199 protein-coding genes, 7 tRNA genes and 1 riboswitch (2 of these 207 cut by a window edge) are annotated in these 230,686 nt (G+C 62.7%); of the genes, 90 read left to right on the top strand and 116 right to left on the bottom strand.

Annotation, left to right across the window (positions count from 1 at the left end; all coding sequences use genetic code 11):
- Nucleotides 1-1,200, bottom strand: the 5' portion of a protein-coding gene (locus tag JJ896_04855) for a hypothetical protein (protein ID MBO6778963.1). It extends 837 nt beyond the left edge of the window; only the first 1,200 of its 2,037 coding nucleotides appear in the window; it begins with the start codon at nucleotides 1,198-1,200; its stop codon lies beyond the left edge, outside the window.
- The gene (locus tag JJ896_04850) at nucleotides 1,197-1,541 is read right to left on the bottom strand and encodes a histidine triad nucleotide-binding protein (GenBank protein MBO6778962.1); all 345 of its coding nucleotides are present in this window, start codon (nucleotides 1,539-1,541) and stop codon (nucleotides 1,197-1,199) included. The genes JJ896_04855 and JJ896_04850 overlap by 4 nt, the downstream gene beginning before the upstream one ends.
- A gap of 158 nt (nucleotides 1,542-1,699) precedes the next feature.
- On the opposite strand from JJ896_04850, the gene JJ896_04845 reads away from it, so the two are divergent.
- The 3 genes from JJ896_04845 to JJ896_04835 are packed head-to-tail and all read left to right on the top strand — an operon-like array spanning nucleotide 1,700 to nucleotide 3,421.
- Complete coding sequence (locus JJ896_04845; protein MBO6778961.1) at nucleotides 1,700-2,113, top strand: 6-carboxytetrahydropterin synthase; 414 nt, start codon at nucleotides 1,700-1,702, stop codon at nucleotides 2,111-2,113.
- Entirely contained in the window at nucleotides 2,091-2,726 is a 636-nt protein-coding gene (gene folE / locus JJ896_04840; protein MBO6778960.1) for a GTP cyclohydrolase I FolE, read from the top strand. The genes JJ896_04845 and folE overlap by 23 nt, the downstream gene beginning before the upstream one ends.
- A complete protein-coding gene (locus JJ896_04835) occupies nucleotides 2,726-3,421 on the top strand; it encodes an SDR family oxidoreductase (protein MBO6778959.1) in 696 nt (231 codons plus the stop codon). Before folE ends, JJ896_04835 begins: the two co-directional genes overlap by 1 nt.
- 39 nt (nucleotides 3,422-3,460) lie before the next feature.
- Here the strand turns inward: JJ896_04835 and JJ896_04830 are convergent, their stop codons facing one another.
- Genes JJ896_04830 through JJ896_04820 form a run of 3 tightly spaced genes read right to left on the bottom strand, consistent with a single transcriptional unit; the run spans nucleotide 3,461 to nucleotide 7,375 of the window.
- Nucleotides 3,461-3,970, bottom strand: a complete 510-nt coding sequence (locus JJ896_04830; protein ID MBO6778958.1) for a YqgE/AlgH family protein — start codon at nucleotides 3,968-3,970, stop codon at nucleotides 3,461-3,463.
- 41 nt (nucleotides 3,971-4,011) lie between these two features.
- Complete coding sequence (locus JJ896_04825; protein ID MBO6778957.1) at nucleotides 4,012-4,431, bottom strand: hypothetical protein; 420 nt, start codon at nucleotides 4,429-4,431, stop codon at nucleotides 4,012-4,014.
- A 25-nt stretch (nucleotides 4,432-4,456) separates the two neighbouring features.
- Nucleotides 4,457-7,375, bottom strand: a complete 2,919-nt coding sequence (locus tag JJ896_04820) for a T9SS type A sorting domain-containing protein (protein MBO6778956.1) — start codon at nucleotides 7,373-7,375, stop codon at nucleotides 4,457-4,459.
- 123 nt (nucleotides 7,376-7,498) lie between these two features.
- Between JJ896_04820 and JJ896_04815 the strand changes: the two genes are divergently transcribed.
- From JJ896_04815 to JJ896_04805, 3 genes are all read left to right on the top strand, one after another.
- Nucleotides 7,499-8,281 (top strand): SDR family NAD(P)-dependent oxidoreductase, encoded by a 783-nt coding sequence (locus tag JJ896_04815; GenBank protein ID MBO6778955.1) that lies wholly within the window; start codon nucleotides 7,499-7,501, stop codon nucleotides 8,279-8,281.
- A gap of 92 nt (nucleotides 8,282-8,373) precedes the next feature.
- Nucleotides 8,374-9,471, top strand: a complete 1,098-nt coding sequence (locus tag JJ896_04810) for a DUF4097 family beta strand repeat protein (GenBank protein MBO6778954.1) — start codon at nucleotides 8,374-8,376, stop codon at nucleotides 9,469-9,471.
- Between the two features lie 143 nt (nucleotides 9,472-9,614).
- Entirely contained in the window at nucleotides 9,615-11,897 is a 2,283-nt protein-coding gene (locus JJ896_04805; protein ID MBO6778953.1) for a glutamine--tRNA ligase/YqeY domain fusion protein, read from the top strand.
- A 68-nt stretch (nucleotides 11,898-11,965) separates the two neighbouring features.
- Here JJ896_04805 and JJ896_04800 read toward each other — a convergent pair whose 3' ends face one another.
- Nucleotides 11,966-13,111 carry a hypothetical protein gene (locus JJ896_04800; protein ID MBO6778952.1) on the bottom strand — a complete coding sequence of 382 codons (1,146 nt, stop codon included), beginning with the start codon at nucleotides 13,109-13,111 and terminating at the stop codon, nucleotides 11,966-11,968.
- A 71-nt stretch (nucleotides 13,112-13,182) separates the two neighbouring features.
- Nucleotides 13,183-13,926 (bottom strand): RNA methyltransferase, encoded by a 744-nt coding sequence (locus tag JJ896_04795; GenBank protein ID MBO6778951.1) that lies wholly within the window; start codon nucleotides 13,924-13,926, stop codon nucleotides 13,183-13,185.
- A gap of 58 nt (nucleotides 13,927-13,984) precedes the next feature.
- On the opposite strand from JJ896_04795, the gene JJ896_04790 reads away from it, so the two are divergent.
- The 4 genes from JJ896_04790 (at nucleotide 13,985) to JJ896_04775 (ending at nucleotide 18,155) form a co-directional block, all read left to right on the top strand.
- Nucleotides 13,985-14,704: an SDR family oxidoreductase gene (locus JJ896_04790; GenBank protein MBO6778950.1), complete on the top strand. Its 720-nt coding sequence runs from the start codon at nucleotides 13,985-13,987 to the stop codon at nucleotides 14,702-14,704.
- 76 nt (nucleotides 14,705-14,780) lie between these two features.
- The gene (locus tag JJ896_04785) at nucleotides 14,781-15,887 is read left to right on the top strand and encodes a TRAP transporter substrate-binding protein (GenBank protein ID MBO6778949.1); all 1,107 of its coding nucleotides are present in this window, start codon (nucleotides 14,781-14,783) and stop codon (nucleotides 15,885-15,887) included.
- Complete coding sequence (locus tag JJ896_04780; GenBank protein MBO6778948.1) at nucleotides 15,874-16,449, top strand: TIGR00730 family Rossman fold protein; 576 nt, start codon at nucleotides 15,874-15,876, stop codon at nucleotides 16,447-16,449. The genes JJ896_04785 and JJ896_04780 overlap by 14 nt, the downstream gene beginning before the upstream one ends.
- 11 nt (nucleotides 16,450-16,460) lie before the next feature.
- Nucleotides 16,461-18,155, top strand: coding sequence for an amidohydrolase (locus JJ896_04775; GenBank protein ID MBO6778947.1), 1,695 nt, complete (start codon nucleotides 16,461-16,463; stop codon nucleotides 18,153-18,155).
- Here the strand turns inward: JJ896_04775 and JJ896_04770 are convergent.
- The gene (locus JJ896_04770) at nucleotides 18,142-18,624 is read right to left on the bottom strand and encodes an Lrp/AsnC family transcriptional regulator (GenBank protein MBO6778946.1); all 483 of its coding nucleotides are present in this window, start codon (nucleotides 18,622-18,624) and stop codon (nucleotides 18,142-18,144) included. The two genes, JJ896_04775 and JJ896_04770, sit on opposite strands and share 14 nt — an antisense overlap.
- Before the next feature lie 44 nt (nucleotides 18,625-18,668).
- On the opposite strand from JJ896_04770, the gene JJ896_04765 reads away from it, so the two are divergent.
- Together JJ896_04765 and JJ896_04760 are read left to right on the top strand one after the other, a co-directional pair.
- Complete coding sequence (locus JJ896_04765; protein MBO6778945.1) at nucleotides 18,669-19,199, top strand: DinB family protein; 531 nt, start codon at nucleotides 18,669-18,671, stop codon at nucleotides 19,197-19,199.
- A complete protein-coding gene (locus tag JJ896_04760; protein ID MBO6778944.1) occupies nucleotides 19,199-19,813 on the top strand; it encodes a dienelactone hydrolase family protein in 615 nt (204 codons plus the stop codon). The genes JJ896_04765 and JJ896_04760 overlap by 1 nt, the downstream gene beginning before the upstream one ends.
- 3 nt (nucleotides 19,814-19,816) lie before the next feature.
- On the opposite strand, the gene JJ896_04755 is transcribed toward JJ896_04760, so the two are convergent.
- Genes JJ896_04755 through JJ896_04735 form a run of 5 tightly spaced genes read right to left on the bottom strand, consistent with a single transcriptional unit; the run spans nucleotide 19,817 to nucleotide 24,594 of the window.
- A complete protein-coding gene (locus JJ896_04755; GenBank protein ID MBO6778943.1) occupies nucleotides 19,817-21,133 on the bottom strand; it encodes a TRAP transporter large permease subunit in 1,317 nt (438 codons plus the stop codon).
- Entirely contained in the window at nucleotides 21,133-21,681 is a 549-nt protein-coding gene (locus tag JJ896_04750; protein MBO6778942.1) for a TRAP transporter small permease subunit, read from the bottom strand. Before JJ896_04750 ends, JJ896_04755 begins: the two co-directional genes overlap by 1 nt.
- A gap of 24 nt (nucleotides 21,682-21,705) precedes the next feature.
- Nucleotides 21,706-23,139, bottom strand: a complete 1,434-nt coding sequence (locus JJ896_04745; protein MBO6778941.1) for an AAA family ATPase — start codon at nucleotides 23,137-23,139, stop codon at nucleotides 21,706-21,708.
- The gene (locus JJ896_04740; GenBank protein MBO6778940.1) at nucleotides 23,132-23,785 is read right to left on the bottom strand and encodes a uracil-DNA glycosylase; all 654 of its coding nucleotides are present in this window, start codon (nucleotides 23,783-23,785) and stop codon (nucleotides 23,132-23,134) included. The genes JJ896_04745 and JJ896_04740 overlap by 8 nt, the downstream gene beginning before the upstream one ends.
- Nucleotides 23,782-24,594 (bottom strand): ion transporter, encoded by an 813-nt coding sequence (locus JJ896_04735; GenBank protein MBO6778939.1) that lies wholly within the window; start codon nucleotides 24,592-24,594, stop codon nucleotides 23,782-23,784. Before JJ896_04735 ends, JJ896_04740 begins: the two co-directional genes overlap by 4 nt.
- Nucleotides 24,595-24,857: 263 nt before the next feature.
- Here JJ896_04735 and JJ896_04730 point away from each other — a divergent pair, with 263 nt between their 5' ends.
- Nucleotides 24,858-26,150, top strand: coding sequence for a citrate synthase (locus JJ896_04730; GenBank protein ID MBO6778938.1), 1,293 nt, complete (start codon nucleotides 24,858-24,860; stop codon nucleotides 26,148-26,150).
- 66 nt (nucleotides 26,151-26,216) lie between these two features.
- Complete coding sequence (locus JJ896_04725; protein MBO6778937.1) at nucleotides 26,217-27,734, top strand: PKD domain-containing protein; 1,518 nt, start codon at nucleotides 26,217-26,219, stop codon at nucleotides 27,732-27,734.
- 86 nt (nucleotides 27,735-27,820) lie between these two features.
- On the opposite strand, the gene JJ896_04720 is transcribed toward JJ896_04725, so the two are convergent.
- The 4 genes from JJ896_04720 to JJ896_04705 are packed head-to-tail and all read right to left on the bottom strand — an operon-like array spanning nucleotide 27,821 to nucleotide 29,998.
- Nucleotides 27,821-28,897 (bottom strand): cupin domain-containing protein, encoded by a 1,077-nt coding sequence (locus JJ896_04720; GenBank protein MBO6778936.1) that lies wholly within the window; start codon nucleotides 28,895-28,897, stop codon nucleotides 27,821-27,823.
- 14 nt (nucleotides 28,898-28,911) lie between these two features.
- Nucleotides 28,912-29,079, bottom strand: a complete 168-nt coding sequence (locus JJ896_04715; protein MBO6778935.1) for a hypothetical protein — start codon at nucleotides 29,077-29,079, stop codon at nucleotides 28,912-28,914.
- The gene (locus JJ896_04710; GenBank protein ID MBO6778934.1) at nucleotides 29,079-29,804 is read right to left on the bottom strand and encodes a DJ-1/PfpI family protein; all 726 of its coding nucleotides are present in this window, start codon (nucleotides 29,802-29,804) and stop codon (nucleotides 29,079-29,081) included. The genes JJ896_04715 and JJ896_04710 overlap by 1 nt, the downstream gene beginning before the upstream one ends.
- A complete protein-coding gene (locus JJ896_04705; protein MBO6778933.1) occupies nucleotides 29,801-29,998 on the bottom strand; it encodes a hypothetical protein in 198 nt (65 codons plus the stop codon). The genes JJ896_04710 and JJ896_04705 overlap by 4 nt, the downstream gene beginning before the upstream one ends.
- A 144-nt stretch (nucleotides 29,999-30,142) precedes the next feature.
- Here JJ896_04705 and JJ896_04700 point away from each other — a divergent pair, with 144 nt between their 5' ends.
- The gene (locus JJ896_04700; GenBank protein MBO6778932.1) at nucleotides 30,143-31,069 is read left to right on the top strand and encodes a hypothetical protein; all 927 of its coding nucleotides are present in this window, start codon (nucleotides 30,143-30,145) and stop codon (nucleotides 31,067-31,069) included.
- Here the strand turns inward: JJ896_04700 and JJ896_04695 are convergent.
- The 3 genes from JJ896_04695 to mrdA all read right to left on the bottom strand — a co-directional run bounded on the left by JJ896_04695 (nucleotide 31,003) and on the right by mrdA (nucleotide 35,794).
- Nucleotides 31,003-32,589 (bottom strand): transglycosylase SLT domain-containing protein, encoded by a 1,587-nt coding sequence (locus JJ896_04695; GenBank protein MBO6778931.1) that lies wholly within the window; start codon nucleotides 32,587-32,589, stop codon nucleotides 31,003-31,005. The two genes, JJ896_04700 and JJ896_04695, sit on opposite strands and share 67 nt — an antisense overlap.
- Nucleotides 32,590-32,702: 113 nt before the next feature.
- Nucleotides 32,703-33,968 (bottom strand): rod shape-determining protein RodA, encoded by a 1,266-nt coding sequence (gene rodA / locus JJ896_04690; GenBank protein MBO6778930.1) that lies wholly within the window; start codon nucleotides 33,966-33,968, stop codon nucleotides 32,703-32,705.
- On the bottom strand, nucleotides 33,968-35,794 hold the full coding sequence (gene mrdA / locus JJ896_04685; GenBank protein ID MBO6778929.1) for a penicillin-binding protein 2: 1,827 nt from the start codon (nucleotides 35,792-35,794) through the stop codon (nucleotides 33,968-33,970). Before mrdA ends, rodA begins: the two co-directional genes overlap by 1 nt.
- A gap of 282 nt (nucleotides 35,795-36,076) precedes the next feature.
- On the opposite strand from mrdA, the gene JJ896_04680 reads away from it, so the two are divergent.
- Nucleotides 36,077-39,211: a PD40 domain-containing protein gene (locus JJ896_04680; protein MBO6778928.1), complete on the top strand. Its 3,135-nt coding sequence runs from the start codon at nucleotides 36,077-36,079 to the stop codon at nucleotides 39,209-39,211.
- A 66-nt stretch (nucleotides 39,212-39,277) separates the two neighbouring features.
- Here the strand turns inward: JJ896_04680 and JJ896_04675 are convergent, their stop codons facing one another.
- On the bottom strand, nucleotides 39,278-40,081 hold the full coding sequence (locus JJ896_04675) for a PhzF family phenazine biosynthesis protein (GenBank protein ID MBO6778927.1): 804 nt from the start codon (nucleotides 40,079-40,081) through the stop codon (nucleotides 39,278-39,280).
- Between the two features lie 81 nt (nucleotides 40,082-40,162).
- Between JJ896_04675 and JJ896_04670 the strand changes: the two genes are divergently transcribed.
- Nucleotides 40,163-41,269 (top strand): quinone-dependent dihydroorotate dehydrogenase, encoded by a 1,107-nt coding sequence (locus JJ896_04670; protein ID MBO6778926.1) that lies wholly within the window; start codon nucleotides 40,163-40,165, stop codon nucleotides 41,267-41,269.
- A 134-nt stretch (nucleotides 41,270-41,403) separates the two neighbouring features.
- Nucleotides 41,404-43,248, top strand: coding sequence for a long-chain fatty acid--CoA ligase (locus JJ896_04665; GenBank protein MBO6778925.1), 1,845 nt, complete (start codon nucleotides 41,404-41,406; stop codon nucleotides 43,246-43,248).
- 9 nt (nucleotides 43,249-43,257) lie between these two features.
- Here the strand turns inward: JJ896_04665 and JJ896_04660 are convergent, their stop codons facing one another.
- The 9 genes from JJ896_04660 to JJ896_04620 form a co-directional block, all read right to left on the bottom strand.
- Nucleotides 43,258-44,478 carry an FAD-dependent oxidoreductase gene (locus tag JJ896_04660; protein MBO6778924.1) on the bottom strand — a complete coding sequence of 407 codons (1,221 nt, stop codon included), beginning with the start codon at nucleotides 44,476-44,478 and terminating at the stop codon, nucleotides 43,258-43,260.
- On the bottom strand, nucleotides 44,475-45,476 hold the full coding sequence (locus tag JJ896_04655) for a 4-hydroxyproline epimerase (GenBank protein MBO6778923.1): 1,002 nt from the start codon (nucleotides 45,474-45,476) through the stop codon (nucleotides 44,475-44,477). Before JJ896_04655 ends, JJ896_04660 begins: the two co-directional genes overlap by 4 nt.
- The gene (locus JJ896_04650) at nucleotides 45,476-47,089 is read right to left on the bottom strand and encodes an aldehyde dehydrogenase (NADP(+)) (protein MBO6778922.1); all 1,614 of its coding nucleotides are present in this window, start codon (nucleotides 47,087-47,089) and stop codon (nucleotides 45,476-45,478) included. The genes JJ896_04655 and JJ896_04650 overlap by 1 nt, the downstream gene beginning before the upstream one ends.
- A gap of 1 nt (nucleotide 47,090) precedes the next feature.
- A complete protein-coding gene (locus tag JJ896_04645; protein MBO6778921.1) occupies nucleotides 47,091-47,726 on the bottom strand; it encodes a GntR family transcriptional regulator in 636 nt (211 codons plus the stop codon).
- A 15-nt stretch (nucleotides 47,727-47,741) separates the two neighbouring features.
- Entirely contained in the window at nucleotides 47,742-48,653 is a 912-nt protein-coding gene (locus JJ896_04640; GenBank protein ID MBO6778920.1) for a dihydrodipicolinate synthase family protein, read from the bottom strand.
- 125 nt (nucleotides 48,654-48,778) lie between these two features.
- Entirely contained in the window at nucleotides 48,779-49,465 is a 687-nt protein-coding gene (locus tag JJ896_04635) for a hypothetical protein (GenBank protein MBO6778919.1), read from the bottom strand.
- 162 nt (nucleotides 49,466-49,627) lie between these two features.
- The gene (locus JJ896_04630; GenBank protein ID MBO6778918.1) at nucleotides 49,628-52,867 is read right to left on the bottom strand and encodes a DNA polymerase III subunit alpha; all 3,240 of its coding nucleotides are present in this window, start codon (nucleotides 52,865-52,867) and stop codon (nucleotides 49,628-49,630) included.
- Nucleotides 52,867-53,106, bottom strand: coding sequence for a hypothetical protein (locus JJ896_04625; protein MBO6778917.1), 240 nt, complete (start codon nucleotides 53,104-53,106; stop codon nucleotides 52,867-52,869). The genes JJ896_04630 and JJ896_04625 overlap by 1 nt, the downstream gene beginning before the upstream one ends.
- Nucleotides 53,103-54,299, bottom strand: a complete 1,197-nt coding sequence (locus tag JJ896_04620; protein MBO6778916.1) for a hypothetical protein — start codon at nucleotides 54,297-54,299, stop codon at nucleotides 53,103-53,105. Before JJ896_04620 ends, JJ896_04625 begins: the two co-directional genes overlap by 4 nt.
- 197 nt (nucleotides 54,300-54,496) lie before the next feature.
- On the opposite strand from JJ896_04620, the gene JJ896_04615 reads away from it, so the two are divergent.
- A complete protein-coding gene (locus JJ896_04615; GenBank protein MBO6778915.1) occupies nucleotides 54,497-55,456 on the top strand; it encodes a homocysteine S-methyltransferase family protein in 960 nt (319 codons plus the stop codon).
- Nucleotides 55,457-55,597: 141 nt separating this feature from the next.
- Nucleotides 55,598-56,500: a metallophosphoesterase gene (locus JJ896_04610; GenBank protein ID MBO6778914.1), complete on the top strand. Its 903-nt coding sequence runs from the start codon at nucleotides 55,598-55,600 to the stop codon at nucleotides 56,498-56,500.
- Between the two features lie 67 nt (nucleotides 56,501-56,567).
- On the opposite strand, the gene JJ896_04605 is transcribed toward JJ896_04610, so the two are convergent.
- Nucleotides 56,568-56,641: transfer RNA gene (locus tag JJ896_04605), tRNA-Pro, on the bottom strand.
- Between the two features lie 92 nt (nucleotides 56,642-56,733).
- Here JJ896_04605 and JJ896_04600 point away from each other — a divergent pair.
- Both JJ896_04600 and JJ896_04595 read left to right on the top strand, forming a co-directional pair.
- The gene (locus JJ896_04600; protein MBO6778913.1) at nucleotides 56,734-57,189 is read left to right on the top strand and encodes an OsmC family protein; all 456 of its coding nucleotides are present in this window, start codon (nucleotides 56,734-56,736) and stop codon (nucleotides 57,187-57,189) included.
- Nucleotides 57,186-58,313, top strand: a complete 1,128-nt coding sequence (locus tag JJ896_04595; GenBank protein MBO6778912.1) for a VOC family protein — start codon at nucleotides 57,186-57,188, stop codon at nucleotides 58,311-58,313. Before JJ896_04600 ends, JJ896_04595 begins: the two co-directional genes overlap by 4 nt.
- 12 nt (nucleotides 58,314-58,325) lie before the next feature.
- Here the strand turns inward: JJ896_04595 and JJ896_04590 are convergent, their stop codons facing one another.
- Genes JJ896_04590 through JJ896_04580 form a run of 3 tightly spaced genes read right to left on the bottom strand, consistent with a single transcriptional unit; the run spans nucleotide 58,326 to nucleotide 62,118 of the window.
- The gene (locus JJ896_04590) at nucleotides 58,326-59,948 is read right to left on the bottom strand and encodes a Rieske 2Fe-2S domain-containing protein (GenBank protein ID MBO6778911.1); all 1,623 of its coding nucleotides are present in this window, start codon (nucleotides 59,946-59,948) and stop codon (nucleotides 58,326-58,328) included.
- A gap of 2 nt (nucleotides 59,949-59,950) precedes the next feature.
- The gene (locus JJ896_04585) at nucleotides 59,951-60,952 is read right to left on the bottom strand and encodes a sugar phosphate isomerase/epimerase (protein ID MBO6778910.1); all 1,002 of its coding nucleotides are present in this window, start codon (nucleotides 60,950-60,952) and stop codon (nucleotides 59,951-59,953) included.
- Complete coding sequence (locus JJ896_04580) at nucleotides 60,952-62,118, bottom strand: Gfo/Idh/MocA family oxidoreductase (protein MBO6778909.1); 1,167 nt, start codon at nucleotides 62,116-62,118, stop codon at nucleotides 60,952-60,954. The genes JJ896_04585 and JJ896_04580 overlap by 1 nt, the downstream gene beginning before the upstream one ends.
- A gap of 122 nt (nucleotides 62,119-62,240) precedes the next feature.
- Here JJ896_04580 and JJ896_04575 point away from each other — a divergent pair, with 122 nt between their 5' ends.
- Together JJ896_04575 and JJ896_04570 are read left to right on the top strand one after the other, a co-directional pair.
- Nucleotides 62,241-62,930: a response regulator gene (locus JJ896_04575; protein ID MBO6778908.1), complete on the top strand. Its 690-nt coding sequence runs from the start codon at nucleotides 62,241-62,243 to the stop codon at nucleotides 62,928-62,930.
- A complete protein-coding gene (locus JJ896_04570) occupies nucleotides 62,905-64,047 on the top strand; it encodes a hypothetical protein (protein ID MBO6778907.1) in 1,143 nt (380 codons plus the stop codon). The genes JJ896_04575 and JJ896_04570 overlap by 26 nt, the downstream gene beginning before the upstream one ends.
- Here JJ896_04570 and JJ896_04565 read toward each other — a convergent pair.
- Both JJ896_04565 and JJ896_04560 read right to left on the bottom strand, forming a co-directional pair.
- Complete coding sequence (locus JJ896_04565) at nucleotides 63,990-64,724, bottom strand: queuosine precursor transporter (GenBank protein MBO6778906.1); 735 nt, start codon at nucleotides 64,722-64,724, stop codon at nucleotides 63,990-63,992. The two genes, JJ896_04570 and JJ896_04565, sit on opposite strands and share 58 nt — an antisense overlap.
- A 1-nt stretch (nucleotide 64,725) precedes the next feature.
- Nucleotides 64,726-65,190: a MarR family transcriptional regulator gene (locus JJ896_04560; GenBank protein MBO6778905.1), complete on the bottom strand. Its 465-nt coding sequence runs from the start codon at nucleotides 65,188-65,190 to the stop codon at nucleotides 64,726-64,728.
- A 174-nt stretch (nucleotides 65,191-65,364) separates the two neighbouring features.
- Between JJ896_04560 and JJ896_04555 the strand changes: the two genes are divergently transcribed.
- Both JJ896_04555 and JJ896_04550 read left to right on the top strand, forming a co-directional pair.
- Nucleotides 65,365-67,173, top strand: a complete 1,809-nt coding sequence (locus JJ896_04555) for a T9SS type A sorting domain-containing protein (GenBank protein ID MBO6778904.1) — start codon at nucleotides 65,365-65,367, stop codon at nucleotides 67,171-67,173.
- Nucleotides 67,174-67,175: 2 nt separating this feature from the next.
- Complete coding sequence (locus JJ896_04550; protein MBO6778903.1) at nucleotides 67,176-68,450, top strand: VCBS repeat-containing protein; 1,275 nt, start codon at nucleotides 67,176-67,178, stop codon at nucleotides 68,448-68,450.
- 47 nt (nucleotides 68,451-68,497) lie between these two features.
- On the opposite strand, the gene JJ896_04545 is transcribed toward JJ896_04550, so the two are convergent.
- From JJ896_04545 to JJ896_04520, 6 genes are all read right to left on the bottom strand, one after another.
- A complete protein-coding gene (locus JJ896_04545) occupies nucleotides 68,498-69,436 on the bottom strand; it encodes a branched-chain amino acid transaminase (GenBank protein ID MBO6778902.1) in 939 nt (312 codons plus the stop codon).
- An 86-nt stretch (nucleotides 69,437-69,522) separates the two neighbouring features.
- Complete coding sequence (locus JJ896_04540; GenBank protein ID MBO6778901.1) at nucleotides 69,523-70,230, bottom strand: glycosyltransferase family 2 protein; 708 nt, start codon at nucleotides 70,228-70,230, stop codon at nucleotides 69,523-69,525.
- A gap of 37 nt (nucleotides 70,231-70,267) precedes the next feature.
- Complete coding sequence (locus JJ896_04535; protein MBO6778900.1) at nucleotides 70,268-71,158, bottom strand: DUF4249 family protein; 891 nt, start codon at nucleotides 71,156-71,158, stop codon at nucleotides 70,268-70,270.
- Between the two features lie 2 nt (nucleotides 71,159-71,160).
- Complete coding sequence (locus tag JJ896_04530) at nucleotides 71,161-73,428, bottom strand: TonB-dependent receptor (GenBank protein MBO6778899.1); 2,268 nt, start codon at nucleotides 73,426-73,428, stop codon at nucleotides 71,161-71,163.
- Nucleotides 73,429-73,534: 106 nt separating this feature from the next.
- On the bottom strand, nucleotides 73,535-74,362 hold the full coding sequence (locus tag JJ896_04525) for a DUF4249 family protein (GenBank protein ID MBO6778898.1): 828 nt from the start codon (nucleotides 74,360-74,362) through the stop codon (nucleotides 73,535-73,537).
- Complete coding sequence (locus tag JJ896_04520) at nucleotides 74,363-76,627, bottom strand: TonB-dependent receptor (GenBank protein ID MBO6778897.1); 2,265 nt, start codon at nucleotides 76,625-76,627, stop codon at nucleotides 74,363-74,365. It abuts the gene before it with no gap.
- 79 nt (nucleotides 76,628-76,706) lie between these two features.
- Between JJ896_04520 and JJ896_04515 the strand changes: the two genes are divergently transcribed.
- Nucleotides 76,707-76,949, top strand: coding sequence for a hypothetical protein (locus JJ896_04515; protein MBO6778896.1), 243 nt, complete (start codon nucleotides 76,707-76,709; stop codon nucleotides 76,947-76,949).
- Nucleotides 76,950-76,963: 14 nt separating this feature from the next.
- On the opposite strand, the gene JJ896_04510 is transcribed toward JJ896_04515, so the two are convergent.
- From JJ896_04510 to JJ896_04500, 3 genes are read right to left on the bottom strand one after another with little or no spacing between them, the layout of a single operon-like run.
- Nucleotides 76,964-77,476, bottom strand: a complete 513-nt coding sequence (locus JJ896_04510; GenBank protein ID MBO6778895.1) for a GNAT family N-acetyltransferase — start codon at nucleotides 77,474-77,476, stop codon at nucleotides 76,964-76,966.
- Between the two features lies 1 nt (nucleotide 77,477).
- Nucleotides 77,478-79,451: a T9SS type A sorting domain-containing protein gene (locus tag JJ896_04505; protein ID MBO6778894.1), complete on the bottom strand. Its 1,974-nt coding sequence runs from the start codon at nucleotides 79,449-79,451 to the stop codon at nucleotides 77,478-77,480.
- Complete coding sequence (locus JJ896_04500; protein ID MBO6778893.1) at nucleotides 79,451-80,953, bottom strand: hypothetical protein; 1,503 nt, start codon at nucleotides 80,951-80,953, stop codon at nucleotides 79,451-79,453. Before JJ896_04500 ends, JJ896_04505 begins: the two co-directional genes overlap by 1 nt.
- Before the next feature lie 75 nt (nucleotides 80,954-81,028).
- On the opposite strand from JJ896_04500, the gene JJ896_04495 reads away from it, so the two are divergent.
- The gene (locus JJ896_04495) at nucleotides 81,029-82,333 is read left to right on the top strand and encodes an amidohydrolase family protein (GenBank protein MBO6778892.1); all 1,305 of its coding nucleotides are present in this window, start codon (nucleotides 81,029-81,031) and stop codon (nucleotides 82,331-82,333) included.
- A 9-nt stretch (nucleotides 82,334-82,342) separates the two neighbouring features.
- Here the strand turns inward: JJ896_04495 and JJ896_04490 are convergent, their stop codons facing one another.
- From JJ896_04490 to JJ896_04480, 3 genes are read right to left on the bottom strand one after another with little or no spacing between them, the layout of a single operon-like run.
- Nucleotides 82,343-82,555 carry a (2Fe-2S)-binding protein gene (locus JJ896_04490; protein ID MBO6778891.1) on the bottom strand — a complete coding sequence of 71 codons (213 nt, stop codon included), beginning with the start codon at nucleotides 82,553-82,555 and terminating at the stop codon, nucleotides 82,343-82,345.
- A gap of 7 nt (nucleotides 82,556-82,562) precedes the next feature.
- Nucleotides 82,563-83,651 carry a hypothetical protein gene (locus JJ896_04485; protein MBO6778890.1) on the bottom strand — a complete coding sequence of 363 codons (1,089 nt, stop codon included), beginning with the start codon at nucleotides 83,649-83,651 and terminating at the stop codon, nucleotides 82,563-82,565.
- Nucleotides 83,648-85,441 carry a TonB-dependent receptor gene (locus tag JJ896_04480; protein ID MBO6778889.1) on the bottom strand — a complete coding sequence of 598 codons (1,794 nt, stop codon included), beginning with the start codon at nucleotides 85,439-85,441 and terminating at the stop codon, nucleotides 83,648-83,650. Before JJ896_04480 ends, JJ896_04485 begins: the two co-directional genes overlap by 4 nt.
- Before the next feature lie 91 nt (nucleotides 85,442-85,532).
- A riboswitch (cobalamin riboswitch) is annotated at nucleotides 85,533-85,738 on the bottom strand.
- A gap of 125 nt (nucleotides 85,739-85,863) precedes the next feature.
- Here JJ896_04480 and JJ896_04475 point away from each other — a divergent pair.
- The 3 genes from JJ896_04475 (at nucleotide 85,864) to JJ896_04465 (ending at nucleotide 89,029) form a co-directional block, all read left to right on the top strand.
- The gene (locus tag JJ896_04475; protein MBO6778888.1) at nucleotides 85,864-87,240 is read left to right on the top strand and encodes a TolC family protein; all 1,377 of its coding nucleotides are present in this window, start codon (nucleotides 85,864-85,866) and stop codon (nucleotides 87,238-87,240) included.
- A gap of 51 nt (nucleotides 87,241-87,291) precedes the next feature.
- Nucleotides 87,292-87,894, top strand: a complete 603-nt coding sequence (locus tag JJ896_04470; protein ID MBO6778887.1) for an ABC transporter substrate-binding protein — start codon at nucleotides 87,292-87,294, stop codon at nucleotides 87,892-87,894.
- Between the two features lie 145 nt (nucleotides 87,895-88,039).
- Nucleotides 88,040-89,029: a hypothetical protein gene (locus tag JJ896_04465; GenBank protein MBO6778886.1), complete on the top strand. Its 990-nt coding sequence runs from the start codon at nucleotides 88,040-88,042 to the stop codon at nucleotides 89,027-89,029.
- Nucleotides 89,030-89,041: 12 nt separating this feature from the next.
- Here the strand turns inward: JJ896_04465 and JJ896_04460 are convergent, their stop codons facing one another.
- From JJ896_04460 to JJ896_04350, 23 genes are all read right to left on the bottom strand, one after another.
- Complete coding sequence (locus tag JJ896_04460) at nucleotides 89,042-90,505, bottom strand: hypothetical protein (protein MBO6778885.1); 1,464 nt, start codon at nucleotides 90,503-90,505, stop codon at nucleotides 89,042-89,044.
- A 207-nt stretch (nucleotides 90,506-90,712) separates the two neighbouring features.
- Entirely contained in the window at nucleotides 90,713-91,975 is a 1,263-nt protein-coding gene (gene ftsZ / locus JJ896_04455; GenBank protein ID MBO6778884.1) for a cell division protein FtsZ, read from the bottom strand.
- Nucleotides 91,976-92,079: 104 nt separating this feature from the next.
- Entirely contained in the window at nucleotides 92,080-93,372 is a 1,293-nt protein-coding gene (gene ftsA / locus JJ896_04450) for a cell division protein FtsA (GenBank protein MBO6778883.1), read from the bottom strand.
- Nucleotides 93,369-94,103, bottom strand: a complete 735-nt coding sequence (locus JJ896_04445) for an FtsQ-type POTRA domain-containing protein (protein MBO6778882.1) — start codon at nucleotides 94,101-94,103, stop codon at nucleotides 93,369-93,371. Before JJ896_04445 ends, ftsA begins: the two co-directional genes overlap by 4 nt.
- Nucleotides 94,100-95,482: a UDP-N-acetylmuramate--L-alanine ligase gene (locus JJ896_04440; protein ID MBO6778881.1), complete on the bottom strand. Its 1,383-nt coding sequence runs from the start codon at nucleotides 95,480-95,482 to the stop codon at nucleotides 94,100-94,102. Before JJ896_04440 ends, JJ896_04445 begins: the two co-directional genes overlap by 4 nt.
- Nucleotides 95,483-95,499: 17 nt before the next feature.
- A complete protein-coding gene (gene murG / locus JJ896_04435; protein ID MBO6778880.1) occupies nucleotides 95,500-96,609 on the bottom strand; it encodes an undecaprenyldiphospho-muramoylpentapeptide beta-N-acetylglucosaminyltransferase in 1,110 nt (369 codons plus the stop codon).
- Nucleotides 96,606-97,742 carry a cell division protein FtsW gene (locus JJ896_04430; protein MBO6778879.1) on the bottom strand — a complete coding sequence of 379 codons (1,137 nt, stop codon included), beginning with the start codon at nucleotides 97,740-97,742 and terminating at the stop codon, nucleotides 96,606-96,608. The genes murG and JJ896_04430 overlap by 4 nt, the downstream gene beginning before the upstream one ends.
- Nucleotides 97,743-99,104, bottom strand: coding sequence for a UDP-N-acetylmuramoyl-L-alanine--D-glutamate ligase (locus JJ896_04425; protein MBO6778878.1), 1,362 nt, complete (start codon nucleotides 99,102-99,104; stop codon nucleotides 97,743-97,745).
- Nucleotides 99,101-100,258: a phospho-N-acetylmuramoyl-pentapeptide-transferase gene (locus JJ896_04420; protein ID MBO6778877.1), complete on the bottom strand. Its 1,158-nt coding sequence runs from the start codon at nucleotides 100,256-100,258 to the stop codon at nucleotides 99,101-99,103. Before JJ896_04420 ends, JJ896_04425 begins: the two co-directional genes overlap by 4 nt.
- Entirely contained in the window at nucleotides 100,258-101,730 is a 1,473-nt protein-coding gene (locus JJ896_04415; GenBank protein MBO6778876.1) for a UDP-N-acetylmuramoyl-L-alanyl-D-glutamate--2,6-diaminopimelate ligase, read from the bottom strand. Before JJ896_04415 ends, JJ896_04420 begins: the two co-directional genes overlap by 1 nt.
- A 4-nt stretch (nucleotides 101,731-101,734) precedes the next feature.
- On the bottom strand, nucleotides 101,735-103,801 hold the full coding sequence (locus JJ896_04410; GenBank protein MBO6778875.1) for a PASTA domain-containing protein: 2,067 nt from the start codon (nucleotides 103,799-103,801) through the stop codon (nucleotides 101,735-101,737).
- A 9-nt stretch (nucleotides 103,802-103,810) separates the two neighbouring features.
- Nucleotides 103,811-104,188 carry a hypothetical protein gene (locus JJ896_04405; GenBank protein MBO6778874.1) on the bottom strand — a complete coding sequence of 126 codons (378 nt, stop codon included), beginning with the start codon at nucleotides 104,186-104,188 and terminating at the stop codon, nucleotides 103,811-103,813.
- Between the two features lie 143 nt (nucleotides 104,189-104,331).
- Nucleotides 104,332-105,267, bottom strand: coding sequence for a 16S rRNA (cytosine(1402)-N(4))-methyltransferase RsmH (gene rsmH, locus JJ896_04400; GenBank protein ID MBO6778873.1), 936 nt, complete (start codon nucleotides 105,265-105,267; stop codon nucleotides 104,332-104,334).
- Nucleotides 105,268-105,307: 40 nt separating this feature from the next.
- On the bottom strand, nucleotides 105,308-105,751 hold the full coding sequence (mraZ, locus tag JJ896_04395; GenBank protein ID MBO6778872.1) for a division/cell wall cluster transcriptional repressor MraZ: 444 nt from the start codon (nucleotides 105,749-105,751) through the stop codon (nucleotides 105,308-105,310).
- Between the two features lie 258 nt (nucleotides 105,752-106,009).
- Nucleotides 106,010-107,698 (bottom strand): CTP synthase, encoded by a 1,689-nt coding sequence (locus JJ896_04390; GenBank protein MBO6778871.1) that lies wholly within the window; start codon nucleotides 107,696-107,698, stop codon nucleotides 106,010-106,012.
- A 135-nt stretch (nucleotides 107,699-107,833) separates the two neighbouring features.
- Entirely contained in the window at nucleotides 107,834-108,658 is an 825-nt protein-coding gene (locus tag JJ896_04385) for a class I SAM-dependent methyltransferase (GenBank protein ID MBO6778870.1), read from the bottom strand.
- A gap of 1 nt (nucleotide 108,659) precedes the next feature.
- A complete protein-coding gene (locus JJ896_04380; GenBank protein ID MBO6778869.1) occupies nucleotides 108,660-109,763 on the bottom strand; it encodes a glycosyltransferase in 1,104 nt (367 codons plus the stop codon).
- Nucleotides 109,756-110,715, bottom strand: a complete 960-nt coding sequence (locus JJ896_04375; protein ID MBO6778868.1) for a glycosyltransferase family 2 protein — start codon at nucleotides 110,713-110,715, stop codon at nucleotides 109,756-109,758. Before JJ896_04375 ends, JJ896_04380 begins: the two co-directional genes overlap by 8 nt.
- Complete coding sequence (gene gyrB, locus JJ896_04370) at nucleotides 110,708-112,669, bottom strand: DNA topoisomerase (ATP-hydrolyzing) subunit B (GenBank protein ID MBO6778867.1); 1,962 nt, start codon at nucleotides 112,667-112,669, stop codon at nucleotides 110,708-110,710. The genes JJ896_04375 and gyrB overlap by 8 nt, the downstream gene beginning before the upstream one ends.
- Nucleotides 112,670-112,775: 106 nt before the next feature.
- Complete coding sequence (locus JJ896_04365; protein ID MBO6778866.1) at nucleotides 112,776-113,438, bottom strand: CBS domain-containing protein; 663 nt, start codon at nucleotides 113,436-113,438, stop codon at nucleotides 112,776-112,778.
- A 223-nt stretch (nucleotides 113,439-113,661) separates the two neighbouring features.
- Nucleotides 113,662-114,951, bottom strand: a complete 1,290-nt coding sequence (gene hflX / locus JJ896_04360; GenBank protein MBO6778865.1) for a GTPase HflX — start codon at nucleotides 114,949-114,951, stop codon at nucleotides 113,662-113,664.
- Between the two features lie 8 nt (nucleotides 114,952-114,959).
- On the bottom strand, nucleotides 114,960-115,517 hold the full coding sequence (locus JJ896_04355; GenBank protein ID MBO6778864.1) for a hypothetical protein: 558 nt from the start codon (nucleotides 115,515-115,517) through the stop codon (nucleotides 114,960-114,962).
- A gap of 34 nt (nucleotides 115,518-115,551) precedes the next feature.
- A complete protein-coding gene (locus JJ896_04350) occupies nucleotides 115,552-117,639 on the bottom strand; it encodes a BatA and WFA domain-containing protein (GenBank protein ID MBO6778863.1) in 2,088 nt (695 codons plus the stop codon).
- A 93-nt stretch (nucleotides 117,640-117,732) separates the two neighbouring features.
- Between JJ896_04350 and uvrA the strand changes: the two genes are divergently transcribed.
- The 3 genes from uvrA to JJ896_04335 all read left to right on the top strand — a co-directional run bounded on the left by uvrA (nucleotide 117,733) and on the right by JJ896_04335 (nucleotide 122,989).
- Nucleotides 117,733-120,549 (top strand): excinuclease ABC subunit UvrA, encoded by a 2,817-nt coding sequence (uvrA, locus tag JJ896_04345; protein ID MBO6778862.1) that lies wholly within the window; start codon nucleotides 117,733-117,735, stop codon nucleotides 120,547-120,549.
- A gap of 131 nt (nucleotides 120,550-120,680) precedes the next feature.
- Nucleotides 120,681-121,823, top strand: coding sequence for a glycosyltransferase family 1 protein (locus tag JJ896_04340; protein MBO6778861.1), 1,143 nt, complete (start codon nucleotides 120,681-120,683; stop codon nucleotides 121,821-121,823).
- Complete coding sequence (locus JJ896_04335) at nucleotides 121,820-122,989, top strand: glycosyltransferase family 4 protein (GenBank protein MBO6778860.1); 1,170 nt, start codon at nucleotides 121,820-121,822, stop codon at nucleotides 122,987-122,989. Before JJ896_04340 ends, JJ896_04335 begins: the two co-directional genes overlap by 4 nt.
- Here the strand turns inward: JJ896_04335 and JJ896_04330 are convergent.
- Nucleotides 122,883-125,468: an MMPL family transporter gene (locus JJ896_04330; GenBank protein MBO6778859.1), complete on the bottom strand. Its 2,586-nt coding sequence runs from the start codon at nucleotides 125,466-125,468 to the stop codon at nucleotides 122,883-122,885. The two genes, JJ896_04335 and JJ896_04330, sit on opposite strands and share 107 nt — an antisense overlap.
- Nucleotides 125,465-126,178, bottom strand: coding sequence for a DUF3047 domain-containing protein (locus JJ896_04325; GenBank protein ID MBO6778858.1), 714 nt, complete (start codon nucleotides 126,176-126,178; stop codon nucleotides 125,465-125,467). Before JJ896_04325 ends, JJ896_04330 begins: the two co-directional genes overlap by 4 nt.
- A 232-nt stretch (nucleotides 126,179-126,410) precedes the next feature.
- Between JJ896_04325 and JJ896_04320 the strand changes: the two genes are divergently transcribed.
- Nucleotides 126,411-126,836 carry a MaoC family dehydratase gene (locus tag JJ896_04320; protein ID MBO6778857.1) on the top strand — a complete coding sequence of 142 codons (426 nt, stop codon included), beginning with the start codon at nucleotides 126,411-126,413 and terminating at the stop codon, nucleotides 126,834-126,836.
- 30 nt (nucleotides 126,837-126,866) lie between these two features.
- On the opposite strand, the gene JJ896_04315 is transcribed toward JJ896_04320, so the two are convergent.
- Both JJ896_04315 and recF read right to left on the bottom strand, forming a co-directional pair.
- The gene (locus JJ896_04315) at nucleotides 126,867-128,414 is read right to left on the bottom strand and encodes a M48 family metalloprotease (protein MBO6778856.1); all 1,548 of its coding nucleotides are present in this window, start codon (nucleotides 128,412-128,414) and stop codon (nucleotides 126,867-126,869) included.
- Nucleotides 128,398-129,540: a DNA replication and repair protein RecF gene (gene recF / locus JJ896_04310; GenBank protein ID MBO6778855.1), complete on the bottom strand. Its 1,143-nt coding sequence runs from the start codon at nucleotides 129,538-129,540 to the stop codon at nucleotides 128,398-128,400. The genes JJ896_04315 and recF overlap by 17 nt, the downstream gene beginning before the upstream one ends.
- An 85-nt stretch (nucleotides 129,541-129,625) precedes the next feature.
- Between recF and murQ the strand changes: the two genes are divergently transcribed.
- The gene (gene murQ, locus JJ896_04305) at nucleotides 129,626-130,564 is read left to right on the top strand and encodes an N-acetylmuramic acid 6-phosphate etherase (GenBank protein MBO6778854.1); all 939 of its coding nucleotides are present in this window, start codon (nucleotides 129,626-129,628) and stop codon (nucleotides 130,562-130,564) included.
- Nucleotides 130,565-130,579: 15 nt separating this feature from the next.
- Entirely contained in the window at nucleotides 130,580-133,927 is a 3,348-nt protein-coding gene (gene mfd / locus JJ896_04300; GenBank protein MBO6778853.1) for a transcription-repair coupling factor, read from the top strand.
- 91 nt (nucleotides 133,928-134,018) lie between these two features.
- Here mfd and JJ896_04295 read toward each other — a convergent pair whose 3' ends face one another.
- The 7 genes from JJ896_04295 to rpmH all read right to left on the bottom strand — a co-directional run bounded on the left by JJ896_04295 (nucleotide 134,019) and on the right by rpmH (nucleotide 141,368).
- A complete protein-coding gene (locus tag JJ896_04295) occupies nucleotides 134,019-134,978 on the bottom strand; it encodes a YafY family transcriptional regulator (GenBank protein MBO6778852.1) in 960 nt (319 codons plus the stop codon).
- 50 nt (nucleotides 134,979-135,028) lie between these two features.
- Nucleotides 135,029-135,715: a 16S rRNA (guanine(527)-N(7))-methyltransferase RsmG gene (rsmG, locus tag JJ896_04290; GenBank protein MBO6778851.1), complete on the bottom strand. Its 687-nt coding sequence runs from the start codon at nucleotides 135,713-135,715 to the stop codon at nucleotides 135,029-135,031.
- Nucleotides 135,687-137,588: a tRNA uridine-5-carboxymethylaminomethyl(34) synthesis enzyme MnmG gene (gene mnmG, locus JJ896_04285; protein ID MBO6778850.1), complete on the bottom strand. Its 1,902-nt coding sequence runs from the start codon at nucleotides 137,586-137,588 to the stop codon at nucleotides 135,687-135,689. The genes rsmG and mnmG overlap by 29 nt, the downstream gene beginning before the upstream one ends.
- Nucleotides 137,585-138,955 (bottom strand): tRNA uridine-5-carboxymethylaminomethyl(34) synthesis GTPase MnmE, encoded by a 1,371-nt coding sequence (mnmE, locus tag JJ896_04280; protein ID MBO6778849.1) that lies wholly within the window; start codon nucleotides 138,953-138,955, stop codon nucleotides 137,585-137,587. Before mnmE ends, mnmG begins: the two co-directional genes overlap by 4 nt.
- Nucleotides 138,956-138,958: 3 nt before the next feature.
- A complete protein-coding gene (gene yidC / locus JJ896_04275; GenBank protein ID MBO6778848.1) occupies nucleotides 138,959-140,731 on the bottom strand; it encodes a membrane protein insertase YidC in 1,773 nt (590 codons plus the stop codon).
- 22 nt (nucleotides 140,732-140,753) lie between these two features.
- Nucleotides 140,754-141,059 (bottom strand): hypothetical protein, encoded by a 306-nt coding sequence (locus JJ896_04270; GenBank protein MBO6778847.1) that lies wholly within the window; start codon nucleotides 141,057-141,059, stop codon nucleotides 140,754-140,756.
- 153 nt (nucleotides 141,060-141,212) lie between these two features.
- On the bottom strand, nucleotides 141,213-141,368 hold the full coding sequence (gene rpmH, locus JJ896_04265) for a 50S ribosomal protein L34 (protein ID MBO6778846.1): 156 nt from the start codon (nucleotides 141,366-141,368) through the stop codon (nucleotides 141,213-141,215).
- 130 nt (nucleotides 141,369-141,498) lie between these two features.
- Between rpmH and JJ896_04260 the strand changes: the two genes are divergently transcribed.
- Together JJ896_04260 and JJ896_04255 are read left to right on the top strand one after the other, a co-directional pair.
- Nucleotides 141,499-141,571 (top strand) — tRNA-Gly (locus JJ896_04260).
- 65 nt (nucleotides 141,572-141,636) lie between these two features.
- Nucleotides 141,637-141,710 (top strand) — tRNA-Val (locus JJ896_04255).
- 85 nt (nucleotides 141,711-141,795) lie between these two features.
- Here JJ896_04255 and JJ896_04250 read toward each other — a convergent pair.
- Complete coding sequence (locus tag JJ896_04250) at nucleotides 141,796-144,324, bottom strand: GAF domain-containing sensor histidine kinase (GenBank protein ID MBO6778845.1); 2,529 nt, start codon at nucleotides 144,322-144,324, stop codon at nucleotides 141,796-141,798.
- A gap of 162 nt (nucleotides 144,325-144,486) precedes the next feature.
- Between JJ896_04250 and recJ the strand changes: the two genes are divergently transcribed.
- From recJ to sulP, 6 genes are all read left to right on the top strand, one after another.
- Nucleotides 144,487-146,169: a single-stranded-DNA-specific exonuclease RecJ gene (gene recJ / locus JJ896_04245; protein ID MBO6778844.1), complete on the top strand. Its 1,683-nt coding sequence runs from the start codon at nucleotides 144,487-144,489 to the stop codon at nucleotides 146,167-146,169.
- An 80-nt stretch (nucleotides 146,170-146,249) separates the two neighbouring features.
- A complete protein-coding gene (locus JJ896_04240) occupies nucleotides 146,250-146,822 on the top strand; it encodes a YeeE/YedE family protein (GenBank protein MBO6778843.1) in 573 nt (190 codons plus the stop codon).
- Nucleotides 146,819-147,250 carry a YeeE/YedE family protein gene (locus JJ896_04235; protein MBO6778842.1) on the top strand — a complete coding sequence of 144 codons (432 nt, stop codon included), beginning with the start codon at nucleotides 146,819-146,821 and terminating at the stop codon, nucleotides 147,248-147,250. The genes JJ896_04240 and JJ896_04235 overlap by 4 nt, the downstream gene beginning before the upstream one ends.
- A 12-nt stretch (nucleotides 147,251-147,262) precedes the next feature.
- Nucleotides 147,263-148,711 carry an MBL fold metallo-hydrolase gene (locus tag JJ896_04230; GenBank protein MBO6778841.1) on the top strand — a complete coding sequence of 483 codons (1,449 nt, stop codon included), beginning with the start codon at nucleotides 147,263-147,265 and terminating at the stop codon, nucleotides 148,709-148,711.
- A 101-nt stretch (nucleotides 148,712-148,812) separates the two neighbouring features.
- Nucleotides 148,813-149,187 carry a high-potential iron-sulfur protein gene (locus JJ896_04225; GenBank protein ID MBO6778840.1) on the top strand — a complete coding sequence of 125 codons (375 nt, stop codon included), beginning with the start codon at nucleotides 148,813-148,815 and terminating at the stop codon, nucleotides 149,185-149,187.
- 109 nt (nucleotides 149,188-149,296) lie between these two features.
- Complete coding sequence (sulP, locus tag JJ896_04220; protein MBO6778839.1) at nucleotides 149,297-150,988, top strand: sulfate permease; 1,692 nt, start codon at nucleotides 149,297-149,299, stop codon at nucleotides 150,986-150,988.
- Here the strand turns inward: sulP and JJ896_04215 are convergent.
- The 5 genes from JJ896_04215 to JJ896_04195 form a co-directional block, all read right to left on the bottom strand.
- Complete coding sequence (locus JJ896_04215; GenBank protein MBO6778838.1) at nucleotides 150,976-151,824, bottom strand: hypothetical protein; 849 nt, start codon at nucleotides 151,822-151,824, stop codon at nucleotides 150,976-150,978. The two genes, sulP and JJ896_04215, sit on opposite strands and share 13 nt — an antisense overlap.
- 1 nt (nucleotide 151,825) lies before the next feature.
- Nucleotides 151,826-153,040, bottom strand: a complete 1,215-nt coding sequence (locus JJ896_04210) for an NAD(P)/FAD-dependent oxidoreductase (protein MBO6778837.1) — start codon at nucleotides 153,038-153,040, stop codon at nucleotides 151,826-151,828.
- Between the two features lie 19 nt (nucleotides 153,041-153,059).
- Nucleotides 153,060-156,026, bottom strand: a complete 2,967-nt coding sequence (locus JJ896_04205) for a molybdopterin-dependent oxidoreductase (GenBank protein ID MBO6778836.1) — start codon at nucleotides 156,024-156,026, stop codon at nucleotides 153,060-153,062.
- Nucleotides 156,026-157,546 (bottom strand): polysulfide reductase NrfD, encoded by a 1,521-nt coding sequence (gene nrfD / locus JJ896_04200; GenBank protein ID MBO6778835.1) that lies wholly within the window; start codon nucleotides 157,544-157,546, stop codon nucleotides 156,026-156,028. Before nrfD ends, JJ896_04205 begins: the two co-directional genes overlap by 1 nt.
- A 72-nt stretch (nucleotides 157,547-157,618) precedes the next feature.
- A complete protein-coding gene (locus tag JJ896_04195; GenBank protein MBO6778834.1) occupies nucleotides 157,619-158,236 on the bottom strand; it encodes a molybdenum cofactor guanylyltransferase in 618 nt (205 codons plus the stop codon).
- Nucleotides 158,237-158,239: 3 nt separating this feature from the next.
- On the opposite strand from JJ896_04195, the gene JJ896_04190 reads away from it, so the two are divergent.
- A complete protein-coding gene (locus tag JJ896_04190) occupies nucleotides 158,240-158,890 on the top strand; it encodes an NUDIX domain-containing protein (GenBank protein ID MBO6778833.1) in 651 nt (216 codons plus the stop codon).
- A 33-nt stretch (nucleotides 158,891-158,923) separates the two neighbouring features.
- Here JJ896_04190 and JJ896_04185 read toward each other — a convergent pair whose 3' ends face one another.
- A complete protein-coding gene (locus JJ896_04185; GenBank protein MBO6778832.1) occupies nucleotides 158,924-161,428 on the bottom strand; it encodes a hypothetical protein in 2,505 nt (834 codons plus the stop codon).
- Nucleotides 161,429-161,558: 130 nt separating this feature from the next.
- On the opposite strand from JJ896_04185, the gene JJ896_04180 reads away from it, so the two are divergent.
- Complete coding sequence (locus JJ896_04180; protein ID MBO6778831.1) at nucleotides 161,559-163,079, top strand: cellulose binding domain-containing protein; 1,521 nt, start codon at nucleotides 161,559-161,561, stop codon at nucleotides 163,077-163,079.
- A 102-nt stretch (nucleotides 163,080-163,181) separates the two neighbouring features.
- Here the strand turns inward: JJ896_04180 and JJ896_04175 are convergent, their stop codons facing one another.
- Together JJ896_04175 and JJ896_04170 are read right to left on the bottom strand one after the other, a co-directional pair.
- Nucleotides 163,182-163,964 carry a GntR family transcriptional regulator gene (locus JJ896_04175; GenBank protein MBO6778830.1) on the bottom strand — a complete coding sequence of 261 codons (783 nt, stop codon included), beginning with the start codon at nucleotides 163,962-163,964 and terminating at the stop codon, nucleotides 163,182-163,184.
- A 66-nt stretch (nucleotides 163,965-164,030) separates the two neighbouring features.
- A complete protein-coding gene (locus JJ896_04170) occupies nucleotides 164,031-165,230 on the bottom strand; it encodes a molybdopterin molybdotransferase MoeA (protein ID MBO6778829.1) in 1,200 nt (399 codons plus the stop codon).
- A gap of 25 nt (nucleotides 165,231-165,255) precedes the next feature.
- Here JJ896_04170 and JJ896_04165 point away from each other — a divergent pair, with 25 nt between their 5' ends.
- Both JJ896_04165 and JJ896_04160 read left to right on the top strand, forming a co-directional pair.
- Nucleotides 165,256-166,527, top strand: coding sequence for a glucose-6-phosphate isomerase (locus JJ896_04165; GenBank protein MBO6778828.1), 1,272 nt, complete (start codon nucleotides 165,256-165,258; stop codon nucleotides 166,525-166,527).
- A 423-nt stretch (nucleotides 166,528-166,950) separates the two neighbouring features.
- The gene (locus tag JJ896_04160) at nucleotides 166,951-167,787 is read left to right on the top strand and encodes a universal stress protein (GenBank protein MBO6778827.1); all 837 of its coding nucleotides are present in this window, start codon (nucleotides 166,951-166,953) and stop codon (nucleotides 167,785-167,787) included.
- Here JJ896_04160 and JJ896_04155 read toward each other — a convergent pair.
- On the bottom strand, nucleotides 167,768-169,432 hold the full coding sequence (locus JJ896_04155) for a ComEC/Rec2 family competence protein (GenBank protein ID MBO6778826.1): 1,665 nt from the start codon (nucleotides 169,430-169,432) through the stop codon (nucleotides 167,768-167,770). The genes JJ896_04160 and JJ896_04155 overlap by 20 nt on opposite strands.
- Nucleotides 169,433-169,942: 510 nt before the next feature.
- Between JJ896_04155 and nusB the strand changes: the two genes are divergently transcribed.
- Complete coding sequence (gene nusB, locus JJ896_04150; protein MBO6778825.1) at nucleotides 169,943-170,413, top strand: transcription antitermination factor NusB; 471 nt, start codon at nucleotides 169,943-169,945, stop codon at nucleotides 170,411-170,413.
- A 3-nt stretch (nucleotides 170,414-170,416) separates the two neighbouring features.
- Entirely contained in the window at nucleotides 170,417-171,085 is a 669-nt protein-coding gene (locus JJ896_04145) for a serine/threonine protein phosphatase (protein MBO6778824.1), read from the top strand.
- Here JJ896_04145 and JJ896_04140 read toward each other — a convergent pair.
- Nucleotides 171,082-171,525: a hypothetical protein gene (locus JJ896_04140; protein MBO6778823.1), complete on the bottom strand. Its 444-nt coding sequence runs from the start codon at nucleotides 171,523-171,525 to the stop codon at nucleotides 171,082-171,084. The genes JJ896_04145 and JJ896_04140 overlap by 4 nt on opposite strands.
- A gap of 85 nt (nucleotides 171,526-171,610) precedes the next feature.
- Between JJ896_04140 and ychF the strand changes: the two genes are divergently transcribed.
- Entirely contained in the window at nucleotides 171,611-172,705 is a 1,095-nt protein-coding gene (gene ychF / locus JJ896_04135) for a redox-regulated ATPase YchF (GenBank protein ID MBO6778822.1), read from the top strand.
- A gap of 16 nt (nucleotides 172,706-172,721) precedes the next feature.
- Here the strand turns inward: ychF and JJ896_04130 are convergent, their stop codons facing one another.
- On the bottom strand, nucleotides 172,722-173,405 hold the full coding sequence (locus tag JJ896_04130; protein MBO6778821.1) for a hypothetical protein: 684 nt from the start codon (nucleotides 173,403-173,405) through the stop codon (nucleotides 172,722-172,724).
- A gap of 66 nt (nucleotides 173,406-173,471) precedes the next feature.
- Here JJ896_04130 and JJ896_04125 point away from each other — a divergent pair, with 66 nt between their 5' ends.
- The 12 genes from JJ896_04125 to JJ896_04070 all read left to right on the top strand — a co-directional run bounded on the left by JJ896_04125 (nucleotide 173,472) and on the right by JJ896_04070 (nucleotide 180,622).
- Nucleotides 173,472-174,254: a hypothetical protein gene (locus tag JJ896_04125; protein ID MBO6778820.1), complete on the top strand. Its 783-nt coding sequence runs from the start codon at nucleotides 173,472-173,474 to the stop codon at nucleotides 174,252-174,254.
- Nucleotides 174,255-174,257: 3 nt separating this feature from the next.
- Entirely contained in the window at nucleotides 174,258-175,523 is a 1,266-nt protein-coding gene (locus JJ896_04120) for an ABC transporter permease (GenBank protein ID MBO6778819.1), read from the top strand.
- A gap of 154 nt (nucleotides 175,524-175,677) precedes the next feature.
- Entirely contained in the window at nucleotides 175,678-175,914 is a 237-nt protein-coding gene (gene rpmB, locus JJ896_04115; GenBank protein ID MBO6778818.1) for a 50S ribosomal protein L28, read from the top strand.
- An 8-nt stretch (nucleotides 175,915-175,922) separates the two neighbouring features.
- A complete protein-coding gene (gene rpmG, locus JJ896_04110) occupies nucleotides 175,923-176,093 on the top strand; it encodes a 50S ribosomal protein L33 (protein MBO6778817.1) in 171 nt (56 codons plus the stop codon).
- Nucleotides 176,094-176,132: 39 nt separating this feature from the next.
- Complete coding sequence (locus JJ896_04105) at nucleotides 176,133-176,303, top strand: hypothetical protein (GenBank protein ID MBO6778816.1); 171 nt, start codon at nucleotides 176,133-176,135, stop codon at nucleotides 176,301-176,303.
- A 40-nt stretch (nucleotides 176,304-176,343) separates the two neighbouring features.
- Nucleotides 176,344-176,418, top strand: a tRNA-Pro gene (locus JJ896_04100).
- Between the two features lie 19 nt (nucleotides 176,419-176,437).
- Nucleotides 176,438-176,511, top strand: a tRNA-Arg gene (locus tag JJ896_04095).
- Between the two features lie 23 nt (nucleotides 176,512-176,534).
- Nucleotides 176,535-176,605, top strand: a tRNA-Cys gene (locus JJ896_04090).
- A 279-nt stretch (nucleotides 176,606-176,884) separates the two neighbouring features.
- Nucleotides 176,885-177,643: a hypothetical protein gene (locus tag JJ896_04085; protein MBO6778815.1), complete on the top strand. Its 759-nt coding sequence runs from the start codon at nucleotides 176,885-176,887 to the stop codon at nucleotides 177,641-177,643.
- Entirely contained in the window at nucleotides 177,612-178,058 is a 447-nt protein-coding gene (locus JJ896_04080; protein ID MBO6778814.1) for a DUF3037 domain-containing protein, read from the top strand. The genes JJ896_04085 and JJ896_04080 overlap by 32 nt, the downstream gene beginning before the upstream one ends.
- Before the next feature lie 700 nt (nucleotides 178,059-178,758).
- Nucleotides 178,759-178,929 carry a hypothetical protein gene (locus JJ896_04075; protein MBO6778813.1) on the top strand — a complete coding sequence of 57 codons (171 nt, stop codon included), beginning with the start codon at nucleotides 178,759-178,761 and terminating at the stop codon, nucleotides 178,927-178,929.
- 694 nt (nucleotides 178,930-179,623) lie between these two features.
- On the top strand, nucleotides 179,624-180,622 hold the full coding sequence (locus JJ896_04070; protein ID MBO6778812.1) for a hypothetical protein: 999 nt from the start codon (nucleotides 179,624-179,626) through the stop codon (nucleotides 180,620-180,622).
- Here the strand turns inward: JJ896_04070 and JJ896_04065 are convergent.
- The gene (locus tag JJ896_04065; GenBank protein MBO6778811.1) at nucleotides 180,608-181,708 is read right to left on the bottom strand and encodes an AI-2E family transporter; all 1,101 of its coding nucleotides are present in this window, start codon (nucleotides 181,706-181,708) and stop codon (nucleotides 180,608-180,610) included. The two genes, JJ896_04070 and JJ896_04065, sit on opposite strands and share 15 nt — an antisense overlap.
- A 369-nt stretch (nucleotides 181,709-182,077) precedes the next feature.
- Between JJ896_04065 and JJ896_04060 the strand changes: the two genes are divergently transcribed.
- Nucleotides 182,078-182,827 (top strand): TerC family protein, encoded by a 750-nt coding sequence (locus JJ896_04060; protein ID MBO6778810.1) that lies wholly within the window; start codon nucleotides 182,078-182,080, stop codon nucleotides 182,825-182,827.
- 55 nt (nucleotides 182,828-182,882) lie between these two features.
- Here JJ896_04060 and dnaB read toward each other — a convergent pair whose 3' ends face one another.
- The 12 genes from dnaB to rplM form a co-directional block, all read right to left on the bottom strand.
- On the bottom strand, nucleotides 182,883-184,859 hold the full coding sequence (dnaB, locus tag JJ896_04055; GenBank protein MBO6778809.1) for a replicative DNA helicase: 1,977 nt from the start codon (nucleotides 184,857-184,859) through the stop codon (nucleotides 182,883-182,885).
- Between the two features lies 1 nt (nucleotide 184,860).
- The gene (locus JJ896_04050; GenBank protein MBO6778808.1) at nucleotides 184,861-185,763 is read right to left on the bottom strand and encodes a hypothetical protein; all 903 of its coding nucleotides are present in this window, start codon (nucleotides 185,761-185,763) and stop codon (nucleotides 184,861-184,863) included.
- A 143-nt stretch (nucleotides 185,764-185,906) separates the two neighbouring features.
- Nucleotides 185,907-187,121: a bifunctional phosphopantothenoylcysteine decarboxylase/phosphopantothenate--cysteine ligase CoaBC gene (gene coaBC, locus JJ896_04045; GenBank protein ID MBO6778807.1), complete on the bottom strand. Its 1,215-nt coding sequence runs from the start codon at nucleotides 187,119-187,121 to the stop codon at nucleotides 185,907-185,909.
- Nucleotides 187,118-187,711: a guanylate kinase gene (gmk, locus tag JJ896_04040; GenBank protein MBO6778806.1), complete on the bottom strand. Its 594-nt coding sequence runs from the start codon at nucleotides 187,709-187,711 to the stop codon at nucleotides 187,118-187,120. Before gmk ends, coaBC begins: the two co-directional genes overlap by 4 nt.
- Nucleotides 187,701-188,585 (bottom strand): YicC family protein, encoded by an 885-nt coding sequence (locus JJ896_04035; GenBank protein MBO6778805.1) that lies wholly within the window; start codon nucleotides 188,583-188,585, stop codon nucleotides 187,701-187,703. Before JJ896_04035 ends, gmk begins: the two co-directional genes overlap by 11 nt.
- Before the next feature lie 327 nt (nucleotides 188,586-188,912).
- Nucleotides 188,913-188,999 (bottom strand) — tRNA-Ser (locus JJ896_04030).
- 60 nt (nucleotides 189,000-189,059) lie between these two features.
- Nucleotides 189,060-189,629, bottom strand: coding sequence for a ribosome recycling factor (gene frr, locus JJ896_04025; protein ID MBO6778804.1), 570 nt, complete (start codon nucleotides 189,627-189,629; stop codon nucleotides 189,060-189,062).
- A gap of 2 nt (nucleotides 189,630-189,631) precedes the next feature.
- On the bottom strand, nucleotides 189,632-190,378 hold the full coding sequence (locus JJ896_04020; GenBank protein MBO6778803.1) for a UMP kinase: 747 nt from the start codon (nucleotides 190,376-190,378) through the stop codon (nucleotides 189,632-189,634).
- Nucleotides 190,379-190,506: 128 nt separating this feature from the next.
- Nucleotides 190,507-191,337 carry an elongation factor Ts gene (locus JJ896_04015; protein MBO6778802.1) on the bottom strand — a complete coding sequence of 277 codons (831 nt, stop codon included), beginning with the start codon at nucleotides 191,335-191,337 and terminating at the stop codon, nucleotides 190,507-190,509.
- Nucleotides 191,338-191,381: 44 nt separating this feature from the next.
- Nucleotides 191,382-192,167, bottom strand: a complete 786-nt coding sequence (gene rpsB, locus JJ896_04010) for a 30S ribosomal protein S2 (protein MBO6778801.1) — start codon at nucleotides 192,165-192,167, stop codon at nucleotides 191,382-191,384.
- A 134-nt stretch (nucleotides 192,168-192,301) separates the two neighbouring features.
- Nucleotides 192,302-192,697 carry a 30S ribosomal protein S9 gene (gene rpsI / locus JJ896_04005; protein ID MBO6778800.1) on the bottom strand — a complete coding sequence of 132 codons (396 nt, stop codon included), beginning with the start codon at nucleotides 192,695-192,697 and terminating at the stop codon, nucleotides 192,302-192,304.
- A 5-nt stretch (nucleotides 192,698-192,702) separates the two neighbouring features.
- A complete protein-coding gene (gene rplM, locus JJ896_04000; protein MBO6778799.1) occupies nucleotides 192,703-193,146 on the bottom strand; it encodes a 50S ribosomal protein L13 in 444 nt (147 codons plus the stop codon).
- A 252-nt stretch (nucleotides 193,147-193,398) separates the two neighbouring features.
- Between rplM and JJ896_03995 the strand changes: the two genes are divergently transcribed.
- From JJ896_03995 to JJ896_03970, 6 genes are all read left to right on the top strand, one after another.
- A complete protein-coding gene (locus JJ896_03995) occupies nucleotides 193,399-194,073 on the top strand; it encodes a hypothetical protein (GenBank protein MBO6778798.1) in 675 nt (224 codons plus the stop codon).
- Nucleotides 194,070-194,813 (top strand): hypothetical protein, encoded by a 744-nt coding sequence (locus JJ896_03990; protein MBO6778797.1) that lies wholly within the window; start codon nucleotides 194,070-194,072, stop codon nucleotides 194,811-194,813. Before JJ896_03995 ends, JJ896_03990 begins: the two co-directional genes overlap by 4 nt.
- A 246-nt stretch (nucleotides 194,814-195,059) precedes the next feature.
- A complete protein-coding gene (locus JJ896_03985) occupies nucleotides 195,060-195,728 on the top strand; it encodes a hypothetical protein (protein ID MBO6778796.1) in 669 nt (222 codons plus the stop codon).
- A 39-nt stretch (nucleotides 195,729-195,767) separates the two neighbouring features.
- Nucleotides 195,768-197,513, top strand: a complete 1,746-nt coding sequence (locus tag JJ896_03980) for a hypothetical protein (GenBank protein MBO6778795.1) — start codon at nucleotides 195,768-195,770, stop codon at nucleotides 197,511-197,513.
- 72 nt (nucleotides 197,514-197,585) lie between these two features.
- Entirely contained in the window at nucleotides 197,586-198,221 is a 636-nt protein-coding gene (locus JJ896_03975) for a hypothetical protein (protein MBO6778794.1), read from the top strand.
- Nucleotides 198,208-199,737, top strand: a complete 1,530-nt coding sequence (locus JJ896_03970) for a hypothetical protein (GenBank protein ID MBO6778793.1) — start codon at nucleotides 198,208-198,210, stop codon at nucleotides 199,735-199,737. The genes JJ896_03975 and JJ896_03970 overlap by 14 nt, the downstream gene beginning before the upstream one ends.
- On the opposite strand, the gene dnaN is transcribed toward JJ896_03970, so the two are convergent.
- Together dnaN and dnaA are read right to left on the bottom strand one after the other, a co-directional pair.
- Nucleotides 199,734-200,864 (bottom strand): DNA polymerase III subunit beta, encoded by a 1,131-nt coding sequence (dnaN, locus tag JJ896_03965; protein ID MBO6778792.1) that lies wholly within the window; start codon nucleotides 200,862-200,864, stop codon nucleotides 199,734-199,736. The two genes, JJ896_03970 and dnaN, sit on opposite strands and share 4 nt — an antisense overlap.
- Nucleotides 200,865-201,081: 217 nt before the next feature.
- Entirely contained in the window at nucleotides 201,082-202,614 is a 1,533-nt protein-coding gene (gene dnaA / locus JJ896_03960; GenBank protein MBO6778791.1) for a chromosomal replication initiator protein DnaA, read from the bottom strand.
- Nucleotides 202,615-203,218: 604 nt separating this feature from the next.
- Here dnaA and JJ896_03955 point away from each other — a divergent pair.
- The 14 genes from JJ896_03955 (at nucleotide 203,219) to JJ896_03890 (ending at nucleotide 215,479) form a co-directional block, all read left to right on the top strand.
- Complete coding sequence (locus tag JJ896_03955) at nucleotides 203,219-203,710, top strand: DUF177 domain-containing protein (protein MBO6778790.1); 492 nt, start codon at nucleotides 203,219-203,221, stop codon at nucleotides 203,708-203,710.
- Between the two features lie 11 nt (nucleotides 203,711-203,721).
- The gene (gene rpmF, locus JJ896_03950; GenBank protein ID MBO6778789.1) at nucleotides 203,722-203,913 is read left to right on the top strand and encodes a 50S ribosomal protein L32; all 192 of its coding nucleotides are present in this window, start codon (nucleotides 203,722-203,724) and stop codon (nucleotides 203,911-203,913) included.
- A gap of 12 nt (nucleotides 203,914-203,925) precedes the next feature.
- Nucleotides 203,926-204,921 (top strand): phosphate acyltransferase PlsX, encoded by a 996-nt coding sequence (gene plsX / locus JJ896_03945; protein MBO6778788.1) that lies wholly within the window; start codon nucleotides 203,926-203,928, stop codon nucleotides 204,919-204,921.
- A gap of 55 nt (nucleotides 204,922-204,976) precedes the next feature.
- The gene (locus JJ896_03940) at nucleotides 204,977-205,978 is read left to right on the top strand and encodes a ketoacyl-ACP synthase III (GenBank protein MBO6778787.1); all 1,002 of its coding nucleotides are present in this window, start codon (nucleotides 204,977-204,979) and stop codon (nucleotides 205,976-205,978) included.
- Entirely contained in the window at nucleotides 205,978-206,919 is a 942-nt protein-coding gene (gene fabD / locus JJ896_03935; protein ID MBO6778786.1) for an ACP S-malonyltransferase, read from the top strand. Before JJ896_03940 ends, fabD begins: the two co-directional genes overlap by 1 nt.
- Before the next feature lie 2 nt (nucleotides 206,920-206,921).
- Nucleotides 206,922-207,665, top strand: a complete 744-nt coding sequence (fabG, locus tag JJ896_03930) for a 3-oxoacyl-[acyl-carrier-protein] reductase (protein ID MBO6778785.1) — start codon at nucleotides 206,922-206,924, stop codon at nucleotides 207,663-207,665.
- Between the two features lie 20 nt (nucleotides 207,666-207,685).
- A complete protein-coding gene (locus JJ896_03925) occupies nucleotides 207,686-209,185 on the top strand; it encodes a DEAD/DEAH box helicase (GenBank protein ID MBO6778784.1) in 1,500 nt (499 codons plus the stop codon).
- Entirely contained in the window at nucleotides 209,182-210,138 is a 957-nt protein-coding gene (locus tag JJ896_03920) for a ChaN family lipoprotein (GenBank protein MBO6778783.1), read from the top strand. Before JJ896_03925 ends, JJ896_03920 begins: the two co-directional genes overlap by 4 nt.
- Before the next feature lie 63 nt (nucleotides 210,139-210,201).
- Nucleotides 210,202-210,897 carry an SPOR domain-containing protein gene (locus tag JJ896_03915; protein ID MBO6778782.1) on the top strand — a complete coding sequence of 232 codons (696 nt, stop codon included), beginning with the start codon at nucleotides 210,202-210,204 and terminating at the stop codon, nucleotides 210,895-210,897.
- Nucleotides 210,898-210,996: 99 nt separating this feature from the next.
- Nucleotides 210,997-211,257 carry a hypothetical protein gene (locus JJ896_03910; GenBank protein MBO6778781.1) on the top strand — a complete coding sequence of 87 codons (261 nt, stop codon included), beginning with the start codon at nucleotides 210,997-210,999 and terminating at the stop codon, nucleotides 211,255-211,257.
- A 159-nt stretch (nucleotides 211,258-211,416) separates the two neighbouring features.
- Nucleotides 211,417-212,340 carry an ATP-binding cassette domain-containing protein gene (locus JJ896_03905; GenBank protein ID MBO6778780.1) on the top strand — a complete coding sequence of 308 codons (924 nt, stop codon included), beginning with the start codon at nucleotides 211,417-211,419 and terminating at the stop codon, nucleotides 212,338-212,340.
- 12 nt (nucleotides 212,341-212,352) lie between these two features.
- Nucleotides 212,353-213,060 (top strand): ABC transporter permease, encoded by a 708-nt coding sequence (locus tag JJ896_03900; GenBank protein MBO6778779.1) that lies wholly within the window; start codon nucleotides 212,353-212,355, stop codon nucleotides 213,058-213,060.
- A gap of 11 nt (nucleotides 213,061-213,071) precedes the next feature.
- Complete coding sequence (locus JJ896_03895; GenBank protein MBO6778778.1) at nucleotides 213,072-214,592, top strand: GldG family protein; 1,521 nt, start codon at nucleotides 213,072-213,074, stop codon at nucleotides 214,590-214,592.
- 5 nt (nucleotides 214,593-214,597) lie between these two features.
- Nucleotides 214,598-215,479: a DUF4340 domain-containing protein gene (locus tag JJ896_03890; GenBank protein ID MBO6778777.1), complete on the top strand. Its 882-nt coding sequence runs from the start codon at nucleotides 214,598-214,600 to the stop codon at nucleotides 215,477-215,479.
- A 6-nt stretch (nucleotides 215,480-215,485) separates the two neighbouring features.
- Here the strand turns inward: JJ896_03890 and JJ896_03885 are convergent, their stop codons facing one another.
- Nucleotides 215,486-216,709: an MFS transporter gene (locus tag JJ896_03885; protein ID MBO6778776.1), complete on the bottom strand. Its 1,224-nt coding sequence runs from the start codon at nucleotides 216,707-216,709 to the stop codon at nucleotides 215,486-215,488.
- A 203-nt stretch (nucleotides 216,710-216,912) separates the two neighbouring features.
- Between JJ896_03885 and JJ896_03880 the strand changes: the two genes are divergently transcribed.
- The gene (locus JJ896_03880; GenBank protein MBO6778775.1) at nucleotides 216,913-219,939 is read left to right on the top strand and encodes a TonB-dependent receptor; all 3,027 of its coding nucleotides are present in this window, start codon (nucleotides 216,913-216,915) and stop codon (nucleotides 219,937-219,939) included.
- 145 nt (nucleotides 219,940-220,084) lie between these two features.
- Entirely contained in the window at nucleotides 220,085-221,827 is a 1,743-nt protein-coding gene (locus tag JJ896_03875; protein MBO6778774.1) for a T9SS type A sorting domain-containing protein, read from the top strand.
- Between the two features lie 96 nt (nucleotides 221,828-221,923).
- Here the strand turns inward: JJ896_03875 and JJ896_03870 are convergent, their stop codons facing one another.
- The 5 genes from JJ896_03870 to JJ896_03850 form a co-directional block, all read right to left on the bottom strand.
- Complete coding sequence (locus JJ896_03870; protein ID MBO6778773.1) at nucleotides 221,924-222,724, bottom strand: hypothetical protein; 801 nt, start codon at nucleotides 222,722-222,724, stop codon at nucleotides 221,924-221,926.
- Nucleotides 222,725-222,756: 32 nt separating this feature from the next.
- Complete coding sequence (rho, locus tag JJ896_03865; protein MBO6778772.1) at nucleotides 222,757-224,799, bottom strand: transcription termination factor Rho; 2,043 nt, start codon at nucleotides 224,797-224,799, stop codon at nucleotides 222,757-222,759.
- Nucleotides 224,800-225,025: 226 nt separating this feature from the next.
- Nucleotides 225,026-226,285, bottom strand: coding sequence for a hypothetical protein (locus tag JJ896_03860; GenBank protein MBO6778771.1), 1,260 nt, complete (start codon nucleotides 226,283-226,285; stop codon nucleotides 225,026-225,028).
- Nucleotides 226,282-226,695, bottom strand: a complete 414-nt coding sequence (gene tsaE, locus JJ896_03855; protein MBO6778770.1) for a tRNA (adenosine(37)-N6)-threonylcarbamoyltransferase complex ATPase subunit type 1 TsaE — start codon at nucleotides 226,693-226,695, stop codon at nucleotides 226,282-226,284. The genes JJ896_03860 and tsaE overlap by 4 nt, the downstream gene beginning before the upstream one ends.
- Nucleotides 226,692-228,251: a response regulator gene (locus JJ896_03850; GenBank protein ID MBO6778769.1), complete on the bottom strand. Its 1,560-nt coding sequence runs from the start codon at nucleotides 228,249-228,251 to the stop codon at nucleotides 226,692-226,694. Before JJ896_03850 ends, tsaE begins: the two co-directional genes overlap by 4 nt.
- A gap of 148 nt (nucleotides 228,252-228,399) precedes the next feature.
- Between JJ896_03850 and JJ896_03845 the strand changes: the two genes are divergently transcribed.
- From JJ896_03845 to trmB, 3 genes are read left to right on the top strand one after another with little or no spacing between them, the layout of a single operon-like run.
- Complete coding sequence (locus JJ896_03845) at nucleotides 228,400-228,903, top strand: ferritin (protein ID MBO6778768.1); 504 nt, start codon at nucleotides 228,400-228,402, stop codon at nucleotides 228,901-228,903.
- On the top strand, nucleotides 228,900-229,433 hold the full coding sequence (locus JJ896_03840) for a hypothetical protein (GenBank protein ID MBO6778767.1): 534 nt from the start codon (nucleotides 228,900-228,902) through the stop codon (nucleotides 229,431-229,433). Before JJ896_03845 ends, JJ896_03840 begins: the two co-directional genes overlap by 4 nt.
- Nucleotides 229,433-230,383 (top strand): tRNA (guanosine(46)-N7)-methyltransferase TrmB, encoded by a 951-nt coding sequence (gene trmB / locus JJ896_03835; GenBank protein MBO6778766.1) that lies wholly within the window; start codon nucleotides 229,433-229,435, stop codon nucleotides 230,381-230,383. The genes JJ896_03840 and trmB overlap by 1 nt, the downstream gene beginning before the upstream one ends.
- Nucleotides 230,384-230,407: 24 nt before the next feature.
- Here the strand turns inward: trmB and accC are convergent, their stop codons facing one another.
- Nucleotides 230,408-230,686: the end of an acetyl-CoA carboxylase biotin carboxylase subunit gene (gene accC, locus JJ896_03830; GenBank protein ID MBO6778765.1), read on the bottom strand. 1,212 nt of this gene lie beyond the right edge of the window; the window shows 279 of its 1,491 coding nt (coding positions 1,213-1,491); the start codon falls outside the window, past its right edge; it ends in the stop codon at nucleotides 230,408-230,410.

The raw sequence follows: 230,686 nt of genomic DNA, 5'->3' as shown, positions 1-230,686 counted from the left end.
GATGATGGGCGTGTCGTGACGAATGGCATTCGCCGACACATCACCGGCCAGCATGGTTCGACCCTTGAGCGGCATACGAAATGCCGTCTGCACCGTCATGAATCCGCGATCGTAGTCCGCCTGGCGGAGCAGGTCCCGCTTCTGGGCAGCCTGGGTCGGCGGTAGGTCTCCCTCGTTCGCCAGCACGCGACGCTCGATCTCGGCGCCTCCCTGCAGGGCGATCCTGAACATGGTCGATCCCTGTTCGAAGGTCACTCCCGCGTCGGCATCGACCGTGCGACGCCTGAAGTCGGAGTCAAAAAAGAGCGCGCCCTCGGGCGACCGCAGGGTACGCACGCGCCGATTGTTCGCATCGAAGCGAACGCCTCCGTTCAGCCTCCACGCCCGGCCGACCGGTGCGCGCAGGCTCAGCCCGGCGCCCAGCGTGTCGCTCCGCGTAGACTCCACCGATTCGGAGACGCGCTCGGAGTCATCCCGGTTCAGAAAGGATGCTGCCTGATACGCATCGCGACGCGCCATGCCGCCTTGCGCCTCCATGCGAAGCGTGGTTCGCTCGAAAGAGCGCTCGGCAGACGCCAGCATTCGGGCCGCGGTGGAAGCACGCGGGCTGAGGCGCTCATGCAGACCGAAACCCTGCAACTCCACGGTATATCCGCCCTGCTCCTGCCTTGGAACGAAGAGCTCCAGGCCCACTCCGGGACCTGCGTCGCTGCGCAGCGGCGCTCCCTCTTGCGCACTGCCTCGCACTCCGGGGCGCCGATCCATGGCCACCCCGACCAGAGGGGTGATCGTCAAGGCGGGTAAACCCAGGGAGACCCCCCCATACACGGACTGAGTCAGCACGCGACTGAGGCTGAACCAGTCCGACCGAACACGTGCCACCGCTGCAGAGCGTGCTCCGACCGGGCGACTCGCCTGCACACGCAACGAGTTTACGTCCCGAAAACTGAGTCGATCATTGAACAATAGAAACGCGTCCGATCGGTAACGATTGACTGCGCCTACTGACCAGTCGCCAAATGAGTGGTTTGCGGTCAGGGCTCCCTGCCAGCGATACCGGTTCACGGCCCGCTCAAAACCGGCGTCATACGTGACCTGCCGCGCCTGCACCGGGGGTGCCAGCAGCAGGCTGCATACAGCAAACCAGAAGCTTCCACAGAGACCGGAACACCGGGCTCCCTCCCGCCCGGTCAGTGTCATCCGGGAGGCCAGCCTAGACGGCGTCCACCCAGCAGATGCAGGTGGATGTGAAAGACCGTCTGGCCTGCCTGCTCGCCGCAGTTGAACACCGTGCGATAGCCGCCCGCGAGACCCTCCTGAGCGGCGATGGCCTTCGCCGCCAGAAAAAGGCGCCCCACCGTCTCGGCATCCTCAGGCTCCAGATCATCCAGCGTTGGGATCGGCTTTCGCGGCACGACCAGGATGTGCACCGGCGCCTGCGGATTGATGTCCCGGAATGCAAAACAGGCATCATCCTCATAGACGATGTCTCCGGGGATGTCCCCGCACTCAATGCGTTGGAACAGGGTCTTTTCTGCCATGGCTCTCAAGTGGGTGCTCATCAATATAGCAGGTCCGTCGTCTCCCCTCGCCTCTCAACCTGCGCCAGTCCCGCACGACGTGCGCGCGCAACACTTGTCAGAACAAATGTTATACGGTGGTGTCACAGGATCGCCTTCTAACCCACCACAGACCTCCCATGGCGCTTGTCCGCGTCACACGTCGCGCTCATTTCAATGCGGCGCATCGGTTGCACAACCCTGCCAAGTCCCAGGAATGGAATGAGGCTACGTTCGGCAAGTGTAACAGCCCGAACTGGCACGGACACAACTATGAGCTGGAAGTCACGGTAATTGGCGAGCCGCATCCCGACACGGGATACGTCATCGACCTGGCGGACCTCAAGCGCATCATGAATGAGCGTGTGGTCGACATCGTAGACCACTCCAACCTGAATCTGGACGTACCCTTCCTGCAGGGAGTCATGCCATCCACCGAGAACTTTGCCATAGCAATCTGGAATCGACTGGTGGACGTGCTGCCTTCCGGCAGGCTTGAATCTGTACGTCTCTTCGAGACGCCCCGTAATTATGTTGAGTACCGAGGTGAATAGCCCATCCGATCTGACCGTGCCGGCCTACCGTAACGAACATATTTATGACCCCCAGGTCACGGATCAGCTTTCCGGCCACGTAGATCAGATTCTGGAGCTGATTGGCGAAGATCCGCAGCGCGAGGGGCTGGTCAAGACTCCGGAGCGAGTGGCCAAGGCCTATCAGTTCCTGACCCAGGGCTATGCCCAGGATCCGGATGCCATTCTTCAGAAGGCCGTTTTCCATGAGGACTACAGCGAGATGATCCTCGTGAAGGACATCGAGCTGTTCTCGCTGTGTGAGCACCACATGCTCCCGTTTTTTGGAAAGGCGCATGTGGCATATATCCCGAACGGGCGCATCGTCGGACTCAGCAAACTGCCGCGTGTAGTCGATGTGTTCGCGCGCAGGCTGCAGGTGCAGGAACGGCTGACCATCCAGGTCAGGGACGCAGTGGATAGGGTACTTCAGCCGGCCGGAGTGGCGGTGGTCATCGAGGCCTCGCACATGTGCATGGCCATGCGAGGCGTTCAGAAGCAGCATTCGACGACTACGACCAGTGCCATGTCGGGCGAATTCCTCAACTCGACCGATACGCGTGCCGAGTTCATGCGTCTGATCAACGGACGCTGATGGCCACGTGGGTCATCACCGGTGCGAGTCAGGGGATTGGTGCCGCTATTTCCCGGGCGGCGGCACCCGGCAACACCATAGCCCTCGTGGCGCGGAATCAGGAGAATCTTGAGGCCGTGGCCCGCGAAGTTGGCGACGCGGGCGGCAGCGCTGGCGTGTTCGCCTGCGACGTCACGGACGACGATGCGGTCCGGAAGACGGCCTCACGTATTGTGACGGAGTTTGGCGTTCCGGATGTGCTGGTGAACAATGCCGGCTCCTTTGTGCCGGGCTCCCTAATGGACACTGAGCCGGGCGTGTTTCGTCGGCAACTCGAGGTCAACGTGACGTCTGCGTTCCTGGTAACCCGCGCGTTCCTGCCGGGCATGCAGGACCGCGGCAGCGGGCATGTGCTCTTCATGGCCTCTGTCGCCTCCACCAGGGGTTATCCGGGCGGGCTGGCATACTGCGCCGCCAAGCATGGCCTGCTGGGTCTGGCACGGGGCGTGCGCGAAGAGACGCGCTCGACCGGCGTGCGCGTCACCACATTGCTCCCGGGCGCCACGCTCACCCCTTCATGGCATGGGGTGGACATTCCCGAGGACCGATTCATGCCCGCTGAAGACATCGCCGCCGCCGTAGTGGGGGCCGTTGCGCTCTCGGGTCGCACCGTGGTCGAAGAAATCCTGCTGCGCCCGCAGGAGGGCGACCTCTAGTCAGGTCGCGGCACCAGGTGTGCCGCGAGCCGGGAGCAGCTAATTGGTGCGTGGATCGTCCGGATAATTGGCCATCAGGGCCCAGTCTCCGCCAAGACTGAGCATCACTTCTCGCCAGAGACTGTCCGGACCCACCTCGAACGCCCAGTCGGCGCGCATCGTGGCCACCGCCCACGAGCCCTCTTCTATCTCCTCTTCCAGCTGGCCTTCACCCCAGCCGGAGTAGCCCAGAAATAGCCGGGCAGGGCCCTGTCCGTCGTTGCTCACGACTTCCTTGAAGACCTCGAAGTCGCCGCCCCACCACAGCCCGTTCGCGACCTCGATGGCGTCGTCGATGTGCTCGCCCAGCCCGTGCAGGTAGTGCAGCGTGTTTGGCTGAACCGGACCCCCGATCCGCACCGGTTCGCCCACAGGATCCAGCTCGTCCATGATCTGGTCCGGGGTCACATCCGTCTCCCGGTTCAGGACCAGACCAAACGTGCCCTCCTCATTGTGGTCACAGACCAGCACCACCGAGCGATAGAAATTCGGATCTCGCAGGATGGGCACGGCAGCGAGCACTACTCCCGGCCTGATTGTTCCGGATCCGCTCAACCTTCCCGCACCAGCGCCCGATACGCCCCGACCCACCAGTCTGAATCGCGCGTCATGGCGGTGACCCGCACGGAGGAAAAGTGGGGCACCAGTCCAATCAGAAACTGCGGTATCTCATTCCAGGCATCGCCTCGGATGAGCCGTTCCAGTTCGTCCGCGCTCGTGCGTGACCAACGCCACTTTTCGCGAAGTCCCTCCGCTTTCTTCCAGTAGTTCTTCTCATCCCAGGAGCCGGCACTTTCGTCAATCGTGGCGTAAATCCCGCGCAAGTTGAACGCCAGGAATGCCACCATATCGCGCCCCTCGGCGTCGAAGATCGGGCGTTCGGCCAGCAGGCGGAGCACCTCCGCGCAGGATCGCTGGTGGGCCCGCCGTTTCTTGGCGGGCGTCATTCCGGTGTCTATGATGCGGCCCATCGGTTCGGAAAGTACGGCCCGCCGCCTATCGGCTCACTACGATCCGCCGGGTTTCCGCACGTTCTCCAGCTCGTAGCCGGACCATGTACACGCCGCTGGCGAGGTCCGTGCCGTCGATGCGGATTTCTTCCTCGCGGCCGGCCGACACGAACCCCCGAAACACCCGCGAAACCCGCCGGCCAAGCATGTCAAACAGGTCCACCTGAAGGTTCTCGCTGCGCGGCAGTCGCACGCGCAGTGCCGCTCGACCGTTCGTCGGATTGGGCCATGCCGCCGAAACCGTCATCGTCTCGGGGATCTCCGGCTCCGGCTGCACGGGCACGGTCATCGCGTCCAGCCGATACAACTCCTCTCCGTGCTCGCCGTCATTGGCCCGGAAATACAGCGATCCCCCGACAGACACCAACTCCTCAGGCTCGCTGCCTCGCTCCCCCGCACGAATCTCGGTCAGCGCGAACGTGCCGACGGCCGTACCGTCGGAGGTCCACAGTTCCCGCCCGGCCGCGCCATCGTCCGCCGTGAAGAAGAGACGTCCCGATGCGGCCGCAAAGTCTGCGGGATTGCCGCTGCCGGCCGGGTCAATATCCACGATCATGCGGGTGCCGCCCGCGGTGCCGTCTGAAGCCCACAGCTCCCTCCCGCTTAGGATCGTCTCTGCCGCAAAGAACAGGGTGCCCTCCACGGCGGTGATCCAGGGGACCTGGCTGCTGCTTCCCAGCGTCAGGGTGGCGATGGGACCTGTGCCGGCCTCCGTGCCGTCCGATACCCAGAGCTCGTTCGGCCCGATGGTGGGGCGGGCCTGGAATACCACGCGGTCCCCAAACGGCGTCAGCCACGACATGTCGGTGCCGGCCGGACCCTGGGTTGCATCCACTACCATGCGACTGCTGGAAGCACTGCCCCCGGAGACCCAAAGCTCCCTGCCGTTGGCACCGTCGCTTGCCACGAAGAACAGCGAGTCCCCAACCGCTGTGAGCCAGAACGGATCTGAGCCCAGATTGCCTTCTCTGAGATCGAGAACCTGTCGGGTGCCCTCGGGCGTGCCGTCGGTCCGCCAGAGCTCGGCCCCGGACGCACCGTCGTCGGCCGCGAAATACAGCGTATCCGCCACCACCGTGAGGGCATAGGCGTCGGAGCCCGGAATGCCCGGCCGAAGATCGCCCAGCGCACGGGTTCCGGCCTCGGTTCCATCACTGACCCACAGCTCACGGCCTTGCACGCCGTCATCCGCCACAAAGAGCAGGAGATCGCCGAAGGCCGTGAGCCAGAAGGGTTCGGAAGCCTGCGACCCCGGCCAGATGTCCCTCAACAATCGTGTTCCCTCGGGCGTGCCGTCCGTCACCCAGAGTTCTTCACTGGCCAGGCTGTCCCGCGCCGTGAAGTATACCAGGTCGCCCGCCGTCGTCAGATTCTGCGGCTCCGAGCCGGAGCCCCCCGTTCTAATGTCTGCCAGTCGCTGAGGTGGTCCTGTTCCCTCGACATCAAGCACCCATGGCTCCCTGCCCGACAGGCCATCGTCCGCCGTGAAAACCAGGCGATTCCCCAGCACGGTAAAGTCCTGGGGCGACGCACTGAAGGAACCCGTGCGAATATCGCGCACAAGGCGTGTACCCCCGGATGTACCGTCGGAGATCCAGAGTTCGCCACCATGCAGTGCGTCGTTGGCCCGGAACAGCAGGTTGCCCGCGAACACGATCAGCTCGTCCGGAGACGCGTCCGCCTCCCCCGGGTTGATGTCCCGCACCACCCGCGTGCCGCCGGGGGAGCCATCCGTGACCCACAGCTCACGTCCCAGGTCCGGGCCAAAGGCCTGGAAAAACACCATCCCTTCGACGGCCGCCAGCTGAAAAACTCCCGCACCGCCCTCGGGATTGATGTCCTGAACCATGGAAGCGGACCCATCCGGCGGCAACATCCAGACCTCGCGGCCATGCGTCGAGTCGTCTGCCGTAAAGAAGAGGGTGCCCTCGGCATCGACCAACTGCCGCGGAAACGAGCCGCCATTGTCAAATATGTCTGCGGCCACCATGGCGGTGTCCCCATCGCTGACCCACAACTCCTGGCCGATCACATTGTCATTGGCTGCGAAGTACAGCCGATCACCCACCATCGTCAGCCAGGACGGATCCGAGCCCAACTCGCCAGGGCGCACGTCCGCGATCAGGCGAGTGGTGTCCGGGTCGGAGCGCCAGAGTTCGCGCGCCAGGTCGGCGTGCTCTGCGGCAAAGAACAAGGTGTCTCCCCACACCACCAGGTTGTCGGGCTCCGAGCCCGAGAGCCCGGGATAGATGTCGGCCGCAAGCGAGGTGCCGGCCTCCGTTCCGTCCGTCTTCCACAGTTCGAAGCCGGAAATCCCGTCGCTGGCCCGGAAAAACAGCGTGTCGCGGGCGACCGTGAGCTTTGCCGGAATGGATCCCACTCTTCCAGGCCGGAGATCCGTGACGGTGTGCGTGCCGGCCTGTGTACCGTCCGACCGCCACAGCTCCAGTCCCTGAGCCCCGTCGTTTGCGGAGAAATACAGGGTGTCCCGCAGGCTGACAAGCTCGGTGATCTGAGCGTCGGAGGACCCTGTCGCGATGTCGCGTACCAGGGTGGTCCCCGACTCTGTGCCGTCGCTCACCCAGAGTTCGGCGCCGTGCACGCCGTCATCGGCCACAAAAAAGGCCCGGCTGCCGACTGCGGTGATCAGGCGCGGGTCGGAAGAGAACGCACCGGGGCGAATGTCTCTCACCAGCCGGGTTCCAGCCTCGGTGCCGTCGGTGACCCAGAGCTCGCGCCCGCCCGCGTCAGGGCTGTCGGCGGCGAAGTACGTCTGGTTGCCCACCACAGCCAAACCCGACGGTACGGCGCTCAGGCCCTGGCGATTTATGTCGAACACCAGCTCCTGGCCGCTCAGGGGTCCTGCTCCAAGCAGGACCAGAAGTGCTATACTGATCGCACGCATGCCGCTTGCCACTGGAGTCCGGATGGTAGGCTGGACTACTCCATGCACAATACGGTGAGTTGGCGAACGGGGCCACGCCCGGCGTCACCTGATCGCACCACCCGGCCATCGGCCCCTGCACGCATGAGCAAACGAATCTGGATCACCGGAGCTTCCTACGGAATTGGAGAGGCTCTGGCCGTCGAATACGCCGCCCAGGGGGCCAATGTGGTACTTAGCGCGCGATCGGCAGACCGCCTGGAAGAAACCCGCCTCCGCTGCGAGCGCCCGGATGACCACCTGGTCTACCCCCTCGACAACCTCGACTTCGATCGCCACGAGGCGGCGGTCGCCGAGGTGGAGGAGCGCTTCGGTCCCATCGACATCATGGTGCTGAACGCGGGAATCGGACAGCGCGGGGCAGAGCTCGAGTCAACCCTGGATATCACGCGCAAGATCATGGATGTGAACTTCACCGGCACGGCGTCTCTTGGCAGGCACATCGCCCGACACATGGTGCGCCGCAAGGCAGGACACATTGTGGTCACCTCCTCGGTGCTGGGTCGCCTGGCCATTCCGGGCAGTGCATCGTATTCCGCCTCCAAATTCGCATTGCATGGGTTCTTTGAGGGGCTGCGGGCAGAACTCTATCCGTCCAACGTGCACGTGACTCTCGTATGCCCGGGATACATCAACACCGAGATCACGCTTCACGCCGTGCAGGGCGACGGCTCCAAATTCGGCGTAATTGACCACAACCACACCTACGGGATGCCCGCGGATGTGTGCGCCCGCAAAGTGGTGCGAGCCGTCAAACGCAAAAAGGCCGTCTTCCTTGTGGGCGGGAAAGAAACCTGGGGGGTCTATGCGGCCCAGTATCTACCGGCGCTGACCCGTCGTCTCACGCGGCGGTATTCGCGCAAATGAAAGCCGATGGGACCTGCGTCGCTGCAAACCATGTCGCGACGCTGCGTGTCCAAAGGCCGATTACCAAGCATCACCTACCTACATCCATAGATATGCGTACCCTCCGAATCCTTTCGTGGTGTGCCGCGGGCCTTCTGATGGCCGCTTCCGTTTCCGCACAACCGCTCGTGCGCACGTTCGATGTGTCCGCAGGCGGCACGCTGGACCTGCGTCTGGAGGCCGGTGGCGACGTCACCATCACCGGCGGAGCCAGCGAGGTTCGTGTCGAGATCCGTAGAGAGGGTCGCGACGCCGAAGACGTCGACTTCTCCTTTGACGAACGCGGAGACCGCATCGTGGTGCGTTCCGAGTACGAGTACCGGGGCAACCACCGGGCAGACATCGACTACGAGATTTCTGTGCCCAGCCGGTTCAATGTGGACATCGCACTGACAGGCGGCGATGTGTCCATATCCGGCGTGACCGGCACCTTCGAAGGCCAGACCATGGGCGGCGAAATCTCGTTGACGCGCGTCGCAGGGCGGGCCGAGTTGCAGACCATGGGAGGCCAGATCACCGTGCGGGACTCCGAACTCGAAGGCAAGGTGCACACCATGGGCGGCGAGATCGTCATGGATAGCGTGCAAGGCGACGTAGAGGCCACGACCATGGGAGGAGACGTGTCCTTCAGAGGCAGTCTCAACGCGACCCGCATCCATACCATGGGAGGGGATATCGATGTGGAAGACTCGCCCCGCGGAGCGGACGTCACGACCATGGGCGGCGATATCACCATCGGCGAAGTGGGTGAATTCCTGAAGGCTGAGACGATGGGCGGCGATATCGAGGCCGACGCGGTCAACGGCTGGATCGAGGCCAAGACCATGGGCGGCGATGTGCAGGTGCGCATGGTCGGCGGCACCAGCGGGGATCGGCACGTGGAAATCACCTCCATGGGTGGAGACATCGAACTCGTGGTTCCCCGCGGCCTGGGCATGGACATTGACGTCGAGGTGATTGTGGAAGGCCGTTCGAAGGACCCCTCGGACTACGTCATCGAGAGCGACTTCGACCTGAATGTTAGCGTGCCGGCAAATGCGCGGCGCGGTGAGCGCACGCGCCTGATGGCCGTCGGCAGCGTCGGTAACGGTGCCAACGAAGTGCGCATCCGCACTGTGAACGGCAACGTGCGCATCCTGGCCGATCGCTAGTACGGCCCACTTTTCTGAACCAGAAACGGCAGAGTCGGTCCACCGGCTCTGCCGTTTTTGCTGGTTTGTACTCGGGGCCGGGACCCGGGAAATTTTGCGCTGAGCCGGCGTATCAGGCGGCCTCAAATTCCTGATCCCCGCGCATGGCCTCCGAATCCAGCAACGACCGCTCCGGCGGACTCAACTTCCTCGAGCAGATCGTGGAACGCGATCTTGATTCGGGTGCCGTGCAGCACGTGGTCACACGATTTCCGCCCGAACCGAACGGCTACCCGCACATCGGCCATGCGAAGGCCATTTGCATCAACTTCGGGATCGCCAACGACTACAAGGGGCGCTGCCACCTCCGGTTTGACGACACCAACCCGGAAACCGAAGACATGGAGTACGTGCGCGCCATGGAGCGTGACGTGCGGTGGCTGGGGTTTGACTGGGGCGATTACCAGTTCTACGCGTCGGACTACTTCGACCAGCTGTATGAGCACGCGAGAACGCTGATCCGAAAGGGACTGGCCTACGTGGACTCGCAGTCCGATACGGAAATCCGCGAGAACCGGGGCACGGTGACCGAGCCGGGGGTCGACAGCCGCTTCCGCGATCGTTCGGTGGAGGAGAATCTGGACCTCTTCGCACGCATGCGGGCGGGGGAATTCCCTGACGGTACCCACGTGCTTCGGGCCCGGATCGACATGGCCTCGAACAACATGCTGTTGCGGGACCCTGTCCTCTACCGCATCAAACACGCGGAGCACTACCGCACCGGCAACGACTGGCCCATCTATCCGCTCTACGACTTCGCGCATCCCCTGTCGGACGCCATAGAGGGCATCTCACATTCGCTCTGCTCACTCGAGTTTGAGGTGCATCGCCCGCTGTATGACTGGCTGGTCGATGCGCTCTATGACGAGCCCAGACCGCATCAGTATGAGTTCGCCCGCCTGAACCTGGACTACACCGTGATGAGCAAGCGCAAGCTGCTCCGACTGGTACAGGAACAGCTGGTGGATGGTTGGGATGACCCGCGCATGCCGACGCTCTCCGGCATGCGGCGCCGCGGGATCACTCCGGAGGCCATTCGACGCTTCTGTGATCTCATCGGTGTGGCCAAGGCGGACAACCGCGTGGACATTTCGCTGCTGGAGTACGCGATTCGGGACGATCTGAACCACAAGGCCCCCCGGGTCATGGCGGTCCTCGAGCCGCTGAAGGTCACGATTACCAATTGGGAGGGTGACCTGGAATGGATTGACGCAAGCCACTGGCCACACGACGTGCCGCGCGAGGGTAGTCGTCCCGTTCCCTTCGGCCGTGAGCTGTATATCGACCGGAAGGATTTCCGCCTGGATCCGCCGCCGAAGTTTCATCGGCTTGCCCCCGGTCAGGAGGTGCGCCTGCGCTATGCGTACGTCATTCGGTGCGATGAGGTGGTCACCGACGACGAAGGCAACGTGGTCGAACTTCGGTGCACCTACGATCCGGAAACTCGCAGTGGCGGCTCAGGAGGTCGCCGTGTGAAGGGCACCATCCACTGGGTGGAGGCTTCCCATGCGGTGCCTGCAGAGCTGCGCCTGTACGATCGGCTCTTCAGGTCGCCCGATCCCGAGGACGTGCCCGAAGGCCAGGATTTTCTGGACAACCTGAATCCCGACAGCCTGCAGGTCAGCCACGGGTACGTTGAGCACGCGCTGCGAAACGTGAGTCCCGGCGAACGCTTCCAGTTCGAGCGACAGGGCTATTTCATCCGGGAAGACACCGAGGCGGTCGTCTTCAACCGCACGATTACGCTTCGCGACACCTGGGCCAAGCTCACCACGGAGCCGGAGCCACAGAGACCGAAGCCCAGGAAAGAGCGGCAGCACGTGGTACAGGAAGGACCGGCGGTGCCCACGCTTTCCCCCGAACAGGAAGCAACGGCGACGGCGCTGGTAGCCAGCCACGGCCTGGATCCGGACGATGGGGCCATCCTCGCCTCCGACCCCTGGCTGCTTGAGCTCTTCGAGGCCACGGCCGAGAGGGGCGATGGACGCACCGCAGCAAACTGGGTGCTGCACGAGGTTCAGCGTGTGCGCAAGGCGAGTCGCAAGGAGCTTGTGCTGACTGCACCGGCGCTCTCGACGCTGATCAGGCTCGTCGCCGACGACGTGATTTCTATCCGCACCGCCAAGGAATTGCTGGACGAAGTTGCAGTTTCAGGAGACGACCCGGCCGTCCTGGTCGAGTCCCGTGGCCTGGCGCAGATCGCCGATTCCGGCGCCCTGGAGCAGGCCGCCAGAAAAGTCGTGGAAGCCAACCCGGGGAAAGCCGAGGCCTACCGCGCCGGCAAAAAAGGCCTGATCGGCTTTTTCATGGGGCAACTCATGCGCGAGACCGGGGGCAAGGCCAACCCGGAAATGGCACGCAAGAGCCTGCTCGCGCTGCTTGACTGAGTGCCTGTGGTAACCGGCGCGCGGGCTCATTCCCGGGACGCCGGGCGCCCGGCAGGCCCGCCAGCCAATTACCGGCGGCGTGCCTCAATGACCGCGTCGGCCGGACCCAGATCGGTTGTCTGGCGCGTTCGGAAGTCGTAGACCCGCAGAGCGCCCTCGGCCGAGAAGTACATCAGCGCGTCCGCATCTACCCATGCGGCGATTTCCGCGCCTTCGCTGTCGGGCAGTCCTTCCGGAAAACTGGAGCTGAACGTGCGCACCCAGATGGCGCGATCTGCCGGCTCACTGCCCCGATAGTAGGCGATTCGGGCGGCGTCCGGGGACCAGTGCGGCGCCCACTCGTCTCGGTCCGACGCAGGCGGGTGCAGGAAGGCGGTGGTGCCGGATGCGACGTCGAAGATCGAGATGGCGCGACCTGCGTCATCCGACGCCTGCACGTCGAAAGCCAGCTCCAGCCCGTCCGGCCGCCACGCGAGACGCTCGGGTCGATAGCGGAAAGAGACTATGGTTTTGGGGTTGCCACCGTCCAGATCGGTAAGCCGAAACGTGGAATCGGCCACGTAGGAGCGGCTGGCCCGATCGTACTCCAGCTCCCGGTGCACAAATGCCAGGTGCCGGGCGTTTGGCGACACGGTCAGACGCAGCATGCGGCGCGCGTCCACCGTTGCTCGCGTGTCGCAGCCGTCCCGGTCCACCACATACAGATTGTCCGTATTGCGCACCAGCAATCCGCCGTCCGACGACCAGGCCAATACCGCGCGTGAGGCCGAGCACCCGACCCGGGAGACCGCTCCAGCGGCGTACACCAGAATATCGCCGGCCCCCATGCGCTCGCGACCCTGCGAGGCCTCGCCGGCAGGCAGGTAGTGCCCGACTCCGGCCGACGTGCCGTCCGCTGCCCAGGCCACGGTGAAGACCGCATCGCCCGCGACCCCGTACACGGGTGCCTCGGGCGCCGAAGTGGAGTAGAGATGGGTGGAGTCGCCGGTTGACAGCGCAAACAGCGTCTCGACCGGACCGGCAAAGACACCGCGGACCGCCTGCACGCCCTGCATGACTGTACCTTCGTCGCCCGCGATCACTTCACCCTGAAGCCGAAGTGCCGTGAAGGCCGGGCCCGTCTCCTCCGGCTCCTCGGGCTCGGGGGTAATGACCGGGGCGGGAGCCGCGCAGGCAGTCAGTAGGAGTGGAAGAATCAGGACGAACAGGCGCATGGGTCGTGAAGTCGGTGCGTTCAGCCAACGCGGGAGTCATGCGCTGCGGTCCATGAAGAGCGTGTTGGCGATCACGCCCCGCGGTCCAGAATCGGCTGAGCTGCCTGCACGGAGAGGTACGTATAGGCCGCCCGCAGCCAGGCCTGGTCGGCGAGGCCCAGGTCACCGTGCCGCCCCTGCCTGCGCATCCGGTCTGATCGGGCGTGATAGAGGCAGGTGGCAGCAGCAACCGAAATATTGAAACTCTGTGCGAATCCGGTCATCGGAATGATGCAGGTCGCATCGGCCATCTCCAGCAGATCCTCCGAGACCCCGCCAAGCTCGTTGCCAAAGACCAGGGCGGTTGGAATGGTGAAATCAAAGTCGTCCAGGGGCCGAGAGCGTCGATCGAGATGGGCAGCCACGATGCGCATGCCGGCCGCTCGGGCGACCCGCACACACTCCGCCGGCCCGTCCCATACATGCACGTCGAGCCACTTGTCGGTGCCTTGCGTGGTGCGCCGTGAATGCTTGTAGGGCAGCTGCCGCTGGATCACGTGGAAGTTCAGAAAGCCCAGGCCCTCAGCGGTGCGCATGACAGCGGCCACGTTTCCGCTGTTGGCCAGCCCATCGACTACCACCGCAACACTTCCGCAGCGCTCCGACACCACCCGCTCGATGCGTTCGCGTCGCTCATCGGAGAGAAATGGGTCCAGAACCTCGCAGACCGTTGCAGGATCGAGCAGGTGCTCCCGGGACCTGAATTCGCGCGGAAGGCGCGTGGCTCCACGCAGGAGGGCCTCCATCGCGCGAGGACCGGCAGTGTTGTGCGTCATGTCGCAAGATAACCCACCGGGTCTCGAAGCTATCTTGAGGTCAAACCAAGCGAGTGCCATGGATCTGAAGGAGAAGAATGCGATCGTAACAGGAGCTTCGGCCGGGCTGGGCCTTGCCGTGTCCAGACAGCTCGCCGATCGGGGTGCGCGAGTGTTTGGTCTTGCCCGCCGCAAGGAGCGTCTGGCAGAGGCGCGTGCCCAGATGGGGGACGCGTTCGTTCCGGTCGTGTGTGATGTCACGGACGAATCCGCCGTAGGTCGCGCCATGGATCAGGTCGGGAAGTCGGCTGATACCGTGGACATCCTCATCAACAATGCCGGGCTGGGTCGATTCGGATTGCTTGACGACCTGTCGCTGGACGATTGGGACCTGCAGATGGCGACCAATCTGCGAGGCGTTTTCCTCTGCACGCGGGCCGTGCTGCCCCGGATGAAAGCGCAGAACAGCCAAAGCGGTTTTGGAGGCCACATCGTGAATGTCGCGTCGGTGGCCGGTTTGCTGGGTAACCCGAGGGTGGGTGCCTACAACGCCACCAAATTCGGGCTGCGCGGCCTCAGCGAGTCCCTGATGAAGGAAGTACGCGACGACGGCATCAAGGTGACCTGTTTGTACCCGGGAAGTATCGAAACGGAGTTCTTCGACGTCGCCGGCATCGATATTTCGGCCAATCCCATGACGGCCGATGACGTCGCGGGCACCATCGTGCACACGCTGCAGGCCCCCGACAACTACCTGATTTCAGAAGTGGTTATGCGTCCCCTGCGACCCCGGGGCTAGGAGGCGGCAGCCAGCACACGCTTGCCCGACGGACAGCGTGGGTCTATCATCATCGGTCCCACCATCCGCATCCCCCATGCAGCGACGCAAGTTCATCAAGCAGGGTGCCCTTCTGACTGCCGGCGGAGCGCTGGCAACCGGTTGCGGCAGTTCCGAATCAGGCGGCGCGGCCGCCGTACAGACCAGCCCTCGGGTTTCCTGGCGCCTTGCCTCCACGTTTCCGAGGTCGCTCGACACCATTTTCGGCGCGGCGGAAACGCTGGCCAACCGGGTCTCCGAGATAACCGGCGGACGCTTCACCATTCGAGTCTTCCCCGCTGGGGAGATGGTCCCCTTCGACCAGGTTCTGGAGTCCGTGCAGAAAGGCACGGTGCAGATGGGACATGCGGCCAGCTACTATTTCACCGGCCTCAACCCGGCTCTTGCCTTCGACTGCACGGTGCCCTTCGGCATGAGCGCGCGCCAGTACAACGCCTGGTTCTACTACGGCGAGGGCAAGGACTTGCTGCGCTCGCTGTTCGCCGACTTCAACATCATCAATTTCCCGGGCGGCAACACCGGCGTCCAGATGGGCGGCTGGTTTCGCAGGGAGATCAGCACCCTGAGTGATCTGCGCGGATTGACGATGCGCATTCCGGGTATGGGCGGACGCGTCATGGATCGCCTGGGCGTCACTGCCCAGGTCCTGGCCGGCGGCGACATCTACCCCGCTCTGGAGCGCGGAGTCATAGACGCCACGGAGTGGGCCGGACCCTACGACGACGAGAAGCTCGGCTTCTATCAGGTAGCACCCTACTACTACTATCCGGGCTGGTGGGAGCCGGGGCCCAACCTGTCGTTCTATGTGAACCGGGAGTCCTGGGATGCCCTCCCGGCTGAGTATCAGGCTGCCATCGGAGCGGCCGCCGCGGAGGCCAACGTGGACATGATGTCCGACTACGACGCCAAGAATCCGCCCGCGCTGCAGCGTCTGCTGGACAATGGGGTGGAGCTGCGCCAGTTCTCCTCCGAGATCATGCAGGCTGCGCATGACGCGTCCGAGGAGTTGCTACAGGAGGAAGCCGCCCGCGACCCTGCCTACGCGACCATGCTTGATTCCTATCGGCGGTTCATGACGCAATCAAATCGCTGGCTGGGCACCTCGGAGCTGTCGTTCAACGACTTCGCCTATGAGCGAGTCTGATCGCATGCCTGAGGTCGCCGTCTACTGTGCGTCGGCGCAGCATCTCGACGCGGTCTACCGGAATGATGCCGCCCGGCTCGGCCGCGGGTTGGCGGAGCTGGGTTTCGGACTTGTGTATGGCGGTGGTGATGTCGGTCTGATGCGAGAGGTGGCCCGCGCCGTGCATGCCCACGGCGGCCACGTGGCAGGGTACATCCCCGAGAAGCTGATGGCCATCGAAGGCCGGGCCTACGACATCTCCGATGAGCTGGTGGTCACCGCCACCATGCAGGAGCGCAAGCGCTCCATCTTCAGCCGGGCGCATGCCTTCGTGGCGTTGGCCGGCGGCCTGGGCACCATCGAGGAGTTCATGGAAGTTGCCACGCTGCGCAAGCTGGACTACCATGACAAACCCATCGTTCTCGTGAACACGGCGGGCTTCTGGGATGACTTCCTTCGCTTCCTGCAGCACACCGTGGATACGGGTTTTTCCCCACCTCTGGACAGGCTGTTTCACGTAGCCCGTGATGCCGGGGAGGCTTTGGCCATCCTGGATCGGGCGATGCGCTCTGCAGCCGATTGACCCCCACTGCGATGAATCGATTTCTGACGCTTGCCTGTGCCGTGCTGCTTACGGCCTGCGGCCCTTCCGAACAGGCCGACCTGGTACTGGTCGGCGGCAAAGTCGTAACGGTCGATGCAGACGTTCCGGACGGAACCGCCCTTGCCGTGTCAGGAGGTCGCATCCTGCATGTTGGCTCCGACAGCGAGGTGCGGGACATGATCGGGCCTGAAACCGAGGTGATCGAACTGGACGGGCGTCTGGCCATACCCGGGTTCATAGAAGGTCACGGTCATTTCATGTCGATGGGCAATGCGAAGATGATCCTGGATCTGAACAATGCCGGCACCTGGGGGGATATCGTAGGCCAGGTGGAGGATGCCGTAGCCGAGGCAGAGCCCGGGGAGTGGATTCTGGGCAGGGGCTGGCACCAGGAGAAATGGGACGAAACACCGCCCGGGTCCATAGACGGCGTCCCGACCCATCACACCCTCAGTGAGGTGTCCCCCAGAAACCCGGTCTATCTGGGGCACGCCAGCGGGCACGCGGCGTTCGCCAACGCCGAAGCAATGCGGCTGGGTGGCATCAGTTCGGAGACGCCCGACCCTGCGGGCGGCGAGATCGTGCGCGATGCCCGAGGTGAAGCAACCGGCCTGCTTCGGGAAACGGCACAGGGCCTTGTTTCGCGGGCCCGCTCGCAGGCACAGCGCAGCATGACGGAAGAAGAGGCGGAGGCCCGGGCCCTGGAGCAGGCTCGGTTGGCGGCCGAGGAGGCCCTGTCCAAGGGCATCACCTCTTTCCAGGACGCTGGTTCGGGATTCGGCACCATCGACCGTTTCCGGCGGTTGGCGGACGAGGGCCAACTTCCCGTTCGGCTGTACGTCATGATCCGCGCCTCCAACGAGCGCCTGGCCGAGAATCTGGACGCCTACCGCATGATCGGCTACGGGGACCACCACCTGACCGTGCGTTCCATCAAGCGTTCGATTGACGGGGCTCTTGGGCCCCACGGCGCCTGGTTGTTGGAACCGTACTCCGACAAGCCGGAGAGCGCCGGACTCAACACCTCCGAGGTCGGCGACGTCACTGAAACGGCACGTTTGGCTCTGGAGCACGGGTACCAACTCAACGTGCATGCCATCGGCGACCGCGCCAACCGCGAGGTGCTGGACATCTTTGAAGCGGCCTTCGGGGGCCCGGACACGGAGGATCGTCGCTGGCGCGTTGAACACGCCCAGCATCTGCACCCGGACGACATCCCCCGGTTTGCCGAACTGGCCGTGATCGCTTCGATGCAGGGGGTGCATGCCACATCGGACGGCCCCTGGGTGCATGCGAAACTGGGCGAGCAGCGTGCCCGCGAGGGCGCCTATGTGTGGCGTACACTGCTCGATTCGGGGGCTATGGTGACCAACGGCACAGACGCCCCGGTCGAGGATGTGGACCCCATCGCCTCCTACCACGCTTCGGTCACCCGCCAGGTCAGGGACGGATCACGGTTCTATCCTGATCAGGCCATGACCCGCATAGAAGCGCTTGAGAGCTATACACTCAGCAACGCGGTTGCGGCCTTCGAGGAGGACCTCAAGGGATCCCTGACGCCAGGCAAGTTGGCAGACATCACCGTGCTGTCGGCCGACATTCTGACCATTCCCGAAGACGAAATCCGAACCGTACAGGTCGACTATACGATTGTAGGCGGAGACGTCCGGTTCAGCCGTCGGTAGCCTCGGGAATCGGGATTCGAGTCTCGCTCTTCACCGTCGAGAGCACAAAGGAGGTATGCACGCGGCCTACGTGCGGCAAGCTGCTGAACTCGTCGAGCAAAAACGCCTCGTACCGTGAGATATCCGGGGCACGCACTTTCAGAAGAAAGTCGCTGTCCCCGCTGATGTGGTGGCACTCCAGGACCTCCGCGATTCCCTGCACCGCGTTCTGGAACGCCGTTACCCGCTCGGCTCCGTGTCGGGTCAGCGAGACGTGCACGAATACCAGCGTGGACTGGCCCACCTTTTCAGGATCCACAAGCGTCACCGTTCGCGTGATAAAACCCTGATGCCGCAGCTTTCGTACTCTCTCCAGCGTCGTGGGGGGCGCCAGGCCTATGCGGCGGGAGAGCTCGACGTTGGAGATGCCTCCTTCTTCCTGAAGGATGTTCAGAATTCTGCGATCCGTAGTGTCCAGCGAATCGAGCATGGCAAACCATTGATTTCACCAAACAGAATAAGGAGCATCGATCCGTGTCAACCACCATCGCGAGACTGACGAAGCTACACGGTGAGCTTGCCCGCACCTACGCGCACATGGAAGACCTCCTCCAGCGGGAGGACGACTCGCTGTTCAAGCTCGCACCCGCGGTCTCTGGCTGGTCCGTAGCCAACCAGTTGCACCACACCGCCGGCGCGACTGCGCTCATGCTGGTCGCTGTGGACCGCATCGCCAAACAAAAGAGCCCGGCGCAGGAGGGTGGAACAATAAACGCCATCGGACGCGCCGTGCTCTTCAGTCGGCGCATGCCCCGGGGCCGCGCCAAGGCCCCTCAGCGCACGGTGCCTCCGGAAAGCTTCGCGCGCGAGGATCTGGAAGTTGCCGTGGCCCGAAGCCGCCGGGTGTACGATTCCATTCCGGAGACGTTTGAGCTGGCCGCGCCTTCGGCATGGCGCACCGAGCACCCCTACTTCGGCTGGATGGGTCCGGACCAGTGGATGAAGCTGGCCATCGTGCATGCGGATCACCACTTCGCGATTATCCGGGAGATCGACGGCGCCTGATGCGCGAACAGCACATTGAGGTCACCCGCACGGCCCGCTATTTCCTGGCCGGGCCGGAGAAGCCGACCGAGGTCTGGTTCTGCCTGCATGGGTATGGGCAGCTGGCATCAGATTTTCTGGCCATGTGCGCGCCCCTGGAGCGGCCCGACCGAAAGCTCGTAGCACCCGAGGGCCTGTCCCGCTTCTACGGGAAGGGGTTCCATGAGCAACCCGGCGCATCGTGGATGACCCGGGCGGACCGTGAGGCCGAAATCCGGGACTACGTGGCGTATCTGGACCGGGTCGCGGATCGGGAAGTCCCCGCAGGTGCCAGGGTGAACGTGCTTGGTTTCTCGCAGGGTGCCGCGACGGCCAGTCGCTGGGCGGCGCTCGGATCGGTAGAGCCGGATCGGCTCGTCTGCTGGGCGGGCGATGTGGCCCACGACATTCCGGACCCGGCGGTAGCCCTGGCCCACACCCGCGTGCTGATGGTGCTCGGCGACCGCGATGCACTCATCACGCCGGCCCGACGTGACGCCTTTCTGAACCGTATGGACGAGGCCGGAATGACCTACGAAGTGCGCACCTTTTCAGGCGGCCACCGGCTGGATGACACGCTGCTGGCGGAACTCTGAGCCCTAGAAGCTCCAGAGCACCAGAACCGGGAAGAGAATGATCAGCAGCAGGCCGATGGCCTGGATCACGATGAACGGCACCGCGCCCCGGTAAATCTCTGCCGTGCTGACCTCCGGCGGCGCGACGCCGCGCAGGTAGAAGAGGGCAAAGCCGAAGGGTGGCGTGAGGAACGACATCTGCAGGTTCATGCCGATCATCACCCCGAACCAGACCAGGTCGATCCCCAGGAACGCAGCGGCGGGCGCAAGCAACGGGATCACGATGAAGGCGATCTCGAAGAAGTCGATGAAGAAGCCCAGCACGAAGATGGCCAGGTTCGCCGCGATCAACAGACCTACCACGCCACCCGGCAGTCCGGTCAGCAGGTCATGGATCCACAGATCCCCGTTCAATCCCCGGAATACCAGCGCGAACGCCGTGGAACCGATGAGCAGGAACATCACCATGACCGTCAGGCGCGTCGTTTCGTCCATCGTGGCCTTGAGGGCGTCGAGCGTGAGGCGCCTGTTCGCGGCCGCAAGTCCGATCGCTCCGAGCGCACCCAGTGCCCCCGCTTCCGTAGGCGTCGCCACGCCTGCGAAGATGCTCCCGAGCACAAGCAGGATCAGGATCAACGGGGGCATCATCACAAAAGCGACCCTGCGCATGAGGGCCTTGCGATCCGTCACCTGGGCCTCCTCGGGAAGGGCCGGCGCCTCGGCGGGCTTCAACCAGGCCACGCCCGCTGCATAAAGGGCGTAAAGCCCCGCCAGCACGACACCCGGCACCAGCGCGCCGATGAACAGGTCCCCGACCGAGACCCCGAGTTGATCGGCAAGCACTACCAGGACCACCGAGGGCGGAATAATCTGACCGAGCGTGCCGGAGGCCGTGATGACTCCCGTCGCGAGTTCCTTGCCGTATCCGTAGCGCAGCATGACCGGAAGGGAGATCATGCCCATCGCCACCACAGAGGCGCCAACCACGCCGGTCGCAGCAGCCAGCAACGCGCCGACAAACACCACGGCCAGCGCAAGCCCTCCCCTCAGATGACCAAAGAGTTGACCGATTGTGGTCAGCAGGTCTTCGGCCAGCCGGGACTTCTCCAGCATGGTGCCCATGAAGATGAAGAAGGGCACCGCCAACAACACGTAGTTCGACATGACGCCGAACGTGCGATCCGGCATCGCCAGGAGCAGGTTCCAATCGAACATGCCGGCCTCGACGCCGATGAAGGCGAAAATGATGGCGGTTCCGCCCAGCGCAAACGCCACGGGGAAGCCGGAGAAAATCAGGAGCAGCGCTCCCACGAACATGAGTGGCCCCAGATACTCCTCCATTATGCCGGCGCCCCGTCAACCGGGTCTGCGTCGTGTCCGAGGACCACGGCAAGCGAACGGATGAGCATCGAGCAGGCCTGGATCATCAGAAGCACAAATGCGACCGGGATGACCGTCTTTATCGGATACCGCGGCAAGCCCCCGGGATCCGGAGAAATCTCCATCACCGCCCAGGAGTTGGCCACGGCCGGCCAGGAAACCCAGAGCATCAGCACACAGAAGGGAATCAGAAACAGGACCGTGCCCAGAAGATTGATCCAGGCTTTCCCCTTTCGGGAGAGACGCCCGTAGAGAACGTCCACGCGTACGTGGGCATCTGCCTGCAGCGTGTAGGCCGCGCCAAGCAGGAACAGTGCGGCGAACAGGTACCACTGCAACTCGATGTACAGGTTCGAACTGAGGCTGGTCCCTGTGTATCGCGCCAGATAGCGCACCACGGCGTTGTAGGACCCGATCAGTACCATCGCCAGGGTCAACCAGGACAGCCATCGACCCGTGAACCTGCTCATGCGGTCGATGCGGTCGGCGATGCGGAGGAGGGCCTGCATGGGTCGAAAATAGTACGCGGGCCCTTACGTGTCGCTGTCCGGGGCTGCCTCTTTCACTGATTGCCCGGGCTCGCCGTCCGCGCCGGTGTTGACCTCGTGCTCGGGCGCCCCGTAGCGCTTCAGCCTCTTCTCCAGCGACTCCGCCTCGTCTCGGGACCGCCAGTAGTCCAGCCGCTCCTTGATGCGCCGCTCGTAGCCCACATCGGACGGCTCGTAGAAATACGTGCCCTGCATCTGATCGGGCAGGTATTGCTGCGGCACGTAGTGGTTGTGGTAGGCGTGCGGGTACAGATAGCCCTGACCATGACCAAGGGCTTTTCCGTCGCGGTTGCCGTCCTTCAGCGGGTTGGGCACATCGCCGCTAAGTTCCTTCTCAACGAACTCCAGCGCGCTGAAGAAGCTGAGGGTGGTATTGCTCTTTGGGGCGGTGGCCAGATAGAGGCAGCACTGCGCCAGATGAAAGCGGCCTTCCGGCATGCCCACCATGTCGAAGGCCTGCTGGCACGCCACGGCAACCCTCACGGCGTTGGGATCAGCCAGGCCGACGTCCTCGGAGGCAAAAATCAGCATGCGCCGGAGAATGAAGCGTGGGTCTTCTCCGGCGTACACCATGCGGGCCAGCCAGTAGAGAGCCGCGTCTGCATCTGAGCCTCGCAGGCTTTTGATGAACGCGCTGATTGTGTCGAAGTGCGCATCGCCCTCTTTGTCGTACAGCACGGCGCGCTGCTGAATAGACTCCTCGGCCACTCCCAGGGTGACATGGATCACTCCGCTCTCGTCCGGAGGAGTGGTTTCCACCGCCAACTCCAGCGCGTTCAAGAGGGAGCGGGCGTCGCCGTTGGCCGTCGAAACCAGATGCCGTCCGGCATCAGGGTCCATGCGAACCTGTCGATCTCCATAGCCCCGTTCGCTGTCAGCGATGGCGGCGTGCACGACGGCGGCGAGGTCATCGTCCGTAAGGCTATGCAGCTCGAACACGCGTGAGCGGCTGACGAGCGCCTTGATCACTTCGAAGTAGGGATTCTCGGTCGTCGCTCCGATCAGCGTCACCGTGCCGTTCTCCACGTGCGGCAACAGGGCGTCCTGCTGGGCCTTGTTGAACCGATGCACCTCATCCACAAAGAGGATGGTGCGCTGGTGGTGATAGCGAAGCGCATCCTCGGCTGCCGAGATGGCGCTTCTGATGTCCTTTACGCCCGCCAGAACCGCGTTCAGTGACAGGAACCGGGCGCGCGTGGTGTTCGCAATGATGCGGGCAAGGGTGGTCTTGCCGGTGCCGGGCGGCCCGTAGAACAGTACCGACTTGATGCGGTCCGCCTCAATGGCTCGCCGCAGCAGTGCGCCAGGCCCGAGGATGTGATCCTGACCAATGAACTCATCCAGGGTTCGCGGTCGCATCCGGTCCGCGAGCGGGGCGTTGCTTCTGCGCGGCGACGCGGCATCAAACAGATCATCCATGGTAGCCTACCTCAGCGAGCGCCGTCTGCACGCCGGCACGGAATGCGGTGGCTCCGCCCTGTGACGGATGGCGCACATACGTCGCTTCAATGCCCGCGTTTTCCAGTGTGCGCTCCGCCTTACGGCCTACGGCCAGCACCCGTGCAGGAGCGAACGTTTCGACAAGATCGTGCGTCAGGCCCTGAAACTCCCGCAGCTCAGAGGCTCTCGGTGCCCGAATCGAGAAGGGATCGCCCGGCTTGTAGGGGTGCAGGGGACAGGCATTCCAGACCACGAACGCTGGAAACGCGTCTGCCAGCAATCGCCAGAATATGCCGGCACTGTACTCCTTGTACGGCTCCGCCTGCAGGCTGGATTGTCTACCGCTGATCGGAAAGGCCGGATCAACCAGCTGATCCTCAGCGGTGATGGGTACGCCCGAGAACCGACAGCCCCATGGACCGGGAGCTTCTGCCAGCAGGAAGAGCGCCGGGCGCGCCTGACACGCGTTGAAGTACGCGTTCAGGTTGGCTCGGCGCAGGGTCACCGCGTCCGGCCGGTCCACTTCCGGATTTCTGTCTGCGTACGGATTGAACGCGTCAGGGCTCGGCGCCCGGTCAAACAGCGCCCGCGCTACCAGGTTGAAGGCCCGCTCCTGCGGAGTCACAGTTTCTCCCCACAAATCCGGCAATAGACTGCATCGTCCCGGTGGATTTCATGTGCGCAGTTGCGGCAGTTCTTTGTGCTCGTGCCCCTGCGTTCGACGCGGGTCAGCTCAGCCGTAACGATACCCGTCGGCACGGCGATGATGCCGTATCCGATAATCATTACCACAGAGGCGACGGCCTGGCCGATGGGACTCTGCGGGGCCATGTCACCATAGCCGACAGTTGTCAGGGTTACGACAGCCCAGTAGATCGACTGCGGAATGGAGGTAAAGCCGTTCTCCTCTCCCTCTATGAAATACATCACGCTGCCCAGCAGCACGACCAGGATGGAAACGGCCAGCAGGAAGACCGTGATCTTGCGGCGACTCGCCCGCATGGCTCGATACAGGGTGTCGGCCTCGTCCAGGTAGGTCACCAACTTGAGCACGCGGAACACACGCAGGAGGCGCAGCAGCCGGATCACGAGCAGGTACTGTGTGCCGGGGAAAAGCAGAGCCAGGTAGGTGGGCAGGACGGCGAACAGGTCCACCAGTCCGAAGAAGCTCAGCGCATACTGCATCGGTCGTTTCACCAGAACGAGCCTCAGCACGTACTCGATGGTGAACAGCAGCGTGAAGTACCACTCCAGCGTGAAGAGCAGGCTGGCGTAGCGTGCCCGGATGGACGGAACGCTGTCGAGCATGACCACGACCACGCTGGCCAAAATGGTCATGATGAGCGCGACGTCGAACGCCTTCCCCATGGGGGTGTCGGCCTCGAAGATGATCTCGTGCAGGCGCTCGCGCCAGGAGTTCTTCTGGGAGCTCATTCCGGACGGGCTGGACAGGGTAGTGCCGGGGGCTCAGAGTACAAAGGAATCGGCCCCTGCAGGGGTCTAACGGCGAATTTTCGTGGTATATAATCGTGTAGGAAAACTCCGGCCCGCTGTTGCGGTTCGGTCCTACTGCCGGAGAAGTGCGGAGAGTGGATATTCCGATCCGTCTCATCCGGCGCGGTTACATCCAGCGCGGTGTCACCCAGCGCGGTGTTACCCAGCACGGCAGAGATCAAGCGCAGTACCCCCGAGATTACATGGAAACAGCAAAACTCATACTTGGAGGCAGCGAATACGACCTGCCCGTCATCGAAGGATCCGAGGGCGAGCGGGCCGTCGACATTCGCAAGCTGCGCGGCCAGTCCGGTACGATTACCCTGGACTCTGGCTACGGCAATACGGGTTCCTGCCAGAGCGGAATCACGTTTATCGATGGTGAGAAGGGAGTTCTTCGACATCGCGGATACGGCATTGAGGACCTTGCGGAGAACTCCACCTTCACGGAGGTGGCCTACCTGCTGATCTACGGCGAACTGCCGTCGGAGGATCAGCTGGCCACGTTCGAGGAGCGGCTGACCAATCACAGCCTGCTTCACGAGGACATGAAAAAGTTCTTCGAGGGCTACCCGGCGAATGCGCCGCCGATGAGTGTGCTGTCCACCATCGTGGCAAGCCTCTCGGCGTACTACGACGAGTCCGAGAATTCGGAAGAGCTGGAACTCAATGTGATCCGGCTCATCGCCAAGATCAAAACCATCGCGGCCTTCGCATTCAAGAAGTCCATCGGCCAACCCTACATCTATCCGCGGAATGACCTGGACTATTCGTCCGATTTCCTGCACATGATGTTCGCTGTGCCGTCGGAGGAATACGAGATTTCGCCGGTGGTCGCCAGTACGCTGGACAAGCTGCTGATCCTGCATGCGGATCACGAGCAGAATTGCTCGACGTCCACCGTGCGCATGGTGGGCTCGAGTGGCGCCAACCTGTTCGGCTCCATTTCGGCGGGCATCAGTGCCCTCTCCGGCCCGCTCCACGGGGGGGCCAACTCTGCCGTGATCCGGCAGCTGGAAATGATCGCTGAGGACGGCGGCAATGTCGACAAGTACATCGATCTTGCCAAAGACAAGTCGTCAGACTTTCGTCTGATGGGCTTTGGGCACCGCGTATACAAGAACTTTGATCCGCGCGCTCGCGTGATCAAGTCTTCCGCAGACGCGGTGCTCGGCCAGCTTGGCATTGACGATCCGCTGCTGGACATTGCAAAGAAACTGGAGCGGGTTGCCCTTGAGGACGAGTACTTCGCAGCTCGTCGCCTGTACCCGAACGTCGATTTCTACAGCGGAATCCTCTATCGGGCGATGGGCATCCCGACCAACATGTTTACGGTCATGTTCGCTCTCGGCCGCCTTCCGGGCTGGATTGCGCAGTGGCTGGAGATGCGCAACGATCCAACGACGCGCATTTATCGTCCGAGGCAGGTATATACCGGCGAGAACGAGCGGCGGTATGTGCCAATCGAGGAGCGCGGAGCGGTTTCGGCGGCTTGACGCTGTTTTTTTCCGTTGCAACAGTAAATTCCAATAACCCACACCCCGATTTCGGAGGTCTTAGAAATGATTAACCGGCTACCGGTACTCCTTCTCACGGCGCTGACAGCCCTCCCGATGCTGTTCGCTACGCCCGTGCAGGCCCAGGACCGCGGCGAGGACACCTGGTACCTTCGCCCGCGAGTTGGCCTTTCCTACTACACTGGAACCAATGATGCGCAGTTTGCCCTTTCGAGCAACGGCGACCTCTTTGAGAAGACCCCGCTGCACCTGGGGCTCGAGGTAGGTCACCGTTACGGCCAGAAATGGACTGCTGGCATCGCCCTGGCATGGAGCCAGTGGGGCAACCTGAACGACTTTGCGCAGGACGACACCTTCCGCGATGGCGAGGAAGGATCGGCGATCAGTCTGCAGATGATCGGCAAGCGCAGTTTTGGATCGGGTCGCCTGCAACCGTTTGTCCAACTTGGGGCCGGCATCAACGCCGCGAAAACCGACGTGCGCGCGGATGGTCTTGGTAGCGAAGAAACCCGCCTCGGATTCGGCCCGGTGCTTGGATATGGCATCGACTACCGCATCAACGACCGGACTTCCTTCGGTCTGGAGACCGGGGGCATTTACGTATTCCCGGATGATGCCGCTGACGGCGCCGGGGATGACCTCGCCGACTGGCTGGGCTGGACCGCCGCCTCGATCTCCTATGACCTGAAGAAGTTCATCCCGGTCATGGTCACCGATCTGATCTGTCCGGTTGACGTCATCGATACAGGCGCTCCAGTTACGTTTACCGGTTCGGTGAACGCAGACGCCACGCCTGTCGTCGCAGCGAGCTGGGACTTCGGAGACGGTTCGACCGCTGACGGCATGACGGCTACGCACTCCTTCGCGCAGGAAGGCATGTACACCGTGCAGTTTGCGGTCTCCAACGGGAACGGCAAGGGCATGGACTCCCGCACATGCATGGTCACGGTAGAGGATCCGTGTGAGGATGCCGTCATCACGTCGATGACCGCCTCCAACATGGCCCCGGACACCCAGACGAGTATCCGGTTCTCGGCCAACACCAGTGGCACGCAGCCGGTGACGTACAGCTGGAACTTCGGTGACGGCAACACCTCATCGTCTGCCAACCCGTCTCACACCTATGACGAGGCCGGCACCTACACGGTGACGCTGGAAGTGACCAATTGTGGCGGTACGGTGAGCCGTACGATGACGATTACGGTTGTGCCTTACGAGGCCGCCATCTGCCGCGAAATCGAGGAGATGAACAGCGTCTTCTTCGCTCCGAACTCGTCCGTCCTCACCGCCGAGGCCCGCGAGTCGCTGCAGGAGAATCTGGCCATCCTGCTCGAGTGCCCGAACCTCAACGCCCGCGTGGAAGGCTGGGCCGCTCCTGGCGAGCGTCGTCCGCAGCAGCTGTCTGAAGACAGGGCGCGAGCTGTAGAGCAGTTCTACATCGACAACGGCATCGCTGCCAGCCGCCTCGTGACGGCCGGCATGGGCCGTGCGCAGGGAGTCACCTCCAAGAAGGAGGGTCTTGCCCAGTTCCGCCGGGTCGATACGATCCCGGTTCGCAACTAGCGCTTCCGAGCTTACGCTTCAGAAAGGGCGGGCCTGCAACGCGGGCCCGCCCTTTCGTTTTGTGTGGCTGTCTGGAACTGCCGGACTCAGACCCGCCTGATCAGCCCTGATCCTTCCAGCTCGTCCAGCAACCGGCGCAACTCGGCATGCGCCACGCTCTCCGCTTCCAGTCCCTCGGTTCCGGTCAGCGCGGCAATCGCGCCCAAGCAGACAACCGGAAGCGTCCAGGATTCTCCTCCTGCACAAAGCACAACCTGGTCTTCCTGCCGGTAGTAGAGCAGTTGAGAGGCCGAGCAAGGCACCAGGCGGGAGCCGCCACTCTCGTCCACGCCACCCGAGCGACCGCGCACAGGCTGGCTCAGGCTTTGTGCGATCAGCCGATTCAGCATCGCATCGTCCGCAAAGACGGCCCTCATCTGCCCCCTCAGCGACGCCAGGGTATCTTCAGAGATCCGCCCCGGATCGTCGGTTGACCCGGACTCCTCGACGTGGCGCGTCAGGCCGCGTCCGGCTTCCCTGAGTGCCTCCAGGGCAGACTCGATCAGTTCCAGCGGCGCGGGCGCCCGGAATCCGACTGAGAGCGTCATGCACCCTGTCAGTGCGACTCCGTTGTGCGCGACGCGGGGCGGCAGATACAGCACGTCTCCCGGCTCGAGCACCCAGGACTCGACGGCCTCGAAGTCCTTCAGCACGGCCACTTCAGAGTCGTCCCGCCAGACGGGATCGTCGATGGGACGCGGATCGATCTCCCACCTGCGTGAACCGAGTCCCTGGATCAGGAAGACATCGTACTGATCCGTGTGGGCTCCCACGCCACCGCCGGGTGCCGCCCAACTAACCATGAGGTCGTCAACCCTCCAATTGGGCAGGAAGCGGAAGTGATTCAGTACCTCGGCGACTTCCGGGCGGAGACGATCCATCTCCTGCACGAGCAGAGTCCAATCGCCTTCCGGCAGGTCTGCAAAATCATCCTGCTCAAAAGGCCCGTAGTAGAGCTCGGGTGGCCACTCGTCCGCAACGATCAGCCGTGAATCGGCATCATCCAACATGGCGGCTGCCATGAGATCTTCCTGGCCGATGGGACAGAAGTCGCCCGGAAAGACACCCCGCAGCAGTACGGGCCGTTTCTGCCAGCACTCAGCCATGAAGGTGTGCAGGGGCATGTCCCCAAGCATGCTCACGATGCCAGCATCTGAATCAGCTTGAAGAGCGGCCATGCAAGCAGCAGTGCCATGACCACCGCCATCGTCATCACGGAGCGTTTCTGCCGCGGAAACTCATACCCGCAGTAGGGACACTCCTCGGCATCGTCCGGCGCCTCCAGCGCACAGGATGGACACTCCATCAGGGTACCTCCAGCATGGGGACCTGGGTGATATCCCAGGGCCAGACCAGGCCCTCGGCTGTCAGGTCGGCGTGCTGTTTGCCGTAGAGCCTCTCTACCAGGTAGAAGGCCGGCTCGTAGCTCATGGCGCCTCCGACAGACGTGATAAACTTCCCATCGACAACGATGCGCTGGTCAAACAGCACCTCGACCTCGGGAAACTGCTCCTGCAGCGCCTGCCGGTCGGCTGGAAACGTAGTGGCTTTCCTTCCATTCAGTGCGCCGGTGGCCGCCAGGGGGAATGCACCGTCGCACACGGTAATCACCCAATCCGCATCCTCGACGGCCTGACCCAGCCAGTTTAGCAACGCGGCGTTCTCCAGGTCGGCAGTCATACTGCCTCCTGCGCTCGGGATCACAAGGATGTCGATATCAGGTGCATCCGCAAAACTGTAGTGTGGCGTGACCAGAATCCCCTCAAATGTCTCGATCGGACCGCCTGTCTCGCTGACCACAAACGTCTCGATGTAATCGGATTCATCTCGAAAGATCGAGTGCTGAAAAACATCGTACGGGGCCATCAGCTCCGAGTTGAAGACCTGCGGCGTGATCACGAACCCCGCCGTCAGCACGCGGGCTCCCTCGGGGCGCTCCGGAATGCTGGGCCGGGGTATCGGCTGTTCTGCAGCCTCTGGAGCCACGCATCCGGCGACAAGCAGCAGGCCGATCAGCAGAAAACGAATCATAGCTGGGCCTCCAGTTCGTCCAGCATCGCGCGACGCTGCTCGTCGGGTAGCGCGTCTGCATCCACTTCGGCGGCCCCCGGCCCGAGCAGACCACGAGGGCCCTGCTTGCGGTCCTGCAGCACCGACAACACCCATGCCGCCCCGGCCGTCGCCACCGCCGTGATGAGGATGGCCCTGGTGAACTTCTCAAACATGGAACGGGGGCTCTGCGAAAGGGTGAATGGGGCGGGCGCACATTACGCAGGCCATCCGCACCGATCAACCAGACCGCAGGACATACCGACCATGCACCGGCGCCCCAAAGGGACTGTGCAACCGACGGATCCACGGCGGTCACTGTGAACACGCTGAAGACCGAGGTGTGGCAGGCTCGGGCAGACACACACCGTCGGCGTCTCCAGGCAACGGTTCAGGCCCATCTTGACCGGCGCTCCCGGGGTAAAAAACACCCGGTAATGGACTTCCTGTTCGAATACTACCGCTTCCGGCCGTCTGCGCTACTGGCCTGGTCTCCCGGAGTCGGGGTGCGGCTGGAAGGCGGAGCCTGGAAATTCGGCGATCGCCAGTATGCCCTCAGACTCGGTGACGATGCGGTGTTTCGTGCGAGCCTGCTGAGTGCCAAACTCCGCTCGTCCACCCGCTGGATTCTCAGCCTGCTGGAGGCCGTGCAGGCACGCCCTCCCCTGCTCGCCTGTCACGGCCTGCATGAGTGGGCCATGGTCTACAAAGCCGGCAAGGTGCGTCACACGCAGACCCCGTTGAGGGTGTCAATGGAGGTGATTCGAGAGGTCGTGCAGGCAGGACCCGTTGTGTGCACCCATTATGATGCCTTTCGCTTCTTTACCCCGGACGCCGTCCCGCTGAATCTGCATCGTCCGCAGGCCCACACGGTTCAGCACCTGGAGCAACCAGGATGCCTCCATGTCAACATGGACATCTACCGATGGGCCATGAAGCGCTACCCGCTGATCCCCGGGGAGCTTGTCGCGGACGCGTTCCTGCTCGCTGCTGAGATCCGTGCCGTCGACATGCGGGCCAGCCCATACGACCTTCGGGCGCTTGGTTACGAGCCCATCGCCCTCGAAACAGCATCAGGCAAGGAGACCTACCGGGCGTACCAGAAGGATTTCCATCAGCGCTCGCTGCAGCTGCGCGCGCGGCTGATCGATGCCTATCGCAGCATCCTGAAAGACCTCGATCAGGGCGCCTCGACCGGGGGATCGCTGATCAAGGGCGTCGCCTCCGGGTCCACAAACTGCGAGTAGTGCGCGAATCGATCGAGGATCTTGGCCACGTAGGTGACCGGCTCGAGACCCCGGCAGAAGCCATAACGAACCACCGGGTCGCGATAGACCGAACGCTCTGACTTGCGAAGCAGCCAGTAGGCTACACTTTCCCAGTCATTGGGATCTCCGCCGTACTTCTTAGCCAGGCGTCGAGCGTCCCCAACGTGTCCGGCTCCTGCGTTGTAGGACGCCAGAATGAACTTCAGGCGCTCACCGGGGTCGGGGATCTCGTCCTCCCAGACGGAAGTCAGCCAGATCAGGTATCGCGCTGCACCCTCCACATTCTCGACAGGATCATACGGGTCGGCGACATTCACCTCGCGCGCCGTTGCCGGCATGAGCTGGAGCAGACCCATGGCACCGGCCCAGGACCTGGCGCGTGGGTCGAATCGCGACTCCTGAAAGGCCTGGGAGGCCAACAGGCGCCAATCCCATCCCACTATCGGAGCGTGCTGCCTGAACAGGCTGTCATAGGGGCTGAGCACGCCTGTCTCGGAGGTCAGGTACTCATCACTGACCCGCTCCCGATAGCCTCGACGATCCTCGAAGTACTTGCGATACAGGTTGGCGCGAAGACCGGGGTTCTCCTCGATCCAGGCGTTGAGGGCCTGCCAGAGGTCGGGCGCGTTTCTGCGCACGGCCAGCGAAACCTCATAGGGGTCGTCCACGGTGGGATAGATGACCAGGTTCGAGTAGTAGGATTCCTGCAGCTCGGCCACGTTCTCGTGCCCCACCGTGAAATTGATGGTTTCCTCCGCCACTTCGCGAATGAGCATCTCCACGGAACCCGAATCGACCTCAACGACGTGGATGTCGCCGGTAAGGCCGTCGCTCAGTTCCAGCAACCGGTCCTCGATGCGTGTGCCCTCGAGCACGTGCACCTCCCTGCCGGCCAGGTCCCCCGGCCGGGTGACCAACCGCGCCCTCACAGTCACAGGATCTCCCGGCGCCGCGGGTCGGATGACGGCCCCTCTCGCCGCATCCTGAAGCTCGGTTTCGGGGGGCGCCGCGCCGGCGACACTGTCTATCAGCGAGTTGAGTTCGGGCGGCACGTCGGCCTCCTCAAGGGGTGCCTCCCTCTGCACGACAACCGGGTTGGTCCGGTAGAGCGGACGGGTGAACCCCACCCACACCGAATCCTCCGCAGTGGCGCTCAGGCGTGCAGCGACCACATCGCCCACGCCCTGATTGAGGAGGACCAGCAGACTGTCCCGGTCTCTGACCACCAGTGGCTGCAGATACAGGTCGTTGGCCCTCGCGAACCAATCCAGGAGTTCGAACTCGAAACCCATCGGCTCTCCCCTGTAGAGGAAGTACGATGTGGAGTTGTACTGCGTCAGCACGACGAGCGTGTCCCGAGCCTGGATCTCGTCCAGGTCACGTTCGATGGGGTCCGGAATCTGCACGATCACCTCTCCGACAGGCGGATCCGAGCAGCCGGCCCACAGGCCGCCGAGAATCAATACAACAAATAGTGCGAATCGCTGGACTGCACGCATTTCAAAGCAACATCAATGAATCCTGTATCGATCGCGGGACGGAGCGACGCACAGACCATGGTGGCCGCCCGAGTCTCTCCCTGCCTGGTCCCGCCGCGGGCAGGGCGTGTCCGCTACGTGTAGAAGCCGTAGATGGACAAATCGTCCCGGCGCATGTGCAGGGACAGCACGACAGCGATGAGCGCGGAGTGTGCCAGTAGCGCTGATCCGCCGTAGGAAATAAATGGGAGCGGAATCCCGATCACCGGCAGGACCGCCGTGGCCATGCCGACGTTAATCACGATGTGGATCAGGTAGACGCCGGCAGCGCCAGCCGCGACCATCATGCCGAAGGGGTGCTTCATGAGTGCCCCGAGCCGCACAATGCGCACCAGAAGCAGGATGAACAGCACCAGCACCAGCGCCGAACCCACGAAGCCGAATTCCTCCCCGATGACGGAGAAGACAAAGTCGGTGGACTGCTCAGGCACGTAGCGACCCTGCGTCTGGGTGCCCTGCATGAAGCCCTTGCCGGTCACGCCGCCCGATCCGATCGCAGCGAGCGATTGCACCAGGTGAAAGCCGACGCCGTGCCTGAACTCCTGGGCACTGGGGTCTGTGAAGCTCAGGATGCGGGCCACCTGGTGCGGCTTGAGCACCTGTAGCAGCGCTACGGATACCAGAGCCACAGACAACCCGGACACTCCTGCTCCCAGGAGCCCCATCTTGCGGTCTCCGGTACGCCACCACAGGATTCCGCCGAACACGACGCTGAACGCGATTCCCGTCTGGAGCGATACCACCGACAGGTAGCCTGCCACGGCCGGAGCCAGCAGCAGCAACAGGATCTGGTAGGGCACGCCGCTCCAGAACAGCATGACGGGAATCAATCCGATAAACACCAGAGCCGTGCCGGTATCGTTCTGCAGCACCACCAGGGCCGCCGGCAACAGGATCATGGCGGTCATGGTCGCCGCAAACCTGAGATCACTCTGCGTTCCCCGCCGACTCGCCACCAACTGTGCGAGCCCGAGCACACAGCCGATTTTTGCAACTTCCGATACCTGCAGGCCGACCGGACCAAAGTTCAGCCAGGACTTGGCTCCGTTTATTTCCCGTCCGAACAGGAGCGCAGCGACCAGGAGCAGGATGCTGCCCGCATAGGCCAGATACGCCGTCTTCTGATAGAACCGCACCGGCAGGAGCAGCGCCACACCAAGCATCACGAGGCAGATGCCGAGCCAGGTGAACTGTCGGTAGTAGTTCTGCCGTACCGAGTCTTTCAGGAATTCTGCGGCCGGTCCGTGCGTGGTGCTGTAGATGGCCACGAGGCCGATGCCGACCAGCGCCAACCACAGCAACAGCGTGGGATAATCCAGGGTTTGATACCACCGTCGCATCAGTCCGTACCCGGAAGCGGATCCGACTTCAGGTTCAGCATGCGGTTCACCAGGATGGGCCGGGTGACTTCTCCGGTCAGGTATTGTTCGGCCATCAGACTGGCGATGGGACCTGCGGCCGACCCGCCGAAGCCGGCGTTTTCAACCGCCACGGCCAACGCGATCTGCGGGTTTTCGAACGGGGCGAACATGATGAACACGGAATCGTCCCGACCGCGGCTGTTCTCGGCAGTGCCCGTTTTGGCACCGCTCTCAATGCCCGGTATCTGCAGGGCCACGCCGGTGCCGGCAGTCATGACCCGTCGCATGGCCTCCCGGGCCAGGTCCACATAGTCGCTGCGTATGCCCGCGGTCTCGCCGGGCGGGATGTCCGGACGGACATGTTCTCCGGTCGTTGGATCAACGTGGGCCTTGATCAAATGTGGGACGTACGAGGTACCACCGTTCGCGACGGTGGCCATGTAGCGGGCCAGCTGTATGGGCGTAACCTTGAGTTCGCCCTGCCCCACGCCCAGGTTCATCTGATAGCCCACGGTCCAGCGACCGTACGTCTCGTTGTACCAGCTGGAATCAGGAATCAGACCGGGGTCCTGCTCGGTGAGGTCGGTATCGATGCGTTTGCCGAAGCCAAAGGACCTGGCATAGCTGGCAAACGTGTTCACGTCTACCCGCCGCATCATCTCAAAAAAGAACGTATTGCAGGACTCCTGAATGGCCTCTACCACTGCGATCGAGCCGTGCACGTGCATGCAGCGAAAGAAATTTCCACGACCCATCTCGTGGTATCCCGGACAGTAGAACGACTCGTCCGGCGTGATGACGCCCTCCTGGAGCGCAATCAGCCCGATAAGTGGTTTCCACGTGGAACCCGGCATCTGACCGGACATGGTGGCCCGGTTGAACAGCGGCTTTTCTACACTCGCGTTCAAGGCCGCCCACCCCTCGGCAGAAATCTGCCGGGTGAACTGGTCCAGGCTGAAATCCGGCTTCGATACCAGCGCCAGGATCTCACCATTGTTCGGATCGAGAGCTACAGCCGCGCCCCGCTTGCCTACGAACAGGCTTTCGGCGAGCGCCTGCATGTCGGCATCAATCGTCAGGATCAGGTCGCTGCCCGGAACCGGGTCAATGTCTTCCACTCCGCCCCGAAACGCGTCCACGTCCTGGCCATGAACGTTCACCATGCGAAACTCGCTGCCTATACGGCCGCGTAGTTCCTGTTCGTAGATACGCTCGATACCTCGCTGACCGAGTCGATCTCCCGGCCGGTAGCCCAGATCCTCGAATTCCGCCAGGTCCTCGCTCGAGATCTCGCGCACGTAGCCCAGTGCGTGGGAGGCGCGAACGCTGGACGGATAGCGACGCCTCTGCGTGGCGTGATAGGACACGCCACGGAACTCGTCTGAGCGTTCCAGCATGCGCGCCAGTCTGTCGAAGGTGACGCCGTTCAGAATGGGCGATGGCAGGAAGGTGCTGAAGTCGCGCGCTTCCGCAATGCGCTGCTCCAGGACTTCGAGAGGCATCTCCAGAACTTCTGCCAGCGCCAGCGTGCGCGTGGAGTCGAAGTACATGGGGGTCAGCGTGATGGCGTAGGCCGGCTGGTTGTCGACCAGGACTACACCATTGCGATCCATGAGCGTGCCCCTCGCCGCGAGTACGCGCTTCTCGCGCATGGAATTGGTGCGCGATTCGCCGGAGTACTCGGAAGCATTGACCAGTTGAAGTTGGGCAAGCCGGCCAATCAACATGCCGAGCACCAGCACCACGGCAACCGAAAAGATTCTACCCCGGCTGGAGTGGATGTCCGCTCCTGTGTCCCCAATCATCGACAGATCCCTCGCAAAGCGTCCTGAATGGTGCCCGATCCGTCACATGGGCTGCTTGCGCGGGGTAATGCTACATCCCGTTCGGCAACCCAAGGACTCCGCTGGCCGTAAACCGGTGCCGACTCGGCGCTCGGGGTGCGGTGTCCGGACTGTTTGTTGCTATGGTGACAGTCAGGCATTGTTTTTCGACACCGGTCCCACTCCTGAGAGCCGGTCTTACATTGAAAGCGTGTCGCCGCCGGCCGGTCCGCTGGCGCGCAGGCATTTCAAACCCGTACCGCTATGCAAGACGAAAGGCGTCGACCGGGCCGATTCCGGTACCACACCACTACCGGACGGCTCATCGTCTTTACCGTGATTTTCGCCGGCATGTTCCTGTCTGCCCTGCCGGCCAGCGCCCAGTATTTCGGGCGAAACAAGGTCCAGTACGACGATTTTGACTTCCAGAAATTCCGTACCGACCACTTTGAGTTCTACTTCTATCCGGAAGAAGAAGTCGCCGTCAAGGACGCGGCCCGTATGGCCGAGCGCTGGTACCAGCGCCACTCACGCACCTTCCTTCGCGAGTTCGCCGAACGCAAGCCCATCATTTTCTATGCGAACGATGCGGATTTCCAGCAGACGAACGCCATTCAGGGCAGTTTGGGCCAGGGAACGGGGGGCGTAACCGAGGCGCTCAAGGAGCGCGTCATTATGCCGCTCACGGGCAGCTATGCCGATACGGACCACGTCCTGGGCCATGAGCTGGTGCACTCGTTTCAGTACGACATCGCACTCAACCGGACGGACAGTTCGCGCTTTGCGCTGGGCCTCATGCCACTCTGGCTTGTCGAGGGTATGGCCGAGTATTTCTCCGTGGGGCGGGATGACCCGCACACGGCCATGTGGATGCGCGATGCCGCCATTCGCGACGATGTGCCTACGATCGAAAAACTCAGCCGCGGCTACCAGTACTTCCCGTATCGATACGGACAGGCCCTTCTGGCATACGTGGGGGGCAAGTACGGCGATGCTGCCGTGGCCAACCTGTTCAAGCTCGGCGGTCGCGTAGGCGTAGACTCGGCCGTCGTGTACACGCTCGGCATCAAGCCGGACTCTCTGTCCAACGAATGGATTTCCTCGCTGAAAGAGGCCTATCTGCCGCTGGTGGAAGACCGCATGCCGGCCGACAGCGTCGGGCGCGTGGTCCTGGCCTCTGACATCGACGCCGGAGACATGAACGTGTCGCCGGTGGTCTCCCCGGACGGCCAGTACGTGGCGTTCCTTTCTGAGCGTGATCTGTTCAACATCAACCTGTTCATTGCCGACGCCGAAACCGGTGAGGTGGTCAAGAAGCTGAAGGCCGCCAACGGTAACTCGCATTTTGACGCCATCCGGTTCATCAATTCGGCAGGATCCTGGTCGCCGGACGGACAACGCTTTGCGTTTGTCACCTTTGTGCAGGGCGACAACGAAATCTCCATTCTGGACTGGCGGTCCGGCAGCATCACGCGGAGGATTTCGGTCGATGGAGTCTCGGCAATTACCAACCCGGCGTGGTCGCCGGACGGACAGTCGATTGTCTTCTCCGGCCTCGACGGCGGGATCAGTGACCTGTACCTGCTCAATCTCGAGACGGACCAGGTCACTCAGCTGACCAATGATCGCTTTTCGGACCTGCAGCCTGCGTGGGCCCCTGACTCGCGCACCATCGCCTTCGTGACCGACCGCGGCGAAGACGGCACCAACTTCGCGACGCTCGACTACGCCAAAGAGCGCATCGGCCTGTACCGGGTGGACACCGGCGAAATCGACATCGTCAAGGTGTTTGACGGCGTGCATACCAACCCGCAGTTCTCGCCGGATGGACGCAGCATCTTCTTTATATCCGACCACGATGGGTTCAAGGACGTGTACCGGTACGGTCTGGTGGATCAGACCATCAGCCGCCTGACGTACCTGCAGACGGGTGTCAGTGGCATTACCACCATGTCACCCGCGATGACCGTTGCCGGACAGAGCGGCCGCATGGTGTTCTCAGTCTTCGGCAACAATCGCTACAACGTGCACGCGCTGGAGGCAGACGAGACGGTCGGCGAGCCCTATGTGGTGCCGGATGAAAACACGCGTGCTATTGCCGGCGTGCTGCCGCCGTATCGGGAGCAGAATCAGGGTCTGGTTGCCAACTACCTCGCAGATCCGCTGACCGGACTGCCTCCGGATCAGGACTATGAAGTCAGCGAGTACGGCGCGAAACTGACGCTGGACTACGTCGCACCGCCGACTATCGGGGTGACCGCCGGAGGGCCCTACGGGTCAGGACTTGTGGGGGGCGTCGGCTTCTTCTTCTCAGACATGCTGGGAAATCACAACCTGTCCATTGTGGCTCAGGCAAACGGCTCGTTCAAGGATGTCGGTGGACAGGCGTACTACCTGAATCGCGAGAATCGGCTCAACTACGGGGGCCTTGTGGGCCACATACCGATCCTGCTGATTGGAACCGGTGTCGGCTTCACCGTGGATCCGGAGACCAATATCCCGTCCCAGGTGGTCAGCCAGTTCAAGCAACGCATCTACATAGACCAGGTGCAGGGTATCGCGAGCTACCCGTTCACCCAGACTCGTCGTCTGGAGTTCTCCGGCGGATTCACCCGGTACGGGTTCGACTATGAGGTAGACAACTACTACTTCTCGAACTTCGGAGTGCGACGGGAGCGCACGCAGCTCAATGATCAGGAGCCGGATCCGGTGTTTTTCGGTTCTGGCGGACTCGCCATCGTCAATGACTTCTCGTTCTTCGGCTTCACGTCACCGGTGCGAGGGGGACGGTCTCGATTCGAGCTCTCGCCCTTCGTAGGGTCGGCAACCTTCCTTCGTGCCACCGTGGACTATCGCCGGTACCTGCAGGCGAATCCCGTGACACTGGCCATCAGAGGGCTGCATGTCGGCAACTACGGCGCCAAGCTGGATGGAGACTCCGACAACCTGTTCACCCAGGAATACCTCGGCTACGCAAACAGCAGAGGGTTCCTGAGGGGCTACTCGTTCTCCTCCTTCAACAGCTTCCGGGAGTGCACTGTCACGGACAACGGCACCTGCGCCGAGTTTGACCGTCTTCGAGGGAGCAGAATCGCTCTGGCTTCCGCCGAGCTTCGTGTACCGTTCTTCGGGACCGAGCAGTTCGGCCTGATCAACTTCCCGTACCTGCCGACCGAGATTTCTCTGTTCGCAGACGCGGGCCTTGCCTGGACAGCCGAAGATCAGCCGACGCTGAAGTGGGAGCGCGAGAGCGCGGAGCGTGTGCCCGTGTTCTCTACCGGTGTCACCACGCGATTCAACCTGTTCGGATACACCGTGCTGGAGATTTTTTACGCCAAGCCCTGGCAGCGTCCGGGCAAGGGGGCGCACTTTGGATTCCAGATCGTTCCGGGCTGGTAGCCGAGCTTACTCCAACCGATTTCCGGAAAGGCCGACTCCTCACGGGGTCGGCCTTTTCAATGGACTTCACTCCGGGTCTACCAGCAGTTCTCCGCGGAGTACGGTAACGGCTCTCCCGGTCAGGAGGACGCGGTCTCCGTCGTGCTCGACCTGAACACGACCTCCCCTCGCTGACGCCTGGAAACCGGTCAGTTTCGGCGAACCGAGGCGATCATGCCAGAACGGGGCCAGCGCGCAGTGCGCGGATCCGGTCACCGGGTCCTCCGGCACGCCGCTTTGGGGCGCGAAGAACCGTGAAATGAAATCGTACTCCGGCGCATCGCCCGTTGCCGTGACTATCAGGCCACGTACGGGCAACCGAGCGATGCTGCTCATGTCCGGGTCCAGCGATCGCACCCAGCCAGGTTGGTCCAGCTGCACGAAAGCGTCCATGCGGTTCTCGCCGTACCAGGCCACGGGAGCGCCGAGCATGGTCTCCAGATCGGCCGGCCGGGGCCTGCCCCGGGGCTCCTCCGTCGGGAAGTTCATGGTCAGGGACCTGTCCTGATTCCGGGTCACGGCCAGTGCTCCACTGCGCGTGTGGAAAGACACCTCATCGCCCTCGATTTCCCCATCTTCGAACAGCGCATGGGCCGCCCCCAACGTGGCGTGTCCGCAGAGATCCACCTCGGTATTCGGCGTAAACCACCGCAGGTCGAACGAGCTCGGCCCGGTCCGCACCACAAAGGCAGTCTCGGACAGATTCATCTCGCAGGCCACCTTGGCCAGGAAATCGTCAGACGGATAGGACTCCAGCACATAGACAGCAGCGGGGTTTCCCGAGAACGGTCCGTGGGCAAAGGCATCAACCTGCGTAAATGGCAGCGGCATCGGCAACTCGTTAAAAAGCAGTGCGCGTTTCCAGGCGGAGCGGGAGGCGCGTAGTTTGGCCGCCTGTCTCCGCACTCAGCGATGTTCGAACGACTGCACGCATTCCTGTTCCGGCTAGAAGCCGAGCGGGCCCACAATATCGGCAGTGCGATAGCTCGCACGGGCCAGCGCTGGGCCCATGGTTACCTCTCGCGGCAGTTCGAATTTGAATCGGACCGGCTGCGCACCGAGCTCTTCGGGATCCCCATGGCGAACCCGTTCGGTATCGCGGCCGGTTTCGACAAGAATGCCCTCCTGATTCCTTTCTGGCAGGCCCTCGGCTGCGGATTCGCGGAGGTAGGCTCTGTCACCGGCAAGAAGTCACGAGGCAATCCCAGGCCGCGCGCGTTCAGGCTTCCTGAGGAAAAGGCCATCATTAACCGGATGGGGCTCAACAATGACGGCTCGAAGCGCATCGGGAAGCGACTGGCCAGGTATGACCCGGCACCCCTGCCCCTGGCCGTCAGCATCGCCAAGACGCACGACCCGGCCATCGAGGGCCAGGATGCCGTGGAGGACTTCACCACGACGTTCAGTCGCTGCGCACCGCATGTGTCGATGGTCGTGCTGAACCTCTCCTGTCCCAATACCAGGGAGGGAAGAACCTTCGAGGATCCCAACGCGCTGGACGATTTGCTGAAGTACATCATGCCACTTCGGGCCGCGCTGGAGCCGGCGCCACCAGTGCTGCTCAAGCTCTCGCCGCCCATTACGGACCGGGTGGTCCTGGACAGCGAAGTGGATGAAATCCTGGCGGTCGCCGCGCTCCACGGCGTGGACGGCTACGTGGCCACCAACACGGACCCCGGCCGAGAGTTGTTGCAGCACACCTCACCCGAGGTTGTCAAGCGCATCGGCCCGGGCGGACTGTCCGGTCTGCCTCTGCGCTCCCGCTCCACGCAACTCGTGCGGTACCTGTACAGAAAGACGGAGGGCAGTACGCCCATTATCGGCGTGGGGGGCGTTGGCACCGGCCTGGACGCGTACGCCAAAATCCGCGCCGGCGCCTCCCTGGTGCAGCTCTATACCAGCCTTGTCTATCAGGGGCCAGGCGTGTTCAGGCAGTTGAAGATGGACCTGGACCAGCTGTTGGAGCGAGATGGGTTTGCGTCCGTTCAGGAGGCCGTCGGGGCCGACGCCTGGGACTAAATCGGTCCCTGGCCCGCCATTCCGAGCCCGGCGGCCCAACGTCTCGTTGCCTGGTATCCAGCGGCATGTGAGCGCACATTGCAGCCCGAGGCCCCTTCGTGTAGCTTTTCCGGTCCCACCTACCGAATGCACCCATGCCGGCAGTCGTCTCTTTCGAAACTGTCCCCCAATTGTTCGATGGGCTCTTTGATCGCTATGAAGGTCAAAGCCGCCCCGCTCTCTCGTACTACGATCGGCCCGCCGGCCAGTGGATCGACATCGATTGGGACGGCTTCCGGGGTCAGGTACGTGCCATGGCCGGCTACCTGTACTCGGTCGGGGTCCGGCCGGGGGACCGGGTAGCCATCCTGTCAGAAAACCGCCCGGAATGGGCGGTGACGGACCTGGCCACGCAGTACCTGGGGGCGATCAACGTCTCGCTGTATACGTCGCTGCCGGCCTCGCAGGCCGGGTATATCGTGAAGGATTCCGCGGCGAAGGTATTCGTGGTTTCGACCGGTATTCAGCTGAAGAAGGCCGAGGCCATCTTTGACGATTGTCCGGACCTGGACACGATTGTGACCATGTCCGAAATGCGCAAGGAACATCCCGGCTACGTGCATGCCTGGGCAGACTGTATGGAGGCCGGTGCCACGGCCTGGGAGGCGCATGAGGATGAGATCCGCGCTTTCGGCAAAGCCGTCACCCCCTCGGACATCTCAGCACTCATCTACACCAGCGGCACGACCGGCAATCCCAAGGGGGTGCGGCTCTCTCACGAGAACTTCTGCACCAATGCGCAGGCCGCCCTTTCCAGGGTTCCGTTTGATGAGACCGATCACCACCTCTCCTTCCTGCCGCTCTGCCACTCGTTTGAGCGCATGGCCGGATACCTGTGCGTGCTGGCATGTGGCGCGCGCATCACGTACGCGCAGAGCATCGATACGGTCAATCGCGACCTGATGACGGTCAAACCGACGGTCATGATCTCGGTGCCGCGACTGTTCGAACGGGTCTACAACGTCATCGCCAAATCGGTAGAAGAAGGCTCCAGCATCAAGAAGAAGATCTTCTACTGGTCCGTGGATGCCGGCAAGGCGTATGCACACGCCATGACCAACGGAGGCGCCGGTATGGTCACCCAGTGGAAGAAGGGCGTGGCCGACAAACTGGTCTTCTCCAAGCTGCACGAGAAGCTGGGCGGCAACCTGCGTTTTGCCGTCTCAGGCGGCGCCGCGCTGCCGGCCGCGGTCGGTGAGTTCTTTCAGGCCGCCGGTGTCACGATCATCGAGGGGTACGGGCTGACCGAAACCTCGCCGGTCCTGACGATCAACCCCATCGCCGGACCTCGCTACGGCACTGTCGGGCATGTCATCGACCGGGTTACCGTTGGCATCATGAACCTGGAGTCCGGCGAGATCATGGCGCAGATCTCCGGCGAGGACTACCCGACATCGCTCAGTTCCGAGCCCGGTGAGATCGTGGCCAAGGGTCCCAATATCATGCAGGGCTACTGGCAGAACGATCAGGCCACCCGAGAGTCCATCGACGACAATGGATGGTATCATACGGGCGATGTGGGGCGGTTTGAGAACGGATACCTGCGCATTACCGACCGCATCAAGCACATGATTGTGTCCAAGGGCGGAAAGAACATCTACCCCGGTCCCATCGAGGAGCTGTTCAAGACCGAGCCGCTCATCGACCAGATCATGGTCGTCGGAGAGGGTCGAGAGTTTCTGACCGCCCTGGTGGTGCCCAGCGAAGATGCCGTCTCGCTCGCCGGGGGCGAGGAGGAATTGCAGACCGCCCTGAAAGCGGCGTTCCGTTCCTATTCGCGCGAGGCCGCCGCTCCCGAGAAAATCCGTGACTTCCGGCTGGTGTCGGAGGCCTTCTCGGTCGACAACGGAATGATGACACCGACCCTCAAATTGCGGCGCAAAGCCATTGAAGCCCACCACGCGGGCCTGATCGACGAGATGTACGCCGCCGTCGTGTGACCGCCGCGCTCAGTCCCGCCGGCGCGTAAAGCGCAACGGATCGAAGGGCGCCGGATCCATGAACGGGGTCGAACCCGACATCAGCTCCGACAGCAAGCGACCTGTGGCCGGTGCGAGCGACACCCCCATCATGCCGTGGCCTGTCGCAGCCCAGAGCCCGGGTGCCAGTCGGCCTACGAACGGCAGTCCGTCCGGCGACGCCGGCCGGAATCCCGTCCAGATGTCCGGAGCCTGCACGGCCTGCTCGCCGTGATAGCGTGCTGCTTCGCGCAGGATCGGCGCCACGCGGCGCCGATCCACGCTGCCGTCAAACCCGGAGAGGGATAGCGTGCCTCCATAGCGCATGCGGCCGGGCAACGCCGTGATGGTGACCCGCTCTTCCATCAGAATCATGGGAATCTGCGGGCCTTCCCCCCGCACTGTCACACTGTACCCCTTCGCCGGCTGCACTTTCAGACTTCGATGCAACCTGCCGGACCAGGCACCGGCCGCCACGACGACATCGTGCGCCGTAAGGGTACCCCGCTCCGTGACGACCTCCCTCGGCCCCAGGCTCTGGACCCGCAGCCCGTATCGCACTGTACCGCCGCCCGCCTCGATGCGCCGTTGCAGGCTCGCGAGAAGGGCGTCCGGGTCCACCCGTCCATCGTCCTCAAACAGCAAGGCACCAAGCGCCTGCGATTGCAGCCTGGGGACCTGGGCGGCGGTGCCGGCAGCGTCGAGTACCTGTACGCGCAGACCTGCTTTTTCCGCGACCTTCGCTTCGTGTCGCAGCGATTCTGCCAGTTGCGGCGTGCGATACACCATCAGCAACCCCGTCTGCTTCCAGGCAAAGTCGTTTTCGTGCGCTGCCAGGCGCCGGAACCCCTCGACACCCTCAAGGCTGAAATCCCGGAGGACGGGCACGGACGCGGCTACGTGAGCGGCCGTACAGTGCTTGCGAAACTGCCACAACCACGGCGCCATGCCGGGCAGGGCGGAAGGTTTTATATGGAATGGCGCGTCGCGACGAGTCATCCACCGCAGGCCCTGCGCGATGACGCCAGGCGCGGAGAGGGGTACTACATGGCTGGGAACGATCATGCCCGCATTGCCGGCGGAGGCACCCTGACCGGCAGCCTCCTTGGAGATCACGGTCACCGATCGCCCCATGCGTTGCAGGCTCAGGGCTACGCAAAGCCCCACTACGCCCCCTCCCACAATGACGACGTCGCTACTCGACGTACTCATCGGACTGTGAATCCGTGTGCGAAGGGGTCGTCGTCATCGACCATGATCGTATTGATCCCGGTGATGCGTGCCCAACCCTCAATGCTCGGCACGATGGCAGCACGATCGCCGACTCGGGTCTCGCTTTCCACGCGGCCTGTGAAACGGCTTCCGATGATGCTCTCATGCACGAAGGCGTCCCCCACCGCGAGCTTGCCTTGCGCAGCCCACTGCGCCATACGGGCACTCGTCCCGGTGCCACATGGCGAGCGATCGATGGCCTTTTCGCCATAGAAGACGGCATTTCGTGCGTGTGACCCGTCCTGGCCGGGGGCACCTGTCCAGAGCATGTGGGACAGGCCGCCGATGCGAGGGTCCTCAGGATGCCGGAAGGTGTAGCGTTCATTCAGTCGCCTTCGCACTACCGGGCTCCAGCGCACGAGGTCCGTGGCCGAGTGGTCTGAGAGGTCGCGATAGTTCTCCTGTGGGTCGACGATCGCATAGAAGTTGCCTCCATAGGCGACGTCGACCGTAAGCCGGCCGAGGTCCGGGCACTCCACTTCAAGGCCCTCCGCCGCCAGGAAAGACGGCACGTTGACAAGGCGTACGGACGTAACTCGGTCTCCGTCTCTGTACACATGGGCGTCCACGCGACCGGCCGGGGTATCCAGCCGGACCAGATTGGGGTCGGACGGCGAGATCAAGCCGTGTTCGAGCGCGATCGTCACCGTGCCGATGGTGCCATGACCACACATGGGCAGGCATCCGGAGGTCTCTATGAACAAGACGCCCACATCACAATCCTCCCGAGTGGGCGGATACAGGATCGAGCCAGACATCATGTCGTGCCCCCGGGGCTCGAACATCAGGCTCTGGCGAACCCAGTCGTGGTGCTCCAGAAAGTGTGCCCGGCGCTCCAGCATGGTCGTGCCCTCCAGTGACGGACCCCCACCAGCGACAAGCCGCACCGGGTTGCCGCAGGTGTGGGCATCCACACAGAAGAACGTGTGACGCGCCATCAGCCGACCGTTTCCGAGTGTGCGATGGCGTCCCGGGAGTACTCACCGTTTACCAGACGGAGGATGCCCCTCGGGTTCTCGTCCCTGAGATCCTCCGGGAGCAATTCATCGGGGCTGTTCTGAAAACACACGGGTCGCACCCACCGCCGAACCGCCGCGGTGCCCACTGAGGTGGTTGACGGTGCAGTCGTGGCCGGGTAGGGCCCTCCGTGATGCATGGCGTGGCACACTTCGACGCCGGTGGGAAATCCGTTGAAGATCACCCGGCCAACTCGCCTGGACAGGGTTGTCATCAACGCGCCGGCATCATCACCGGAGTCGCAATGAATGGTCCCGGTCAGATTGCCGTCCAGCAGCCCGGCGGCGTCAGCCAACTTGCCGGCGTCACACAGCACCACCACGGTCGAAGGGCCAAACACTTCCTCATGCAGGTGGGGATTGCTCTTGAACGTCTCGAGATCGGCTAGGAAGAGCGCGGGAGTCGCGACGGCGGCGCCGTCCCCGCCAGGGTTGGCCCGCGAGCCTCCAGTGACACCGGCTGTGTCGCCCAGTTTCTGCACGCCATGGGCGTAGCCGGACGCGAGGCCGGCATGGAGCATGATTTGCGGACCTGCCTGTTCCAGTGAGGTCCTGAGTGCATTGACAAAGCTTTCCCGCATGGGGGACTGCTCGACGAAGACCAGGCCCGGGTTCGTGCAAAACTGCCCACTGCCCAGTGTGACCGACCCGGCCAGGCCATCTGCAATCTCTCCCCCTCGTTCCTGCAGGGCCCCGGCCATCACAAAAACCGGATTGACACTTCCCATTTCCGCGTAAACCGGGATGGGATGCGGCCGTGAGTTGGCCGCGTCGAACAGGGATCTGCCTGCCGCCAGCGAACCCGTGAACCCGACCGCTGCGATCTGCTGGTGATTGACCAGCTGCTGGCCGACTTCGGCCCCGGCTCCATGCAGCAGGGAGAAAGTGCCCGCGTGGAACCCGGTTCGCCTCACCGCCTGATTGACGGCGCGTCCCACCAGCTCGGACGTGCCCGGATGGGCCGGATGCGCCTTGCATACCACCGGACATCCCGCCGCGAGCGCGGATGCCGTGTCTCCCCCCGCTACCGAAAACGCGAGCGGAAAGTTGGACGCCCCAAAAACCGCCACGGGGCCCAGTGGGACCGAAATGGTCCGGATATCCGGTCTCGGCATCGGGCTCCTGTCGGGGAGCGCTGTTTCGATGCGTGCGTCTTGCCAGGATCCCTCGCGGAGCAGGCCCGCGAACATCCGCAGCTGGCCGCATGTGCGCCCGCGCTCACCCCTCACCCTTCCTTCGGGAAGCCCGGTCTCCAGCTGAACACGATCTACGAGCACGTCTCCCAATCCCTCGATCTCGTCGGCGATGGCCTCCAGGAGATCTGCGCGATCGCCCGGGCCACGACCGGAATCGGACTCGAAGGCCTCCCTGGCGAGGTGGACAGCCCGGGATATTTCCTGTTGGGTCGCTTCATGAAAGAAGGGCGCGAGTGGACGTCCGTCCTTTGGATTCACGCCGGCAATCGCGGCGCGTCCCTCCGAGGAATCCGCATCGCCGATAAGGTTGCAGCCTTGCAGAGTGATCGTAGTGGCCATATCAGGCGGAAATCAGGATGTGTTTGGTAAACAGGGCCAGATAGTCCATGAGTTTGTCCGAGCGCTGCTCGGCCGCGAGGCCGTCGCCCTCCAGGATAGCGTGCACTACTGCCTTGTGCAGTTCCGCCGAGCGGGCAGCGTCCTCCGCTTCATGGTAGCGATACCAGAGGCGTCTGCAATGTGTGTGAAGGGGGCGAACAGCCTGCACCGCGAACTGATTCGGTGCAGCAGTCCAGATGGCCTCGTCCAGGCGTCCGTCTGCTTCCATGAACGTCGAGCCCTCCCCGGCAAGATCCTGCAGCGCGGCCCTGATTCGTGCGCGCTGTGGCCCGGACGCCCTCTCCGCGACCCCTCGGGCCACGAGCCGGTCCAATGCTTTTCTGGTTTCGATGATCGCCAGCATGTCCCGCAGATCCACGGGGGCGACCATCATCCCCCGACGTGGCATGACCCGGATGAGTCCCTGAGAAGCCAGACGCTGCAGCGCTTCACGGACCGGCGTTCTCCCCAGCTCCAGCAGGGCGCAGAGATCGGCCTCGGAGAACACATTACCTGGCCCGAGTTCCAGAGTAGCGATCAGGTGCTCGATGCGCCCGTAGGCGGCCTCGGCGAGCGTGGGTTGGGTTTGCGGTACCACCGTTCGAGGATCTGGTTACGCCAGCACGGCCTGTACGGCCTCGGCCGGTCTTGTGTCCAGCGCTCTCTGGATGGTGGCCATCACGGCCTCTCGTTCTTCGCCGACCAGGGGGAGTCTCGGCGGGCGCACGGTTTCCGTGCCGAGTCCTACCATGGCCTCCGCGAGCTTGATGTTCTGTACCAGCTTTGTATTCACGTCGAGGTGCAATAGCGGCATGAACCACCGGTAAAGCGCCACCGCTTCGTCAAATCGGCCCGCTTTGGCCAACCGGAAGATCGCGACGGTTTCTCGGGGGAATGCGCAGACGAGTCCTGCCACCCAGCCAACGGCGCCCAGCATCAAGGCCTCAAGTGCAATGTTGTCGACGCCGGTAAAGATGCGGTAACGGTCGCCGACGAGATTGATGATGTCCGTGATCCGCCTCACGTCGTCGCTGGACTCCTTGATCGCCTCGAACTTTGGCTCGTCAGCCAGCTCCTGCAGCATCGAGGGCGTCACGTCCACGTTGTACGCCACAGGATTGTTGTAGAGCATGATCGGCAGGTCCGTCGCGTTGGCAACTGCGCGCAGGAAGGTGACCGTTTCCCTCCGATCACTCGTGTAGAGCATCGGTGGGAGAAGCATCAAGCCGCTTCCTCCCGCGCGGGCCACCCGCTCGGCCATGCGACAGGCATCCGCTGTCGTGCGCTGGGCCACGCCACAGACCACGGGCGCCCGCCCCTCTACGATCTCCACGGTCATGTTCACCAGCGCTTCCTTGTCATCCATGCTCAGCGTTGATGCCTCCCCCAGCGAGCCGGATACGATGATCCCTGTTGCCCCGGCATCCAGCTGTGCTTCCAGATTGATGCGCATCCAGTGCGTGTCGATCGCAAGCGTGTCGGTGAACTTGGTGGTTACGGCCGGGAAAACCCCTTCCCAATGCATGGTCCTGGTCGTTTGTGTACGGATAATATATCACTGATCGACATTGCATGCATCTACCCAAAAAAACGGGCCGGAAGCAGCGCTCCCGGCCCGAATGACTGGTTTGACCGATCGACTATCGCCGATCAGGCGTCGTGCACGGTCACATGCACGTGCGGTACGTCAATGTCGCGCAGACTTGACCAGAGGTTGTTGAATCCCTCGGCTACCTCCGCACGCGCCTCACGGAACTCCTCAGCCGTAGCGTTTCCGAGCTGCTCGAGGTTGCTGGCCAGCTCTGCTCGCTCTTCCCGCAGTTCGGCTACGGCTTCGCGGGCTTCCTGGTCGGCGCGCGCTTCGAGCGCTTCGATGTCCCGGTCGAGTTCATCGAGCTGGGCGGCTGCCACAGCCTGAAGCTCGTTCATGTCTTCGGCAAACTCGATCTGTGCATGATCGATTGCGTCATCCACCTCACGCACTGTTGCCCTCACGTCGGACTGGAATTCATTCCATTCCTGCTCGGACTCGGCTTCGACGCGATCCAGTCGTGCCGCGGCCTCGCGGTACTCCTCGCGAAGCTCAGCCACCTGCTCATTGTAGGCCTCGCGCATTTCGTCGCCCGCCTGGGCTGCGCGCGCCTCGAGCTCGTCAATCTCACCTTCGAGTTCGCTCAGCTCGGAACGAATGTCGCTCCGAAACTGCTGAAGATCGGCGTCGGCTACGACGTACGTCTCCAATTCGTCGTCTCCGTCCATCTGGCCGCGTTCGATTTCACACGCGGTCAGACTCAGAGACAGGCCAACTACTGTAAAGAAATAGGGTACCCGTTTCATAACTAAAAAAACTATAGTTCTAGGAACGGGGGGGTCGAAGTCAGCCAACGGTATATCGCGGCCATGAGGTCCCCGTTCGCTATTGAAAGACTGTGAATCCGAGCCGATGGAGGCCATTAACACCGTTAAGCCGCGTCTCGTGTCCTCTGACTACTCGTGCTCTTAACCCGCGTCGTCACGCACCTCCACCACCCTCGCATCCGATCGTTCGGCCCGCTCGCCAAAGGCGGTCACCCTATGCTCCCGGCCGTACGTCGGACCGCCGTGCTGGCCCTTGTAGCCTCCGATCACCCCACCGAGAGTCACAACCTCATCGACCATGATGCCCCGCCAGGGTCCGGTGACCTGCACCCTGCCCTTGACGATGAGCGCACTCTGCCGCAGTTCCTCCTCAAACCGCGCCCGCACATCAGGCCTGCAGATACACTGTATGTGTGCCGACTCGTCTTCCAGAAACAGGAACATGGTCCCCTTGGCAGTACCCGGACGCTGTCTGAACATTACCAGTCCGGCAATGGTCACCACCGGCGGCTTGTGTTCGTCATAGGGCAGTGTGGTACCAAACTGCTTCACGAATTCGATCGAGCGAATCTCGTTGTACCGCAGGCTTCTCCGGATCACCACCATAGGGTGCACCCGCGGCCCGCTGTGCGTTTTCAGGTCCCACTCCAGGCGGGTTCTGAGCGTAATGCCCGGCAGTGCGGGAATGTCGGCCGCACGCAATGACGTCGTGTCCAGCAGCGTCATCTGCTCGGTGCCTCCTCCCTCCTCGTACTGCTCAAGCAGCACCTTCATCTTGAACAAGGCCGTGCGGTTTGAGCCCTCCAACAGGTCAAAAGCCCCGGACTGCACCAGCGCGGTGAGCTGCTTCTCGTCCACCGGCACCCGGTGGAAGAAGTCTTCGATGGAGGAGAACGCCCCCATTTCGCGCTCCAGTACCGTGACCTGTGCCAGCGTTTCCTGTACGCCCTTGACGGAGGTCAACGGCTTGCGAATCGCCAATCTGCCCTCCACCCGTTCCAGCTGGAAGCGCAGCCCGGACGCATTGATGTCCGGCACCAGTACGAGCACGCCATGTCGCCGCGCATCCTGTTCCAGCGTCATCTGGGCATACATGCCCGGCCTGTGCTGCATCAGGCCGGCAAAGAAGGCCTCGGGATGATGCCGTTTCAGATAGGCACTGTGGTAGACCGTCAGCGCAAATGACGCTGCGTGAGACCGACAGAAGCCATAGCCGACGAACTTGGAGACCTGGTCGAACACGCGGTTCGCCACCGGCTCCGGCACATCATTCGTTTCCATGGCCGATTGCACAAAGCCGTCCCGCATCGACTCCATCTCCACCGGGTCGCGGAATTTGGACATCAGCCGGCGAAAGGAGTCGGCCCGATCCAGGTCCCATCCCGCAAACTGGTGCACCACTTCCAGAACCTGCTCCTGGAAGATGATCACCCCGTACGTGTCCTCCAGAATGCGTTCCAGGATCGGATGGTCGTAGCGCACCTTCTCAAGACCCCGGTGTCGCCGAATGAACGGATGCATCAGTCCCCCCTGAATAGGGCCTGGGCGCACCAGCGAGATCTGCTTGATCAGATCCTGCATGCTGCGTGACTGGATGCGCGAGCCTGCGCTCATTTGAGCCGGCGATTCGATCTGGAAGAGCCCGAGTACATCACCCTCACAGATCATGTCGTAGACGTCGGGATCGTTCAGCGGCAACTCATCCAGCACCACCGGGTCATCCGCAGGCCGCATGTCATTCACGACCACCGTGGCCTCTGATACCGTTCCCAGCATGCGCAGTCCCAGCACATCCAGCTTGACGAGCCCCAGCCACTCCAGGTCGTCCTTGTCAAACTGTACCACACGCACACCGTTCGCCGACACCTGAAGCGGTGTGAAGTAGCGCATGGCGTCCCGGGTAAGCACCATACCACCCGAGTGCTGACCCAGATGCCGCGGACAGCCTACCAGGTTGGCTGATGCCTTGATCAGCGTCTCCACGAGCGGCGAATCCCCGCCGGCCACGCTACGAATATGGGCCGCGTTATGCTCGTCATCCGGAGGCCCGTACCCGCACCCCTTGGACATCTGGATGGCCATTTCTGCCGGCCAGCCGAGCGCTTTGGCGGTATCCTGAACAGCTGACTTGGTCAGATAGCGGTCTATTGTCGCCGCCATGCCTGTGTGGTTCACACCGAACCGCTCCTCCATCCACTCCACGATCTCGAGTCGCCTGCTGGAGTCGAAGTCGAGGTCGATGTCCGGCGTGCCCTTCCTGCCCCGGTGCAAGAAGCGCTCGAACAGCAGGTTGTGTTCGATGGGGCATACCACAGTGATACCCAGCAGATAGGTGACGATGGAGTTTGCGGCAGATCCGCGCCCCAGGCAGCGAATACCGCGCCGACGCGCCTCCTCTACCACTTCATGCACAACCAGGAAAAACTCCTGCACGTCCAGCCCGCTGATGACACCCACCTCCTTTGCCAGGCGCTCTTCGGCCGCCTCCCGATGCACAGAACCGGGTGGGTACTTCAGATCGAATGCCGCAAACACGTGCTCCCGAAAGACCTCCACCGACGTTTTGCCGGCCGGAAGGCGGGTGCCGGGCGGGATGATGTGTCCGGGTATCAGGTCCACCTTGCACATCTGCCCGATCTCTCCAGCCCGATGGATGGCCGCCGCCGGCAGGCCCCTGCGCTTCAACTCCGCTTCCGGCTGCAGATAGGCCATGGCATTGCATGGCCGGTCGGGGTGGTCGTCAAACACCGTGATGCCGTGCCGTGCGCATGTCAGCAGGTCATAGCGCCAGTAGTCGCCGGGTACGGCATAGCGTACATCGCCCGTGGCCACCGGGGGCACACCGGTCTGACGGGCCAGCTGCAGGAGGTGGGCAAGGCGGCGGTCATCTCCCTTTCTCCGCTGGTGCGTGACCTCGATTGAAAGCCGCTCGCCAAACAGGTCATGCAGAGTGTGTACCCACTGTGCGGCCTCACGGGGCTGGAATGCGTCGATCAGGGGGTACAGAGGTCCCGCTTCCGTGCCCGTGAGGCAGAAGACGTCACTGCAGTGCTCGGCCAACTCGTCCAGGGTGGCGCTCGGCTCTTCCCGCGAGCGCAGATGCGCCTGCGTGAGCAACCAGCAGATATTGGCGTAGCCTTCCCTGTTCTGTGCCAGCAGTACGAGATCGCGGCCATCGACCGGCACCTCGGCTCCGAAAATGTGCTGTATGCCCAGTTCCTGGCAGGCACGCTGGAAACGTACGACGCCGTAAACCCCGTGTCGTTCGGTCAGCGCGACCGCTCCGACACCTTGGGCGATTGCCGCTTCCGGCAACGCTTCCGGTGATGACCCAGCTGCCTGGAAGGAAAACCAGCTTCGGGTATGCAGATGGGCAAACATCAGTCAAAAGTGCCTGTAATCGCCCATTTCTGCGTGCGACGGTCACCACAAACCTCAAACGTACCTCGCTGGGTACGCACGGTCATGTAGTGACGTTGGGTGTCCTGTGACCACCACCTTCCGCGTACATCCCAGCGCTCGATGACTTCGTGTACCGGCTCTGCCCATCCTTCCCGCTGCAGGATGACCGGCTGGTTTCCATCAAACCAGATTTCGACAGGTACAGTCCGGCGCTTCATCCTCTTCCAGTGCTCCTTGCACTTCCGGAAGTGTCGCTGGCTTCCCAGGTCCTCAGGCTGATCCGGTCCTCATGAAAGTGCGCTCCCGCGCGTACAAGCCCACGCTTGATGCTGTTTGGGTAGCGTCGATGCACCTCACCGACGGCGCTCGTCACCTTGCGAAGCCGCTCACCAAACAGCGACGCCTGCACCAGGTCGCCCGTCATCAGGCTAGCCAACACATAGTCTATCCGGTCGATGTCGATCGGGCGACTCTGGGCCTTTCGTGCCTCTACATGCAGGGACTGCAGCATCTCACCGGCCAGGCGGAGTCCATACCGCTCCAGCGTATCCGCTCGGCTGGTTGGGTGTGGCAACACCCTGGACCCGTGTACCGGGTCGCGTCCCTCGGGCCGGAGGATGATGCGCACCTGGCCGGCAAACTGGTCATTCATGGCCAGGGCCGCACGCTCATTGAGTTGACAAACGATGGGCATCAGGTCCCCCGGCTGGCTGCAGGGGGCCTCCAATTCGAAGTGGCTGCGGATGGAGGGAGGGGGGTGGTAGACCCCGATGCGCCCGGATACCCCGGGGTGCAGGAGCGGGTAGAGGGCAACGCCTTCCTTGCCGAACGCCAACTTCAGCTGCCTGCTGTTGAGTTTGCGTGCCGGACCGAGTGTGCTGCATCCCAGCAGCTCAAGCCCGTCAACCAGGTCCTCACTGAACCCGGCATCAAGCAAGAGAGGGGATGGGAACGCATCCAGAAACGCTTCCATCTCTTCGGGCCGCACGACTGTCGTGCCTCCGGGATTGGACCGCACCGCAGCCAGGTGGGCCGTGGATCGGTCGGGTGCAAACCCGACACAGGCTCGCAGATGCCGTGCGGTGTCTCGTACCTCTCGGGGACGCGCAGAGAACCACGCCACCGGCTGACTGCTTTCCAGGAACGGCGTGGTGCGGTGCAGGTGTTCGACCACGTACTCCCACGCGCAGTATTCGGAGACCGCATCGCGAATCAGAAGAAGTGCCTCCGGGCACAGCGAGCGCGCCCGGGCCGCTGTCATGCCCGTTTCGATTCCGGCCCGCACCGCATGCCGATTTACGGCGATGATGTGCGCGTCTTCCTGCACCATCAGGGCACGTGTGGGGTCACAGCGTTTGACCAGGGAAAGTGCCCAGGCGGGATACTGCTTGATGGTGAGACAGCCGACCACGAATAGGGTGTTGTGCCCCGTTGGGGCAGGTGGGACACATACAATAACATGTGTGAGATATGTGTGTCAACGCCCTGCTATAGCAAAATTGACTGCCGGTCGTCGCAGTTTGTGGAGCAGGGCAAGGCGTGCGGAATGTCCGATGCGCCACGAGGTGTCGTACATTCAGGTCCCACCCGACCTCCCTGGAGGTGACCATGCCCCGCTATCGGCACGCGCTACCGCAGCATGGTGAGCGACTGTTCCTCACCGACGGTGGCATCGAGACCACGCTCATCTTCCATGACGGGCTCGAGTTGCCGCACTTCGCGGCCTTCGACCTGCTCAAAACCGCGGAAGGAACCGCAGCGCTGGAACGCTACTTCCGCGGCTATGCCGGCATCGCAACCCGACTGCGCACGGGACTGATTCTGGAGTCAGCCACCTGGCGAGCCAATCCCGACTGGGGCGCGCGCCTTGGGTACTCGGAGGCCGAGCTCGCCCAAGCGAACCGAAAAGCCGTCGAACTGCTGGTCGAAATCAGGGAGAGCATGCCGCAGGAACTGCCGGTAGTGCTCAGTGGGTGCATCGGGCCCCGGGCTGACGGGTACGATCCCGGAGAGACCATGACGCCCGCGGCTGCCGAGGCCTACCACAGTTGGCAGATCGACGTATTGGCCGAAACAGACGTGGACATGGTCTGCGCCCTCACGATCGCCTACAGCGAAGAGGCCATCGGCATGGCACGCGCCGCCCGGAAGGCCAACATGCCCATCGCCCTCGCATTTACCGTGGAGACCAACGGCAGGCTGCCGACTGGGCAGTCCCTGGAAGAGGCCGTGGCCGAGGTGGACGCGGCGACCCGAAACTGGCCGGAGTACTACATGATCAACTGCGCACACCCGACCCACTTCGAGTTCGTACTGGATGTGGCAAAGCCATGGACCAGTCGATTGAAGGGAGTGCGGGCCAACGCCTCGATGCGGAGCCACGCCGAACTGAATGCCGCCGATCGTTTGGACACCGGAAACCCGGCCGTGCTGGCGGTGGAGCACGCGGCGCTCAAGCGCAGACTGCCTGGACTTACGGTGTTCGGCGGGTGCTGTGGCACGGACTGCCGGCACGTGGAGCAGATTGCTCTGGCTTGTGGGCCGTTGTTTGAGACCGTAGAGGCGTAGCGAACCTCTCGGGACCTTTTCTGGTGTATATGCCTATAAATAGTGGGTATATGCTCTTCCGATTCCATGTTTTCGGAATCAGGGCGCTATAGATCAGCGCACGGGAGGAGCCCACAAGGTTCAAGTATTCGGAGATTTGGTATGTCTGTATTCAGGACTACCGGCCAGGCTGTCGCGGCCCTGGCCGTCCTGCTCGTTGTGTGGGCAGGTATCATCGAGCCGCGCTATCTGTTGGACGTTAATGAGTTCGATGCGCCGTTACCCGGCCTGACGCAGGACTGGGAAGGTCAGGAGGTGGCCCTGCTCGCTGATTTCCAGGTAGGCATGTGGCTGGACAACAAGGGCATGGTGAGCAAGGCGGTCCGAGAGATCATCGACCGCGACGTGGAGGTCGCGCTCATCGCCGGAGACTTCATGTATCGGCCCGACTCCAGCAGGATACTCGAGGCCGTCGAGCTGGTGAAGCCGCTGCCGGAGGCCGGAGTGCAGACGTTCGCGGTTCTCGGCAATCATGACTACTCGCTGATGAAGGAGAAGAGTGACGCACGCCCGGATCTGGCCGGCTACCTGGAGCAGGTCCTTGAGCAAGAGGGTATCCAGGTGCTCAAGAATCAGGCGGCCCGGGTGGCCATTGAGGACTCGTCCCCGCTGTATGTGGTCGGCATCGGCTCAGTGTGGGCGCATCATGCGCACCCGGCCACGGCCCTGGAGCAGGTGCCCGAGGGAGCTCCACGCATCGTATTGATGCACAATGCCGAGGCATTTGAAGACGTGCCCGCGGGTACAGCGCCACTGGCCCTGGCCGGCCACACGCACGGGGGGCAGATACGCCTGCCGATGTTGAAGTCCACCAGCTGGCTGGACATTGTCGGAAAGGAAGAGGTGGTTGCAGACGGATGGGCATCAGAGGAGCAGACCCCCGAAGGCAACAACCTGTATGTGAACCGCGGCATCGGGTTCAGCAACCTCCCTGTGAGGCTGTTCACCCGACCCGAGTTGACCATATTCAGACTCCGGCCTGAGCAAACATTCTCCATGCGATAGGCAGGAAACTGAAAAACGCCGGCGGATCACATCCGTCGGCGTTTTTTGCGAGACCGAGTCTCAGGTGTCGGGGTGGCGGGATTTGAACCCACGACCTCTTCGTCCCGAACGAAGCGCGCTACCGGGCTGCGCTACACCCCGAAATGGCGCCCTCCAACGCGGGAAGTAGCCACATAAGTTCCAAAGGTATTATCGTCCGTAACACAGCCCAAGTGAAGCAGACGGGAATTGACATGGCCACATACGGGGCCGAAGTACACTGGGAACGCAAGGGGGAATCATTCGCGGATAACCGGTACAGCCGGGCACACACCTGGCGCTTTGATGGCGGACAAACGGTGCCCGCGTCTGCCTCTCCGCACATCGTGCCATTCCCCATGTCGGATCCGGCGGCCGTCGATCCCGAAGAGGCATTCGTGGCCTCTCTGGCAAGCTGCCACATGCTCTTCTTTCTCTCCTTTGCGGCTCGGGACGGCTGGACGGTCGAGAGCTACACCGATGACGCCCGTGGCACCATGGAGAATGGCCCCGAGGGGATGTGGATGAGTCGCGTGGAGCTGCGACCGCTCGTTCGGTTCGAAGGCACGCAGCCTTCCTCGCGCGAAATAGACGACCTCCACCATCGTAGTCATGCGGCGTGCTTCCTGGCCAGGTCCGTTCGTTCGGAGATTCGACTGACGCCGCGATGAAAATCAGGGAACTGATGGAAGCCGCATGGGCGGCCAGGAGGGAGGGGAATACCCCGCTTGCCGGGGAGCTCCTGAAACAGGCGGAGACGTTGGGGCGCCGCGACGATTCTCCACTGCTTTCCGCAGTCATCACACGGCAAGCGCATCTGGCTGAAGACGAAGGCCGGAGTCGCGAGCGGTTGAGGCTGGCGGAGGAGGCCGTTCGCGAAGCCCGTCGACACGGTCAACCAACCGCGGTCGCGCATGCCCTTCGGCACCATGCGCAGGCGCTCGCGGACGAGAATCCGGACGCTGCGAGAACGCCTTCGGAAGAGGCGCTGCAGCTGTACGACGACCACGACCCAGGATCGCCCGACCACGCAAACGCATTGCGGGCCGGGGCGATCATTCAGGCGGCTTGCGGACAAGTGCGTGCGGCCATCCGGCTCTGGCTGCGGGCCCGGGCGCTGTACGGCGGCTTTGGCGTGTCGGCGGGAGTTCAGGAGGCGGATCACCACCTTCATGCCCTGACAGTGCTTCGGGTCGACCACCTGATATTCTTTGCCCCGAACCTGAAGTCAGGATCGTCGCGCGTCGCAGAGCTCCTCGGGTGCAAACCGAGGGTGGGCGGACGTCACCCGGCGTTCGGCACCCACAATGCGTTGCTCAGCCTGGGTGACACCTGTTATTTCGAGGTGATCGCGCCTGATCCGGATCTGGCCGCGCCGCAGCGTGGGCGGCTAACGGACCGCTGGCACCGCCCGGGCATCGCCTCGTGGTGCGTGGCATCAGACCAACTCGTCGAAGACGCCCATGGCAGCGTAGTGCCGCTGGGCGAGACACAAACAGGGCGCCGTCAGCGGCCCGACGGCAGTGAGCTCGTTTGGTCCATGACCGACATTTTCGCCGACCGCATGGGTGGCAGCGTTCCGTTCCTGATCGACTGGGGTGACTCCCGCCACCCTGGGGCCGATGCTCCTCCTGCAGGAGAACTGCAGGCGTTGCGTCTGGGGCACCCGAATCCGGACGTCTTGCGCGAAGCGCTCCACCGCATCGATATCGCGCCACCGGTCGAACCGTCTTCGGAAGCGTTTCTGGAAGCGACGATCCGGCTGCCCGACGGCACCCAGGTCACATTGCGGTGACCGGGAGCGCTCCTACGCCTTTCCTACGCCGGCAAAGCGCACTCCGGAAAGGGCAGCCATGTCCCGACTCCACGTGGACAGATCGGCCCCGGTGAATTTGCCCAGATGGTCATGACCGCAGGCGCGGGCCAGTACCTGCATGAGCGAAACCGTCGCGTCGAACCAGTTCTTCAGACGATGGGCTGACTTCACGACCTCGAGCCGCTGCCTGAGATGATCCTTTTGCGTCGCGATGCCTACCGGGCAGTTGTTCGTGTGACAGGCTCGCATACCGAGGCAGCCTATCGCCTGGAGCGCCGCGTTGGAGATTGCCACCGCGTCCGCCCCCAGCGCGAGCGCCTTCACAAAGTCGGCCTCGGTTCGCAGACCCCCGGTGATGATCAGGGACACCTGGTCGGCCCCTCGCACGTCCAGATGACGGCGTGCCCGGGCCAGGGCCGGAATCGTCGGGACCGAGATGTTTTGCTTGAACACCTCGGGCGCGGCCCCCGTGCCACCACCGCGGCCGTCCAGGATGATATAGTCCGCCCCGGCCTCCAGGGCAAAGTCGATGTCATCCTCAATGTGCTGCGCGGACAACTTGAAGCCTACCGGGATTCCGCCCGAGACCCGCCGTACGTCGGCCGCAACCGACTTGAAGTCCTCCACGGTCTCCAGATCAGGAAACACGGCCGGACTTACCGCCGGCTGGCCGGGGTCGAGGCCGCGCACCTCCGCGATCTTGCCCACGACCTTCTCACCTGGAAGGTGGCCGCCCGTACCGGTTTTGGCGCCCTGCCCGCCCTTGAAATGGAAGGCCTGGCATCGGGCGACCTTGGCGAGGTCCCAGCCGAATTTCCCGGAGGCGAGTTCGTAGAAGTAGCGATTGTTTGCCGCCTGCTCCTCCGGCAGCATGCCTCCCTCGCCCGAACAGATACCCGTGCCGGCAAGCTCAGCGCCGCGGGACAGCGCCACTTTGGCCTCCTCGCTAAGCGCGCCGAAACTCATGTCCGAGACGAACAGCGGAATGCCCAGCCGCAACGGTTTTGCGGCACCAGGCCCAATAACGGTTTCCGTGCCGACGTCCGCATGGTCCAACAGGGGCCGACGGGCCAACTGCCCGGTCAGGATCTGGATGTCGGACCAGCGGGGCAGCTCGGTAAGCGGCACACCCATCGCCGAGACCGGTCCGTGGTGGCCAGTTTTCGACAGCCCGTCCCGCGCCAGCGTCTGAATGTGACGATTGAACGGTTCCTCCGGCGCGCCGTGGGGATCCTGATAGAGACCCAGATACGCATCCCTGTCGAAAGGCTGGGGATGGTCAACCCGCCACGCCTCAATTTCGGCTTCGTCTACGTAGACCACATCGTTCTCGATCACTGTCGAGAATCGCCGCAGAGCCTCTTCGTTGTTGTACTCCGACACACCCGTCGCCAACCGGTAGTCCCAGTTGTGCAGCCCACAGATGAGGTTGTCGCCGTCCACGTATCCGTCAGAGAGCAAGGCCCCCCGATGCAGACAGCGCCCGTACAACACGGAGACCTCATCGTCAAAGCGGGTCACGACCAGATCCACTCCTGCAACCAATGCATAGGCGGGCTGTCGGTCTTCCAGTTCAGAAAAGCGCGCAACCTCGGTCCGTCTTGGAGCTTCCATGGCTACTCCTCGGCGAAGGCTGCGTCGAACGCGATCTCTGATGCCGGGAAGTCGACGGCGCGCACAAAGTCGCAAGCCTCTGCGGCACCGTGCTCCCGGTCCATGCCCGAGTCCTCCCATTCCACCGAGAGCGGGCCGTCGTAGCCGGCCCGGTTGAGTGCCCGAATCACCTCTTCAAAGTCGATCGAGCCTCGTCCCAGCGATCGGAAATCCCAGAATCGCCTGCGGTCTCCAAAATCCGTGTGGCCCCCGAAGACACCGACCTCGGCGTGGTTCGGGCTCCACCACACGTCTTTCATGTGCGCGTGGTAAATCCGGTCAGCGAACCGGTGGATGAAACCCACATAGTCCACGCCCTGATAGCCGAAGTGACTGGGATCGTAGTTGAAACCGAACGCCTCCCGGTGGTCGAGTGCGGCCAGCGCGCGCTCCGCGCTGCCGATGTCGAAGGCAATCTCCGTGGGGTGGACTTCGAGCCCGAAGCGCACGCCCACCTCGTCGAAGACATCCAGGATTGGATTCCAGCGCCTCGCGAAATCGGCGAAGCCCTCTTCAATCATGGCCGGGGTGACCGGGGGGAACGAATAGAGCAGATGCCAGATGCTGGAGCCGGTAAAGCCGTTTACCACGCCGACTCCCAATCTGGCGGCTGCTCGGGCCGTGTCCTGCATGCGCTTTGCCGCGCGCTGCCGAACGGACTCCGGATCCCCGTCCCCCCAGACGTCGGGCGGCAGGATGCTTTGGTGCCGTTCGTCGATGAGATCACAGACGGCCTGCCCGACCAGGTGATTTGAAACGGCCCACACTTTCAGGCCGTGATCAGCCAGCAGCTCATGTCGGCCTCTGCAGTAGGCCTCGTCCTGCAGGGCACGCTGGACATCGAAGTGATCGCCCCAACAGGCCAACTCCAGCCCGTCGTAACCGAATTGGGAGGCCTTGGCGGCCAGCGTTTCCAGCGGTAGATCGGCCCATTGGCCGGTGAACAGAGTGACAGGACGGGCCATCAGGCGGGAGGACTGTAGGACGCGTCGACCCAGGCGCGCTCGCGACTGCTCTTCACGGCCGTGTGGATGAAATGCACGCCGCGGGCCCCGTCCTGCACGGTCGGGAAGTCCAGGTCCAGCGGGTTTGGTTCTTCACCGGCTATGCGGGCCGCGATCGTGCGACCGGCGTTCCGGTAGATGTTGGCGAATGCTTCCAGAAACGCTTCCGGATGGCCCGAGGGGATGCGGGTAGCGTGTGCGGCACTTTCGCTCAGGTACGGATTGCCGCGCTTGAAGACTTCTTCGGGACGGTCCTGATAGCGCACATGGAGCCAGTTGGGGTGCTCCTGCTTCCATTCCAGCGAAGCCTTCGATCCGTAGACCCGAATGCGCAGGTTGTTTTCTTCGCCCACGGAGATCTGCGACGCGTAAAGAATGCCCCGCACGCCCTGGTCATAGTGTACCAGCACGTTGCCGTCGTCCTCAAGCAGCCTGCCCTCGACCACCGTGCCGAGATCCGCATGCATCTCGGCCATGTCCAGGCCTGTGATGTAGCGCGCCAGGTTCTCGGCGTGCGAGCCTATGTCGCCCATGGCGGAAGAAACACCCGCTCGCGTCGGGTCCGTGCGCCAGGCGGCCTGCTTTTGCCCTTCGGCTTCGATGAGCTCGGAGAGCCACCCTTGCGGATACTCGACGACCACTTTGCGCAGCGTGCCCAGCGAGCCATCGGCAACCATCGCCCTGGCCTGCTTGACCATCGGGTAGCCGGTGTAGTTGTGGGTCAGGGCAAACACGACACGATGCTTCGCCACCAGTCGGCAGAGTTCCTCCGCGTCCTCGAGCGTGTTCGTCATGGGCTTGTCACAGACCACATGAATGCCGGCTTCTATGAATGCTTTCGCCGCCGGGAAGTGCACGTGGTTTGGTGTCACGATGGAGACAAAGTCGATGCCGTCATCACGAGCCGCTTCCTGCTTCGCCATCTCGGCGAAGGTCCCGTAGACCCGGGACGGATCCAGGTGAAGAGCCTTGCCCTGAGCCTGCGACTTCTCGGGGTTGGACGAAAAGGCCCCGGCAACGAGCTCCATCTCGCCGTCCAGAGCGGCCGCCATGCGGTGCACCGCGCCGATGAAGGCGCCTGGGCCGCCACCGACCATCCCGTAGCGCAGTTTTCTGTTCAGAGGCATAGAGCGTACTGCTTGCCCGTGGCATCTGCCGCGAGCATGGAAAGAGTTGAATCGAAGGTGGTAATACTACGGTAATTGCCGCGCCCTAGCTTTGCTATTGCCGCCAGTGGCCCCCTGATTTCATGCCCGACGCACCACCACGGGTCCTCGTCGTCGACGACGAGGATGATATCCTCGAACTGATTCGATACAATCTCGAGTCGGAGGGGTTTGTCGTGGGTGAAGCGAGGGATGGGGCCGAAGCCCTTCGACTCGCGGAGGCGGAGCCGCCTGACCTGATCGTGCTCGACGTCATGATGCCACGTATGGACGGGCTCGAAACATGCCGGAGACTCAGAGGCCATCCCGTGTTGAAGTCGGTCCCGATCGTCATGTTGACGGCTCGGGATGGAGAAGAGGATCAGGTAGCCGGACTGGATGTAGGTGCCGACATCTACCTCACGAAACCGATTTCCATCCCGGTCCTCATGAGCCAGGTGCGGGCCACGCTCCGTGGATCCCGCAGGCTGGAGGAGGCGCCGGATGTCATACAGGTGCACGGCATCACGATTGACCGCACGCGGTACGTGGTGGAGGTCAGCGGGCAAAGCGAGCCGCTTCATCTCCCTCGCAAGGAATTTGAGCTACTGCGGCACTTTGCCTCCAGCCCCGGACGGGTCTTCTCGCGACAACAGCTGCTCGACGAGGTCTGGGGACGCGATGTGTACGTTGTGGATCGCACGGTGGACGTCCACGTCAGAAAGATCAGGGAGAAGGTTGGCGAAGAGCTCATTGAGACCATCAAGGGTGTCGGATACAGATTCCGGGCCTGACCGGCCCGTACTCCGGCACACCCGCATCGCAAGCAAGATTGCGTCTCTTGGTGCCGGGACCGCTCTTGCCGCAACCCTTGTGGTCCAGGCCCTGACGGGTGCCTGGAGTGTACTCGGCCTTCTCGCCGTGCCCGGGCTCACGTTCCTGGGCGTGTTTCTGGCGTGCACGCGCATTCTCGCGCGACGCCTGCGGCTCGCTACGACCATCCTCCGCCAGATCAGGCGACATCAGTTCGAGAATCTGTCCGCGGCGCACCTGCCGCAGGGCGACGAAATGAACGATCTCGTCTGGCAGGTCTATCGCACGGGCCAGGTGCTGGAGCGCGAGATGAGTGACTTGCGACGCATGGAAGACTATCGCAGAGAGTTCATCGGCAACGTCTCACACGAACTGAAAACCCCGATCTTCGCGATCAGGGGGTTCGCAGAGACCCTCGAGGGCGGGGCGCTCGAAGACCACAAGGTGAACCGGAACTTCGTGCGCAAGATTCTGCGCAATGCGGACCGCCTGGAGAACCTGGCCCGCGACCTGGGAGAGATTGCCCGCATCGAGCAGGGTGAACTCAAAATGCAGCCGGCTCCGTTCAATCTGCGACAGATGCTCTCGGAGACGCTTGAGAGCCTGGAGCCGATTGCCGCTCGACGTAATGTTGTGCTCATCCCGGCATTCCAGCTTGACCTGCCACCCGTCATTGGTGATCAGGAGCACATTCGTCAGGTGGTGGTCAACCTGGTCGAAAATGCCATCAAGTACAACCACGAAGGAGGTCGGGTGGAGCTCTGGGCACGTCTCCTCCCCGGGGGTGAAGTCGGGATTTCAGTCATCGACAACGGCATCGGCATTCCGGAAGCCTTGTTGCCACGCATCACCGAACGGTTTTTCCGGGTGGACAAGAGTCGGAGTCGTTCCCAGGGCGGCACCGGTCTCGGCCTTGCCATCGTGAAGCATATCCTGGGAGCGCACAGCCGCGCCTTGCAGGTCGAGAGCCAGGAAGGCAAGGGATCCACGTTCGGATTTTCGCTTCCGGCCGCCACCCCGCGCACCGGGCCGGGTTCCGGTCAGCCGGCCGCGGCGGCTGCTCCGGTTAACTCGTCGGACAGTTCATCGCCCAGATAGCGGTCCATCACCCAGTGGGCACCGTAGATCACCGGAGTAATCACGATGGCGACCAGGAACTTGTAGATGTAGTTGAACAGCGTGACGGCGATAATCGTCTGCAGGGTCATCTCGCCGTAAAACGCCACGAACAGCACCACGAACGTGTCGATGAACTGAGATCCGAACGTGGAGCCTGTAGCGCGAAGCCAGAGGTGGCGGCCCTCGGTCAGGTTGCGGAGCCAGTGGAATAGCGAGATGTCCACCAGCTGGCCGATCAGGTAGGCGATCAGGCTACCGATAATGATGCGGCCCGAAGCTCCGAAGACGGTGTCGAAGGCCTCGCCCGGCACCGGCGAAATGGAGGCTGTGGGCACCGCCATCGCGACCTGGATGATCGCAAACTCGAACATGATCATCACCATGCCGAGGTAGGTGACGAACTTGATGCCGGGCTTGCCGAAGTACTCGTTCAGCAGGTCGGTGATGATGAACGTGATCGGGAATGCGATCACGCCTGCTGTCATCACCACTTCATTGAACTCCTGACCCAGAATGTTCAGGCTGAATGGCAGGGTGACTACCGTGAAAAGCTTGGAAGCGGTAGCCTCCGCAACGACCAGTGCCGTGAGGAATATGCCGGCGCATACCACATACAGCTTCTGCGGTCGCGTCAGGCGATAGGCACTGCGGGTCATGTCAGTCTATCTGGTCGGAGCGGTAGCGCTCGAGCAGGTCGCTCAGCCGATGGAGCTCGTCCTCGGTAAGGTGCCGCGAGAGGCGATCCTGGATGGAGGTCGTCTCCGGGTCCATGGCGGTGAGCAGATTGAGGCCCTCCTGCGTGATGCCTACTTCGACGACTCTTCGGTCCGAGGTGGATCGGTTTCGTTCGATGTGACCGGCGGACTCCAGCCGGTTCAACAGACGGGTCACGTCCGGCGTTCGATCAAGCAGCCGACTTCCGATATCCGAGCAGGTCATGCGCCCGGGATGGGAGCCGCGAAGGATGCGCAGCACGTTGTACTGGGCGGGCGTGAGTCCAAAGCGCGACATGGTCGCACTCAACTGTGAGGTGACCCAGGAACTGGTGACCAGAATGTTCAGCATCGCGCGCTGACTCCCGTCCGCAAAACGGTCCTGTTTGATCAGTTCCTCAAGCTTCATGTTCTGACGGAAGTCGTTAGAACAACTGTTAACGGAATGTGGTTGATCGCGTTCCGACGGGCGCCGGGCCTCCGTCCGCCCACCTCCACGCACAGTTCGGATTTAGGGTGGGTCACGAGCAGCATGTGTCCGTACATTCGGCACCCCTGTAACTCTGCTTTCTCGATGCGCGTGATGCGACTCGTGCTCTCTGTTCTAGGCGCGTGCCTGCTGGCCGTCGGGCCTGTCTCGGCCCAGCCGGTCACCCAGCCCTTCACGTTCAACGTCAAATCCCAGAACCTGCCTGCGGTACGGAACGCAACGGTTACCTGGGCCGACATCGACAATGACGGCGACCTGGACGCGCTGGTATCCGGCCGTGGTGAGTCGGGCCTCGTCGGCGGAATTTGGCGCAACGAGGGCTCCGACGCGGCCAACGTCAGCTTTGTGGCGGTCCCGGGTTCCATCAGGGCGCTGGCCTACTCTAGGGCTGCGTGGACCGACATGGACGGAGACGGAGATCTGGACCTTGCGCTCACCGGAAGCGCGCGCACCCAACCACCTTACGAACCGGTCATCCAGCTCTATCGCAATGACGGCGGCACGTTCGCGGCCCTGGACTCGGGCGCTCTGCCGGCTCTGCACTCTGGCGCACTGGCGTGGGGCGACGTGGACAACGACGGTGACGCAGACCTGCTGGTCACGGGGCAGGACGCGGCCGGGGAATACGTGACCCGCATTGTCGAGTATGACGCCGGCGTGTTTCGGGTTGTCGATCCCGGACTGCCCGGCTTCGCCTTTGCCGACGCCAAGTGGGGCGACTACGACAACGACGGGGATGCCGATCTGCTGATCAGCGGTGCCACGCCAGAGGGGTTCCGGACCCGGATCTACGCAAACCAGAACGGGACGCTGACGGACTCCGGTGCCAATCTCACTCCGCTCGCCTTCTCGAGCGTGGACTGGGGAGATTATGATGCCGATGGCGACCTGGACGTGGTGGTCTCGGGCGGGCAGGTGACGCCGCGCATCTTTGAAGGCACCGCCGGAGTGTACCGAAACGACAACGGCTCCTTCAGCCGCGTGGACCTGGGTGTCGATGGGGTGTTGGCCGGAGCCGTCACCTGGGGCGACTACGACAACGACGGGGATCTGGACCTGCTTTCCCTTGGGGCGGAAACGGCGTTGGGCCGTCGCACGGCCCGGGTATACCGGCTGGTAGACGGTCAGTTTGAGAACTCCTCACTGCTGGTGGGCGCGATTTTCGCCTCGGCCGACTGGGGTGACTTCGACGGTGACGGAGACCTGGACCTGCTTACCTCGGGCGCCACATCCTACGGCGTCGACATCCTGAATCTCTATGAGAACAACCGGCAGGTGATTCCCGGGGGGCCGGCCACGCCGCTCTCGGCACGGGCTTCCGTCGAGGGGAATCGCGTCACCCTGGAGTGGGCGGCTGGTGACGAAGGCCTGGTTACGTACGATGTGCGCATCGGCACCAGACCTGGGTCCGCAGACGTGCGCTCGGTTCCAGCCGACCCGGCGTCCGGACAGCGGCGGCTGGGGCGGCCCGGCACACAGAGCGGCACGATGACCTTTGTGCAGGATCTGCCTCCCGGCACCTACTACTGGTCGGTTCAGGCCGTGGGACCCGCGTTTCTGGCTTCGGGGTTCGCTCAGGAAGGCACGTTTGACGTGACGTCTACGGCGACCTCGACCTCGAACCCGGATCTGCCCAGCGAATTCGCCCTGGAAAGCATCTTCCCGAACCCTTTTGCGGCTTCAACCAGCATCCGCTTCGATGTACCCACCGTTACAGAGGTAGACATTCGGGTTTTTGACGTTCTCGGCAGGCAGGTGGCGGTTCTCGAGCACGGTGCCAGCGAGCCGGGGTATCACACGGCCGAGTGGCGTGCCACAACCGGCCTCGCGGGCGGCGTCTACTTCATCCGCATGCGGGCCGGCACCTACCTGGAGACCCGACCGGTAACGCTGGTCCGCTGAGCGTGCGTCTTCTCCTGCTGACGGGCATTCTCGCCTGGATTTGCGCAGACTCCGTGCAAGCGCAGTTTGATGCGGCAGCACCGCTGCTCATTCCTTACAAGCTGCCGCTGTTGCAGGAGGGCACGGTCGACTTCGGTGATCTGGACGGCGACGGCGACCTGGACCTGGTTCTGACCGGACTGCGGGATACCGAAGACCCCGTCAGCAGGGTGTATGTGCTTGATGACTCGCTGTACCTGCAGGTAGTGGGCGGCTACCCGACGCCCCTCAGCTTCAAGGTCTATCGCCCCACCCCGATTGTCATCAACAATGTCTGGCAGGGCAGCACCGAATGGGGCGATGCCGACGGCGATGGGGACGAGGACCTGCTGATTTTCGGCCTGACCCGGGTGGAGCGCATTGTCGGCGAGTTCACTACCGAAACCGTGGGCAACCTGTACCGCAGCGAGAATGGTCTGCTCTTCAATAGCGGCGTGCAGTTGCCGGGACTCTACTCGGGCGATGCGGCCTGGGCAGACATGGACGGAGATGGAGACCTGGACTTCGCTGCCTGCGGAGCCAGCGAATTGTCCTCCCCCTTCCGGCCCCGCACCGTGCTCTTCCGCAACAACGGGCGCGGCGGATTCACGTCTGTGTCGCACCCTGTGCCGGGCGTCATGATGTGTGACCTGGCCTGGGGCGACCTGAACGGTGACGGGTTACCCGACCTTGCTGTGGCCGGCGAGTCCGAAGAAGAAGGCACCATCACGCGGGTGTACCTGAACACCGCGGGAACGTTGACCCGCCTGCCGGCAGACCTCCCGAAGCTGTCGCTGGCCACGCTGGACTGGGCCGATGCCAATCAGGACGGACGCGACGAACTTGTCGCCTCAGGAGGCCTGCTCGATCCCGAGCTCCTGAGGGGCCACGCCGTCATGATGCAGTGGAACGGTTCTGCGCAGATCAGCGAGGTGCCCGGCATGCAACCCGTGGTGGCGGGAGGCATCGCGTTCACGGACTTTGACGTGGACGGCGATCCCGACATCGTCTACGCGGGTGCCGAAACGGTGCTCGGGGGGCGATCCGGGTGGGTAGTACTCAATCGCGATGGGCAATTCCGCAATGAATACACGCTTGCCGGTCTGACCCTGGGTGACATGTCCGTGGGCGACTACAACGGCGACGGCGACGACGACATTGTCGTGCTGGGTGTCAATGACGAGGGCCGCCTGTTCCTGAACTTCTTCATGAACAGGATTTTCCCCGAACCCATTCCACCCGGGCTGATTCAGCGCTAGTCAGATCTGCGCGTTGAGCGGCAAGCGCGCGAGCCGACCTGATCGCCTCAGTCAGCAGCTACCTGCTCGGCAACATGCACCGGTGTGAGCCATCCGTACGGGTCGATGCCCCTATGGATCACATTGAAGTAGGCATCCTGGATGGCCTTGGTCACGGGACCACGGGCACCTGAACCGATCACATAGTTGTCCACGGACTTGATCGGGGTGACCTCCGCGGCCGTGCCCGTAAAGAACAATTCGTCCGCGATATACAGGGCTTCTCGTGGAATCTGCGCCGTCTCGACGACCAGGCCCATGTCCTGCGCCAGCCGGATGATGGAGGCGCGGGTAATCCCCGGAAGGATCGAGAGCGAGGTCGGTGCCGTGTACAGACGACCGTTCTTGACCATGAAGAGGTTCTCACCCGAACCCTCGGCCACGTGACCGTCATGACTGAGCATGATGCCCTCGGTGTAGCCATTCAGAATGGCGTTCATCTTCACCAGGCTCGCGTTCAGGTAGTTGCCGCCCGCCTTCGCCATGGCCGGGAACGTGTTGGGCTTCATGCGCTGCCAGTTGGCGACTTCCACTGACACGCCCTGCTCCAGCGCCTCCTGGCCCAGGTATGCACCCCACTCCCAAACCGCGATGATGGTCTCGACCGGGTTGTTGAGCGGATTCACGCCCATCGGTCCCATGCCACGAAATACCAGGGGCCGGATGTAACAGGCCTCCAGTCCCGAGCGGCGAATCGTATCCAGCTGTGCATTGTCCAGCACATCCAGACTGTACGGCACCTCCATGCGGTAAATGCGGGCAGAGTCGATCAGGCGCTGCGTGTGCTCGCGCAACCGGAATACGGCCGGACCTTTCTCTTCCGTGTGATAGCACCGCACGCCCTCGAATACCGAGGATCCGTAGTGCAGAACGTGACTCAGAACGTGGACCTTCGCCTCGTCGAACGCGACAAATTCGCCGTTAAACCAGATGTCGTGCTTCTGCATGAATGCCGATGGGTCTAGGGGCCTATGCGCCCGGTTTCGGGGAGTAGGGGGAAACGGCGCCGCCCCGATTTGGGTCCGTGACCGCCTCAGGCTTCGGCCGGATATTCACGGCTGCCCCGAGTCATCCAGTAGCCGGCGAGGAGTTGCAGGATGCGATAGGAAGCGAGCACGGTTCCGCGCACGGTACCCGTGATTTTCGACTCGCCGATGCGCGCACGATAGTCCACCGGAACCTCCGTGTACCGCAGTCCCGCCTCGACCGCCTTGATTTGCATCTCCACGGTCCAGCCGTAGGTCTCATCCTGCATGCGCAGGCGGTCCAGGGCAGCAAGGCGGACAGCGCGGAATGGCCCGAGATCGGTGAACTCCGCACCCCAACCGGCTTTGAGAAGAAATCCCGCCAACCAGTTGCCAAATCGGGCCTGCGGCAGCAGTGCCCCCCGGGATCGTCTGCCTCGCATGCGGGACCCGACGACAAAATCGACCTGCCCATCGAGAATCGGACCCACCACCTGGTCCAGCTGCTCCGGGTAGTCGGAGTAGTCCCCATCCAGAAAGACCAACACTGTGGCGCCAGCCTCTCGGGCAGCCGCAATTCCGGCGAGACACGCGAACCCGTAGCCGCGGCGATCCTCCCTGACCAACAGAGCCCCGGCCTCTGCGGCGACTTCGGCCGTGCGATCTGTCGAGCCGTTGTCAACCACGACCACCACATCGACCAGGCCTTGTGGGATATCCGCCAGCACGAGGCCGATGGACGCCTCCTCGTTCAACGCGGGAATGACAACGGCCACCACCTGCCGAGCTCTGCCCCTGCCTCGGGCAGCCACCTCAGTCTGCCGCGCTGCCCGGGAAAGAGTACCCGATGCGCTCCGTCAGCTCGGGAGTAAGCGTCCACTCGGCGGTAAACTGGTTTACAGCACCCAGGAAGCCAAAGCCGTTATCGACGTTGGAGAAGGTGCCCGGCTGCACGAGCACCTCCCGGTCAAACACGCCTCCCGGAGGCCGCCAGGCATCGTCGGACATGGTCAGGCGCGCGCCGACGCCCAGAAGCGTGAGTGCGGCGTCCTCCGAAACGTCCAGCTCCTGCGCGACCAGCAGGCGGTCTTCCGTCAGCCTGACGATGGCCTCCCAGCCGCCATTGCGGGCCTGGCCGAACTTGACGTCCTGATACGTGAGCACGGCATCCAGAAAGGGGTCGCTGGGAGTGACTCCCATGAAGCGGTACCAGATCTCTACTCGGAACGGCGCAGCGGGGATGTCCTCCCAGAACACGCGCTGAAACACGTCTGCTACGGCTATCTCGGGCTCCGAAACTGCAATCCCCGGGGCCGGCGGAATGGTCGTCTGGGCCGAGGCGGAGGCTCCGTCACTCCGAACGACGTCTATCCTGTAGGTAAAGCCCGGGATGGGTCGCAGGGCGCCTCGAAATACAAACCCCGAACTGCCGTCTGAATACTCGATGCGCTCCGGCTGCCATTCTACCGTGGCGCCCGTCTCCAACTCGGTGCTCAGGACAGTGGCATCAATGGTCTGGGATTCCTCACCGATGACCTGCCGCAGCGGCACCACACGCAGTGCCTGGAGATCGGTCGCAGTGTCCAGATAGCCAAAAATCGTATAGAACCGATCGTCCTCGATGAACGGGTCCACATTCGTCTCGCAGCCGGACCAGAGCAGAACAGCGGTCAGTGCCGCAACCAGGTGCAGTCGCTTTGGCATGATCAGTTGATGTCTACTTTGATGCCGACCGTAGGGATCATCGGAAGCTGGTTCACCCGACGCAGTGTAAACAGGTCCAGGTAGAACAGGTTGGGCCGGTCGTAGGCGTTGATCAGACCCAGTTGCAGCGTGGCCGTAGCGTTCCGCGAGAACTCGAACTCCCTGTCCAGCGAGACATCGAGTCGATGGTAGGTGGGCAGGCGCCCCGTGTAGGGACGGCCGTAAAGCACCCGTTCGTCTCCGGGGGTCTCCACCACGTTGACCAGTGTATCCATCAGCACGTAGCGGTCGAAGCCCAGCGACTGGTTGTAGGGCAGGCCGGAGCCGAACTGCCAGCGCACGTTCAGATTGAACCCACGGGCCGAAATACTCGTCATGGCATTCAGCTGGTGGCGCCGGTCGTGGGGCGGTGCGTAGTCGATGGACTCTTCGCCGGTGAGAATCTGCAGGGCCCGGATTTCAGCGTTGTACCGCACGTCCGAGAGGCCGTAGCTGACCACTCCATAGAAAGCATCGCCCGAACCGACCTCCAGGCGGATGTCGGCACCAAGGGCCTCGCCGTCTGCGCCCTGTATGCGAGTGGTGAAGCGCGGGAATGCCGTCCATTCAGGCACGATCAGGTCCTTCAACTGCTTGTAGAAGCCTTCCGCGGAAAACGTCAGCCACGGCGTGGGCCGAATGGACCACCCGGCGATGCCGTGGATGGCCTCCGGAATGATGCCGTCCGGGGAGGCGACCCACGCGGTAAACACGTCGCCGGCATCGCGACGGTCGTTCAGGCCGACGATTTCCTGGTGGTAGACGCCGCCGGCTGCGCTGAATCGATGGATGCCAAGATTCCATACCGCGCGAAGGCGGGGCTCGAAGAACGTGAGGCCCTTGCTCGGGAAGGACTGGAGACGGATTCCGGGCTGGATCCGCAAGCCACCGGCCAATCGGAACTCGGGCTCCATGTAGGCACCGACCTCCGTTACGAACTCCTTCTTCAGGTCCAGATTCTGGAACTGGCCACCCAGATCGCTTTCCAGCGTGACCGAAGAGAGGAAGATGCCCCAGGCAAAATCAGTGTTGCCCAGATAGTGGGTCACGTTGGCAGCGAAGTTGTACCGCTGAGCCATGGTGGAGCGCACGGGTGCGTCCGGAAGGCCGAAATCGTTTTCCAGCTGCGACATCGAAGCCAGCACTTCGGCAAAAATGGGAAGTGTGGCCGGCAGGAAGATGAAGCGCGTTCCGACTGCCAGGTTCTCCCACTGCACCTCTTCTTCGGTGAGGGCCGCATCCTCAGACAGCGGATCCAGACCCAGGCGACCCGTGTCGTTGGTGTGGATGGCTGTAATCGAGAGCTGGCTGCTTTGGCCAAGGTTGGCGTGCAGCTTTGCAAACTGGTCGCCAAACGAGAACGGCAGGGGCTCATCGACGATTTTCGATGCGCCCTGCTCGATTACGGACTCACGCACGGAGGCCAGCAGCGAAACCTTGCCGGGGACAATGGGACCCTCGATGCGCGCGGTGCTCACAAACGGGGCGGCCGAGAAGCTCGCGGCGAAGCGCTGCTTGTTGCCCGTTCGCGCGGCCACTTCGATCACGGAGGACAATCGCCCGCCGTACTTGCCCCCGTAGCCGCCCGCATATACGTCGGCCGTATTGATGATCTCGGAGGGAAAGGCGGAAAAGAACCCGACGACGTGAAACGGCTGATACACCATCATGCCGTCGAGCAGTACCAGGTTTTGGGTCGGCTCCCCACCGCGCACAAAGAGCTGGCCGCCCCGGTCGCCCTGGGAGACGATACCGGGCAAAGCCGTCAGGTAGTTGACCAGGTCGGCTGAGATATCCGGTGCCGGCACGAGGTCGATGTCGGCCGGGCGCACGGTTTGCAGTCCGGCCGTGATGTTCGCCGCCCCCGCGGTTTCTCGCTCGACCTCCACGACCACGCCCTCCAGCTCGGCTGCGGCCTCCTCCAGAGCAAAGTTGTTCGTGACGATGCCCTCGGCCAGGGTTACCTCTTCCACATAGGTCTCGAACCCGATGAATGTCGCCCGCAGGGTGTACGAGCCCGGCGTCACCCGAGAGAGGGCGTAGAAACCGTCGGCATCCGTCGCGGTGCCGGTGACGAGTCCGCCGGCCGCATCGAGAAGTACCACGTTGACGCCGGGCAGGGGCTGGCCGTCCGACGTGGAAGTCACAAACCCCCTGATTGTCGCGTTCTGCGCCAGGACGGGCGCCGCCAGAGTCGCACAAAGGACAAAGGCCGCCAGGTATCGCGTCATGAATCAGGGGTAGGTTGGCAGAGCGCGGATGTTACGACGAGCACGATCGCGGCGAAAGGGAGAAACTCCCATCGGGCGTGTGTGCCTCCCGACCGGATCGGGCGGGTCATTGGCCGTCCAGAAAGCCCATTCTTTCGACTGCGTCGCTCGTCAGGGACCAAGTCAGATCATACCGCCCGATGGCACCAAAAAAGCCCCGGCCGTTTGAAATATTTGCGGGCAATGGAGCGGGGCTGCTCCATTCGGGGCTAAGCAGCTCCGCACGCACACCGATTTGCACAAGCGTCACGCCACGGTCGGTAACCGCCCGGTTGAGTGATGCGAGAACGGTAGCCTGATCGCGCCGAAGGAACACGTCGAGCCCCCATCCCTCGCCTGACGGACCGTTCCCCTTGCCGTAGTCCACCGGCACGCGGCTGGGAAACTCTTCATCTGGCAGCCGCACATCATAGAGTACCGTCAGTCGCAGCGGATCGAGATCCTGCCCCAGAAGACGAACATTCTGCATGAGCGTCAGCGTGTCGCCACGTGGAAGCCCCGGTGCCAGGCGAGGCGCCTGCGGAATGGAGGCACGAGCGGTGACCGAGACACCCTCCGCACTGAGAGCCTCGAGCAGATATGTGTGGCCCGGTATCGGTCTGAACTCCGAGAACCACACGTCTCCGATGGTGCCGTCCTCCAGGGTCTGCGCGCGATACGTCCATTCCTGCTCCTGGCCCTGGTCATCCGTCGTGATGACAAGGGTGCGGTTCAGGGAGGGGCGGGGCGCGCCAGGCGCAATCAGTACCGGCTCCAGACGCACAAACTGCGTGTCGGCGGCCGAGTCCAGGTGGCCGAACACCGAGAACTGCCCTTCGGCGCCTTCCACCAGCGGTTGCACCGAGTTGTCGCACGCCGACAGCGCAAGAGCTGCTATGAGGACCAGCAATCGCACCTAGCGAAACTGCACGCTGAGTCCCAGGGAGGGTACCAGCGGCAACTGGTTCAGGCGCTCCCCCGAGAAGAAGTTGTACTGGAAGATGTTGGCCCGGTCATACACATTGATCACGCCGGCCTGGAAGGTGGTAAGTGTGCGCGGACCGACCAGGTCATGCTCGAGGGATACGTCCAACCGGTGGTACGCCGGCAGACGGGCCTTGTACGGTTCTCCCCGGGCGACAAGGGTGGTGCCGGTAGTGGTCAGGAGACCTTCCGGATTTCGCGGGTCAGGGGCAAAATCGCGATAGAACCCTTCGATCTGGGTGAACGGCAGGCCGGAGCCCAGTTGCCACCGCGCGCTGAGTCTGGTCTGGCCCCGTGTAGCCTGGAATGAGGCGTTCACCGTGTGCCGTCTGTCGTGCGGAGGATTGAAGGCGCCGCCGGCCGCGGGATGCACCACGTCGATCCCGCTTGCTACCGGTCGGAGAACACCGGACCAGGTGTACTCCACGTTGGCGAGGGTGTATCCGACGGACGCAAAGAAATTGCGTCGAGTGACCTGTGTGCGCAGATCCAGTCCGCGTGCAAATCCGGAGACTCGCGAGAATCCGGCAAGTCCGTTCGGGCGATCCTCAAAGACCGGAAACGCCAGATGATTCAGGTCCTTGTGATACGCCTCGGCCGACAACTCCAGCCAGCGGGTAGCCCGTTGCTGAATCCCGAGGATGTAGTGACTGGACTGCGGCACCGGTTCATTTGCCGGCGACGGGGCCCAGATCGTGAACACATCGGCGACATCCTGCTCGTTGTTCAGGCCAACGATCTGCTGGTGGTACCGGCCCCACGCAAAGGACACCTGCTGCCTTGATCCGGGGCCGAACGGAAGCCACATGGCCCGCAACCGTGGCGCCACCGAGCCATGCACTCCCCTGGAAAACACTTCGTACCGGATGCCCGGCTCGATGCGAAAGCTCGGGCTGAGCTCAAACTGGGTATCCGCATAAACGCCGCCGCTGGTCACGCCAACGCTCACAGGCAGGGACCGTGCGCCGAGATCGTAGTCGAAGCGGTTCAGCGTACCGAACAGACCCAGATTGATGCGGGTGGGCCCAAGCAGGTACGCGATGAGGATTTCCATGGTGAACGCATCCACATCCGCGCGCTGCTCTACCTCCGGAGCCGGCTGGTACGAGCTCTTCATGCGGGAATAGTGCATGGCGAACTGCGACATCACGGCCTGCGTCTCCGGCAGGAAGGTGTAGCGGAAACCGAACGCATCATTTTCCCAGCGGGATGGCCGCTCGGCCTCCGTGCTGCCCAGGTTTCCCTGGTCGAACGTGCGAAGACCAGTGACGGACAGACTGCTGGTCTGATTCAGGAAGGCGTGCAGCTTCAGATAGCGGTCTCCAAAGCTGAAGGGTAGTTCCTGGCCCAGAATCTCGGGTGCTACCTGCTCGATGACCGATTGGCGGAAACTGCCGGTCAGTGACACCTTGCCCGGCTCCACGGGTACCGAGAACCGCAGCCCGCTCACAAAAGGAGCTACCGAGGCCGCACCTTCCGCCTGTTCCTTGTTGCCGTTCGTGGTCGTGATGTCCACCACCGAGGAAATGCGCCCGCCATATCGAGCCCCGAAGCCTCCTGCATAGACGTCCGCAAAGGAAATGATGTCGGCGGGGAAGGCCGAATAAAACCCCACGATGTGGAAGGGTTGAAATACCGGGATGCCGTCCACGAGCACCAGGTTCTGCGTGGAGGTGCCCCCTCTGACAAACAGCTGTCCACCGCGATCACCCGTCGAGACGAATCCGGGAAGCGTCAGCAGATAGCCGGCCAGGTCGTAGGCAACGTCGGGCATGGGTACCCGCGCCAGGTCCGAGGGGCGCACCACCTCCAGACCGGCCGTCGACCTCGCTTCAACCCCTCTCCGCTCCTGCACTACCACCTCGTCCAGCACCTCGCGGGTCGCCTCAAGCGAAGCGTCGTAGACCACGGTTTGATCAAACCCGAGCTGCAGCGTGTCCTGCCTCGTGGCGAAGCCCACGAACGACACCGACAGCACATAGGTACCCGGGCGCAACCGATTCAGGAAGAAGCTGCCCGTGACGTCGGTCAGGGTACCGCGTGTTGTACCGGCATCATCACGCACCACGACCGAGGCGCCTGGCAGCGCATCGCCGTTCGCCTGTTCGGTGATGGTACCCGTGATGGCCGCAAACTGCGCACGGACCGACAGGGGTGCCAGGACCAGGAGGAAAGCCAGAATGACGGGCCAGCGCATCAGTTGCCGGTCTGCCTGCGAACTTGTTTGGGGGGTGTCGGTTGGTCGCTGCGGTCGCTACTTGAGACTGCACGCCCACATGAAAAACCGGACGCGAAACATACTGATCGGGATCCTGGCCGTTTTCCTCGCGCTGGCCGTTCTCGATTCCATGGGAGTGTTCGACGACCGGCCCTACTTCGAAGTCCCGCACGGCAACCACACCCACTACGTGCCCAAGGAGTGCGAGCCCGCACTTCCCGTCTCGCAGGCGCCCACCACCCGCCCGGGGCCAGGCCAGACGGTGGACTGTCAGGGCCAGATCGTTCCGCTGCCGGAGTAGACAAGACCAGACGTTCAGTCGTCAAGTCGGCGCAGCGCGTGCTGGGCCCGGAACGCCACGCGTTCGAGGGCTTCCCCTTCCAACCGCATGGTCTTCCATTCCTCCAGGCTTCGTGCGCCCAGGGACTCGTAGAAGCTGATCGAAGGCGCATTCCAGTCAAGGACCTGCCAGGTAAGTCGGTGTCCGCCGACCTCCTGCACTCGTCTGGCCAACTCGGCCAGCAACGCGAACCCGATGCCCTGGCCTCGGAACGATTCCCGAACAAACAGATCCTCCAGATAGATGCCCCAGTCTGTCAAGAAGGTGGAATACGTCCAGTAGTACAAGGCAAATCCGGTGGGCTCCCCGTCCGCCTCGGCGAGCACTGCATGGCACCGGGGCTGCGCGTCATCTGCGAGATGGGCGGCCAGCTTGTCCGCGTCGGCCACAACCTCATGGGCCAATCGTTCGTAATCCGCCAGGCGGCGAATCAGCTCCACCAGCACTGGAGCGTCTTCTGGTTTCGCGTCGCGCAGGATAACAGGCATCTCAGAAGTGTACGAACAGTCTCGTGCCCCGAGACGTGCGTACGGCGTACACGCCAGGGGGCAGACCAGAAACGTCGAGTTGAACCTGACCTGAAGCGTTGCCCCTCTCGCGTCGGATCACGCGACCGAGCCCATCGACCAGCTCGATAACCGAACGCGGCTCCGCCGCGTGCACGTGGATCCGGGACCGCGCCGGGTTGGGGTAGACGCTCAGGAGCTCCGAGGGCTTGGGTGCCGACTCCAGCCCGGTGACGAGCACCTCCGGAGCACGCAGAACCCAGCGCTCCGGATCAAGCTCGACGGTAGCAGGCTCGAAATCGGTCCTCACGAAGTAGGTGGCCAATCGACTCTGGTTGAACACGATGACGTTCTCTGAATCGGAGCCCGAGCCGACCCGGAGGTCCAGCGGCATCTGAAACACCGGCTCGGGCTGGGTCTGCTCAACCGTGACTTCGGTCACCCAACCGTTCACGTCTGCTCGCTTGCCCCATCGAATCGCATAGACGGGAAAACCCGTTCCCTCGGTCACCCACTGACGGAAGAAGGTACCCAGGTCGAGTCCGCTGACCGTCTCCGCCACACGCTGGAAGTCCGATGTGGACGCTACCCCGAAACCAGCCTGCGGATCGTCTGCCCAAGCACGCATCAGCGCGGCAAACTGAAACTCGCCGAGCATGCCTCGCAGCATGCGGAGTACCATCCAGCCCTTGCTGTACACCCGGCTGTGCGCAAACATGCCGGTCACGTCCACCGTGTCCTGCACCACCAGCGTGCCCTGCGCCTCCAGGGCCCGGTTGTAATAGATGTCGAACACCTGCTGGTACACCTCCGGGAAGGCGGACTCTTTCCAGTAGGCCAGTTCCCCGAACGTGGCGAACCCCTCATTCAGCCACAGATCCCGCCAGGACCCGGGCGAGATCTTGTCTCCGAACCACTGATGCGCCAACTCATGCGCCATGGTGCCCTGGTAGTTCGTCGTCATGGAGGACAGCGTCTGGTGCTCCATGGCGCCCCCGTAGGTAAACTGGGCGTGTCCGTACTTCTCACGCGCAAACGGGTACGGCCCGAACCAGCGCTCCATCACCGGGAATATGTCCTGAATGAAGCGAAAGCCGAACTGCGGGTGATTGCCTTCAAACGCCCCGTTTCCCGCGTAGGAGTAGTGCTCCATCGGTAGACTCAGGGGCCCGAGGTCATGCGCCAGGTCCGGCGGTCGGTCGTAGATCTGGTAATTGATGTCGTAGACGCCCGCCGCTATCGAGACCAGATAGCTGGCGATGGGGTAGCTGTGCTCCCAACGGAAGCGCCGTCGGTCTCCCAGGTCGTCTGTACCGATGAGCAGTCCGTTGGACGCGGCCGTCATCGGCTTCGGCACGGTGATGGCCAGGGACACCGAATCAGCCTTGTCCGACGGATGGTCCCGACCTGGCCACCAGGTGCGTGCCCCGTAGGGCTCCGACAAGGTCCATACAGCCGGATTGCCTGACACCTCCGTAAACACAAAGCCGGCAAGACCCGATTCGCGGGGCAAGCCCTGATAGTGCACCGTCACCCGCACCATTTCTCCTGCGGCAGCGGGAGTCGCAAGCTGGATGCGCAGGGTTTGGTCCGCGTGTGAGAACGTGAGGTGTTCGCCGGCGGCGGTGGTTACTGAATCGACCTGCATGTTCTCGTCCAGATCGAGGGCGAGTTCGGACATGCTGTCGAGCGCCCGACCAGTGACCACCGCCACACCGAGCAGATAATTTGGAGTCAGACTGATCTCGAAATCCAGCCCGTAGTGGACTGCGTCAAACGACGTAGAGGCCCTGGAGCCAGGCAGTGCGGAAGTCCGCACGGCGTGCTTGTGCTCAGCGGCGGGCCAGGCCACGGCCTTATCGGCAGGGATGCGGGCCGCTTGCCGTGCCTCGACGCCTGCCACACAGGCCACGGTCGCGGCGAGTACCGCGAGTGAGGCGGCGCGCCGCGTGCGCATCAGAGTTCGTCGTCGAATTCGTCAAACTCGTCCGGGTCAGCAGACCCGATTCCCGACAGCATGGAACCCATCATGTCCACGAAACTTCGGGCCGCTCCAGCCACTTCCTTGCCCAGCATGGAGTGCTGGTGCAAGGCCTCGAGGACGAGTTCCATCATGGTGGCCCTCGCCTCCGGAGAGTCCGGTTTGGCGATGCGGTCCACCAGGTCGCGCAGCCCATCGACCGTGTCCAGGGCCGAGGCATACTCGGACAGAGCCATGTTGTGGTGCAGGTTCAGCGTGCCGCCGGAGGCAAACCAGTTCAGCACCTTCTGGTACAGCGCGCGATCGGTATCCGGAGCCGGGAAGTGACGTGAGAAGGTCGCTTTCAGGGCTCGGCCGGTCAGTACCTGGGCCACCGTCTGGGCACCCTCCTGTTCGCCTTCGTAAACGAGTTCGAGTTTGCCGGTCACTGCCGGCTCGATAAACCACAGGTCCGAAGCGCGGGCGTAGGTCTCCCGCTCGCCGGCCAGCAGGGCCCGACGCTCGGCCGCCGAGATCAGGTTCTCCAGCGCCGCACGGGTCATGCGAGCGGACACGCCGGAGTTCTGGTCCACGTACTCGGACGCCCGGGCTTCGAACGCCACCTGTTCTATGATCTCACGAAACAGGTGCGGTACCTCCACGCTGACCGCGGAATCACGATCCTGCCAGGCCTCCTGATCGGTAATGGCGATACCGGTTTCCACGCTCTTGGGGTAGTGCGTGATAATCTGGCTGTCGATGCGGTCCTTGAGCGGCGTGATGATGCTGCCCCGGTTGGTATAGTCCTCGGGGTTCGCCGAGAATACCATCAACAGATCCAGGGGAAACCGGATGTTGAATCCGCGAATCTGGATGTCCTGCTCCTCCATGATGTTGAGCAGACCCACCTGAATGCGCGGTTGCAGATCGGGCAGTTCGTTGATGGCGAAGATGCCGCGATTGGTCCTCGGGATGATGCCAAAATGAATGACCTCTTCGTCCGCGTAGGTCAGCTTGCGATGCGCCGCCTTGATGGGGTCGATGTCTCCGATGAGGTCGGCAATGGACGTGTCGGGAGTCGCCAGTTTCTCTCCGTAGCGCTCGGCACGTGGCAGCCAGCTGATGGGCGTCTCGTCTCCCGCTTGTTCCATCAGATCGCGAGCGTACTTGGATACCGGAGCGAACGGGTTGTCGTTGAGGTCGGAGCCTTCGACAACCGGGATCCAGGCGTCGAGAAGGCCCGGAAGCAGGCGCAGAACGCGACTCTTGGCCTGCCCGCGCAGTCCGAGCAGAATGAAATCGTGGCGCCCCAGAATGGCGTTCTGAATCTGCGGGATGACCGTCTGCTCAAAACCGAGCACACCCGGGAACGGGTCTCGCCCGTCACGAAGCGCTGCGATGAGATTGCTCCGGACTTCGTCCTTGACGCTGCGCACCCGGTACCCCGACTCCCGCAGGGCTCCGAGCGTTTGGATGGAAGGCTTGGGCTCGTGCTTCATGCGCGTCCCACGCGGCGTTTGCGCCATCGTTCCGCCGCTGATAGTTAAGTTGAATCCGCCTAGCCCCGCATCGCCATGAACACGCTCTTTCTGCTGGCTGCCCTGGCCCTGTCCCCGGCCGCTGCCCCCGAAGATGTCACTGCCTTTGTGAACGTCACGGTCGTCCCCATGGACGCCGAGCGGTTGGTGCCCGGCCAGACCGTATTGATCGAGGGCGACCGTATCGTGGCCGTCGGATCTGACGTTCAGGTACCGGAAGGGGCCCTGGTCATAGACGGTTCAGGACAGTACCTCATGCCGGGGCTCGCAGAAATGCATGGGCACATCCCTCCGCCGAACCAGCCCGCCGAGGAGATTGAGAAGACGCTCTTTCTCTACATGGCCAACGGCATCACCACCGTGCGCGGCATGCTCGGATATCCCGGGCAGCTGGATCTGAAGGCAGCCGCGAACGCGGGCGAGATCGACGCGCCGACGCTTTACCTGGCGGGCCCGAGTTTCAACGGCGGCTCGGTGAACTCGCCCGCACAGGCGGCCGACAAAGTCAGGCGGCAGGTGGAAGAGGGGTGGGACCTGCTGAAAATCCATCCGGGCCTGAGCAAGGCCGAGTTTGACTCCATGGCCGTGACTGCTCGCCGGTCGGGAATCGACTTCGGTGGGCACGTTCCGGCGGATGTAGGTCTTGTGCACGCCCTCGAGATGGGGCAGCTGACGTTTGACCACCTGGATGGCTACGTCGAGTACCTGTCTTCGATCGATGCGGACGCGGTTGACACGGGAGCCCTGGCAGACATCGTGGCGCGCACGAAAGCGATGGGCGCCTGGGTCGTGCCGACCATGGTGCTGTGGGAAACGCTGTATGGCACGAACGACCTCGACGATCTGAATGCCTTCCCGGAACTGCAATACGCGCATCCCTCGGCGCGGGCCTCATGGGAAAACGCGTTCCGCCAGCGGGTGGCCAATCCCCAGTTCGATCTGCAGCAGTCCCGGAAGGTCATCGATGCCCGCATGCAGGTTCTGGCGGCACTGAACGAGGCCGACGCCGGTATCCTCATGGGCACGGACGCGCCTCAGCAGTACTCGGTACCCGGCTTCTCATTGCACCGGGAGATGGCCCGCATGGAAGATGCCGGGATGTCGCCCTATGAGGTGCTGAGGAGCGGCACGGTCGCGGTCGGCACGTACTTCGAAGCCTGGGACACGTTCGGACAGGTGGCAGCCGGCCATCGGGCCGATCTCATCCTGGTCCGGGGCAACCCCCTGGAGGACCTGGCCCACGTGGCCGACCGTGGTGGGGTGATGGTTCGTGGCCGCTGGTACGCAGAGGAGACGATTCAGGAGCGCCTGGCATCGATTGCGGCGTCGTACAGGCAGTAGGGGGCGGTCCTACTCCTCCGCAGCCTTCTCCACGATGATCTCGCTGAACGAGGTCCGGCCGGTGCGCAGCATCTCGGCCACGTACGGTCTGCACAAACCGCACCCGGTCGCAAACCGGGCTTCGTCCCGCAGGTCCTGAAGGGTGCGGCAGCCTGAACGGTCTGCCACCTCCTTCAGGACCTTGAACGTGACGCCTTCACAGACGCAGCGGTCTATGTGCATGATTGCGCTATTGAATGATGACGGCGACATGCGTAGGTGCCTGACCCACACCATGCTCGGCCAGTACGGACCCGTCCGCAGCGCGAACTTCGACAAGCTGACCGGCAGCCGTATAGTCCGGAAACGGACCACCGGCCGATCGGGCCATGCGGCCGACGAACCACCGATCTGACCCGAATCCAATACCGGACAGGCCCACGTAGGTGCCTTCATTGTCAAAATTCCACGCGGACAGCTCAGTGCGCGTCTCCAGCTCGAACCGTCGAATCATCTCTGACTGAGGATCCAGAACGGCGAGTTCCGAGGCCGATGCGGCCGCACCCTGGCCGCCACCCGTAGAACCAAACTGGTGGTCATACTCGATGCGATCCAGCTCGGTGAGGGAAACGGCATTCAGAAAGTGAACCTGCCCGCCGGTCTGTTCCAGAATCTGGCTGAAATCGTCGTTGTAGACGGTTTTGCCAAGGCAGACGATGTTCAATATTTCACCGGAGACTACGACGTCGCGGGGCCCATCGCACGCAATGGAACGTTCCTGCGCGGAGCCGTCCGCCAGGTCGATCACCGTGACAGAGCGGCCGCTGCCGATGTAGCCATAGTTGGCGATGATGAGTCGACCGGACGCATGAGCGATGCCTTCCGGATAGCTGCCCGTTGCAAAGGTTGACGTCAACGCGGCCGTCGCGAGATCGATGGCCAGCACGTTTCCGGAGCCGTCGAAGGCGAAGGTGGTGACGTAGGCCGTGCCGTCCACGATCGCAGCTGCGCGCGGCGCATCAATGTCCTCCAGAGAGGCGAGTACGGTGCCGTCCGGACCGGTGATGTCCACTCTCCCGCCAGAGAACGTGTTGACCAGCACCAGCCGCAGCGTGTCTGCCGGCACGACGGCCTGGACAAAGCCGTCCATCGCGGGTCCTGTGGAGGTCCCACCGGTTTCCAGGTTCAGGGTGGAGACGGACCCGTTCTGGTCCGAGAAATTGCCGCCGTTGGCGACCAGCACGGCGCGAGCCGCGGGCGCACCCTCCATGCCGGAGTCGTTTGAATCGCAGCCGGCAAGGAGCAGACCGGCAAGAATCAGACAGGGGAGAAGTCTCATGAGGAGAGATCGATGTTGAGGTGTAGAGTCAGATGTCGGCCCGGCATCGGATAGAGCCGCACGGTTTCAAAAGGGATGTCGAGCGCGTTGTGCAGCATGATTGACAGGGTGGCGTCGGCCTGTGCGAGCCGACGAGTCGTGCGCAGTGCCAGGTCGAGCTCGGTGTACGGGGGCTCCTCGAATGAACCATCGGACGCAATCGGGCGATGGCCGGTGTAGCGTGCCGAGGCGGACAGCTCCACGGCCCCCACGGCCCATCGCACCGGGACCGCGATGACCGTGCGGGGCACGTATCTGAGCTGGTGCCCGAAGGATGCAGATCGGGAATCGCTGCGGTCCGTGGCGCGGGTGTAGCTGCCGTCGATTCCGACGGCCACACGGTTCCCGGCCCAGAGGGCACGCCATTCGAGACCCGTCGATCGCGCGCGACCAACATTGGTCGGCGTCCATACCTGGAGGCCGGACATGACGAGGGAGGGCTGCCAGACGATGCGGTTGTCGAGCCACGCGGCGAAAGCCGTCGTTTTCAGCACCAGCGCTCCGAGGCGGGATTCCAGCCCCGCGTCCACCGTGTAGCCGACTTCCGGACGCAGGTCCGGATTGCCTCCGGGCTGCCAATAGCGCTCCACAAAAGTGGGATGTCGCACGCTTCGGCCCGCACTGACCGAAACCAGCAATCCGGACCCTCTCGTGGACACCGAAACGCGGGGCACGGCCCGGTACCGGGCCGTGCGCACTTCCTGTCGCAGGCCCGCGAATATCACGAGACGGCTGGTGGGCTGCCGTGTCGAGATATCCACGAACCCGCCGGTTTCGGTTTCAGGACCGCCCTTCAGGTACTGCGTGTCGACTCCGCCCTGCAGGTCCCATCGTTCACGCCCGAAGGTTGCGGTGAGCGAGGCTCTGGAGGTTTGGCTGCTCCGATCGAGATTTGCGTCGGCGTCTCTGAAGGTTGCTCCCGAAGTCTGCCAGACGGCCTGGGCACGCCACAGGGTGCGCTCCCGCACACCGGAGGCCCCAAGAGCAGTCACACCGAGTCGGTCCTCCTGGCTGGCACGCAGTGGCCTTCCGTTCGCGGGACCCGGAAGCGCCGTGTCCGCGTGCGACGAAAGATGACTGATCGTCCACCGGGCCGTGCCGGTGCGCCAGTTGAGGGTCGCCACCGCACTCTGTCGCTCCCGACCGGCACCGATGCGACGGCGATTCTCGGCGAGGGGCCATGACTCTGGGGCCCGGGACGCGTGCAATCCCAGCGTCACGCCGGCCCGGCGCCTGTCGCCGCCCAGCACCACGGCGCCGTGTCGTGCCCCGAACGCTCCGCCTCCGCCCGCGAGACGCACCATCAGCCCGTCACTGGCCTGAAGCAGCGTCATGTCGACCTGTCCACCCATCGCGCCCTGATCGGTGGCCGTACTGCGGACAAGACGCGCGCGTTCGAGAAATGCCGCCGGGATCATGGACAGATCCACCTGCCCGCTCTGGGGCTCGATCAGTCGAACGCCCTCGAGCACCACTGCCACCTGAGAGCCGTCCCAGCCCCGAATCCGGGGCGTTGCCGGCCCTCCCGGATTGCGGCGGTAAACGAATAGTCCCAACTCGCCCGAGAGGGCGGCCGCCAAATCGCCCCCGCCAACGTGCTGCGGGGAGCGCAGCTCGACATAGCGTACCGGCCCCGACGCGATTGCGCTCACCTGAATCTCGTCCAGAATCACCCGCACGGAGTCCTCGGCATTCTGGCCGAGGACCGGGTCAGCGCTGGTGGACGCCGCCATCAGGAGGGCGGCCCCCAAGAATCTGGGAGATATAAACATGGGCCCACCTCATGGAGATGCGGGCCCAGATCGACGGTCGACATGGCCGCACACCCCTCTTCCCGGAGGTCGCATTGGCTTCGCAGTCGGCAGGTCTCCTGACTTCCGACCCGTGCATCCCGACCTCAGTCTGCCACCTTCCCACGCGAGCAGTGGGGCAGACGTCCTTGGTCGGGCGGATCGGCTACAGTTGCGGGTACAGTTCCGGAGTTCCGCCTGGGCGGGCACCGGATTCCCTCTTCGCCACGTGTGTGGACCGAGCGCGTGATTGAAAAGAACACGGCGAAGGTACACGGCCGCCGTTGGTCGCACAATGGCAGAATCTTCGCCGTGCGACACAGGGGCCGGCGTCCTGCCCTCGTCGCCGGGAACGTCCCTGCGCGCGCATCGTCCTTCGCGTCATGAATCGCCTATTGCTTCTCCTCGCCGTGTCGGCCCTGGCCTGGCGGCCGGCCGGCGCGCAGGACACGCTAACCGTCGGACTTGGCGAGGCGCTCTCCAGGGCCCTTGAGGTCAGCCCCGACATCCTGGCCGAGCAGGCCGGTCTTCAGTTCGCAGAAGGTCGGCTAGGTCATGCACGGGCGAGCCGCCTCCTGACCGATGCCGGGGCCACAACGGCACACGCCTTCGCCCCCGCCCTGGACAACCCCAACAGCACGGCGACGGATCGTCTGTACCTGGACCCCGACGTTCGCAACGATTGGGAGCGCCTTCACCCCTTCAGTCGGTTGGATGTCGACGTGATCCAGCCATTATGGACCTGGGGGCAGATCGGCCGCAGTATCGACGCGGCGAGGGCCGGTGTCGAACTGGAGCAGGCCGCCGTGCAGGAATCACAGTATGTCGTGGTAGAGCGAACCGGGGAGCTGTACTTCAGCATGCTCCTTCTGAACGTACTCGATCGCCTGGCATCAGAGGCCGGGGATGCTGTTTCCCGGGCAAAGGAAGAGGTCGAAAAACAGCTGGAGGCAGGATCTGCGGATGTGGGTGATGCCGACCTGTTCCAGGTGCTCATCACGGAGCAGGAGGTGCGGAAGCGGGTGGCCAGAGTGCGCGAAGAGATGGCCACGGCGCGATCCGGGCTTACACGCCAGTTGATGCTCCCGCCTGGAATCGCGCTCGAGACCGAAGACAGATACCTGGAGCCGCTTGGCTTCCAGCTGGACGCGCTCGAGGTGTACGAGCAGTTGGCACTCCGGCACCGGCCTGAGGTTGCGCAGGCGCAGGCGGGTGTCGAGGCCCGCGAAGCGTTGGTGGACGTCGCCCGCTCCGACTACTTCCCCAAGCTGTTCCTTGGTGCGCACATGCACTACTCAGGAACGACGGCAGACCGGTTCCGGCAACGCAATCCCTACGTGGGGGACTCGTTTCTGTCCCGTTCACTGGAAGCCGGGCTCGGCATGCGCCTGCAGCTGAACTTTCGCCAGACCCGGGCCCGGGTAGAGCAGGCCCGCGCCAATCTCGCCGAAGTGCAGCATCTGGAGACGGGCGCGCGGGAGCTGGTCCTCTTTGAGGTGGAGCAGGCCTGGCGCGCCGTGCGGATCCGTCAGGAGGAGTTGGCCGCGGCCGAAGAGGCGTTCCGATTGAGCAGGGAATGGCTGCTGACCGAGTACAACAATTTCGAACTGGAGTTGGGCGACACGGATGACCTCATCAAGGCTGTACAGGCCAAGCTCGAACTGGAGGCCGGCCGCCACCAGGCTGTTTTTGACCTGAACATGGCGATTCTGCGGCTTCACACCAGCTCCGGGCTCCTGGAACCGCTACTGGCATACTAGTTGAATGGGTGTCGGGTGATTGAACAAGACCCACCCACCGCCTTTCTGATCATGTTACTGTCCCGTTTTCTGAACACTGCTGCCGTCCTGGCGCTACTTCTGGCAGCGCCGGCTATGGTCCTGGCCCAGGCCGACGCCGAGGTGCGTGCGCTTCTTGTGGAGCGCGATGCCGGCATCAAGGAATTGCTCGGTCCTGAAGGCTCCGATGTGCCCGAGTCCCGAAAGGCCATTCTTCGTGATGAGATCAACGGCTTCCTGAATTTCCGGGCGATGGGCGAAGCGGCACTCGGACCGCATTGGAGCGATTTGTCGGCCGAGCAGCAGGGTGAGTTCGTCACGGTGTTTGCCGACATCATCCGGTCGCAGTCACTGACCAATCTCGATCCGTTTCGGGCGCGGGTGAACTATGACCAGATCACCGTTACCGGCAACGATGCCCGCGTGGTTACCAGCACCGTGGTTGACGATGTGCCCATGGTTATCGAATACCAACTGCGTCGGGCGGGAGGCACCTGGCAGGCTACCGACATCATCGTGGATGAGGTCAGCACGGTAGAAGGCTACTCGCGCTCATTCCGCACCATGATCAGGAAGCGCGGTTTCGAGACGCTCATGGAGCGGTTGCGGGCGCGCCGGGACGAACTGACCACCTGACCGGGGCGGCCTGGCACTCGGGCCACCTGCGCGGGTCAGCCAGCTAGGGGCGGCCTGGCACTCGGGTCCTTGAGCGCCTGCGAGGCGCTGACGTGAAGTTCATCGAACCCGTCTGAGCCACAGGGCGTTGCAGCGGATTCTGGCGATGTCCAATCCGCGCGTCCTGATGACCGAGGGCTATGTCTTCCATACCTATGGCCCGGAGAAGTATCTCCGGCAGGCAGTCGCCAGTGCGGTTTCCATCCGACGCCACGATCGCACGCGTCCCCTGGCGCTCTACGCTTCGGAGAATCAGCTGGCAGCCCTCGAGCGTGAGGGACTGACGGACCTGTTCGCCGTTCGCTCCGTGCTCCCGGAGGCACATCGTTCGATTGTCGGGTTCAAACATCACCTGGAGCGGTTCATGCCGTTCGATGCAAACCTGTTCGTGGATGCGGACATGGTTTGGTGCCGGGATCCGGACCCCCTCTGGCTGAAGCTGAGTTCGTTCGACTTCACTGCCACCGGACTGGAGCGGGCGGATTTCTGGTTTGGGGGTCCAAAGGGCCTCGGCATCGTCGGTGACTATGTGCTTGACCGCAGGCGGCGCACAATGGCCAACCTGGGAATCCGGTATCTGCCTCGCGTGCAGGCCGGTATGATCTACGCCTCCACAAGCGCGGCGGCAGAGCGCGTCTGCAGCAAGGCCCGCGAGTTTCTCGCACGTCGGGACGAGACGCATTTCAGATCGCGGCTCGCCGAAGGGCGATCCGAGGAGTCGTGCGAGTGGAGTCTGGCTGCAGCGATGGCCTACTACGAGATGCCCGTCTTTCCCTGGTTTCAGGCCCAGGAGAGTCCGCAACTCGATTTTGTTGAGGGCCTTGTGGAGTACGATCTCGAATTCCGGACCGTGCGCTGCCGCTACTACACCGACCACACGGTGCAATCACTCCGCGGGATTCCTTCAGCCGGCTTACGCCGATTTCTGACGGGCCTTGTGAGCCGACTGCCCGGACGCGGTGATCATCTCGATGTGACGCCCTACGCACTGCATTTTGGTTGGCTTCGGCACAAGCAGCCCTACATGGAATTCGCCAACCGGACATGGAAGCGGCTGACACAGCGCGAGCACATTGCCTCCAGTGCTCTGGCCTGAGCACCCGATTCCTCAGGAGCCAGCGAGACTGCGCAGAAAGCTGAACTCCTCGCCGAAGCTCCACAAAGCAACCAATGCGGCGACCCCTGCAACCACCTCGGGGGCCAGTAGCCAGACCAGCACGGCCCGGACCGGACCCGGTCGCATGCAGGAGACGGTGTCGATGCTGGTCCTCACGTAGCTCCATATTCCCGTAGCTGCGACGAATCCGCACGCGGCTAAGATGGCGACTTCCGACCATGGGCCGGAGCCCACCAACATGACGCAGGGCAGCGTCAGGAGAACCGGCCATCTCGGCCACAGTGCCAGGGTGAGCGCCTGACCGAACCGGCCCCGTGACGGGCGCACGGCGGTCAGATAGAGCAAACCTGCCCAGGCTACCAGGGATATCGCGACCAGGCTTGCCACCGCGGCGCTCAACAGAACGGGACGGGTCAGCAGCACGTCCAATACGGCGCGCTGGCCGGGTCCGGCCCAACTCCAGAGGGCAGCGACAACCGGACCGGAGCGGACCAGGGAGTTCGTGAGGTGCGCCAGTAGCCCGATCAGAACCGCAATGGAGACCAACAGCACCAGATTCGCGAGGGCCAGGCTGTCTCGACCGTCTGCGACCGACTGCCTGTAGATGCCGTGCGCGGTGAAATAGCGGGCGACCATGGCCCGAAACCGGAGCGAGCGCAAATCGGCCAACAGGAGCAGGATGATGAGTATCCAGCCGATGAGCACGTACCGGCTCGCGGGGCGACTGGCACGCTCTGCTGCAGGCCTGTCAAAGACCGTGCGCCCTTCACGCAGCGCGCCGCCCACCACTGCCACCGCCGGACGGGCACTGCCGTCTGCAGCATGCAGTCCCCAGTGCTCACGCAGCGGTCTTGGTGCAAACGATGAGGGCGTGCCGTCCCGCCAGCGGTATAGAAAGACCACGGCCTCGCGCCCCAGCAGGTCGGGCATGAATCGGGCATAGGCCTGTTCCTGCAACCCCAAGCCGAAGCCGGCCGGATGACCGACCCCGGCCAGGGCAGTTCCGGCAACTGTACCGCCCCGGTAGAGCACCACATCAACGGCATCCTCGCAGGGATCGGGGTGCGGGTAGGCCGACACGAAGTGCGTCTTAATGGGGGCGACTGCCGCCGCGATCTCGGCAAGGAGTGCGCAGACCTCCGCTTTCCTTGTGTCCGGCGCGTAGGCCAGACCAAAGGAAGCCGCCCCGCCTTCGGTGCTGAGGCGGGAACCCTGTGCGCGAATCCAGCCCGCCGTGTCGGCCAGGGTCGAAGCGACCGGAAACAGCACGTTTGTTTCCAGAAACAGGCTGATCCCGAGTGTGTCGGCCTGGCGGCGCACATCGGCAGAAACGTTGAACGGCGCTCGTACAGCGCTCAGACCCAGATCTGCGATGGACAGCAAGTCTGCCGATGCCCTGATCCCATCGGAAGGTGTATCCCACACCACTCCGACAGGCTGGGATCGGGCGGGCATGGCCAGCCCGAGGACTAGTATGAGGAACAGGCTTCTCACCGGGGAAAACTAGAAGAACAGAGCGAGCCGCGCCCCTCAGGACGCGGCTCACTCCGACCGAACCCGGAAACTTTCCACGCCGACAGCCCGCGGCGATGACCGGGTTTGCTCAGGACCCGGATGGAAAGACAGGCAGGTAGCGCGCTCCAGAGAGCGCGGGTGCTGGTATCAGTCCAACATTTTGCGCAGGAACGCCGGCATTTCCTCCTTCTCCGTGTTCACAGGCTCGGCCCGTTTTTCAATGTCCTCGACCTGAAGCCTGCGGACCCGGTAAGGCGCTCCATCGCCGGTCGGATTGGGAGCGGGCGGCTCAACCGATAGCGAAGCGGTGCGCCGCTGGTAGGCGGGCATGTCCAGCTTCTGGAGAGCTTCTTCGCCCTTGTACTGGATCACCGGGCCCGTTTCGTCCAGTGGAAGCGTGCGACGCCGACTCTGGGCTTGCTGCTCCGGACGGACCGCCGAATCGAAGCCGGTTGCGATTACCGTGATACGGAGCTCATCGCCCATCTCCTCGTCGATGACCGTTCCGAAGATTACCTCGACATCATCCCCGGCCTCGCGCTGGATGATACTGGTTGCTGCTGTCGCCTCACGAATTCCAAGGGACTTGCCGGCGGTGATGTTCACCAGCACGTTGCGGGCTCCGTGGATGGACAGGCCGTCCAGCAGCGGACTCGCAAGCGCTTCGGTGGCCGCCTTGTCCGCTCGGCCCTCCCCGGAGGCCATAGCGGCGCCCATAAGAGCGGTGCCACCTTCCTTCATGGTGGTGCGCACATCGGCGAAGTCGAGGTTTATCAGACCATGCACGGTGATCAGGTCACTGATCCCGCGTGTTGCGTTGTACAGCACCTCGTCTGCCTTTCCAAAGGCGTCCATGAGCGTGGTGTTTACGTCCGCGATATCCAGAAGTCGCTCATTGGGAATGATGATGAGCGTATCCACATTCTCCTTTAGCAACTGGATGCCGGTATCCGCGGCCTGGTGACGTCGCCGCCCTTCGCAGTCGAAGGGCTTCGTGACAATTGCCACAGACAGGATGCCGAGTTCCTTGGCGATGGCGGCCACAATCGGTGCTCCGCCCGTGCCGGTACCTCCGCCCATGCCTGCTGTGATAAAGACCATGTCGAAGCCGCGCAGCTTCTCCGTGAGATCCTCCCTCGTCTCCTGAACCGCCTGGGCTCCCACTGCGGGACGGGCACCCGCGCCAAGGCCCTTGGTCAGATCCCGACCCGCCTGAATCTTGGTGGGTGCCAGATTCATGGACAGCGCCTGCGAGTCGGTGTTGATTGCGAAGAACTCCACACCGTGGATACCCTTCTCAATCATGCTGTTGACGGCGTTGCCTCCGCCACCTCCGACGCCGACCACTGCGATCTTGGCCTCGTCGTTGAGCGCGTCGTCGAACGCGAAATGTGAGCTGAAATTGGTCATCGGATAACCTCCTGTACTTGGGCTGTAGGTGGCGTCACCGGAACGGACGCCGGCTGAAGGTCCGGCGAGCGACCGGACCCGGGGGTGATTGGATAGGGGTTAAATCAGAGTTCGTCGAACCAGGTCTTCATGCGGCCGGCGATCTTGGCGACAAGCCTTTCGCCTGCCACAGAGGGTTCCTCCTGTTCCCTGGAGACCATGTCGGACCGGAAGGGGGTGCCGCCAATCATCTCGGGGCGAAGGCCGTAGAGCACGAGGCCCACGGCCGTCGCGAATTTGGGGTCGGAAACCTCGCGTACCATGCCTCCCGCGAGGCCCATGGGTTTGCCGATCCGGGCTTCGAGCCCCAGGATCTCCGAAGCGAGCGCGTCGGCACCTGCTACCAGGGATCCGCCGCCCGTAAGCACAACGCCTGCCGACAGGTGTCGGCCGTAGCCACTGCGCTTGATCTCGATGGCGGCGATTTCGAGGATTTCCTCCATGCGCGGCTGGATGATCTGCGCCAGCGTCGATCTGCCGACGAGTTTCTCGCCGCGACCACCGATGCCGGTAATGGCGATCTGCTCATCGTGATCCACCAGATCCACAAGGGCGGATCCGTAGGCGCACTTCAGACGCTCCGCCTGGTCGCGCATCAAACCGAGGCCCTTGCGCACGTCATCAGTGACCTTGTTGCCGGCCACGGCGATGACGGCGGTGTGACGGATTGTATTGTCCTCGAACACGGCGATGTCCGTCGTGCCTCCGCCGATGTCGATAAGAGCTACGCCGACTTCCTTCTCATCCGGGTGCAGCACGGAGAATGACGAGCCCAGGGGCTCGAGTACGATGTCCGCGACTTCGTAGCCGGCCTTCTCGATGCAGCGGTAGATGTTCTTCGCCGCCGAGACCAGGCCCGTGATGATGTGCACGTTGGCTTCGAGCCGCACCCCCGACATGCCTACGGGGTCGGCCACGCCATCCTGCCCATCGACAATAAACTCCTGTGGGATGACATGGAGGATTTCCCGATCCGCGGGCATGGCCACGTGGGTGGTGTCCTCCAGCAAACGCTGCACGTCGCCCTCGGTAATCTCGCCGTCGCGGTTGGAAATCGTAACCACGCCGCGACTCTGAAAGCTCTGCACGTGGTCTCCGGCGATCCCCGCAATCACGCTGTTGACCGTGACTCCGGCCATGCGCTCGGCTTCGCCGACGGCGACCCGAACGGCCGCCACTGTCTTGTCGATGTTGACGACCACCCCACGGTTCAGACCGTCGGACTCGGCCATTCCGACGCCAAGCACGTTGATGCGGTCCAGCTCGTCCGTGGTCGCCACGACCGCACACACTTTCGTGGTGCCTATGTCCAGGCCGACTACTATGCGATCGTTGATCTCCTCCATCGGGTTCCTCATGTGTTTGAGCGTTCGTGAGCCACGACCTGATTGCGGAATCGCAGGTCCAGCCACTCGTAGCGTTTTTCGGGGTGGGCAAGCACGGCCTGCATCCAGTAGGCCTGCAGCAAATCCAGTTTCTCCTCGAACCGGTCCTGGCCAAGCCGAACTCGAATGGACTGGCCGGCCGGCGAGACCGCCGTGCGTAGTTCTATGTCTCCCGATCGGGTCTGGTGGATCTCGGACAACAGCGCATCCTTTCGCGCTTCCAGATCGGGGAGCAGGGCCATCAGCTCCAGCACGGGCCGGCTCTCGACGGGAGTGACGGGGTGATAGGCGTCGATGAGCCCGCGCACGACTGGCACGTCGTAGACGGCCGTAGCCACCGCAGGCATGCGAAAGCCAAACCGGTCCAGGTAGTAGGCCGGCCGGCCGTCTCCGTCCATCACCAGGGCTACGGGTTCTCTCTCCCTGACCGAGATGATCACCGAGCCCGTGGGTTGGGCCGAAACGGAGGCGCGTTCTATCCATGGATGTCGACGGACCCGGTCCGCGGCGACCTCCGTGGAGACCCGCGCAAGCGGATCTCCCACGACAACACCTGCCAACGTCGTGACCGCACTCGTGTCAGCGTACACGGCGCCACGAACAAGGACACGCTCGACCTGCGCCCGGTCCAGCCAGCGCCATCCCATATATCCAGCCACTCCAGCTCCGACGAGGAGCACGCACAGTATCACTCCTCGTCTCATGCGCCCTCCTCCAGCATGGCGAGGAGTTCGCGCGAACTGCGCCAGATGTCTCCCGCACCCATCGTGATGACGACATCGCCCTCGCGAACCAACTCGTTGATGCCGGTGGCCAGGGCCTTCTTGTCCTCGATGTAGTGGACCGACCGGTGACCAAACTGCTCGGCCAGGTCCGCGACGGTCTGACCGGAGATCTCCTGCTCCTCGGACTCCCTGGCCCCGTAGATCTCTGTCAGAACCAACACGTCCGCGTTGAAGAACGCGCGGGCAAAGCCCTCCTTGAAGTCCGCCGTGCGCGAATACAGGTGCGGCTGGAAGGCGGCCACGATGCGCCGGTCCGGCCAGGAGTTGACGGCGGCGTCCAGCGTGGCGACCACCTCCGTCGGATGATGCGCGTAGTCGTCGACGACCAGCACACCGCGGGCCTCGCCCAGCACATGCAGCCGCCGCTGCACTCCGGAGAAGCGGTCGAGCCCTCGTACGATGCCTTCAAAATCGATTTCGAGCTCAAGCCCCACCGTGATGGCGGCCAGCGCGTTCTGCACATTGTGCATACCGGGCTGGTTGACGCGCGCCTCACCCAGGCGTTTGCCCCGGTGCACCACGTCAAACACCATGGACAGCCCATCCTGCCGCACGCGGTCAGCCCGCACGTCCGCCTGCCGGCTGGTTCCGTAGGTCACCACCCGGCGGTCGATGCGTCCCACGATGCGTTGCACATTGGCGTCATCCAGGCAGAGTATCGCCGCGCCGAAGAACGGCACCGAGTTGGCGAACTGAACGAACGCCTCCAGGAGATCGTCAAGATCCCTGTAGATGTCCAGATGCTCCTCCTCGATGTTCGTGATCACCGCCAGAGAGGGGGTCAGGCGAAGGAAGGTGCGGTCGTATTCGTCGGCTTCGACCAGAATGACGTCGCCCTCACCGGTCACGGCATTTGAGCCGAAGACGGACACTTTGCCCCCGACGATGATCGTCGGATCGAAACCGCCTGATTCCACGACCAGGCCGGCCATGGAGGTTGTGGTGGTCTTTCCGTGGGTGCCGGCGATCCCGATTCCGAACTTCATGCGCATGAGCTCGCCGAGCATCACGGATCGCGGAATCAGCGGAATGCGCAGCCGGGTCGCTTCCTTGGTTTCGGGATTTCTGTCCGGCTTCACCGCAGACGAGTAGACGACCAGCTGCGCATCGCCGACCTGTGCGGCGTCGTGGCCCTTATAGACCTTCGCCCCCAGACTCTCCAATCGTTCGGTGACGTCTGAGGTCGCCAGGTCGGACCCGGATACCTGGAAACCCCGTGTGAGCAGGACTTCGGCGATCGAGCTCATCCCGATCCCGCCGATGCCGACCATGTGGATGCGCTGGAAGCGACCAAGTATTTCGAGGCGTCGTGTGCTCATGCTGCTGCCCTCCGTCCTGCAAGGTCCAGCAGGGACGTGGCGATGCGCTCTGCGGCATCTTCCACCGCATGTCGGCGGGCCGCGCTCCTCATGGCTTCACGCGCATCCCGATCATCCAGCAGGGAAGAAGCCATTGCTACCCATTCCGAAACCAGCTGAGGCTCCGGCAGAATTCGCGCTGCTCCTGCAGCGACCACCGAGCGCGCGTTGTGCGTCTGGTGATCCTCGGCAACGTTCGGACTCGGAACCAGAATGGCCGGCGTACCGGTGACCAAGAGCTCTGCGCAGGTACTGGCGCCGGCCCTGCACATGGCCAGGTCGGCACAGGCATACGCGGCCGGCATATCGTGCAGATATTCCAGGATGTGCAGCCGATCAGTGGGCGCTATCGCCGCACGCACGCGCTCATGGTATCGGCGTCCAGTCTGCCAGATCAGATGGGCATCGGTTCCCTCGAGGAAGAGATGAACGGTCTCCATGAGCGCCTCATTCAGGGCCTGGCTGCCCAGAGAGCCTCCGAACACCAGCAGCACGCGTGCATCCTCCGGGATCCCCATCCGGCGCCGAGCCGGCGATTGCTGCACCCCTTTCAGGGCTGAACGGGTGGGATTGCCTGACAGGAGCACACGACCTTCCGGAAACGCTTCAGTTGCTTCCGGGAACGCGATGTGCACTTGTTCTGCGAGCCGCCCGAGCAGTCTGTTGGTGACGCCCGCGTAGGCGTTCTGCTCCTGCAGCACCAGGGGCCGTTTTCCCATCCACGCCGCGACACCGACGGGACCGGCCACAAAGCCGCCGGCTCCAAATACCAGGTCCGCATCGAATTCGTGCACAAGCCGGTAGCTCTGGTAAAGGCCCTTGGCAAGCCGACCGGGTACGCGGAGGTTGGCCAATTTGTCGGCTCGGTTCAGCGCCGCGGCTGTGATGGGATAGATGGGATAGCCTGCCCGCGGCACGGCCTCCCACTCGATCCGGTCCGTCGTGCCGGCGAATGCCAGTGCAGAGGCCGGCTCCTTTCGTTTGACCGCGTCCGCCACGGCAATGGCCGGGTACACGTGTCCACCGGTGCCTCCGGCTGCGATCAGTATGCGGGCGGGTCTACTCATCGGAGCTGGCGGGAGATATTCAGAAGCATGCCCACCATCACACCCGAAATGAGCATGGATGTACCGCCGTAGGACACGAACGGTAGGGGGAGTCCGGTTACCGGAAGCACTCCCGAAACCACGCCCGCGTGCGCGAAACCGTAGATGGCAATCGCCGCGGTGAGTCCCACCGCCAGGAAGAGCCCCAGTGGGTCGGGGGCGTATCTCGCGATACGCAGGAAACCCCGGAAGAGAAATGCCATCAGCATGGCCAGGATGGCCAGCGCCCCGAGCGCGCCATATTCCTCGGCAATGATGGCAAAGATGAAGTCGTTATAGGCCTCCGGGAGGAAGTTGCGTTGCGTGCTCTTGCCGGGTCCCTTGCCGGTCAGGCCTCCCATGGCCATCGCGATGCGAGCCTGTCGGGACTGGTAGCCTTCGTCACGTTCCGAAAACACCTCTTCTGCGGAAGTGTGCGGAAAGATCTTGACGCCGACGAAGGACTCCACACGCGCGGCCCGGTGGGGTGACGTAAGCAGAAGCGCGTACCCAAGCGTCAGTACGATGCCGGCCACCGCCGCCAATTGCCAGATCCGCACGCGGGCCACGAAGCCCATCAGTCCCACCACGGCCAGCGCGACCAGCGCCGTGGACAGGTCCTCCATGCCGATCAGGATTCCCGTGACCAGCATCCAGAACAACAGTGGCGCAAAAGCGCGACTGAAGCTCTCCATGTACGTCTGCTTGCGTGCCAGCAGGGACGCCGCGTAGAGAATCAGCGAGAACCTCGCCAGGTCCGACGGCTGGAACCCGAATGCGCCGATGCGTAACCATCGAGTGGCGCCGCCACTTGCGACGCCGGCCAGCTTGACGACGACCAGTAGCACCAGGCTGCCTATGAGGAACGCTTTGGCGAACTGGGCAATCAGCCGGTAGTCGATGTAGCTGACAGCCAACATCACGGTCAGGGCCAGCCCAAGCTTCATCACGTGACCCAACAGCAGGCCGGAGGTGTCTCCGCCGGCCTTCGTGTCTGCCAGGTACGCAATGGCACTGTAGACCGTCACCACGCCCACAGCGGAGAGCGCGAGCACCAGCCAGACCACGTATTTGTCCAGCGGCTCCCGAACCAGTATGCGGCTCAAGACGGCCATCTAGAGGTTGCTCACCAGTCGTTTGAAGGCGTTGCCTCGCTGTTCGTAGTTGTCGAATTGGTCGAAGCTGGCGCAGGCAGGGCTCAGCAGGACCACATCGCCCGTGCGGGCCTCTTCATGGGCCAGCTGGACGGCTTCTTCGAGGTCTCGCGCGCGCAAGGCGCGCTCTGCCGAGGTGCCGAGCGCATCGGAAATCAATCCGGATGCTTCGCCAAACGTGATCAGCGTGCGGACTTTCGCACTGATCAGAGGCTTCAGTGGGGTGTAGTCGTTCCCTTTGTCCCGGCCGCCGGCCAGCAGCACCACGGACTCCCGCATGCTCTCCAGCGCATACCAGACCGCATTGACGTTCGTCGCTTTGGAGTCGTTGATATAGCGCACTCCGTCTACTTCGCGTACGGTCTCGAGCCGGTGCGGCACGCCCTCGAACGTGGCCAGGCTTTCCCGGACCACATCGCTCCGTACCTCCATCACCCGTGCCGCCACGGCGGCCGCCAGCGAGTTGTACAGATTGTGCTTGCCTCGAAGCGCCAGTTGTTCGGTCTGCATGAGAGGTTCTTCGTTGCCGTTCAAGCGCAGATGAATGGTGTTGTCCCGGACAAAAGCGGCCGCATCCTCGTGCTCCAGTGAAAAGCCCAGGCGGCGCACCTGAGGGGTGCGATAGGCCAGATCTGCGAGGTTCGGGTCGTCCAGGTTGTAGATGAGGGTGTCTCCGGTACGCTGATGGGCGCAGAGGCGGTACTTCGTCTCGATGTACCGCTTCATGCTTCCGCCGTAGCGGTTCAGATGGTCCGGGGTGATGTTGAGAAGGATGGCGATGTCCGGACGGAAGGTGGCGGTCTGTTCCAGTTGGAACGAGGACACTTCCAGGACCACGATGTCCTCGTCTTCGACCCGACTCACGATGTCCGCGAAGGGCAGGCCGATGTTGCCCGCGACCCAGGTCCGTCGCCCGGAGCGTGAAAACACATGGCCTGTTAGCGAGGTCGTCGTGGTCTTTCCGTTGGATCCGGTTATGCCGACCACATGAGCCGTGCAGAACCACGACGCGACTTCGATCTCCGAATAGACAGGAATCGACGTGCGGCGCGCCTCCGACAAGACGTAGGATTCGGGAGGAACTCCGGGGCTGGTGACCACAAAATCTGCCTCCAGCGCGGTGGAGGTGTGTCCGCCGAATTCGTACCCGATGCCCATTTCCCGCAGCTCGTGCTCGGTTTCGGCCGGAATGCGTCCGTGGTCCGTGACGAATACCCGTGCTCCGCGGCGTTTGAGCAGCCGCGCGGCAGCAACGCCGCTTCGGGCTGCACCAACCACCGTGGTCCGGGCGCCGCGGGTCTTGTATCTCAGTGCTGCCCTCATCGAATGCGGAGGATGAGCAGGGCCGCCACGACAGTCACTGCCGTGACTATCCAGAATCGCACGACAATCTTGGCTTCGTGCAGTCCCTTCGCTTCCCAATGGTGATGAAAGGGCGCCATCAGGAAGACGCGTCTTCCCTCGCCGTACTTCCTGCGCGTGTACTTGAACCAGGTAGTCTGGATGATCACCGAGAGCGATTCTGCGAGGAACACGGCACAAAGGAGCGGCAGCAAGAGCTCTTTGCGAATCAGCAGGGTCACCGTGCCTACCGCTGCACCCAGTGCCAGCGCCCCGGTATCACCCATGAAGACCTGGGCGGGATATCCGTTGTACCAGAGAAAGCCGAAGCATGCCGCGGCGAGCGCAAGTGTGAACACCGTCAGTTCACCTGCGCCGACCAGGTACATCTCGGAGAGGAATTCGGCGATATTCACGTTGCCAGCGACGTAGCAAAGCGCGGTCAGACCAAGCGCCACAATGCCTGTGACGCCCGCAGCCAACCCGTCCAGGCCGTCGGTAAGGTTGACGGCATTGGAGAGTGCCGTCACGATGAACACCGTGACCGGGATGTAGATGAGCCAGCCCAAATCGACGCCCGGAATCCAGCCGGCCAGGAAGTTGTAGTCCAACGACTCCTCTGCGACGAAGGGCAGGTAGGTGAGCGTGTTGAATTCCTCGAACGCGGGCTGCACGTAGATGACGGTACCTACCAGCAGTCCCAGCGATATCTGGCCGATGAGCTTGATGCGCGCCGGGAGTCCCGACTTGTCTCTCTTGACGACTTTTATGTAGTCGTCCGCAAAGCCGAAGGCACCCATCCAGGCGGTTGCAAGCATGGCCAACCAGACCCAGGGCTCCCAGATTGCACCCCAGAGCAGAGTGGATCCCAGCACACCGAACAGGATGATCACACCCCCCATCGTCGGCGTTCCCCGCTTGTGGCTATGATCGACCGCCCCGGCATCGACATCCTGACGCACCTCTTCACCGATCTGCTGGGCCGCGAGCCAGCGGATGATGCGTCGGCCGATGATGGTCGAGATGACCAGTGCGGTTATCGCGGCCAGGGAGGCGCGTACCGTAATGAACTGGAACACCTGGAATCCGGGCGGCGCAAACAGGTCTTCGAGGTATTGGAACAGCCAGTAAAGCATCAGACTCCAGCTGCCTCCCGCACTACCGCCTCGTCCAGGTAGGGGCGTTTCTCGGTTCCGATGATCTGGTAGGGCTCAGGGCCCTTGCCCGCGAGCACAATTACGTCACCCAGACCGGCCGTCTCGACGGCGCGATGTACGGCCTGCCTCCGGTCGACGATCCAGTGCATGCGCTCGGGGTGACTCACTCCGCTTCTGATGTCGGCCTGGATGGCCTCCGGATCTTCCGTGCGAGGGTTGTCGCTGGTGACGATGACCCGATCTGCGAGCTCTTCCGCAATGCCGCCCATGAGCGGCCGCTTGCCCGTGTCCCGGTCACCTCCGCAACCGAAGACGCACCAAAGGTTGGCACCCGCGGGCACGATCCCGCGGGCGGCGCTGAGTACGTTTCTGAGCGCGTCCGGCGTGTGGGCGAAGTCTATCACCACGGACCGTTCGCGGCCTATGTCGATGATCTCGAAGCGGCCCGGAGCCGGCCGGGCTTCGGCCAGGGCATCCAGCCGTTCCCGCGCTGCTACGCCGTATGCCTCCATGGCCGCATAGGCCGCTGCCAGGTTGTAGGCGTTGAATGACCCCGAAAGACGGAACGTCGCATCGTGTCCGTCGAGTCGCATGCGGATTCCATGTCCCAGATCCGAGCGCACGGTGAACGACACGTCCTCGGTACCCGTGGTGCCGTACGAAAGTGTGCGGCCGGTTGCACGATCCGCCATCGCGGTGCCGGCCGGATCATCCATATTGATGACCGCGAGCGCTTCGGGCCGCAGGCCCTCGAAGAGCAGCGCCTTGGCGTCGAAGTAGGCTTCGAACGATCCGTGGTAGTTGAGGTGGTCCCGGGTCAGGTTGGTGAACACCGCGGCGTCGAAGTCCACCGCTTCGGCTCGTCGCTGGTCGAGGGCGTGGGACGACACCTCCATGGCGACACCGTCGCAGTCCGCCTGTCTCATGTGTCCCAGCGCTCGCTGCACGCGCACGGCGTCGGGGGTGGTGTGGGCCGTCTCCTCAAGCTTCCCTGGCAGCCCATACCCGATGGTACCCATGTACCCGCAGCGGTGTCCGGCCGCGGTCAGGGCCTGGGAGAGGAGCCACGCCGTCGTGGTCTTGCCATTGGTGCCCGTTACACCACACGTAGTCAGGTCCAGGGAGGGGTCTCCATAGAACGCAGCTGCGAGCCGCGCCAGTCCGCTTCGAGAACTCTCGACCTCAAACACCGGCACCTCCGCGGCGACCGGCTCCTCCACAACAACGGCCACCGCCCCGCGCTCCAGAGCGTCCGGAATGAAGGCATGTCCGTCCGTAGCGTGCCCGCGAATGGCCACGAAAACCCAGCCGGGCCGCACTTCCCTGGAGTCGCACGTGATGCCCTCGACCGGGCTGGCAGACGGGTCTTCGGCTTGCGGTCTCGCAGTAACCAGCAGGCCCGATGTCGACAGGCGTTCCACGAGGCCACCGAGAGTCCGGATATGAGGCATCGACTCAGTCACCGGCGCGCAGGCGTGCTATGCTTGGAAGCCCGACTCCTGCGGCCGGGAGCTGACCCCGAACCGCTCCAGTGCCCTCTACCCGTACATCAACGCCTCGCTCCCGCAACCAGAACGCCGCATCCCGGACCGTCCATCCGGTGAGATCGGGCATGGTTTCGTCGACCGATGCCTCCTGCATCGAAACGCGTATGCGTTCGCGCAGGGCCGCATTCGAGCCCTCCACGGGCGTGACTTTCGAAACCGCGGCCACCGCCTGGGGAAACTCGCTGGTTTCCAGGCCGGCCGCGAGAATGCGACGCTCGGCGACTGTGGGAGGCAGCCCCATCAGCTGTGGCACCCGGACTGTATCTGCTTCCGCAAGCGCTGCCGGGCGGCGATCCTCAAAGAGGGTTGGTAGCCACCTGCGGCCTGCCGCCGCAAACACGGGAGCCGAAACGTCGCCGCCGTAGGTGGACACCCTCGGCTCGTCCATCATGACGAGCAGGGCCACAACCGGGTCCTCTGCCGGGAAGAACCCGACAAAGGTGGCCCTTGAGTGTCCCGAGGAGTAGGCTCCGTTCACGACCTTCCACGCTGTGCCTGTTTTGCCCGCGACTCGGACACCCGGAATGGCCGCCTTTTTGGCCGTGCCGTCGGTGACCACCTCTTCAAATGCCGGCAGTAGCAGGCCTGCGGTTTCTTGAGTCATTACGCGCCTGATCGAGTCGGGCTCGGCTCGCCAGATGGTCTCCCCGCGAACATCCCGGATCTCCTTGACCACGTGGGGCCGCATGAGCAAGCCGCCGTTGGCCAGGGCGGCGTAGGCGTTCAGTAGCTGCAGGGGTGTCGCCGCAACCCCGTAGCCGCGGCTCATGGCTTGCAGTGTGGAGCCCTTCCACTCAGAGATGCGCTCCAGCAGACCGTCCTCCTCGCCGGGGAGATCGATTCCGGTGTCCATGCCAAACCCGAACGCCCTGGCGGTCTGGTAGAACCCGCCCTTGGTGCCTCGCTCTGCAACGCGGGCGGACCCGATATTGCTGGAGACCGCGATTACCCGAGAAAAGGGAATGGGTCCGTAGCCGCGCGTGTCCCGGACCGGACGCCCCTGAAAGATCGCCGTGCCGTTGCCGGTGTCCACGGTATCCGACATGGACACAAGGCCCTGTTCGAGCGCACTGACGGCTGTGACCAGTTTGAACGTCGAGCCGGGCTCCACCTCGTCGGCGATCGCGCGGTTGCGCCGGGCCCCGAAACCAAATGCGCCGGCCTGGTGAGGGTCGTAGGTGGGAGCATTGGCCATTGCCAAAATGGCCCCGGTCTTCGGATCCATGGCGACGGCTGTGGCCCATTTGGCTCCTGCATAGGCCGTACCCGCGGCCAGCTCTTCCTCCAGTATGGACTGCAGCACCAGATCGATGGTAGTCACCACGGTTGCCCCGTGATCCGGCAGGACAAACTCCCCGTCGGCGGCCGGGCGGCGACGCTTCAGTCGGTCTGCGACCATGTCGCGCCGGCCGGCCGTGCCGGTCAGGTCGCGATCGTAGAATTGCTCGAGACCCGCCAGTCCCTCCAGCGCTGCGCCAACATGTCCGAGCACATGCGATCCGATTCGGCCGTAGTTGTACGTGCGACTGTGTCCTTCCTGCACGATCAGCCCGGGCACGGACCGGTCTAGATCGGCAAGCTGTGTGGTGTCGAGGCCTCGCGCCAACAGGGCGTAGCGTTCGCTGCTCGATGTCCGTACGCGACGCCGGAAGTAGGCCGTTGGCCGCCCGGTCGCGTTGGCCAGGGACGCGTAGAGCGTCTCCGCTGCACCTGCGAAGCCGGGCACGCTGGGATCAACCGCGATGTCGAATCGAGCGGTGTTGACCGCAAGTGTGCGTCCCTTCCTGTCCACAATGGCACCACGCATGGCCGGAATCGGATCTACACGCGCGGTTTGCCGGTCACCGGCCTCCTTCAGGTTTTCCGCGTCTACAAGGCCTACACGCACCACCTGCAAGCCAACCGCCGCCGGCACCAGGGCCAGCAGGGTAAGCATCACATACATCCTCGCCAGAATCTCGTCGCGGATCGGCATGCAGTGGGGTCAGGGCCTCAGCCGGATGGGAGAGCCGGAAGGAACCGCTTCAACCAGGCCCAGGGCTCGAGCCCGGGCGGTGATGCGTGACGGACTCGATGCACGGTCATAGGCTGCCTTCACCTGGTTCCGCTCGAGATGAAGCTCCAGATTTTCTCGGCGCAGCGTATCGACCTCCCCGAGGAGGTCGGCCGTTGCGTACACGTGCCCCACATAAAGCGTCACCACTGCGGACACCGCCATGATCATCAGTGCCAGCCTGAGCGTGGAGACGGTCGCGAAAAGGCCACCGAAGTCCCTGCGAGAAGCACTCCCGGTATCGCTTCCGGAAAGTTCGTTCCATGAGGGATACCCCTCGTCGTGCTCGCTGCGCGGGGCCCTTGCCACTCGCCGTCGCACGGCTGACGGCCGCGCCGACGCCTTTCGGGAGACGGCCCGCTTGCCACTCTTTCGAGGGGCAGGGGCTGCCTTCACGAAGCGAACTGGACGCTTGCTCTTTCTGCGGGTTTTCGGTTCTGGCATGTTTGGGGTCAGGGGAGTGGCAGTCGTTCGGCCAGGCGGAGGCGCGCGCTTCGAGACCGCGGGTTGGCCGCAACCTCCGCGGCATCGGGAATGATGGGCCTCTTGTTCAGCGGCCTCCATGGCGCCAGCAGATTGCCCATAATGTCCCGGCGGGGGGTGCCTTCCAGGTTGCCGTAACGGAGGTACCGTTTGACCCTTCGGTCCTCCAGGGAGTGGTACGAAATGACCGCTATCCTGCCCTCGGGGCGGACGAGGGCCGTAGCAGCAGCGAGCACGTTTTCCAGCACGCGCATCTCATCATTTACCTCGATGCGCAATGCCTGGAACACCCGCGCCAATGCCTTGGATCGGTCCGGTGGCGGCACCACACGCTCGATGATCCCCACCAAATCAAACGTGCGGGTAAGCGGCCTGGACCGGATCACTTCTCTGGCAATGGCGCCCGCCCTGGGTTCTTCCCCGAACTCCCGGAGGAGTCGGCGAAGCTCGCGTTCGGTTAGACGGTCCAGGAGGTCCGCAGCCGACTCGGACATATCCGCGCTCATGCGCATGTCCAGCGGCCCGTCCAGCCTGTGGCTGAACCCCCTCTGTCCTGCATCAAACTGATGGGAGGAAACCCCCAGATCGAGCAGAATGCCGTCGACTTGTGTCACCCCGATGGCGGAGAGCAGGTCCTCCAGGTCGGCGAAATTGCCCTGGAGTATCTGAAGACGTCCCTCGGCAATGGCATCCTGCAGTCGGTGTGAGGCGGCCGCAATGGCATCGTCGTCTTGATCGATGCCGATTACGGTTCCTGCAGGATCCAGCGCGTCGAGGAGAGCCGCCGTATGGCCCCCGCCACCGAGCGTGGCGTCCACGAAGTACCCGTCGGTCTTCCCGACGAGTCCGTTAACGACAGCCTTGCAAAGAACAGGTTCGTGATAACCCGATGCGTAGGGGTTCACACCGGAATCCGAACGAATGGCGCTAAGGAAATCCGGTCCGTCATTGCCCCATTACTCGTTCAGCCAGCGTTTCGTAATCGTCCTGCTGGCCGCCCATGTAGGTGCCAAACGTTTCCGGGTCCCAGATTTCAATGTGGTCGAGCGCGCCGATGATCAGAACCTTTTCCGAGATCCCGGCGAACTCCATGAGGGGCCGTGTGAGGCTGACTCGTCCCTGTCCGTCCAGTGCCACCTCGTCTGCCCACATCAGAATGGTGCGCACGAAGTCTCGACTCTGGCGACTGTACATGTTCAGCCCGCCGATCTGCTCTTCGATGCGCTCCCACTCGTCCATGGGATAGAGAAACACGCACTTTTCGAACCCACGGGTCATGGTGAACGTGCCTTTTGCGGCGGGGCTCAAGGCGTTCCTCATCTTGGCAGGGATCGCTACACGACCCTTGCTGTCGACCGAGAATTCCGCCTGACCCTTGAACGTTGCCATGACTGTGAGCTGCAGCGGGCATGGTTCAGGTCAGATCACCTGGTGTTACTCCCTGGCGAGTCGTCGTTTGAACCATGGGGAAATTCCCCACTTTGCCCCACACATCCCCCAAATGTACGGGAAGTTGTGTGAATGTCAAGTGCAGGCGTCCTTCAAGTTGTTTCTAGGCAACGACTTTCGACGCTCCCGGTAACGAAAAAACCCGCCCGGAGAACGTCTCCGGACGGGTTGTTAAGATTGTGGGGGAAGGTGGGGGGCTCAGACCTTCACCGACGCGAGCTGCAGCTTCTTCTCCGTCTTGCGGGGGCGTGGCTTGCCGATCTGGTCCCGCTCTTCGGCATAACTGATTGCCGCCTCCACAAAGGAGTAGAAGAGCGGATGCGGCCTCCCGACCACGCTTCGGTACTCCGGGTGGAACTGCACTCCAACAAACCAGCGATGATCGGCCAACTCCACAATCTCCACGAGATCACGTGTGGTGTTGATCCCGGTGAAGCTCATGCCGTTCTCCAGCAGCTTGTAGCGCAGCACATTGTTCAGCTCGTAGCGATGACGATGCCGCTCCTGCACCTCTTCCACCCCGTAGATGGAGCGCGCCAGCGACCCTTCGAGCAGGTAGCAGTCGTATGCGCCCAGACGCATGGTACCGCCCATGTCGGCGATGCGCTTCTGCTCTTCCATGAGGTCGATCACCGGCTTCTCGGTCTCCGGGTCGAATTCTGTCGAATGAGCGTTGTCCCACTTGCAGACGTTGCGGGCGAACTCGATGACCGCGCATTGCATGCCGAGACAGATTCCCAGGAACGGGACATCGTTCTCTCGCGCATACCGCACCGCCTCCAACTTGCCGTCGATGCCCCGCCCGCCAAATCCCGGAGCTACCAGCACCCCTGAGACATCTCCAAGCAGCTCGGAGACGTTGTCGGCCGTGATGTCGTCCGAGAGCACGTACCGCACGTCTACGTGGATGCCATGCGCGGCCCCGGCCAGGATGAAGCTCTCGGAAATCGACTTGTAGGCATCCTGATGGGCCACATATTTCCCGACCAGGGCAATGCGTACAGAACCTGACGGCTCCTTTAGATCCCGGAGGAAGTCGATCCACTCACCCATGTCCGATTCGGGCAGCTCATGCTCCCGATCAATTCGCAGCCGGTCTATCACGATCTCGTCGAGACCCTCCTCCTGCATAAGGAGCGGGACCTCGTAGATGGACTCGGCATCGCGCGACGCTACAACCGCACGCGGATCCACGTTGCAGAACAGCGCCAGTTTGCGACGCACATCCTCGTCCAGCGGCCGGTCCGTGCGACAGACCAGGATGTCCGGCTGTAGACCAAAGGATAGCAGCGTCTTTACCGAGTGCTGTGTCGGCTTGGTCTTGACCTCGCCGGCCGCCTCCAAATAGGGGACCAGCGTGAGGTGGATGCTGAGCGCGTTGGAGGCGCCGATATCGTAGCGAAGCTGGCGAATGGCCTCCAGGTACGGCTGGCCTTCGATATCGCCAACCGTGCCGCCTATCTCTGTCAGGACCACATCGTATTCGCCAGTCTCGCCCAGCTTGAGCATCCACGACTTGATCTGGTCGATGATGTGGGGCACCACCTGAACCGTCTTGCCCAGGTAGGCACCGGCTCGTTCCTTGGTGATCACCTCCAGATACACCCGGCCGGTCGTGACGTTGTTGGCCTGGGTGGTCCGAATGCCCAGAAACCGCTCATAGTGGCCGAGATCAAGATCCGTCTCTGCCCCGTCATCGGTCACGTACACCTCCCCGTGTTCGTAGGGATTCATGGTGCCCGGATCGACGTTGATGTAGGGATCGAACTTCTGGATCGTGACCCGCAGGCCGCGGGCCTCCAGCAACCGGCCCAAAGAGGCGCAGATAATCCCTTTCCCGAGCGACGACGTGACGCCGCCGGTGACGAAGATGTACTTGGTGGGCATTGCAGATAGCCGGACTGTACGTGGAATCACCCGGATCGGGGCCAGGGGCGGGACGATCCGGTCGGGCAAATCTGCATGAGATGCCCGAAGAAATTACGGAAATGCGGCTGCGGCTGAAACCGCATCGCACGCATTTCAAGCGACCTTCCCGCCCTGGACGCGCACGGCGGTGACGGTGAGCCCCGTGCCGGTACTGTTTTGCACCTTCAGGTCGATGGCGTTGAGCAGGAGACCCAGCGGCAAGGCCGGCAGATACCAGAGCGGCAGGAGTACGACCAGCACCATGGAGGTGGACAACAGGCGCATGGGGACCTGGACGAGCAGACGCCAGGCAAGGCTGCCCCAGAATCCGTAGCCGAACTCTGTGTGCACCTTGTCGAAACCGGCGCGTTGCAACTTGTCTGTAATCTCGGCTACCCCGTAGCCGTCCCTCACATGCTCGCCGATGAACGACTCCTCTCCCTCCTCCGTGACCCCGGAGCCGCCCTGATCCGAGGGGGTATTGACGATGAGCACCCCGCCGGGACGCAGCACGCGGGCAAAGTGTGCGAACACGGTCTCGTCCTCTTCAATGTGCTCCATGACATCCACGGAAAGCACGAGGTCATACGGCCCGGTCTCTTCGAGCTTGACGAGGTCCCCATAGCGCACAGCCGCGCGGTCGGAAAGTCCCGTCCGGTTCAGATAGCTCCCAAGCCGGTCCAGATAGTCCCGCTTGATGTCGACCGAGGTGACGCGCACCCGTTCGAATCGACGGAGCATCCAGTCCGTGTACTGCCCAAACCCGGTTCCGGCATCCAGCACATGGGCGTCTGTGCCCGACAGGTGTCGGCGCAGCGCTCGGCGCACATACCAGGAACGGAGAAAGACCCTGTGGAGAATCCAGAAAAACACGCGGTGACCCGTCGTGGAGCCTTCGAACCCGCGGATGAGCCGGTCCTTGATCGGGTCGTAGTCCATGTCAGGCCGCGAGCAGGTTTCGGGTAAAGGTTGCCCAGGAACGGGTCCGGGCCATGTTTCTGGCACCGTGCGAGGCCTGGACCAGCTGGTCGGGCTGAAGTGCGGCAAGCACGGCCTCGCCGAACTGGGCGGGATCATGCCCGGAGGCAACCTGCCCCATGGCAAAGGTGCGGACAGGCTCGGCGAGTCCCGGGACGGGCGTCACAACCACCGGGAGACCGAAGTGGGCCGCGGCTGCAAGAGCGCCTGACTGCGTGCCGGACCGATAGGGAAGAAGCAGCGCGTCTGCCGCCGCATAATAGCGGGGCAGTTCTGCGTCAGGAATGTATCGGTTCTCACGCCGCACGCCTATATGGCGGCCGTCGTTCAGCAGGCCATCCAGGGCATCATCATACGCCTCCCCGGCAATGATCAGCGTCGCCGAGGGGTGCGCGGCGCGAATTGCAGCGAACGCTTCCAGTGCCACGTCGAATCCTTTGTAAGGCCTCACAAGGCCGAGACACAGCAAAACCGGGCCCTGGGCGTCGAGGTCCAGCGCCCTCCGGGCCGAGGCTCGTTCCGGGGGTTGTCCGAAATGGTCGTATACCGGGTGCTCGAAGGTGGCCAGCGCACCGGAAAAACCGAGGTCACGAACATCGCGGGCAACCGACTCGGAGAGCGTCACGACAGAGGCGCATCGGCCCAGCACCAGGCGAGCCAGTGGGGACGCCAGCAGACTGTTTTCGTGCGGGCGCGCGTTGTGCACCAGCCCGACTGCGCTACCTCCAGTCGCGCGGAGGGTGCCGGCAAGGGCAGGGGCCAGATGGGGTGTCCAGTACGCCACGATCACACGGTCCGGCCTAAAATCACGGATGAGCCTGCCCGCACGACGCCAGGAAAGCGGATTCAGGGAGTCGATCACACGCAGCGCGGTTCCCTCTCGCGAAGGATCAAACTGTGTGGTCCCGGGAAACAACAGATCCGGGTACTGCCGGCTGAAGGAAACGGCCTGGACCTCATGACCCTGCAGTTCCAGTTCGGCACGCAATCGATCGTTGAACTGAGCGATGCCGCCGCGGAAGGGCGCAAACGGTCCGAGCAGGGTCACGCGGCCTGACTCAGGCATTGACAGGCTCCACGTCCTCCAGCACACCCACGGACTGCACATCTTCCATGGTCGGACGCACCACAAGCTCGCCGATCAATCCGGTGGTGAACATCTGCACGCCGACCAGAATGAGCAACACGCCCAACAACAGAAGAGGGCGATCGCCGATAGGGTTGCCGTAGATCAGTTTATCTATGCTCAGATACAGACTGATTGCGGATCCGCCCAGAAAGGCCAGACTGCCCATCGCCCCGAAAAAGTGCATGGGCCGAGCGGCGAAGCGTGTCAGGAAGAGCACAGAGAGCAGGTCCAGAAAACCGCGCAGATAGCGCTCCAGCCCAAACTTTGTGCGACCATAGGATCTCGGGTGATGCTGCACCACCTGCTCCTCGATGCGGTCAAATCCCTCCCAATGTGCCAGCAGCGGAATGTACCGGTGCAACTCGCCATAGAGCCGCACACTCTTGACGACTTCGCATCGGTAGGCTTTCAGCCCGCAGTTGAAGTCGTGCAGCGGAATGCCGCTCAGTGCGCGCGTGACACCGTTGAAGAAGCGGCTCGGGATGGTCTTGGACAGAGGATCGTGGCGCTTCTTCTTCCAGCCGCTGACCAGATCGGCTCCGTCCCGCAGTTTCTCCAGCATGCCCGGAATCTCAGCCGGATCGTCCTGAAGATCCGCATCCATGGTCACCACGTAGCGGCCGCGCACCCGGGAAAAGCCAACAGCCAGGGCCGAGGACTTGCCGTAATTGCGACGCAGACGCACCCCTCCAAATCGGTCGTCGCCCGCGTGAATCGCCTGGATGGTGTTCCACGAGGAGTCGCGGGACCCGTCGTCCACAAACAGCACTTCGAACCGAAATTCGGAGCAGGCCACCCGGATGCGCTCGGCCAGCTCCTCCAGAGACTGGCTCTCGTCGAGCAGCGGGATAACGATGCTCAGTTCCGGTCGCGACCGGCTGTCAGACATCGATCGTCGCGTACTTGGCGTTTCGTTCGATGAACTTGCGCCGCGGCTCGACGGCATCTCCCATCAGCGTGGAGAAGATGCGGTCCGCCGCGGCCGCGTCGTCGATCGTGACGCGCTGAAGCATGCGGCGTTCGGGGTCCATGGTAGTCTCCCAGAGCTGCTCCGGGTTCATCTCGCCCAATCCCTTGTAGCGCTGGATGGTCACCTTCTGCTGGCTCTCACCCTTCAGTTCGGCCACGGTCTGCTGCAGTTGGTCATCCGTCCAGGCATAGCGCTCCTGCTTGCCCTTCTTGGCCTTGTACAGCGGCGGCTGGGCCACGTACACGTACCCGAGCTCCAGCAGTGGCCGCAGTTGACGATAGAGGAAGGTCAGCAGCAAGGTGCGGATGTGTGCGCCGTCCACGTCCGCGTCCGTCATCACGACGACCTTGTGATAGCGCAGCTTTTCCAGATCCAGACTGTCGGAGCCGACGGCGAGGCCCGTGCCAAGCGCGGTCACGATGTTCTTGATCTCCTCATTGGCCAGCACCTTGTCCAGCCGCGCCTTCTCGACGTTCAGGATCTTGCCACGCAGCGGCAAGATGGCCTGGAAATGACGGTCCCGGGCCTGCTTGGCCGACCCGCCAGCCGAGTCGCCCTCAACCAGGTAAAGCTCACACTCGGCCGCGTTTTTGGAGGAGCAGTCGGCCAGTTTTCCGGGCAGACCGCCCGACGAGAAGGCGTTCTTTCGCTGGACCAGCTCCCTGGCCTTGCGGGCTGCATCCCTGGCCTGGGCGGCAAGCACCACCTTGTCGACAATGCGCTTGCCCTCTTTCGGGTGATCCTCGAGCCAGATCTTCAGCTTCTCTGCGACCAGGGACTCCACGGCCCCCTGCACCTCTCCGTTGCCAAGCTTCGTCTTGGTCTGCCCCTCGAACTGAGGCTCGGCGACCTTCACGGAAAGCACCGCGGTGAGACCCTCCCGGAAGTCGTCCCCGGAGAGGTCCACTTTGACGTTCTTCAGCAGATTGTTCTGATCCGCGTAGCCCTTGAGCGTGCGGGTCAGTGCCCGGCGAAAGCCGGATACGTGCGTGCCACCCTCGTGCGTATTGATGTTGTTGACGAACGAGAGCACATTCTCTGAGTAGCCCGTGTTGTACCGCATGGCCAGTTCCACGGGCACATCGGCGTCCTCGTCCGCCACATAGATGACTCCCTCGCTGATCGGCGTGCGGGCCTCATCCAGATAGGTGACGAATTCCTGGATACCCCCTTCGAAGTGGTACTCCTCCTCGAACTCGTCGTCCTCTTCCCGCAGATCGGCGATGCGCACGGTCACCTGCCTGTTCAGGTAGGCCAACTCGCGCAGGCGCTCGGCCAGCGTGTCGAATCGGAACTCGGTGGTCTGAAAGATGCCACCGTCCGGCCAGAACGACACCTCGGTGCCTGTGCCCTCGTCCTCTTTCAGCGCGCGGACCTTTTCGATGTCCCCGGTTGGCTTCCCGTACGCATACGTCTGCAGCCAAAGATGACCGTCCCGCCGTACCCGGGCCTCAAGCTTGGTCGACAGCGCGTTTACGCAGGAGACACCGACGCCGTGCAGTCCGCCGGAGACCTTGTAGGTGTCCTTGTCGAACTTGCCGCCTGCGTGCAGCGTGGTCATCACCACTTCGAGCGCCGACTTGCCCTCCTTGTGCTGCCCAACCGGGATTCCTCGGCCGTTGTCACTCACGGTGATGGACCCGTCTCGATTGATGACCACTTCTACGCGGTCGCAGTAGCCGGCGAGCGCCTCGTCGATGGAGTTGTCGACGACTTCGTAGACGAGGTGATGAAGGCCTCGCACGCCCACATCGCCGATGTACATGGCCGGACGCTTCCGGACCGCTTCCAGTCCTTCCAGGACCTGGATATTGGAGGCTCCGTACGACCCGGCGTCCTTGCCGCCGGCAGTGTTCTGGGGGTTCGGATCCATGAGGCACCGATCTGGGAGAAAAGCGATGGGCTGCGCGGCCGCCGCTCGCGGTTTTGCGCATCCGTTGTTGTACGCCTGCCTCCGACGGCAGTTCGGTCTTCTTGCGCTAGACTTCCAGGTAGCGCATGAACGCCTGAACCCGATCTGCCAGGTCCTGGTCGTCCTCTTCCTCTCCGAACGCGGCAACGATGCGGTAACCTTCCCGCTCGAGCATCGCGCGCGCCCGTGAGGCCTCCCGCGCATTGATTTTCACGGTCACCCGGATGGCGGCGTCTGCCGATTGGGGCTGCTCGGTGCCGATGGACAGCACCCGCACATCCGCCTGTTCGATGGCGTGCACCAGTCGGGACAGCGCGTAGTCCCGGGGCATGATCTCGAGCGCCAGAATCGCGCCGGGCGCGTGGGTGGAAAGTGAGCGTGCGAACCACTCGAACAGATCGTGGCGCCGGACCAGACCACCGTATCGCCCGTCCTTCAGTACCGGCACCGTGGTAAGGTCATGTTCCATCATCAGGCGGGCCACCTCAAACACATGATCCTGGGAGCCAACCGTCACGGGCTCTCCAACAATCAGGTCGCGCACGACTTCATCCGGTGTCGCCGCGTCCAGCAAGACGTCCTCGGACAAAATTCCGAGTATGGCCTTTTCCTCGCCCACCACCGGAAGGTGGCGCACACGCAGCTCCATAAGCAGCCCCAGCGCGTACTCAACCGTGTCTCCCGGTCGAAGGGGCGGGGTCGCTTCGCTGATGAGGTGGTCTACGGTCATAGGGGTAGTTTCGGCGTCCGGTGTGCCGATGTAAGTCCCAATCTGCGTGCCGGCCTTCGCAGGGCGGTTTCCGCAGTGGTTCTGGTGTGAAACTGTCCTGATGAGTGGTCGGGTGCGGCAGCGAAGATAGTACAATCGACGCCTTCGGCAGACCCAAATCGACTGCCCGAGTCGAGTTGCTGCAGGCGGCGGCTACGCGACGCGAGACGCCTGGGCAATTCCCTCAGTCCGTAGGGTTGCCTATCAGCCGCCGGAGTCCCGGGTGATGCCTGCGCGCCACGCGAATCCGCATGCGCGCCACGGGGATAGCCTGATGCGGCTCTTCCGAGAGGTACTCTTCTTCCAGAACGTCTGCAATGCGGCGCACGTGAGCTATGGCCTCCGCCTCAGTCACGGGAATGCGCACCTCCGTCTCCACGTAATCGGCCTCCAGGAGTGCCACAACCGCGTCCCGAAATCCGGAAAGGCCGATGCCGCGCGCAGCAGACACGAAAGCAGCGCCCTCATGCTCCGAGCGCAGCCGCATCAGGACCTCACTGTTCACCGCATCGATCTTGTTGAAAACCAACAGCGTTGGTTTATCCACGGCGCCCAATTCCTTGAGGGTTTCCTCGACCACCTGGATCTGCTCCTCGAATTGCCGATGCGAACAGTCAACCACGTGAAGGAGCGCATCGCTCTCGCGGACCTCATCCAGGGTGCTCTTGAAGCTCTCGATCAGGCGGTGCGGCAGTTTCCGGATGAATCCCACCGTATCCGACAGGAGAATCTCCTTGTTCGCGCTGATTTTCACGAGCCGGGTGGTGGCATCCAGCGTTGCGAACAGCCGGTTTTCGGCGAGAACGCTCGTGTCGGCCAGGGCATTCATCAACGTCGACTTGCCGGCGTTCGTGTATCCGACCAGCGAGACCCGCGTGTAGTCGTTTCTGCCCTTTCGCTGGGTGGTACGTTGACGGTCGATGCGCTCCAGGCGTGACTTGAGCGTGGAGATGCGATGACCAATCAGTCGGCGGTCGGTCTCGATCTGCGTTTCACCCGGACCCTTCGTGCCGATACCACCGCTCTGCCTGGAAAGGTGCGTCCAATGCCGGGTCAGCCGGGTGCGCAGGTACTCCAGCTGTGCCAGTTCAACCTGCGTCTTTGCCGTAGCCGTTCGTGCGTTGCGGGCAAAGATGTCCAGAATGAGCGCACTGCGGTCTATCAGCTTGCACTTGATGGATTTTTCCAGGTTGCGCAGCTGATTTGGCGACAGGTCATCATCAAAGATCACCAGATCCGCCTTTTCGGCTTCGGCCAACTGTCGCAGCTCCTCCACCTTGCCACTGCCCACATACGTGGCGGCATTGATGGAGCGGACCTGCTGAATCATGGTGCCCACGGTACGGGCGCCTGCGGTGTCGGCAAGCAGCCCGAGCTCCTTCAGTGAGTCTTCCACCTCCCAACGCCGCACGTCCTGCGTAACGACGCCAACCAGGATGGCGCGTTCAACGCGCCGGGTTTGCGTGTCTGTCAACGAGTTCTTCAGCTGGTTGCTCTCCTTCCGGGCACGCGATGTGCCGATTCAGTCGGGCGGTGCTCCAGGCTCTCGTCTACCAGAAAACGCAGGCGCTCCATGTCAGCGCGGGGAACCGGCACCTCGAGTCTGCCGCGCTCGCCGTCTGCCTGGCGGTACAGAAACACGAAGACGGATTTTCTCCCGTCGGAAGTCTCGAAATAGTCTGTGACTTGCACCCACGCCACCGTGTGCTGGCGACGCGTGAAGCCACAGACCACTCCGTGGCGCGAAACGACAATCGCCGATGCAATGACCGACGCTGCGAACCAGAGCACTCCGCCCATGACGTAACCGCCGAATATCCAGACCGGCAAGGTGCCCCCGGTGTTGCTCGAGTAAACCGCCAGGACCACGATGACACCTACAAACACCACCGGCCATGCCGACGCTGGCGAAACGCGAGGCCATGTCATGACGACATCACGCACACGTGCACGCTGGGTTAGCGTGACCGCGAGCAGCACGGCCGTCACAGCAATGAAGGCCAGAACGAGTGTAGTGTGTAGCAGCGTAATCACTTCCATGGTTTGGCCCGTTGAATTCCGGACCGCAACCGGGTCAGGCTGCAGCAGCCGTTTCCGGCTTCCATTGCTTGGCCACAACCATCTCGGCTGCCAAAAAGAGCAACGCGAGCGCCAGAAACACGTTCCAGAGCTCGGCGCCCCGCCTTGCGTCGACAAGCCTTGCGGCGCGATCGAGTGTCAGGTCCAATGCCTGAACCGGAGCATCGGAACGATTGGCGAGTGCGGTAACCGCATCGTCAACGGGCATCCGTTGCAGATCGGACTCCGCCTGGTCCGGATTCACCGCGAACCGGCGCAGCAGCACGCCGTCGTCCTGCAGTGTGTAGTGTCCCGGAATCGTCAGAAAGCCCTCAAGGTCCAGCACCGTGCCCCCGACCCCAGTTCGCGCCGGCGGGATGGCCTCGTTGCCCTGAGGATCGAGCAACATGACGGTTCCCGACTGCTGCAGTCCCGGAATCAGGACCTCGGCACCGGCGCCGGTCCGCAGGTCCTCACCGGTGATGTCCCCGCTGGCAGAGAGCAGGAACAGCGCACGGTACATGAGGGGAATGAACAGGCCACGTGTCGGCAGGTCGGACCAGGTCGGATCAGGTGCGACGGCAGCGATGAGCATGCTGCCCCCTCCGGTCCGGACCTCCTGGAGAAACGGTGATCCGGAGCTCAACGCCATCACGGTGGCTTCGGCACCTGCGCCAGGCTCGTAGGCCATGCGCCGAAAAACCGTGGGGCGCTCGATCTGCCCCGCGGCCGTGTCCAGCACACCGTCAAACAGCGGATGCTCGGTGTCAATGCGATCCACTATGTCCACAGCCTGGCCCGTAGCAGGGCCGGGCAGACTTCGCACTCTTCCGGCGCCTACCTCCGCGAAGAGCGCGTTGTAATCTGCGACGGACCCGTTCGAGCCCGGGAAGAACAGAACGCCCCCACCCGCCCTTGTGAAGTCTGCCACGCGGCGCACCTCACCGGTCGAGAGCGAGGCTGGACCCGCCAGGATGACCAGATCGAACACGCTGAGATCCAGCGCCGCCAGTTGCGACTCGGGCACCGTCTGTACATCGAGAGAGATGCGCGGATTTGCGCCGAGTGCGGCTCGCACAAAACGCACGTCCTGGCCGTCTCCCGCGACCAGCAAAACATCCCGCTCCTCGGGCACGTGCAGGGTGAAATACGCCCGGTTGTCTCCCGGGAACGCATCGTCTTCGGTTTCGACCACACCGGCCAGCCAGCCGCGCGCGGAAGGCGTCACCGAAAACTCGATTTCGGTCACCGCTCCTGCAGGGAGGTCTGCGGTTGACTGTGCCACGCGTTCCCCACCCAGGAATACACTCGTCACATAGGACGCAGCGGGAGTGGAGCCGTAGTTGGTCAGGCGGGCAGAAAGGCGAACCGGCTGATCTGCTTCCACGATGCGCGAGCGCACCCGGACCTGGCCCACAGCCACGTTTTCCGAGGGACCGGTACCAACCGGTGTCACAAACACGGGAGCGTGGTCCGACACGCGCAGCTGGGTAGAATCCAGGAGAGAGCTCGCCTGGAGGTCACCGATGAGGTAGAGCTCCCGGTTGGTGGCCGCGGCGCGTCCCAGGATGTCGGCTGCGCGCGCCAGCGCATCGAGCTGTGAGCCCCGCGAGGACCCCATCGTAAGTTCCTCCAGGCGGGTCAGCGCCGGCTGGCCGCCCGGCCCGAGCGTGGCGGTCTCCGCGCCCGTACCCATTACAATTACCTCATCCCTCGCGTCGGTGTCCGAGAGGATCTGCCGGGCAAGCGCACGGGCCTGATCCAGGTAACTGCCACCGGCGTCCCGCTGGTTCATGGACGGGGACGTGTCCACCACTACACCGATTGCCACGGGGGCCGCACCGGCGAACGCTTCTCCGAGAAACCCCTGCACCGTGGGTCGGGCAAACGCAATCACCATGCATGCAATGGCGAGCGTACGCAGGGCCAGCAGAAGCCACTGCTTGATGCGCACACGCTGCATGGTGGAGCGCTCGACCTCCTTCAGAAACTCCAGCGAAGAGAACTCTACGCGCCGGGGCTTTCGAAAATTGAACAGGTGGATGATCAGCGGCACCGCCGCCGCCACCAGTCCGAGCAGAATAAGTGGGTTCAGAAACGTCATCGGGGGCGCTACAACGAGGGCGTTTGGGGGCCGTTCCGGCAGATCCCCATCCCCTCATGCGCGTACAAGCATGCCTTGCCCAATCGCGACGAAATGCCTTCGAGAAAACGAACGATCACCATCCGGGGTGCACGCCAGCACAATCTGAAGAGCGTCGATCTTGACCTCCCGCGCGGCAAACTGGTGGTGTTCACAGGCCCGTCCGGATCCGGCAAGTCGTCCTTGGCCTTTGATACCATCTACGCGGAGGGGCAACGTCGCTATGTGGAGAGCCTGAGCGCCTACGCGCGGCAGTTTCTGGAGCGCATGGACAAGCCTGACGTGGATCTCATCGCAGGGCTGGCGCCGGCCATTGCCATCGAGCAGAAAACGACCACCCGTAATCCGCGCTCCACCGTCTCCACCCAGACGGAGGTATATGATCACCTGCGACTGCTGTTCGCGCGTATCGGCACCACCTTCAGTCCGGAGTCTGGCGAACCGGTCACCCGGGATACGCCGCGGTCGGTGGCCAACCAGCTGGTCAGCGAGATGGATGACGGAACACGGTTCTATCTGTGCTTCCGGCTGCCCGAGCGCAAGGGAACCACGGTCGCGGCAGAACTGGATGTGCTGAAACGACGTGGCTTCTTTCGCATCCTGGTCACGAAGAAGGGGGGCGAGGAGGTGGTCGACCTCAACGAGATAGATCCGGCCTCCGTGCGAGCGGCACGCAAACGCATTCTGGTCGTCGCGGACCGCCTGGCGGTTCGCAAGGGCGACGAGAAGGCCCTGGCGCGCATCTCCGATTCCGTTGAGATGGCATTCCGGGAGGGAAGCGGACGCGCCGTGGTTCACGTGGCCGGTGGTGGCCCGACACTGGATTTCAGCGAGTTCTTTGAGCGGGACGGCAGGCGTTTCGAGGAGCCCAGCCCCAACCTGTTTTCGTTCAACTCTCCCCTGGGCGCGTGCCCGGAGTGCCAGGGCTTCGGGCGGGTTACCGGGCTGGATCCAGACCTGATCATTCCCAAGCCGCAGCTGTCGATCCGTCAGGGTGCGATCGCCCCGTTCCGCACCGACCAGTGGAGTTCCTGGTTTCGGGAGCTGATCCGGGCCGCATCGGAAGCCCGGGTCTCGATCGACGCGCCGTACCAAAGCCTGTCCGAGCGTGAGCAGAGCGTTGTCTGGCAGGGTCACGGAGAGTACGGGGGCATCAACGGCTTCTTCTCCATGCTGGAGAAGCAGAACTACAAGATGCACTATCGCATCCTGCATGCGAGGTACCGCGGGTATACGCGCTGCCCGTCCTGCACGGGATACCGCCTTCGTGAGGATGCCCGTTTTGTGCGCATCGGTGGCCTTCACATCGGCCAGGTATGTGAATTGACGGTCGGCGACGCGCACCGGTTTTTCGAGGAGCTCGAGCTGACCCCGTTCGAGCATGAGGTCTCCGAACGCATCGTGCACGAGATCACCAAGCGGCTTCGATTCCTGGTCGATGTCGGACTCGACTACCTCACGCTGGACCGCCTGAGCCAGACGCTGTCCGGCGGCGAAAGCCAGCGTATCCATCTGGCCACCTCCCTCGGCTCCGCCCTCGTCGGATCTCTCTACGTACTGGACGAGCCTTCAATCGGGCTCCATCCCAGGGATTCGGACCGGCTGATTGACATTCTGGAAAACCTGCGCGACATCGGCAACAGCGTGTTGGTTGTCGAGCATGAGGAAGCCATGATGCGCCGGGCGGACTACCTCGTCGATATGGGCCCCGGTGCCGGCCGGCTCGGTGGCCAGGTGGTCGCGCGGGGAGAGCCGGATGTGGTGCTGGCTGATCCCGCCTCGCTTACCGGCGCCTATTTGTCGGGGCGCAAGCAGATTCCGGTACCCAGCCGGCGCCGGGCTGTCGACGAGCGGGACTGCATCGTGATCGAGAATGCGCGCCAGCACAATCTGAAGCGCATCGACGTCACCATTCCCTTGGGCATGGTCACCTGCGTGACCGGCGTATCAGGATCCGGCAAGTCGACACTGATCCACGACATCCTCTACCTGGGACTGGCCAGGCTGCTGGGTCTGGAGCTCGGCGACGACAAGGTAGGCGCACATGATGCGATTCGCGGGCACCGCCTGGTGGACCACGTCGAACTGGTTGACCAGCAGCCAATCGGCCGCTCGCCCAGGAGCAATCCGATCACATACATCAAGGCATTTGATCACATACGCCAGTTGTTTGCGGACACGCATCAGGCACAGATTCGTGGTCTGAAGCCCGGATACTTCTCCTTCAACGTGCCGGGCGGCCGTTGCGAGACCTGCCAGGGCGAAGGGCAGGTGAAAGTGGAAATGCAGTTCCTCGCCGATCTGTATCTGGAATGCGAGGCGTGCAAGGGAACCCGCTACAAGCAGGACGCTCGGGAAATCCGTTTCCAGGGCAAAAGCATTGATCAGGTGCTGGAGATGACGGTCGATGAGGGCGTCGACTTCTTCAGCGAATCCAATCAGCTGCAGCGCAAGCTGAAGGTTCTTCAGGATATCGGCCTCGGCTACATCTCCCTGGGACAGCCCTCCAATACGCTGTCCGGAGGCGAGGCGCAACGCATCAAATTGGCCGCCCATCTGGCCAAGAAATCGAAACAGCGCATCCTCTACCTCTTTGACGAACCGACAACCGGCCTGCACTTCGATGACATTCGCAAGCTGCTCGGCGCGTTCGACCGTCTGGTGAAGGCAGGCCACGCCGTTGTGATCATTGAGCACAACCTGGATGTCATCAAGTGTGCCGACCACCTCATCGACATGGGCCCCGAGGGAGGGGTGCGTGGCGGGTTTGTCGTGGCGACCGGCACCCCGGAGCAGGTCGCAGGCGTGGACGAGAGTCACACCGGGCGTTTTCTGCGGGATCTGCTTCCCGACGGACACCCCGTTACCTGAGACCCTGCCGCTGCGGCTTCTACCGGTCTGAGTCCTTCCTGGTGTAACCCACAACCCTCCCGAGGCACCCAGCCTCCGTGCTACCGGCTTCCCAATCCATACCATCAGTTGCTGATCGAACCCTGGAAGGGGTGCGGGTCGCTCTTTTCAGCGGCGCCTATGATCACATCGCCGACGGTGTCTCCCTGACGCTGAACAGGCTGGTGGGCCACCTCGAGGCGCGAGGGGCCCTGGTGCGTGTGCTCGCGCCGACCATTGAGCAACCGGCCCTCGAAGGAGCAGGCGAACTCGATCCGGTTCCTTCAATCGCCATGCCCGGGCGCGAGGAGTATCGCATCAGCCGCCGACTGACTGCGGACCACATCGCCCGACTGGAGTCGTTTGATCCTCATTTGGTACACCTCGCGACGCCGGATATTCCGGGCGCACAGGCGTTGCGGTGGGCCCGTTCCCGCGGGCTGCCCGTGGTGGCCTCCTACCACACGCACTTTACGTCCTACCTGTCCTACTACCGCATGGGCTGGCTCGAGGGGCTGTTGTGGCGGTACCTGCGGAATTTCTATCGGCGTTGTGACAGGGTGCTGGTCCCCTCCCGGTCAATGGCCGATGTGCTGGCCGAGCACGGCATTCAGGGGAATGTCGGTCTTTGGAAGCGCGGGGTGGAGCTTGATCGTTTCGACCCCGCCCACCGCGATATGTCGTGGCGTCGTGATCTCGGATTCGCGGACAAGGATGTGGTGGTCACCCTCGTCAGCCGACTCGTGGTTGAGAAGGGGCTGGACGTGTTTGCAGACACCGTTCAGGAACTGACGGCCCGGGGTGTGCCCGTGCGCTGCCTGATTGTCGGCGAGGGCCCGGCTCGCGCCATGCTGGAAGAATCCCTGCCGGGCGCCATATTTCTGGGCCACCAGACCGGCAGCGACCTGTCGCGGGCGTATGCGTCCTCAGACGTGTTCGTCTTCCCGAGCTACACCGAAACGTTCGGCAACGTCACTCTGGAGGCGATGGCATCCGGCCTGCCGACCGTATGTGCAGACGCCACCGGAAGCCGCTCCCTGGTCAAACCGGGAGTCACCGGGTTTCTGGCACCGCCCATGGATGTAGCACGGTTTACCGAGCACGTAGAGCGCCTGGTCACCGACGACGAACTGCGAAACCGAATGTCCCAGGCCGCCCGGCAGGAGGCTGCCACCTATGCCTGGCCCGTGATTCTCGACGGCATGGTAGACGAATACCTGAGCGTGTTGCGCAACCAGGAGGCGGCCGTGGCATGAGACTGCTTTTCGTATCCCACTCCCTGCCGCCCCTCGACCGGCCGCTCGACAATCTGGGCGGCATGCAGCGTGTTGCGCTGGAGCTGGATACCGAGCTCGCGCAACGCGGCGATATCGCCTACGAGACTCGATTCCTGCGCGCACCGTGGGCAACCGTTCACATTCGCAGCGTCGGCTTCCTGCTGCGCACGCTGCCTCTGCTCAGGCGGCGCGCACGTCGCGGGGACGTGGACGTGGTGCTCTTCTCCTCGATGGTGACGGCCGGTCTGATGGTGTTGCTCAAAGGGGCGTTTCGCCGTAGCGGCGTTCTCGCGGCCGCGATCGTTCACGGACTGGATGTGACGACGCCGTCACGCATCTACCAGCGGTTCGTGCCTCGTGTGTTCGATGCGCTGGACCTGGTGATGCCGGTCAGTGAGGCCACGGGTCAGGCTTGCCTGGAGCGTGGCCTGGATCCGGAGAAGCTCCGTCCCGTGCGCAACGGCGTAGATGTCAGTCGCTTCGAGACCCCCGGCTTTCTTCGTCAGGAGCGACGTGAGGCATTGAACGCGGTGACCGCCGCCGAAGCCCCCGAAGCAGACACTCTGGTGTTGGCCAGCGTGGGTCGGCAGGTCCGTCGAAAGGGCTTCGACTGGTTCATCCGAAACGTTATGCCGCTCCTCCCGCAAAACGTGCACTACTGGCTCGCCGGGGACGGCCCCGAGACTCCCCGCATTGTCGAGGCGGTCCGCGAAACCGGCCTGACGGACCGGGTGGAACTGCTTGGCCGGGTCTCCGAAGAAGACCTGCAAGCCCTGTATCGGGGAGCGGACCTGTTTGTGATGCCCAACGTGCCGGTAGAGGGGGACATGGAAGGCTTCGGCGTGGTCATGCTTGAGGCGGGCATGAACGGCATGCCGACTGTCGGATCCCGACTGGAGGGTATCGCAGAGGTCATCGAAGACGGACAGAACGGGAGCCTTGTGGAATCTGGCGATACGCAGGCCTTTACCCAGGCCGTCATGCAGTTCCACGGGGAACCCGCCCTGCTGGACCAGGCCTCAGAGCGTGCCTACGACTTTACTCGCTCCCGCTTTTCGTGGAAAAGCGTCGCCGCTGAATACGTCGACGTGCTTCGGGAGCGATGGGATCGGAAGCGTCGGACTGACGACCCTCAAGCACACTGATCAGCGCAGGCAGAAACAGCAGCGCGGCTGCCAGCGTCGCGCCGATCCCGACCACCGCCAGTTCGCCGATACTGCGCAAGCCCGGATGAAAGCTCAGCAGCAGCCCGGCAAATCCGACCATGGTGGTCAGTGAGCCCATCGAGACGTGCTCTCCAGTCGTTCGCAGCACGCTCGGCATGGAGCCACGCCCTTTCTCCCGGTAGCGGCTGACGAGATGCACGCCTGCATCGTTGCCGATTCCGAGCACCGCCGGAAGCACGATCAGATTGTAGAAGTTGATGCGGAGCCCCAGGACCTCTACGAGAAGCAGCATCCAGAGCACGCCCACCAACAGCGGAAGCACGGCGAGCATGGCCCACCGAATCTGTCCGAAAGTCAGCCACATGAGCAGCACCACCATAACCAGGGTGGCGAGCACCATCCAGGGCGACTCCCGCTGCATGAGTTTCAACATGTCCGCCGCCACCAGGGACGACGACCCTGCATGGTAGACGCCGTCCTCGGTTTCGACCCTTCCGATATCCTCTGCGAAGGCGATGGACTGCCTGCCGTCCGACAGGCCGACGGCGGGGTAGATGATCACAAAATTGCCCAGTGTGCCGTCCTTGGCGGAGAATCGCTCCACCAGGAAATCTGGAACCTGTTCCAGGGCGATGGGCTCTGTGGTGCCGGCCGCCCGCCTGAGCCGCTGCATGTCCTCTGAATCGTCTGATTCGAGGAACGGATCGGCCAGGGCAGCGCGAATGTCGGCAATGCGCGCCAGTCTGCGTTGCTGATCGGCGGGCGCGGTTGGAAAGCGCTCCTGGAGGGACTCTACCCGGTCCACAGTCGGTGAGGTGGTGTCGGCGGCCACCTGCTGCCTGAGCGCACGCACCACCGCGGGTACCTCGGCGGGCTCATCCAGCACGATATATGCCGGATTGCGGTTGTTGCTGTCGTCGTGCACCCGACGGATGATTTCCGCCTTCTCGTTGTATTCGGCGTAGGTGGGTTCGAGCTCTCCGAATCGGTACTCGAACTCCACCAGTCCCAGCGCCGCGACGGCCGCAATGATTGCAGCGGCTGAGCCAGCCAGAATGGGCTTGGCCCACCGGGTGGAGCCTCGCTCCACCTTCCGGGGAGCCGTGCCCTGGCCCTGACCCAGGTTGAGAAGCCGAAGGCGCTCGAAGAGAACCAGGAGGGCCGGCATGATCAGCATCATGGCCAGCAGGGCGAACAGGATGCCCATGCCCGCCATCGCGCCGAATTGACTGAAACCCCGGAAATCGGCAAACACCAGGACCAGCAGTGCGGCGGCGGTGCTTACGGCCCCCACGGCGATCGCCATGCCGGTGGAGACGAACGTGTGTTCGATGGCCGGCTCGGGGGCCCTGCCTTCGGCGCGCTCCTCCGTATACCGTGCGTAGAAATGAATCCCGAAGTCGATTCCAAGGCCGAACAACACAAGCCCCAGTGTCGACGTCATCAGATTCAGCGTGCCAAAGAGAAGAGCCGCTACGCCGAACGTCCACGACAGACTCATCAGGAGCGGTATTCCCACGACGAGTGCCAGAACCGGCAGGCGCAGCAGGGTGGATCCGACAACGCGCCACTCCAGACCGCCCAGGGATCGCGCCCGATAGGCCTTGTACGCGAAGTAGGCCAGTACCATCAACAGCACGGCGAGCGCGCCGGCTCCAAAGGAACCCAGGACGTCTTCCTGAATGGTCTCGACCTCCACCATGCTTCGCAGCAGGCGCCCGGCAAAGACCACTTCCATCTCGGGATGGTAGCTCGACGGCTCGAGATTGGCCGCCAGCCCCTCCAGAGCCGCATACAATTCCCTCGTAAAGCTCACATCCGTCTGTGAACCGGACGGGTAGAACTTGAGCGCCATGACGGTGCTGTCCTCGGAAACCGGATATTCCTTGGCTACGATGTTGTCGTAGATGTTCTCCAGCTCCTGGGCGACAGAATCGGTCTCTGTCCCTTCCTCGTCCTCGCCGAGATCAAAAAAGAAGGGGTTCGCCTCCAGACGCGACTCCTCGATCTTGTCCGCCAGCCAGTCCTCCAGCAGATTCAACTCGGCCTCCGAAGCGAAGTAGAGGGCGTTGGACTTCAGGAATTCTGTGTCCTGCCGGTACTCCACACCGGTCAGATACGGCTCGGCGGACGGGTCGGGCCGCAGGGCCATCGCCCGTTCAATGAAGTCCTCGGCGAAGGCTCGATTGGCCTCGAAGCTCGGACTCACGATGCCGACTTCCGCTTCCGATTCGCCTCCGACGGTCGCCCGCAGCCGCTCCAGCGCAACCTTGCTCGGATAATCGTCCGGAATCAGATTGGCTATGTCCGTATCGATTCGCAGGGTGCGCGCCTGACTGAACGCAAGGGCCGACAGGAGAAGCGCTACCACGAGCACGGTGGCCGGGTGCGCGCCGACGAACCGAATCACCGGTCGCAAGCGGTCAAACAGGCGATTAACAGGACCCAGAGCGCTCATCGCGATGGCAGAACCTGGATATTGTCGAAGTCGGCCTCACCAATCCCCCCGGTGTCGTCCGAGTCTCCCCAGAGGCGGAGGGAGAGGGGCCGATCGGGTGGGTCTTCGCCGAAGAGTCGCCTGTAGTCCTCCACCACGTTCCGTTCGATGTGCTCCCAGGCACCGTAACCCTCCCGTGCAGAGGAGACGACCACCACGCGCAGACTGCCGTACGACACGACCGTGCCGACAGGCAGGCTCGATGAGTAGGTGTACTTGATGGCTTTGGGGCGTTTGATCAGGAAGCCGTCCATCTTGAAGACCACGTAGACCCCGGCTCCGGTGTCGTTCAGTCGATCTACGTCCTCCCGCGCTCCGGTGGGCAGTCTCAGTGCTCGCCAGTCCCATGATAGCACCGGGTGCGATGAGGTATTCCAATCGAGGATGCGTTCGCCGTCATTGGCAAGCGTAAGGTGCACGGCTTCCCCTTCCGTGTACACCCGGACGAACCTGTTCCCGCCCTCGCTCTTGACGGTGAATCGCTCCCGAGGGGCCATGTACTGTTCGCTGACGGGTACCAGGTGCCTGCGATCCACGAGGTATTGCCACGACGTCGGCAGGCCACCGTCTTCGTATGCCTGGAAATCATCGATGCGCTGGGTCTGCGCCCCCGCATCCAGGTCCGCCCAGAGCAGCAGCGGCACGAGTAGAATCAGGGATCTTCGTCTCATTCGGTTGTCTTTGTGACTGGGGCCACAAACGCGGATTGAGGCCGTTCTGTCTCGCCGTTCGTCGTCTCATTTGCACAGGACCGGCGCTCGGCGGGCTTGAATGCAGCAAGGATCCGCACCGCGCCCGGGCGGGGTTTGCGCGAGTCAACCTCGGACTTGCGTACCTTGCGCGCGATGAGCGCACCGCGGACCCGCGGTGCAGGCGCCGCTATCTGAGACCCCGTATGCCATCATGAATCCTAACACGTACGATGCCCTGGAAGTAGGTCAGTCCTATTCAGTGGACCGACTCATTACAGCCGAAGACGTACGAACCTTTGCCGACCTGACCGGAGACGACAACCCCATCCACATTGATGAGGAGTTCGCCGCCGGGACCAGATTCGGAAAAACTGTGGTGCACGGCGTGCTGCTGCTCGGCATTATCTCGAAGGTGTTGGGTCGTGACTTCCCCGGTCCCGGCTGCATTGCAGTCTCGATCTCATCCAAGTTTCTGAGGCCTGTCCCGGTGGGTTCCACCATCACCGTAGAGGTCCGTGTCGCGGAAAAGCTCGAGAAGTACAGGCACATCAAGATGAAGGTGTACGTCTACCTCGCCAAGAAAATGGCGCTGGCGGGCGAGGCGGTGCTCATTCCGCCGCCACCGGCCGGCGACTGATAGCTCTCATCCAGTGATCAGCTTGCCCTTCTAGCGCACCAGCTTCACCCTGCTCCCTACCTCGAGCACGGTGTCGAGTTGCAGCTGGTTCAGAATGGCCAGCTCGTCTGCGGAGAACTGGTTGACGCCGCCGCTCGGCACCAGACCAGCGAACGTGGTGCGCTGGGATACCTGACGGACGTCCACCCGAAGCGGCTCTACTGCCAGGCGGGCCGGATCGCGCAACGGAGCGAAGCCCTGCATGGCCTGCACAAAGCCTTGCTCCCGGGCGGCGTAGTCTGCCTGCGCCGCAAATCCCAGGAAGCCGTAGATCTGGCCGTTGTACTGGACGAAATGGGCACGAGCGCGGGTCACGTTTCCGTTCTGGTCCGGCGCGTCGACAATGACGAACTGTGCCGGCAATCCGTAGGAGCTACCCAGGCCCGATTGCACCACCTGCAGCCCGTCCTGCGCCGCGAAACGCTCCGCCGCTTCGCGCGGAGTGGAAACGCCGGACTCCAGGTAGAAGCGGATGGCGGAGCGCTCGTCCTCTGCGATCAGCACCACCTGACTGGGCTGATTGATGGTCTGATATCCCTGGGGGATGGGGAACTGGAAGGCCAGGCCAGGATGGAAAAACGTGTTGGCCTCCACAAAACCCTGACGCGGGTCCTCGCCTGCGACGATGTCGTCTACCCTCGCAAGGAGCGCATCGCGGCCATCCTTGCCGACCGGATGGGTCTTTGCCCACTCTGCGGCAAGCTCATAGATGGTTTGCTCCCTCTCGCCGGGATCCGGGTGCGTGCTCAGGAACGAGGGTATGGAGCTGCCACTGTCGCCTGACAGCCGCTTGAGGGAATTGAAGAATTCCGCCGACTCCTCCGCGTTGTAGCCGGCCTGAATGGCGTACTCGACGCCCAGGCGGTCCGATTCCCGTTCGGCGTCACGTCCGTGGCTCAGGAATGCGAGCTGCGCGACTGTACTTCCTCCCTGAAGAATGGTATTCGCCGCATCGCCACCGAGTAGAACCTGTCCGCCTATCGCCCCTCCAAGAACAAGCGCCTGACCAAACGTTTGATTGACGGCGCGGATCGAGGCATGTCGGCCCACTACATGGCCGATTTCGTGACCAAGCACGACGGCGAGTTGGGCCTCATTCTCCAGGTGCGCCATCAGCCCGCGTGTGACATACACGAATCCGCCCGGCAGGGCGAATGCGTTGACCACGGGGCTGTCCAGCACCCGGAACGTGAATGGCGTAGCGCGCACCTCCTGCGGTGCGCCCGGCGCTCGCGCCTCCGAGAACCGAAGCAGGACCTGCCCGAGGCTATCTACATAGTGCGTCAGGTCCGGGTCGTCGTACAGGCCATACTGCGCGATGATACTTTGATCCGCCTCCTGGCCCAGTTTCACTTCCTCAGCCCAGGAATAGGCGTATGCGCGCTTTCGGCCGGTAATCAGGCTGCGGTCCGTCGTTACGCAGCCGGTAAGTTCAATCGCTCCTGCAACCAGCAGCAGCATGACGGTCAGTCGGCGAATCAGTACCGACCGGGCGGCCCCGGAGAATTTTTCGAGGCCGAGCTTATGGAACAGTTTCATCTGTCTCGGCGGATTCTGTGGAACTGTAGCGTTTCACGGCCAGGGCCGCAGCACGGGTCCCATCGAACTGTAGAACCTCGGAGAATACATCTGCGCGCGCCGAGGTCACCAGCGACTGGCCGACGGCGTCTCCGGAAAGCAGGCGGGCAATGGTCGCCATGCGGTCTGGGTCGAGCGTATCGAACACGTCGTCCAGGAGAAGCAGCGGCCGTTCCCCGAGTCGTTCCTCGAGGTAGAAGTACTGCGCCAGCTTGAGGCCCATGACGAATGTTCGGTGCTGACCCTGCGATGCGTAGCGCCGGACCAGCATGTCATCGAGGCGAAATATCAGATCATCCCGGTGCGGACCGGTCAATGTGACGCCGCGGGCGCAAGCGTCATCGAAGCGAGCGACGAGTCTTTCGCGATAGACGTTCGCTACAGCCGGCTCATCTTCGAGATGCGAAAGGCCGCGGTACTCAATGGAGGGCTCTTCGCTGGACTCGGCCATCAGCTGATAGGCTCGCTCCAGGTGTTCGCCAAACTCTCGCACGAATCGAGCCCGGCGTGCGATGAGCCGGCTGCCATGCTGCACCAGGGCATCGTCGTAAGAGGCCATCATCTCCCCACGCATGTGCTGCCTCCGCGAAAGCAGTTCGTTACGCTGCTTCAAGACGCGCCGATAGGCAATCAGCGCGTTCAGATAGGCGGGCGATGCCTGGCACAGCATCGCGTCGAGAAACCGCCGACGCTCATCCGGACCGTCCTCGGTGAGCCGATGGTCCGAGGGCGCGAGCACGACGACTGGAAATCGGCCTACTACGTCGACCAGGCGATCCAGTAGGGCACCGTTTACAAAGACCCGCTTTCCTTCGCCGGGCACGTAGATCAGTCGAACCTTTTCGGTTGATCGGCGCTCCGTGTCCACCTCCATGTCGATCTGCATGCGATCGGCTCCGCGCGTCAGAGCGTACCGGTCTGATGATGCCAGAAACGACTTGCCCAGGCATGCATAGTGCACGGCCTCCAGAATGTTGGTCTTGCCCGCGCCGTTTGGCCCGTGGATCAGGTTGACTCCCGGCGAGAACGCCAGGTGCGAGTCGACGTGAGCGCGCAGGCCCTGGATGTGAAGTGAGCGAATCTGCATGGGTTTGAAGGCGGCGGGAGAACGCCAGGGGCCTGGAATCGTTCGGGAGCGGTCTGTCCCTCGGAATGCACGACCAACCTCATCCATGAGCAGCAACTCGCGGCTGTTTGACGAACTCAAGGACCTTGCTACGGAGCAGCGAAATCCCGCCTCAGCGGAGATTGACACGCTTCCGGTAGAGGATGTCCTGCGGGTAATCAACGGACAGGACGCACTGGTTGCCCGGGCCGTCGAGCAGGAGATTCCATATATCGCCCGTGCGGTCGAGCTGATCGTCACGGCATTCCGCACTGGTGGTCGCCTGATCTACGTCGGCGCAGGAACGTCTGGCAGGCTTGGGGTGCTGGATGCGTCGGAATGTCCTCCCACCTTTGGGTCGGATCCGGAGACCGTGCAGGGTCTTATCGCCGGGGGCCCGGAGGCGGTGTTTCGCTCCCAGGAAGGTGCGGAGGATCGCAAGGAGGACGGAGCCCGGGACCTCGACGCGATAGACCTGCAGAGTGTCGACGTCGTATGCGGGATAGCGGCAAGTCGGAGAACGCCATATGTCGTTGGCGCCGTTGAACATGCCCGGACGATGGGGTGCGCGACGCTGTTCGTTACCTGCACCCCACGAAGTGGCTTCAACATCCCGGTGGATGTAGCGATCTGCCCGGTCGTCGGTCCAGAGGTCATCATGGGCAGTACGCGGATGAAGAGCGGCACCGCCCAGAAGCTCGTGCTTAACATGCTGACGACCGCGTCCATGGTGCGCATGGGCAAGGTCTACGAGAATATGATGGTGGATCTGCAGATGACCAGCGCCAAGCTGGTTGAGCGATCCAAGCGCACGGTTATGCAGGTGACCGGTCTTGGTTACGACCAGGTATCCGGCGTGCTTGCGCAGACCGGAGGGCACGTCAAGACGGCCCTTGTGATGATTCTCGCCGATGTCGCGCTTCCGGAAGCCAAGAGTCGGCTGGATCGAGCCTCAGGATTCGTCCGCCCCGCCGTTGCTGGTGACGCGTACACACCTGACTTCTGATGTTTCACGTGAAACGTGTCACTGGGACAGTCCTACGATAGCATCCGGGAATCCGAGGCAGCAGCCGCGCTCCGCGACTGGGCAGCCGATGCAGGCGGAGGCGTGGTGGAAGTGCGCGGAGCGGCCGGCTCGTCTCTGGCATTTCTGCTGTCGGACATGGTCAGGCAGGGCCACAGCCTGCTTTGTGTATTGCCCGACCATGACCGGGCGGCCTATCTGACGAGCGACCTGCAGCAGGTCCTCAAGGGGGATCAGCAGGTCCAGCTACTGCCGCCCGGCGACCATCGGCCGTTTGATCCTGAGCATGTACCCGATCCTGCCCCCGCCATCGAGCGAGCGGACGTCTTGGAGCGCATGCGAGAGGGGTGGCAGGGGGCCATGGTCACTGCTGTCGAGGCATTCCTGGAGAAGGTTCCAGACTCGAGTGCACTGGCTGACTCCACGATTTCCCTCAAATCCGGGGACAGCCTTCCGCCGGAAGCCCTGATTGAACGCCTGGTCGGGGCCGGTTTTGACCGCGTGGAGTTTGTCGAGCAGCCTGGCGAGTTGGCCCTTCGCGGCGGAATTCTGGACGTCTTTCCCTACGTAGGCGACTACCCTGTGCGGCTCGAGTATTTCGGGGACGAAATCGACTCGATTCGGGAGTTCGATATCCACACTCAGCGGTCCGTCAGCAGGCTGACCACGGCCCGGCTCGTACCCAATCTGGATGCCTCCGAGCATGGAGAGAGGTCTCCCGTCTCTGCGTACCTGTCGGACGATACCCTGATCGTGCTTGTTGACCCCGCCGAAACCGTCGAGAAGGCTGAGGCCCTGTGGGCGGACTGGGTATCCGACTACGATGCCCTGGACGAGCAGTCTCGCCCCCGGGATCCGGGCTACTGGTACCTGGATCCGGTCGCCTTCGAGCGTACGACCCTCGACTACCGTCGAATTATCACGGGTGCCTTTCTGACGGAACGAGGCGAACAGGTGGTCAATCTGGCCGCACAGCCCCAGCCAACCTTCAACGGCTCACTGGCTGAAGTACGGAAGCGTCTGGCTCGCAATAGTCGAAACGGCCTGAACACCACCATTCTCTGTGATTCGCGGGGGCAGGAAGCCAGGCTTCTTGAGTTGCTGGACAAGGACCTGGAGCAGTTCGGGGTGCGCGTGGTGGTCGAGTCTCTGCACGAGGGGTTTGAGATTCCCGACCTCGGCATCGCCCTGTACACCGACCACCAGATCTTCAATCGGTACCACCGGCCAACCTCTCGCAAGGCGACAAGCAAGTTCGGGGGCATCTCGCTGAGGGAGCTGCAACAGCTGACCCCGGGCGACTTTGTGGTTCATGTCGACTACGGCATTGGCCGGTTTGCCGGCATGGAACAGATCGAGGTCCGTGGGAAGAAGCAGGAGGCGGTCCGTCTCGTGTACCACAACGGGGATGTGCTGTACGTCAATGTCAGCGCCTTGCACAAGCTCCACAAGTACAAGGGCAAGGAGGGGCATCAGCCTCAGCTCACCAAGCTGGGCTCAGGGCAGTGGGAGAAGAAGAAGGCGCGCACAAAACGCCGCGTCAAGGATATAGCCCGCGATTTGATCAAGCTGTACGCGAAGCGCAAGCGCTCCGACGGATACGCATTTGCCTCCGATTCCATCTGGCAGCGAGAACTCGAGGCCTCCTTCGAGTTTGAGGACACGCCCGATCAGGCCCTGGCCGCAGAAGCCGTAAAGACCGACATGGAGGATGCACAGCCCATGGATCGGCTGGTATGTGGGGATGTCGGCTTTGGAAAGACTGAAGTTGCCGTGCGAGCGGCCTTCAAAGCGGTGCAAGACGGAAAGCAGGTGGCGGTGCTCGTGCCGACGACCATTCTGGCAGCGCAGCATGAACGCACGTTCCGGAAGCGCCTTCGGCAGTTTCCGGTGCGCATCGAACAGCTCTCCCGGTTCAAGTCCAGCGCTGAGCAGAAGGAGGTGCTGGGCAGGCTGGCCGAGGGCAAAGTCGACATCATCGTCGGCACCCATCGCCTGATTTCGAAGGACGTCAAGTTCAAGGATCTCGGGCTGCTCATCGTCGACGAGGAGCAGCGCTTCGGTGTAGGCGCCAAGGAGAAGCTGCGAGAACTGCGCGTCAGCGTCGACACGTTGACACTCACCGCCACCCCAATCCCGCGCACGCTCCAGTTCTCGTTGATGGGGGCGAGAGATCTCTCCATTATTGCGACCGCTCCGCCAAACCGGCAGCCCATCGTCACAGAGATCCACACCTTCAGCAAGGACCTTATTCGCGGCGCCATCCTGTACGAAACCGGGCGCGGAGGACAGGTTTTCTTCATTCACAATCGTGTCCAGTCCATCTACGAGGTTTCGGACATGATTCGCTCCATCATTCCGGACATCCGGATTGTGGTCGGCCACGGTCAAATGAAGGGCCAGGAGCTGGAGCGGGTGATGAAGCAATTCGTCTCCGGCAAGGCAGATGTACTCGTATCGACCTCAATCATTGAAAATGGGCTCGATATCGGAAATGCCAATACCATCATCATTGACCGGGCGAGTCACTTCGGCCTTGCTGAACTCCACCAGCTGCGCGGTCGGGTAGGCCGCTCGGATCGAAAGGCCTTCTGTTACCTGCTGGTCCCGTCCATACACGGCTTGACCCGTGAGGCAAAGCAGCGGCTGCAGGCCGTGGAGGAGTTTTCCGACCTCGGCTCCGGTTTCCAACTCGCCATGCGCGATCTCGATATCCGAGGAGCCGGCAATCTGCTGGGGGCCGAACAGAGTGGGGTAATCGAAGACGTCGGGTTCGAGACGTATCACCGCATTCTGGATGAGGCTGTGGCGGAGTTGAGACGCGAAGAGTTTGGCGAACTGTTTGGAGAGCAGGAGGCACCCCGGGTAGGGGAAACGACCGTGGAAGTCGAGGTCGACGCATTCATTCCGGACGAGTACCTCTCCAACCGGGTCGAGCGCCTGAATATCTACCGCCGTATTGCCGAGGCCGACAGCGAGCAGGCTCTCAAGGCAATTCGGGAAGAGCTTGAGGACCGTTTCGGACCGGTTCTCGAGGCTACGGAGGGGCTCTTTCGATCTGCGTCCATCAAGTTGCTGGGCGAACGCCTCCGTCTTCCGCGGGTGGTCTTCAAGAACGAGCGGTTGTTCCTCTCTGTCCCCGACGACAAGGCTGACCCCCACTTTTACGAGCACATTTTCCAGCCATTGTTGCAGGCACTGGACGGACTGGATCGACGCGTGGCACTGAAGGAGTCCAGGAGCGGGCGTCTGCGGGCCATCGTGCAGGATGTGCCCGATCTGGATGCGGCGATGGAGATCCTGCGGGAGTTGGATCGATCAGCGCTTCCGGCTTCTTCGGCCTGAAAAGGCTTCGCCAGCCCTGCCGGAGGTTCTCGCGTAGGGGCAGGCCACCACTGTGACGCCGCGGTATAACGTTCGGGCCTCCTGCAGGCGGCTAGCTGCGGTTTGCTTCCGCTACCGCCCGAGCGGCCTTGGCCAGCGCCTGCCTGAGCGCCTTGGGCTCCTTGACATCGACTTCGGTTCCGAATCGAAGCAGCCAGTTGGCGACGTATTCCAAATTGTCGAAGCGAAAGCTGACTGTTACGGCCCCGTTCTCGGTGGTCTCACTATCCAAACGGGCGGGAATACCCTGTTTGGCCCTGCGGTAGACTTCTTCCCGAAACCCGAGCCGGATGCGCTTCGTGGCCTGGCGCACACCTCGGGCCTCCAGGTGACGAACCAAATCGAACCCTTCGGGGCGCTCAAAACCCTCCGATAACACATGCATCTGCTCGATGCGATCGAGACGGAAGTTTCGGACCTCGCCGCGCAGGTGGTCAAAGGCGATCAGATTCCAGTGGTCGGTGTAGTAGACGAGACCGAGTGGATCGACCGTGCGGCGGGTCGACTCACCACGGGACTCTACGAAGTAGGACATGATCACCCTGCGCTCCCGCGCCACCGCCTCGCTGAGTTTGTACCACCGACCTTCGTCTGCCTTGGCCTCCTCCTGCGCGGCATGAATCCAGTACGGATCCAGCACCGTTTTTTCCCGCAGGCGGTCGATGTATTCGCGAACCTCACGGGGCAGCACGGACCGGATCTTGAGCCCAACCTGATCCGCGTCGGTACGGATGGAGGCATCAGACTGCAGCTTCATGAACTCGGTGCCCATCAGAAGCGTGGCGGCCTCTCGCGCCGTGAGCATCAGCGGAGGCAACTGGTACCCTTCCAGGATTTCGTAGCCGCCCTCCTCGGCGTAGGTCAGTGGCACACCAGATTCCGTTAGAGCCCGGAGGTCCCGGAACACCGTGCGACGAGACACGCCGAAATGCTCCGAGAGGTCGCGCGAGCTCATATTCGGGCGATTCTGCAGCAGCAGCACGAGCGCAAACAGGCGCTCTGTGCGGTTCATTCGACGTTCTTCGTTACCCATTCGCGTCTGGAGGGTGATCGCGATCCGACTCAGCGAGAGGCCGGCGTTACCTGCAAAATATGCTTTTCGGCAAAGGAGGGGCCGGCTATTTCCTGCAGGTCGAATTGCTCGACACGCACATTCCTGACCTGGCGGATCTCTTTGGCCAGGTCGCCACCCTTCAGGCAGAGCAGACCCGACGACCACCCCTCGACCTGGCCGGATCCTGTCCACTCAGTGGGGGCCGAAATGTCCACGGGCGGGCTGGCAACATCGAGTCGTGGTCGACTCCATTTCCACAGCTTCGCCAGTGGCGCAGTGGCTCGCGAGACGCAATGCGTAGCCTGGTCCTGGTAGTGCTCTGCGCGACCCTGCCACACCCGAACGTTCGACAGGCCTAGCTCACGGACCATGGACTTGAGCGCAGCCGTCTTCTTGCCAATACTGTCGACGGCCACGAATTGAGTCTCCGGAAACGACATCGCGAGCGGCACGGTGGGAAGCCCGCCTCCCGTTCCCCAATCCAGAACAACCGAACCCGGCGGGAAAGTCCGCCAGGCGAGACAGAGGCTGTGTCGGATGTGGTGATTGAAAATGCGATCCTGTGAACTGCGGGCGACCAGGTTGACCCGCTGATTCCAGTGCATCAGCAAGTCTGCGTAGAGCCTCAGGCGCTCCTGCGTCGCAGGCGTGACCCAGGACAGGGGATCAGAGGGCACTGCCAGCTGATGTTTCACGTGAAACATGTACGCGCTTGAGCGCGACTGAGAGCACGGCAACATCCGCTGCGCGCACGCCGGAAATCCTCGATGCCTGACCGAGATTGTCCGGCTGGATCTGGTGGAGCTTTTCCCGCGCTTCCGACGACAGGGCTTCCATCGCGAGGTAATCAAACCCAAGAGGGATGCGAACCGATTCCATGCGACTCACGCTCTTTACGGCCTCGCGGGCTCGCTCCTCGTACCCGGCATACTTGAGGTCGATTTCAACCAGCGCAGCAGCGTTGTCCGGCCCCTTTATGGGTGCGACCAGACTGCTCAGTCCGGCACATTCAAGCAGATCTGTCAGGGTGACCTCGGGTCGCAAGGCGAGTCGTGCCAGTCGCTCAGGCCGCTCAATCGGACTTGTACCGCGGGATTCCAGGTACCCGTTCACGCTGGCGGGGTCAACTGCAGTCTCCTCGATCGCTCGACGCGTTCTGGACAGCGCCACCTCCTTGTCCGCAAATCGCTGCGCCCTCTCCTGCGAAGCCAATCCGAGCTTGCGCCCGATGCGAGTAAGACGCCGGTCGGCGTTGTCCTGACGCAACAGGATGCGATGTTCGGCGCGCGATGTGAACATGCGATAGGGCTCGTCCGTGCCCTTCGCGACAAGATCGTCAATCAGGACCCCGATATACGCCTCGGAACGCGACAGAACCACGCCGTCCGCATCGCGGAGGTACTGGACCGCGTTGATTCCCGCCATCAGCCCCTGAGCTGCGGCCTCCTCATATCCTGTGGTCCCGTTAATCTGACCCGCGAAGAAAAGGCCGCCTACCTGCTTCGTCTCGAGCGTGTATTTAACCTGGTACGGCGGAAAATAGTCGTACTCGATGGCGTAGCCAGGCCGCAGCATGTGTACGTTCTCCATCCCGGGAATGGAGCGCAAAGCCATCAGCTGAACCGCTTCCGGAAGCGACGTGGAGAAACCGTTCAGGTACACTTCGTTTGTGTGCAGCCCCTCCGGCTCCACGAACAACTGATGGCGGTTGCGATCCGAGAACCGCTCAATCTTGTCCTCGATGGACGGGCAATAGCGCGGACCTTTGCCCTCAATCCGACCGGCGAACATCGGGCTCTGGTCGAAGCCGGTCCGAAGCAGATCATGCACCTCTGGATTGGTGTAGGCCAAATGGCAGCTGATCTGGCTCTGAGGGACCTCTTCGGTGAGGTAGGAGAAGGGGCTCGCGTCTGAGTCGCCCTGCTGCTCTTCCATCGAAGCATAGTCTATCGATCTCCCATCCAGTCGTGGAGGGGTGCCGGTCTTCAGGCGGCCGGACTCAAACCCCAACGCATGCAATGCACCAGTAAGACCACGCGCCGAGCGCTCGCCAATGCGGCCACCTCCGAACTGCCGTTCGCCGACATGCACGATGCCGTTCAGAAACGTTCCGCTGGTCAGCACGACCGCCCTCGCAGTGAATTCTGTCTCCAACTGGGTTCGCACACCCCGGATACTTCCATCCTCCACCAGGAGCCCGGTTACCATGTCGGAGCGCATATAGAGATTGGGCGTGCTATCGAGCATCGCTCGGACCGCCGCGGCGTAGCGCATGCGGTCGCACTGGGCGCGAGGACTCCACATGGCCGGGCCCTTGCGCCGGTTCAACATGCGAAACTGAATCCCGGAAGCGTCGGTTGCCAGCCCCATGAGGCCGCCCAGCGCATCGATTTCGCGGGCAATCTGGCCCTTTCCGATCCCGCCAATGGCCGGATTGCAGGACATCTTGCCAACGACATCCAGGTTCATTGAGATCAGCAGCGTGCGAGCGCCCATGCGCGCAGCGGCATGAGCCGCCTCCGCCCCTGCATGCCCGCCCCCAACTACTATGACATCGTAGTCGCTCATTTCCCGATACAGAATCGACTGAAGATCTCTCCGAGGATGTCTTCGTTCGTTACCTCTCCCGTAATGCTTCCCAACGCCTGCAGGGCAGCGCGGAGTTCCAGCGAGAGCAATTCTCCTCCCAGGCCGGCCTCCAGGACAGAGCGTGCGGAGGCCGTCGCCCGCTTGGCCTCCCGGAGGTGGCTCATGTGACGCTGGTTGATCATGCCCTCCGCCGACTCGTAGTCGCGAAGCTCTTCCGGGAGGGCATCCCGTAGCGCCTCCAGAAGTGGATCGAGCGCTTCTGGACGGCGCGTGGCGGCCGATGCACTGAGCCGTAGATGGGCAGTGCGTCCTGATCCGGCGACCAGATCCGCCTTGTTGGCCACAACAACCCGGCTCATGGCTGGTCTCGCCTTGTCCAACTCTGCCAGGTAGGCTGCTTCCGGCTCGGAGAGTCCGACCTGCGCGTCATACAGGTAGATCAGCACGTCCGCCTCCCGGATTCGGTCATCTGCGCGACGTACGCCTTCCATTTCTATGGAATCCTGCGTCTCCCTGAGTCCAGCCGTATCTGTGACCCGGAGCAAGAGTCCATCGAGCGTCACCTCCGCCTCAACAAAATCCCTTGTGGTGCCGGGCGTGTCGCTCACAATCACCCGTTCCTGCCCCAGCAGGGCGTTGAGGAGGGTCGATTTACCTGCATTTGGCCGCCCCGCAATCACGACACGGATGCCGTCTCGCCACTGCGGAACAAAGCGAGCACTCGAGAGCAGCTCGTCCAGTGTGGAGGCCAGACCATTCAGCAACTCGGCAATCTCGGGCCGGTCGGCGAATTCGACATCTTCCTCCCCGAAGTCCAGTTCCAACTCGACCAGGCCGCATAGCCTGAGCAAGTCCGCCCGCATGCCGGACAACCGCTCCTTGAGTCGGCCCTGGAGCTGCCGGAGCGCGACGCGCTGCGCGGCGCGTGACCTCGAATGGATCAAATCGATCACCGCTTCCGCCTGCTCCAGATCCAGCTTTCCGTTGAGGAAGCCCCGTTTGGTGAACTCTCCCGGGGCGGCTGGCGCAGCTCCGGCCTTCAGCAGTGCCTCGAGCACGGAGTCGGGTGCCTGGTGTCCTCCGTGACACGTAAGCTCCACGACATCCTCGCCTGTTGACGAACGCGGCGCACGAAACAGGGTAGCCACAACCTGATCCAGGACCCGTCCATCTCCATCCCTCACACGTCCAAACCAGGCGGTGTGGCTCGGCGCCCCCCTCAGACCGGACCGGGGTCCGGCGAATACAGAGTCTACGATGGCTATGGCCTCCGGTCCGGAAACACGGACAATGGCCAGCGCGGCTTCACCGCGAGCTGTAGCGATCGCGGCGATCGTCGGCTCCACCGGTCACCTCCGCTTCCGCCGCTTGGCGTTCCCGCCCTTCTTCTTCACCGGCTTCTTCGGCTCAAGCTGCTCGGGGTGGTTGTGCAGGCTCCGATTGATCACCTGCTGCTGCGCGGCTGACAGCACGTTGTAGCAGAGATAGTACAGGTTCAGGCCGGCCGCCAGGCGGTTGAAGATCACAAAGATCATCACCGGGAAGATGTAGGTGAGCATCTTCGTCTGCGGGTTTGCCGACAGGTTGCCCTGCAAACGCATCTGCACCACCATGGAGAGGCCCATCAGCACGGTGAAACCGGCCACGAAATCGCCGTACAGCGGAATCGAGAACGGGAGCTGGAGGATGACGTCCGGAGCCGAAAGGTCAGCTGCCCACAAGAAACCCTCCTGACGGATCTCAATGGCCTGCGGGAGGAACTGCCAGAGCGCAATGATGATGGGATACTGAAGGAGCATGGGAAGACAGCCACCGAGCGGGTTGACTCCCGTCTCCTTGTACATCTTCATCATGGCCTCCTGCTGCTTCTGCGGATTGTCCGGAAACTTGGCCTTGATGGCCTCCATCCGCGGCTGCAGCTCCCGCATCTTCGCCATGCTGGTGAAGGACTTCTTCGTCAGCGGATAGACGAGCAGCTTCACCAGGATCGAAAAGATGATGATGACCAGACCGTAGTTCGGGATCCACGCGGCAAGCAGGTCAAACACCGGGACGAACACATACTTGGCGAGCGGGCGGGTGATGCTCGCAAAGAAGTCCCAGCCGAAGTCCACCATGTCATAGAGCGCCACGCCGTACTGACGAATCCGGGACAGTTCCATCGGCCCCATATACAGCCGGAACGACTCGGTGCCCTCGGGGAAACGGCGTGACAGACTCGCCTGGTAGTACAGGGCAAGGTCCTCGCTGTCCATCTCACCAAAGCGCTCCGCAATCAGCTCGGCACCACGCCCTGGCGCATTCGGCAGAATGACGTTGGTGAAGTATTTGGTCTTGACAGCTACCCAGTCCACATCGCCACGGATGGAGTTCTCTGAGTAGCTGTCTTCGAGGACCTTGGCACTCTCTACCTCGCCGCCACTGCGCGCAAAAGCACCCGAGGCAATCGCCTCGTTCTCGATGTCCACCTCGCTGAACGGCACCGCCCCGTTCCAGATGAGCTCGTACCCCGACGCCGTCAGGAAGGCTTCGGGATTCTCCAGATCGAGGTCGTAGCCGACCTCGTAGGAATCATTTCTGAACGTATACGTCTTGCTGATCGCCCCATCGCCCACGGCGGTCCGGAAACGCAGCACAAAGGCCTCGTCCCCCACCTCGATGAGGTCCCGGTTTGTGTCGGCGTCGAAAAAGAAGCTGCGCGTATCGTAGACGCGGCTGTCCGGGGTGGTGAACACCATGGCCAGCGCGCCCGCAAGCGAACTGTCCACCAGTTGCACGTTGCTTGAATCAGCCGCGTCCTGGTAGGAGAAAAGCTCCATCGAGCGGATGGTGCCACCCCGCGTAGACAGCACGGCCTCATACCGGTCCGTGCGCACCGTCAGCAGGCGCGACTCACCCTCGGCAGCACCCAACACCGTGGAATCTGATGCGACCTGCGCCGGGTCCAGAAGTCGCTCCGCGGGAAGCGGTACGACTTCTTCAATATCCACCGACGGCTGTTGGACGAGAGTCGAGTCCTCGGGGATCGGTTCGACAATCGGGGCAGGGGGGGCCAACCAGGTCAGCCAAACCACCATGATCAGGCCGATCAGAATGGTGGCTGTTACGACATTGCGATCCACGGCGAGTGGTTGCTTTGAGGGGTTATCGACCGAGCCGCTCCAGCAGCTCGGACACACGGGCGGCCAAAGCCGGGCCCGTTCGATTCACAGTTGGGGGAGAGTCCGCTGGGGACACGTCCATCAGCAGTACGGTCAACGCTTCGTTCGGGTGCAGTCTGGTGTGGATCTGCTGTCGAAGCTCCGTAAGCACGTGGACCCGGAAGGCCTCCGAAAGGACACGTCTCGCACGAACTCGATGCACGCCACGCACGCCCTTCCTGGTAGCAGTGACCAGCTGAACGCGGACTGTGGGAGGCAGTTCGGAGCGCCCTGCGAGGCGGGCCACCATGAGGACGCCTGCCGCACGGACCCGCGCATTGCCGGGGGCTGTGCGCCCAAACAACGGGCGCAACAATCGCCTCCTTTTCAGGCGATGGGATCGCGGCAGGCCCCGCACCGATCGGGGCGTGCCCTCGATGTCGGTGCCGGGAGCCGGCACGCGCTACTTACCGCTACGGGTATCGCTGACGGTCAGCGCCTTGCGACCTTTGGCCCGGCGGCGCGCCAGCACTTTGCGGCCGTTCTTGCTGGCCATACGAGCACGGAAACCGTGCTTGTTGGCGCGCTTGCGACGGCTCGGTCTATAGGTAGGTTGCATGTCTCTGCGTTCTCAGTGGGATGGCTGCCGCCAGAAAACGGCACAGAGGGATGAATATACGAATCCCAATGCTCCCCACAATCCCGCTGGTTGACATTAGTGTGAATGCCGCCCTACTTTGACGGGCTACGCGGGAATAGCTCAGTTGGTAGAGCATCAGCTTCCCAAGCTGAGGGTCGCGGGTTCGAGTCCCGTTTCCCGCTCTCGCATTTGACCTCGCAGCTTCTTCTCGGATCCGCAGGTTCGCAGAAAGGTTTTCGAGGATTCCGGGCGGTTAGCTCAGCTGGTTAGAGCACCTGCCTTACAAGCAGGGGGTCACTGGTTCGAATCCAGTACTGCCCACTCCGGGAATCGCCGGCCTCCCTACGGCCGATACCGCACCCACTGGCTTGGCCGTCTACCCAATCGGCGACGGAGGGTGTCCGCCTCAGGCCTCCGTCGAGCTTCCAAGCGGCGGCGAAGTTTCCCGACCTCCGGACTTGGCCGGCCGGTCGTCCACCCATGCCGGAGTAGCGCTGGAGCGCTCGAGATCGGCCTCGGTCACCTCTGCGATATGCATGGGGCTTGCCTCAGCCTCGGCGATGGTTTGCATCAGACTGTCCCCGGCGAACGGCTGTGAAACAAAGCACCCGAAACCAGCGCGAGCCAGTCTGTCGGTATCTTTCGGGATGATCTGCGTGGCGACGGCCAGCAGTCGAGCTGAGCCGACTTTTCGTGCGATGCGGCGAGCAGCCTCCTCCACCTCGTGAGGTGCACCGCAGTTGATGTCGACCACGACGGCTGCCCATGATTCGTCGGCGATTCCCTCAACCGCATCCTTTGGCGACGTAACCGTAGTCATGGAGTAACGCGGCCGTACCACCTCCGACAGCAGAGCCGCGGCATCCGGGCTACCTGTCACCAATAGCACGGGTGACGGCGTTCCCGCAGCCATGCGACTGGACTCGTGCAGCGCGAATGTGATCTGCACGGTCGTGCCCACGCCCTTCTCACTCTGGATGTTGATGGTTCCGCCGAGTCGATCCACGAGCTTCTTGGTGATGGCCAGTCCAAGACCGGAGCCTTCGTGCTCGCGGTTGGCCTCCATCTGCTCCTGGCGGAATTCGTCGAACAGCTGCGGTAGAAATTCCGGGCTGATCCCTACACCGGTGTCGGCAACCGACAGGACGGCGTGGGACTCGGTGCGCTTGACGCTTACCCGCACGCTTCCCCCGTCCGTAAACTTGATGGCGTTGTCCACCAGGTTCGTTACGATGCGGTCCAGGCACGCACGGTCCATCGTACACCAGACCGGTGCATCGTCTCCGTCGAACCGGTAGCTGAGTCCCTTGCGTTTCGCCGCGGCCTCCAGGCGCATACTGGTTTCCCGGGCTTCCTCAGCCATGTCCAGCTTGACCAGGTCCACCCCGGCGTTCCCTGATTCGAGACGGGCCAGCTCCAGGACCGAATTAATGGTGTTGAGCAGACGATGGGCGCTCTCGCGAATCAGGCCTGTGAACTCGGTGAGCGGTTCCGGCACTTCTTCATGCAGCACCTGACTGAAGCCCATGATCCCGGAAATCGGCGTTCGGATCTCGTGGGACATGTTGGTCAGAAAGGCCGTCTTCAGGCGTGCCATGTCCTCAGCACGATCACGGGCAAGGACGAGCTCCTGCTCGTAGAGCTCCCGTTCGTCATCCAGACGGGCACGGTGGATACCGATTGCAAGCAGATCGGCAACGTCGCGAGCGATGCTGAAGTGCTCCTCGGTAAACGCCCGCTTCTGGGCCGACTCCATACAGAGCACGCCGACCACCTCTTCCTGGACTACCATGGGCACGTCCACATAGCTGCGCACGCCCTCCGCCAGAAGGACCTTCTCTGACTCGCTCAGCTCCTCCTTGGCCTCCAGGTCACCAACGTGGGAGATTTCCGGCTTGGACTGCACCGAGGAGAATGGAACGGGGTTCCCCACCCTGCGCCCTGTGTCGATCTTTGACTGCATGCCCAGGATCAATGCAGTGTGACGCCGGACGTCGCTTTCCACGAGGCTCATTCGGATAGCCGGCACAAGATCGATGGCAATCTGAAGAGCCAACTTGGCGCACTCCTGCACCGAGTTACCCTCGAGCAGGGACCGCTCGACTGCGTTCAGCAGCTGCAATCGCTGAGTGTATCGTCTAAGTGCCTTCTCGGCTTTCTTGCGAACGCCCACTTCGTGCTCCAGGTCGGCCTTCCGCTTTTCGAGATTGCGGTTCAACTCCTCCAGGTCCGCCATGGCCGATGCCATGGTACTTTCGAAGAGCGACTTGTACTTGGATTCGGACTCCTTCAACGAGCGCTCGTTCTGCCGGTGCTCCCTTACGGAGGAATACAGGTTGCCGGCTTGCAGCCTGACCGACTTGTGTCGTTGTTGCCATTCTTCGGCGCTGCTGCGAAGGCGCTCCATCTGGAACACACCGAATCCCGCGCCCAGGGCAAGTAGAATCAGAAATCCGGAGAATCCGGCAATCATGTTGCGATCCCGCGTCACCTCGGCGATCATCGTGGTGCGATGAAGCCCAACGTAGACGGTCGCGGCCAGCCATTCGTCGAGAACAACCGCCTCGGCCGCTTCCTCGAGATCCGCCCCGGCAAGGTCGTCCACTACGGCGGCCCACTCAGAGTCCAATGGAATTCCGGTCGTGGCACTCGCTATGACCGTGCCGCGCTCGCCGACGACCACGGCGTAGGCGAGGTCCTCGTCCAGCGACGCCAATCCCGTGGCCTGCCGCACGCCCGCAAGGTCTCGTTTGCGGAGACCAACGTCAGAGTAGGCGGCGATGTACTCGGCGGCGTCTTTGGCTCGCTTCGCCAGCACCTCTTCTGCACGAGACTCGATCTGTTCGGGCACAAAGACGTACAACGCAACACCCGTGGCGGCGAGAGAAACCGCTACGGTCAGCACGACGATCGTGAATCGCCTCGATTTTTTCATTGACAGGGACATGGCTTGCGCCCTCTCTATATCGGCGGCATCTGAACTTTTTGTAGCCCCTATCCGCCAGTCACCCTTGCAGCGCCGGAATCGCCGTTGAGCACCATTCAGCCCCCCCCTCGTAAAAAGCTCGAGTGGGTCCTGCGACCCGTCTCTGAACCGGTGGCCGTCTCCGCGCTGGCGAAGCAGCTCAATGACCTGCCGGAGGCGCTCGCTCGGGCGCTCTTCCTTCGGGGCGTGCGCACGTTTGACGACGCTCGTCTTTTCTTCCGCGGATCTCGCGCTGCCCTGCACGCCCCGGGCAACATGGCCGGACTCGATCAGGCCGTCGGACGGGTCGTGAGTGCTATCAGGAGTCGGGAGCGCGTGGTTGTGTACGGTGACTATGACGTCGACGGCACCACGTCGACGGCCATGGTCACGCACTTCTTACGCGAACGGGGCGTCCCGGCTACGTTTTTCATCCCCGACCGTCTGCGCCACGGCTATGGAATGTGCAATGCCGGCGTGGACGAGGCGCTGAACATGGGCGCGTCGTTACTCATCGCGCTCGACTGTGGTGTCACTGCGCACCAGGAGGTGTCGTACGCGAATGCGCGCGGGCTTGATGTGGTGATCTGCGACCATCATACACCGTTGGACACGCTACCGACGGCGATAGCCGTACTGAACCCGAAGCGTTCCGACTGCGCCTACCCGTTCAATGAACTCTGCGGCTGTGGTGTCGCATTCAAGCTGCTGCACGCGGTTTCCGAAGCGCTGGACGAAGACCCGGGCACGGTGGATCAATACCTCGATCTGGTCGCGCTGGCAACTGCAGCCGACGTCGTACCGCTCCGGGGCGAAAACCGAATCCTCCTCCGGGAGGGGATCGGTCGGCTCAGGCAGAAGCCCCGCCTCGGAATTCGCACGCTCGCCGAGCAGGCCAATGTTCGACTGTCCGAATGTGACACGCGCGCCATCCAGTTCGGACTCGCTCCGCGGATAAACGCGGCGGGTCGTCTGGGTGACGCGAAGCGGGCCGTACGCCTGCTACTGACGGACGACGAAACCGAGGCTCTGGCACGGGCGCGACAACTGGAACGGATCAACGCAGACCGCAGGGCTCTCGACAAGCAGGTCCTGGAAACGGCCAGACAAAGGGCAGAGGCCTGGCTGGACGCAGGACACGAATCCATCGTCTTGCACGATGACAGTTGGCACCTGGGCGTACTGGGCATCGTGGCGGCCCGCCTTGTTGACCGACTGCACCGACCCGCAGTGCTTCTTGGCAGCGTCAATGGTGTCGCCAAGGGATCGGCTCGTTCTATTGATAGTGTGAACGTGTACCAGGCGCTGAACGCCTGCGCAGACCTCCTGCAATCCTTCGGCGGGCATGACTACGCGGCAGGACTCGCCCTCGCACCCGCGGACGTGCATGCATTCGCAGAACGGTTCGATCAGGCGGTGCGGCAGGCCACAACCGTGGGTTCCTTCACCAAGCGCCTGGATGTCGACGCCGAAGTGGACGTGAATGCCATCGACCACCGCTTTTGGGCCGTACTTGAACAGTTTGCTCCTTTCGGAGCGGAAAACGCGCCGCCCGTATTTGTCAGCCGCGGTCTGCGTGTCGCCGGCCCCCCACGATGCCTGGGCAAGAATTCGAACCACCTCAAGTTTCGTGTTGCCCAGGGCGACTCGGCCAGCCGGGAGGTGATAGGCTTCGGACTGGCGGACCGCTATGAGGTGGTCGCAGATGCCGTGAGCCAGCGCAGCCCCGTGGACATCGCCTACGAGGTGACCGAGAACGTGTGGAACGGCGTGCGCTCCCTCCAGCTAAACCTCCGGGATGTGCGTCCCGGGTGAAGGGGGAAGCACTTACTTGTTATAACAAGACAGGACAACTATATTCAGAACGTGATCGTCCGAACGATTACCCCTGAACCATGATCGATTTCCTTACACAACCCTGGCCGTGGTGGGTCTCCGGACCCTTGATTGGCCTGGTCGTGCCGGCCCTGCTTCTTGCGGGAGGCAAGCAGTTCGGCGTCTCCGAAAACTTGCGCCACATGTGCGCTGCCACGATCCCCGGCCGCGTTCCCTTCTTTCAGTACGACTGGAAGAAGGCAGGTTTGTGGAATCTCACCTTTCTGGGTGGTGTGCTCGTGGGTGGTTTCCTGGCCGTCTCCATGTTCATGTCCGGCGACCCGCTCGGCATCTCCGAAGCCGCCCGGGCCAGCATGTCCGAACTCGGTATTTCTGAGTTTGAAGGGCTCGCGCCCGAGGCTGTCTTCAGCTGGCGCGGGCTTGCGACGGTTGAAGGGGTCCTCCTCATCATTGTCGGGGGTTTCCTGGTGGGATTCGGGACCCGATATGCGGGCGGATGCACGTCCGGCCATGCGATCTCAGGCCTGTCAAACCTGCAGCTGCCGTCCCTGATCGCCGTGATTGGCTTTTTCGCCGGCGGCCTCATCGCAACGTGGTTCATCTTGCCCCTGATACTTGGAGGTGGGTCATGAGCCAGTCTGCGCGGCGCCTGGGACTTTACCTCCTGATCGGCATCTATTTCGGCCTGGTGCTTACCAAGAGCGAGGCCATTTCCTGGTATCGCATCCAGGAGATGTTCCGCTTCCAGGCCTTTCACATGTATGGCATTATCGGCTCTGCCCTCGCAGTGGGTCTGATATCCATTCAGGTCATCAAGCGACTCAGCGCAAAGGATCTGGACGGATTGCCCATCACGATTCCCGACAAGGAACTGGGGAGCGGGACGCGATACTGGCTGGGCGGGACCATTTTCGGCCTTGGCTGGGCCCTCACGGGGGCCTGCCCAGGCCCCATGTTCGCCCTCGTCGGGGCTGGGCTGCCTGTCATGCTCATCGCCGTACTGTCCGCGGTGGCCGGCACCTGGGTCTACGGAGCCCTTCGAACGCGTCTGCCACATTAACTGCACCATTCCATGTTCTTCAGACAAGTAGCAGACGAAAAGCTGGCCCAGTATGCCTACCTGATCGGGTGCCAGGCGACGGGAGAGGCCATCGTCATAGATCCTGAGCGGGACATTGACCGCTACATCCGACTGGCCGAGCAGAACGGACTGAACATCGTAGCGGTCGCCGACACGCATATTCATGCCGACTATCTCTCCGGCCTGCGGGAATTCGCGGAGCGGGGCGTGCTCGTATATGCCTCTGACGAGGGCGGGCCGGACTGGACGTATGAGTGGCTCCCGCGATCGGACTACGCATACAAGCTCCTTCGGGACGGCGACACCTTCTCGGTGGGCAATATCCACTTTCGCGCGGTGCATTCTCCGGGCCATACGCCGGAGCACCTCAGCTACCTGGTCACAGACCACGGGGGAGGGGCCGATCAGCCCATCGGCCTGGCCAGCGGAGACTTTGTATTTGTCGGTGACCTGGGCAGGCCCGACCTGTTGGAGTCTGCCGCCGGCGTGAGGGGCGCCATGGAACCCGCTGCGCAGCAGCTCTTCCAGTCGGTGCAACGATTCCTCGAACTGGAGGACTACCTCCAGGTGTGGCCGGCCCACGGCGCAGGCAGCGCCTGCGGCAAGGCCCTGGGTGCCATTCCCGAGACGACAGTCGGATACGAACGCCGCTTCAATGGCGCCATTCAGTCCGCAAAGCGAAGCGAAGCGGAGTTTGTCGGGGCCATACTGGACGGTCAGCCGGAGCCTCCGATGTATTTCGCGCGCATGAAGCGCGACAACCGTAGCGGGCCCCGGGTGCTCGGAACGCTGCCCAACCCCCGGCTTCTGTCGCTGGAAGAGCTCGGCAAGCTTTCCGGGGACACCTCCGTCGCGCTGGTGGACGCGCGACTGAACCGCGACGCGTTCCTGGACGGACACATCCCGGGATCCTTGCTTGCACCGTTCAACCGCACATTCAACACGGTCGTGGGGTCGTTCGTGGACGACGAAACGGACCTCTATCTGGTGATCGAGCAGGCTCATGTCGAGGAGGCGGTGCGGGATCTCGTGAGAATTGGCCTGGACCGCGTGGTCGGCTATGCGACACCCGACATGCTGGAGACCTTCCGGGACCAGGGCGGTCATCTCGATACCGTTCCGCGCGCCCACATGGACGAGATCGCCGGCCTCACCCGGGATCCCCAACACATCGTCCTTGACGTGCGCAACCACTCCGAGTGGCTCGCAGCCCGAGTCCCCGAATCGAAGAACATAGCCTACACCCGGCTCGCACTCCGCATGGACGAGGTGCCAGAAAACAAGACCCTGCTCGTGCATTGCATGACCGGAGGTAGAAGTTCGGTGGCCGCTGCATTCCTCAAGAGACATGGCGTGGACGTGGTGTTCCTGGACGGCCTCTTCGCCGAATGGGTGGCCGCGCATGAGCCCGCCGCCGGTGTCGCGGAAGCGACGGCCTGACACCAATCTGCAGTCGGCGCTTGCACCAACGTGCCTTCCCGAATTAGGCTTGCCTGAACGTACCCCTCATAAGCGAACTCCCCCACCAACAGACCCACGCCATGAAACGGACATCCCCGAGTCGTCGCGACTTCTTGAAGCGTTTTGGCGCCGCTGGCGCCCTCAGCATCGGTGCCGGATCCGTGCTCGCAGCGTGCGGAGGGGGCGAATCCGCTCCGCAGGCCGAACCAGAAGCGGCCGCTGCCGAGTCAGCGCCGGAAGGCTGCATGGACACATCCGGCCTTACCGAACAGGAGATCGGAATGCGCGATTCCCTGCAGTATGTGGACACTACGCCCGAAGAGGGCAAGCTCTGCAGCAATTGCTCGCTCTGGCTGCCGGCACCCGAAGGCGCAACCTGTGGCGGCTGCAACCTCCTGAAGGGACCCATCCATCCGGACGGCTACTGCATCTCCTGGGCACCTGCCCAGACCTGAGCCAAACCCTCGGCAAGGTTTCAAAGCGCCGTCCGCATGCCGGGCGGCGCTTTCCTTTTGTCCGGTTTTTTGACGAGGCAACAAGGCCCCGCGCTGCTGCCGGGAAGCCATGAACTGGATCCGATCATACACCCCCTCCCAGTTTCGGGGTGACCTGTCCGCCGGCTTGACGGTCGGTGTGATGCTCGTGCCCCAGGCGATGGCCTATGCACTCCTGGCGGGCATGCCGCCCGTCTACGGGCTGTATGCCTCCCTGGTGCCGTTGGCCGTGTACACGTTTCTGGGCACGTCCAGGCACCTGGCCGCGGGAATCATGGCGATTGATTGCCTGCTGGTGATCAGCGTGGCATCCGCCTTTGCAGAGCCGGGGACTCCCGCCTACATCGACACGGTGTTGAGCCTGGCGTTACTCTCCGGCCTCATTCAACTGGCATTGGGCGTCGCGCGCTTTGGTTTTCTGGTAGCATTGCTATCCAGACCGGTTGTAGCGGGATTCGCCTCAGCCGCGGCCCTGAGCATTGGTTTCTCCCAGATGCCCGGCCTGCTTGGCACCGGCGGTGCTGCCTCAGGTTCGCTTTCTTCTCTCTTTGAACTCCTGCGCACGCTTCCTCAGACGCTACACCCGGTCAGTGCCCTGATCGGCCTTGTGGCAGTGCTGGTGATCATGCTTATCCGCCGACACTGGCGTAAGGTGCCAGGAGCCCTCATCGTGGTGGTAGTGGGAATCCTGCTGGTGTGGGCGCTGGGCCTCGACGCGAACGGCGTCGCAATCGTTGGCGCGGTGCCGGCCGGCTTTCCGCAGTGGCGCGTTCCAACACTGACCCTGGAGCTGACCGGCAGGCTCTTTCCAGCCGCGCTGACACTGGCTCTCGTGCAGTTCACGACTGTCATCAGCCTGGGGAAAGTCTTTGCCTCGAGAAACGGCTATCGCATAGACGCAAACCGGGAGCTGCTCGCCGTGGGGGCCATGAACGCAATTGGATCCACACTTGGCTCGATTCCCGTTTCCGGAAGCTTTTCCAGAAGCGCCGTCAATGAGTCAGCCGGCGCCGCTACCCCTGCTGCCAACCTGATCACTGCAGCGCTCATCGCTGTCACCCTGCTGCTGTTGACCCCGGCCTTCTTCTATCTGCCTATCCCGGTCTTCAGTGCGATCATCATGGTGGCTGCGTTCACGATGGTCGACGTGCCGGAAATTCGTCTGCTGCTGAAGACCAAGCGCATGGACGGCCTGATTGCGCTCGTCACTTTTGCGACAACCCTGATCATAGGAATCCAGGAAGGCATTCTGACCGGAATCGCGGCCTCCATCACAGCGGTCATGTTTCGCATTACGCGGCCGGAGATCGTGGAGCTGGGGCACCTGCCCGAGACTCGGCTCTTCCGGGAACTCGGACGCAATCCGGAAGCGGTCTCCATCAACGGCATCTACATCGTTCGATTTGAGGCCTCGTTCAGTTTTGTCAACGCCGACTTCATCCGGGACCATATAGAACGCCACCTGCTGGAGAATCCGGGCACTCGCGCCTTGCTGATCGATTCTACAAGCATCAACGATCTGGACACCACGGCCGCGGATGTGCTGGCCGACCTTTGCGAGGCCCTGGACAAGCGCGGGGTACGCCTGGTTTTCTCCGGCGTAAAGGGCAGGGTGGGCGACGTGCTGGCGGCGGCCGGCCTGCAGGAGCGAATCGGACCGAACAACTTCTTCCTCAGTCCGCACCGTGCGGTGCAGAGCATTCTGGCAGACTGGGGTCGTCAGCATGAGTATCGACACGCGCCAGGCACTCAAGAGGAGTAGTCCAGATCCCGGAGGCGGTTCACTACCGATCGGAAGACCTCACGCCTTGCCGTCCAGAGCTCCTCCCACGGTCCAGGGCGACGGGTCCAGCACGCTGCGTGGTAGTCCGCTTCAACGAGCAGGGCATCAGCTACACCGTCGAGCGCGCCGTACTGCGAGGCTCCCAGGAGCAGGTTCTGCAGCATGTGGACCCGACCGGCAAAACCGCACGGCACGCCTACGGCTCGGCCGATTCTCCGGACCGTGTTTCTCCCGACAAATACCCCCGTGGAGGCATGGGACGTCAGGAGTCGGCAAACAGTGAGCAGTGAGTCGGCCTCCGTCGGGAGCGGCAACGCGTTGGGCCTCCAAAGTGGCTCCGTGTCGGCCTTACCGCACACCGACAACGCCACCTCGGCGAGCTCGGCGTACTCCGGGTAGCCCTCTCGGCCGGCGGCATGCGACCAGCTCGGCACCCAGGCGAGTATCATGTCGGCTCGCAGCCTCTCGAAAACCTTCGTAGCACCGGCCAGGCGCATGCCCGCTAGGGCGCGCAACTGCTGCCAGAGATGCTCCGAGTCCCCGAGGCCCGGGACCGCAGCGAGAACGCGCTCGGCGGCTTCGCGGCCGGCCTGTCCGTCGGGATCCAGAAAGAGGCCGGCGATCGGGGGCACTGCCATACCCATCAGGGCCTGATGTGACGCGGCTTGCTCGTCGCCTGAGGTCTGTGGCTGCGCAAACAGTGCCCGTGCCTGGGTTTGCGAGGCGGCGGATCCGTGCAGCCCGTGCTCCAGGAGATCCGCAATGAGCCGCAGAGCCGCAGCGGACCGCGCTGGGTCGCCTTCCGGGTTGCTCATCCTACGCACGCCCCCGAAGCATCCCCTTCCAGTACAAAGGGGGGAGGATGTGCCGCTTCAGCAGATACATGCTTGCCCGTTCCTTTGTCGTATCGAACGGAAAACTGGGATCAGGCCTGTTGTCGTAGTCGAATTCCGCCAGCACCAGTTTGCCATACCCGGTCACGAGTGGACAGGACGAGTAGCCGTTGTACCGGTGACCGGCCGCCGGCGACCCTGACCGCATTTGGGCCAGGAGATTGGCGACGAGAATTGGCGCCTGCTTTCGCACCGCGGCGCCTGTCTTGGCATTCGGTGTCGACGTCGTATCCCCGAGTCCGAACACCTCCGGAAATCTGGTGTGTCGCAGTGTATGCGGGTCTACCTCGAGCCATCCGTCCTGATTGGCCAGGCTGCTTTCCCGCACCACGGACGGAGCTCGTTGCGGCGGAACGACATGTAGCATGTCGAAGGGCACTGTTTCAATGTGCTGAGCGCCCGTCTCGGCGTCAGTAACCCTCACGTCCGCCTCCTGCTCGACACCGCGCACTGCGATGAGCTCGGACCGAAACTCGAAGGAGATTCCGTACCTGGCGATGACGTCCTTGAGGGTGCGCTCGAATTCCGGCACGCCAAAGACCACCGATCCCGGACTCATGAAGCGGATGCTCGCGGTACCCAGGAGTCCGCGCCTGCGCAGATGATCCGCGGCCAGGTACATGATTTTCTGAGGCGCGCCGCCACACTTTACCGGCGTGGCGGGCTGGGTAAAGACCAGCCGCGACCCCGGCCCCAAACCCGAAAGCGTGCTCCAGGTGTAGGGTGCCTGTTCAAAGGCATAGTTGGAGCAGACGCCGTGCTGCCCAAGCGAATCAGCAAGGCCATCGATGCCATGCCAATTCAGCTCGATACCGGTCGCCACTACGAGATAGTCGTAGTGAACGCTTCCGCCGGACTTCAGGTGCACCTTTGACGCCTCCGGCTCGAAGCGCACCACCGAATCCTGGATCCAGGTCACACCCTTCGGGATGTAGTCGGCCTGATCCCTCACCGTGTCTTCGGCCGGAAGGACACCGCCGCCGACCAGTGTCCACAATGGTTGGTAGTAGTGCTTTTCAGAAGGCTCGACCACAGCAATGTCGAGCTTGGAATCTGCCCTGTGCAGCCTTGCGGCGACCGTGAGGCCCGCTGAGCCGCCCCCTACGATCAGAATGGTATGTGAGTCGTTCCGTGACATGTCTCCTTGGGTCTGAGGTTCATGGCTTCGGTTCGACGGGCGATTGAAATGGATTCTCCGGGAGTGCATATGCCTCCCGAACGGGCTTCAGCGGCCGCTTCAGCCAGTAGGGCCTCCGCAAACCGTTTGGGGAATGGTCGACAGCTGATCGCGTGAGTGACAGCCACTGGCGATAGGCCTCCATGGACTTGCGCGTGTCGACCTGCACATCGCCGTGCCGATCTCCCGGCTCGGCCTTGCGCACGTTGTAGGCTTTCTGCAACCAGCAGTGGGCACCGGAAATGGGATCCGGATGGACGGCATGCGTCAGATTCTGATGTACCCCCACGTCCTCCCACCAGATGCGGGCAGTATCCGGGTCGAATGAGTCCCAGGCCCCAGCCCCGTGCAGCACGGTGAGGCCGTGGTCCGTTCCCTCCTGTGAGAGCTCAACCAGGTTGGACGCACCTCGGTTGACGCCTTCAGATTCCTTGAGGCGCCACCGTCCCAGGTGGTGACTCATGGCGATGACGCCGGGCTTGATCCCCTCGGTGATCCACACCTTGTCCACGAAGTAGCCAATTTGCGTGGTGACACGCAGCAGGTCTCCAGTCTCGACACCAAGCCGCTCGGCGTCCTCCGGGTGCATCCACACCGGATTCCGGTGGCTCAGTTCGTAGAGCCACTTGGCATTCGCGCTGCGCGTGTGAATGAGCGTTGGCAGCCGGAAGTTGGGCAACAGCAGCATTTCTCCGCCGGCCCGATCTATGTGATCCGGGTGTACGTGGGACTTGAGTGTCCAGGGCACCACGTATTCGAGCTCCGGCCAGCCCCAGTCATGCAGCGTGCTGGAGAAGAACTCCAATTTGCGCGATGGGGTCGCGAACCCGCTGGCCAACCCATCGTCTGTCTGCACCCCTACAACGGCACCTGAATCGGTCACTTCCCGACGCGGACCAGGCGTTCCCTGCACCGGTTTCCGATACGGCGTGTAGTTCTCTGCTGTGACCTCGAAAACACCGAATCTGCGCATGTAGTCGAGCGGACTCAGACCCTCGGCCGCAGCGGCCTCCGGAAGCCCGGGCACGGAGTTCTCGAAGATCCACCGGTAGTACTCGTCGATGGTGATGATCTCGCCAGCCCGATAGGGACTCTCAAAGTGCTTCCGGATACCCATGGAGCCGTCGGGGTCCATGCGGGCCGACAGCTGGATCCAGAACTCATTCTCCTCCCAGACCTGGCCGGGATTGGCCTCGTAGGTGAATTGCACCGGCTGACCAAGGCGTTCCATGGCTACCCGCTTCACCGGCTGACGAAATGCAATCCATTGACCAGCGTGGGTCTCCTGACTCATCAGGTCATGCCGTTCGCTGGCATGTCCCATCGGAAGCACGTAGTCGGCAAACCAGGCCGATTCATTCCACGTCGGCGTCAGCGCCACATGGCACTTCAGCTTGTTCGTGTCCTTCAAGGCCTTCAGCCACATGAACCCGTCCGGATTGATCCACATGGGGTTGTAGACCCGGCTGAAGTAGACATCCACCTCGCCACGGCCTTCCTCCAGGAAGTGTGGCAGGAGGAAGCTCATCTCGTAGAACGCAAATGGCCACTCGTGGGGCAGATGCAGCTCATTCCAGGCGTTGAACGCCGGAGGCTTGTCGAAGGGCGTCGGAACGAACTTATTCCAGCTGTTGCCTGAAGTGCCGCCCCGGGTGCCGACGCTGCCGGTCAGCACATTGAGGAAGAACAGGCACCTGGCAACCTGCCAACCTCCGAGGTTACCGATCGAAGCCGAGCGCCACGTGTGGGATGCGAGCCTGCCGTTGCAGTCGGCTACCGCTTCTGCCGCCGCCCTTATGCGCTCGATCGGGACCTGGGATTCGGCTGCGGCCCGCTCGAACGTGTATTCCGCATACAACTGTTTGAGCAGGGCCTCGAACTCATCGAAAGAATGGGGCGCACCGGGCTCGGCAAGTCCGGAGAAACGGCGCCCCTCGAACGGCTGCGCGCGGAAGTGGTCAATCGTCTCCTCCCAGTTCACCCACTGACGCAGAAAGTCCCGGTCATAGCGATCCGATTGCAGCAGGTGGTTGGCGATGGCCAGCAGCACCGTCTGCTCGGAGCCCGGCCACGTGGGCAGCCACACATCACTCTTGGACGCCGTATTCGAGAGGCGGGGATCCAGGGTTATCAGCTTGGCGCCCTTCTTCTTGGCCTCCATGATCCGCTGCGCATGCGGATTGAAGTAGTGGCCCGTTTCCAGATGGCTGGAAATGAGCAGTATGACCCGGGCATTGGCGTGGTCCGGACTGGGGCGATCGAACCCCGCCCAGAAGAAGTATCCCGCCCGCGCCCCACTGGAACAGATGTTTGTGTGGCTGTTGTGGCCATCGACGCCCCATGCCTGAATGCACCGGTTCGTGAAGCCGTCCTCTCCCGGCCGGCCCACGTGATACATGATGCCGTCCTTTCGCCGTCTGCGGCTCGCCGCCATCTTCTCCCCGATCTCGGTCAGGGCCTGGTCCCAGGTGATACGCTTCCACTTCCCCTCGCCGCGAGAGCCCACCCGCTTCAGCGGATACAGGATGCGTTCCGGATCGTAGACCTGATTGATCGTCGCCGGACCCTTGGCGCAATTACGCCCGCGGCTTCCCGGGTGCACCGGGTTGCCTTCGAATTTGCGGATCTGGAGGGTCTCCCGATCGACATAGGCCAGCAAGCCGCATGCACTTTCGCAGTTGAAACAGACGGTGGGCACGAGGGTGAAGCGGCGCGCTACTCGCTTTGGCCACTCCTTTCCGTCATACTCGACCCAGTCCTGCCATTCAGAGGCGGGGGGGTACTGGCTCATCCTGCCGTCGGGGTGCACGACCTCGGTCATGGGCACCTTGCGCGGCACGTGTTCCGTCGGCGCAAATACCGGCATTCCAAACTGCTCACCAACGGGCGAACCCTCGAGGTTCGCCAACAGGTCCTTGGCCTTTTCGTCTGCCGAGCGCTGGTCCATCACGAGTTGGGGATTTCCTGTGGTGCCGACACGAAGGCCTGCTCGTAGAGAAACAGCCCCAACAGGACAAGGACTCCGGCGAGCGGGAGGAGAGCCGGCGCGGTCACTGCCAGCAGGGCCGGGACCAGGGAGCCAGCCAGGGCGAAGCCCAGCCAGTAGTGCATCCGATACCGACCGCGCGTCATGCGATGGGCGGCGCGCGCCGCCGTATCCGACGCGTGCGGCATCCACATGTCACCCGAGAGTGAAAGCAGCAGGTTGAGCGCAAGCAGCCCTACCATCAGCACCGGCATGTCTTGTCCGAGAACCGCCAGAAACGCCGTGCCGGCCAGAAGCGACTGCAACACCATGTGCGCGGGCAGCAAAGACGATTGCCAGAGATCGCGGCCCTCCGCCTGTCCGAACAGGAACGCCGTGTAGGCCGCAGCCCCTACGGCTAGTGGGCTGCCGCCTCCCAGCAACCAGGGTCGCCAGGCGTGCAGCCCGAACCATTCTGCAGCCACCCAAAGCGTGGCGACTCCGGAAAAGGCGATCAAAATGAACGCGCCCCGAACCAGCCAGCTCCTCCACTGGGGTCGGGTGATGATGCGCAGAAAGCGCGTCGGGTGCTCAAGATCGAAAACCAGCAGTCCGGTAGTAACCAGCAGGAACAGCACGGCTGCCGCGGCGGGGGCGAAAAGGCTCGCGCCGGACCCCTCGACCAGTACCTGCCATGCAGCCAATAGAAAGACGCCGGCCGCAATAGCTTTTGTGACGAGATACGCAGGCACAGGCCAATGCCAGGGCACCTTGTGCTGGGCGTTCCAGACCACCTGAACCATGTGCTCGGCCATGCGGCCGGGGGCGATGTGGATGGGGCCGGCCTGCGGCAGGCCCTGGCTCGTGCCCGGCAGACCATCTCCGCCCGCCTCATCAATGACGTCCGACCACGCAAACGAGCTCGGTGCGCGCTCGGTTGCAGTAGGGTGCATCGCTGCGTCCTCCCCCCCGATGTAGAAGAGTTTGGGCGCTGTGCCCTGCTCCGGCTTGCGAACCGTAACCTTGTTGTTGGCCACGACCCGGCTGATCTCGGACTCCGGGTTGTCCAGGTCCCCGGCAATGATGGCGTGCTCGGGGCAGACCACGACGCAGGCCGGTTCGAGCCCAACTTCCACACGATGGGCGCAGTAGTGACACTTGGCAGCACTGCCGGTCTCGGGATCGATGTAGATCGCGTCGTACGGACAGGCCTGCAGACATGCCTTGCATCCAATGCAGGCATCCTGGTCAAACTCGACAATACCGTCGTCCCGCTGGTACATGGCCGTTACCGGGCATATGCGCACGCAGGGCGGATTCGCGCAATGATTGCAGCGGGTTACCTGAAAGGACCGGCGAACGTCGGGATAGGCGCCCGTTTCGACCGACTTGACCCACGTGCGATGCACACCCAGGGGCACGTCGTTCTCGCTCTTGCACGCCGTCGAACAGGCGTGGCATCCAATACAGGAATCATTGTCTATGACAAACCCGTAATTCACGCGGTGGCACTTGTTATGTCAAGTAATGGCAATATGACGCTTCATGGCGTGAAAGGCAACCTCCATGCCGGGTCAGGGGGCATCCTGCGGCCTGTTCATGTTATGGAGGGCTCGCTCCTCCGTCTCCACATCCCGTGTATTGATCGCGGCCAGAAGGCGATGAAGAGCGGATTCGCCGGACGCTGCCAGAGACAGCAGGGTATCAAACTGCAAAACCGGCACGAGACAAACGGCAGGATGAAGGCGCCCTGACCGGTCGACTGCGACCCGGGCCACCTCGTCCTCACCTTCCAGAAGGCCCTTTAGCGCGGAAGCCGTCATGAAAGGGAGATCCGTTGGCAACATGAGTAGCCAGGGTGTTTCTGCTGCCCTGAGTCCGGCCAGCAGCGCTGCGGCAGGCCCCTGGGCCGACACGTGGTCATCCACGACCTTCATGCGAGACCGGATGCCCTTCCAGTCTTGCGGCTCCCCGGACTCCTTCTTCGGGAGACTGATCAACACGGTAGAGGCCAGTTTGTAGGCGATCCCCACAGTACGGTCCAGGAGCGTCTCGTCTCCCACAACAAACGTTGCCTTGTCCCGACCAAATCTCACGGACGCCCCACCGGCGGCAATCACGGCCGTAATATCCTGGGGAGCAATGCCCATCTCCACGTGTTCGGGTGTCCTGTCTCCCGAAGTATACTCCACCCCATGGCCAAGGCACCCTTCCTCTTCTACCCGGTCGGAAAGGAGGAATTGAAGGCTATCGCCAAGGAAGGTCTCGATCCCGAGCGGCCGCATTTCGATCGCCTCAAGAGCGCTCGAAAACACAAGGGGGTCGTCCTGGTGGTCCCCCAGAAGGCGCGCGACAAGGGACGGATCCGCCCCAAACACATCGTCAACCTCAGGCCTCTGAGGCGTGCCGTGCGCGTCCTGGCCGGCGGAGGAGTGCTGCTGCGAGAAAAAAAAGGGCGTGTTGAGACCGTGCTCATTTTCCGGCGGGGTCGATGGGACATTCCAAAGGGCAAAAAGGACCGGGGCGAATCGAAGCGGGCCTGTGCCGTACGCGAGGTGCAGGAGGAATTGGGCATCGACTACGCCCGCATCCTGTGGAAAGTGGGCGTGACGACGCACGGCTACCGCGCACGAAAGCGCCGGTACCTGATCAAGCACACCCACTGGTATGCGATGGAAACCAACGCAAAGCAGTTCATCCCCCAGGCCAAAGAGCAAATCACCGATGCGCGCTGGGTGTCGCTCGACGAGGCCATCGAAATGGTCGAGTTCCGTGCGTTGCGCACGCTTCTCACGGAGGCCAGGAGCCAGTTGTCCGGGAAACGGTCCCGACGCCACCGGTTGTAACGCCGTACTCGGCCGGAGCGCCGGCCAAGAGCGCTATCTGAGCGGCATGAACACGGCGTTGCCCAACAGAAGCCGCCCTTCGTACCAGAAACCGCGGTAAACGGGATCGTCCAGCAGGTAGACGACTGCCCCCGAACCCATCTCCTGGACTCCGAATGCCAGGCTCTCCTCAATCTCCGGCGTCGCGTCCACACCTACGTGACCCGAGAGGCGTGAGCCGCCCTCAAGAACACCCACGTTCCAACCATCTTCCAGATAGGCGTAACCGGATCCGCTGCGTCGCAGCGTGTAGTAGCCACGAGACATCCCGAAACCGAGCGGATGGGAATCATCGACCCGCGTTGCGAACACGGCTCCCGGCACATTTTCGGTCAGGCCGTCCCGGGTGCGGTCGGCATACCGCCGCAACGGGTCATCCTCTTCCTCTGACTCCTCGTCGTCCTCGTCGGCGCTCTTTCGAACCAGCTCAAATCCCTCCTGACCCACGAGGAATCGGGCTGCACCATCAATGGCGATCAGTCGACCGCCGCCGCGCACCCACGACCGCAGGGCGTCCATTCCGGCATCGCGAAGCACGCTGCCATAGCCTCCGGTCGGTAGAATCAGTACGTCAAACTCATCCAGGTCCACGCGTGTCAACCGGTCCGCGTTCACCATGGTCACCTGGTAGCCGAGCTGTTGTTCGAACCAGTGCCAAACCACACCGGCGCCGTACTGTGAGACCGGGCTTCCGGTAGCCACAGCGACGCGCGGGGCGGAAATGAAGCGGACCCGGTTGGAACCGAAATCGGACCCGCTGTCAACCCGGCCTCCGGCCATCGGGACCAGCTCGGCCCCGTATTCCGAGGCCAGGGTCGCGAGCCGAGGTGCCAGACTCGCTCCCAACTGCTCGTTGGCGGCGCGCGTAAACAGCACCGTACCAGGCCCAAAACGGGCCCCGTCAACCTCGAAGGGTTCGACAGCCACCCGCGCGTCTATACCGGCTTCGAGCACGGCCGACAAGAAGACCACATCGTCCGGGGAGTCCCAGCGCAATGCGAAGGCATACGACTGCTCACCTGCGGTCGCAGCCGGCTGGCCCTTGGAAAACGCTGCGTCCGGCTGGATGTCGTCGGACACCGCCATGCCGTCCAGACCGTAGGCATAGGGCAGAGCCCAGGCGGTGATGTCGTAGGTGAGGGAGTCCGGTAGAGTGGCCTCGGGCTCCAGCAAGACGCGGGTTAGTGTCGCCTTCGGCTGGGCAAGAGAGACAACCAGGTCCCCCGGCTCCACCCGACCATTGGACATGGACGCGGTGCGATAGTCGTGACCCCGCACGGCTCTTCCCGAAGAAACGGTGCCATATTCAATGCCGAGCTTGTCCAGATGCCCGGCCAGTGCGTTGAGGCGGGCCTGACCGGAGGTTGCCTTCATGACGTAGGCGCGAAATGCACCCGCCGGCTCGGCCTCGTAGAAGGCGCGAAACTCGTCAATAAGCCGTTCGGCAAGGCGCGAAGCCGTTTCGACGGTCGAAAGTCCCGTCGTGTGGTGGTGCAGGATGCGGTCCGCGAGCGTGAGCGTATCTCCTTCGGCCGTTTCAATGGCCAGGCCAGCACGACCACTGCCACCCTGCTCGTACGTCATGCCAATGCCTCCGTTGAACGTGGGGTACGTATCCCCATAGCCCGGGTAGAACAGGTCAAACACCTCTCGGGTGAAGTACAACCAGCCTTCGGCGTCGAAGTACCGGGCGTGGTTGGTTCCGATGGAATCCTGAAAAGCACGCTGCCAGTCCGTGATGGCATCGTGGTAGGGCTCGGCGGCCGGCGCGAAGTAGTAGGGCGAGTTGACGCCCTGCTCGTGAAAGTCCACATGCACCTGTGGAAGCCAGGTGTTGAACAGCGCCATGCGTTCCTGGCTTTCCTTCTGGGTCTGCCAGGCCCAGTCCCTGTTCAGATCAAAGTTGTAATGATTGGTGCGTCCGCCCGGCCAGGGCTCGAAATGTTCTCGGGCGTCCGGGTCCGCATTCGGCCGGAAGCCCACCACCTGATTGTACCAGTTCACGTACCGGTCACGTCCATCAGGATTGATGCAGGGGTCGATCACCACCACCGTGTTCGCCAACCACGAGTCCCCACTGCCGCCCGGCCGCACCATTTCGTACAGGGTCGCCATGGATGCTTCTGTGCTCACGGACTCGTTCCCGTGCACATTGTAGGAAAGCCAGACGATGGCGGGCGTGTCTCCCTCGGGTTCGCCGTCTTCGATACCGGTCAGCCGCAGGTTGTCCCGACGAATGTCTTCCAGCATATCCTGTCGATCAGGGGTGGACAGAAATGCCGCCAGCAGTGGCCGGCCCTCGTACGTCTCGCCGTACTGATGCAGCGTGACACGATTGGACAACTCGGACACGTGTCGGAAGTAGTCCACGACCTGATGGTGGCGGGTGAACCGGCTGCCCAGCTCGTAGCCCAGAAATTCGGCGGGCGACGGGATGTCCTGAGCCGTCGCGGGAAAGCTGAAGGCACAGATCAGGAGAAATGCAGAGAGTCGACGCATGGAGGGAGAATTCGGGTGGGGCAGCAATCTACCGACTTTTTGCGCGCCGACGTCCCGCGAATTTCGGGTTCTGCATCGTTCTATCTAGACGGTGCTCCCCGGCGCCCACGTCCGTGACCAAGGACCAACCATGTTTGCCCATGCCGTAGCGCGAGCTGCGCTACTTCTCTTCTTTGCATTGGCCGCTCTGCCGGGGTTTGTCAGCAGTGCCAGCGCGGATTCTCCCGAATCTGCCGACGTGCGTGTCATCTACTGGGTCGACAAGACCCTGGGTGCCTCCTACGTGGCCAACGTCATGTTGACCAACATGACCCCCCAGCCCATTGAGTCTTGGGGTCTTGCGTTCGATCTGGACCCGGCCGCGACCAACATCCGGAATGCGCAGTATTCCATCGCGGGTACGCGCCACACCGTCACAGGGGCGGGCTGGACACGGATCATTCCGGCCGGGGGATCCATCTGGTTCTCGATAGACGGCACGATTCCCGGCGATGGCGACATGACCACGGCCGGAGACGTGCCGCGGCCAACAGATTGCGGCTTCAACGGGCAGACATGTGCCTTTGAAGAACTCAACGCGCCACAGCCCAATCCGCAGGATACCCTGGCCGTAGACATCGGGTGGTGGGTGGCCTCCCAGGGAGTAACCGATTACCGCGCGCAGATCCTGCTCAAGAATATCAGCGATCAGCCCATCGACTACTGGAATCTCAAGTTCCAGTCGACCTCACTGATCACGAGTATTGAGCATGGGGAGTGGAGTCGCACGGGGACCTTCTACGAGGTTAAAGGCAAAGGGTGGACGCACTCCATCGAGCCGGATTCGCTGGTCTGGCTGACGCTGTCGGGCGTGCACACGGGCCAGGTAGACACGCTGCAGTCCTGCATCTTCAACGGATTCCCGTGTGAGTTTGTGGACCCGGACGACTTTGTCAAGCCTCCGGAGGAACCCGAGCCCGTCGGTCCCCTCTGTTCCGTGCTGCCGGATCCCGATGATGACGGCAGTATCAGTGGCCTGGTGGTCGACTTCCAGCGACCATCCCTGTGGAACGGGGGGTACGTCTACAGCATCCAGCTCCTGAACGAGTCAGACAAGGCGATCCGGAACTGGAAGCTGGAATTCGACCTGTCGGACGACATGACCATAGACCGAATGTGGAATGCCGATTTCCAGAAATCCGGCAACCACGTCACGGTGTACCCGATGCCCTACAACAACTGCATCGAGCCGGGCGGCATTGTCGGGATCGGTTTCGAGGGGAAACACGACGGCGGCGCAATCATGCCGCAGGGCTGCCTCTTCAACAACAAGGACTGCACGTTCGCCAGAATCTCAGGCCCCCGAGCCACGAATACGGACGATGCGCCCGAGCGGCCTGACGAACACCTGCGCCTGTTGACACCGTACCCGAATCCCTTCGCCACCGTTACCAGGGTGCCGTTTGCAGTCGCAGAGACGCAGGAGGTGACCGTTGCGCTTTGGGACATGCAGGGTAGGCAGGTCAGAACCCTCTATTCCGGAACGGCGGTTTCGGGCCAGATCATCGAAGTCCAGATACCCGCTGGCTCGCTCAACAGCGGCGTGTATATGGTCCGACTTACGGGCGCCTCGGGCGCTGGCGTGACGACACCGGTCATGCTCGTGCGATAACCGAATCCGGCGGCGGTCCATGCGAGGGACTCACCGCCGGTTGAACGAGGCCTCTCCCCGAAGCGCCCAGGGCCGCGTCGTCCAATCGGACGGCGCGGTCTTTTATTTGAACACCGGTTCGAACTCGCGAAGCGGCAGCCCGCGACCGTTCGTTCCCGGGCTGCGCTCCAGCTGCAGATCGTACGCAACCCGATCAGAGCGGTAGTACCGCTGTTGGTAGTACACGGTGCGATCTCCTTCGGTGACCGAGGTGCGCTCGATCATCAGAAGCGCCCGTCCCCAGGGGATGCCCAGTTCCTGGCTGATATCAGCCGGCGCATTGATGGCCTCGATGCGAAACCGACCGTAGATCACCGGGATCTTGTAATCCACCTCCAGTATGTGGTAGATCGTCTCCCTCTCCAGGTCCCGACCGTCCAACAGTTGACCGTAGAAGGCCGGCAGCCAGGTTCGGTCGTAGGCCAGCGGCTCACCGTTGCCGAGGCGTAACCGGTCCAGACGCAGGACTTTGACCCCCTCTGCCAGACCGAGTGCCGCTGCCACCGTTTCGGACGCGGGCTCGATCTCGGACTGCAACACACGGGACGTCGGAGCCAGTCCCGCTGCCTCCATGTCCTCCGAGAAGTCCGTCAGTCGAATGAGCCCCTGGTGAACGCGGTTTGTGCCCACAAAAGAGCCCAGTCCCTGTCGACGATAAATCAAGCCCTCGCTCTCCAGGGTCTGAAGGGCCCGCCGTACCGTGATACGGCTGACCGAAAACTGCTCGCCCAACTGGCTCTCGGATGGAAGTTGATCATCCCGCGACCAACGGCCCGATGCGATCTCCTCCCGCAGCCAATCGCTGACTTGCTGATGTCGGGGAGTTCCTGAGCGGAGTTCAGCCATGGCACCTGCGACAAGGACACATCATACCTGTCATAACGGGTCCCTTCGATACAGGTTCGTGCCAGTCTACAGAAACTCCACTTCGGCCATGGCGCCTGCCGGTGCGGCCTCCCACTCGGCTGGAAGGTGGAGCAGCGCGTTCGCCCCCACAAGACTCGTGGAGATGTGGGAACCCTGAGAGCCGGTCGGGCTCGCCTGCAGCATGCCTTCTGCCCCGGTGACCACCGCCCTGGCAAATACGTGCAGTCCTCTCGGCTTGGGAAAGTCCGCTGTCAATTGAGCAGGATATCTCGGGCGATGGGGTCTTGCGGCTCCCTGCATGTACCGAAGAGCCGGCCGTACGTACTGGTCAAAACACACCGACGAGGAGACCGGGTTGCCGGGCAGCCCGAAAACCGGCCGACGCTCCAGGGTGCCGAAGACCAGCGGCTTGCCGGGACGTTGCTTCACCTTCCAGAACGCGGCCTCAAAGCCGTTCTCCTCCAGCACCGCGCGGACCAGATCATACTCGCCCATGGACACGCCACCAGAGAAAACGAGCACGTCCGCACCTTTCGCTTCTGCGAGCACGGCGCGTACGGATTGCCGGTTGTCGCGCGCAACCCACTGACCCGCGAGCCTACCCCCTGCCTCCTCCACCCGGACCGCGAGCGCCGGTCCGTTTGAATTCCGGATCTGACCCCGCGCAGGAGTTTCGGAATGTGGCACGAGTTCATCGCCCGTTGCTATCACGGCCACGGAGGGCCGTCGGCCTACCACCACCTCTGACTGCCCAATGGTAGCCAGCACGGCCACAGCACCAGCCGCCACGTCGGCTCCCGCCCGGAGCACCACCTGGCCGGGTGCCATGTCCTCGCCGGCAGCCCGGAGATGCCGACCTGGCGAAATCCCGCGATCGACCACGACGGCGTCCCCCTGCTCACGCGTCCACTCCACGGGCACGACGGCGTCGGCACCATCCGGCATGGGAGCCCCTGTCATAATGCGCACGCAGGTGCCTTCCCGCACTGCATTCGCCGGCCAGGCTCCCGCGGCGATTTCGCCGGTGCATCTCAACGTGCCGCCGCTATCCGCGAGGTCTGCACTGCGGACCGCAAAGCCGTCCATAGCCGAGTTCGGGAACGGTGGAATCGCTTCCTTCGAAATGACTTCGTGAAGCAGGATGCGTCCGTATGCCGCTTCAAGCGGTACTATTTCCTGGCGAGGCTCCGGAAGGCCCCGCCTGATGGCCGTTCTGGCCTCATCCACCGATACAAACAGTTCCATAGGCGGGGCCCTGCCCCGATGACGAATGATCAGACTCGATTATACCCAGGCCAAATCGTTCCTGCCGGACCCGGAACTGGCGCAGGGACTGGAACGCGCCCGGGACGCGCACGCGCGCCTTATGGACGGCTCCGGGGCAGGCTCCGAATACCTGGGCTGGCGAGACTTGATGGTGGAGCCAGACGATGCACTTCTGGGCAATCTCCAGGATGTGGCTGCCGAGATCCGACAGCGCGCCGACGTGTTTCTCTCGATCGGAATCGGCGGATCCTATCTCGGCGCAAAGGCGGTCATCGAGGCGCTGACGCCCTATTTCCCAACGGGTGACGGACCCGAGGTTCTTTTCGCCGGCAAAGACATGAGCGGCGCATACCTGCGCGAACTGCTGGGCTATCTGGAAGGCAAGAGTGTGTATGTCAATGTCATATCGAAGAGTGGGACAACCCTCGAGCCCGCCATCGCCTTCCGGTTCGTGCGCGAGTGGATGGAATTGCACTTCGATGATGCCGACGACCGCATCATCGTCACCACGGACCCGGAACGCGGAGCACTGAATGAACTGCGAAAAGCGCACCCGTACCGGAAGTACGTCATTCCGCCTCGCGTGGGAGGTCGATTCTCGGTGCTGACTCCAGTCGGCCTGCTGCCGATTGCCGTGGCCGGAGTGGACATTCGTTCGCTGTTCTACGGAGCCGTCGCGGAGTCCGAACGTCTGTCCCAGCTGGACAACAACAGCGCTATCGAGTATGCCGCCGTGCGTTGCCGGTTGCTTGAGAATGGTTATTCCACCGAAGTGCTTGCCCATTTCGAGCCGCGTCTCTCCTCCATTGGGGGCTGGTGGCAGCAGCTCTACGGAGAGAGCGAGGGCAAGGGCCACAACGGACTGCTCCCGGTGTCCCTCCAGTATTCCACAGACCTGCATTCACTGGGGCAGTACGTGCAGGACGGAAAGCGCAATCTCATTGAGACGTTCCTGATTGCAGAGGACGACGGAGGCGATATGACAGTCGATATCGACTCCGCGAATCTCGACGGCCTCAATTACCTGGAAGGGAAATCGCTGACGGAAATCAACCGTAAGGCCTACGAAGGAACCGCCAGAGCCCACGTGCAGGGAGGTGTCCCCGTGCTGACTCTGTGGCTGGAAAACATCACGCCGGGATCCATCGGCGAGTTGATTTACTTCTTCCAGCACGCGGTGGCGGTCAGTGGATACATGCTGCGCATCAATCCATTTGATCAACCTGGTGTGGAAGCCTACAAGAAGGAGATGTTCAGACTGTTGGGGAAACCGTGATCAGCGGTGGGCGACTCGTGGAAAAGTCAGCGGTCTCCCACATTCACCGCCTCGCTTGACGATCGTCGTGGAATACCGTTGGAAAACCTGCGCGCTTCACACAGTGCATCCTGACGCTACGCACCGCGAGACTGGCTGTGCGCAAAAACGTTGGCCCATCTGCTTGACACGTGGATAACCCGTACAGAACCGCCCGCACCGGCCAGCAGGGCCCAGTAAGCATTGTGCAGAAGTGGCGTCAAGGGATGTTGGGAAAGAATCCTCCCACAGTCGTCCACAGACCTATATCTATCTACTACTAGATCTAAATCTTTATCTGAAGAGGTAAGAGAGTCTGTGGATTCCCGGGTTGGCTGCAAAGCTCGTTGGGAGGCCTCCTGTTGAGGCTTTACTTTCAATACGACTGACAATCGCGCTCTTCAGATGATCAAGAAGATTCTCGTCGCCCTCGACCCCGATTCCGACACACCGACCGCTACGCGCTACGCCGTCGAGATTGCCAAGCGGGACCAGGCATCCATCACCGGCCTGGCCGTGGTCGATATGGGAAGCATCGCATCCAGCTCCCGCGGAGGCGGGGTAGGTTCGATGTATTACGCGGACAAACTGAGGGGGCGGCTGACCGCTGAAGCACGAGATCGTGCGCATGAGCTCATTCGTGAGTTCAGCAGCGTGGTGTCCAAGGCGGGGGTGGAGCACACCGAACTGCTTCAGGAAGGCGTGCCGTTCAGACGCATTGTCGAGGACATGAAATACCATGACCTTCTGGTCGTCGGCAACGACCCGCACTTCTTCTACAGTCATCCGAAGGAGGCTACTGAGACGCTTGCGCGCGTCGTGCGAAAGACCGTCGGCCCGACACTTATTGTGAGCGAACAGTACCGAAAGGTCAAGAACGTGCTGATCGCCTACGACGGCAGCAATGCGGCTGCGAGGGCCATGCGCACCTTCGTGCGATCCAAGCCGTTCGGATCAGACATCGCCATTCGGCTGATCTGCATCTGGGAGAAGAAACAGGCCGAAGCGGAATTGATGCTTCAGCTGGCCTCTGAGTTTATCCGAGCACACGGTCTGAATCCCGAAGTTGCAGCGCTGAAATCGGACGACGTCGAGGGAACGATCTCCGCGCAGATCAGCCAGTTCGATGCGGACGTGGTTGTGGCAGGCGCCCACTCCAAGTCCCGAATCCGGTCCGTGGCGTTCGGGTCGACGACCTCGTTCCTGGTCAAGCAGTGCCCGGTCAATCTCTACCTGGACTGAACGGAACGCAGCGCACCTGTTCGCCGTCACTCCGACAGTAAACAGAGCCGGAATCCGCGGTAGTCAGAACCTGATACCCTGCTTTCATCCAGCGATCGACGACGCGCGGATCCGGCAGGCCGTAGCGGTTAGATCTGCCCACCGAAATGACGGCCCATCCCGGGGCACCGACACGTGCGCGGGACACCAAAAACCGGTGGCTACTGGTGGTGGAGCCGTGGTGAGGCACCTTCACCACCTGCGCCGCAAGCAGAGAGTCCCATCGCCTGGTCATCATGGACTCCGAGGCGCCCTCCGCATCTCCAGTAAAGAGGAACCGGACCCGGCCGTGCGCCAGAAGCAGCACGGAAGACAACTGATTCGGTCCTCCCACGAGGCCCGGTTCCGGTGCCAGGGGCAACAGTCTGATCTCGGGGTCCGGCTTGAGCAGCGTGCCGATTGAAGTCGGTCGAACCCGAGACTCGGCCAGTTGGCGGTTGCCGTCGTGATCCCTGTGGGGGTGGGAGATGAAGCTATGGTCCAGACCACCCGGAGCCAGGTGACCGATGGCGGAGGCTACCACGTAGCGGGCCGACGGAGGTCCGGTGTCGATGAGCAGGCTCGTTCCATGTGGGGTTCGCACGAGTGCGGCGTCGCCCTGATCCACATCAAGAAACCAGATTTCCAGGGGTCCGCGTGCCTGCGGAATCAGTAGAACCAGCGCCATGGCGCAGATCGTGACGACACGACGTCCTGCAGCGGTGCCGGGCAAGCTCCCCAGAACCAGTGCCGGGACCAGCCAAAGCGCCCGGCCGGAGAGCACCGGCAGCCCCGGTATCGATGCAAACACGCCGGCAACGAGCACCAGCAACTGCGCCGCGGCGTCCGCGGCCACGACAAACCACTGGATACCCGTCAGATGCGCCGCTACCGCCGCCACCATCACGAGTCCGGCCAACGGGCCTCCCAGCAAATTGGAAACGACACTGACGGGTGTGATGCGCTGGAAAAAAGCGGCCGATGCGGGCGCGGTAAACAGTACCGCCACGAGTGACATTACCACCGGATTCCGTGACGATCCGCAGTCCCTGACCAGACCGTACACGGCACAGAAAGAGAGCAGGTAGGCGGGAGTCCAGACGAGACCCGGCAAGACCACCCCCAGCACAAGTCCCGCCAGGAGCACTGTGTGTATACCCGAAACCGAGCCATGGCCACGGGCTCCCTGCCATAGCACGAGACCACCCATGAGTGCCGCACGGGTAGTGGCCGCCGATCCGCCTGTGGCTGCGGCGTAGGCAACCAGTGCGCCCAGCGTAACCCCCGCCCTAAGCTGCAGTCGCGTGGCCGTGGGGATCTGCAAGGCAGAGAAAATCACGGCCGCCAGTCCAAACACAGCCAGACCGACCACCGACACGTGAAAACCGGAAATGGCGAGGACGTGAGCGAGGCCCGCCTGGCGAAACTGCTCCGGCAGAGCCTCTCGCATCCGCGTTCTGTCGCCGGTGGTCATCGCTCTTACGACACCCGTGGGATCGCGTCCCTGAAAGAGCAGGTCGTGGCGCCGCAATAGAAGGGGTGGGGAAGCCGGTTCCACGATCACCGCTGTTCCCTCGACGACCGCGTGGTAGTTCCGGGACCGCGCAAGAGCGCGGGGATCCACCATGCCCGGCCCGCGCGGAGGCCTCGGAATCCTCACGTCACCCCGGATGAGGGCGATGCCGTCAGCGTGGCCTCTCGGGAATACCGCGACGCGCGCCACGACCCACGTTGTACCCTGAAAGCAGTGACCCGTCAGCCGGGTATTGGCAAGCCTGCCTGCGCAGACAACCGGACCATCCCGCAGTTCGGTGTGGGATTGGAGCGCTCCATGGCCAGCACCAAGAGCAAGTAACAGGGCGCCACCCCGCATCGCCCGAATCAATGGGGAGGGACGCACGAGAAACGCCCCAAAACAAGCGATAACCAGCCAAAATGGAGGATCTGCTGCGCCCAACAACACACCACAAAGCGGCAGCAGCAGTCGATGCGATCCCGGCCTCATACCTTATAGAGGACCAGGCCGGCTGCACTGTAACGCCACGCGTTATTCGCACGCTATAAGATTGACGATGAGGAAATGGCCGGTTATCCTCGAAAAGAGCGCGTACTTACGCAGATTGTTGTTTGACAGCGAATGAGCACGAGAAGGGAATCCAGGGAACGGGTCATGCAGGCCCTGTATGCATTTCAGCTTGGAGGCGGAGACGCCGACCATATCATCAAGACGTTGCTCCAGGAACCGCTGTCAGATGATGCCGCAACGCTGCGATTCGCGGAGAAGCTGTTTCTTCGCACGCTGGACATGACGTCCGACGCGGATTCGATCATCGAACAGCACACCCAGAACTGGGACCTGTCCCGCATCGCTCTGATCGATAGGCTGGTCCTTCGCATTGCGCTCTGTGAGATGCTGCAGTTTGAAGACATCCCGCCGAAGGTGTCGATCAACGAAGCCATTGAGGTGGCCAAGAAGTACAGCACGGCACGGAGCGGGCAGTTCGTCAACGGCATCCTCGATGCCGCGCTTGAATCCCTGAAGACGGAGGGTCGGGTGAAAAAGAGCGGACGCGGCCTGGTCGGCATGTCCGTTCAGAAAGAGAACTGACCGATGGGGCTGGTTGCCGTCGGTGATATTCACGGGTGCGCGCGTTCGCTGGCAGATCTGCTCCGGACGCTGGACCTGCAGGCCTCCGACGACATCATCTTCATCGGCGACTACATCGACCGTGGTCCGGATTCTCGCGGCGTCATCGACCAGCTGTTGGACCTGCAGCAACATCACAGCTGTACGTTCCTGCGGGGCAACCATGAAGCCCTATTTCTGGGCTACTGGGATCACGGAGAGGCAGACGTCTTCCTGCACAATGGCGGAAGGCAAACGCTCGCCAGCTACGGGATGGAGGTTGGAGACCTCACCATTCCCGAGAGCCACCTCTCCTTTATCCGTCGCACACGACTGTATCGGGAAACGCCGGAGTTCCTCTTTGTGCACGCGGGCCTGCGACCCGGGCTCAGTGTGGCGGACAACCTCGCAATGGGGGATGAAATGACCTACCTGTGGGAGCGCTCACACATCGCGTGTCCCGATGAGGATCTGGCCTGGGAAAAGACAGTGGTCTGTGGACATACGCCCGTTCCGGAGGTCATCGACCGGGCCAAGCTGATCAACATTGATACAGGATGTGTATTTCGGCACCGGGTGGACTACGGTCGACTGAGCGCGGTTCGCTTGCCGGAACGCGAGTACATCAGCGTGCCCTGCTCCGACAGGTTCTAGATCGGTATCCAGAAGCCGGCGCGCACGGACGGTGAGTGCACGGCCAGCTCTAGCGAAAAGCGGCCATAACCCGCCCGCACAAAAGGATCGGCCAGCAGTGTGAACCGCTTGTTCCGATCGATCCGGGATTCCTCAAACCGAAAGAGAATGGAAGGCCCCAGGCGCAGTCCGGCGTCCAGATTCCACGGGCTTTCCGCCAGCTGAAGCACGGTTCGGCGTGCGCCCATTATGCGCAGGGCTCCCCCGACGGTAGCGATGGCGCGCACGCTTCCCTCGGCCGAGCTGCGATAGCTGCCCGAGATCCAAACTTCTCGAATCAGGAATCGTCCGACGGCCGAGGCGTGCACCACAAGGGCGGCTCCAGGAAGCGTGCCGGGACCAACGACCAGATATTCACCCTCTCCCGTCTGCGCCTCTGCGAAACCCGTGGGAAGCAGCAAAGCACATAGAAACAATCCCTTCAGCCCGGGATATTGGGGCCGCCTTTTGAAACCGCGGGTCCGTGGGGCCCCTGACTGAGAGCACATGCCGCTTCGCTGTGGAATTGTAGGCCTTCCCAACGTGGGCAAATCCACGTTGTTCAACGCCCTTTCGGGGGCTGGAGCCGAAAGTGCGAACTACCCGTTCTGCACCATCGATCCGAACGTGGGCATTGTGCCGGTGCCGGACGAGCGTCTCGACAACATCGCCCGCATAGCGCAGTCCACCAAGGTCGTTCCCACGGCCATCGAATTCGTGGACATTGCCGGTTTGGTTGCCGGTGCCTCCAAGGGGGAGGGACTGGGAAACCAGTTCCTGAGCCACATTCGCGAAGTCGACGCCATCGTGCATGTGGTGCGGTGCTTTACGGACGACAACGTCGTGCATGTCTCCGGCAAGGTGGATCCCGCCTCCGACATCGAGGTGATTGAGACCGAGCTGCTCCTGAAGGACCTGGACTCGATTGAAAAGCGCATCGACCGCACAGCGAAGGCCGCAAAGGGAGGCGACAAGAAGCTGCAGGCTGAAAAAGCGTTCTACGAGCGACTCAGGGACCATGTGGCGGACGGGCAGCCCGTGCGCGCGTTCCAGATCCGCGATGACGAACAGGTCTGGCTGAATTCGCTCTTCCTGCTGTCAGTCAAGCCGGTCCTGTACGCCGCGAACGTCGGCGAAGGCGACCTGCCAGATGGCAACGAGCACGTGGAGCGGGTGCGGGAAATCGCCGCGAAAGAGGGAGCCCGGGTCGTGGTGGTGTCGGCCGAACTGGAGGCACAGCTCGCCGATCTGGACCCCGACGAGCGTGTGGTCTTTCTGGAGGACCTCGGCCTGGAAGGGTCCGGGCTCGAACGACTCATCCAGGAAGCCTACGTGCTGCTGGAGTTGGAGACGTTCTTTACAGCGGGCCCCAAGGAAGCCCGCGCCTGGACCATCACGCGGGGCACCAAGGCTCCACAAGCAGCCGGAACCATCCATACGGACTTCGAGCGCGGCTTCATTCGGGCGGAGACCATCAAGTATCGCGACTTTGTCGATCTGGGCGGCGAGAGCGCGGCTCGTTCGGCAGGGGCGATGCGGTCTGAGGGCAAGGAATACACCGTTGAGGACGGAGACATCCTGCTCTTCCGATTCAACGTCTGAGCCTGCCCGGGCGCGCTCAGAATAGTCGTGCGAAGTAGACGATTATCTGCGGCGTACCGAAGAAGTGCTGCGGATCTTTGATCCCCCGTTCCAGGAGCTGCACGCCCCGCCCGAAATGCGCAAAGGAGTAGCCAATCCGGACTCCCTGGCTCAGGTTGCTGCGCCCAAAGTGCGCTCCTATCGCTACGGTGCCCCCGAAACCCGGAAGGAGATGACCGCGGGGCATGGCAGAGAGCGCATCGTACGTGCGTTCCCCCGGATCCAGGATGCCGTTTTCGTTGTCGTCCTTGAAGTAGGGTGATTCCCAGCCTAGGGTGGGACCGGCGGTAATCAGCACAAAGGGACGGAAGTCGTCTTCGATGCGGTCCGAGAACAGGCGACGCTCCATCCCCACGTGCAGCGGCACCATCAGGAAGTGGTTGGCCTTGTTGAGCACGTCGCGGCGCCCGAAGCGGTCGAAGAAGGCTACTTCACGCGCATCCTTGCCGGCCCCGATGCCGGTCTCGGCCGTAAACGAGAGGTCGCTGCGCACGGCCATGCGCAGGCTGGCCCCCAGCCCGAAGCCACTGTTGGTCAGCACGACCTGGCCGCCGATGCTCCGGGCATAGGCGCGGGCACGCTGTTCCGCATCGGGCCCTTGCTGCGCCCGAAGGCCCGTCGCAGGCAACAGGAGGGCTATGAGCAGCAGAATCCGTGACATAGGTAACGAAACCGGGGGAGTACCCCTTTGTTCTTTCCTCTCTATCCCTCAATACGGAGCAGGACCGTGAAATCGTGTATCCCCGCACTCGGTCTGGTGGTGGCCCTTGCCGCCTGTCAGGTGCCGCAGCCCCCGGAAACCTCTGCCGACGAAATGACCAGCGAGCTGCCGGAACTGGTGGATCGGGCTGATTCGCTTGCCTTCCGGGCGCTGGCCGCCTCGGGAGGCGAAATGGCGATGCGCTCGATGCCGTACCTGCGGTTCAACTTCGGGGTGCCTCCCAGAGCGCCAAGGCGCCATCTGTGGGACAAGATGACGGGCGACTATCGTCTGGAATATGTGCGCAACGATTCCAACATCGTGGTGTTGTTCAATACACAGTCGCAGGAGGGTCAGGCGTTCCGCGATGGCGAGCCGGCTCCGAACCAGGAGGCGCTTGTGGAGCGCGGCTACAGCGCGTTCATCAACGACACCTACTGGCTGCTCATGCCGGCCAAAATGCTGGACCCCGGAGTAACCCGCACCCTGGTGCCGGACTCGAGTGATGCGGCACATGAAGTGATCCGGCTGAGCTTTCAGGAGGTTGGGCTGACGCCTGGAGATCAGTACTACGTGTGGATTGATCGTGAGACCGGGCACGTGCGAAAGTGGCACTATGTGCTGCAGTCGGGCAGTGAGCAGGCCTGCGACTGGACCGGGTATCAGGACCTGGCGAGTCCCCGGGGCTCGGTGCAACTCTCCTCCCAGAAGGATTGCGCGCGCTGGACCATGATGACCGATGGGCTGGACGCTCCCCTGACCGTGCCGGAGGGTGCCTTTACGAATCCGATGCCCATTCTAGGGGCGTAGCCTGTGGACTTCCGGCTGCTGATTGCCAGGCGCTACCTGCTCGGACGCCGGTCGTTTTCGCTGATCACCAAGATCACCGGCATCTCCGTGGCGGGCGTGGCCGTCGGGGTGGCGGCCCTCATCGTGGTGCTCTCGGTGATGAACGGGTTCTTTACGTTTGTAAGGGACATGCTGGTGTCGCTGGATCCGCACGTGCGTGTGGTCAGCGCCGGGGAGCGGGGATTCGAGGCCAGGGACAGTCTGCTGGTGGCGATTGAAGACGTGGAAGGCGTGGTGTCGGCCTCGCCGTACATCGAGGGCAAGGCGCTGCTGGCGTATGACTCCGAGGACGGGTTCAACAAGGTGGTCATCGTACGTGGCGTGGACTCGGATCGCGATCCAACCCTGGGTCAGGCGGTGGCGTCCACAGGATTCGGCACGAACAATCTGAGTCGTGTGGAGGGTCGCCCCGGAGTTGTGCTTGGTCGGCGTCTCGGTGAGCGACTGGTTCTGACCCCGGCCGGAGGGGACCGGGAGGCGAGCAGGGTCTCGCTGCTCTCGGCAAACGCGCTGGAGCGCACGCTGACTCGGGTGCTGGGTCCGCCACAGATCGCGACGTTTGAGGTGCGCGGTCTCTATGAGTTGGAGGCCGTGTACGACGAGAGTTTCGTTTTTGTAGACCTCGCGGAGTGCCAGCGCATGTTTCGCATGGGCCGTCGGGTGCACGGCGTCGATGTGCGGCTTGACGACATCGAACATGCGGGCCGGGTGCAGGCCGCTCTGCAGGAGTCGCTGGACCCGGACGAGTTTGAGGTGCAGACCTGGTACGACCTGCAGGAATCGCTCTATGCCGTGATGCGACTGGAGAAGTGGGGGGCGATGGCCGTGCTGGCGCTGATCATAGTCGTGGCGGCGTTCAACATCGTGGGTTCACTCACCATGATTGTGGTGGAGAAGCGCCGGGATATCGGGGTGCTACGGGCGATGGGCGTCTCGGCGGCCGATGTGCGCAAGATCTTTCTGGCGGACGGGCTGCTGATCGGACTCTTCGGCGGGGGAATCGGCCTTGCACTTGGCCTGGGGCTGTCCCTGCTCCAGCAGCGCTATCAGTTCGTGCCCATGATGGGTGCGGACTCATTCCTCATCGATTCCTATCCGGTGTCGATCGAACTGCTGGATGTGGCGGCCATTTCTGCGATGGCCATTGCGCTGTGTGTGCTCGCCTCAGTGTATCCATCGACGCGCGCGGCGAAGATGGAGCCGGCGCGGGCGGTGGCGTTGGACGTCTGAGGGCGGCTGGCGGCCGCCCAAAACCGGCCCGCTTCACCAATTCTACCCGCCCTCTCGGTTTCATAGGCGGATCTGTCGCCGTATTTTCTTGGTTCTGTAGGCGCGTCATTACGAGGTGTGTGACGCGCCCCTACCACCACCGAACGAAATCACGATGGCACGCAAAGATCAGCTGACCGGCAAGGGTCCCGTAGCCGGCAACCACGTGTCTCACGCCCATAACAAGGCGAAGCGTCGCTTCGAGGTGAACCTGCAGAAGAAGCGGTTCTACGTCCCGGAGGAAGATCGCTGGGTCACGCTGCGCGTGTCCGCCCAGACGATCAAGACGATCAACAAGAAGGGCATTTCCGCCGTGCTTGCCGATGCGCGCAAGAACGGCGTCAACGTGTGAGCTAAACCATGGCGAAGTCCAAAGACGTACGCATCAAGGTCATCCTGGACTGTACTGAGGCTCCGGGCACGTCCCGCTACTCGACGATGAAGAACCGGCGCAACACCACCGGTCGTCTCGAGCTGAAGAAGTACAATCCGGTGCTGAAGAAGCACACCCTGCACCGGGAGACCAAGTAATCCACGTCGGGCCCCCGTACCGACAACAGGAGATAGAAGATGGCAAAGAAACAGTCATTCGGCGACAAGGTCCTGCGGCAGAAGGCCGAGGCCAAGCGCATGGCAAAGGTCGTCGTGGCCGAGCGCAAGGAGAACGGACACATCCGTTTCCGCGCCAAAATGGTCGACGTCAACGACGTCAAGGAAGAACTCAAAGCCGCCAAGGCCTGACGCTTCCCGGGCTCCGCGGCGCCAGCTGCGGTCCAGCCTTCGGGGTGTGGCGCAGCCCGGTTAGCGCGCCTGCTTTGGGAGCAGGAGGCCGTGAGTTCGAATCTCACCACCCCGACCCCGTTCTTTCCCATCCTGCGCCCGTAGCTCAACTGGATAGAGCAGCGGACTTCTAATCCGCAGGTTGCAGGTTCGAGTCCTGCCGGGCGTGCCGAGCGTCCGGCCAGACGCATTGGCGACGTGGCCGAGTGGCTAGGCAAGGGTCTGCAAAACCCTGTACGGCGGTTCGAGTCCGCCCGTCGCCTCCCAGGCAAAGGTGGTCCTTTGCCAAGGCCCCTTGCCCCAACGGGTGAGGGGCTTTTTCTCTACTGCCCGAGTCGACTAATCGATGGCGTGGAATGGCGGGCCAATATTCCGCATGGCAGCGAATCGCCAGCGCGCGCACATGGATTCCGCTGGCTTATTCCACTTTCGAGCGGGACCAGGGGCCTCGTACGTGGAATTCAGGCACCTCATTCCTTTCACCGCACCGCGCGACCGAACAATGAGTCGGGACCTGTGGCCGAGGAGGGCGTTGGTCAACCATGCGCACGGTCACCGTCACCCGCTATGTCTCCCCCCTCCGCGAAGGCGGCTCCCTGCCAGCCATTGTAGAGGCGGACGACGACGGGATGTACGTGCTCAAGTTCCGGGGCGCCGGTCAGGGACCGCGTGCGCTGGTGGCGGAGCTGATTGCCGGAGAACTGGCGCGAGCCGCAGGACTCCCGGTGCCGGAAATCGTGTTTGCCGAGTTGGATCCGGTGCTGGCGCGCACCGAGCCCGACCCCGAAATCCAGGATCTCATCCGGGCCAGCGGGGGGCTCAATCTGGCGATGGACTATCTGCCGGGCTCCCTGGCCTTTGATCCGGTCGTGCACACGCCGGCCACCGATCTGGCCTCACGCACGGTATGGTTTGACGCGTACGTCTCGAACATCGACCGCACGGCGCGCAACACCAACATGCTGATGTGGCACGGCAACTTGTGGCTGATCGACCACGGGGCCGCGCTGTACATGCACCATGGGGGCGATCCGATTTCGCCGCGGGCGGCCGAACGCTTCCCGATGATCAACAACCACGTGCTATTGCCCTGGGCAGGCGAACTCGAGGCTGCCTCGAAGGCCATGACCGAAGCACTGACGGCGAGTGTCATCGAACAGGTCATCGCCCGCATCCCGCACGCCTGGCTGGACGACCCGGACCTCAGGCGTCAGGACTATACGAAGTACCTGATCGACCGCCTTGCCGAACCCCAACATTTCCTGGAGGATGCCCTCCGCGCCCGCGATGCACTCGTATGACTATGCGACCATACGGCTGGTGCCCCAGGTGGAGCGGGAGGAGTTCATCAACGTGGGCGTCATTCTCTTCTGCAAGGAGAAGGCGTTCTGTCGCGCGGCCATAGAGCTGGATGAGGAGCGGACAAGGCTGCTATTCCCGGCTGTGGAACTGCCCGCCGTGCGTTCCTACCTGGACGCGATCCCGCGAATCTGCGAGGGTGGCGAGGCCGCAGGACCCTTGGGAGCGCTGCCCGTCCGGGAACGATTCCTCATGCTTGTCGCACCACGGAGCACCATGGTACAGCCGTCACCGGTGCATACCGGATTGACCGACGACCCCGCCGCTACGCTGGAGCGGCTGATGGATCAGATGGTGCGTCAGTTTCCCCAAGCCCTGTCGCGCGAAAACACCCGAGCCCAAAAAAAAGAGCAATAATGACTATTGACCTCACAGGATTGATACAAGATGATTGGCCTGTCTCAACAGTTCCCGAATCATGAAGCCCATTCGACCGAAATCCCTCAGGTTCCGGACACGTCCTGAGGGAAGAACTCCTCCCAATCCCCAGGACATGGTGGCCAGCAGAGGCCCATCCTCTGGTGAATTCGAGACTGATGCCGGCTCGGACTACAAAGACAGACTACTCAGCCTCTTACCCGCCGAGCCCGTGGCGGGGTTCTTGGCGATCAACGGTCTCCTTGCTGGTAAGGTGGTGGCTCCGCTTTTGGATTGGGGGGTCCTTCTAATTCTCGGAATTCTGACGGTGGCCTACGCACGGCATTCACGTTTCCCGCCACGTCAAATCCTCGTGGTACTTGTCGCATTCCTTGTCTGGGTGTTCGCGATCGGAGGGCCGTTCGAACGGCAACTTTCCACGGCATACGATCCGCTATACGGTTCGATTGCACTAATACTGTTTACCGTTTCCGCCCCACTGCTGGACCAACAGTGGTATAATGGTATGCCGCACCCTATCAACGGGGAGGAAGATGACAATGAACGAGTCGGTCCTTGACTCTCCTAGCATACGGTCGATATCATATTAGAGGATTCTTTTTGGTCCTCTCCGCAACAAACGGTATTGTGGCCGTTTTATTTGTTGTTGGACAACAACATCGTTTCCTCTACGGAACCCATGGCCAAGAAGAAAAAGACTCAGCCCGAGGTTGTCGACCTGAATCTAAAGGTGGTTTCGGTCGGCAAGGCCAATGAGCTTCTTCAAAAGCTCAAGAAAGAGCACGCGAAGTCGGAGAGCCCAACTAGGCGGGTCTCTTCTTCGATGCTTGATGCCATGGTTAGTGTCTAGTTCCGTCGAGAGTCGTTTCGGCGTCGTTGACTTCAGTGTCAAGGCGGTAGTCGACCTTCTTCTTGGCGGGACCGAAAAGCAAGCACGGGTAAAGGCGACCGGAGTGGCAGGGTACATTGGAAAGTACCTAGAGACTCTTGGTGCACAATCGATCCTCGTTGAGCCGGACTATACTGACGGCGGTTTCTTGGAGGACTACGTGCTCTATTATGCCCGTTGTCATTTTCCATACGAGCGCCGCTGCCGTCGTCTTCACTTCTTCGACGAGCAGATAGATGAGACTGCGTATCACGAATACCTTTACGGCCGACCACAAGCAGCGAGTCTCTTGTCTGAAGACTCGTACTTGGGGTTTGTCGTCGCTCGGCCCCTTCCGTTAGCACCGGTCGGCCGAACAGTCTTGGCACCCTATCCGCCCCAGGGCCCGGAGGATAGCCGAAGGTCGTTTAGAGTTGGCCGAACATATCGGGCGCATCTAGCCGGCTCAGACCTCGACATTCAGCACGCGCTTGCGTTCCAACAGCAAGACAAGGTCACGGCAGCATGTGCGACAGTCGCACTTTGGTCGGCCTTCCAAGGGCTGGGGCAGAAATTCGGATTTCAGGCACCCCGTCCCAGCATCATAACGTCTGTTGCGACTGGGGAAGTCTCCGAGTCACGAGCAGTACCGACGGGTGGTCTTACGGTTCGTCAAATGGTACACGCCATTAGAGAGTTCGGGCACTCCGTGGAGGTGTACTGGCCCGGCGAGATTACCTTGTCTCTGCTCAGGGCCTATCTGGACTACGGCATACCAGCCGTCTTGACCTTCCGAATTGTTCGAACAGGAGGGACATCCGTAGACCTAGCGGACTACGATGGTGAGACTCTGGAGCAGGTGGTTGCAAACAGCGGCGGCGCGGATTCGGAGGCGGAGCATACGGTGACCAACGGTCCGCCGCACCGCTCTTTTTCGCAGGAACCCCTGCACGCGGTCACCTTTTGCGGTTACCGCACAGTTGGAAAAGCTGAGGGCGAATCGCCGATGTCGCCTCAAGAGCGGTCGCTTGGGCTTGGGGGAGGCAAAGTGGCCCGGCTCTTTGGACATGATGACCAAGTTGGTCCCTACGCTAGGCATATTCCCCTCAAGGGCGGCGCAGCAGCACCCTTACATCTTACCGGAACTTGGACTGCGGAGGACCATCAATGCGGTGTCCGGCTGCCAGGCCAGCAGAAGAGCTACCTCCCACTAATCCCTCATCTGCTGCTCGTTCCCATGTACAGCAAGATCAGGGTCAGGTACACGGCCATTGAGAGTTGGACCGTCATGATTGACCAGGCGGTGCGGGCATCACTGTTCTTGGAGGATGAGAATGACACTTCTTGGGAAATTGAGCTTACAGATAGCTCCAACTATAAACGCGAAGTAGCGAGATCATCTCATCTCGACGAAAAGGTCCGTGCCAACCTCCTTGAGGAGAATCTTCCGCGATTCCTTTGGGTTGCCCGCTTAAGCGTTAAAAAGGCCCGCTCAGCGGAATTGATATATGACGCCACCGATATCGATGAGCACGACTCACTCGAACATGTTCTGTGGGAGCGAGAAGAGGTTAGGGGAATTCTGTCACAGCAGATCAACAGCGGACTGGATGTGGGCTTACCGAAGGCGGTGGTCGACAAGCTGTTAGGAAATGCAGACTCATTCAGTGGCTAGACTCTCAGTCAGGCGCTCGGGTTCTCTGTCGGGTGCAGGCGGCAGCCACTCTTCGAACACCTCACCATAAAGCTCCCAAACGGCCAGAAACAGGGCCACTACGATGGGCCCCAGGATGAATCCGACGGCGCCGAAGAGGAAGATGCCTCCCAGCGTGCCGACCAGCACCAGAAGGTCCGGGAGTTTCGTGTCCTTGCCCACGAGTGCGGGCCGCAGGAAGTTGTCCACGGACCCGGCCACGATGCCGCACCACGCGCCGACGCCGATGGCCGCCGCGGTCTGGCCCGAAACGGCGAGATAGGCGACAGCAGGTATCCAGACGAGGGCGGATCCGATGGCAGGCACAATGGAGAGCACCACCATGACCGCCGTCCAGAAGGCCCAGCCGGGAACGCCAGCCACCCAAAAGGAAGCACCAGCAAGCGCCCCCTGGATAACACCAATGACCAGACTGCCCTTCAGTACTGCGCGGGTCACGGTGACGAATTTGTCGACCAGCTCAAGCTCCACCTCGCTGGGCAGCGGGATGTAGTAGAGCACCCGGTTTAGGATGCTGCGTCCTGCTGTCAGGAAGAAGTACATCGAGTACAACATCACGAACAGCATGAGAAAGAAGTTGGCCGTACCGCGCGTGAAGTCCACCACGCTATCGGCCAGGAAGCTGCCTACCGTCGAAGCGAATTCGCCGAGTTTCGCCGCGATGTCCGTCTCACTGGGAATGGCGCTGCCAATCATGGGGATGTTGCGCACGTACTCCTCAATGAGGCGGGGCTGCTCGATCTGTGCCTCTATCCAGGGTCTCGCCGTCTGACTGACCTCGACCGCCTGGGCCACCACGATCCCAAGGAAAATGGCCAACGGGAGGCCTACGAGGATGAGCAGACCCACGATCGTCAATACCGCGGCGGTGCCTTCGCTCTTGATGCGGTCCCGCAATCGGCGGTAGATGGGCATCGCCATGCCGGAGAAAATGGCGGCCAGCAACAAGGCCACCAGGAAACTCCTGATCATCCAGACAAACACGAGCGATACGGCTCCAACGAGCAGCAGCACGGTGGCTCGTCTGAACTTTTCCTTGTCTTCCACGAGGGTGACGGGTTAAGCGGCGATTGGCGCGCCAAGCGGAGGTGAGGTGCGAGAAGCGGATCCCAACCTACGTGCTGCAGCGCGAACGTGTAACCGCGCGGGGCAAGTCCCCGTACGAATAACAGAACCCCACCCCCAGTACGGTGAAACTCGTCAAGATCCTTGCCTCCCTTCCGCTGGTCTCCTCGCTGCTCGTGCGGCGAAGCCTCATCGGAACCTGGCTGACACTCTGACCGAATCCGACATGTGGAAACGGTTGATGCGGGCCCTTAAGGCTCGGCTGCGAGGACTGTTCTCGTTCCGCTCGCCTGTCCGGTAGCGCGTCGCGGAACACGCGGTTAGATTCCGGGACCCAACTGCCCGGAAGCCGTGGACTGGATCACGACGCCTGAGGGCTGGATCGCCCTCCTGACGCTGACGTCCCTTGAGATTGTACTCGGGGTCGACAACATCATCTTCATCTCGATCCTCGCTGGAAAGCTGCCCGAAGAGCAGCAGCCTCGAGCACGGTTCATTGGTCTGGCCCTGGCGCTGATCGGTCGGGTAGGCCTTCTGCTTTCGCTGGCGTGGATCATGAAGCTCACCGCGCCTCTGTTTGAGGTACTGGGTGAGGCCATTTCCGGTCGGGACCTGATTCTGATTGGTGGAGGTGCCTTCCTGCTCGCCAAAAGCACCCACGAAATCCACAACAAGCTGGAGGGCCACGAGGGTGGGCACGCCGCGGCCGGCGTGGTGACCTTCCGCAGTGTGATCATTCAGATTCTGATCCTTGACCTTGTCTTCTCGCTCGACTCGGTGATCACGGCCGTCGGCATGGTCGATCAGGTGCCCATTATGATCACGGCCATCGTGATCGCCATCCTCTTTATGATGGTGAGCGCCAGGGCAGTCTCCGAGTTCATCGCCAAGCACCCGACGGTGAAGATGTTGGCGCTTGCCTTCCTCCTCATGGTGGGCGTTGCGCTTGTCGCCGAAGGCCTGGAATTCCACATTCCACGAGGCTACATCTATTTTGCGATGGCCTTTTCCGTGTTCGTGGAGATGCTCAATCTGCGCATGAAGAAGTCGAAGCTCGAACCGGTGGAGCTACGGGCGACGCCGAAAGCTTCGGACGCCTGACGGGCGAGCGGGCCGGGTGCCGGGCGTGCGGCCCGGCGGGCGTCGGCGCGAGATGCTAGAACGGCGGCGGCTCGTCGTAGCCTGCGCCGCCGGGTGATCCGTCTCCACCCATGGGCTCGTCTCCCGGAAGGCCGCCTCCAGGCACACCCTGGTAATACGAGTTCAGATTCTCGAACCGGGCAAACTGGTGGACGAATGCCAGGCGGATATCTCCAATCGGCCCGTTACGCTGCTTGCCGATGATGATCTCGGCCATGCCTTCGGTGGAGTTGCCGTTTTCGTCTACCGTAATGCCGTAGCGCTCGGCGCGGTATATGAAGCCGACGATATCGGCGTCTTGCTCGATGGAATTGTGGACCACGATATCGTTCGCGACGAAGTTGTGCGGACCCGGAACCGTCAGGTCGAACACTTGCTCAACGCCGTCCGGTTCGATCGATTGGATTTGGTCCCAATCGACATCGCGGTGAAGTCGCGCTGGCTGGTCGGGGTCGTTGCTCGCAGCTCCTGCCAGCTGTAGTAGCGTCGCGTGCTGCAGAAACTCGATGCTCGGAATGGCCAGCAGGTCCCCACCCCCCAGCTCATCCAGCCGCTTCCAGCCCTCGATGGTCAGAAACTTGTGATTGCCCGTCGCCCGAATCGTCTTTCCAAGTTTGGTTCTCAGCTTCAGGACCGGCTTGGTCCCGGTTGAGAACGCGTTGCTGACCACCGACTTGACCAGCTTTCCGGAGGGCTCATCGACCGCCCAGACTCTGAACCCGGACTTGCCAGCCAGTTCGCGGATCGGTATCCGTTCGCCGGTATCGGCCATTGCCACCAGACTCTCACCCGTAAGGCAACCCGATTCCCTCAGGTCTGACAGCTGCGGCCGCTTGTCCCCGCCACGCGTCTCCACGGCACGACTCAGCTGCGACAGCGCGATCACCGGCACGTCCAGCTCCTTTGCCAGCGCCTTCAGCGACCGCGAGATGTGCGCGATTTCCTGCTCGCGGTTGGCATTCTTGTTCGTCGTGGTCCCGTGCATGAGCTGCAGGTAATCCACGATGATGAGGCCGATGTCGTGCTCGGCCTTCAAGCGGCGACACTTGGCTCGAAGCTCGAGCACCGAGAGGCCCGGCGTGTCGTCAATAAATATCGGTGCCTCGGACAGTCGACCGGCGGCTCGCGCCATGCGCGGCCAATCATCGTCCCGCAGCCGACCGGTGCGGGCCGCCTGGGCATCCACCCTGGCTTCTGACGTCAGCATGCGCTGCGCCAGCTGCTGCGCGCTCATCTCCAGGCTGAAGATGGCCACGCCGACCGGCATCTTGGGATGCAGGGCAGCATTTCGTGCGCAGGACAGCGAGAATGCGGTTTTGCCCATCGATGGGCGGGCCGCCAGGATGATCAGATCCGACTTCTGCCAGCCGGAGGTCATCTGATCCAGCTTTGAGAACCCGCTCGGCACTCCGGTCACGCCGCCCTCGCGTCCGTGAATGGACTCGAGGCGGGTGAGCGTATCCTTGAGCACGTCCTTCATGGATGTGGCCGCGCGCCTCAGATTCGACTCCGAGATGCGGAAGATGTCGCCCTCGGCGGCATCCAGCAGTTCGAAGGCGTCAGAGCCGGGCTCGTACGCCTTGCCGATCAGATCACCGAGTGTGGTGATCATCTGCCTGAGCAGGCTCTTCTCGGCGATAATGCGCGCGTGGTACTCCACGTTCGCGGCATTCGCCACCTGTGCCGTCAGCTCGGTGATGTAGTAGGCGCCGCCGACGGCCTCCAGTTCCTCGCGGCGTTTGAGCTCATCCGTCACCGTGATGATGTCCACGGGATTGGTGCGCTCGAACAGGCTCAGGACCGCCTGGTAGATCTTGTTGTGCCGGTCCGTATAGAACGCGCCCGGCTCAATGATCTCGATGGCCCGCGGGATGGCATCCGGGTCGATGAGCATCGCGCCCAGCACGGCTTGTTCGACCTCGACGGCCTGCGGCGGAATGCGCCCCTCGGGTCCCTTGCGCGGGACCGGCAACATGGGATCAGGAGGCATCATGTCAGGCTCCCGCGGTGAGCTGATCATACTTCTCGCGCAGCAGCTGCACGTCCTCCCAGGTCGGACGCTTCCAGTTGGGATTGCGCAGGAGCGCGGCCGGGTGATACGTCACCAGCACCGGCAGGCCGTGGAAATCCTGAAACGTGCCCCGCATGCTCTTGAGCGATGCATTCCTGCCCAACAGCGAGTTCCCCGCCGTCTTGCCGACACAAAGCATCACTTTCGGCTGAATCAGGGCAATCTGCCGGTAGAGCACCGGAATGTGCGCGGCGACCTCGTCCGGCCGCGGATCCCGGTTGTTGGGTGGCCGGCTCTTGAGAATGTTTGCGATGTACACATCCTCGCGCTCGAACCCGATGGCGCCGAGGATCTTGGTCAAGAGCTGACCCGCCCGGCCCACGAACGGTTCGCCCTGCGCGTCCTCATCGGCGCCCGGCGCCTCACCGATCACCATGAGGTCCGCCTCGGGATTGCCGACGCCGAACACCGGATTCTTCCGCGTGTGGTCCAGCTCGATCAGTTCAGTCTCGGCCACGAAGGAGCGCAGCGCCTCCAGTGTATCGATCCGGGCGATGGGCGAGTCGGCCGGGATGAGCGCCGAAATGCGTTGGTATGGGTTCTCCACGGGCGATGGGCGCTGCGGCTCGGGTGCGGGCTCGGCGGCCGGGACGGGCCGTGGTTCGACGGCAGGGGGCCCCGGCGGAGCGGCAGATTTGGTGTCGGGCTCGGCCGTGCCGACGGGCCGTGCCGGCTGGGGCGGCGGCGGCTCGGACAGGGCCTGCTTCGGTGCGGCCGGCGGTGCCTCCGTTTCCACGGCAACCACCTCATCGCCCAGCAAATCAGTCTCTCCGTGGATGTCGATGTGTGCTTCCAGGGCGCTTTGAAGGACGAGAATCGGGTGCATTCGAGCGGCGTCAGACAGGCAAAACTAGGGCTCCTGAACGGCCATTTCGGAGCAAGAAAGACCCGGTTTGTCCCCACCGTTTCCCACAGGATATACACACCCTGTGACAGGGAATCGTCATACGGCAGCGCGGAGTGTCGCGTTCAGGCTTCCTGGGCCAATCCTGGCATGACCGCACCCAGAATCGCCAGGGCGACTTCCGACTTGGGCATCACCGGCAGCGGCTCAACCTGGCCGGCCTTGCCGAACAGGGTCACTTTGTTGGTACCGGGGCCGAACCCCGCCCCCTGTTCGGTGGGATTGTTGAGCACAATCCAGTCCACGTTCTTGCCGTGCAGCTTCTTGAGCGCACCTGACTGCGCATCGTCCGTCTCGAGCGCAAAGCCGACCAGGGTCTGGCCATCGTCGCGGCTCGCTCCAAGATCCTTCAGAATGTCCCGAGTCCGTTTCAGCCGCAGGACCATCTCGCCGTCCTTCTTCTTGATCTTGCCCGACGAGACTTCAGCAGGCGTGTAATCGGCGACTGCCGCCGCCATGATGATCACGTCTGCGCTTCTGCGCGCCATGACCGCATCATACATGTCGGCCGCACTCTCCACGTCAATGCGGTGCACTCCGTCCGGGGTCTCAAGCGCCGAGGGGCCGGACACCAGCGTGACTCGGCAGCCCAATCGTCGCGCGGACCGGGCGATTTCGAATCCCATCGCTCCGGAAGATCGGTTGGTCAGAAAACGAACCGGGTCCAGGGATTCGCGGGTGGGCCCGGCCGTCACCAGCACGCGCGGACCTTCCAGTTTGGGCGATGCCGCCTGTACCATGCCCACCGCCCGTGCGACAATGTCCCCGGGCTCGGGCAAGCGCCCCTTTCCGACGAGACCGCTGGCCAAGGGGCCTTCGGGAGCGTCCATGACCTCGACTCCCCGGCCCCGAAGCGTCTCGAGGTTGGCCTGGGTGGAGGCGTGCTCGTACATGTCGTGGTCCATGGCGGGGCAGACCAGCATGGGGCATCGCGCGGAAAGCGCGACGGCGGTGAGCATCGAGTCACACGCACCCGAGACGAGCTTGCTCAGCGTATTGGCGGTGGCCGGGGCTACAATCATGAGGTCGGCCCAGAGACCCAGGTGCACATGTCGGGTCCAGCTTCCGCTCTCGTTGGGCGGGAAGATCTCGATCATCACTTCCCGCTCGGACAGCGTGCCCAGGGTGAGCGGCGTGACAAAGCGGGTGGCATCGGGGGTCAGCAGGACCTGAACCTCCGCGCCCTCCTTGCGGAGAAGACGGACCAACTCAACCGACTTGTATGCGGCGATGCCGCCGGAAATGCCGACGATGAAGCGTTTGCCTTCGAGTTCGGTCATCGGTTCTTGGGGTCTCCGTCCAGAAACGACCGCACGAGGGCGATCGTTTCGGCAGCGGCATCGTCCAGGCGATCGTTCATCACGACGTGATCGAAATCATTGGCAGCGGCCAGCTCCATGGACGCGCGGTCGAGCCTCGTCGTCAGGTCCGCCTCGGTCTCGGTGCCCCGCATGCGCAGGCGCTCAGCCAGCACCTCCAGGCTGGGCGGCATGATGAACAGCGTCAGCGCCTCGTCTCCGAACATGGACTTGACGTTGCGCGCGCCGACGACCTCGATGTCAAGCAGGATCGGGGCCTCGGGCGTGGCCGCATCGACCGTGCTCTTGAGCGTTCCGTAGAACCTGTCCGGGTAGACTTCGACGTACTCGATCAGGCCGCCCGAGACCACCTGAGCACGGAATTCCGTGGGCGTCAGAAAATGGTAGTGCACGCCGTGCACTTCGCCCTCCCTCGGCGGCCGGGTGGTCGCGGAGACGGAAAAGGTCAGCTCAGGCACGGCGGCCATGAGTCGTCGCGCTACAGAAGTCTTGCCCCCGCCAGAGGGTGCCGTGAGCACGACGATGCGACCCCGGGGTCCGCTACTCGACATTTTCGATCTGCTCGCGCACCTTCTCCAGGTCCTCCTTCATGCCGACGACTACCTGGGCGATTTCCGCGTCGTTGGCCTTGGAGCCAATGGTATTCACCTCCCGGTTCATCTCCTGGGCGATGAAGTTCAGCTTGCGTCCGACGGGATCCGCAGACTGAAGGGCTTCGCGATAGGCCGCGAAGTGGGCCTCCAGGCGCACGATCTCCTCGGTGACGTCCAGACGGTCCGCCAGGAAGGCAATCTCTTGTTCGATGCGGTCCGGGTCGATACGCCCCTCTGCAATCAGTTCGTCCAGACGCTCACGGATGCGAATTCGGGCGGAGGGTATGCGCTCGGGGGCGAGGACCTTGACCTGCTGCAGAGCGGTCTCCATGGAGTCGGCGCGGCTTAGCAGTTCGGTTTGCAGGGCCTCGCCTTCGATAAGGCGCATGGCCTTCAGCTTATCAAGTGCTTCTTCGAGCGCTTCGGAGACCGGTGCCCAGAGTTCTTCGGGATCGACGTCGCTGCTGCTTTTGGCGACGAGCACGTCCTGGAAACGCAGCAGGTGGTCGAGGGTGATGGTTTCGTCCCGCAGGGCGGCGGCGCGGCTGACGTTTTCGAGAACCGTGCGATAGGCCTGGACGGCGGACTCGTTGACTTCGAGACCGATGTCTCCGGTGGCGATGCGGTCGAGTTGTACGTTCACCGTGATGCGGCCGCGGGAGAGGGCATCCTTGACCGTGCGCTGGATCTGGGGCTCGCGCTCGTTGAGTTCGCGAGGGCCGCGGATGGAAACCTCGCAGAAGCGGGAGTTGACGGCGCGGATCTCGACGGTGGCCTCGTAGGAGAGGTTGGAGGCGGAGCCGCGGCCGAAGCCGGTCATGGAGGAGATCATGGGGGCGAAGGTACGGGGTTTCGCGCTCTCTGCGGCGCTTCGCGCGCAGAATCGCTATCGGGCTCGTTGCGGGGGGTCGCTTCGCTCCCCCCGGCAACATTGCGTGGGGGACGCCGAGAGCTCCACAAGCGGCAGAGGCTCGCACGCTTCGCGTGCTTCGCTGGGATTACGCGCCTTTGGCGCGTGATCCCTTGGGGGGGAGGCGGCAACAAGTTTGGCCATCCGGCCTTTGGCCGGATCCAGCGTGGGGCCGGCACACTCGCTCGAGCAAGCTCGGCTCGGCCCCGGCCCCACGCTGGGGCGCGGAGCGCCTGGCCAAACTTGTTGCGGAGAGGGTGGGATTCGAACCCACGGTACCGTTGCCGGCACACACGCTTTCCAGGCGTGCCCCTTCAGCCACTCGGGCACCTCTCCGGGGTTGAGCGGCCAAGTATGCCGCTCGGTGACGGGGGTTTCGCTGGGAAACCGGCCCGTCTAGACTTCCATGATCTCTTCCTCTTTCTTGCCCAGGAGCACGTCCATGCGCTCGACATAGGAGTCCGTGAGCTTCTGCAGGCGATCCTCGGCCTCATAGAGCATGTCCTCGGGCAGGTTTTCCTCCTTCTGTGTGCTCTTGATCATGTCCTTGGAGTGCCGGCGCACGTTGCGGATGGCGACTTTGCCTTCCTCACAGCGTGCCTTTACGGCCTTAACCAGGTCCCGACGGCGCTCCTCGGACAGAGGGGGCACGGGTAGGCGGATCATTGACCCGTCATTGTTGGGGTTCAGGCCCAGGTTGGCCGAGATGATGGCGCGTTCGATTTCGCCCAGGGAGGCCTTGTCCCATGGTTGCACCACGATCAGGTCCGGCTGGGGGGCGCTGACGTTGGCCATCTGGTTGAGAGGAGTCTGGCTGCCGTAGTAGTCGACACGCACGCCTTCCAGCATGCTCGGCGTCGCGCGGCCGGCACGGATGGTGCGCAGCTCGTTTACCACATGGTCAAGCGTCTTGTCCATGTGCTCCTTGGCATCGTCCAGTACGAGAATGAGGTTTTCGTCCAGCATGGTCAGGCCTGTACAGGTTCCTCGTTTCGCTGCCAGTGCACCAGCGTGCCCTCCCGTTCTCCGGTGAGCACACGCATGAGATTGCCTGGCCGGTTCATGTTGAAGACAATAATCGGCATGGACGACTCCCGGCACAGCGTAAAGGCGGTCATATCCATCACCTTCAGGTTCTGGGCGATGACCTTGCTGCCGTGAATAACGTCGTAGCGCTCCGCAGAGGGGTCCTTTTCCGGGTCCGCCGAGAACACGCCGTCCACGCGCGTGCCCTTGAGAATCACGTCTGCATCTATCTCGAGCGCACGCAGGGCCGCGGCCGTATCGGTCGTGAAGTAGGGGTTTCCGGTGCCGGCACCGAAGATCACCACCCGTCCTTTTTCCAGGTGCCGGATGGCACGCCGGCGAATGAAGGGCTCGGCGATCTGCTCCATCTTGATGCTCGACTGCAGCCGGGTCTTCAGGCCGTGCTGGTCAAAGGCATCCTGCAACGCCATCGCGTTGATCATGGTGGCCAGCATCCCCATGTAGTCCGCATGGGACCGGGTCATACCGTCGGTGGCGTTGCTCACACCGCGAAAGATGTTACCGCCACCGATGACTACCGCCACCTCTGCACCTGCTCCAACGGCCTCTCGCACCTCGTCGGCGTACCGGGTCACGACCGACTGGTCGATGCCGTACTCCTTTTCTCCCAGCAGCGCCTCGCCGCTGAGCTTGAGAAGGATGCGTTTGTACTTGAGCGTGGAGTTCATCGGTGAGGCGTGTGGATCCGCGCGGGCCGCCGGCGCAAAGTCCGGCAATCTAGGGAGGGGGCCCGTTTCATTCAAAGAAAAGGGCGCCCCGGAGACCGGAGCGCCCTTTCGAAGACGGGGTGTGAGATTCAGCCGCCCAGGGCGAATCGCACATAACCGTGCACGTCGGCGTTGGCGCCCTTGAGCATTTCGCCCACCGTCTGGGAGGAGTCCTTGACGAACGGCTGCTCGACCAGCACGTGGTCCTTGTAGTAACGCTCCAGCTTACCGGTCGCGATGCGATCGATAATCTTCTCGGGCTTGCCTTCATTGAGGGCCGCCTCGCGAGCGATGCTCATTTCTTTCTCCTTGACCTCATCAGGCACCTCATCGCGATTGGTCGCGATCGGGTTGAGGGCGGCCACCTGCATGGCCACATCCCGGCCCGCGGCAGCAAGGTCCCCATCGCCCGTCATATTGACGAGCACGCCCAGCTTGGCGCCGGGGTGGATGTAGGAGACCACCTGGCCGGCGTCATTGGTCACGACTGCGAAACGACGGGCATCGATCTTCTCGCCGATCTTGCCGGTCATGCGCGTGATTGCTTCGCCGAGGGTCTCGCCGTCGCCGAAGTCGGCGGCCAGCAATGCATCCTGGTCCGCGGGTCGCTCAGCCAGCACGAGAGCGGCCACGGCGTCTGCGAAATCCTGGAAGTCCGAGTTGCGGGCCACGAAGTCCGTCTCGCAGTTCACTTCCACAAGGATGGCGGTCTTGCCGTCCCCGGTAGAAGCCGTCGCGATGACGCCCTCCTTGGCGTCGCGATCCGCACGCTTGGCGGCCACTTTCTGACCCTTCTTGCGCAGCAGATCGATGGCGGCATCGAAGTCGCCATTGGTTTCTGCGAGCGCCTTCTTGCAGTCCATCATGCCGACGCCGGTGACGTCGCGCAGACGTTTGACGTCCTTAGCAGAGATTGCCATGTCTGTCGAAATCTATATGGGCCCGGCCGGCCGGCCGGACAGGTTTATGCCTTGGCTTCTTCGGCCATCTGCTCCGCCTCAGCCTTGCGGGACTCCTTCTCCGCCTTGGCCGCTGCGTCCTGGATGTCCTTCTCCTTGGAGCCTTCGCTCACTGCGCTGGCGATCACGGAGGTGATGAGCTCGATGGAACGCTGGGCGTCATCGTTTGCCGGAATCGGGAAATCGACCACGTCCGGATCACAGTTCGTGTCCACGATGGCGATAATCGGAATTCCGAGGCGTTTGGCTTCCTTGACGGCGATGTGCTCGCGGTTGATGTCCACGATGAACAGGGCACCGGGCAGGCGGGCCATGTCCTGAATACCCGAGAGCACCTTCTCCAGCTTCTCGCGCTCGCGCCGCTTCATGAGGCGCTCCTTCTTCTTCAGCTGGTCCAGCGTTCCGTCATCCTCCATCTTGGCGAGATCCTCCATGCGGCGGATGCTCTTGCGGATGGTCTGGAAGTTGGTCAGCGTGCCGCCAAGCCAGCGCTCAACCACGTACGGGCTGCCGCACTCCTTGGCGTACTTCCGGATGATATCGCGCGCCTGCTTCTTGGTACCCGTGAACAGGATGCGCTTGCCACGCTTGGAGAACCTGGAGGCCGCGTTGGCTGCTGCGTCCAGGTACCGCTGGGTCTGGGTGAGATCGATGATGTGGATCCCGTTCCGCTCCATGAAGATGAAGGAGCGCATCTTGGGATTCCACCGACTCGTGAGGTGGCCGAAGTGTGTACCGGCCTTGAGCAGCGCGTCGATTTCGGCGCGATGCTGCGGAGTGGTTTCCGACATGCTTTCTGTTGGTTTTGTCCGCTGCAGCCGTCACGCGAACCCGGGAACCGGCTGAGCCGGCCACCCCCGAGCCCATCGGGCCGCATGAGTGATGAATTGAGACGGCGTGACCCGGCCGTCCCGGCGGGTGATTCCTAGCGCTTGGAGAACTGGAAGCGTTTGCGCGCTTTCGGCTGTCCATACTTCTTACGCTCGACCATGCGGGGGTCACGCGTCATGAAGCCGGCATCGCGCAGTGCTTTCCGGTGGTCCTCGTCCAGGTCGACCAGCGCACGGGCGACACCCATGCGGATGGCCTCTGCCTGGCCGGTGAGGCCGCCGCCTTTCACGTTCACCACGAGGTCGAACTGCCCGGACGTGCCGGTGACCTCAAAGGGAGACGTGATGGCGCGCTGACGCCACGCGAGCGGGAAGTAGGTGTTCAGATCCCGGTGGTTGATCTGGATCTTGCCTTTGCCGGGGCGCAGGTACACGCGGGCAACCGACGTCTTGCGTCGACCCACGGCCTGGTGCTGATTGATTGCTGCCATAGTGCTTATAGGGCCAGCGTTTCGGGCTGCTGGGCCTCATGGGGATGCTCGGACCCCGCGTAGGTTTTCAGCTTCTTGAGCATCTGCCGACCCAACGGGCCCTTGGGCAGCATACCCTTGACTGCGTTCTCGACGATAAAGGTGGGCTTGCGCTCACGGACTTCGCGAGGCGTGCGCGTGCGACCGCCACCGGGATACCCGGTGTGGCGGAAGTACTCCTTTGCCGTCTCCTTATTACCGGTGAACCGGACCTTGTCCGCGTTGATCACGACGACATAGTCACCGGTATCGACATGCGGAGTAAAGGTGGGCTTGTGCTTGCCGCGCAGAATCGAGGCCACCTTGGAGGCCAGGCGACCGACCACCTGGTTCTCGGCGTCGACCACGTACCATTTGCGGTCTACGTCCTGTGCCCGGGCACTGACTGTCTTGAATGAATTGACTTGCATGCGTGGAGGGCCGGCACGGGTACCGGCGTACTGCTTCCTTGATGCCCGACCTAAGGTCGGGAGATGCGGCGGTGGGAAATGCCGCAGCCTCGCAGAATACGAATCTCAGAGTCACTTCAGCAACCGAAACCGCCCGCAAGGCCGCGATACACGCCTTTGACACGCATGAGTTTGCAGAAATGGATGTTTGCCCGGGTTTCTTGATACATATTCCATGTCCGGGGCCTCTATAGCTGTGAGACCCGCCCCACCATGCGCTTCCAACGAACCCATCGCAAGAGCCTCGGAAGACTCGATGACCTCATCGCCCGTCTTCCATTCAGTCTGGATGACGGCGATGCGGTTGGTGACGTCTATGAGGAATGGCGACAGAAGCCCTCAGCCGGCCTGCAGCACCTCGTGGATTTGTGGACCTACTGCTATGTGCGGAGGTACTTCCTGATGAAGTTCATGCGCTCCTCCGTGCGTCACTCGTCCGGTGACCTGGACATGGTCGTAGAGCGCGCATTCCGCAAGATTGAGCAAGGCCGAGAGGCCATTTTGGACGGAAGGCGGTACCCTCGGTGGGTGATTGTGGTGTGCAGGAACACCTTTCTCAATTTTGTCGGTCGATATCCGGACCACATCTCGGTGGATCGCATCGCAGAGCCGTCAGGAGAGACAGACGTGGACCAGGTCCTGGATCATGCCATGCGCGCCACGGCGCTGGACGTGGCCATCGCGAGGTTGCCGACTTACCTGCGGATTCCGGTCCGGCTCCGAGTGGTGCAGGAACTGAGCTATGAGGTCATCTCCGAGCGCCTTGGGATGGGGATCGCCAGCGTACGCACGTACGTGCATCGAGGCCTTCAACGTCTCCGGCAGGACCGGGCGCTTAGAGAGGCCCTGGGTTATGAAACGCGGGCTCACGTGTCAAAGGGTTCATGACGGACCACCATCCCCACTGGCTGCTGACGGCGTTTCTGCCTGAAGAGGAGCAGGCCGAGTTGCGCGCAATGGCCGCCGGTCGCCCGGAGGCTGAGGCGGAGATAGCCGACTCCGAGCGCCTTCGGGAACGCCTGGACCGAGGGTTGGAGCTGGATCGAACCGAGGCAGTCGAACTGTTGGCGGTGCTGGTGGAGACATCGGGTTCGGTGCGACCCGGGTGGCAGGAACGCCTGCGCGACCGCATCCAGGCGGCGGTGCACCAGGAGGAACTCCGTCGGCTGGATCCGCCCGGCGCCGCGGAGGCACAATTCAACAGTCTCTCAGGCGGCACGCCAAGACGGCGGCGTCGGGCACTACCGGTCGCGGCAGCCCTGGCGCTTCTGATTCTGGCGCAGGGTGCGTTCAGCTCCTGGCAGAGTCGTGACATGCACGCCGTGTGGGAGCTGCACCGACTGGAGGGTCCCACCCGGGGCAGTTCCCAGAGTCCCCTGGAGCGCGCCCGAGGACTCATCCGGGACTCCAGAAGCACCACCCTGGGACTGTGGCCACGATATGACGAGGATCTGTTGTTGTCGGCGGAGGCCCAAATCCGTGACCTGACTGGCGAGCAGATTCGCCTGGAGCGGGCGAGAATCAAGGTGCTGCTCGGACGCCGTGAGCAGGCCGCACAGATTCTTCGCGGCATCCCTGCGGAACGGCTGCCGGCCGCCCTGCAAGCGGCGATTGCTCCCGCCTCCTAGTCGTTCAGGGCGCGAAACAGGCCGATTGCGCACTTGCGATGGCCCGCCCCGCCGTGGGGTCTCGCGTTCAAGACAAGGCTTTAAGTCGGGTACCTGCCCGACGATACACCCGACTCACCCCTTGTCTTCAGGACCGGCAGCCGCCAGTTCGTTAACAAAATAGTTTCGGTCCGCGCCAAACCCGGTTTGTGAGTGTTCTCCCTGAGGACTACCATGCCCGGGTCATCGCAGTCCGCATACGCTCCAATGAAACGTCTCTTGCTGGCCGCGATTGCGGCCATGATTACGCTGCCCGCAACCGCCCAGATAGGCGTCGCTGTGCGTGCCGGAACCCTGGGTCCGGGCGTGGAAGTGGCTTACAAGCTGAGTCCGAAACTGGCACTTCGCGCTACTGGCTCCACGTACACCTACACCACGACGGAAGAGCTCGATGAGGAGGTCACCGTCTCCTTCGACGCAGAAGCCACGGTCGGTGCCATCGGTGCTATCGTCGACTTCCACCCGTTCAACAACCTGATTCGCCTCTCCGGCGGCATCACCGTGAACCTGTTCGAGGTTTCCGGACAGGGAACGCCCACCGAGTCCTACTGCTTCGGCGACGAGGATGCGGGCGGAGTCTGTGACGGCAAGGTGTTTACGCCCCAGCGCATGGGGTCGATGGGCATGACGGTGTCCCATCCCAGCAGTGTGGCCCCCTACGTTGGACTCGGCTTCGGCCGGGTTGCCGGCACCAAGCGCGTCGGATTCCTGTTTGACGTGGGTACGCTCTACACGGGCTCTCCAGAAATCGATCTCGTGGCGGACGGCCTGTTGGCTCCGACCGCCTCCACCGACCAGGAAGCGACGCTCAATGAGGGCATCGAAAGCTTCCAGTGGTATCCGGTCGTCTCACTCGGCCTGGCCATCAGACTCTAACCCCTCGGAAAGCGCAGCAACGATTTAGCGACACACATCATGAAGAAGATTACTTCTACCGCGCTCGCCTTCCTGGTAGCCATCGGCCTTGCCGGTTGCGATTTCCAGGCCGCCGAGGACGCCTTCGACAACTTTGACATCATCATCGAGCTGGAGCCCATCAACACGGTGGTCAACGGCATCGTAACGGACAACGCAACCGGCGAACTGGTGGCCGCGCGTCTCAGCTTCTCCGGGTCAGGAGCGGGCACGGTCATTGACGCCTACTCGGATCCGCTGACGGAAATCAACGCCGAAGACGGCGTGGTCACATTCGGTATCCAGAATTCGGTGACACCCTCGGAAAGCGCTCCGGTCGAGATCACTGTGACGGCCGAGGCCGACGGATACTTTGACGAAACCGTAACCGTCGAGATCACCGAAACCGGGGACACCCAGTTCTCGGTAAGTCTCAACAGCGAGAATGTCACGGCCACGGCCGCACGCGGAACCGCGGTTGCGCAGGACAACAGCGGTTCCTCGGACGCATCCGGCAATGTGCAGCAGACGGTGACCGTGCAGACCCAGCAGTCCGCGCAGAGCACTGCAACAGCATCGGTTACCGTGCCTCAGGGTGCGCGCCCCCTCACCGCGGCGGGCACTCCACTGACGGGTCAGCTTACGACTGAGCTCAAGAGCTATGACTCGGCCACGGGCCTTCAGGCGCTTCCTGCCAAGGTGCGCCTGGGTGCCGACGGCTCCAATCAGGCCGTTGCTGGCGCGGCTTACTTCAAGCTCGTCGACCGCGCCGGCAATGTGGCCGTGACGGTTCAGCCTGCCAGTAGCGGTGGCGTGGCCTCGAAATCGGCCGGAGTCTGCGTCGGCGGAGCAACCATCACGATCCGCAATAGCGACCCTGCCCAGCGCGCGATCTACGATCTGATCGTCGCCAGTGGACAGGCTCTCTTTTTTGACGTGTTTGCCTTCACTCCGGCCGATGGACAGACCAATCAGGTCGGAACCGTTCAGGTCGAAGAAGACGGCGCGGGTCTGAAAGCGGACCTCTGCCTCGGTGGCGGAACCGGTTCGACCGGTGTGATTGACACAGGCGCGATTGGCAACCCCGCTGGCGGAATTTTCTTCAGCGTGCGTTTCCAGACCGCCTTGACGTCGTCCGGTCCGCTGGACCATAGCGTCACGTTCGCCGGAATCAGCGGTACCAAGAACATCGTACTCAACCTGATTGGCAACGGCATCAACCTCACCGCCACGAAGAGTATCCGGAACGGTAGTTACAAGCTGTCGACGCTGCTCAACGCCGGAGGGGACTACCGCGTGGTCAACAATACGACCTACACGCTGCGCGCCGTGTACTCCGGCTCGTCGGAAACCGTGGATGTGACCTTCGCGAGTCCGCTTACTGGCACCTCAAGTCTGACGATGCCGGCACTCTCCGACCTGTCCACCTACAACGTCGTGGCCGCCCTGGCATGCCCGGCCGGTCAGCAGTTTGAGGTGCAGATCACGAGTGGCAGCCTGGACGCAGTCAGCGCGTTCTACCGGATCGCCGGCGTCGGAGCGCCATGGACCGTGTTGCCCAAGAGTGCCATCACGAGCAAGGAGGCCACCGCAAACTCCATTCGGATCGCGGGCAGCCTGGACCTCAAGGCCAACACGCAGTATCGCTTCAAGGGCGTGCTCGGCAGCGATGCCGCAACGACGCTGGCCACCAGCCCGGCGGCCGGGCAGACCTTCAACATCACGCTCAGTGTCGACGAAGTCGGCATCGAGTGTGTGAGCGAATAACGGCTCCGCAAGCTTCAGCAAAACGCCCGGTCCCTCACAAGGGGCCGGGCGTTTTTGCGTTAGCTTGATCGCGTGAAACGTGTCGCGATCATTCTGGCACTCCTGTCTGCCGAAGCACCGGCGTTGGCGCAGGACCTGACCTTGGGCACGCGTGTGGGTACGACCGGTCCCGCGCTGGAACTGGCTTCGCGTGTGTCTTCACGCGTGGAGGTGCGACTCGGCGGCGCATGGCGGAAGGCGAACGAGCGCCGGACCGAAGAACCTATTTCTTTCTCGGGCGATGTGACGAGCGGCCTGGTCTGGATGCTGGCTGACCTGAAGCTGGTGTCCGGCCTGAATGCCTCGGCCGGGTTTACGTCGGCGCTCCGCCGCGGCACCCTTGTCGCTGAGGCCACGGACGCACTCGAAATTGCCGGCAGCAGGCTCAGTCCGAGTGAGCTGGGGCAAGCGACCTTCTCGGCCCGGTTTCCCGAGCGGCCTTCGCCGGTGGTCGGTCTCCGGTTCAAACATCCAGTCAGCCGTGCATTCGGCTTGACCGTCGATGCGCAGGTTGCCTACCTCGGCCGCCCGTCAGCTCATGCCGAGTCATCGGGTCGTCTGGCGCCAACAGCAGCCTGGGTTCACCACCTGGAGAACAGTCTGGCGGACCTCCGTTGGAGGCCCCTGCTGACGATAGGCGTGGAGGCTACGCTGTATGGGCAGGAGTAGCCGCCTGGCCGGGACCTTGCTCCTGGCGTTGATTGGGTGCGACCTGGCGTCCGTCCGCGACGCCTCGAGGGACGTGCAGCCCCTGATCTCCGCGGACTCGACATCGATCGTGATTGCCGGTCTGGTTTACGATGCGACCTCCGGTGAGCCGGTACCCGGCGCCGGACTGCGCATCGGTGGAGAGGCCGCTGAGGCCGCGCTCGATCTCTTTGGCAAACCGGTGGATCGTTTGGTTCTTGAGGCGGGCGCCGGGTCATTCGCGCTGGCCAACTCGGTTCAGCCCAGCCGGGACCGGCCGTTCGTTGTGCGCCTGACGGCAGTTGCACCGGGTTACCGTGCGAACGCGGCACGCCTGTCAGTCACCGACACGGGCGTCACCGAATTTCGCATCGCCCTTGATCCGGAGAACGGCTCGCTTGCCTCTGGCTTCAATTTCGCGATTCAGGTCGAGGGCCCTCTCGACGATACGCTCTCGGTGTCGCACCCTTCTGGATTTCTCAATCTGCGTCTGCCCGCCGGTCTTGCCTTTGGTACCGAGCAGTCCGCGCTGCTCACCGCTTCGCTTGCTCTCCCGTCTGAAGCCCTGTTCTCAGTTTTTCCGGGTGGAATGGCGGCGGGCGTGGATTCAGAGGAACAGGGGGCGGCGAGCCTGACGACGGGCGCCCTCGTGCGGCTCGAAGGCGTTCCGGCGTTCGCCGGGGACTCCATCGCGGTGCGCGCGGTGCTGGATCGCAACTTGCTCAGCCCATTGACCAACGAGCCGATTCGCAACGGGGATGTCGTGGACGTGCTGGAATGGCAAGGATCGGGCGGACTCTGGAGGCGCGAAGGGTCCACCCGCGTGCAGGTGACCGATGGCCGGCTGAGCGCGCGGTTTCATGCCAAACGGCCTACCACCTATTCGCTAGGGTACTTCACCACACAATGCGCACCGGGTCGGGTTTCCCTCAGGGGAAACACCGTTGGCGGCTCAGTCCTCGCATATCGCGGCATACCCGGGAGGGCTGACGGACAGAGAATCTGGCGATTTGGGCCGGAGCAGGAGGCGGTGGTCCTGCTTGACCCGCCGGACTTCTGGAGAGGACAGCTACAGGTGATGCATGGTGAAACCATCCTTGTGCAATCCTACGAGAGCCTCTGCGACGCAGACCTGGAGATCGACCTGGGTGCGGGAGTGCCTCCGGAGCCCTCTACCCTCACGCTCGAATTTGGCGCCTGCGCCCCGCTGAGGGTCACGGGGCTTCCTACGCTGGTGGGACTGTTGCTACCCGCTCGGACCGCCCCACTCACCGCGGTCGAGCGCAGTCGTCAGCCTCCGTACGTGCTGCAGCGGCCTGCGGTAGCTCGTGACGACATCGCCCGTGTCGAAGCCTTGACGCTGACCACGCCGGGGGGTGTGGAGGCCGGTAGCCTGGTCCTGGCGCTGGGTGGCGCCTCGGCCCGATTCCCCGTCGGGCGCGGGCAACAGGTGGTGCGCACTGCCGAATTCGGCGATGCGCTCAATCTCTGTTCCTAGGCGTACGTGTTCAGCATCACCGGCATGATGAGCATCATCATGCTCTCACCGTCCTTCTGCTCGAGCGGTGTGACCACGCCGGCGCGATTCGGGCTTGAAAACTCGAACAGCACCTCGTCGGCATCGATGTTCGAGAGCACCTCGGTGAGATAGACGGCATTGAAGCCGATCACCATCTCCTCGCCCTGGAACTCGGACTGAACCGTCTCATGTGCCTCGCTGGCACGCTCGATATCCTCCGCGGAGATCTTGACCGAGTCCGACCCAATGGCCAGCCGAATCTGGTTGGTCATGCTGGATGAGTACAGCGCCACACGTCGCACAGCCGCCAGCATCGCCTCGCGAGAGACCGTGAGCTGTTTCTCATTGTCGACCGGGATGACCGCCTGATAGTTCGGGTACGGCTCGTCGATCAGGCGGGCAAGCACACGCGAACGATCAAAGTCGAAGGCCACATAACCGCCATCGACGCTCACCGTGCAATCCCCGTCGCCGGCCACTTTTGCGGCCAGGGACATCGCTTTCTCCGGAACCACGAACTGGATGTCGCTTGCGCTGGTCATTTCCTCCAGGGACAGCTTGACCAGGCGGTGTCCGTCCGTTGCCACGGCTTTGCCGCCGTCGCCGCCAATCTGGAAGAAGATCCCCATCATGGCGGGGCGAAGCGCGTCTTTGCTGACGGCAAATCCAGTCTTCTGAATGGCGCGTTTGAGCAGCGTGCCCGTGGTTTCGATGCGGTCCGATTCAGTCAGTTCGGGCAGCGCGGGATAGTCAGCACCGTCGAACCCGACCATCTTGTAACGTCCCTGCTCGGTGGCAAGTGTCACGTTGAAGTCGCCGTCCGCCTCGAACGCCACCGGCACATCCGACAGGGCGCGCAGCGTATCGATCAGCCGCTTGGCCGGCACGGCTACACGATTCGGGCCTTCCGAGCCGGCGTTCTCGACCTTCAGATCCAGCTTCTGCCGGATGGAAATCTCCAGATCCGTGGCGCTGAGCCGCAGTGCCGAACCGTCCTGTTCAAACAGGATGCATTCCAGAATCGGCAGGGTGCTCTTGGAGGGCACGGCACCGTTTACGGTCTGCAGGGATCGAAGAAGCTCGGTACTTGAAGCGGTGAATCTCATGCGGCTTGGCCGGAGGCCGGATCTGGTCTGTTGAGGTACCCCTGAACGCCGAATCAGAGGCGGCGGACACCATCCGGAAAGGTACTGCACATATATCTGCTGTGCCCCTTGCCGAGGTGTGGAGGCGGCCGGATTTATATGAATAGAGGATCGCCGGGTTCGATGTGTCACGCCCGCCGCGTCACGGCGGCCTGCGTGCGAGGTGCCGTTGTCCTGGTTACCGCGCCCGCAGCTTCAGTCGGTTGCCAATCTCCTCGATCATGCCCTTGAACTTGGGGTCAGTGTCGATCTGGTTCTCCACACTTTGATTTGCATGGATAACCGTGGAGTGATCGCGTCCCCCGAAGTGAAGACCAATCGTCTTGAGGGAATGCTGGGTCAGCTGCTTGCTGAAATACATGGCGACCTGACGGGCCTGAACCACCTCACGCTTGCGGGTCTTGGCGCGAACCAGGTCCTCGGGAATCGAGAAGTACGTGCAGACCAAGCGCTGGATCTCCTCGATGGTCAACGTGACGCGCGTCTCCTTGATCAGGTCGCTCAGGACCTCGCGGGCCATGGGGACGTCAATCTCCCGTTTCCTGAGGGTCGAGTGCGCCAGCAACCGGATGAGCGCGCCCTCGAGCTCACGGATGTTGCTCTTGATGTTGTGGGCGATGAACTCCAGCACATCGTGCGACACATCGATGCCGTCCTCAACCGATTTGCGATTCAGGATGGCCGTTCGTGTTTCCAGGTCCGGAGCCTGGACATCGGCGGCGAGGCCCCACTGGAACCTGGAAAGCAGACGCTCTTCGATTCCCTGGATGTCCTTCGGCGGCCGGTCCGAGGACAGCACGATCTGTTTGCCGTTCTGGTGCAGCGCGTTGAAGATGTGGAAGAACTCTTCCTGGGTCTTCTCCTTCCCGCTGAAGAACTGCACATCGTCGATGATGAGCAGGTCTATCTGCCGGTAGAAGAGGGAGAATTCGGCCACCCGGTTGTGCTGAATCGCCTGCACGAACTCGGTCGTAAAGCGCTCGCTGGAGACATACAGCACGGTCTGCCCCCCGTTTGCGGCCGCGTAGTTGCCGATGGCCTGGATGAGGTGGGTCTTTCCGAGCCCCACACCCCCGTACATGAGGAACGGGTTGAAGCTCGTGCCGCCGGGTCGTTGGGCGATGGCCAGGGCGGCAGATCGCGCGAGCCGATTACAGTCGCCCTCGATGAACCGGTCAAACGTGTAGTTGGGGTTCAGGCGGCTGTCCACCTGCACCTTCTGGATGCCCGGAATCACGAAGGGACTGGATACAGGCGGAGCAGCCGGCGGCGCCAGTGTTTCCGTGCGTCCGTCCGGACCACGACCCGCCGACATGCCCGAGGGGCCGGCAGCAGCGGGTTCGTTGGCCGCGTGACGGGCCGGTAGCTGCATGGAGGTGCCTTCGTATCCCAGTTCCGCGTCGTCCTTCTCGATGACCACATCGTAAAAGAGTCGGCCGCCCGGGCCCAACACCTTGGTCACCGTTTTTCGAAGCAACCCGTAATAATGCTCCTCCAGCCACTCGTAGTAGAACTGGCTGGGCAGCTGCACGGTGAGCTTTCGGAGCTCGCCATCCTGGTCCAACCCCACAGGCTTCAGGGGCGCAAACCAGGTTCGATAGCTCTGCCGACTGATATTGTCCCGAATGATGTCGAGACATGCGTTCCAGGCAGATTCCGGGCTTGCGGGCATGAAGCGATCGTGTCGTCGACCAAGGTCGACACGCAACATTCGGGGCCGCGATGTTCCGGGTTTCCAGCCGTCCCCACACTTATTCACACCGGCCCTCAGGCCAGCGGCGCGAAAAACCGGGGGGACACACAGCCGAGAAACCGGCATCACGGGGCGGGCCGATTTCGCGTAAGTGATTTAATTACAATGGTATCAAAACCCGGCGAGCCACACGAAGCCAGAACCGTCGTGTGATTCGTTTTTCACCATACCAACGCCGGATTCACACTGCCCACAGGTTGTCCACATTGCGGACTTGTTGCCTGGTCTGCTTCCCGGGGGAGAAGCTTGTGAACGGCACCGACCCTTCGGGTGGGAATTCCGGTGAGGGCGGCCGGTGGCGCTGGCTAATAATGTGAGATGGGTGACGCCCCCTCGAAAAGCAGTCAAAGGACGACCGCAATCCGAGGTGGTAGGTGGGGTCGATCGATGGTAACCCACCACTTTCTTAACATCAAGAACATGCTCGACGATTTAGTCCCGCCGGGCCGGAATTAACAGAAGGCCGGAGGCGGGTGTGACCCGGTCGTTCGGAAGGGGCTTGCCAAAACCAACTTCCCGACGTACTTTTTCCGATCTGTGCATTGCCCACACTGTAAGAATCATGGTGCGGCTGGACATTGCTGGATTCAAGTCGGGAGAACGCAGCCAACAGTTCGAACTGGAGCCTGCAGATCTCGACCTGGAGCAGGATTCTTTCACGGGAATCCGCCTCGATGCCGAGCTTAACCGCGAAGGGGACCGCATCCTGGTGACCCTGGACATTGAGGGCACGGCACACCTGATCTGTGACAGAACCAGCGAGCCGTTCTCCCAGGAAGTTCGAGGAACCCACTCTATCCTCTTCGTTCCACACGACCGTGTGGAGGCCCTGGGACAGGATGCCGATGACGTCGGCGGCTATGAGCCGTCAGACACCACCATCGACGTTGCTGAAGCGGCCCGCGACACTTTGCTCCTCTCCGTGCCGGTCAGAAAGATCGCGCCCGGGGCGGAAGACATTGAGATTCAGACCAGCTTCGGAGAATCCGGATCGGACGATGACGACATCGATCCGAGATGGGAAGCGCTCCGGGGCCTGTCCGACAAGACCTGAAAGAGCCTGCCATGGCCAATCCCCGTAGAAAAAACTCGAAGGCCCGCTCCCGCAACCGGCGCGCCCACTACTACAATCGCCTCGACGCTCCGACGACCATGGAGTGTCCCAACTGCGGCGAAACGAAACTCATGCATCATGCCTGCCCGGCCTGTGGGCAGTACCGCGGCCGTCAGGTCGTCGAGCGCCAGGAGACTGCATAGTCCCGGGACCCGATGTCCATTCGCGTAGCCGTTGATGCCATGGGCGGAGACCACGCGCCAAGCGTGGTCGTGGCGGGGTGCGTCGCTGCTGCTCGCGCCGCATCGGATGTACAAGTGCTTCTGTTCGGGCCCGGCGAGGAGCTGCAGGTCCTGCTTGATGCCGAGGGCAGTCCCCACAATGTTCAGGTCGTGGATGCCCCGGACGTTATCGGTATGGCCGAGGCGCCTGCTGCTGCCGTCAAGGGCAAGCCGGACTCTTCCATCTGCCGGGGGCTTGGCGCCGTTTCCGCGGGCATGGCAGATGCGTTTGTGAGCGCGGGGAATACCGGCGCCGTGATGGCCGGCTCGCTGTTTATTCTGGGCCGGCTGCCCGGTGTGGCAAGGCCCGCCGTGATCGGCATCTTTCCCACGATCAAGGGGCGTTGTCTGATCCTGGATGTCGGGACCAACGTTGATTGCAAACCGGAACACCTCCTGCAGTTTGCCCACATGGGGTCCATATACGCGGAGCGTGTTCTGAAGGTTGAACGTCCGGTAGTCGGGCTTCTCAACATTGGTGAGGAACCGGGCAAGGGCAATGACCAGGCCAAGGCCGCCTTCGAACTCCTTGAGCAGGCCGAAGGCCTGAATTTCCGCGGCAACATCGAAGGCCGGGACATCATGGAGCATGCCGCCGATATCATCGTCTGCGACGGTTTTGTCGGCAACGTCGTATTGAAGCTTGGCGAAAGCGTCGCCAGCGTGCTCCCGCGCATGATTGGGGCCGAGATGCAGAGGCAGCAGATGGGCCCCCAGGAGCAGCAGGCCGTCGGAAAGGCTCTCGGCGGCGTTGCCCGTCAGTTCGATTATGAGGAATACGGGGGCGTTCCCCTGTTGGGCGTAGGCGGCACGGTTATCATCGGACACGGCGGATCCCGTGAGAAGGCCTTCCAGAACATGGTCGCCGTGGCCGTGGAAGCTGCGCGCCAGGATGTACCGGGGTCCATCTCGGCCGCGCTTGCTTCGTAGATTCGGCGCAGCCCGCCGGCGGACCCCCCTCGTCGGTCCACCAAACACCTGAAGTATGCCGCACGCAGCAATCACCGCGGTTGGTCACTTCCTGCCTGAAGACAAACTGACCAACGCGGACCTGGAGAAGCTGGTCGATACGTCGGATGAATGGATCCGAACCCGGACCGGCATCCGAGAGCGTCGCATCCTCAAGGATCCCGACAAGGCCACTTCCTATATGGCAGCTCGGGCCGCGGAAGACGTGCTTCGAAAAGCCGGCGTCACCGCTGAGGAGGTCGACGCAATCATCGTCGGCACAGTCACCCCGGACATGTTCTTCCCGGCAACCGCGGCGCTGGTGCAGGCAGAAATCGGTGCCACCAATGCGTGGGGCTTCGACCTGTCCGCCGCATGCAGCGGTTTCCTGTTTGGTCTGTCTACCGGCGCCAAGTTCATCGAATCCGGGAGGCACAAGAAGGTGCTCGTCATCGGAGCCGACAAGATGACTTCCATTCTCGACTGGACCGATCGCACCACCTGCGTGCTCTTCGGTGACGGGGCGGGCGCCGTCTTGTTGGAGCCTGCCGAGGATGGCCTCGGCATCATAGACTCCATCGAACGTACAGACGGGTCCAACTGGGACATGCTCTGCATGAAGGGCGGCGGCAGTCTGCACCCCCCGACGCATGAGACGATTGATGCCCGCATGCACTACATCACCCAGGAAGGGCGCTCGGTCTTCAAGTATGCCGTGACGGGCATGGCCGATGTGGCCGCGGAGATCATGGAGCGCAACGGGCTGACCGGCGAAGACGTGCGCTACCTGGTGCCCCACCAGGCAAACCTGCGCATCATTGATGCTACGGCACGCCGCATGGGGATCACGACCGACAAGGTCATGCTGAACATCGAGCGTTACGGCAATACGACTGCGGCCACGATCCCGCTGTGCCTGGCAGACTGGGAGGCGGATCTCCGCAAGGGGGACAACATCGTGCTGGCAGCCTTCGGTGGCGGATTTACCTGGGGCGCCGCCTACCTGAAGTGGGCCTACGACACGGAGGAGGCCGCCTGATGGCTACCACCGCACTGCTTTTTCCAGGCCAGGGATCCCAGTACGTGGGCATGGGCCAGGACCTGTTCCAGGATCACGAATCGGCCCGCGGCATCCTCGAACGGGCGGACGCCACCCTCGGCTTCGGTCTCACGGAGGTCATGTTCGGTTCAGGCGATGAGGCCGCGGACAACGAGGCCCTGAAACAGACCGACAACACGCAGCCCGCCCTGTACGCCCACTCCATGGCCGTCATGGCCGTGCTGAAGGACATGGGCCTGCCCTTCGACATGACCGCAGGGCACAGTCTGGGGGAATACTCGGCCCTGGCCGCGGCGGGAGCGCTGTCCTTCGAGGACGGCCTGCTTCTGGTACGCGAACGTGGTCGACTCATGGCGGAGGCCGGGCAGAAAAGCCCCGGCACCATGGCCGCCATCATCGGCATGGATGACGCGGACGTCGAAGCCGCATGTGAAGCCGTTGACGGCGTGGTGCAGCCGGCAAACTTCAATTCGCCGGGTCAGGTCGTGATTTCCGGCTCTGAGCAGGCCGTAGCTGCCGCCATGGAACAGGCCACCGAGCGTGGTGCACGTCGTGTGATCCCGCTGCCGGTCAGCGGAGCCTTCCACTCGCCGCTTATGGAGCATGCCCGGGACGGCTTGGCGGCCGCCCTCGAGGGCGTGAGCATCAGTGTGCCCTCGTGCCCGGTGTACCTGAACGTCAACGCACAGCCCGAAACAGATCCGGAAGCGATACGCCGGCGGTTGCTCGAGCAGCTCATGGCCCCGGTTCGGTGGTCACAGACCCTGAATCGCATGCAGAAGGACGGCACGCAGACATTTGTTGAAGTAGGCGCCGGACGGGTGCTGAGCGGCCTGGTCAAGCGCACCCTCGGTCGGGACGCGACCACCATCGCACTCGGTACCTCCCAGGATATAGCCAGCTACACGGTCGAATCATGAATCTGGACCTTACCGGAAAGAACGCTCTCGTTACCGGAGGCACGCGCGGGATCGGCCGAGCCATCGTCAAGGCGCTGGCGGGCGCCGGAGCCAGGGTGGCATTCACGTTCCGCTCTTCCGCCGATGAGGCCGAGGCCCTCAAAAGCGAGCTGGAGGCGGAGGGCGTCGAGGTGCTCTTTCACCAGGGCGATGCCGCAGACGCCGATGCCGCAGCGGAGGCCGTCAAGCTGGTTACTGACACGTGGGGCTCGCTGGACGTGCTCGTCAACAACGCGGGGGTGACCCGGGACGGGCTGATGCTGCGCATGGGGGACGATGACTGGAACATGGTCATCAATACCAACCTGAAGAGTGTATTCAACTTCTGCAAGGCGGCGTATCGCCCTTTCATGAAGCGACGCGCCGGCGCAATCATCAACCTGTCTTCGGTCGTGGGCGTCATGGGCAACCCGGGCCAGACCAACTATGCCGCCTCCAAGGCCGGGATCATCGGCTTCTCCAAGAGCCTGGCCAAAGAGCTCGGCGGCCGCGGTGTGACCGTCAATGTCGTCGCGCCGGGTTACGTGGCTACCGACATGACGGCTTCGTTGTCGGAAGCCGCCCAGGATGCCATGCTCGGTGCCGTTCCTCTTGGCCGCCCCGCATCGCCCGAAGACATTGCCGGCGCCGTGCTATTCCTGGCATCAGGCGCCGCCACCTATATCACCGGCCACGTATTGCACGTGGACGGCGGATTGGCCATGTAGGCCGACAATCCTGAATTGCGTTGAGTCGATTTACCAAGACCATTGACCTGACCTCCCGTGCCAGGGAGCAGGCCAAAGTTGAACAGCAGACCTCCGAGTTCCTAGAACCGGACCCGCCGCTTCCGGCGGCGTCAGTGGAAGGCCTCCCGGAAGCGCTACAGGAAGCGGTACGCTCCGCCGGCTGGACCAGTCTGATGCCGGTGCAGCAGAAGGCGATCCCCTATCTGCTGGACGGTCGGGACATGATTGTTCAGTCGAAGACCGGATCCGGCAAGACCGGCGGTTTCCTGCTGCCGCTCTTCCGCATGCTCGAGGCAGATCTGAAGCAGCCTCAGGCGCTGGTACTGAGTCCGACGCGCGAACTCGCCCGACAGATCTACGATGCCTTCATGCAGATGCGCGGCGATCAGCCTCTGACTGCGGTGTCTATCTACGGGGGCGTTCGGTACGGCCCGCAGCTCGACGCGCTGGAGGAAGGCCGCCACGTGGTTGTCGGAACGCCCGGGCGCGTACTGGACCACATCCAACGAGGCACGCTCAAGCTGGACAACATCCGCATGTTTGTCCTTGATGAGGCCGACGAGATGCTCTCGATGGGATTTTTGCCGGACATGCGGGAAATGCGACGCTATCTGCCCAAGAAGCGGCAGTCGTGCATGTTCAGTGCCACGATGCCCTATCGGGTGCGCGCTCTGGCTCGGGATTTCCTCGACGATCCCGGCTTCCTCTCGCTGTCGACGGGCAGCGTGGGAGTCGACGCCATTCAGCACACCTACTACCGGGTGGATCCCATGCAGAAGGATCGCACGCTGCAGCGTCTCATCGAACTGGAGAACCCCGAAAGCGCGATCATTTTCGCCAATACCAAGCGGGAGGTGGAATACCTGGGCACGTTCCTGGCGAACTACGGCTACGACGCCGCGAGCATCTCCGGGGACCTTTCGCAGAAGGCCCGGGAACGCATCATGGCCCGCATCCGCAAAGGCAATCTGCGGCTCCTGGTGGCCACGGACGTCGCGGCCCGCGGAATCGACATTTCTGACCTGAGCCACGTCTTCATGTACGACGTGCCCCAGGATCAGGAATACTACATCCACCGGGCAGGGCGGACCGCTCGTGCCGGGAAGACCGGCAGCGCAATCGTGCTGGCTACCATTGACACGGAAGCCAACCTCAAACGCACCTGCCACAAATACGGGATCGAAGTGGAACGCAAAGAAGTGCCCACCGATGAGGATGTGCAGGCTCGGGTGAGCGAGCGCATGACCGTGCTCCTGGAGAGCCGCTACCGGGACAAGACGAACATGAACCGCGAGCGCCTGGGCCGCTTTGTGCCCATGGTGGAAGAACTGGCGCAGGAGGAGCCCGAGCTACTGGCCATGCTCATCGATGACCTGTACCACGAGAATCTGCACGGCGCAGAGGAAGAGGCGGACCACGAAGCCGAACGCGAAAAGGCGCAGCCCAAGGGGGGCGGCGGCGGTCGGGGCCGCGGCCGTGGCCGTGGACGGCGCCGGTGAGTTTGCGCAGGCTCCGGATTCTTCTGCTGGCGCTACCGCTCGCACTGCTGGCGCCAGAACTGCGGGCGCAGGATAGCGATTCAACCTCCATTTCGGTATCGGAGGAACACTATCGGCTCTATGGAGCAGGAGGGGTGGTTCTTGCGTGGTCGGACCTGCGGGAGCTGATCATGGAGGCAAATGTGGTGCTGGTCGGTGAGCAGCACAATGATCCGGTGGCGCACCACATCGAGCTGGCCGTGCTGCGCGAGGTGCTGGCTGACTCGGTTCGGCCGGGTGTGCTCTCCCTGGAGATGTTTTCGCGAGACGTTCAGCACGTCGTTGACGAGTACCTGAAGGATCTGATCACGGAGCGCCATTTCCGGTCCGCCAGTCGGCCCTGGGGCAACTACGAGTCGGACTACCGTCCACTGGTCGAGGCGGCCCGTCTGGCGGGTGCCCCTGTGCTGGCGGCAAACGCGCCGCGCCGATACGTAAATCTGGTCAACCGTGAAGGACCGGAAGCCCTGGACGCGCTTTCGGAAGCGGCCCGCGCGTGGCTTGCACCCCTGCCCTTTGCCGCCGCCTCCGACGCGTACAAGGCGGAGTTTGATGGACTCATGGGCGATATGGTCTCCAGCGACACCACCGGGAGTGGCCACGACGCCCTGGCCTCCATGCTGTCGGCGCAGTCACTTTGGGACGCGACGATGGCGTTCTCGATCGCCGAGCACCTCCTGCAGCAGCCGGATGCCCGGGTGGTGCATGCGGCAGGCAGCTTTCACGTGGCAAATGGCACCGGGATTGCAGAGCATTTGACCAGGTACCGGCCGGGCGTTCGCATCCTCTCGATCGTTGTAGAGCCTCTTCTGGATGTGTCTCTGTACGACCCAGATGAGCACGACGGGCTTGCAGACGTGGTCATTCTGGCCGATATGACCTTGCCTCGCACCTACACGCCCAGCTTCGAGTAGAACTATTCCGGGCGGCGGAGAAGCCGATACCAAAAGGGAACACCTTTTGATTTGCCGACGGGCATGCGACCTCTCTTTCTGGCAATCGGGCTTTTCCTGGCAGCTCCCGTCGTGGGACAATCCCACACCGTGGTTGGCTACCCGGACCATATGGCGGGTCGAAAAACTGCCAGCGGCGATGTCTACAACCCGAACGGGCTGACCGCCGCACATCCGACCCTTCCGCTGGGGACGCGACTTGAGTTGGTAGCTGCCAACGGTCGCTCCGTAATGGTCACCATCAACGACCGTGGTGCGCTCCTGGGGCCGGCTCAGCTCATCGCCTCCTCCGCAGCCATGCGCAGGCTGGGGCTCGACCCCGAGGGGGAGGGCCGGGTGTCCGCGAAGCACTGGAACTCAACTGGAAGCACTTCCGGAAATCCGGCACCGGAACGATCGCCCGCCCGCGTGGCCCACGCGAACCCATCGAACGACCGTTCCGATGTGCAGAAAGCGACCACGGCTCCCAGCCCATCGCCCGCCAGTGCGGCGCAGACGGCCGGGCAGTTTGTCGTGCAACTGGGCTCCTATTCAGACCGGGGCACGGCCGAGCGGCTGGCGTCGGGCTTTGAGGCCGCCTGGGTGCAGACGTCGACAGTGAACGGCACTACCATCCATCGCGTGCTCTACGGCCGGTTCCGGGAGCGCGGGGAAGCAGAGGGATGGCAGGCCCGACTGGAGGGTCTGGGCGTGAACGGGTATGTGCGCTCGCTCGACTGAACTCGGCCCGGGTCGACGGCGCGCCGCCGTCACGACTTAAGATTGCACGCTGCGGGTCCGATACGCGGAAGGTTGCTTCCACTCAAGACCCGCCTCTCGATGAAACTCGACGAGTACACGCTGGCCGCGTATCTGGCCGGTGAACTTCCCACTTCGGCACGTCAAACCGTAGCGGCCGAACTGGTCCAGGACTACGAAGCCCGGGAGATCCTGCACCTGGCCTGTGAGGCACTGGCTGCCGCGCTCACGCACGACCCCATTCGACGCCATCTCGAGGACCATGCAGCACGTCCTCCAGCACGGCCCGGCCTGCTGGCTGCCGACCGCTCTCCCTTCCGGCTTCCGGACGGGCAAGCCTGAGTGACTGCACCAGGCGCGGCCGCACGCTGCGCCAACTGGGCCCTCACGTAAAAACCCCTTTAAGACCGGAACAAAGGCGTTCCGATTGCCAAAAAGGGCGCGCCCCGAAAGGCCTATCGACAGCCTGCGGAGTCGCTCAACCACATTGGCAAGAGGACGATGATCGAGGTTCAGGGTCTGACCAAGCGCTACGGACCGGAGCGCGCGGTAGACGACATATCATTCCAGGTCCAGTCCGGCGAGGTGCTCGGATTTCTGGGGCCGAACGGTGCCGGAAAAACGACCACGATGAAGGTCATCACGTGCTACCTGCCCCCCACGGAGGGCACGGTTCGCGTGAGCGGGCGCGACGTGCGCTCTGAGCCTCTGGAGGTGCGCCGTCAGATCGGGTATCTACCAGAGCACACCCCGCTCTACCTGGACATGCGGGTGTTCGACTACCTGGACTTTGTCGCGGCCATGCGAGGCATCGAGGCCAACCGCAGGCCCGGCCGCATTGCTGACATGGCCGAGGTCTGCGGCCTGGCGGAGGTCCTGCAGAAGCGCATCGAAACCCTGTCCAAGGGTTTTCGGCAGCGCGTAGGTCTGGCTCAGGCCATGATCCACGACCCGGAAATCCTCATTCTCGACGAGCCGACCACGGGACTCGACCCGAACCAGATCGTCGAGATTCGCGAGCTGATCCGGGCCATTGGCCGAGAAAAAACGGTCATTCTCTCGACGCACATCCTGTCGGAGGTACAGGCGTCCTGTGATCGCGTGCTGATCATCCATCGCGGGCGCCTGGTCGCAGACGGCACGCCGACAGACCTGCAGGACAGCTTCACGGGCGGGCAGCGCGTGCAGCTGGCCGTGCACACGGGTGACGGGGTGCTGGACGCGCTATCGGCCGGCGACTTCCGGGTGACCGAGCAGAGCACCGATCCGGCTGGTCAGACGCTCTACACCGTGACCAGCGACCGCAAGGACGATATCCGACCGGATCTCTTCCGCATGGCCGTCGAGAAGGGTTGGGTTCTGAGCGAACTCCATCGCGACCAGGCCAATCTGGAAGACGTGTTCCGTCAGCTCACCGCCGCCTAGATCCTCACTGAAATGCGAGAAGCCTGGACGCTTACCAAGAAAGAGCTGCACAGCTACTTCGACAGCCCGGTCGCCTACGTGGTGCTCAGCATCTTCCTGCTGCTGACCGGCTGGTTCTTTTCCAACAACCTGTTTCTGGAGAACACGGCATCGCTCCGTTCGGTGTTCGACATCGTGCCGTTCATTTTCCTGTTCTTCATCCCGGCCATCACCATGTCCACCTTCGCCGAGGAACGGCGGGCGGGAACGCTGGAGCTCCTTCTGACGATGCCGGTTAAGGATTGGCAGGTGATCCTCGGCAAACTCATGGCCGTCACCCTCTTTCTGGCAACCGCCGTTGGCATGACGCTGATCTACGTGATTGCTGTTGCGGGCCTGGGTGATCTGGACTTCGGGGCCACGTTCGGTGGCTATATGGGACTCTTCCTGCTCGGCATGACCTGCGCATCAATCGGGATCATGGCGTCCAGTCTGACGCGAAACCAGATCGTCGCCTTCATCCTGGGCTTCGGCATCATTTTCATTCTTTTCCTGATGGACAAGGTGACCGCCTTCGTGCCCACCTGGATGTCGGGCATCGTGCAATACCTGGGCACCGACTTCCATTACCAGAATCTGCTTCGCGGCGTCGTAGACACCCGCGACGTGCTCTACTACCTGTCGATGAGCGCATTCGCAGGCCTGTTGACCATGTACAGTTTGGCCCGACGGCCCGAATAACCCGATAGACCATGAAACGAGACTGGACTTCCCGCTCCACGATCCTCCTGGTCGGCGCCATACTGGTTGTGGTGAACCTGATCGGGCTCAATCTCTTCGGCCGTCTGGATCTGACCGACGACGACGTCTATTCGCTCTCCGAGGCTTCGATCGATCTGGTGGAAGACCTCGAGGACCCGGCTACCGTCACGGCGTTCTTCACGGCCAACCTGCCGGCTCCATACGGCACCAACCGGCGCTTCCTCAAGGACAAGCTGGACGACTATCGCGCGTACGGTGGACAGAACTTTCAGTACCGATTCGTAGACCCTGCGGATGAGGAGGACCTGCGCCAGGATGCACAGCGCCTGGGCATCCCTCCGGTACAGATCCAGGTGATCGAGGCCGACAACGTGCAGTTCAAGAACGCCTACATGGGTGTGGCCATCGAGTACGGCGGCGAGAGAGAGACCATCCCGGTCGTCCAGGACCTGTCCACGCTGGAGTACGACATCACAGGGGCGCTCCGTCGCCTCACGCGCGAGAGCCAGCCGCAGATCGGGTTCCTGACAGGCCACGGTGAGCCGGCCCCTGCCACGGACATGCAGAACCTGCAGCAGGGCCTGCAGCGCAACTACGAGGTCACAACCGTTTCGGCGCGCGGTGGGGCACTGAGCGCATCGCCCGCCGCATTGATTGTGGCGGCGCCCGCCGACAGCCTGAACGACGACGAGCTTCAGGCCATTGACGCCTACATCATGCAGGGCGGTCGCGCCGCATTCCTGCTGAACCGGGTGGATGCCGATCTGCAGGCGGGGCAGGCGACCAGCCTGTCGGTGAATCTGGAGGGCCTTCTGGCCACATACGGCATGGGTCTTCAGGAGAACCTGATCATGGACCGGCAAAGCTCCCCGGTCACGGTCCAGCGTCAGCAGGGCTTCTTCAATATTGCCCAGCAGATTGAGTACCCGTTCTTTCCCATCGCGACGGCCTTCAGCGATGACAACATGATGGTGTCTCGGCTGAGGGACATGATGTTCTACTACGTATCGGAGGTGGACACGTCGCTCGCCCTGCCCGAGGGTGTGCAGCGTGAAGATCTGATTTACAGCTCTCCGAACAGCGCGCGCCAGCAGGGCTTCTTCATGATCCAGCCCACGGGTCAGCAGATACCTATGGATGACGGCCCGTTTGTCCTGGGGGCTGCGTATACCGGCTCATTCCCGAGTGCCTACACGAACGGCCTGGTCAGCGAGCCGACCCGCCTGGTTCTGGTTGGTGACGGCGACTTTGTCAACGAACGCGTTGTGGGCGCGAACCAGGGCAACATCAGTTTTGCGCTGAATATGGTCGACTGGCTGGTCCAGGACGACGCCCTGCTCACGATCAGGGCCAAGACAGTGGCTCCCCGCAATCTGGACCCGGTCTCCGACGGCGTGCGCCCCTGGATCAAGTACGGCACCATGTTCGGGCCGGTCCTGCTGGTCATTCTTTTTGGCCTGCTGCGGTGGCAGCGGCGCCGCTCGCGTCAGATTGTTCTCGTCAGGAACTGAGTGCTATGAACGGCAACAGACTTTCCCTGCTCGCCGGGGCTCTTGTGGTCCTTTTGGGCGCCGCCTGGATGCTCGATGTGTTTGATTCCGAACCCACGACTATTCGTGTGCCGGAGGTAGAGATTCCCAAAGAGGAAGTCTCTGAGGTCACCGTGCAGACCGACGACTGGACCGCATCGCTCACGCGCCAGGCCGGCCGCTGGCAGCTCACCGAGCCCGTCGAGGCTCTTGCCGACTCGAACACGGTCAATCGACTGCTCAACACTCTCGAGGGGCTGGAGCTTCAGACCATCGTGTCCACAAATCCCGATCGCCATGAGCGGTATGGCGTGGACCAGGCCTCCGCGCAGTACCTCACGGTGCGGTGGAAAGACCAGGAACAGGTGATCGTGGTGGCCGAGCAGGGACCGGACTTCAGTTCCAGCTACGTACGACTGGCGGAGGATCCCATCGTCTACGCTTCGTCACGGATCACCGTGCCCTCGACGCTTGACCAACTTCGGGACAAGGTGTTTGTCGACGTGGCCGGAGAATCGGTGTCGGCCGCATCGGTCCAGGGTCCGGAATTCCGGTATAGCCTCGAGCGCGGCGGCGACAGCGGCTGGTCATTTGGCGATGGCAGCACGGCCGACTCCATCCAGGTGGCCAACTGGCTGCGTCGTTTCAACCCGCTCCGTCTGGACGGATTTGAAGACGGACTCACGGCCGACTCGCTGACGGTGACCCACACCGTGACCCTGGAAACGGCTGCCGGCCCTGTGAGCCTCTACTTTGAGCAGGGCGATTCCGACATGCGGGCCTGGCGCAACGGCGGCCCCGGTGTCATGCGCGCCTTCGGGACCCGATTGAATTCCCTTGTGCAAACGGCCGACGCGCTGCAGCAGTAGCCAGGCCTAGGCGTCGGCCGCAACCGTCGAAGGTTCGCCGAGGCCCTCTGGTTCGGGCAGGAAGTAGACCACCATCAGCGCCATCGCGGCGATGGAGATGGCACCAATCACTGTATTGCTGCCGAATCCGTATCGCGTGAACGAGACACCTGCGATGCCTCCGCCGATGCCGATACCTACCTGACCGATCGCGACCGCCAGGCTCATCAATACGCCCCTGCGATCCGACTCGACGAGCTCGGTCATCAATGACTGCAGCGGGCTGATGCGCATGGATATGGTGACCATCACAACGCCGAACATGATGTAGGCGATGAGCATCGAGTCGACCACGATGGTTGTCAGCAGCATGGCTGCGGCCAGCCCGACGCAGGACAGGATGATCAGCGGCTTTCTGCCAACCGAATCGGAGATGCGCCCCGCCAGCGGTCCGGTGATCACGTTGACAATGCCTCCGACCAGAAACAGCGAAGCAATCGCGCTGCCTGTGACCGAAAGCTCGCGCTCCAGCCAGGTAGGCAGGTAGATCACGTAAATCCCGATGCCGAAGAACATCAGGAAATAGACCACCGTGGAGGAGGCGATTGTGCCGTCGCGGAGGAGGTCAATGTAGCTGCGCACCGAGCGCTTGAAGCTCAGGGGGTGCTCGCTGCGTTTGACGTCCGGCTGCGGCACGAAGAAGTAGATCAGGAAGAACGCGGCGCCCATGGTCGCCGCAAACATCAGGAAAGCGGCCTTGAATCCGAACTGGTCAGCGAGAATGGTTCCTATGGGTATGCCCACGATCTGCCCGACCGCAATGCCGCTCATCACCCAGCCATTGGCCCAGCCGCGGCGCTCGTACGGGAAGTAGTCACCCACGTAGGAGACGGCGCCTCCCGAGAGCATGCCGCCTGCCGCTCCGGCGGCCGCCCTGACGACCAGCAGACTTGTGAACGTATCGGCCACGGCGTGCAGCAACAGGGCGACGGCCATACAGCCACACCCGGCCAGGAGCACCACCCTGCGCCCGACCCGGTCGGAGATAGGGCCGATGATCAGCGCGAATACGCTCAGAAATACGGCGTAGGAGGTGATGAGCCAGCCCAGCTTGGCCTCCGACACCATGAGCGCCTCGCCGATTCTGGGCAGGATCGGCGAAATAATGATCACCTGGCTGCTGGAGGAAAACACCATCAGCCAAAGTCCGAAGAGGACCAGGTAGGGGTGGGAGTTCTGACCGCGAGACATCTGTGATGCCAAAGGTCGGCACAACAAGCATCGGATGCGAGGACCTTCATGGTCTCCTCGCGCGGTGCTGTTATACGATGGAAATGGTTTGGTAACTCAGGCTTAACGGCTGGCGATTCAGGGGCTGATACGTTTTTGGCTGACGGGATGCGCCCGTCGTGTTCGCACCAGTGCAGGTGCCATCGCGCGAAGAGACACAAGGGATGAAGAAATTGATAGCCCTGGCAGGTCTCGTTCTGACCTCGCTGGGGGCCGGTGCACCGGCGTTAATGGCTCAGGCAAACGGAGAAGCCGTTGCGGCCATCGCAGCCGAGCCCAGGGAACTGGGCTCCGTGTTTGGGTACATCGTAGACTCCGAGGATGGCTGGCCGCTCATAGGCGTCAACGTCGTCATCCGTGGAACGACCATTGGATCTTCGACTGACATCGACGGTCGCTTTGAGATCGAGGGACTGCAGCAAGGCGACTATGACCTCGAAGCGACCTACATCGGCTACAATCCGCTGTTTGTAGAAGGGGTCGAAGTTGAGGACGGCATCGCGACCCGGCTGGACCTCACCATGAGCGCCGAGGCACTGGATCTCGGCGAAGTCGTCGTTGAAGCACGCGCCATCCAGAACAACGAGGCCAACCTGCTGCGCGTACGAGCCAAGGCCGTGCAGGTCAGCGACGCGATCTCGGCAGAAGCGATCAGCCGATCCGGAAGCGGTGACGCCGCCGCCGCGATGACAAAGGTCACTGGCGCCTCCGTCGTTGGAGGCAAGTACGTCTACATCCGTGGACTCGGCGACCGGTACACCAACACCACGCTGAATGGCTCATCCCTGCCCAGCGCCGACCCGGACCGCAAGGCCTTCCAGTTGGACCTGTTTCCTTCCAGCCTGCTGGAGAAGATCGTCACTCTGAAGACCTTCACGCCGGACAAGCCCGGCGACTTCAGCGGTGGACTGGTGGACGTGGCCACCAAGACCTTCCCGGACGCGTTCACCTTTTCGTTTTCGGCCTCCTCCACATACGACAGTCAGGCGAGTCTCGTAGACAACTTCCTGACTTACGAGGGTGGTGCCAGCGACTGGATCGGCTGGGACGATGGGACCCGCGGGCTGCCTGAGACGCTGGAGGGCAAAGAGCCGTCTGCGCAACTGCCCTCCCAGCAGGATCTGCGCGACATCCGACGCGGCGTCACCAACGAAATCCGCGCGGCACGCGCAGACTCACTCAATGCGTTTGCTCAGGCCTTCAACACAACGATGAGTCCGTCCACGGCCTCAGCACCGCTGAATACGAGCCTTTCGACTGCTGTCGGCGGCCAGGCCACCCTGTTCGGGAGACCGCTGGGCTACACGGGTAGTCTGACGTACGGCCGCAAGTACTCGTACTACAACGACGGCGTGTTCTCCCGTTGGCAGCTCGCCGGCGGAACGGTGGATCAGGTCGATCGGCTTACATCGGATACGTATTTCGGTGCGAATCCCGATCTCGATATCATCGATCGGGCGGATCCCCGCGACGCGGCAAACTTCGCCAACGTCCAGGGCAGCGAGGAGACGGATTGGGGCGGATCCGGAACCCTGGCGTTCAAGCCCTGGCTCAACAGCGAGGTCTCGCTCACCGCGCTGCGCACGCAGAGCGGCCACAGCCAGGCGTCGCTGCTCTCCGGGTTTCGGGACCAGAACAGCACGGCCCGATTCATCACCCGCACGCTCGCTTTCCAGGAACGATCACTCTCCACCTACCAGCTTCGTGGTGAGCACGCGTTTGCTCCGCTCCTGGTCGAGTGGAAGGCCTCGATCGGCACGAACACCCAGGACGAACCGGACCTGCGCTTCTTCTCCAGTGTGGAGAACATCCAGGACAATCGGACCACGTTCAGCCTCGGAGGTGGAAATGCGCCGCCGCCGCAGCGGTACTTCCGAAACCTGCGGGAGGAGAGTCAGGCCGCAAAGCTGGACCTCACGGCGCCGGTTTCCGTCTGGTCGGGCCTCCGGGCCAAAGTGAAGGTCGGGGGTGCCTACGACAATGCCGACCGCACCTTTCGTCAGCGGCGCTTCGAGTACATGGAAGGTCGGGCTATCGACTTCTCCGACTTTGATGGTGACGAGACGGCCTATTTCAGCGAAGGAAACTTCGGTGTGCTTGATACCCTGCAGGTCGGGGGCATCGTTGCCTACGATGCCGGCCTGTACCTCCTGGAGAACTCGCCCGACATCGCCAACTACGACGCGAATCGTGCTGTGACTGCGGGTTACGCGATGGTCGAACTCCCTGTTACGCGGAAGCTGCGCATGATCGCAGGCGCGCGGTTGGAGAGGACGGATGTCACCTCCACAAGCCTGGATGAGACGCTTCCGGACGAGATCCGCGTTGGTCGCGTGGCGGAAACCGATGTTCTGCCTTCGCTCAATGTGGTCTATGAAATGATGGACGGCATGAACCTGCGTGCAGCTGCAACACGCACGCTGGCACGCCCCACGTTCCGGGAGCTGGCCCCGTTTCAGAGCTTCAATTTTGTCGGCGGCGACGTGCAGGAAGGCAACCCGCAGTTGGAGCGCACGCTGATCACCAACTATGACCTCCGTTGGGAGTGGTTCATGCGCCCGGGCGAGCTGCTGGCGATCAGCGGCTTCTACAAGGAGTTCACCAATCCGATCGAAACGGTGCTTCGCACCGTCGGCGAAGGCCGCTTCGTTTCGTTCCAGAATGTGCCGGAGGCCCGCGTCTACGGTCTCGAGTTTGAAGCCCGTCGCCAGCTGGACGCCTGGACATCCAACGAATTCCTGGGTCGGTTCAGCCTGGGCGGCAATGTGTCCCTCGTCAACTCCCATGTGGATATCCCGGAGGAGGAACTGGTCATCATCCGGGCCTCGGATGCGAGCGCCGAGGAGACCAGACAGCTGGAAGGTCAGTCCCCGGTCCTGGCGAACCTGTCGCTGAACTACGAGAACTACGAGACAGGCACTGTCGTCGGTCTGTACTACAACGTATTCGGAGACCGCCTCGCCACCGTGACCGAGGGCGCCACCCCTGATGTCTATGAGAAGTCACGGGCCGATCTCGACCTGACGTTCAGCAAGAACCTGCCCCGGAACCTGCGACTCAAGCTGGGTGCGAAGAACCTGCTCGGCGCCGACCATCGACGCATCCAGACTTTCAAGGACGTCGAATACGACTACATGTCGTATTCGCGATCCCGCACTCTCTCGCTGGGACTTACCTACCAGATAGACTGATCACATTCAGCTTCCAGCTACTTCGAAAGGCGGCCTCCGGGTCGCCTTTCGTCGTTTCTGGCCCTTGTTAAGAAACGCTTACCGCAAGTCTACCCCAGTGTTAATCCGCGCAACCACTCGAACCCACCCGAGCAATCGCTACATCATGAATCGCAATCTGTCCCTCACCCTGATCCTGATCGCGCTGCTGTTCACGCCGCAGTCCGCCGCCGCCCAGGACGACGTCGAGTCCCGGCCCACCGTGACCGTGACCGATGCGTCCATTGAAGCCGGTCAGACCGTGCGCTGGACCGCCGACAACGTCTATATCCTGGACGGCGTGGTCTTTGTCGAAGAAGCCGCCGAACTGCGCATCGACGCCGGCACGGTGATCAAAGCCAATGACGGCACCAACCGCGACGCTTCAGCGCTTGTCATCGCCCGCGGCGGCAAGATCTTCGCCGAAGGCACGGAGAACGACCCGATCATCTTCACCTCGGTCCAGGACAACATCTCCAGCCCGGACCTGCTGGACTACACCAGTCGCGGTCTGTGGGGTGGCATCGTGATCCTGGGGCAAGCCGGTACCAACAATCCCGGAGACGCCAGCGGCGACTACAAGGAAATTGAAGGCGTCAACGAAATCGTGGCCGCCGGTGACACCCGTGCGCAGTACGGAGGCACCAACGACGCCGACAACTCGGGCGTCATGCGCTACGTCTCCATCCGTCACACCGGTATCAACATCGGAGACTCGGACGGGAACGAGATCCAGGGCCTGACGCTGGGTGGCGTCGGCTCCGGCACCACGCTGGAGTACATCGAGTCCTATGCGTCGGGCGACGACGGGGTCGAGTTCTTCGGCGGCACCGTCAACCTGAAGTACTTCGCCTCCGTGTTCAATTCGGACGACGCGATCGACTGGGATCAGGGCTGGCGCGGCAAGGGCCAGTTCTGGTTCGTGCTGCAGGGTACCGACAAGGCCGGTGCCGCTGCCGAGCAGGATGGTGCCGGTGGGGATGAGTTCTTCCAGCCGTACGCCATCCCGACGATCTACAACGCCACCTACATCGGAGCAGGGGTGGGTGCGACTCCGGAATCGGATCGTGCGCAGATGCTGATGTTTCGGGACAACACGGGCGGCTTCTACCACAACTCGATCTTTACGGACTTCCAGACGGACCAGGGCGGCCTCGCGTTGACGATCGAGGAGTCTTCCAGCAAGCCGGAGGACTCGGCTAACCAGTTTACCAACGGCAACCTGGGCCTGACCAACAACATCTGGTTCGGCTTCGGCGCCGGTTCCGACTTCGCAAGCGTCGTCGATCCAGGAATCTCGATCCAGGCGACCGTGGTGGCCTACCTCGCGGCGAACGGCAATGCTTTTGTCGACCCGATGATCGCCGGAGTAGACCGTGGCACGACCGCCTCCGCTGGTCTCGATCCACGGCCCACCGGCAACAGTCCCGCCTTCACGCTTCCGCGGGCCGCGTACCCAGCCGGCGACTTCTGGACGGAAGTCGACTTCATGGGTGCTTTTGGCGCCGAAAACTGGTTGGAAGGCTGGACGGCACTGGACGCCAATGGTTACCTGGGAGACATCGCCGTCGATCAAACCGTGTCCATTCAGGACGGTACGGTGCCGGGCCGCATGGAGCTGACCCAGAACTACCCGAATCCGTTCAATCCAGCCACGACGATCCAGTTCGGACTGGACCGGGCTCAAACCGTGCGCCTGGCTGTCTATGACGTACTGGGCCGAGAGGTAGCCCTGCTCGCCGACGGGCCGCAGCCCGCCGGTGCCTTCCAGGTGCAGTTTGACGCCGGTCAACTGACCTCAGGCACCTATGTCTATCGCCTGACGACGCCAACCGGCACTGTGTCACGCACCATGATGCTCGTGAAGTAAGCATCCCGGCCGAGGGTTGACGTTACCCTCAGCCATGCATTGCTCTGGCAGGGGCCGGGTTCCTTTGGGAGTCCGGCCCTTGTTGATTGGTGCCGGCTAGGACCGGTCGCGGGTCTGCTGGCGGCCGCCGGGCACCGTGCCAGCACTCAACGGATCCTCGGGGATCACCACGCGGGCAGTCGTGGCGTCCAGGGCGGTCTCGACGGCCGGCTCCTCAGAGGCGACCGAGGGTACCGACTGGCTCACATGAGCTATGAGGTCCTGCAGCTTTCTGCTGGCTCGCCGGGCGGAGGCTGCGAGGGTGAGCCTTGCAGCCGACAGTCCCAGACCACCGCCAACCAGCACGCTTGTGATTCCGAGCCCCGGTCCGGCGCTCTCGGCGACAGCCAGCACGGTGGCCAATCCAGCCCCAGCCGCCGTGCCGATTATCTGAGTCAGGATCCTGCCCAGTGCCGAAGAACGACTGACCTCCATCCGGGCGGAGTCCTCGTAAGAGGTGACCGTTGCATCGACGCGGGCGATCTCGCTGCCCATGTCCATCACCGCGCGATGCCAGTAGCGCACATTTCCAACCGTCTCGGCTTCGCCCGCACCCCCCAGATGCCGGCGTAGTACCTGCAGGATGTGTCCCCACTCCGCATCGCCCACCGGTCCGGGCAGGGAGCCAGCAGCGCGGATATCGGGGATGGACAAAAAGCCGCGACGCGTCGGCGCAGGCGCGGACGCTACCTGGGCCGCCGCCCGCCTGACAACGGAAGCCGGAAGGCCCATTTCGGAGGCGATGTGCTCCACCTCGGAAAGCGACAAGGCAGGTCCTGCTCCGGTCTCCTTTTCGTGGAGCTCCGTCGCCTTCTGAATGATGGCGCCTACTTCGGCGTCCGTGAATTGACGGGCCATGCGCCCAATCTGGGGGAGGTTTCGGGTATGGTCTAGCTATTCATGACGACCATGAACTCGTCGTTGTTGCGCGTGCCACGCATCTTGTCGAGCAACCACGTCATCGCCTCAACGGGCTCCTTCTCGGCCAGCAGGCGTCGCAGGATCCAGATGCGGCTGAGCTTCTTGTCCGGAATGAGCAGCTCTTCGCGGCGCGTGCCGGACTTGATGACGTGGATGGCCGGGAAGACCCGGCGGTTGGCCATGTCGCGGTCCAGCTGCATCTCGGAGTTGCCCGTGCCTTTGAACTCCTCAAAGATCACCTCATCCATCCGGCTGCCGGTGTCGATCAGAGCAGTACCGATGATGGTCAGCGACCCGCCCTCCTCTACGTTGCGGGCGGCACCGAAGAAGCGCTTCGGCCCGCGAAGGGCTCCCGCCTCCATACCACCGGACATGGTGCGGCCGGTGCTCGGAGAAACGGTGTTGTGGGCGCGTGCCAGGCGGGTGATGGAATCCAGCAGGATAACCACATCCTGGCCGGCCTCTACCAGGCGCTTGGCCTTGTGCAGCAGGATGTCCGCCACCTCCACATGGCGATGCGGATCCTGGTCAAACGTCGAGGCAATCACCTCTCCCTTGACGTTCCGCTGCATGTCTGTGACCTCCTCCGGCCGCTCGTCCACCAGCAGGATGAGCAGTATGCACTCCGGATGGTTGGTGCTGATTGCGTTCGCAATCTTCTGAAGGAGGATCGTCTTGCCTGTTTTTGGCTGGGCCACGATGAGGCCCCGCTGCCCCTTGCCGATGGGGCAGAACAGGTCAATGACACGCGTGGAAACCTCGCCCGGCAAGGTCTCCATGGTCAGCATCTCTTCCGGGTACAGCGGCGTGAGATGGTCAAAGTCCGGCCGGTTCTCCAGCTCAATCGGATTGCGTCCGTTGATGGAGTGCACCTGGATCAGCGCAAAGAAGCGTTCGCCCTCCTTGGGGGGCCGCACCTCGCCATCGACCGTGTCTCCAATCTTCAGGTTGAAGCGCTTGATCTGACTCGGAGAGACGTAAATGTCGTCTGGGCTGGGCAGGTAGTGGAACTCCGCAGAGCGCAGGAAGCCGTAGCCGTCCGGCAGAATCTCCAGCACGCCGACCTTGCGGATCATGCCGTCCAGCTCGATCGCGTCCGGATCGTAGTTCTGCATGTACTCGGGCTTGTCGCCGTAGACGCGCGCCATGCGCTCTTCCCGGCTCTCGCGGCTGCGATTGCGGTTGCGCCCGCGACGACGGTCCCGATCCGGGGGATCCCGGTACTCCTTGTCGCTGAATCCGCTGGACTGGGCCTGAGGCTGCTGGTCCTGGCGACCTCCGCGATCGCGGTTGCGATCCCGCTTGTTGCGGTCCTTGTTGCGGTCCCGTTTGTTGCGGTTGCGCCCCCCTCCGGAATCGTCCCCACCACGCTGCCGGCGCCCGCCGTCGTTGCGGTTGCCTTCGTTGCGATTGCCGCCGTCATTCCCGTCGCGTCCGCGCCCGCGTCCACGCCGACCCCGGCGACCACGCCCGGAGTTCTGATCATCTCCGGAATTCGAGTCACCTCCGTCGCCGGACTTGGACTCTCCGCCTGAGCGCGAGTCGGAGCCTCCACCGGAGCCGGAATCGCCGCTCTTGTCGTCACGGCCGCGCCCGCGTCCCCGGTTGCGGCGATCTCCCGACTTCTCCTCGGTGGCAGAGGACTCCTCTTCTTCGCCCTTTGATGCCGTCGTCAGATCGACCCGCACGATGCGGTTGCCACCCGACTTGCGGGAGCGTCGGCCTCCGGATTCCTCACGCGACCCGGACCCGGAGCCCGAATCCTCCTTCCTGGATTCCTGTGCTTTACCGCGGCCGTTTGAGTTGCCCCGGGAGCGGCCGTTTGACCGCTCCTCCTTGGCCGGGGGATCGACGTTGGGTTTTCCGGAGCCGGACTGCTTTTCGGCCTGGGCTTCCAGAATGAGATAAACCAGATCCTGCTTCCGCATGGCGGAGAATCCGGAGAGCTTCATCTTCTTGGCGAGCTCTTTCAGCTCGGGAAGCTTTTTCTCCTGCAGATCAGTGATGCGCATGATGCAAAACGGGGGTTTCAGGTCGGTTCAACGACCTCACACTATGGGCGGCTTCGAGACCTTTCGAATGTGCCGCTTGGACCGGACGGCCCGGAGGAAATGGAGTTGGGCGGGGGCGACGTTGCTTCAGCCAGATGCGCCCTCCACGGGTGCACAACAAGGGGCCGCAAGGGATTCCGGGGCCCACACCCGGGGCTGACACAGCCCGGGATCATCAAATATAGCCCTACAGGCCGTTGGCGGCAACCACCGGGTCTTCATACTCACGGAGCCAGATCTCTACGACCTGATGGCTGCCCGTAACGAGTCTGGGTACGGTCGATGCGACCTCCGGATCGACAACCGAAACGCCGGCAGCACGGAGTTTTTCTGCCAGTGTGTCGGCGTTTATCGCCCGCGGAGACGCAACGTTTACCACTTCCACAGACAAGTTCAGCTCCCTCAGTGCGACGGCTACCGGCTCCAGCTCCTTGTCAGCCATGAGTCCAAGGCGCACGCGGGCTTCTCCCGGGCCCGCGTCCCTGCGAAAGCGTTGCAGGACAGGGATCAGTGCGTCGGGGTTGTGGGCGACATCCACCACGCAAAGTGGCTCTCTGGAGAGTATCTCGTAGCGGGCCCTGAGCCCCGACAGCCGTCGTACGTGTCGCAAGCCGGAGCGCACTGCGCGCGGCAACAGCGGCACGTTGAGGATGTCCAGCAAGATCTCCGACGCCAGAACGCCCGTGGCGGCGTTCTCCCGCTGGTGCGCCTGCTCAAGACCCGGCTTGAGGTGGGTGAGGCGTCGTGAGGGGGTGTTTAGCGTGGAACCCTTCCAGCGACCGGCCGCCTCGATCAGGGGCGCCTGAAGCTTCAGGGCGGTTTCCCGAATGGCATGGGCCGCCGGGAGATCCTGCTTGCCCAGCACCACGGGGATGCCCGGTCGAATGATGCCGGCCTTCTCACTGGCGATGGCCTGCACGGAATTCCCCAAAATGTGCGCGTGGTCCAGGGCTACGCGCGTAATCACGGACACTGCGGTATCCAGCACGTTGGTCGCATCGAGTCTGCCGCCCAAACCGACCTCGACAACAGCCGCGTCGACATTCTCCTCGGCGAATCGAAGCAGGCTCAAGGCCACCGTCGCTTCGAAATAGCTGGCCTGAGTACCCTCTATGGCAGGCCGCCACGTCTCTACGGCCTGGTCAAGCCACTCATGTGGAGCGGCGATCCCATTGACCCGCATGCGTTCGCCGGGGTGCAGCAGGTGGGGAGAGGTGTGCAGCCCCGTGCGAAGGCCGTGCGATGTGAGTATCGCCGCCGCGAAGGATGCCGTGGAGCCTTTCCCGTTGGTACCTGCGACATGCATGATGGGCATGCCCCGGTCGGGTCGTCCCATAGCGGCGAGCAGCGCGCGGATTCTAGCCAGTCCTGGCTTGAGCGCCACGTCGCCGGCGAGGCCGTACTGCGGCATCGCCATCAGGTAGGCCACTCCTGACAGCTCGTTCATGGCAGGGTGATGCTGCGCTTGCCGCCGCCCTGGTGCTCTATGTGTACAGCGACCGCATCGGGCGGAAGCATACCGGCCATGCGATCGGGCCACTCGACGGCTACCAGATGTGCCGTATCAAGATATTCCTCCATACCCATCTCGACAAACTCCCGTGGGTCCTCAACACGGTAGGCGTCCACATGGATTACCACCCCATCGTCCACGAGATACTCCTGGGCAATCGTGAACGTGGGGCTGGAAACTGACGCAGCGTCTCCACCCAGTGCCGACACCATGCCGCGCACGAATTCGGTTTTGCCGGCGCCAAGGTCACCCTGCAAGGCGACCACGGAGCCTGGCTCAAGTCGCGCCGCGAAGTCGGCGCCGATCTGGCGGGTGCGCTCGGTGGAGTCGGAGGACACCGTCACCGCTTGGGCGTCAGCGTTGCTACGGGCAGGATCATTTCTTCCATGGAGGCCCCGCCATGCTGCATGGTGTCGCGATAGCGATTCACGAAGCGGTGGTAATTGGTCGGGTACACGAAGTAGTAGTCCTCCTTCGCGATGATGAAGTTGGAACTGCGCCCCTGGCTCGGCAACCCGAAGGACTCCGGGTTGCGCACGAAGATGGCGTGCCGGTCGTCGCTCTTGAGGTTGCGGCCGTACTTGTAGCGGAGCGCCGTGGACGTGTCACGATCCCCAATCACCTTGGTCTCATGCAGGCTGCGAACGGCTCCATGGTCGGTGGTGACGACCACCGTGCAGTCCGACTCAGCAAGGGTCTGAAAGGCCTGGTACAGCCAGGAATGCTCGAACCAGGTCCGCGTGAGAGCACGGTAGGCGCGCTCATCGGGAGCGATCTCTTTCAGCACTGCGGAGTCCGACCGGCTGTGGGCCAGGATGTCGACAAAGTTGACGACCACCGCCGAGAGATCGTTGTCCAGGTACTCGTTCACCGCCCCGGCGAACTCGCGCCCGTCCTGCGTGGAGATGATCTTCGTGTATCGCGTGCGGGGTGAGAGGTGTCGGCGGGAAAGCTGATCCCGCAGCAACTCGTCCTCGTTGCGATTCCTCGAGTGCTCGTCATCCTCACCGTCGGACCACATCTTGGGGTACCTCCGGGCCATTTCACGGGGCAGCAGCCCGGAGAAGATGGCGTTGCGGGAGTAAGGGGTTGCCGTCGGTAGAATGGAGTAGTGGAACTTGCGCTCGATGCCGAACAACGGATACAGCAGTCGCTCGAACTCCAGCCACTGGTCATACCGCATGCAGTCGATCACAAAGAAGACCACCGGTTTGCCCTTGCCGAGAAGCGGCGTGACGTACTCGCCGACCACCTCGTGGGAAAGCACCGGCCGATCCTCATCCGGTGCCGTGTCCACGTTCGCAATCCAGTCCTCGTACTCCTTCTCGATGTACTTGCAGAACGCCCGATTTGCGTCCCGAAACTGGTCCTCGAGCACCTGCCGTGCCCCATCGTCCGATTCTAGTTGCAGATCGAACGAGACGAGCTTCTCATAGAGGTCGACCCATTCGGCATGCTGCAGATGCCCGTGCAGTCGCGACGAGATGGCCGCGAAGGACTGCATGTAGCTCTGCGATACCTTCTCGCTCTCCAACCGGGCACGTTCCAGCAGGCGCTTGCAGGTCAGCAGCACCTGACTGGGGTTCACCGGCTTGGTGAGGTAGTCCGAGATCTGCCCACCGAGCGCCTCTTCCATCAGGCGCTCCTCCTCACTCTTGGTCACCATGACCACGGGCACCTCCGGTGAGAGCTGCCGGATTTCGCCCAGCGTTGCGATGCCGTCAAGGCCCGGCATTTGCTCATCGAGCAGGACCAGGTCGTACGGGTCCTGCCGCATCTGGTCGACCGCATCCGACCCGTTTGTGACGCTCGTTACGTCGTAACCCTTGGACTCGAGAAAGAGAATGTGCGGGCGGAGCATGTCGATCTCATCGTCCGCCCACAAAATCCTGGCTGCCATAGCTGTTCGGTTGATTCAGAACTCAGGTACAGTAGCTCAGGCGCATCCAGTCGGGTTTTTTCGGTCGCTTCATACCTGCGGCCCCTGGATTGGTTGCCGGGGGCCCGTCAGGGGTACGTACCTTGCACCTCGTCGAAAACACGGACCCATGAAGCAAAAAGTAGTCGAGGCGGTCAATCGCCAGATACGAGAAGAATTTCAGTCTTCGTACATCTACCTGGCCATGTCGGCCAGATTTGAGGCTCTGAAGTTGCCAGGCGCGGCTGCATGGATGCGCAATCAGGCGCGCGAGGAGGTCATGCACGCCATGAAGTTCTTCGATTTCCTGATCCGCCGCGGGGAGAATCCCGTGCTTGAAGGACTCGAAGCGCCGACCGTCTCCTTTGACAACATCCTCGACGCCTTCGAACAGTCCCTCGCCCACGAGCAGCATATCACCAAGTGCATTCACGACCTGTACGAGGTCGCCCAGGCGGAGCGCGACTATCCGCTGCAGACCCTGCTGCACTGGTTCATTGACGAGCAGGTGGAAGAGGAGGAAAACGCCGAGGGCATCATTGACAGCATCCGGCTGGCCGGACAGGCCGGTGAGGCGCTCTTCATGATTGACCGTGAACTCGGCCTGCGCGAGCCTGAGGACGAGGAAGCATGATCGCCCGCTTGTTCGTTCTCTCTCTGGCGATGGGGTCCCTGGCGGTCTCCACGTCCGCGCAGGAGTGGCCGGTACCGGACTCGGCTGACGTGTCCACACTGGACGGCATCATGCGTGCCTACTACGAAGTGGTGTCTGGGGCGGCCGGATCTGCGCGCGACTGGGATCGGGACAAGTCTCTTCATATCCCGGGCGCGCTCGTGGTGATCACCGGCGCAGTGGGCGATTCGGTAGCCATTCGTCCGGTGACCATCAGCGAATGGCATGAGCGCAGCGGGCCGGTGCAGCAGAACGGGTTCTTCGAATACGAGATTGCTCGCCAGGTCCGCCAGCACGGATCGACCGTGCACGTGTGGTCGACCTACGAGTGGAAGAGCACCCCGGACGGCCCCGTTGGTGGGCAGGGCATCAACTCGATCGAGATGGTCTGGGACGGTGAGCGCTTCTGGATCACGAGTTGGGGCTTCGACGGTCGAGGAACGCCTGTGCCGCTGGAATACCTCCCGCAGAAGCCGGCAGGCGGCCTTTGATGCGCTACGACGGCGGCGTTCTGCTGCGAAAGAAGGACTTCGGACAGGGCCCCCAGGCGCTGTTTGAGCGGGACGGGCCGCTTGTAGTCGAGATTGGCTTTGGGGACGGGCGGTTTCTGGTGGAACTGGATCGGCTACACCCCGAGTGGAACACCCTCGGCGTGGAGATCTCCCTGGCTTCCGTGTCGCGCGCGTTTCGACGCATGCACAGGGAGAACGTGCGCAACGTACGGCTGTATCGCGGCCACGGCCGCATGTTGGTCCGGGACTTCCTGACGGAGGACTCCGTGCGCAGGATCTACGTCAACTTCCCGGATCCGTGGCCGCGTCGCAGGCAGGTGTCGAATCGGCTCCTGCAGCCGAGATTCTTCCGCATGGCCGCGAATCGTCTTCAGGCCGACGGTGATCTCATGCTGACCACCGACCATAAGGAATATTTTCAGTTTGCTCGTGCGTCAGCCGCAGACTCCGGCGTGTTCTCGGAGGAGGTGCTTCCGCCGCCGGCGGAGACCCTGCGCACCAAGTATGCGCTCAAGTGGCAGGACCAGGAGCGCCCCATCTATCACGTGGTATTCCGGCCGACGGCACGTCCGGCGGCTCCGGAGCCCAGGACCGTTGTTGAAGCCATGCAGCATGCGCTGATGCAGGGAGATTTGCACGCAGTTTCCACTATGGATAAGCATGTGCGCCGATTCGACGGCGGCGTCGTGGTGGTGGCGCAGGCCTACCGGAGTCTGGACGGCAAGGAGGTGCTTTTCGAGGTCGTGGTCGAGGAGGCGGACCTGCGCCAGGAACTCCTGGTCAAGGCGCGTAAAAAGGAGTCCGGGATTTACGTAGCGCTCGAGCCATTCGGAGATCCGATGGGCACACGCGGTTGCCGCGAAGCGGTGCGGGCCGTCACCGAGGTGCTCGAACAGCAAGGGCTGCGGACTGAATCAACCTGGATCTAGGGCCGCGGTTGGCGACGAAGCAGCTCAGTCCCGCCGTCTCCGCGCCCACTCTGATCTGTGGCCGTTGGCCGCGGTGGCCGTCACCGGGTCCGCCCGGCCGGAGGCTTTGGCCTGGTGCGCCGCGAACGCAGCCAGCAGCTCCGCATCGCCCGTCGGCGAGATCAACTCCGGATCGAAGTGGCGCTCCACGAACCGCGTCGAAAACGCGCCGGACGCGAAGGCTTCGTGCTGCATAACAAACCGGCAAAACGGGAGTGTGGTCTCCACGCCGGCCACCTCATACTCGTCGATGGCGCGGACCAT

The organism is Rhodothermales bacterium, assembly GCA_017643395.1.
Taxonomy (GTDB): domain Bacteria; phylum Bacteroidota; class Rhodothermia; order Rhodothermales; family UBA10348; genus JABDJZ01.
Note: the sequence above shows the minus strand (reverse complement) of the source record. Positions and strands in the feature narration are given on the sequence as shown.

What these genes read in the sequence shown, in the direction of transcription:
- JJ896_04850 (MBO6778962.1), bottom strand. Translation starts at nt 1,541, where the DNA reads ATGGCAGAAAAGACCCTGTTCCAACGCATTGAGTGCGGGGACATCCCC.
- JJ896_04845 (MBO6778961.1), top strand. Translation starts at nt 1,700, where the DNA reads ATGGCGCTTGTCCGCGTCACACGTCGCGCTCATTTCAATGCGGCGCAT.
- folE (MBO6778960.1), top strand. Translation starts at nt 2,091, where the DNA reads ATGTTGAGTACCGAGGTGAATAGCCCATCCGATCTGACCGTGCCGGCC.
- JJ896_04835 (MBO6778959.1), top strand. Translation starts at nt 2,726, where the DNA reads ATGGCCACGTGGGTCATCACCGGTGCGAGTCAGGGGATTGGTGCCGCT.
- JJ896_04825 (MBO6778957.1), bottom strand. Translation starts at nt 4,431, where the DNA reads ATGGGCCGCATCATAGACACCGGAATGACGCCCGCCAAGAAACGGCGG.
- JJ896_04820 (MBO6778956.1), bottom strand. Translation starts at nt 7,375, where the DNA reads ATGCGTGCGATCAGTATAGCACTTCTGGTCCTGCTTGGAGCAGGACCC.
- JJ896_04815 (MBO6778955.1), top strand. Translation starts at nt 7,499, where the DNA reads ATGAGCAAACGAATCTGGATCACCGGAGCTTCCTACGGAATTGGAGAG.
- JJ896_04810 (MBO6778954.1), top strand. Translation starts at nt 8,374, where the DNA reads ATGCGTACCCTCCGAATCCTTTCGTGGTGTGCCGCGGGCCTTCTGATG.
- JJ896_04805 (MBO6778953.1), top strand. Translation starts at nt 9,615, where the DNA reads ATGGCCTCCGAATCCAGCAACGACCGCTCCGGCGGACTCAACTTCCTC.
- JJ896_04800 (MBO6778952.1), bottom strand. Translation starts at nt 13,111, where the DNA reads ATGCGCCTGTTCGTCCTGATTCTTCCACTCCTACTGACTGCCTGCGCG.
- JJ896_04795 (MBO6778951.1), bottom strand. Translation starts at nt 13,926, where the DNA reads ATGACGCACAACACTGCCGGTCCTCGCGCGATGGAGGCCCTCCTGCGT.
- JJ896_04790 (MBO6778950.1), top strand. Translation starts at nt 13,985, where the DNA reads ATGGATCTGAAGGAGAAGAATGCGATCGTAACAGGAGCTTCGGCCGGG.
- JJ896_04785 (MBO6778949.1), top strand. Translation starts at nt 14,781, where the DNA reads ATGCAGCGACGCAAGTTCATCAAGCAGGGTGCCCTTCTGACTGCCGGC.
- JJ896_04780 (MBO6778948.1), top strand. Translation starts at nt 15,874, where the DNA reads ATGAGCGAGTCTGATCGCATGCCTGAGGTCGCCGTCTACTGTGCGTCG.
- JJ896_04775 (MBO6778947.1), top strand. Translation starts at nt 16,461, where the DNA reads ATGAATCGATTTCTGACGCTTGCCTGTGCCGTGCTGCTTACGGCCTGC.
- JJ896_04770 (MBO6778946.1), bottom strand. Translation starts at nt 18,624, where the DNA reads ATGCTCGATTCGCTGGACACTACGGATCGCAGAATTCTGAACATCCTT.
- JJ896_04760 (MBO6778944.1), top strand. Translation starts at nt 19,199, where the DNA reads ATGCGCGAACAGCACATTGAGGTCACCCGCACGGCCCGCTATTTCCTG.
- JJ896_04755 (MBO6778943.1), bottom strand. Translation starts at nt 21,133, where the DNA reads ATGGAGGAGTATCTGGGGCCACTCATGTTCGTGGGAGCGCTGCTCCTG.
- JJ896_04750 (MBO6778942.1), bottom strand. Translation starts at nt 21,681, where the DNA reads ATGCAGGCCCTCCTCCGCATCGCCGACCGCATCGACCGCATGAGCAGG.
- JJ896_04745 (MBO6778941.1), bottom strand. Translation starts at nt 23,139, where the DNA reads ATGGATGATCTGTTTGATGCCGCGTCGCCGCGCAGAAGCAACGCCCCG.
- JJ896_04735 (MBO6778939.1), bottom strand. Translation starts at nt 24,594, where the DNA reads ATGAGCTCCCAGAAGAACTCCTGGCGCGAGCGCCTGCACGAGATCATC.
- JJ896_04730 (MBO6778938.1), top strand. Translation starts at nt 24,858, where the DNA reads ATGGAAACAGCAAAACTCATACTTGGAGGCAGCGAATACGACCTGCCC.
- JJ896_04725 (MBO6778937.1), top strand. Translation starts at nt 26,217, where the DNA reads ATGATTAACCGGCTACCGGTACTCCTTCTCACGGCGCTGACAGCCCTC.
- JJ896_04720 (MBO6778936.1), bottom strand. Translation starts at nt 28,897, where the DNA reads ATGCCCCTGCACACCTTCATGGCTGAGTGCTGGCAGAAACGGCCCGTA.
- JJ896_04715 (MBO6778935.1), bottom strand. Translation starts at nt 29,079, where the DNA reads ATGGAGTGTCCATCCTGTGCGCTGGAGGCGCCGGACGATGCCGAGGAG.
- JJ896_04710 (MBO6778934.1), bottom strand. Translation starts at nt 29,804, where the DNA reads ATGATTCGTTTTCTGCTGATCGGCCTGCTGCTTGTCGCCGGATGCGTG.
- JJ896_04705 (MBO6778933.1), bottom strand. Translation starts at nt 29,998, where the DNA reads ATGTTTGAGAAGTTCACCAGGGCCATCCTCATCACGGCGGTGGCGACG.
- JJ896_04695 (MBO6778931.1), bottom strand. Translation starts at nt 32,589, where the DNA reads ATGCGTGCAGTCCAGCGATTCGCACTATTTGTTGTATTGATTCTCGGC.
- rodA (MBO6778930.1), bottom strand. Translation starts at nt 33,968, where the DNA reads ATGCGACGGTGGTATCAAACCCTGGATTATCCCACGCTGTTGCTGTGG.
- mrdA (MBO6778929.1), bottom strand. Translation starts at nt 35,794, where the DNA reads ATGATTGGGGACACAGGAGCGGACATCCACTCCAGCCGGGGTAGAATC.
- JJ896_04680 (MBO6778928.1), top strand. Translation starts at nt 36,077, where the DNA reads ATGCAAGACGAAAGGCGTCGACCGGGCCGATTCCGGTACCACACCACT.
- JJ896_04675 (MBO6778927.1), bottom strand. Translation starts at nt 40,081, where the DNA reads ATGCCGCTGCCATTTACGCAGGTTGATGCCTTTGCCCACGGACCGTTC.
- JJ896_04670 (MBO6778926.1), top strand. Translation starts at nt 40,163, where the DNA reads ATGTTCGAACGACTGCACGCATTCCTGTTCCGGCTAGAAGCCGAGCGG.
- JJ896_04665 (MBO6778925.1), top strand. Translation starts at nt 41,404, where the DNA reads ATGCCGGCAGTCGTCTCTTTCGAAACTGTCCCCCAATTGTTCGATGGG.
- JJ896_04660 (MBO6778924.1), bottom strand. Translation starts at nt 44,478, where the DNA reads ATGAGTACGTCGAGTAGCGACGTCGTCATTGTGGGAGGGGGCGTAGTG.
- JJ896_04655 (MBO6778923.1), bottom strand. Translation starts at nt 45,476, where the DNA reads ATGGCGCGTCACACGTTCTTCTGTGTGGATGCCCACACCTGCGGCAAC.
- JJ896_04650 (MBO6778922.1), bottom strand. Translation starts at nt 47,089, where the DNA reads ATGGCCACTACGATCACTCTGCAAGGCTGCAACCTTATCGGCGATGCG.
- JJ896_04640 (MBO6778920.1), bottom strand. Translation starts at nt 48,653, where the DNA reads ATGCATTGGGAAGGGGTTTTCCCGGCCGTAACCACCAAGTTCACCGAC.
- JJ896_04635 (MBO6778919.1), bottom strand. Translation starts at nt 49,465, where the DNA reads ATGAAACGGGTACCCTATTTCTTTACAGTAGTTGGCCTGTCTCTGAGT.
- JJ896_04630 (MBO6778918.1), bottom strand. Translation starts at nt 52,867, where the DNA reads ATGTTTGCCCATCTGCATACCCGAAGCTGGTTTTCCTTCCAGGCAGCT.
- JJ896_04625 (MBO6778917.1), bottom strand. Translation starts at nt 53,106, where the DNA reads ATGAAGCGCCGGACTGTACCTGTCGAAATCTGGTTTGATGGAAACCAG.
- JJ896_04615 (MBO6778915.1), top strand. Translation starts at nt 54,497, where the DNA reads ATGCCCCGCTATCGGCACGCGCTACCGCAGCATGGTGAGCGACTGTTC.
- JJ896_04610 (MBO6778914.1), top strand. Translation starts at nt 55,598, where the DNA reads ATGTCTGTATTCAGGACTACCGGCCAGGCTGTCGCGGCCCTGGCCGTC.
- JJ896_04600 (MBO6778913.1), top strand. Translation starts at nt 56,734, where the DNA reads ATGGCCACATACGGGGCCGAAGTACACTGGGAACGCAAGGGGGAATCA.
- JJ896_04595 (MBO6778912.1), top strand. Translation starts at nt 57,186, where the DNA reads ATGAAAATCAGGGAACTGATGGAAGCCGCATGGGCGGCCAGGAGGGAG.
- JJ896_04590 (MBO6778911.1), bottom strand. Translation starts at nt 59,948, where the DNA reads ATGGAAGCTCCAAGACGGACCGAGGTTGCGCGCTTTTCTGAACTGGAA.
- JJ896_04585 (MBO6778910.1), bottom strand. Translation starts at nt 60,952, where the DNA reads ATGGCCCGTCCTGTCACTCTGTTCACCGGCCAATGGGCCGATCTACCG.
- JJ896_04580 (MBO6778909.1), bottom strand. Translation starts at nt 62,118, where the DNA reads ATGCCTCTGAACAGAAAACTGCGCTACGGGATGGTCGGTGGCGGCCCA.
- JJ896_04575 (MBO6778908.1), top strand. Translation starts at nt 62,241, where the DNA reads ATGCCCGACGCACCACCACGGGTCCTCGTCGTCGACGACGAGGATGAT.
- JJ896_04565 (MBO6778906.1), bottom strand. Translation starts at nt 64,724, where the DNA reads ATGACCCGCAGTGCCTATCGCCTGACGCGACCGCAGAAGCTGTATGTG.
- JJ896_04560 (MBO6778905.1), bottom strand. Translation starts at nt 65,190, where the DNA reads ATGAAGCTTGAGGAACTGATCAAACAGGACCGTTTTGCGGACGGGAGT.
- JJ896_04555 (MBO6778904.1), top strand. Translation starts at nt 65,365, where the DNA reads ATGCGACTCGTGCTCTCTGTTCTAGGCGCGTGCCTGCTGGCCGTCGGG.
- JJ896_04545 (MBO6778902.1), bottom strand. Translation starts at nt 69,436, where the DNA reads ATGCAGAAGCACGACATCTGGTTTAACGGCGAATTTGTCGCGTTCGAC.
- JJ896_04535 (MBO6778900.1), bottom strand. Translation starts at nt 71,158, where the DNA reads ATGCCAAAGCGACTGCACCTGGTTGCGGCACTGACCGCTGTTCTGCTC.
- JJ896_04530 (MBO6778899.1), bottom strand. Translation starts at nt 73,428, where the DNA reads ATGACGCGATACCTGGCGGCCTTTGTCCTTTGTGCGACTCTGGCGGCG.
- JJ896_04520 (MBO6778897.1), bottom strand. Translation starts at nt 76,627, where the DNA reads ATGCGCTGGCCCGTCATTCTGGCTTTCCTCCTGGTCCTGGCACCCCTG.
- JJ896_04515 (MBO6778896.1), top strand. Translation starts at nt 76,707, where the DNA reads ATGAAAAACCGGACGCGAAACATACTGATCGGGATCCTGGCCGTTTTC.
- JJ896_04510 (MBO6778895.1), bottom strand. Translation starts at nt 77,476, where the DNA reads ATGCCTGTTATCCTGCGCGACGCGAAACCAGAAGACGCTCCAGTGCTG.
- JJ896_04505 (MBO6778894.1), bottom strand. Translation starts at nt 79,451, where the DNA reads ATGCGCACGCGGCGCGCCGCCTCACTCGCGGTACTCGCCGCGACCGTG.
- JJ896_04500 (MBO6778893.1), bottom strand. Translation starts at nt 80,953, where the DNA reads ATGAAGCACGAGCCCAAGCCTTCCATCCAAACGCTCGGAGCCCTGCGG.
- JJ896_04495 (MBO6778892.1), top strand. Translation starts at nt 81,029, where the DNA reads ATGAACACGCTCTTTCTGCTGGCTGCCCTGGCCCTGTCCCCGGCCGCT.
- JJ896_04490 (MBO6778891.1), bottom strand. Translation starts at nt 82,555, where the DNA reads ATGCACATAGACCGCTGCGTCTGTGAAGGCGTCACGTTCAAGGTCCTG.
- JJ896_04485 (MBO6778890.1), bottom strand. Translation starts at nt 83,651, where the DNA reads ATGAGACTTCTCCCCTGTCTGATTCTTGCCGGTCTGCTCCTTGCCGGC.
- JJ896_04475 (MBO6778888.1), top strand. Translation starts at nt 85,864, where the DNA reads ATGAATCGCCTATTGCTTCTCCTCGCCGTGTCGGCCCTGGCCTGGCGG.
- JJ896_04470 (MBO6778887.1), top strand. Translation starts at nt 87,292, where the DNA reads ATGTTACTGTCCCGTTTTCTGAACACTGCTGCCGTCCTGGCGCTACTT.
- JJ896_04465 (MBO6778886.1), top strand. Translation starts at nt 88,040, where the DNA reads ATGTCCAATCCGCGCGTCCTGATGACCGAGGGCTATGTCTTCCATACC.
- JJ896_04460 (MBO6778885.1), bottom strand. Translation starts at nt 90,505, where the DNA reads ATGCCCGCCCGATCCCAGCCTGTCGGAGTGGTGTGGGATACACCTTCC.
- ftsZ (MBO6778884.1), bottom strand. Translation starts at nt 91,975, where the DNA reads ATGACCAATTTCAGCTCACATTTCGCGTTCGACGACGCGCTCAACGAC.
- ftsA (MBO6778883.1), bottom strand. Translation starts at nt 93,372, where the DNA reads ATGAGGAACCCGATGGAGGAGATCAACGATCGCATAGTAGTCGGCCTG.
- JJ896_04445 (MBO6778882.1), bottom strand. Translation starts at nt 94,103, where the DNA reads ATGAGACGAGGAGTGATACTGTGCGTGCTCCTCGTCGGAGCTGGAGTG.
- murG (MBO6778880.1), bottom strand. Translation starts at nt 96,609, where the DNA reads ATGAGTAGACCCGCCCGCATACTGATCGCAGCCGGAGGCACCGGTGGA.
- JJ896_04430 (MBO6778879.1), bottom strand. Translation starts at nt 97,742, where the DNA reads ATGGCCGTCTTGAGCCGCATACTGGTTCGGGAGCCGCTGGACAAATAC.
- JJ896_04425 (MBO6778878.1), bottom strand. Translation starts at nt 99,104, where the DNA reads ATGAGGGCAGCACTGAGATACAAGACCCGCGGCGCCCGGACCACGGTG.
- JJ896_04420 (MBO6778877.1), bottom strand. Translation starts at nt 100,258, where the DNA reads ATGCTTTACTGGCTGTTCCAATACCTCGAAGACCTGTTTGCGCCGCCC.
- JJ896_04415 (MBO6778876.1), bottom strand. Translation starts at nt 101,730, where the DNA reads ATGCCTCATATCCGGACTCTCGGTGGCCTCGTGGAACGCCTGTCGACA.
- JJ896_04410 (MBO6778875.1), bottom strand. Translation starts at nt 103,801, where the DNA reads ATGCCGATCCGCGACGAGATTCTGGCGAGGATGTATGTGATGCTTACC.
- mraZ (MBO6778872.1), bottom strand. Translation starts at nt 105,751, where the DNA reads ATGGCAACGTTCAAGGGTCAGGCGGAATTCTCGGTCGACAGCAAGGGT.
- JJ896_04390 (MBO6778871.1), bottom strand. Translation starts at nt 107,698, where the DNA reads ATGCCCACCAAGTACATCTTCGTCACCGGCGGCGTCACGTCGTCGCTC.
- JJ896_04385 (MBO6778870.1), bottom strand. Translation starts at nt 108,658, where the DNA reads ATGGACTACGACCCGATCAAGGACCGGCTCATCCGCGGGTTCGAAGGC.
- JJ896_04380 (MBO6778869.1), bottom strand. Translation starts at nt 109,763, where the DNA reads ATGCCTGAGTCAGGCCGCGTGACCCTGCTCGGACCGTTTGCGCCCTTC.
- JJ896_04375 (MBO6778868.1), bottom strand. Translation starts at nt 110,715, where the DNA reads ATGTCTGACAGCCGGTCGCGACCGGAACTGAGCATCGTTATCCCGCTG.
- gyrB (MBO6778867.1), bottom strand. Translation starts at nt 112,669, where the DNA reads ATGGATCCGAACCCCCAGAACACTGCCGGCGGCAAGGACGCCGGGTCG.
- JJ896_04365 (MBO6778866.1), bottom strand. Translation starts at nt 113,438, where the DNA reads ATGACCGTAGACCACCTCATCAGCGAAGCGACCCCGCCCCTTCGACCG.
- JJ896_04355 (MBO6778864.1), bottom strand. Translation starts at nt 115,517, where the DNA reads ATGGAAGTGATTACGCTGCTACACACTACACTCGTTCTGGCCTTCATT.
- JJ896_04350 (MBO6778863.1), bottom strand. Translation starts at nt 117,639, where the DNA reads ATGACGTTTCTGAACCCACTTATTCTGCTCGGACTGGTGGCGGCGGCG.
- uvrA (MBO6778862.1), top strand. Translation starts at nt 117,733, where the DNA reads ATGCCTTCGAGAAAACGAACGATCACCATCCGGGGTGCACGCCAGCAC.
- JJ896_04335 (MBO6778860.1), top strand. Translation starts at nt 121,820, where the DNA reads ATGAGACTGCTTTTCGTATCCCACTCCCTGCCGCCCCTCGACCGGCCG.
- JJ896_04330 (MBO6778859.1), bottom strand. Translation starts at nt 125,468, where the DNA reads ATGAGCGCTCTGGGTCCTGTTAATCGCCTGTTTGACCGCTTGCGACCG.
- JJ896_04325 (MBO6778858.1), bottom strand. Translation starts at nt 126,178, where the DNA reads ATGAGACGAAGATCCCTGATTCTACTCGTGCCGCTGCTGCTCTGGGCG.
- JJ896_04320 (MBO6778857.1), top strand. Translation starts at nt 126,411, where the DNA reads ATGAATCCTAACACGTACGATGCCCTGGAAGTAGGTCAGTCCTATTCA.
- JJ896_04315 (MBO6778856.1), bottom strand. Translation starts at nt 128,414, where the DNA reads ATGAAACTGTTCCATAAGCTCGGCCTCGAAAAATTCTCCGGGGCCGCC.
- recF (MBO6778855.1), bottom strand. Translation starts at nt 129,540, where the DNA reads ATGCAGATTCGCTCACTTCACATCCAGGGCCTGCGCGCTCACGTCGAC.
- murQ (MBO6778854.1), top strand. Translation starts at nt 129,626, where the DNA reads ATGAGCAGCAACTCGCGGCTGTTTGACGAACTCAAGGACCTTGCTACG.
- JJ896_04295 (MBO6778852.1), bottom strand. Translation starts at nt 134,978, where the DNA reads ATGAACCGCACAGAGCGCCTGTTTGCGCTCGTGCTGCTGCTGCAGAAT.
- mnmG (MBO6778850.1), bottom strand. Translation starts at nt 137,588, where the DNA reads ATGAGCGACTACGATGTCATAGTAGTTGGGGGCGGGCATGCAGGGGCG.
- JJ896_04270 (MBO6778847.1), bottom strand. Translation starts at nt 141,059, where the DNA reads ATGGTGGCCCGCCTCGCAGGGCGCTCCGAACTGCCTCCCACAGTCCGC.
- rpmH (MBO6778846.1), bottom strand. Translation starts at nt 141,368, where the DNA reads ATGCAACCTACCTATAGACCGAGCCGTCGCAAGCGCGCCAACAAGCAC.
- JJ896_04250 (MBO6778845.1), bottom strand. Translation starts at nt 144,324, where the DNA reads ATGAAAAAATCGAGGCGATTCACGATCGTCGTGCTGACCGTAGCGGTT.
- JJ896_04240 (MBO6778843.1), top strand. Translation starts at nt 146,250, where the DNA reads ATGATCGATTTCCTTACACAACCCTGGCCGTGGTGGGTCTCCGGACCC.
- JJ896_04235 (MBO6778842.1), top strand. Translation starts at nt 146,819, where the DNA reads ATGAGCCAGTCTGCGCGGCGCCTGGGACTTTACCTCCTGATCGGCATC.
- JJ896_04230 (MBO6778841.1), top strand. Translation starts at nt 147,263, where the DNA reads ATGTTCTTCAGACAAGTAGCAGACGAAAAGCTGGCCCAGTATGCCTAC.
- JJ896_04225 (MBO6778840.1), top strand. Translation starts at nt 148,813, where the DNA reads ATGAAACGGACATCCCCGAGTCGTCGCGACTTCTTGAAGCGTTTTGGC.
- sulP (MBO6778839.1), top strand. Translation starts at nt 149,297, where the DNA reads ATGAACTGGATCCGATCATACACCCCCTCCCAGTTTCGGGGTGACCTG.
- JJ896_04215 (MBO6778838.1), bottom strand. Translation starts at nt 151,824, where the DNA reads ATGAGCAACCCGGAAGGCGACCCAGCGCGGTCCGCTGCGGCTCTGCGG.
- JJ896_04210 (MBO6778837.1), bottom strand. Translation starts at nt 153,040, where the DNA reads ATGTCACGGAACGACTCACATACCATTCTGATCGTAGGGGGCGGCTCA.
- JJ896_04205 (MBO6778836.1), bottom strand. Translation starts at nt 156,026, where the DNA reads ATGGACCAGCGCTCGGCAGACGAAAAGGCCAAGGACCTGTTGGCGAAC.
- JJ896_04190 (MBO6778833.1), top strand. Translation starts at nt 158,240, where the DNA reads ATGGCCAAGGCACCCTTCCTCTTCTACCCGGTCGGAAAGGAGGAATTG.
- JJ896_04185 (MBO6778832.1), bottom strand. Translation starts at nt 161,428, where the DNA reads ATGCGTCGACTCTCTGCATTTCTCCTGATCTGTGCCTTCAGCTTTCCC.
- JJ896_04180 (MBO6778831.1), top strand. Translation starts at nt 161,559, where the DNA reads ATGTTTGCCCATGCCGTAGCGCGAGCTGCGCTACTTCTCTTCTTTGCA.
- JJ896_04175 (MBO6778830.1), bottom strand. Translation starts at nt 163,964, where the DNA reads ATGGCTGAACTCCGCTCAGGAACTCCCCGACATCAGCAAGTCAGCGAT.
- JJ896_04170 (MBO6778829.1), bottom strand. Translation starts at nt 165,230, where the DNA reads ATGGAACTGTTTGTATCGGTGGATGAGGCCAGAACGGCCATCAGGCGG.
- JJ896_04165 (MBO6778828.1), top strand. Translation starts at nt 165,256, where the DNA reads ATGATCAGACTCGATTATACCCAGGCCAAATCGTTCCTGCCGGACCCG.
- JJ896_04160 (MBO6778827.1), top strand. Translation starts at nt 166,951, where the DNA reads ATGATCAAGAAGATTCTCGTCGCCCTCGACCCCGATTCCGACACACCG.
- JJ896_04155 (MBO6778826.1), bottom strand. Translation starts at nt 169,432, where the DNA reads ATGGTGGATCCCCGCGCTCTTGCGCGGTCCCGGAACTACCACGCGGTC.
- nusB (MBO6778825.1), top strand. Translation starts at nt 169,943, where the DNA reads ATGAGCACGAGAAGGGAATCCAGGGAACGGGTCATGCAGGCCCTGTAT.
- JJ896_04145 (MBO6778824.1), top strand. Translation starts at nt 170,417, where the DNA reads ATGGGGCTGGTTGCCGTCGGTGATATTCACGGGTGCGCGCGTTCGCTG.
- ychF (MBO6778822.1), top strand. Translation starts at nt 171,611, where the DNA reads ATGCCGCTTCGCTGTGGAATTGTAGGCCTTCCCAACGTGGGCAAATCC.
- JJ896_04130 (MBO6778821.1), bottom strand. Translation starts at nt 173,405, where the DNA reads ATGTCACGGATTCTGCTGCTCATAGCCCTCCTGTTGCCTGCGACGGGC.
- rpmB (MBO6778818.1), top strand. Translation starts at nt 175,678, where the DNA reads ATGGCACGCAAAGATCAGCTGACCGGCAAGGGTCCCGTAGCCGGCAAC.
- rpmG (MBO6778817.1), top strand. Translation starts at nt 175,923, where the DNA reads ATGGCGAAGTCCAAAGACGTACGCATCAAGGTCATCCTGGACTGTACT.
- JJ896_04105 (MBO6778816.1), top strand. Translation starts at nt 176,133, where the DNA reads ATGGCAAAGAAACAGTCATTCGGCGACAAGGTCCTGCGGCAGAAGGCC.
- JJ896_04085 (MBO6778815.1), top strand. Translation starts at nt 176,885, where the DNA reads ATGCGCACGGTCACCGTCACCCGCTATGTCTCCCCCCTCCGCGAAGGC.
- JJ896_04080 (MBO6778814.1), top strand. Translation starts at nt 177,612, where the DNA reads ATGCCCTCCGCGCCCGCGATGCACTCGTATGACTATGCGACCATACGG.
- JJ896_04075 (MBO6778813.1), top strand. Translation starts at nt 178,759, where the DNA reads ATGGCCAAGAAGAAAAAGACTCAGCCCGAGGTTGTCGACCTGAATCTA.
- JJ896_04070 (MBO6778812.1), top strand. Translation starts at nt 179,624, where the DNA reads ATGGTACACGCCATTAGAGAGTTCGGGCACTCCGTGGAGGTGTACTGG.
- dnaB (MBO6778809.1), bottom strand. Translation starts at nt 184,859, where the DNA reads ATGATGCCTCCTGATCCCATGTTGCCGGTCCCGCGCAAGGGACCCGAG.
- JJ896_04050 (MBO6778808.1), bottom strand. Translation starts at nt 185,763, where the DNA reads ATGCACCCGATTCTCGTCCTTCAAAGCGCCCTGGAAGCACACATCGAC.
- coaBC (MBO6778807.1), bottom strand. Translation starts at nt 187,121, where the DNA reads ATGACCGAACTCGAAGGCAAACGCTTCATCGTCGGCATTTCCGGCGGC.
- gmk (MBO6778806.1), bottom strand. Translation starts at nt 187,711, where the DNA reads ATGTCGAGTAGCGGACCCCGGGGTCGCATCGTCGTGCTCACGGCACCC.
- JJ896_04035 (MBO6778805.1), bottom strand. Translation starts at nt 188,585, where the DNA reads ATGATCTCCTCCATGACCGGCTTCGGCCGCGGCTCCGCCTCCAACCTC.
- frr (MBO6778804.1), bottom strand. Translation starts at nt 189,629, where the DNA reads ATGCTGGACGAAAACCTCATTCTCGTACTGGACGATGCCAAGGAGCAC.
- JJ896_04020 (MBO6778803.1), bottom strand. Translation starts at nt 190,378, where the DNA reads ATGAACTCCACGCTCAAGTACAAACGCATCCTTCTCAAGCTCAGCGGC.
- JJ896_04015 (MBO6778802.1), bottom strand. Translation starts at nt 191,337, where the DNA reads ATGGCAATCTCTGCTAAGGACGTCAAACGTCTGCGCGACGTCACCGGC.
- rpsB (MBO6778801.1), bottom strand. Translation starts at nt 192,167, where the DNA reads ATGTCGGAAACCACTCCGCAGCATCGCGCCGAAATCGACGCGCTGCTC.
- rpsI (MBO6778800.1), bottom strand. Translation starts at nt 192,697, where the DNA reads ATGGCAGCAATCAATCAGCACCAGGCCGTGGGTCGACGCAAGACGTCG.
- rplM (MBO6778799.1), bottom strand. Translation starts at nt 193,146, where the DNA reads ATGCAAGTCAATTCATTCAAGACAGTCAGTGCCCGGGCACAGGACGTA.
- JJ896_03995 (MBO6778798.1), top strand. Translation starts at nt 193,399, where the DNA reads ATGCGCTTCCAACGAACCCATCGCAAGAGCCTCGGAAGACTCGATGAC.
- JJ896_03990 (MBO6778797.1), top strand. Translation starts at nt 194,070, where the DNA reads ATGACGGACCACCATCCCCACTGGCTGCTGACGGCGTTTCTGCCTGAA.
- JJ896_03985 (MBO6778796.1), top strand. Translation starts at nt 195,060, where the DNA reads ATGAAACGTCTCTTGCTGGCCGCGATTGCGGCCATGATTACGCTGCCC.
- JJ896_03980 (MBO6778795.1), top strand. Translation starts at nt 195,768, where the DNA reads ATGAAGAAGATTACTTCTACCGCGCTCGCCTTCCTGGTAGCCATCGGC.
- JJ896_03970 (MBO6778793.1), top strand. Translation starts at nt 198,208, where the DNA reads ATGGGCAGGAGTAGCCGCCTGGCCGGGACCTTGCTCCTGGCGTTGATT.
- dnaN (MBO6778792.1), bottom strand. Translation starts at nt 200,864, where the DNA reads ATGAGATTCACCGCTTCAAGTACCGAGCTTCTTCGATCCCTGCAGACC.
- dnaA (MBO6778791.1), bottom strand. Translation starts at nt 202,614, where the DNA reads ATGTTGCGTGTCGACCTTGGTCGACGACACGATCGCTTCATGCCCGCA.
- JJ896_03955 (MBO6778790.1), top strand. Translation starts at nt 203,219, where the DNA reads ATGGTGCGGCTGGACATTGCTGGATTCAAGTCGGGAGAACGCAGCCAA.
- rpmF (MBO6778789.1), top strand. Translation starts at nt 203,722, where the DNA reads ATGGCCAATCCCCGTAGAAAAAACTCGAAGGCCCGCTCCCGCAACCGG.
- plsX (MBO6778788.1), top strand. Translation starts at nt 203,926, where the DNA reads ATGTCCATTCGCGTAGCCGTTGATGCCATGGGCGGAGACCACGCGCCA.
- JJ896_03940 (MBO6778787.1), top strand. Translation starts at nt 204,977, where the DNA reads ATGCCGCACGCAGCAATCACCGCGGTTGGTCACTTCCTGCCTGAAGAC.
- fabD (MBO6778786.1), top strand. Translation starts at nt 205,978, where the DNA reads ATGGCTACCACCGCACTGCTTTTTCCAGGCCAGGGATCCCAGTACGTG.
- JJ896_03915 (MBO6778782.1), top strand. Translation starts at nt 210,202, where the DNA reads ATGCGACCTCTCTTTCTGGCAATCGGGCTTTTCCTGGCAGCTCCCGTC.
- JJ896_03910 (MBO6778781.1), top strand. Translation starts at nt 210,997, where the DNA reads ATGAAACTCGACGAGTACACGCTGGCCGCGTATCTGGCCGGTGAACTT.
- JJ896_03905 (MBO6778780.1), top strand. Translation starts at nt 211,417, where the DNA reads ATGATCGAGGTTCAGGGTCTGACCAAGCGCTACGGACCGGAGCGCGCG.
- JJ896_03900 (MBO6778779.1), top strand. Translation starts at nt 212,353, where the DNA reads ATGCGAGAAGCCTGGACGCTTACCAAGAAAGAGCTGCACAGCTACTTC.
- JJ896_03895 (MBO6778778.1), top strand. Translation starts at nt 213,072, where the DNA reads ATGAAACGAGACTGGACTTCCCGCTCCACGATCCTCCTGGTCGGCGCC.
- JJ896_03890 (MBO6778777.1), top strand. Translation starts at nt 214,598, where the DNA reads ATGAACGGCAACAGACTTTCCCTGCTCGCCGGGGCTCTTGTGGTCCTT.
- JJ896_03885 (MBO6778776.1), bottom strand. Translation starts at nt 216,709, where the DNA reads ATGTCTCGCGGTCAGAACTCCCACCCCTACCTGGTCCTCTTCGGACTT.
- JJ896_03880 (MBO6778775.1), top strand. Translation starts at nt 216,913, where the DNA reads ATGAAGAAATTGATAGCCCTGGCAGGTCTCGTTCTGACCTCGCTGGGG.
- JJ896_03875 (MBO6778774.1), top strand. Translation starts at nt 220,085, where the DNA reads ATGAATCGCAATCTGTCCCTCACCCTGATCCTGATCGCGCTGCTGTTC.
- JJ896_03870 (MBO6778773.1), bottom strand. Translation starts at nt 222,724, where the DNA reads ATGGCCCGTCAATTCACGGACGCCGAAGTAGGCGCCATCATTCAGAAG.
- rho (MBO6778772.1), bottom strand. Translation starts at nt 224,799, where the DNA reads ATGCGCATCACTGATCTGCAGGAGAAAAAGCTTCCCGAGCTGAAAGAG.
- JJ896_03860 (MBO6778771.1), bottom strand. Translation starts at nt 226,285, where the DNA reads ATGAACGAGCTGTCAGGAGTGGCCTACCTGATGGCGATGCCGCAGTAC.
- JJ896_03850 (MBO6778769.1), bottom strand. Translation starts at nt 228,251, where the DNA reads ATGGCAGCCAGGATTTTGTGGGCGGACGATGAGATCGACATGCTCCGC.
- JJ896_03845 (MBO6778768.1), top strand. Translation starts at nt 228,400, where the DNA reads ATGAAGCAAAAAGTAGTCGAGGCGGTCAATCGCCAGATACGAGAAGAA.
- JJ896_03840 (MBO6778767.1), top strand. Translation starts at nt 228,900, where the DNA reads ATGATCGCCCGCTTGTTCGTTCTCTCTCTGGCGATGGGGTCCCTGGCG.
- trmB (MBO6778766.1), top strand. Translation starts at nt 229,433, where the DNA reads ATGCGCTACGACGGCGGCGTTCTGCTGCGAAAGAAGGACTTCGGACAG.